Below are 230686 nucleotides of genomic sequence, written 5' to 3'. Positions count from 1 at the left end.
TCGACTCACGCTCGGCGAGCGAATCGTCGTGGACGAGTCAGGCATGCTCGACCAGGACACCGCGCTCGCGCTGCTGACCCTCGCCGCCGAGGCGGGTGCCAGCGTGGCGCTGGTCGGCGACCGTGCGCAGCTCGCCGCCGTCGGGAGGGGTGGCGTGCTCGACATGGCCGCACAGCTGCTCCCCCGCGTCCATCGCATGATGGCCGTGCACCGATTCGCTGACCCGGAGTACGCAGCGGTGACCGTGCAGATGCGGCGCGGGGATCATCCGGAGGCGGTCTTCGATCGGTTGTGCGCGCTCGGGCTCGTTGCGATTCACGAGAGCCCGGATGCGCAGCTCGAGGCGCTTGCGCGCGAATGGCGCGAAGGTTGCACGATCACCGTTGCGACGAACGACGCGGCGCGCGAACTGAATGCGCGGATACGCGAGGAGCGAGTGCGGGCCGGGGATGTCGATGACGGGCGCACGGTAATGGGGCGCGATGCGCTAAGCATCGGGCGCGGCGATGTGGTTCAGACTCGGCGGAACGACTCTGGCTTGCGGGTGGCGAATCGGCAGGTGTGGGTTGTTCAGAGCGTGGGCGAGGATGGCGCGGTGTGGGTGACCGAGCGTGCCGGTGGGCATCGGCCGCGATCGATCCGGCTTCCAGCTGAGTACGTCGCGAAGTACGCGCATCTCGCGTATGCCTCGACGGCCCACGGGGTTCAGGGCATGACGGTGAACGAGTCGCACACGGTAGTCGGTGATGCGATAGGTGCGACGGGTGTATACGTGGGGGTGACGCGTGGGCGGAAATTGAACCGCGTGCATGTCGTCGCAGCTGACGTGGATGATGCCCGCGAGCAGTTCGTCCTCGCTTCGGGAAGAGACCGAACCGATCGCGGGCTCACGAAAGCCACTGCGGCTGCGCGGGAGGCCGTGGGTGGGCTCGCTTCCGACTCAGAGAAGCAACGCCCTAGACCGAGCTCAGTAGGCGAGACCAGGTTCACTCAAGGCTCCGCACGGAGGAAGCCGGAAGTAGCTCTGGGTCGATGAGCAATGCGTCAACGCCGGATGGAACGTCATTGCCGAGTGGGATCAGATACGGCAGATGGACTACTGGGCGACGCCGTGGTCGATTCGATCGGATCGGCTCGGTGTTGGCCATAGGGTGGGCGCGTGAACGTTCCTGAGTCCCTGCCGCAGATCGCCGCGTTCGTGCTAATGCTCGTTCCGGGACTGACTTGGGCGGTCGTGAAGACCTGGTTGGTCGGAATTCGTGACCCTGACTATGGCGCTGGCGCGCGCGTACTGGACGCGCTTTTCATTAGCGCCGTATTCATAGTCGTTTACGGCGCGAGCGCCCTGGTGATCTTCGTGTTCAACTACTCACTCGAGGTCGCCCAGGGCGTTCTCGAGCGTGCTTACTCGACGTGGCCATCCTGGGCGGTGGCCTCGGCGCTGCTGGGCCTCCTGGTGGTGATCCCCGGCGTGGCCTCGTACTTCGTGAACCGTCGGCGCGTTGATTACGAAGTCACCTCCAAGAGGAGTGACGGATCGGTCGTCACAAAGACGAAGACGAAGCTGATCAACAAACCTGAGTCATTCCCGACCGCATGGGACATGGCCGCCTACGAGGGGATCACAGTTCGATGGGTTCGGGTCCGCCTCGACAAAGAGGTGTATTTCGGTGGGCTCTTCGGGCAGCGGTCGTACGTAAGCACGTATCCGCACGGTCGAGACATATTTATCGAAGAGCAGTGGGAACTTGATAAGGACGGCAGATTTCTTCGCGAGGTAGACCGCTCCCTTGGAGTTTGGTTGGCTGTACCGGAGAGTGCAGTAGTGGAGTGGCTCGATGGCGAGCCGACCGACTAGGAGATGGAGACGCATGGGTGAGAACGAGAAGCGACGTCCCAGCGCGATTACCGGTGGCGCTGGTCCGCGACAGGTTGAAGAGGGCGCTCGGCCCGCACAGCGACCTGAACGGCCGATCAAGCCACCGACCGGCCCTTCCGGCGGTTCGGATGCGGCGTCGAAGCAGCGGTAACCCCATCGGGGCAAGCCGCGGAGCACGCGCCTCCTGCCACGCATGACACCCTCTGGCCTGCATCCCGCATCCTGAAACGAATGACTCCCACTGCACCTCTCCGGGTGGTTTCGTATCCGCCTGGGCTCGCGCCCAACCTCTGGTCTCCCGATCCCGCGGTTATCGGGCATCGGTTCATCCTGGGTCAGATCAACAGATCAGCGCCCAATTCACGCCCGCTGGTCCTGCTCGGAATGAATCCATCGCACGCCAACGAGAACACCTCCGATACAACTGTGAATCGAGCAGCAGAGGCGAGCGTTACGCTCGGGCACTCCGGCTGGGTGATGCTAAACCTGTACCCAGAACGAGCAACCAAGCCCAAGAATCTGCGGTCGTTTGATCAGAAGATCAGCGACCAGAACTGCTTGGCAATCGGGGCCTTCCTGAAGGCCAACGGCATCAGTGAGATCTTCGGTGCTTGGGGCAACCCGCCGAATTCGACCATCCGCCAGGCCAGATCGGCAGTTCTTGGCACGGTAATGAGTCTGGGGATCCGCATCTTCTACTTCGGTGATCTCACGACGAAGCGCGAGCCTCGTCATCTGACTCCTCGGCGAGGCCAGCTGGATCTGTCTGCGGCGAAACACTATCTGTGACTGCGTTGTTGGGTGTGCACGGGCCGCAGCCACTCCCCCGTAGGGCGCGGCTTCGGTCCTGCCGACTAGTCCAACGGCGACTACGGAGCTGTGCCGCGGTCTAGAGCTGGCGAGTTCCTAGCGTCCGGGGTACCGTCGGCGGGCCTCGACGCGACTCCGCCACCGTAAGCACGGATACGTCAGCGGTCGGGTCCCAACCCGAGGGACGCCAGGGGTTCCTGCGGTGGGTCGGGTCGCGTCTTTCATGTCCTCTATCTGGAGCGTACGACGCTACTTCTAGGATCGAATCTGACGGTGTCGACCCAACACACTGGGACCAACAAAAGTGGGCGAGGCGGGTAACGCATGAATGAATGGAAGCCGCTGTCACTCTCGTCGTCGCTGTATGCCCCCGCGTCGGCCTCAACGCCGGCGCCGGTTATCGGGAAGCTGGACGAACTCCCGTTCACTTCCCTGTCGTGGGAGAACTTCGAGCGACTCCAGCTGCGAATGATGCGAGACGTAGAGGGACTCCGCGACGCCCAGCTCTACGGTGAGCGCGGCCAGGCTCAGCTCGGCCTCGACATCGTTGCGCTGGCACCAGATGGCGCAGGCGTTGCACTCCAGAGCAAGAACTACAACCGGTTCTACGCATCACAGCTGAGGGCTGCGGTGAAGAAGTTTCGTGACACAAAGCGACCGTTCGAGGTTCAGAGACTGATCATCGGCGTCGCCTGTGCAGTCAAGAGCACTGGAGCGATCGACGAACTGGCAACCCAGCGCAAGGCACTCCACCCGATCGTCATAGACCTCTGGGATGCCCAGGAACTTTCAACACTCCTGCGGGGTCGTCCCGAGATCGTCATCGAGTACTTCGGTATGCCCACGGCGGAGGCATTCTGCCTGCCGTTCAAGATCGACGTTGCGCACGTCCCCTCGGCAGACGCGGCGGCCGTGAGAGAGGCGATCGCGCGCACCCCGGAAGTCTCTACGGGGGCCCAGGAACTCTTCGACAAGGCCGCCATCACAACCGAGGCAACACAGGCACTCATCCTGATCGAGGAAGGACAGGCCGCTCTTCGGAAGGCGGGTTTCGGGCCTCACGCCGCTTCTCACGACAAGGAGCGCGTTCGCCTGCTGGCGCGCACTGGACAGGAAGTTGAGGCGGCACGACAGGTCCTAGACGATTTCTGGGCGGCGCTCGACCAGGGCCTCTCAGCAACAGCTCAGCTGACGCAATCTCGTATCGACGAGTTGTCGAATCTGGCCGCTGGCAATGAAACAGTTGACCGCTATCGGAAAGTGATCGAGACGGCGATCAGTCTGTACATAAACCCACTCGGCTACCTTCCGGACATCGATAGCCTGCGGAACGGCGATCCCGCTGACCAGGCCCGTCTGATCCTGCTCGCGGGCGAAACTGCTCTTGCCGGCGATGAGTCAGATTGGCTCAATCGAGCCGCCCCTGTCTTTGCCGAGTTCTCGCGACTTCCCGCTCTCGATGAGGTACTAGTTACGAGGCTCCGACTCCTTGTTGCCGAGTCCACCCACGATTGGACGGAGCTTCTCACTGATGCCCGAAAACTGACCCTCGGCTATGGCATCTCCGGTCTTGTAACCGCTCGCCACGCGCGCAGCCTTGCGCGGCACCAGAAGTTCGTGGAGGCGGACCTCGCATGGGATGAAGCTTCCGGCTTCGCTTCTCTCGCCTCCCAGTGGGGCGAGGCGTCGACGTGGATCTTCAGCAGACGCGCCTACCGCTCACGCTGGAACCCATTCACCAGCAATGAACTCCTGCCTCTGCAGACCGCAATCCGGGAGATGGGAAGCTCCAAGCCCCTCGTGCCAACGTCTGAGAGCGCTTATGTGGATTCGTTGTCGGCCTTGGCTGAGGGGAACCTTCGCTCTGGAGCCATCTCGGCTCAACGGGCTCTACGTGATGCAATCACAACGAGCGACTGGGTGGGCGAGGAACGCGCGCGACGGGTGCTCGCGTCGATCCTTATCGAGTCGGATGAACCTGCACTGGCGGCCCACCACCTCGCTCAGGTCGGCGCCACCAAACAGATCGAGACGCTCGGCAAGTCTCTGTCCCTCGAGTTCCTCGACATCACCGCTGATCTAGATGCACCGAACTACTGGACCGTCGGCGCAACATACCGCCTCCTTTCGGCACAAGCAGATCTCGTCCCGGACGCCTTGGTGAGCTCCATCGCGGAACACATCACCGATGAGTTGGATGCGGCGGAGAAGGGGACCCGCCCCGACCTGCGCGCGTTCGCGCCCTCCCGATACAACAACGCGATAAGGGCACTGGCGGGCATCGCCGGCCGCATCGATCTCGCCTCCGCAACCGCCGCGCTGAGTCATTTTGAGCGTCAACCAGTCGTGGAGGAGAACCACTACCGCTACCACGACGACGACGAGGCCCTGGCCGTGGCGAGGATCGCAGTCCGCCATCCGAGTCTGGCTCCCCGCGCCATGGCACACCTCGTACCCCTCCTCGGACGCGCGCAGGGAGCCCGAACCCATACCACCCGAGACGTAATCGAGAAGTACAACGCGCTCGCTCACGACGGGCTCACCGCGCTCGCCGCAGCAGGGAACCACTGGGCACAAGAAACCCTCGCTCTGGGTGATCCGTCAGACATCGACCCAGACGTTGCGTCCGCCGCACTGGCGCGGCTCACCTCGCCCTTGACCCACGCGGCCGGCGTCTACAGCGCGGGTACGAACGCAGTTGGAGACTCACTGCTAGTTACCCATCTCGCCCCCGAGTTGATCAATACCGCTACCGCAGCGCTACTTGTTCGCGCCGACGATCCGCACATCAACTCCGGTGACCGCGGTGAGTATCTGATCGCTGCAAGCAACCTGGGGCGCCACCTCACCGAGGCGCAGCGGACTACACACTTCGAAACCGCGATGAGGCTCGCCACCTCCCCGACGCCGTCCGATCACGACGCCCTCAACGAGCAGTACACCCACAAGCTCGGCGGCTTTCGCATAGACGGGATGCCGCGCAGCAGCCGTGGACAGGCACTGGCATTGGCGGCCACCCTGGCCTCAACTGAGATCCAACGCAAAGAAGTTAGGCGTGTCGTCTACTCGCTGCTCGGCGAGAAGGAGGACTACTGGCCGACAATGGCGCTTCAGCGCCTTGGTGACACAGTAAAGGATGACCTAGCCTTCCTCGCGACACAGGGATGGGCGATCCGGAGCCTGGTCGCAGGATTATGGGCGACACATGGCGAACCAGAACATCTCGGGGAACGCTTAGCAAGAGATCCCGACGTTCGAGTTCGGCGAGCTCTGGCCCGGGCTTTGGTTCAGCAAACCGATCGGAAGTACCCAGGCGTTCTCGACGCCCTAGCTGCTGATCCAGCCCATAGCGTTCGCACGGTGCTCACGGAGGGCGGCACATAACCGGACCCACGAGAGCTACGTCGAGCGTCGGACGCGTACGCCACGATGGAGTCGTGAGTGAGGAACCGATGAACGGCTGGACAGACGAGGACGATGCGTTGGTCGCCTACGAGTCTCTCCCAGACTGGCATCCCGCGCTCTTCGTGGATGTCTTTCGCACAGGGCTTGAGATGGAACACCCGGATAAACGCAGTCTGCTCGCCGGGGCGTTCATCACTCCGGAGTCGCTCGAGTTCTGGGGGGATTTCTCGCGGGCACGCGCGGTGTTCGCAACCCGGCTAAAGATCAGCATGACCGCGATGTACGGAGTCGGCGCGCCCGACGTGGCATATGTGCGCCTCGTGGAGACCGACGAGCACATCAACCACGACCTCTACTCCGTTATTGCTTCGATGCACGTCACGCTCGTGTGGCGCCCGGAGATCGCCATTCTGCCCAACAGTGCCTGGCGCATCCATCACCTGGGCGAAGCTATTGAACCCACGCTCGTGCCGCGCACGCAGCCGGGGTTTGACCCACGAACTCAACCTTGAGTCGGTCAATCTGTCTGGGCCCGATGACGGTCCGACGGCTCAATCTTGTGCCATTAATGTGCCATTAAATGCGCGAAAACCATCTGAAACCAACTGTGACCGTTTCGAAGAATCCCTGGTCAGCGCGATATCATGTCCATAGAAACTGAGCGAAAACCGCCCAGGCTCACTGAAAATCGAAAGGTCACGGATCGGTGCCGGTCGGAGCCGCACAAACCCCCCGGCTTCACCGGGGGTTTCTCGTGTTAGAGGACATTCCTCGTGGCGCTCGTGAGGCTTTCCGGGAATCCGCCGTCTGGTTCGTTTCGACGGTTCGCCGCCCGCGTTCTTGAGTGCGTCGTTCAGAGCCGCACCGGCTTGAATCCTGCGCTGCGCGCTCAGGAGGCGGTGAGGCCGGTGCGGAAGCCCTCCCGCCAGCTCGCGTACTTGGGCGTCCAGCCGAGCTCGGCCTTCGCCTTCGCGTTCGAGGAGCCGCGGGCGGTCGTCATCCACGCGACGCCGAAGTCTCCGATGAGGAGGCGCGCGACCCAGGCCGGCACGCGCATCGGGCGCTTCGCCCCCACCGCGTTCGCGAGCGCGGGCAGCCACTCGGTGACCGGGGCGGGCTCGTCGTCGACGATGTTGTAGACGCCTGCGTCACCCTGAGTGATCGCCGCCACCGTCGCCGCGACGGCGTCGTCGATGTGACAGAACGACCAGACTCCGGCGCCCGAGCCGACGATCGGCACCTTGCCCTTCCGCACCGACTCGAGCATCTCCCCTCCCTCTCCGAGCGACTGCCCGGGCCCGTAGAAGTTGCCGAACCGCAGCGCGAGCCCGCCCGCGGCCACCGCCGCACGCTCGGCGTGGGCGATCGCGGCCAGCGTGTTGCGCGCCGCAGGCACGGGGTTCGGGTCGATGGGGTCGGCCTCGGTCTTCACGGCCGCCCCGGCGTGCTCGTTGGTCCACCCGGTGTAGCCCTGGACCACTATGCGGCCGGTCCCGGCCTCCTTCGCGGCCGCGATCAGCGCGTCGGTGCCGAGCGTGCGCATCCGGTTGGTGACGGCGAAGGTCTCGTCGAACCGCTTGAAGTCGAAGCTGCCCGACAGCGCGGTGAGCTGGTGCACGAGCACGTCGGGCTTCGCTTCGAGCACCGTGAGGCGGATGGATGCCGGGTCGGTGCCGTCCATGATCACCCCACGGCCGCCCGCAGCGGCGATCCGCGCCGCGCCCGCCTCACTCCGCGCCGTCCCGGTGACCTCGTGCCCGGCCGCGACCAGCAACGGCACGAGCCTCGAGCCGACGGCTCCCGAACCACCTGCGATGAAGATCCTCATGATGTGTCCTCTCTCTTCACCCCCTCCGACGAACGACCGTGCCGTGGTGTGACAGCCGACGCGAAAGTCGTGTGACAAGCTGTGCGGATGGTCGATCTCGTCGTCGAGGCCGCCCGGCTCCGACCGCTCATGTTCTCCATCGCGTACCGCATGCTCGGCAGCGTGAGCGAGGCGGAGGACGTCGTGCAGACGGGACTCCTGCGGATGCACGAGCGCGTGCAGGGCGGCGACCCGATCGATCGCGCCGACGCCTTCGCGTCGACCGTCGCGACGCGGCTCTCGATCGATGTGCTCCGATCGGCCCGTCACACCCGCGAGCTGTACGTCGGCCCCTGGCTGCCCGAGCCGTTGCTCGTCGACGACGCCGACCCGGCCCACCGCATCGAGCACGACGAGACGATGTCGTTCGCCGTGCTCACGATGCTCGAGCGGCTCGGCCCAGTCGAGCGGGCCGTGTTCGTGCTGCACGAGGCCCTCGGGTACGACTACCGCGAGATCGCCGAGATGGTCGATCGCGACCCGGCGGCGTGCCGTCAGATCATGCATCGCGCGAAGCAGCGGCTGGCTACGGGCGGCGCGCGGTTCGAGGTGGATGCCTCGGAGGCCGCTCGGATCGCGGGCGAGTTCCTCGAGGCGCTCCGCGATGGCGACGTCGACGGAGTCATGCGGCTCCTCGCCGCCGACGTGGTGATGACGGCCGACGGCGGCGGCAACGCGCCCGCGATCCAGCAGCCCGTGTCGGGCGACCTCGCGGTGGCCAGGTTCCTCGTCGGCCTCATGCGGCGCGGCGAGGCGCTCGGCGTTCAGGTCGAGCCGACGGTCGCGAACGGGGAGCAGACGCTGCTCTTCCGCGGCCGTGACGGAGCCCTGCTCTCGGTGCTCGCCCTGCACGTCGAGGATGGCGTGGTGCGCTCGTTCGCGAACCAGCTGAACCCCGACAAGCTCGGGCACCTCGGCCCGGTCGGAGACCTCTTCGCCCTGCTGCGCGACGGTGTCGCGGGCGTGCGCTGACGCGAGACTCAGCGCGTCGAGTCGAGGATCGCCACGAGCTGCTCGTCGGGAGTCGAGCTGGAATTGATCGACCTGGCGGGGTTCGACCGTCCGGTCCTGAGCGAGCGGCTTCGCGCTGACCGCCTCCCCGCGGGTGACCCGCGCAGTCCGGGCCGGGTCAGACGAACCGCACCCAGTTCGCGCCGTTGCCCGTCTCGGCCTGCTGCCGCAGCTCGAGTCGGTCGCCGTCGACCGCGTAGAGCGACACGGTGGTCGACCTCTCGCCTGCCGCGACCAGGAACTTCCCGTCGGGGCTGATCGCGAAGCCGCGGGGCTGCGTCTCGGTCACCGTGAAGCTCGTCGCGGCCGAGGGCGAGGCATCCGTTGCGATCGGAAGCGCGCCGAGCGTGCTCTCGGTGCGCTCCGACGCCCACAAGAACCGGTCGCCCGAGCCGAAGTGCAGGTCGGCGCCCCAGATGTAATGGTTCGCGAGCGGGTCGGCGCCGAACTCGCTGTGTCCGAGGTTCTTCGACGGGTCGACCGCCGACGCGGCATCGTGGAAGGTCAGCACGCCCGACTCGGCATCGCGCGAGTAGTGGAGCACCTCGCCCGAGAACTCGGTCAGCACGTAGACGGCATCGCCGCCCGCGTTCAGCACGAGGTGGCGAGGGCCGCTGCCGTCGGGGGCGGCGACCGTCGCCGGATCGAGGGGCGTCAGCGAAGCATCCGATGACAGCGCGTACTGCGCGAGCAGGTCGGCCCCGAGGGAGACGAAGTACGCGAACCGGCCGTCGGCGCTCGGGAGCACGGCGTGCAGGTTGGGGAACTCGATGCGCGACGTCGGCTCGGACACGACACCGTCGACGACCGTCGAACTGATCCCATAGCCACCGCCGTACGAGGCGCCGAGCAGCACGCTGCCGCCGCGCGCGAGGGCGAGGTAGTTCATGCCGCCGTCGGGAAGGTCGAGACGCGATTGCGGGGTGAGGCGTCCGGTCGCGCGGTCGAGCGCGAGCGTGACGATGCCGGGAACGTCGCCCTTCACGCCCGCGTAGACGAGGTCACGGTCGGCATCGACCACGAACGTCGAGGTGCCCGTGAGCCCTTCGGTGACGGCGATGCGCTCGAGCGCGCCATCCTGCAGGTGGAACGTCGAGATGGAGTCGTCGCCGGAGTTCGCCACGAGCACGAGGGAGGAGGTCATGCCTCGATCGTATGACCGACGTCGCGGGTCGCCGACGGGGTTGCCTTTCGAGTCAGCGAGATACCACCGGGTCACTTCGCCCGCTCTCACCGGTGCGTCAGCATGCGGTCGAGCAGCCGATCGAGCAGCTCTCCCGCCTGCGGCGCGAGCTCGCGGTCCGCGAGCATGGCCTGGGCGAGACCGGATGCCGCCGCGACGATGAGCCGAGCGTCGATTTCAGCGGTGCGGCGGTCGGTTCCGGTCAGCACGATCCGATCGCGCACAAGGGTCTCGAGATAGTTCGCGGCACCTGCGGCATCGCGCGAGGGCGCGTCGGAGGCGCCGCCGGTGATCTCGTCGAAGAAGAAGGCGTTCAGCACCATCGAGTCGTCGCGGCGCGCGGCGTCGACGGGGAGAACCTCGAGCAGGATCGCCCGGATGACCTCGCGAGGGTCTGCCGCGTCCGCGTCCGCAGCCTCGGAGACGGCGGACGCGATGTGGAGGGCGGCGTCGGCGGCCACAGCCTGCCTCGTCGCCCGCAGCACGTCGTCCTTCGTTCCGAAGTAGTACTGCACGAGCCGGACCGAGAGGTCGGCTTCTGCGGCGATGGATTGGAACGTCGCGGCCGGCAGGCCGCCACGCGCGACCACGCGACGCGCGGCATCCGTGATCTGTCGGCGGCGGTGATCGTGGTCGGCCAGACGGGGCATCCCTTCATGGTACGGTCATATCAGCATAGTGATACGTTCGTATCACAAAGGAGGCGGAGAAGGATGACCCGATCATCGAAGGTTGGAACGTTCGCGAGCGCGCCCGCTCGCGAGACGTATCTCCGCGCGTACGACTCCATGGAAGCGCTGTGGCCGATGGCCGCCGAGAAGATCGACGTCGAGACGTCGTTCGGGACGACGCGGGTGCTGCGCTCAGGGAATGATCGACGGACGCCGCTCATCCTCTTCCACGGGTTGAACGGTTCGGGACTGTCGTGGCACTTCGCGATCGAGGATCTCGCACGCGATCGTGAGGTGCTCGCGGTGGACATCCTCGGTACGGCGGGCCGCAGCATCCAGACCCGGCCGTACGCCACCGAGGCCGACGTCGGGGCCTGGTTCGACGAGTTGATGTCAGGACTCGAGCTGGACGAGGCCCATCTCCTCGGCGAATCGCACGGTGCATGGATCGCGGCGATCGTGGCGATGCACGCGCGCCGAAGCCCGGCATCGCTCACGCTCATCGAGCCCAACGGGTTCATCGTGCGCCCGCGGACCACGGCGCTGCTGCGATTCGCGGCACTGTCGGCCCGCCCGACCGAGTCCGGCTGGCGCCGGCTGTCGGAATGGCTGACGCCCGGCGTGTCGTTGACCGACGAAGAGAAGGCGGTCGCGCGTGCGGCGATGCGCTACCGCCCCGGGCTCGGCTGGGCACGAGTGCTGCACGCTGACGAACTGGCGCGCATCACCGCGCCGACCCTCGCGGTCTTCGGCGGCGAATCCGTGCTCAGCAGGCCCGAGGCTGCGACATCCCGGCTCCGTGGGATGCTGCGGGAGGTCACCACAGTGACGGTTCCCGGCGGCGGGCACGCCGTCCACGCCCAGCTTCCGGAACTGGTGCGGCCGGTCGTCCTCGATTTCCTGGCCGCGCATGACCGCACCGCTACTGGAAGTAGATAGCCGCCTGACCTACCAGATGACGCCGCCGCCGACGGAGATGCCGCCCCACGTGAGGGCGATGAAGATCGCGGCGAAGACGACGGGCGCGATGCCCTTGCCGCTGCGCGAGAGCCCCTTCAGGAGGGCGATCACGGCGAGCACGGCGGCGATGACGGAGAGTCCGCCACCGACGATCAGCCCGATGAACAGCGGGATGGGCATGAGCACGAGGCCGGCCAGCGCGACCCAGAACGCGGCCCAGGCAGTCGGATTGGAGCTTCGCTCGACAGAGGAGGACATGCTTCATTATCGCGTGTCCGTGCTCGCAACCCGGATGCCCAGATTCCACAGGATGTCCCCAGGGCCGCTGCCGGCCTGTGCGGATCACTAGAGTGGCACGCGGTCCAACGATGAGCCGTCCGGATCGCACGCGCTGTCGAAGCCAGAATCCGGAGGAAACCGACCGATGACCATCGCCCCGACGCCGCCAACCGAAGGCGCGCCCGCTGCACGCGCCGGATCATCGACGAGGACTCCCGCCGCCCCCGCCAAGCTCGCCTTCGCCACGCAATTGCTCCTGATCGTCTGCGGCGTCATGTCCATCCTCACCATCGGCATCGAGCTGTTCGGGGTGAGCGCGGCGACGAGCTACCTCGGCGGTTCCGAGTCGGCCATCGTCATGATCGACCTGTACGACCAGAGCGGCTTCCTGGTCGCCATCCTGTCGTCGGCAGTCCTCATCGCGACCGGCGTGCTCTGGGTCATCTGGCAGTATCGGGCAGCCAAGCAGGTCGATGATCGGATGCGGCGCGCGCCGGGTTGGCACGTCGGGTCCTGGTTCGTTCCGGTCATCAGCTTCTGGTTCCCGTACCAGAACATCTCCGATCTCTGGCGAGCGGCCGGGCGCGCTCGGCCCTCGTGGCAGATCGCGTGGTGGCTGCTGTGGCTCGGCGGCAGCGTCGTCATCCAGCTGTCGACCCGCACGTCACTCGCCGCGCAGGACCTCGAACAGTTCCGTACCGCGATGTGGCTGAGCATCCTCGGCGAGATCCTCGTCCTGGCCGCCGCACCGTTGGCGTGGCTGACCGTCCGCGGAATCACGCAGGGGCTGCTCCAGCGCTCCGCGCTCCCGGTGCCGTCGCACGCAAGCTGACGACCGTTCGGATGCCTCGGCGCCTCGGTGGCACGAGCGGATGCTCCTCAGTCGATCGGTTCGAACTCGTTGAGCCGCCAGGTCTGGTCGAACCAGGCCTCGAGCGGACCGTAGATGCGGAAGAGCTGGAACCACGCCTTGCCGGGGATCGTCTCGACCCAGTTCGATTCCTTGCCCTCGGGAGGGGTCGGCCCGAAGTAGAGGTCGTACGAGCCGTCGTCGTTGGCCTGGACCTTGCCGTCGTTGCTGGCGACCGCGGGGTACGGCGTTGACGGCACGACGAGCAGCGACCGGGTCTGGGTGTCATAGACGTCGACGGCCCAGAAGTTCTTCGCCGGCGGGTTCGCGTCGACGTGCAGGCGGTAGGTGCGGGCGCCGTCGAGCAGGTCGCCGTTCGCATCGTGCACCGTGTAGGCGTACGCCGAACCGGCCCCGACCTGGGCGTGCGCCATCGCCGGCGTGATCACCGTGGCGAGGTAGTGGAACTGGGTACGGGCATCGAGCAGGCGCGCACCGTTCCTGAGGAACTCGTAGCTGCCGCCGACGAAGCCGTTGCGCCAGGAGCCGTACAGCACCGCATCGGGATCGCGCGGCGCGTACGCGATCACGCGCGCGATGCCGGCGGCGATCGGGGCCGCCTGCTCGAGGATGCCCCTGAGTCGGGCATCCGGGGCGAAGGGTTGTCCCTGCACGATGCCGATGCCGGCGAGCTGTCCGGCACGTTCGGCGTCGAGCGCCTCGACCGGCTCCTCCTGCACGAGCGCGGCGACCTCCTCGTAGAACGAGAAGTCGTTGGCGTGCACCGTGTTGAACGGGGCTTCCGCGAGATTGACGAACTCGTTCGCCTCGGGGTTGTCGGCCTCGGCCAACGGGTAGATCCGCGTCTGCTTCATGGCCGGCACGCCGCCGAGGGCCCGCAGCACGACGAAGTTCGTGTACGTGGGCGTGCGGTACGCGAAGTACCCGTCGGGCACCTCGCCGTCGTAGCCCGGCGGGAGGAACAGGTATTTCCCGCCCGCCCCGCGATCGGGGCCGGCGATGCCCATGTCGGCCACGTACCGGAACCAGAAGTCGTCGACGACGCAGAGCGACTGCGGTGGCGCCTCGATGACTGTGGGGCCCCAGGCTTTCAGGTCGAGCATCGTGACGCCGTACGTCGTCTCCGTGTTCGGCGTCAGGAAGAGCGCCTTCGACGTCGCCCGCGGTTCGGTGATGCCGATCTGGCGGGGCGTGCCGATACCGGCCGCCCGAAGTCCGTTGCGGAACGCCACCAGCGAGGCGCCGGGCACCGCGTTCAGGAACACCTCGATCGCCCGCATCAGGTCGAGCGCATCGTACGCGGTCGAGACCGTCTCGGGCAGCGGCAGCCCGTCGAAGAAGCGAAGATCACCGAACGGTGATGGAACGGTGTCGGGCGAACTCAGCGAGGCCACCGCCCGCGCCATATCGTCGGTACTGAGCCCAGTGCGCTGCTGATCGGACATGCATCTCCCCCAATGATGTTCGTGGCCTCACTCTCGCAGCGGGCGTGCCCGACGGCAAGCGCGGCTCAGCCGCCGGGCGCCTCCTGCCCACTCAGCGCCCGTTCGAGTTGTTGCAACTCCATCGCGAGCCGGTCCGGCCCATGGCGGTCGAATCGGTCGAGGGACATCATGTAGACGCCCCGCGCATCGGCCGGCGAGCAGCCGAGCAACTCGGCGATCCGGTCGATCGACGCTCCGCGGTCGGGCGAGGGCTCGAGCAGCAATTCGACGATCTGGGGCAGCTGCGCGCGTGCCGCGACCATCGCACGCAGCATGGCGAGGCGGGACTCGAGATGTGCACGTTCATCGGGTGGAGGTCGACGCGGTGCCGCCTCGGCGCGACGACGCGCGATCCACTCAGGCGTGAGCTGCACGCGGAGCGGCTCGCTCGTGCGAATCGAGAGGTCCATCAGCCACGCATGCACCTCGTATTCCGCGGGCTCGAGGTCGTCGAGCCCGCTCATCGCGAGACGTGCCCTCACGCGCCCGTGCTCGCCCGGGTCGAGGGGAACGGCGCTCTCGCCCTCGCGTCCCGCGACGAACGCGAAGGAGCCGCCATCCCGACCCGGACCGACGAGCGTTGCTGTGACGTAGAACCCATCACCGTTCGGGATCCACCGCTCGTCGCCCGTGTTCACGACATCGATCCAGAGGTGGTCGAGATCCGGATCGGACCTGGTCACCTCGGGCCACCGCAACTCGAGCCCCCGGCCTCGATTCCGTCGGCTCGGGCGGAGCGCGTGCTGGTCGGGATAGACGTGCAGGCGACCTCCTGCGAGCGCATCCGACGACACATCGAGCCGCGCGACCCGCCAACGCGCGCCATCGCCATCGGCCGGCGCCCCGAGCACGAACCCGTGGCGATCGTCGAGCACGCGCCATCCATCGCTCGGCACCGGCTCCGTGTCATCCGGCCCATTGTCGACCGGATTCGGCGCCGGCGCACCGAGCCGGGCGAGCAGCACGTCGAGCGGTTCGCCCTTCGCCGCGATCACGTCGGGTTCGACGTCGATCGGGCCGATCTGCGGCATGTCCATGAAGTCCACACCCCGAGCCTCCCACGCGATGCGCGACCTCACCACCGCGCTGGGCGGGCCGCGCTGCTAGCGTTCCGCCATGGGTCTCTCAACGCGGACGGTCATCCTCGTCGTCGCGATCACCATCGCCGTAATCGCGCTCATCCTCGCGGTGGTCTTCGGGCGGCCGATCTACCTGCTGATGGCCGCGATTCCGGTAGCTTCCGCGGTGATCATCGTCGCGCGGGGCGGCCGCCGCGCACGCACGGCCGAACCCCGGAATGACGAATAGCGGGTGAGACGAATTGAGCAGGATGATGTGCCCATGAACCGTTCTCGCGCCGCCACCGCCGCCTGGGTCGCCGCCGGCGCCCTGACCATCGCGGGCGCCGTCATGACGACCTGGGCGGTCGTGGCCACCCCGAGCGCAACGTTCGGATGGTTCGCCTACCAGCCGCTCGCGAGCAGCGTGCTGTTCCCGCCGGGGTTCGTCATGCTGTCGCACGCTGCCGTCTTCGGAACGTTCGTCACGATCGTCGGCCTGCTCACGCTGAGCTTCCTGCTCGGGCGGCACCTCGGGCGCGCGCATACGCGGCACGAGCAGCCGACCGACAGCTGACGACACGGACCCGAACCCCCGCAGACGACGAACGCCGGCCCGAGGGCCGGCGTTCGCGTTGCGCGGCCGGGGCGACGGATGCCGCCGCCCGGCCGGACAAGCTCAGGGCAGGACGGTGATGTTCGCGGCCTGCGCACCCTTGGGGCTCTGCTCGACGTCGAATTCGACGCGCTGGTTCTCTTCGAGCGTGCGGAAGCCTCCGGACGCGATCGCGCTGAAGTGCGCGAACACATCGCTCGAGCCGTCGTCCGGCGTGATGAAGCCGAAGCCCTTTTCGGCGTTGAACCACTTGACGGTTCCGGTGGTCATGTTGTTTTCCTTCGTGTTCTTCGGTCCGCTGGATGCTGGACCGTCGCACGCATCCCGAGGGGTGCGCACGGCTTTCCCCCGACGGAAGTCCGCCGAGGAGGTGTGTTCATCCCGACCGCGCGCATCGAACCGAGTGCCGCAGACGGGCGCTCGAGGGTCCGGTTGCTCCGGGGGCTGTGGGGATGGGGGATGTTCGTTTCCGGACGGTCTTCGACTTCCCAGCCGGCTTCGCGCGGGTGAGCACCCGCTGTGGATGGGGGACAGCCTACCCCGCGGCACCCTTCGTGCGACAGGGATGTCTCCGCGAAACGCGACTCAGTTCAGCTCGACGACGGTCATGCCCGACCCGCCGCCGCCCGCGCCCATCGCGGCGAGGGCCGCGGGCACGTCGTCGAGGCGGATCGTGCGCCCGACGAGCTCGATGGGTCGGAACGCGCCCGTGACGACCGCACCGAGCATCTCGGGGTACTCGCGCACGGTCATGCCGTGGCTGCCGAGCAGCTCGAGCTCCCCCGCGATCACCGCATCCATGGGCATCGCGGCGAGCGCGGCATCACCGGTCATCAGCCCGATCTGCACGTGCCGGCCGCGCTTGCGGAGGCTGCGCACCGACGCGAGCGACGTCTCGATGCTGCCGAACGCGTCGACCGAGACCTCGACGCCGCCCTCGCTCACCTCGCGCACGCGCTCGGCGGCGCCCTCGCCGCCCCGCACGGGGATCGCGCCGAGCTTCTCGACCGCTTCGAGCGCGGCGTCCGAGACATCCACGCCGTAGGTCTCGACGCCGGCGGCGACGGCGATCATGATCGCCGAGAGTCCGACCCCGCCGCATCCGTGCACCGCGATGCGCTCGCCGGGCTGGAGCCGGCCGCGCGTGATCACCGCGCGGTAGGCGGTCGCGAACCGGCAGCCGAGGGATGCCGCCTCGACGAAGCCGAGCGCGTCGGGGAGCTTCACGAGGTTCAGCTCGGCCTCGTGCACGATGACCTCTTCGGCGAACGAGCCCCAGTACGTGAACCCCGGCTGCTGCTGCGCGTCGCACACCTGCTCGTTGCCGGACCGGCACTGCGCGCACCTGCCGCAGGCACTGATGAACGGCGCGGTCACGCGGTCGCCGACCTGCCAGCCGCTGTCGGCCGGGATCTCGGAGCCGAGCTCGAGCACCTCGCCGGCGAACTCGTGCCCCGGAACGTGCGGCAGGCTGACCGTGTCGTCGTGGCCCATCCACGCGTGCCAGTCGCTGCGGCAGAGGCCGCTCGCGCGCACCCGCACGATCGCCCCGCGCGGCGGACAGTTGGGGCGATCGACGTCGACGACCTCGGGTTCAGCACCGAACCCGGCGTAGCGCACCGCGCGCATGCTCCTCCTCGTACCGGCCCCCGGAAATCGGCCCCACGAAAGTATGCCGCCCGACCCGCCCCGGTTCGCAATCCGGCGCGTGGTGCGGGTAGACGGATGCGCCAGAATCGTGGGATGCGCTTCGTCGTCGCCGTCCTGCTCGCGGCCGTCTGCTTCGGCACGACGGGCACCGCGCAGGCCCTCGGCCCCGACGCCGACCCGCTGTCGGTCGGCGCGGCGCGACTCGTCATCGGCGGCGGCGCGCTCGCAGTGGTCGCGGGCCTGCAGTTCGTGCTCGCGAGACGACGCGACGGCGATCGGGATGCCTCGGGCCGGAGCATCCGTTCGCGTGACGCCGCTCGCCGGCTGCCCGCCTGGCTGCTCGTCCTGATCGGCGCCGCCGGCGTCGTGGCCTACCAGCCCGCGTTCTTCGCGGGCACGGCGGCCAACGGCGTCGCCGTCGGCACGGTCGTCGCGCTCGGATCGGCGCCTGTGCTCACGGGAGCCCTCGACTGGGCGGTGTCGCGGCGGTTCCCGGGCCCGCGCTGGGTCGTCGCGACGGCGATCGCGACGGCCGGCGTCGTGATCCTCGCGCTGGCCACCGACGGGTCGGACGCGGCCGCCGACCCGCTCGGCCTCGCCGCCTCGCTCGGCGCCGGCGCCTCGTACGCGGTGTACACGATCGCCGCGAAGGCGCTCATCGAACGCGGCTGGAGCTCGACCGGCAGCATGGGCGCCCTGTTCGGCGCGGCTGCGGTCGTGAGTGTGCCGCTGCTCCTGTCGACGGATGCCTCGTGGCTCGCGACGCCCGCCGGCATCGCGATGGCGCTCTGGCTCGGGCTCGTGACCACGACGCTCGCGTACGTGCTCTTCGGCGCGGGCCTTCGCGGGCTCGCGCCCGCGACGGTCTCGACGCTCACGCTCGCCGAGCCGCTGACCGCGGGGCTGCTGGGCGTGCTGCTGCTCGGCGAGCACCTCGCGCCGGCGGCGTGGCTCGGCCTCGCCGTGCTCGCGGCGGGCATCGTGGTGCTCGCCACCGGGGCGGTCGGCCGCGGTCGACGCGCGGGCGGCGGCGGCAGTGGTGGCGGCAGCGGTGGCGGTGGCGGCAGCGGCGATCGACCCCTCGCCGATGTCGGCGGTCGGGGCTAGCTTCAATCCATGGACGTCATCCTCATCCCCGGTTTCTGGCTCGACGCATCCTCGTGGCGGCAGGTGATGCCCGTGCTCGAAGAGACCGGGCACCGACTGCACCCGGTCACGCTGCCGGGCCTCGAGTCGGTCGACGCCGACCGGTCGGGCATCGGCCTGGCCGACCACATCGCCGCCGTGGTCGCGCTCGTCGATCACCTCGACGGCCCCGTCGTGCTCGTCGGCCACTCGGGCGGCGGGGCGGTCGCGCACGGCGTGGTCGACGCGCGGCCCGATCGCATCGCGAAGGTGATCTACGTCGACGCCGGCCCGCTCGGCGACGGGCAGTCGATCAACGACGAACTGCCGGTGGTCGACGGCGAGGTGCCGCTGCCCGACTGGTCGGTCTTCGAAGAGGCCGACCTGGTCGACCTCGACGACGACCTGCGCGCGGCGTTCCGCGCCCGCGCGATCCCCGAGCCTGCCGCGGTCACGAGCGACCCGATCCGGCTGACCGACGAGCGCCGCTACGACGTGCCGATCACGGTCATCGCATGCGAGTTCCCGAGCTCGCTGCTGGTCGAGTCGATCGCCGCGGGCGCCCCCTGGGTCGCCGAGCTCGCGCGGGTGAAGCAGGTCGACTACGTCGACCTGCCGACCGGTCACTGGCCGCAGTTCACGAAGCCCGTGCAGCTCGGCCAGGCGATCGCGGCGGCGCTGCCGGTCGCCTGAGCTGATCGCAGCGGGCGGTGCCGAACCGCCGCACTCGGCGGATCGACTCGGCGCGCCGGCTGCACCATTCCGTCGAGCCATCGACCTCGCCGGGTACCCCCAAGAGGGTGCCACCCGTTTTGGGAGAAGAACCGGGCCGCTCGCGGGGCATAGCGTCAACGTGTCCCGTTACCAGATCTTCAGCAACCGTTCAGTGAATCGTGATCCCCGGCGCATTCGGGGATCTGCCCGCGATTCCCGCTCCCAGCGTGTATCGCCCCGTTACCCAGAGAACCCGAACGTGGAAACCCGATGGCTCTTCGCATGACACAGAGCGCCCGCTCGATCGTGAAGCTTCCGCCCGGGGTTACCGCAGCTGCCTCCCATGAGCTCGGTCCCGACGCCTGCTGATCCGGGCGACAACGCGCGCCTCGCGCCACCCGCGCGAGGTCGAGACGCCGCGGCCGCATCCCGCAGCACGCAGCTTCGCGGTACCACTGGTTCCAAGGCGCTTCAGCGCTACCGCGATCGCCTTCGATTCACCGACACAGTGCTCGTTGCCGCATCCGTGCTCGCCAGCGTGTGGATCCGCCTCCTCGTCGAGGGACCGGCGGTCGCCGAGGAACCGGCGCTCCAATACATCGGCGTGCCCGTGCTCATCGCGGCGATCTGGTCGATCGCCCTGACCGTATTCCGCACCCGCGATCCGCACGCGGCCGGCGCCGGAGCGACCGAGTACAAGCGGGTCGCGAATGCGACGGCGGCCGCCTTCGGCGTCCTCGCATTCCTCCTCCTTCTCATTGGCGCAGACTCCCCCCGCTGGTACTTCATCGTCGCCCTCCCCGCGGGCGGGGGCGCGCTCCTCCTGGCCCGTTGGCTCTGGCGCAAGTGGCTGCTGCACCAGCGAGTGCGCGGGCACTACCTCTCGCGCGCCATCGTGATCGGTACGCTCGCCGACGTTGGCTACGTCGTCCGCCAAGTCGAACGCAACACCGCGGCGGGCTTTCACGTCATCGGCGTCGTGTCCGATGACGCCCCGACCACCACGCTCGAACTCGGCGGTGCCGAGTTGCCTGTGCTCGCGAGCGTCGCCGACGCCGCGGGTGCCGCCACCGAGGCCCGCGCTGACGCGGTGATCGTCACCGGCGACCTCGGCTCCGACGGCGATCGGCTGCGACGCCTGGGATGGGATCTCGAGGGGACCAACACCGAGCTCGTCCTGTCATCGCGGCTCACTGACGTCGCGGGCCCGCGCATCCACTTCCGGCCCGTCGAGGGGCTACCTCTACTGCACGTCGAGATCCCCGTGTTCGACGGGGTTCGGCATGTGGCGAAGCGCGCGTTCGACGTGGTCTTCGCAGGCCTCGCACTGCTGCTGGTCGCACCGGTGATGCTCGTGGTCGCTATGGTGATCCGTCTCGACGACGGCGGCCCGATCTTCTTCCGCCAGACCCGATGCGGGCGCGACGGCCAGACGTTCGAGATGCTGAAGTTCCGGTCGATGTGCCTCGACGCAGAGGAGCGTCTCAGCGAACTCCGCGATCGCAATGAGGGCAACGGCCTGCTCTTCAAGGTGCGGGATGACCCTCGAGTGACCCGCATCGGCCGCATCCTTCGAGCGCACTCGCTCGACGAGCTTCCCCAGTTCTGGAACATCTTGATCGGTGAGATGAGCGTGGTGGGCCCACGCCCCCCGCTCGTCGCCGAGGCAGACGCATACGATGGCGTGGTCTCTCGCCGGCTCATGATCAAGCCCGGCCTCACCGGTCTCTGGCAGATCAGCGGACGCAGCGATCTGGATTGGGAGGAGAGCGTCCGGCTGGACCTCTACTACGTGGAGAACTGGTCGCTCACCGGTGATCTCATGATCATCTGGCGTACGGTGCGCAGTGTGCTCAAGCGCGACGGGGCGTACTGAGCGCATCGGCCGCGGGAAGCGACGCCGCTCGGATCGTACGCACGCTGCGCTCCCACGAGTACTCGCTCGCGACGCCGGCCACGCCCGCGGTCCCCCGCCGCGGGAGCCGCCGGATGCCGTCCGCGATCGCGACCGGGTCGCGCGGATCGACGAAGACCGCTCCCGCATCGCCGAGGATTTCGCGAAACACCGGGATGTCGCTGGCGAGCAGCGGTGCACCGAACGCCCTTGCCTCGAGGGTCGGCAGACCGAACCCCTCGTCGAGGCTCAGGAAGAGCAAACCGTCCGTGTGTGCGTAGAGCCACGCGAGCTCCCCGTCGTCGACGCGCCCGAGGAACCGGACCGCCCCCCGCCGGACGGCCTCTGCGACCCCCGAGGGAAGCTTCGCCGAGCGCCCGCCCGGTTCGCCGACGATCACGAGCGGTGACCGCGCGTCGACGACTCCGGAGGCCATCGAACCGAGTATCGCGTTGCCGAGGTTCTTGCGGGCGTTCAGCCGCCCGACCGCGAGGTGGAAGCCGACCACATCGTCGATGCCGTTGGGCCGGGTCAGCCGCGCATCGAGCAGACCGCTTCCCACGGCCAGCCCGACCGGCACGACGGGGCGAGCTCCCACGAAGCCGGCGATGCGCCGAGCTTCCGTGGCGGACGACGTGAAGATGATGCGGCTGAGACGCACGGTGGCCGGCATGAGTGCGAAGTAGCAGCGTTCCCGAAGCGTGAACCACTCGGGCGAGGTGAGGAACATGAAATCGTGGATGAACACGGCCGAACGCCCGAACCAGGGCGTGAAGTTGTGGGTCAGCGTGAGGTCGGCACCGACTCGGCGTGCCAGGAAGGGAAGTTCGAGGATCGCGCTGATCCCTTGCGGGGCGAACCTCGTGGTGACGACTGCCACACGGTCGGGAAGTTCTTCGCGAGCGAACGCCGCGTGCCTGCGCCGCACGGCCACGACCAGCTCGTCCTGCGGGAACACGGCTGCCCAGGCCAGGATGAACTCGCGCATCACCTGGCGATTCGAGACCGGGCCGACTCCCCACCAGAACCCGTCGAAGAGGACGCGCATACCCGACCTACACTGCGTGCTCTCGGACGAGGGCGACCGTCTCGGCGATGTGCCGCTTGGACGAAGCGCCGAAGACGATGGACTCGATGTTCGGCTGGGCGAAGATCCACTCGATCGCCTCGCCCGCCGGGATGGCGCCCGAGGCGAAAACAGACATGGCGACCGCGCGGAACGGCCGCTGCTCCAGCGCGTCGCGGTAGCTGTCCATGCCGCCGGACATCCGAAATCCGATCTTGTTGATGTTCGCGCACACGAGCGGGTTCGCGACACCCGCGCGATCGAGCGCGGGCAACAGCATCGGAAGGTTCATCGTGATGAAGCCGGGCTCAGCGTGGTATCGGCTCCGGGCGTGTTCGGCGAACATCGCGAAGGCGTCGACGAATCCGAGACCGAGGAGGAGGTCGGTCACGACATTCTGCAGCCAGATGACCGGCGTGCGCGTCCCGCGGAACATCGCCATCTCAGCGTCGATGAGGAGCGTGACGAGACCCTCGATGTCCTTGGTGGCGAGCGAGCGACCGCCTCGGACCATGGCGTTCATCGCGCCTTCCTCGGGGAGGAAGCGGCGGAGCGCACCGAGCATGCCGTGCTCGGTGACGGCGTCGGCGTACTTGTGCGCGTACGGCATGCACGGAAGGAAGGTGAAGTGGGCGTACCGATCGGGCTGTGCTCGCACGCGGTCCGTGATCTCGGCGATCCGATCGTGCGTTGTGCACATGAACGTGGTCACCCCGGAGTCGACCGCGTCATCGAGAACCGCCATGATCGCGTCCGCGTCCTGGAATCGCATCGCCTGCGCGCGAGCCCGTTCCTCCGACATGTGGTTCACACCGAAGAACTGATTGTCTCCGAAGATCACTCGGTCGAGCCGGTTCGCCGTAGTCGTGCCTGGGTGCTCGATGGTCATGCCCGCCTCCTGAGCAGCTGTCGTCGGCGCTTCGCCGGCACCGCTGGCGCAGGCGCGAAGGCGCCGGACGTGACCGAGGGCCCGGCCGCGGCATCCGCCGTCATCATCTCGATGATCCGGTCGGTCAGCATCGCGCTCGCGAAATCGTTCGCCGCCTCGACGTCGGGCTCGTAGATGCGCCTGATGAAATGGTCGAGTTGCGCGCTGTACTCCTCACCGCGGAGGTAGTACCACACCGGTTCGGTCAGCTCGGTCGTGTAGCGGACGTTCCAGCCGGTGTCATAACCGTCGATCGGCGGCGCGGTCGCGCGAAGGTACGTCTGCACCTCCTGCCGATCGGCTTGGATGCGGCCGGCGGTACCGATGACCGTGATCCTCGTCGTCATCTTCCGGAACGACTCGTCGGACCAGTTGACGGACACCTGTGCGGAGACCGCATCCTCGAAGAAGAGCGTGCTGAACACCTCGTCCTCGGTGTCGGCCGAGAAGACGCTGCCGAGCACGGTGCCGCCGACCCCGACGGGCGCGCCGGCATACCAGGTGAGCAGGTCGATCGGGTGGGCGGCATAGTCGTACAGCGCCCCTCCACCCTCGGTGCGCTGGGTACGCCAGGTCGAACCCTTGGGCCGCAGCACGACCGGCCCGTACGCCTCTGCGTGCAAGTGCGTGACCCGGCCGACCGCACCGAGGTCGAGCAATCGGCGCACCTCGCGGAAGGCGCCCACGAACCGGTTGTGATAGCCGACCTGCGTGACGAGCCCTCGCTCCGTTGCCAGACTCGCGAGTTCGGCGGACTCGGCCGAGGTCAAACACAGCGGCTTCTCGCAGAACACATGCAGTCCGCGCTCGAGCGCGGTGCGCACCATGGGTCCGTGGAACCGGGTCGGCGTGGCGATCAGCACGGCGTCGAGTTCGACGGCTTCGAGCATCCGCTCGTAGTCGCCGAACGTCACCAATCCCGTGTACTTCCCCAGCACGTCGAGGATGTAGCCGGTCGAGTCGACGACCGCTTCGACCGATACCTCGGGATGCGCGTTGATCATCGCGAGATGAGACAGCCCCATCTTCCCGAGCCCGACGACTCCGACCCTGATCATGCGCTGCCCTCCGTGATCGTCGACGGTGTGGGGATCGCCGATGCTGTGCCGGCGATCTCGCGCAGCAACACCTCGTACTGTCCGGCCACGCGCTCCCAGGTGAACTCCTCGGCGTGGCGGGCACGCGCCCGCACGCTGAGCGAGTTCCGCGTCGACGGGGAGGCGAGCAGTTCGTCGAGCCGATCGGCGGCCTCGTCCGGCGAGCCGAAGTAGAGCGCGCCGTCTCCGGCGACCCATCTGTTGTACGGGTTGTCGTGGGCGAGGACTGGGTTGCCGGCCGCCATCGCCTCCACGAGCGAGGGATTGGTGCCGCCGACGGTGTGCCCGTGCAGGTAGGCGACCGAGTGGAATCGGATCGCGGCGAGGGCGTCGGGGTCGTAGACCGGCCCGGGGAAGACGACCTCCGGGCCTGCGGCCGCCCTGACCTCGCGGTGGAAGGGATCGGCATCGGTGTACGTGCCGAGCACGGCCAGCCGGAACCCGCGGGGTCGCCGCGAGAAGGCGGTGACGAGCTCCAGGATCGAGTTCTCGGGGATCGGCCTGCAGACGATGGTCGCATACCCGCCGGGTTCGAGGCCGAGGGCGGTCACCGGGTCGGTCGGGGCGTCCGCGACCGCGTTCGCACCATAGGTGATCGTGTGCAGCTTGCTGCGCCGGGCCTTGCGGGCGAGGTATTCCTCGATGACCGGGTGGTCGGCGATGAGCGCGTCGCCCACCCAGCAGGCGATCCGCTCGTTCACGTAGAGGATGGCCTGTCGCGGCCACCCCCATCGCGCACGCGACCACTCGATGCCGTCCATGTTGATGACGTTTCGGATGCCCAGCACGCGTTGCACGACGTTGAACACCGCGGTGTTGTACCCGAAGGTGAGGCAGACGTCGCGATGGCGGGCGGCGTGCCCGATCGACCGGAGGTCGAAGAGGGATGTTCCCAGCCATCCATCGCGCGCGACGGGAATGGTCACCCGCTCGATGCCGTTCCACACGTCCTCGACGATCGCGCCATCGCCGTTGGCCTGGCAGTAGACCACCGGACGCCAACCGGCGTCGCGCAGATGGAGCGCGACGTTCTCGGCCGCCGTCTCGAACCCGCCGTAGCCCGCAGGGATTCCGTGCGTTCCGAGGATGCGCACGATCGGGCGACGATCGGCGGCATCGAGTCGGGCGTGCATCGGGATCTCCATCGTCCGAAGCGTCGGCAGGGTCACGGGCGTCCGGGGACCACCTTCGGAAGGTGCCGAAAGTCTGACATGACGCCCGCGCGCCCCACGCCCCCCAAACCGAGGGGTGCAGGGGCGGGCACCGTGGGACCGCGTCACCCCCCTGACTGGGGACTGTGACGCACGGACGGCGGCTCCTACAGTCGAGGGATCATCCCGGTGTGATGTCGTCGCGTATTCCGAAGACCCGAATCAGGAGACGTTCGCATGACCACCAGAGTCGGTTACGCCGCCGGGGCGTTCGACCTCTTCCACGTCGGACACCTCAATATCCTCAAGCACGCCAAAAGCCGCTGCGACTACCTGATCGCAGGCGTCGTCAGCGACGAGATGCTGGAACTCACGAAGCAGCGTCGACCCGTCGTGCCGCTTGCCGAGCGCATGGAGATCGTCCGTCACATCTCCTTCGTCGACGACGTGCACGCCGAGGTGGTGCCCGACAAGCTCGAGACGTGGCGAAAGCTCGGATTCGACCTCTTCTTCAAGGGCGACGACTGGCGCGACACCGAGCGCGGGCGCCACCTCGAGCGGGAGTTCGCCGCAGTCGGCGTCGAGGTCGTCTACTTCCCGTACACGGTCCACACCTCGAGCACCGCTCTGCGTCGAGCGCTGGATCTCCTCACCGCGGAGACATCGCTCGCCGTCCCCGCTCGCGAGCAGTCCGAGTGAGTTCCGTCGATCTCGACGGGTCAACCGGATACCGAAGCGCCGCCGAGGAAATTCGCCACTTGGGCGTGGAATGCGAGTACGTCCTGACGAACGGACCGCAGCATCGACCGGTGGGCGGCGTCGCGGCGGCCGTGCCGGTCGGGCGTGTCCCACGGATCCGACCCACGGCTCCAGCCGTACCGCGACCGCGGAACGGCCAGGAGGCCGCGCTGCGCGTGGAGCAGTGCCGCGTAGTGAGCGAGGTCGGCTCCCGCCGGCTCCGCCCCCCTGCGTGCCGCTTCACCCAGGGCGATCGCCTCGCGCAGCATGAACGTGCGCGCCCTCGCGTCGGGCGCGGTCTTCGCCACGATCCCGCGCTCTTGGCCGGTTGCGACGATGATGAGCCCCTGGCCCGAGAGATCGATCCGGTCGAGCGGCGTCGACCGGTGCGAGGCCGCGGCCTCGGCACCGCCGTCGACCTCCTGCATCATCTCCCGAGCAACGACGCAGATCTCGCGACCCGGGCTCACGGCAACGCCGCTGCTCGAGATCGACCACTCCCCGCCGACGCCGGCAGCACGTGCGGCCTTCCCGAATACGAAGGCCATATAGGGCGAACGACAGACGTTCGCCTCGCAGACGAACACGAGGCTGTGGTTCACTCGGTCTCGTCCTTTCTCGACGGTTCGGCGATGATGGGGGAATCGTGCCCACGCCCGACCGGCCGGGATGAGAGCGGATCATGACGCTTCACGACTACATCACCGCCCTTCGCAAGCACTGGATCGCGATCGTCCTGCTGGCCCTGGTCGGGGCGGGCGCCGCGTACGGATACTCCCGAGTGCTCCCGGAACAATATCGCGCGGAAGCGTCGGTCATGGTCATCCCGGTTCGCGGCGACAACACGAGCGAGCTCGTCCAGGGTGCGAACTACGTGCAGAACCTCGTGCAGACGTACACGATCCTCGCCACCTCGCCGCGCGTGCTGCAGGCGGTGATCGACGACGTCGGACTCGACGAGACCGCGAACCGGCTCGCCCGGCGCGTCAGCGCCGAGGCGCCGCTGAACACCGTGGTGATCGACCTCAGCGCGACCGACACCAGCCCCGAGGGTGCACAGCGGACGGCCGACGCCATGGCCGAGCAACTCGCGGTCGCGGTGGCCGACCTGTCGCCCGAGGGGGCCGACAGCCGGCCCGCGGTGCGTGTGGAGACGATCGCACCCGCCCGAGTGCCCACTGTGCCGGTCGCCCCCAACACGCGCCTCAACGTGATACTCGGGTTCGTCGCAGGCGCGGCGCTGGGCGTGGCGTACGCGCTCATCCGAACGAAGTTCGGCACGAGGCTCGCCTCGGTCGACGACATCGCCGATGTGACGGACCTCCCCGTGATCGGCTCAGTTGCAGGCACCGGCGACCAGCGCCCGATCGCGGCCCACCTGCGCTCGAACCCTGCCGGTCGCGTCGCGGAGTCCCTGCGCCACGTGACGGCCGGGTTCAAGTTCGTCGACCTCGACCATTCCCACCGCGTCATCCTGGTGACCTCCGGCTCGTCGGCTGAGGGGAAGACGTCGCTCGCCCTCGGCCTCGCGCTCTCCCTTGCAGAAATCGGGCACCGCACGTTGTACGTCGAGGCCGACCTTCGGCGGCCCAGTGCCTCCCAGTACACCGGCCTCGACAGCCAGGTCGGCCTCACCACGGTGACGATCGGCTCAACGACCCTCGATGAGGCCGTACAGGGATGGGCACACGCCGATCTCGACCTACTGCTCAGCGGCGAGCTTCCGCCGAACACCGTGCAACTGCTTTCCAGCGATCGGCTGCAACAGGTCCTCGTCACCGCCCGCGAGGCGTACGACTACGTGATCGTCGATTCGGCGCCGGTGCTCACCGTCAGCGACGCGCTCTGGGTCGCCCCGGCGACCGACGGCGTGTTGTTCGTCGTCAGGGCGAATCGCACGCGTCGCAGCGAGCTCGAGCGGTCGCTCCGTGCCCTCGAGAGCACCCACATCCCCGTTCTCGGCCTCGTCCTGAACGACGTCCGCCTCCCGGCCCGCAGCCCGTATTACTCGACCGAGCCGGCCGAGCGCAAGGCGAGCCGGCTCCGCCCGCGGCGTCTGACGAGCCCGTCCGCGACCGACGGCTAGGCCACACCGTGAACTCGCTGCTGGCCCTGGGCGCGAAGGCCGCGACCATGTGCGTGGCGCTCATCTGCGGCATCCTCACCACCCGCCTCATCCTCGGCGACGCCGGCGTCGAGGCGTACGCGTTGTTCACCCTGCTGGCGTCGCTCCCGTCGCTCCTGGCGTTCACCGACCTCGGCGCGGGAGCCGTGGTCGTCAACAGCGTGGCGACGAGCGACGACATCCGCACCGATCGCACGGTGCTCGCGCAGCTCACCACCGTCGGCCGGATCCTGTTGGGATTCGCGGGGGCGACGATGGCGGTGAACCTCACCATGCTCCTCACCGGCGCGTGGTCGCTGGTCCTCGGCTCGGCCGGAGACCTGCCGCAGGCGAGTCTCGCGGCGTTCTTCTGCGTCATGGTGTTCGCGTTCGGCGTGCCGGTCGGCATCTGGGTGCGCATCATGCTCGGCCTACGACGCAATCACATCACCATCCTCCTGCAGGGACTCCTGTCTCCGCTCACGCTCCTGGGCGTGTGGCTGATCCTCCAGAGCGACGCGGAGGCTGCCGACTCGTTCATCGCGATCGCATCATTCACGGCATCCTTGTTCGTCAGCGTCATCGGTCTGCTCATCACCGCGCGCCTCACGAGGCCGCTCGTAAACCGTGCGGCCTCGCGCGTGCTTCTCCCCGGGAGGTTCCCGGGGTCGCGTGTCATGGACGTGGGCTGGCCGATGCTCGCCCAGTTGATCACGTACCCGATCGCCGTCTCATCCCACAGATTCGTCCTCGCGCAGTGGGGCACCCCGGCGGAGGTCGCCGAGTACGGCGTGGCCGGGCAGGTGTTCTTCGCACTCAACGGCCTCGTGATGGCAGCCGGGGTGGCCCTCTGGCCACTCTTCGCGAATCGCCGCCACAAGGGTGAACTCAAGCGGGGCCCATTCGCGCTCTCAGCGGTGTTCGCGACGTGCGTCGGCGTAGCCACGGGCGTCCTGTGGATGGCGGGCCCGTGGATCTTCGGATTCATCACCGACGGCGAGCTCGACGTCGCGCGGGCCACGATCGCCGCATTCGGGGCGATGATCGGCCTGATCGCCGCGGTGTACCCGCTCGGCATGTTCATCATGGACAAGCCAGGGATCCGCTTCCAGGTGATTCCGACCCTGACGATGGCGATCTGCAGCCTCGGACTGGGGATCCTGCTCGCGGGCCCCCTCGGTACAGCGGGTCCTCCGCTCGGCACCGCGGTCGCCGTGGCCGTGTGCCAGGTGGTGCCGTTCTCGATCTATATCGTGCGCCACCGCGACCGTCTTCTCGGCCGCGAAGCCGCAACAGCCGATGCACCGGATGAGCGTCATGGTGCGAGCGTCTGAGGCCCTCATGGACCGCGCACCGGTCGTGGTTCCCCTCATCGCCGCTGCCGGGATGGCGGTGCGGTACCAGGTGGCCGGCGGTGTGAGCGTCTGCCTGCTGATCGCGATCGTCCTCGCGCCCGTGTGGATCGGATCGCTGCGGGCGTATCGCGGGATGCGGGTGTTCGTGCTTCTGGGCGTCGGCGCGGCGATCTGGGGCACTCTGGGCAGCCTCCTCGATCCGGTGCGGACCTTCAGCGCGTCGCTGTTCGTCGTCGAGACATCCACGTTCCTCGCGATGGTGGGAGCGGTGGGCACACTGCTCTGGGCACGGCAGTGCGTCGGCAGCAGTTGGATGGTGATCGCTTTCGCGATCGGGGGGTTGGTGAACGTCGCCCTCACCGGCGGCAATCCCGTCAACCTCTGGAAGTACTCCCTCTCCATCCCGATCACGCTTCTCGTCGTCGCGCTCGCCGAGCACTTCGGGGGTCGGATCGCCGAGATCGCGGCCGTGGCGGCGATCGCGGTCATCTCCGGCCTCAACGACTCGCGTTCGTTCACCGCCTTCCTCCTGCTGGCCCTCATGATCGCGGTGTGGCAGCTCACAGGGCGGCGGGAAGGAGCCGCAGCGAAGCCGTTGCGGGTGCTCATCGGCGCCGGACTGTTGGGGCTCGCCGTGTTCAACCTGATCCAGGCGCTGCTCCTCGAGGGCGTCCTCGGATCGGCGAGTCAACAACGCAGCCAGGCGCAGATGGATGCGACCGGCTCGCTCATCACGGGGGGCCGGCCCGAGATGGGGGCATCGTTCGCACTGCTCGTGCGACAGCCGTGGGGCTATGGCGCCGGTTCGCTCCCCACGTCGACGGATGTCTGGGTGGCCAAGTCCGGGATGAGCGAGCTGAACTACGATCCGAACAACGGGTACGTCGAGGTGTTCATGTTCGGCGGCCGGTTCGAAGTGCACTCCGTGCTCGGCGACCTCTGGCTCAGGTTCGGCCCGCTCGGAGCGGCGGTCGCGATCTTCATCTGCGTCTACGCCGTGATGGCGGTCGCGAAGCACGTCTCACTGAGGTCGGCGAGCGCGGTCCTGGTGCTGCTGACCGTGCTGACGCTCTGGGACACCCTGTTCTCGCCGTTCCTGAGCTCGTACCGCACGATGGCCTTGGTGCTCGCGTTGGCGGCGGCACCCGTGCTCGATCGCCTTCCGATCGCGGATACCGCGTCGCCGAGTCCCCGGTTTCTCGCACGGTTGACGGGAGGCCCGCCGTCCGTCTGAGTCACGTCACCCGGTGAGCGGGCGAGCGGAGAGGCTCTGGAACTCGCTCGCATCGGGTGGTACCCGTCCGCCGAGCAGCAGCCAGTCGGTGATCAGGCAGTATCGCGCGACGTAGTCCTGTTGCGTCAGCCCCCGCTCGATGAGGCCAGCGGGATCCGCCGGCTGGAAACCCTGCTCTACACCGGCGTGGATGGCCTCGGCGAGCGCTGTCGGGTCCCCGGGTTCGACGTAGCGGGCGTCGCGACCGCCGTACTCCTCGATGCCGCCGGCGCGCGTGGTGATGATGCGTCGACCTGCAGCGATCGCCTCGATGAGACTCGTCGCTCCGGAGGCGTGCGCATTCGGGCGCAGCGGGAGCACCACGACGGATGCGCGCGAGTAGAGCAACTCGAGCTCCGCGCGCCCGGCCGCTGGTCGGACCTCGACGTTCTCCGGCCACGCCACGCGGGCAGCAGCGGCCGCGCTGGTGGCGACCCGGAAGGAAAGGTGCGGCAGGCGGCGTGCCGCGTCGGCCAGGGTCGCCCAATCGCGGTGCCGGTCGTTGCCGACCGCGAGCACGAGATCGCCATCCGCGGCCGTCGGTTCGAACGGGTTCGCCGAACCGAACGGAACGAGCACGACCGGGCGCCCGGAAACGGTTCGCGCGACCGCGAGGTTCACCCGGCTGTGCACGGCCTCGATGTCGTTGGTCCGGAGCAACCATGCGGTGAATCTCCGCCGACTCCGTGAAAGCTCGGGCCACGCGTCCCAGAGCCAGATCGTCTGCGCGATCACTTTCGCGCGCCGGCGCCGGGAACGCATTCGGTGCATTGCCGCGACCGCGAGATGCTCGCGCTCGGTGTGCGTCCAGATCACGTCAGCGGCAGCGAGCATCCGGCGGTTCCGCCAGGCGTGCACGACATCGAATCCGAGCCGAGCCGCGAGGCTGCGGCGGATCCGGCGGGCACGTGCGCCCTCTGCATGCGACTGAGACCAGGCGAGTTCGAACCGCGAAGCAGCGAGGTCGTAGCCGTACGGCGTGCGATCGAGCACCTCGCCCCGCTCGAACCGCTCGATCCAGCGACTCGCGTCCTGCTCGTACGCGAGCAGGACGGCGATGCGAGGTCGCCCGGTCGGCTCCGACGTCACTGCGGGATGACCACCCGCAGGTTGTCGTACGACAGGCGCGTGGTCGGCACCGTCGACACCGAACTCAGTGCCGACTTGATCCCGATCGTTCCAGCGGCCTGCAGGCCCGCTGTCGAGTCGCTGCCCTGAAGCTGCCAGGCCGGTTCGGGTGAGCCGTTGCGCCACACCTTTCCCTTGACGGTCGTCGGATTGGTCCCGGAGACCTCGACACGGACGTTGAGGATTTCGCCGGGAACGTACGCACCGGGAAGCACGTAACTGCCGCCGCCGAGCGCAACCTCGTCACGCAAGATGTACAGGCGGATGATGCCGTTGGGCTCCAGCCGCACACGTCCCGAATAGGTGGCCGTGCCGACCTGCCGGCCGATGACGGTCGCACTCGCCGTGCCGCCCACGGACGCGACGTCCGAGGAGAACTGCACATCGATGGTGGCGGCTGCCTGCGAGACGCCCGAGAGCCGTCCCTCCCGCGTATGGGAGGGTATGAGCGACACGATCCCGGAGCCGTTCGCGACGGAGAACGCCGCAGCCCCCCCGAGCGCCGTCCACGCGCCGCCCGTGTCGGCCGAACCCCATCCTCCGGAGACGGTCCTGCCGAACGCATCCTGTGCGAGCACGGTCGGGGGCGGCACGTCGGTCACGGTCACGTCGATCGCGACGGAGTCGGTCGCCCCGTCGTCATCCGTGACGGTGAGCTCGACGTCGTAGGTTCCAGCGGCGGCGTACTCGTGAGTCGGCGCAGCGCCGGCGCCGGTCGAACCGTCGCCGAAGTCCCAGGCGTAGCCGACGACCGAGCCGTCGGGGTCGCTCGAGGTGGCGCCGTCGAACGCGACCATGCGACCCGACGCGAGCTGCGTGAAGGCCGCGGTCGGGGCCTCGTTGGGCGGCGGCGGCGCGGTCACCGTCACATCGACGGACTTGGCCGCGGTCGCGCCGTCATCGTCGGTCACCGTCAGCGTGACGGCGTACGTGCCCGCCGCGCCATAGGTGTGCGAAGCCGAGGCGCCCGACGCGGTCGCGCCGTCGCCGAAGGTCCAAGCGTGGTCGACCACGCTCCCGTCCCCGTCGCTCGCAACCGACGTGAAGGCCGCGTCGAGGTGTTCGGTGGTGACCGTGAAGTCGGCGGTCGGCGGCTGGTTCGGGGTCACGCCGATGCCGAGGTCCCGGTGCTGCGCGACCTGCACCGCGCTGAGCGGTGCCGGGTACACGGCGACCTCGTCGACCGTCCCCTTGAACCAGGGATCGCCGTCCCAGCCGTTGTCGCCGCCGACCCGCCAGAAGCCCGTGTAGTCCTGCGCCACGGTGTTCGGATGGGTCCCGGCCAACACGCCGTCGACGTAGAGCTCCATCCCGTTCGGGGACATCTGCGCGACGATGTGGTGCCATTGGTTGTCGTTGTACGACTGCGGAGTCTGGATCACCTGAGCCGCACCCGTCCAGACACCGAAGTTCAAGCGCCCATCGGGGTTCATGTAGACGTGCCGGTCGTAGCTCTCGCTGAGCCCGGTACGCGACGACCCGAATCCGACGATCTTGCCGCCCGTGGTCGTGCTCGTCTTGACCCAGGTCTCGATCGCGAACGTCGTCGGGTTCGCATACGAGCGGGAGCTCGCGACCAGGGCGGTGGTCCAGGTGCCGAAGATGTTCTTCGACGGGTTGAACCGTGCCGCAGCGTTGGACACGCCGGCGAGCGCACCAGCCTGGTTCTTGACGACCTGACCCGCGTACGTCGCGGACGACCCGTCAGGCCCCGTGTCGGCGGCGGTGGAGCCCGACGTCTCGCCGAGTCGCCAGTACAGCGAGGGTCCGAGGTCGAACACCGCTTTGCCGTAGGCATCGGCGGGCGCGGCCGGAAGCGTCGAGGTGCGGCCGGACGCGACCCAATGGGCGTCGACCTCTGCCCGCTTGAGTGGAACCTGGTAGACGGCCACGTTGCCGATCGTGCCGTTCAGGTACTGGTTGCCGACGTTCGGCCACCCGCCGAGGTTGTCGCCGCCGATGCGCCAGTATCCCGAATAGGCCTGCCCGGAGGTGGTGTCCGCGCGGGCGCCGACACGGCGGCCATCGACGTAGAGCTCCTGGCCGCCGGGGCTCAGGGTGCCCACGACCTGATGCCAGTCGCCGTCGTTGTAACCGGTGTCGCTCTGCACGACGCGCACCGCTCCCGGATGGACACCGAACGAGATGCGGCCGCTTCCATCGATGTAGATGTGCCGGTCGTAATTGCCGGACGTCCCGCTGTTGCGGTCGCCGAAGCCGACGATCTTGCCGCCCGAGCTGCTCGTCGTCCGGAACCACGCCTCAACCGAGAACGTGTTCGGTCCGACCTCGCTCACCCGCGTCGCCGCGAAGCTGTCGGAGCCGGTGAACCGGGTCGCATTGCCACCCGTGATCGGACCCGCCTGCCCCCTGGTCGCGTTGGCGGTGGTGACGACGTCATTGCCGGTCGCCCAGTCGTAGCCTGCGGTTCCGCTCGCCTCGTTGAGCGGCCAGTAGTAGGTCGGTTCGTCGCCGAGGATGGCGTCGTCGAGCGGCGTGCTGCTGCCCTCGTTCGCCACCGTCACGGCGGTCCAGTCGCTCACGGTCGAATTCCCGGATGGATCGGTCGCGCGTACCCGGTACTCGTAGGTTTGGCCGGGCGTGACATCGGTATCGGTGTGACTCATGAGCTCGCGGACCCAGTAGGTCGACGAGACCTCCTTCGTCACGAGCGGCGCGGAGACGTTCCGCTTGAACAGCTCGTATTTCAGGACGGCGTTGTCCGCGTCGTGGTTCGCGCGCCAGGAGATGCGCGCCGCACCGGCTCGGAACGAGGTGGTCGTGACCTCCCACTGCCCACCTTGGATCGTGGGTCCGGTCTTGTTGGTCGCGACGTCCTTCTTCGCGAATCGCACGAGACCCTGTTGACGGATGCCGTTGATGCCGGTGAACTCGCCTCCGTAGAAGACGTACCGCGAGTTCGCGGTGACATCCCAGCCGGCCTGCCCGATGCCGGTCGCCGAACCGGTGAACCACGTCGGGTACCAGTGCAGCAGCTTGCCCGCGGTGTTGCCGGTGAAGCTGCGATAGCCCCAGATGTCGGGGGTGATCGCGCGGGTCGAGGGCTCCTTGGCGAAGGCCAGCGCGTGGTTCAGGTACCACGGGTCGAGCTGCGGGAACTCGCCGATGTTGCCGCAATAGTGGCTGTGCCCGGCCTTGTACACCACGTCGCCCTGCGGGAAGACCGAGTACGTGTCGCCGTGGCAGTCCTCCATCCAGACCATCGAGCCATCGGACCAGCTCGCACGGAACGAGCCTTCGAAGTCGTCTTCCGTCTTGCTACCGCCGAAGTCGTAACCGCTGCCGTACACGCTGTCGCCGTCGGAAGCGAGCGAGTAGATGGCCGCGTTGTTGCCGCCGTTGCGGATGACGCTGTTGATCGCCCAGGGAAGCGATGCGCCCGTGGCCGCGTCGAGTGCGGCGAGGCCGCGTCCTGGGTTCGTGGAGCCGTTCGTCGACGTGAAGGAGCCGCCGATGACGACTTTCGCCTGATCAGGCGAGACGACCACCGCGCGTGCGCCGTAGCCGCCCGCGAGCACCGGGTTGAACGGCAGCAGCGCGCCGGTCGAGGCGCTGACCGCGGCCACTCGCGTGCGGGCGACGTTGTTGACGTTCGTGAACTCGCCGACGAGGTACACGGTCGAAGCGGTCGCCACGATGTCGTTCACCAGGGCATTGGTTCCCGGGCGCCAGTTGGCGACGAGGGTGCCCGTCGCCGTATCGAACGCCGCGAGACGGTAGCGGGTCTCGCCCGCGATCGAGGTGAACGTACCGGCGACGTAGAGCCGGCTGCCGTCGGGCGACAGGGCCGTGCCGAGCACGCGCCCGTTGGGGCTCGGATTCCAGCCGGTGAGGGCGCCGGTTTCCGCGTTGTACGCGAGGAGATTGTTCCGCGCAGTCTCGTTCGTTCCGGCCGCAGCACCGGCGGGCCGGGCCTTCGTGAACTGGCCGCCGGCGTAGACGGTGGTCGCGCTGGCCGTCTGGGTCCAGACGACGCCGTCGATCTGCGCCGTGGGCAGCGGATCGGCGCTCACGGTCTCGGGCCCCTGGCCCACAGGCGGCGCGGTGTCGGCCTGCGCCGGCGCAGCCGCGACTGCCGTGCTGAAGAGGCCCGCGAGCACGACCGCTACGGCGGCGACGAAGACGCGCCGGCCTCGACGGGAGCCGGATGCCGGTTCGATGGGTTCCTGCTGCGTTGCCACGGTTGCCCCCGCGTCGTCGGCCGAGGCATCGCACATGGGCGTGAGTGCCTCGGGATTGTACTCACTGCGTCACAGGGTAGGACTCGCTGCTCCCGGCGGCACCCCCCACATCAAGGGGCATCCGAAGGCACCGAGCGGGTCAGGTGGTCATCCGACCGCGCCGCTGAAGACCACGGTCGGTACGGATGCCCCGTAGTCGACGGTGATCGTCACGTCGCCGCGTTCGTCGATCGGGATGGTGAAGATCCGGACGCCGGTGCCCGTCTCACCCGGCTGCAGGACCCCCTCGAACGGCACCGACCCCGGGAGGGTGACCGTGCCGGCAGGAATCCGGTCCGGACCCGCGTAGGCATTCGCCACCGTGAAGCCGAGATCCAGTGGCTGGTCGGAGCCATTGGTCACTGCGATGGTCACACGGATCGCCGGACCCGAGAGCTCGCCGGCACTGACCGCTTCACCCTCGACCGATTCGATGCGTTCCAGCTTCACACGGACGCCGTCCTCCCCGACGGCCTCCTCGTCGGGCGGGATCGGGTCGAGCTCCTCGGGCACCGGGACGTCCGCTGGCGGCGGCTCCTCCGTCGCGCCGGGAGTCGCACCCCCCGCGGTACCCGGTGATGGTGAGGGAATGGCGACCGTGGCACTCGCGCTCGGGCCCGCCGCCTCGCCGCCGCCGCCCGCGATTGCGGCCCAGATGATGCCGCCGGCGACGAGCAGGACGACGACGCCGGCCACCGCAGCGACGATCGGCCAGGTGCGTGGCCGCGGCCGTGTGGTGTCTTCCTCGTCGCTCACGTCGTCGCCTTTCGATGTGTCGTGGACGGAGTGTACTGCCCTGCGCGCAACGGTGACCCCGCGAGGGCCGCATCGGCGATCCGTCGACCGTCCCGCAGGCCCCGCCAGGCCGCACGAATCGGCGCGACCGGACGCAGGAACTGCCGGCGCCCGCCGCGCAGGAGCACGGCCCGAGCGGCCCGCACCGAAGAGCGCTGCCACGACCGGACGGCGGCGGCATCGAGGTGCCGGGCCGCGTAGAGCATCCGATTCCGGATATTGAAGTAGTAGTAGAGCTCGGACTTCGCCTGAGACCGGTGCTCACCGTCGCGCTGCGTTCCGCCCTCATCGTGGATCGCGACGGCGTCATGGACGACGCGGAGGCGTCCACCGGCATCGGTCACGCGCCGCGAGAAATCGACGTCTTCCCAGTACAGGAAGTACTCATCATCGAAGCCGCCACTGGCCTTCCAGACCTCGGCCGTCACCAGCAGGCACGCACCGCTCAGCCACTCCACTACGTGGTCGTCAGGAAACTCGGCGCGACGCCGCGGAGATCGGATCGTGCCGTCGGCGACCACGAGGTCGAGCCCGGCGAACCAGGTCTTTCCATCCGGATCGACGACCCGCGGCGACACGAGCGACATGCGATCGTCGGTGACCGCGCGGCGCAGGGCGCGAACCGCCTCCGCGTCGATCCGAGCGTCGGGGTTCAGCACGAGAATCTCGGCTGCCCCGCTGTCGAACGCGCGGGCCGCACCGAGATTGACCCCGCCTCCGAAACCGAGGTTCGACGGCGCGTCCACGATGTCCCAGCCGTGCCGGGCCGCGAGGGCGTGCACGCGCTCACGTTCGGCCCGCGTCGTCGGGTTGTCGACGACGATCACCGGGCCCGATCCGGCCATGTCCGCGAGGTTCGCCTCGAGCAAACGCGACGACCCGTAATTGACCACGACGGTCGCCATAGATTCCGAGCGCTGCATCCCTGCCTCCGACGCGAGGCTAGCCGCTCGCATCGACGCTGGGAACCGAAACCCCCGCGAACGTGGGGTACGCACGCCCTTCGAAGCAGCGATCGCGATCATTAGGATGGCTCACAACTTCGCGAGGTGAGCCCATGACCCTACCGCCCCGACGCGACTCGACAGTCCGTTCCGACACCGACCCACCGACCCGTGGGCTCGTCGTGATGCAGTCGTTCCGGGCGCCCCGGCGCACCACCAACCCGTACATCACGATGCTCGACGCGGCCCTGTCGGAGACGCCGGGACTGGTCCACGCGCGCTTCGACTGGAAGCGGGCGATCCTCGGTCGCTACGACGTCTTCCACTGGCATTGGCCCGAGGGCAAGCTGCACGGGACGACCTGGTGGAAGACCGTCGGCAAGCACGCCCTGATGCTCGCGCTGTTGGCGCGGCACCGCTTCACCCGCGTGGTCGTCGTGCGCACGGTGCACAATCTGGAGCTGCCGGAGGTCCATCCGATCACGCGGCGGCTGCTCGAGATCGTGGAGACCACCACCGACTACCGGATCACGCTGAACGTCACGACGCCGGTGCCCGCCGGCGCCCCGTCGTCGCTCATCCGGCACGGGCACTACCGCGATTGGTATGCGCCGTATCCGCGGGCGCAGCGCATCCCCGGTCGCCTCGGCTACTTCGGCGGCATCCGACGGTACAAGAGCGTTGGCGCCCTGGTCGAGGCGTACGCCGACGCCATCCGCGAGGACCCGACCCTGAGCCTCCGGATCGCGGGCCGCCCGTCGAACACGGAGCTGGCACGGGTGTTGGCCGAACGCGTCGACGCGCTGCCGAGTGCCGTGCTCGACCTCGGATTCGTGGAGGATCCCGAGCTCGTCGACCTCGCAACATCATCGCAACTCGTCGTCCTCGCGTATCGGTTCATGCACAACTCGGGCAGCGTGCTCGCCGCGCTCTCGCTCGACCGGCCGGTGCTCGTGCCCCGCAATGAGGCGAACGAAGCGCTGGCGCGCGAGGTCGGTGCGGAGTGGGTCTGCATGTACGACGGCGAACTCGGCGCCCCCGCTCTCCACGCCGCGATCGCCGCGACGGCTTCCATCCCGGCGTCCGCGCAGCCCGACCTGGGACTGCGCGGATGGGCCCGGGCAGGCGAGGAGCACCTCGAGGCGTACCGCCGCGCGCTCGCATCGAGCCGTCGCCGAGCGAACGCTCTCGTGCGCGTCGCTGAGCCGGAGACGGTCGCGTGATCCGGCGTCTGGCGTTCCAGGCGAAGCTCGCGACCGTCGGCCGGTCGAGCAGGGCGATGCTCGATCGCTTCCGCGAGAACGACCGCATGGACCCCGACGCTCTCGCTCTCGCGACCGCTCGACGCGCAGTCGACCATGCCAGGTTCGCGATGACGCACAGTGCCTTCTACCGCGACCTCTACTCGTCCGCCGGATTCTCGGCGACGGATCTCGAGGATCCGGCGGCCTTCGGCAGCCTGCCGATCATCGAGAAGTCGGCGCTCCGCGAGCACTTCGACGACATCCGGACCGACGAAGCCGACGAGCGCACCAGCGCCGTGTCGAAGACCGGCGGCAGCACTGGCCTCCCGCTGCACATCCTGCGCGACGAGCGGTTCCCGGCTCGCGCTCTGGAGTGGCGGCTCTTCGATTGGTGGAGGGTCGACCCGTGGGACGATCGCGGCGTCATCACCCGCCACATGCTCGGCGGCGCTGCGAAGCTCCGCCACGACCTCCAGTGGCTTCCCTCTCGTCGGGTCGAGCTCGACGCCTTCCGGATCACCGACGACGCGGTCACCGAGTTCGTCCGTCGGTGGAACAGGTTGCGGCCCCGTTTCCTCCTCGGCTACGGCGGCGGCGTCCTCGATCTGGCTCGTCGACTCGAGCGTCTCGGGCTCGATTTCGCAGCGCCCGACGCGATCGCGGTGACCGCAGCTCCGCTGACTCCGGGGGTACGGGCTGAGATCGAATCCCGGCTCGGGGCCCCGTGTCACGATCACTACCGGTCCGCCGAGGTCCCCTGGATCGCCGGCGAATGCACGGCCCATGCCGGCATGCACGTCTTCTCCGATGTGCGCCGCGTCGAGATCGTCGATGCCGACGACCGCCCGGTTCCCGCCGACGTCGAGGGCGAGGTCGTCGTCAGCGATCTCACCAACCGCGTGTTCCCGATCATCCGGTACCGGCTCGGTGACGTGAGCGCCCTGCGGTCGGGCGCATGCGAGTGCGGGCGACCCCACCCGAGGCTCGGCGCGATCTCGGGTCGCGCGAGCGACGCCGTCCGCCTTCCCGACGGCACGACCATCGCGGGCGCCCTCGGGCACATTTTCGACAGCGCTCCGCTCTCGGTGCGCCAGTTCGAAATCGTCCAGGACGCCGATTACTCGGTGACGCTCCGGTGCATCCCGGGTGACCTGTCCGAGGCGAGCGTCGCCGATGGCATCCGCGCGGGGGAGACGCTGCTCCGACACGCGACGCGCGGGCTCGTCCCGGTGACCGTCGAGCGGGTCGACGAGATCCCGCAGGTCGGCGGCAAGATGCGCTTCATCCGCAGCGCGGTGCCCGTGCCCGCCAGTTCGGTTCCGGACGGTGGTGCGGTGTGAAGACCGCGCTGGTCATCGGGATCCCGACCTATCGTCGACCCGAGAGGCTCGATGCGTTGCTCGCCGCGCTCCCATCGTGCATCTCCGAGGTCGCGGATCTGGTCGACGTGCGGGTCGTCGTGGTCGACAACGACCCGGGCTCGTCGGCTGCGGGCACCGTTGCCACCCACGGCGACTTGGTCGATCGCTATGTGGTCGAGCCCGTCCCAGGCATCGCAGCAGTGCGGAACCGCATCCTTGCCGAGGCCGGGGATGCGCGGCTGCTCGCCTTCATCGACGATGACGAGCGGCCCCGCCCCGGATGGCTTCGCGAGCTCGTCCGGGTCTGGGAACCGACCCGCCCGGCGGCCGTGATGGGTCGCGTGATTTCCGTGTTCGAAGACGGAGCCGAGGAGTGGGTGCTCGCGACCGGGGTGTTCCGTCGGCGGCCGCGGCCCACCGGAATCGAGATCGAGGTGGCCGCGACCGGGAACCTGCTGCTGGATCTCGATCAGGTGCGCGAGGCCGGCCTCTCCTTCGACGAGTCCCTCGGCCTCGGTGGCGGCGAGGACACGTTGTTCTCGCGACGACTACGCGCTGCCGGCGGCCGCATCCTCTGGTGCAATGAGTCCGAGACCGAGGATTTCGTTCCGAGCGAACGCGTCACCAGGCAATGGGCCATGCGGCGGGCGTTCAACGGCGGCAATGCGACGGTGCACGTGAACCTGCGCCTGGCCCGCGGCGCGGCCGAACGCGTGCTGGTGCGCACTTCCGGGCTGATCGGCGGAGTCGCCCGCATGCTCGGCGGCGGGGTGCGTCATCTCGTGGGCCGCGTCACGTCCGACGTCGCGGTCGACGCGCGCGGCGCCCGTACGGCGGTGAAGGGCTGGGGCATGGTCCGTGGCTCGCTCGGTCACCAGCATGAGGAGTACGCGCGGGCCGAGCGCGCGGCGCACGGCCTGCACGCGAGGTCGCATCCGTCCTGACGAGGCGACCGAGGCCGGACTCCGAACCGCCGTCGTCCGGCCCACGGGCGGCTGCCGAGGGCACAGATCAGGCGCCGGGAGCAGATCGGGCGGACGGGGCGGGAGCCCGCGGCCTCAGCGGTAGCGCGAAGACTCCGCGAGCCGACAACTCGTCGAGGATGCGGTGGGCGACGCCCGGTTCGGCGACCTGCCCGATCTCCTCGGCGACTTCGCGGCGCCGTGCGCCCGACGCAACTCCGCCGGCGAGCACGTCCTCAGCGAAGGCGCGCGCGTCTGCCTCGTCGACGATCTTCGGCCCCGGAAGCCAGTCGAGGGCGTCCGACGGGTCGAAGCCTCGGCCGGAGGCGTAGCCCGCCTCGTCGGGGACCACGAACGCGATCGGACGGTCGAGGGCGAGGTAATCGATCCAAACGCTCGAGTAGTCGGTCAGAAGACCTGCCGCCGCGCCGACGAGTTCATAGAGTTGGATGCCGGACTCCCGCAGCCGTTCGTTGGTCACGATCAGGGCTCCGGGTATCGACCGGCTCTCGGCATCCTGCGGGTGCGGCTTGACCACGACGGCGAGGCCGTACTCGCGGGCGAGCAGTTCGACGCACGCTGCCATGGCCGCGTTGACATCCGCCGGCGCGTCGCCGGCGACGTCCGACCACCCAGCGGTGAGGCCACGCCCCTTGTTCTTGCGGAACGTCGGCATCCACAGAACGAACGGACGTTCGCGATCGATGCCGAGTCGCTCGAGTCCGGCGGTGCTGGACCTGGCGAACTGGTCGATCCGGGGGTTGCCGGTCACGAGGAGACCGCCGGCCGGAAGTCGGCATTCGCGCGCCCGCGCCTCGCCGAACTTCCGGGTCGCGGCAACGAGGAAGTCGGACGAGATCGTCGGCCGCCCGCGTTCATCGCTCATGATGTGGCCCTTGAACCCGCCGCCATGCCACAGGTTGACCATCGTCTTGCGCGGCACCCTGCCGGGGTTGCCGAACAGGCCGTGCGTGAACATCGACACCTCCGCGGTCACGAACCAGCGGAGGCCCACGATGGATCGGTGGGGCACGATGACCACGCGGCCGTCGGGATCGGCACCGCACGAATCGAGCACGCGGCGTGCCTCGCCGATCTCGGGCACGAGCCAGCAAACGGTGCCGGGGTAGCGTTCGGCGCTCGCACGCACCATCTCAACCGCATTGCCCTCGTCGACGGGGAAGCCGTTGATGACGAGGTGCCGACGCGTCGGCGTCGCCGCCATGACCACTCGGACCGCGGCGCGCTGGATGCGGCGAGCGAGTTTCGACAGGCGTGCGTTCACCCGGCACCCTCCACAGTGGCCACTCGCCTGGCGGTCGACTCGCCGGGCGCACTCGCTCGCGAGGGGGTGTGGCTCATAGTGACATCTTCCCTGCCCGCCGGCCTTCGCACCTCCCCTCCTCCGGGGGACGCGGGCGTTCGCCGTCCGTACGGGCGGGGTCGCGGCCGCCCCTACAGCTCCCCTCCACTCGCCCCGAACGTGTCGCAGGCCGCCGCGCCCTGCTCGTACCCGACCGTGAACCACTTCTGGCGCTGCTCGCTGGTGCCGTGCGTGAACGTGTGCGGCGTGACCTGACCCTGGGTCGACTCCTGGATGCGGTCGTCGCCGACCGCGGCCGCGGCGCTCAGGGCCTGGCCGACCTCCTCGGCGGTCGGCGTGACCAGGAAGGGCACGCCCTGGTCGTCGCGCGTCTCGGAGGCGTTGGCCACCCACGCGCCCGCGAAGCAGTCGGCCTGCAGCTCGACGCGCACGGCGTTCGAGGTCGGGCCCGTCTGGCCGTCTCGCGAGGCCTCGAGGGTGCCGGCGACCTGCTGCACGTGGTGGCCCCACTCGTGCGCGACGACGTACATCTCGGCGAGCGGGCCGCCTTCCGCGCCGAAGCGGCTCTCGAGCTGGTCGAAGAACGTGACGTCGAGGTAGATCGCCTCGTCGGGCGGGCAGTAGAACGGGCCGGTCGCGCTCGTCGCGCCGCCGCAGGCGGTGCTCACCGACTGGTCGAACAGGATCAGGTCCTGCGGGGTGCGGTACTGGAGGCCGAGCTCATTCGGCGCGGCATCCACCCAGTAGTCCTCGAGCGACGCCGACGCACCCTGCATGCGGCAGTCGATGCGCTCGTTCGCGTCTTGGCCGGTCAGGCACTGCTCGAGCGCGCTGTCGGGCGCGGCTTCGCCTCCGGCGCCGCCACCGAGGAATCCGGTGAGGTCGACGCCGAGCAGCTGCGAGATGACGACCAGGGCGACCGCGCCGAGCCCGCCGCCCACGGCGATGCCGGTGGTGCGACCGCGTCTGCTCGCCTTGCCACCACTGATGTCGGAGTTCGGGTTGAACGTCATGTCCCGAAGCTACCCATCAGTCGTCGTCGCGGACGACCCCTTGCGCAGGCTCGTCGGAACCGTCCGTCGCCTCGGGATCGTCGGCGGTATCGGCGTCCTCCACATCGCCCTCGCCCGCTTCACCGACGTCCGCTTCGTCGCGGTCATCCGCGTCGTCCGGCGACCCCTCCGACGAGGCATCCGCCCCGCTCGTCGCCGCCTCGGTCGCCCCACCCGCCTCGGCGAACCGGTCGGTCGCCTCGATCAGCGCGTCGAGGATGCCCGGCTCGTCGTATGCGTGACCGGCGTCGCCGATGATCTGCAGGTCGGCCTCGGGCCAGGCGAGGTGGAGATCCCACGCCGTCATCACGGGCGTGCACACGTCGTAGCGGCCTTGAACGATGACGGCCGGGATGTCGCGCAGGCGCGAGGCATCCCGGATCAGCTGTCCGTCGTCGAACCAGCCGCCGTGCCGGAAGTAGTGGTTCTCGATGCGCGCGAACGCGGTCGCGTACTCGGGCGCGGTGAACTTGGCGATGTTCTCGACCTCGGGCAGCAGCGTGATGGTCGCCGCCTCCCATCGGGCCCACGCGATCGCGGCGGACTGGTGCACGTCGGGGTTCGGGTCGGACAGCAGGCGCGCATAGGCCTCGATCAGGTGCCCGCGTTCGAGCACGGGCACGGGGGCGAGGAAGTCCTCCCACAGGTCCGGGAAGATCGCGGCGGCACCGCCCTCGTAGAACCAGTCGAGCTCCGAGCGGCGCAGCGTGAAGATGCCGCGCAGCACCAGTTCGGTCACGCGCTCGGGATGGGTCTCGGCGTAGGCGAGGGCGAGTCCGCTGCCCCACGATCCGCCGAACACCTGCCAGCGGTCGATGCCGAGGTGCGCGCGCAGGCGCTCGAGATCGGCCACGAGGTGCCAGGTCGTGTTCGTCGAGAGGTCGGCGTCCGGCTCCGACGCGTGCGGGATCGACAGCCCGCATCCGCGCTGGTCGAAGAGCACGATGCGGTAGCGCGCGGGATCGAACAGGCGCCGGTGCGCCGGCGACGTGGCACCCCCCGGGCCGCCGTGCAGGAAGACGACGGGCTTGCCCTCCCGATTGCCCGACACCTCCCAGTAGATGTGCTGTCCGTCCCCCACGTCGAGCATGCCGGTCTCCAGCGGCTCGATCTCCGGATACAGGTCCCTCATGCGGCAACGGTAGAGGTCGCCGTCAGGGCCCCGGCGTAGGCTCGCGGTATGAGCGACGCACCGGTCACCATCACCATCACGGGCGCCGGCGGGCAGATCGGCTACGCGCTCCTGTTCCGCATCGCGTCGGGCGCGATGCTCGGCGCCGACGTGCCCGTGCGGCTTCGGTTGCTCGAGATCCCGCAGGGGCTGCGCGCCGCCGAGGGCGCGGCCCTCGAACTGCAGGACGCGGCGTTCGCGACGCTGGCCGGCGTCGACGTGACGGATGACGCGGCGACCGCCTTCGACGGAGCGAACCTGGCGCTGCTCGTGGGCGCGCGGCCGCGCGGACCCGGCATGGAGCGCGGCGACCTGCTCGCTGCCAACGGCGGCATCTTCGGACCGCAGGGCCGGGCGATCAACGACCACGCGGCCGACGACGTGCGGGTCGTCGTCGTCGGCAATCCGGCGAACACGAATGCGCTGATCGCGCGGGCGAGCGCACCGGATGTCCCGGCCGAGCGATTCACGGCGCTGACCCGCCTCGACCACAGCCGGGCGCTGGGCCAGCTCGCGGCGACGCTCGCCGTCCCCGTCGGAGACCTCCGCGACCTCACGATCTGGGGCAACCACTCGGCGACCCAGTTCCCCGACGTCTCGCACGCGACAGCGGCCGGACGACCCGTGCCCGAACTGCTGGCCGAGCGACTCGGCGGCGTCGACGCGGCGCAGCGGCACCTCGAAGACGAGTTCATCCCGCGCGTGGCCCGGCGCGGGGCCGAGATCATCGAGGTGCGCGGCTCGTCGTCGGTGGCGTCGGCGGCGAGTGCGACGATCGACCACGTGCACGACTGGATGCTCGGCACCGGCGACCGCGGCTGGACCAGCGCCGCGGTCGTGTCCGACGGCTCCTACGGCGTTCCCGAGGGGCTGGTCTCGTCGTTCCCGGTCACGAGCGAGGGCGGCGGCGACTGGCGCATCGTGCCCGGGCTCGAGCTCGACGCGTTCGCGCGGGGCCGGCTCGGGGCATCCGTCGCCGAACTGGTCGACGAGCGCGACGCGGTGCGCGCGCTCGGGCTGATCTGAGCGCCGCGGGGCGAAGGCTCCGCCGGGCGGCGCCGCGCGCTCAGGCGGCGCCGCGCGCTCGGGCGGCGCCGGGCGCGCGTAGGCTGATCGGCATGGCCGAACCGATGACTCCCGAACGCCGCAAGCAGATCATCGTGGGCATCGTGGTCGGGCTGATCATCGGCGTGGTCGTCAGCCTCTGGACCGGCTTCTGGCTCTGGCTCGCCGCGGGCGCGGCCGTCGGCCTGGCGACCGGCGCGATCATGAGGCCGCCGTCGTCGTAGTCGGCGACCCTGCGGCGTTGGCCGCGACGTAGCCCTCGATGCCGTCGATCACGAGGTCGAGGCCGAACGCGAACGCGCCGAGCGGGTCGGCCGGGGCCTGGTAGGCCTCGCCGGCCGCCTGACCGACACGGCCCGAGACGGGGTAGCGCGTCGGGTCCATGATCTGCTCGAGCACCGGCGCATTGCGCTCCCACCACTCGACGTCGGACTCGGCGGTGGACCGACGCAGCCGCTCGGCGTCGAGGTGAGCGCGCGCGGGACCGCCGACGAACCCGAGCAGCAGGGTGATGATGCGGTCCATGTCGAGGTCGGTGAGGCCGATTCCGTCGACGGCGCGCAGGCACCACTCCCAGTGGTCGGAGACGTTCGGGCCGAGCGGCGGGCGGCTGGTGTCGATCGCGAGCAGCCACGGGTGGCGCAGGTAGCTCTCCCACTGCAGCCGGGCGATCGTGGTCAGCCGCTCCCGCAGGCTGCCCTCGAGCGCTGGCCGCGGGGCCTCGCCCGCCGCCCGATCGACCATCAGGTCGATGAGCTCGGCCTTGCCCGGCACGTACGTGTAGACCGACATGGGCTTGAGGCCCAGGCGATCGGCGACGCGCCGCATCGAGAGCGCCTCGATGCCCTCTTCATCCGCGATCTGGATCGCCGCGTCGACGACCTCGTCGACGCTCGAGCGCTGCTTCGGGCCACGCGAGCCGAGCGGGTCGCCGAGCCGCTCGCGCCACAGCAGGCGCAGGGTGCGATCGGGTTCGCCCCGCCCGGTGGATTCGGTCGACATGGCGCTAGCCTACATTCTCCGTATGGTGTACGGTTTGAAGAAAACAAATCCGTACAGCGTACGTTGAAGGATGCCATGACCCTCGCGAACCCACCCGGCTCAACCGGATCCACCGCCCTCCGAGCGAGCGGCCTGCGCAAGCGCTACGGCGCCGCGTACGCCCTCGACGGCTTCGACCTCGAGATCGAGCGGGGTGCCGTGCACGGCCTCCTCGGCCCGAACGGCGCCGGCAAGACCACCGCGGTGCGCTGCCTGACCACCCTCACCGAGTACGACGAGGGCACCGCGCACATCGACGGCATCGACGTCGGGCAGCGCCCCGCCGACGTTCGCCGTCGCATCGGCCTCGTCGGCCAGTTCCACGCCGTCGACGAGGCCCTCACCGCGCGGCAGAACCTCATGCTCTTCGCGCGCCTCAGCGGGCTGTCGAAGACGCGAGCGAGCGACCGCGCCGATCAGCTGCTCACCGCCTTCGAACTGGCGGATGCCTCGAACCGCGCCGTCTCGGGATTCTCGGGCGGCATGCGGCGCCGGCTCGACATCGCCGCGAGCCTCGTGCTCACGCCCGCCATCCTCTTCCTCGACGAGCCGACCACGGGCCTCGACCCGCGCGGCCGCGCGACGGTCTGGCAGGCCGTACGCGAGATCGCGGCAGCCGGCACGACGGTGCTGCTGACCACGCAGTACCTCGACGAGGCCGACCAGCTCGCCGACCGCATCTCGGTCATGGACCACGGCCGGGTCGTCGCCGAGGGCACGCCGTCGGAGCTCAAACGCCGGCTGGGCGGCGATCGCGTCGCCGTCGTGGTGGGCGACGCCGGCCGGCTCGCCGAGGCGGCCGAGCTCGCAGGTCGAGCCGTCGGCGCCGAGGCATCCGTCGACGCCGACACGCGAACCGTCACCATCGAGGTCGCCGACGGCCAGCGGGCGCTCGCGCCGATCGTGCGCGCGCTCGATGCCGCAGGGCTCGAGGTCGACGACCTGGCCCTGCGCCGCCCGACGCTCGACGAGGTGTTCCTGCACCTCACCGGGCCGGATGCGGCCGGGCACGACGCCGCATCGCACGAGGCAGCACCGGACGACGCCGCTATGCCCCCGGCATCCGCCGCACCGCACGACGCCGAGGAGGCACGATGACCACCCTTCCCGCTCCCCCGCCCAACGGCATCGTCGGATCGGCGATGGATGCCGACCGACGCTCGAACGCCGCCAGGGAGGGCTGGCTGATCGCCGGCCGCGACATCCTGCACTGGGTCCGCGAGCCGTGGGGCCTCGTCTTCGGGCTGGCGTTCAACATCATGCTCATCCTGATGTTCGCGTTCCTGTTCGGCGGCGCGATCGACCTGCCCGGCGGCGGCGACTACATCTCGTTCCTGCTGCCCGGAATGTTCGCCCTGACGATGCTCTTCGGGCTGGAGTCGACCATGACCGCGATGGCGGAAGACGCCAAGCGCGGCATCACCGACCGGTTCCGCTCGCTGCCGATCTCGAGCGCCTCGGTGGCGCTCGGCCGGGCGATCGCCGACCTGCTCTCGTCGGCGCTGAGCCTCGCCGTGTTGATGCTCGGCGGCCTCCTGATCGGGTGGCGACCGACGACCGGGCCCGCCGAGATCGCGCTGGGCGTCGTGCTGCTGCTGTGGCTCCGCTTCGCGCTGCTTTGGCTCGGCGTCTACCTCGGCCTTCGATTCCGCGGCGCGGGCGCCACGACCGCGGTGCAGGTGCTCGTCTGGCCGATCGGGTTCGTCTCGACCGTGTTCGTCTCCGCAGAGACGATGCCGGGATGGCTCGGCACGGTGGCAGCCTGGAACCCGGTCTCCGCGACCGCGGCCGCGACGCGCGAACTGTTCGGCAACCCGACGGGCACGACGACCGGATGGCTCGCCGAGAACGCCGTGCTCGGGGCATCCCTGTGGCCGCTCGTGATCACGGCGATCTTCCTGCCGCTCGCCGCCGGGGCGTACCGGCGCCTGCGGCGCTGACCCGGCACGGTGCGTGCGCCGCGTTCGCGGGCGATCAGCCCGTGAACGCGGCGACCGCTTCGGCGATCTCGCGCCGCACGTCGGCGTCGTCGCGCGTCGACTCGCCGTCGCCCGGCTGCACGCCGTAGTCGCCGAAGTCGGCGTGGTTGGCTCCCTGGAGCTCGACGAACGAGGCATCCGCCGGCAGCAGGTGGCGCGCGCCCTCGATCTTCGCGGGCGTCGAGAGCCCGTCGTGCTCACCCGAGATGCTGAGCACCTCGAGGCCCGAGTCGACGAGGTCGTTCGCGCAGTACGACCCGAACAGCATGAGGCCGACCGGCTCGATCGGGTCGGACCCCGCGAGCTGGCACGCGCGCACCCCGCCCAGCGAGTGCCCGCCCACGTACCAGCGCTCGACGTCGGGCGCGAGCGAGGTGAACGCCTCGAGCGGCCGGGTGTCGAAGAAGGCCAGGTTCAACGTCGGCTTCGTGATGACGACGGTGAGACCGGATGCCTCGGCCACGCCCGAGAGCTTGTAGAGGTAGGCGTACGGGTCGACCTTGGCGCCCGGGATGAACACGAGGCCCTCGCGGGCAGTGCTCCCACCGTCGGCCCCGATCGGCGTGATCACGATCCCCGCCTCGTCGGACGCGATGGTCACGGCGTCATCGGTCCACGCGCGGATCGCGGCCGGCCGGTCGCCCTGCATCACGGTGTGCGCGTAGACGAGGAAGACGACCACGGCGAGGGCGAGCACGCCGACGACGGCGACGAGGATGCGGATGAGGCGCGGCACCGCATCAGTCTGCCGTACCGCGCCTCGCTCGCCCGTCGGTTGCCGTTACCGCTTCTTGGACTTCGACTTCTCGGGGACGGGCAGGGTGCCGGCGCGGCGCTGCTCGGCGTAGTACGCACGAGCCTCGTCCTGACGTTCCTGCTCGGCACCCGACGCGATCTTCGCGCGCAGGTGGGCGTCGGTGTAGCCGAACGCGTTCACGAGGTCGAGCGCGTGCGGGCGCAGCCGCCCGAGCAGCCGGTCGATGTACGCCGTCACGGCCTGCGCGCGCTTCGGCGAGAGCCGCCCGTTCACGAGGTACCACGCGAGGTGCTGCTCGATGAGCCCGAGGCCGAAGAGGTCGCGCACCCACGTGAGCACCTGCTTCGTGGCCGGGTCGGTGGTCTTCGCGAGGCCGCGCGTGAACGCCTCCCACTGCAGCAGCTCCGCGTGCGCGCGGGCGGCCTCGATCAGCTCGTTCTGGTTGCGGTTGAACACCGCGGCCGCCTCGGCCTTCGGCAGCTTCCGCGCCTCGCGGAGCCGGCCGGCGATCTCGCCGATCATGGCCTCGACGCGGCCGGCGAGCAGCTCGTGCTGGGTCTCCTCGTCGCGCAGCTCGGTGACCGAACGCGCGGTCGAGCCGAGGTCGGTGAGGTTCTGGCCGAGGCGGCGCAGGCCCGACCCGTGCAGCGCACGATCGGCCGCCTGGCCCACGGCGTAGCGGGCGAGCACGCCGAAGCCGGCGCCCTTGAACTGCTTCGAGTAGTCGGTGAGCAGGCGCTTGGCGACCAGCTGCAGCAGCACGTTGTTGTCGCCCTCGAAGGTGACGTAGATGTCGAGGTCCTGCCGGAGCCCGACGAGGCGGTTCTCGGCGAGGAACCCCGCGCCGCCGCACGCCTCACGCGCCTCCTGCAGCGTCTCGAGCGCGTGCCACGTCGACAGGGGCTTCAGTGCCGCGGCGACCGTCTCGAGGTCCTCGCGGTCCTCGTCGCTCGCGGCCTTGCCCGAGAACACCGCGTCGAACTTCACGAGGAACTCGTCGTGCGCGAAGGTCTGCGCGTACGCGGTCGCGAGCTTGGGCAGCAGGCGCCGCTGGTGGCGCTGGTAGTCGAGCAGCACCTCCTCGTCGGTCTCGCTCGCGCCGTTGAACTGGCGACGCTGCGTGCCGTAGGTGATCGCGATGGTGAGCGCCATCGCCGCGGCGGCCGTCGCGGCGCCGTCGAGCGACACGCGGCCCTGCACGAGCGTGCCGAGCATCGTGAAGAAGCGACGACCCGGGCTCTGGGTCGGGCTCGAGTAGGTGCCGTCGGCGGCGACGTCGCCGTACCGGTTCAGCAGGTAGTCGCGCGGCACGCGCACCTCGGTGAAGTGCAGGCGACCGTTGTCGATGCCGTTGAGTCCGCCCTTCAGGCCGTCGTCCTCGCCGCCGATACCCGGCAGGAAGTCGCCGTTCTCGTCGCGCAGGTGCACGTAGAACGCGTGCACGCCGTGGTTCACGCCCTTGGTGATCAGCTGCGCGAACACGACCGCGTCCTGGCCGTGCACCGCCGCGTTGCCGAGGTAGTCCTTCCACGCCCCGCGGAACGGCGTGTGGATCACGAATTCCTCGGTCGCCTCGTCGTACGTCGCGGTCGTGCCGATCGCCGCGACGTCCGAACCGTGACCGGTCTCGGTCATCGCGAACGCACCGGGCACCTCGAGCGACATGATCGCGGGCAGGAAGCGCTCGTGGTGGCTCTGCGTGCCGAGGTGCAGCACCGCGGCGCCGAACAGGCCCCACTGCACGCCCGACTTGATCTGCAGGCTCGGGTCGGCGATCACGAGTTCCTCGAACGCGGCGATGTTGCCGCCGTGGTCGTCCTGGCCGCCGAGCGACTTCGGGAACGCCTTCTGCACGGCGCCGTGCTCGACGAGGATCTTCAGCTGCTCGAACACGCGCTGGCGGTGCTCGGGCATCGACTGGCCCTCGATGCGCTGCAGGTCGGGATGCGCCGCGCGCTCGCGCGCCTCGAGCCGGATGTCGGCCCAGGTGCCGAGCAGCTGCCGACCCAGGGCCTCGACGTCGACCTTCGGCGCGTCGGGGCGAGCCGGTGCCGCGGGGACCGGGATCGGCGCGCTCGCGGCCTTGCCGGGAACCGGGGCGACGCGCGCCTCCGATGCGGGGTTTCCCTGCGTCGCGGGAGTCTCGGTACGGGATGCCGTGTCAACCATCGGATGTCCTCCATGAGCGTTCGTGGCCGTCTTCCAACGTATGCCGGTCGGCGCGGGAGTCGGCAAACCTCGGTCAGGGCCCTACAAACGGCGCGCGAGGGTCGACGGAGCGCGCTGTGGAGGGTCTACAAATGCACTCTCGCGGGTCGATGGAGATTCCACAAGCGGATGCCACGGGCTCACGCCCGTGGCATCCGTGGCGCCCGTGCGCACGCCGCCTCAGCTGCGGCGACTGCGTCAGCTGCTGAAGAAGGCGCTCGCCCGCTTCGACCAGAGCAGCAGCAGCACGACGATCGACACGAGGATGCCGAGCCACTCGGTCCACGCCGTCGGCGACTCGCGATACGCGATCGCGAGGAAGAGCGACCCGAGCAGCGACAGCACCTGCAGCACCGTGACGATGAGGCGGGCCACCGGATTGCCGGCGAGCAGGCCGCCCGCCACGACCACCGTGATCAGGCCGACGATGATCGAGCCGATGGCCGCCCCGATCAGCTGCCCGGTGCCGCCGTACTCGTTCACCACCTCGGTGACCGGAAGCATGAACAGCATGATGATGCCGGCCACCATGTCGAGCGCGCCCGAGATCCACGCGATGACGGCGACGACCGTCACCCCGACCGGGCGCAGCGTGCGATCAGCCATGGGTTTCCTCCCCCGCGTCGCGCCGTGCGACGCCCCCTGGGCCGATGCTAGCGGGAAGCATGGATGCCCCGCGCGCGGCAGGCGGGTCGAGTGGGGTCCCGGCGGGTACGTCGGGAGGGCCCGCCGGTCACGCCGTGGCGCCTACGCCTTCGCGCCGACCACCCGGATCAGCGCCTCGCCGTACGCGTCGCGCTTCTTGGCACCGATGCCCGTGATGCCGTCGAGCTCGTGCAGGCTCGACGGCTTCGCCACGGCGACCGCGCGCAGGGTCGCGTCACCGAACACGATGTACGCCGGCACGCCCTGCTGCTTGGCCTCGGCGGCGCGCCAGGCGCGAAGCGCCTCGAACCGCTCGGCCTGCGCGGGCTCCAGGTCGACGGCGGGCGTCGCCGAACGACGGCTGGAGGATCGGACGGGGCGGTCGGGCTCCTTGCGGAGGGCGACCGTGCGCTCGCCCGAGAGCACCTCGGCCGAGGCATCCGTCAGCGTCAGCACGCCGTACTCGCCGACCGACTGGAGCAGTCCCTGGGCGAGGAGTTGGCGCACCACGCCGCGCCACTCGGCATCGCTCAGGTCTTGGCCGATGCCGAAGGTCGCGAGCCGGTCGTGGCCGTGCTGCTCGACCCGCGGCGTCTGCTTGCCGCGGAGGATGTCGACGAGCTGGCCCGCACCGAATCGCTGGTTGCGCTCGCGCTGGAGGCGCACGATCGTCGACATGAGCTTCTGGCTCGCGACCGTTCCGTCCCACGACGCGGGCGGCACGAGGCACGTGTCGCAGTTGCCGCACGGCTCGCTCGGCTGGCCGAAGTAGCCGAGGAGATTCTGCCGGCGGCACGAGACCGTCTCGCAGAGCGCGAGCATCGCGTCGAGGTGGGCCGACAGGCGCCGGCGGAAGGCCAGGTCGCCGGGGCTCTCGTCGATCATGCGCCGCTGCTGCACGACGTCTTGGAGGCCGTATGCGAGCCAGGTGGTCGCGGGCAGGCCGTCGCGGCCGGCGCGGCCGGTCTCCTGGTAGTAGCCCTCGACCGACTTCGGCAGGTCGATGTGCGCGACGAAGCGCACGTCGGGCTTGTCGATGCCCATGCCGAACGCGATCGTCGCGACCACGACCACGCCGTCTTCGCGGAGGAACCGCTCCTGCGCACGCCGGCGCACGTCGGCGTCGAGGCCGGCGTGGTACGCCACCGCGTCGACGCCGTTCTGGCGGAGGAAGTCGGCGAAGCGCTCGGTGCTCGCGCGCGACAGCGCGTACACGATGCCCGAGACCGGCCGGCCGTCGGCGTCGCGGCCCTCGGTGCGGATGAAGTCGAGCAGCTGCTTGCGCACCTCGGACTTCGGCGCGATGCGGTACTGGATGTTCGGCCGGTCGAAGCTCGCGACGAAGTGCCGCGCGCCGCCCAGCGAGAGCCGCTCGGTCAACTCGCGGTGCGTCGCGTCGGTGGCCGTCGCCGTCAGCGCGATGCGCGGCACGTCGGGCCAGCGCTCAGCGAGGCCCGAGAGCGCGAGGTAGTCGGGGCGGAAGTCGTGACCCCACTGCGACACGCAGTGCGCCTCGTCGATGGCGAAGAGGGCGATGCGGCCGCGGCCGATGAGCTGCAGGGTGCTCTCGGTGTTGAGCCGCTCGGGGGCGACGTAGAGCAGGTCGAGCTCGCCCGCGAGGTAGCGACGCTCGACGTCGGCCCGCTCGGCGGGGGCCTGGCTCGAGTTCAGGTACGCCGCGCGCACGCCGTTGCGCACGAGCGCGTCGACCTGGTCGTGCATGAGCGCGATGAGCGGCGACACGACGATGCCCGTGCCCTCGCGCAGCAGCGCGGGGATCTGGTAGCAGAGGCTCTTGCCGCCACCGGTCGGCATCAGCACGACGGCGTCGCCGCCGCCCGCCACGTGGTCGATGATCTCGGCCTGCTCGCCGCGGAACGCGTCGTAGCCGAAGACGGTGCGCAGCGCCTCGAGTGCGGAGTCGAAGCGCGCGGGCGCGACGGCGGTGACGGATGCCACGCCCGCGGGTGACCCGGATCGCGAGCCGGCGGCGCCGCCGGCGGCGAGCGCATCGCGGCCCACGGCGCGCGCCGCGGGCGCACCGTACCCCTCCGACTCGGGCGGCGGCGCCCACGCGTCGGCGTCGTCGGGCGGGACGAGGTCGTCGGGGTCCCAGGGGATCTCGTCGACCCGGTCGAAGTCGGGGCCGGGAGTCATCCGTTCGAGTGTAACGACGTCCGCCGACGCAGGCGGGGCCGGTGCCGTTACGGCACCGGCCCCGTCATGGGTCGCTCCTGTGGAGGATCAGACGGCGCCGATCAGAACACGAGCACCGGGAAGGGGAGGCTCCGGGTGTCGTCATAGCCCGACGCACCGGTGAACTCGGCGCGCAGCAGGTGCAGCCCGCGGCTCAGCGTGCCGAGGTCGGCCGAGAAGCGGCCGTTCGACGCCGCCGTGAGCTCGACCGTCGCGAGCACGCGGCCGCGGTCGGTGATCTCGACCGTGCCGACCGGCGCCGTGCCGTTCGCCGACCAGACGATGCCCGAGTACGACACGGGCTTCTTCGAGGTCGTGAGCAGCGCGCTCGCGATGCCGATGGCCGACGTGTCGACCGGCTCGGCGTTCAGCTCGACGGTGAGGGCGACCTCGGTGCCGGTCGACGGCACCGAGACGACGAGCTCCTGCGGGCCGTAGAGGCCCTCGGGGATCTCGGTCGCGATGCTCGCGCGGCCGAACTCGTCGGTCAGCTGCACGAGCGACGTGTCGATCGCGCTGCGGCCCAGCTCGACGCCGCCGAGCGTGACGACGACCTCGCCGCCCGTGCCGCCGCTCGAGAAGTCGAGCGAAGACAGGTCGATCGTGAGCGCGTCGCCCGCGTCGTAGCCGTCGGCGTCTGGCGCCGAGAGGTGCACGCCCACCGAGCGCTGCACCGGGTCGGCGGCAGCCGTGCCGAACTCCTCGAACCACTCCACCATCGACGACAGGTCGATGATGCCGCTGTCGGCGCGGCCGGTGCCCTTGCCGAGCGTGAAGAAGTTGTCGCCACCCGCGGCGAGGAACGAGTTCGCCACGACGCGGTACTCGGCCGCCGGGTCGAGGGGCACGCCGTGCAGCGTGACGCTCGTGATGCGCGAGCCGACCGGCAGCGACGCGTCGAACGTGTACTCGAGCCCCTGGTTGACGCCGAGCTTGAGGAACGGACGGCTCGAACCCGCGGGCTGCCACTGCTCTTCCAGCACCTGCTTCACCTGGGCGCCCGTGAGGGTCTGGGTGAACAGCGAGTTCGCGAAGGGCTGCACGTTCGCGGCCTCGCGGTAGGTCACCTCGCCCGCGTCGATGTTCGCGCGCAGTCCGCCGGGGTTCATGAACGCGATGTCGACCTGGCCGTCCTGGTTGGCCTTCCAGTACTGCACGTCGGCGACGAAGTTGCCGAGCGTCGACTCGGCGCCGCGCAGTTCGGCCGTCGTGCCGGGCAGCGGGTTGCCGTTGGCGTCGACCGCGAGCTGCACGCCGCGCGTGAGCGGCGTGGTCGCCGTGCCGAGCGGCTGCGCGCCGAGCACGTCCGCCTCGGCCAGGTACGGCGCGAGCAGGTCGGTCACCACGGGGTCGGGAGCGGCGTAGTACGTGTACTGCGTCGGGTTGGTGTTCGGGACCGGCGTCGACGTGTTCACCGTGACGTTCTGCATCGACACGATGGCGTCGGTGTCCTTGTCGAACACGATCGTCATGTTCGAGAACTTCTCGCCGTACTGGCCGCTCGAGATGACGGGTCGTCCGTCGATCACGTGGTTGTACGCGAGGTGCGTGTGGCCCGACACGATGGCGTCGACGTCGGCGTCGACGCCGCCGACGATACGGCCGAACGCGGTGTTCGGGTCGGTCGCGGAAGCGATCGAGGTGGTCGCCGCCCCCTCGTGCACGAGCAGCACGACGACGTCGGCGCCGTTCGCCGTCAGCCGGTCGGCCGCGGCGTTCACGGAGTCGACGATGCCGCGCACCTCGAGCTCGGCGATGCCGCTGGGGCTCACGAGCGAGGGGAGCTCCTCGGTCACCGCACCGACGAAGCCGACGGTGACGCCGTCGACGTCCTTCGTCCACGACTCGGCGAGCGCGGTGTCGTCGGTGCCGCGGTGGAACACGTTCGCCGCGATGTACTCCCAGTCGGCGAGGCCCTGCACCCGGCCCTCGAGGTCGGCCCAGCCCTGGTCGAACTCGTGGTTGCCCGCGGCGCTCACCTCGAGGCCCGCCTCGTTCAGCGCCTCGATCGTGGGCTCGTCGTCGAGGATGAACGACTCGAACGTCGACGCGCCGATGAGGTCGCCCGCGGCCGCGAAGATCGTGTTCGGGTTCGCCGTGCGGATGTCCTCGACCGCGGTCGACAGGCGTGCGGCCCCGGCCGCGGTGCCGTCCTGCTTGATGCGGCCGTGGAAGTCGTTGACGGTGACGAGGTTGATGGTGACCTCGTCGGCCGCGAAGGCCGGCGTGGGCGCGAACAGCCCGATGGCGAGCGCACCGGCCGTGGCCGCGGCCACTCCGGTCAGGCGCCCAGCGGTGCGACGATGCATGACTCTCCTCCGTACGCCCCGCAACCGTCGGATGGCGGCGCGAGGGGCGAGCCGCGAACGGGGGGCAGTGCGGTCAGCATAGGCGGCGGCGTTGAACCCGGGAAGAGCCTCGGTGAACGCCCGCTGAAATCTGCTCATCTGAGCAGTGCCGGGCGGTTCGTTCGGCGCTGCAGCGAGGCATCCGGTGCTGGCTAGGCTGGCCGTCGATGCTCACGGCCGTCCTCTCGCTCTCCGGCGCGCTCGTCTTCGGCGCCGCCGACTTCCTCGGCGGGCTCGCCGCGAAGCGCATCGGAGCGATCCTCGCGACCGCCGTCGCCGCGCTCACCGGATGCCTCGCGCTGCTCGCCGCCCTGCCGCTCATCGGCGGCGAATGGCGGCCCGACGACGTCGCCTGGGGCGCGCTCTCGGGCGTCGTGAACGCCGCGGCGATCGGTCTGCTCTACGCCGCACTCGCGATCGGGCCGATGAGCATCCTCTCGCCGCTCACCGCCGTCGTCTCGGCGATCGTGCCGATGGCCTGGGGACTCGCGAGCGGCGAGACGCTCGGCCCGCTCGGCGGCTGGGGGCTCGCGGTCGCCCTCGTCGCGGTCGTGCTCGTGGGCTTCGTGCCCGAGCGCGGCGCGGTGCGGCCCTCGGCGAAGGGGCTCGCGCTCGCGCTCGGCTCGGGCGTCGCGGTCGGCGCGTTCTTCGTCATCATGGACCAGACCTCGGATGCCTCGGGCGCCGTGCCGCTCGTCATGAACCGGTCCGCCGACGCGGCGGTCATGTTCGCCATCGCCGGCGCCGTCGCGCTCGTCGGCCGGCGGCGGCGCGCGGGTGCGGGTCGGTCGGCGGCGGCGCCGGCGAGAGCGCCGTCATCGCCTTCGCGGGTGGATGCCTCGCGCCGGGCCCGCTCGGTCGGGCTCCGGCTCGCCGTCGCCTGCGGCCTCGTCGACGTGACCGCGAACCTGCTGCTGCTCGGCGGCCTGCGCTCCGGCGACCTCACGGTCGCGGCCGTGCTGGGCGCGATGTACCCGGCGGGCACGATCCTGTTGGCGGCCATCGTGCTTCGGGAGCGCATCGCGCCCGTGCAGTGGGCCGGGCTCGTGCTCGCCCTCGCGGCCGCGGGCATGCTCGCGCTCGCCTGAGCGGCCGGAGTCAGAGGCGGACGAGCTCGGTGACGTGCAGCACGGCGGCACCCTCCTCGGCCGACGCCTCGAGGTCGACCTCGGCGCGGAGGCGCCAATCGTGGTCGCCGGCCGGGTCGTCGAGCACCTGCTCGACCCGCCAACGCCCGGACGGGGCATCCGTCTCGTCGATCTCGACCAGCCGCGGCGAGCGCGCCGCCGCGTCGACGCCGATCGAATCGTGCTCGGCGTAGTAGCGGTCGAGCGCGTCGGGCCAGCCGACGTCGGGATCGAGCTCGGCGAGCTCGTCGTCGCGCTCGAGCGCGGCCAGCTGCACCCGGCGGAACAGCTCGTTGCGCACGAGCACCGTGAATGCGCGCCGATTGGTCACGACCGACGGCGGCGGTGGCGGCACGACCGCGTCCTCGGCGGCCTCGTCGTGCAGCGTGGGGTCGACGAGCTCGGCCCACTCGTCGACGAGGCTCGAGTCGACCTGGCGCACGAGTTCGCCGAGCCACTCGACGAGGTCGTGCAGCTCCTCATCCTTCGCCTCGTCGGGCACGGTCTGCCGGATCGCGCGGAACGCATCGGAGAGGTAGCGCAGCACGAGCCCCTCGCTTCGGGCGAGCTGGTACTGCGACACGTACTCGCCGAACGACATCGCCCGCTCGAACATGTCGCGCACGACCGACTTGGGGCGCAGCTCGAAGTCGCGCACCCACGGCTGGCTCGACGCGAAGGTCTCGAACGCGTGCGCGAGCAGCTCATCGAGCGGCTTGGGATAGGTGACCTCCTCGAGCCGGGCCATCCGCTCGTCGTACTCGATGCCGTCCTGCTTCATCGCGTTGACCGCCTCGCCGCGCGCGCGGAACTCCTGCTGGGACAGGATCGGCCGCGGGTCGTCGAGCGTCGACTCGATGATGGACACGACGTCGAGCGCGTAGTGACCGGTGCCCTGCTCGCTCGTCTCGGGATCGAGCAGTTCGATGGCCGCGAGCGCGAACGGCGACAGCGGCTGGTTGAGGGCGAAGTTCGGCTGCAGGTCGACGGTGAGCGAGAGCCGCACGCCGAGCCCCGGTCTCGATACGCGTCCTCCTTCGTCGGGCGCTACTCGACCAGCGGCGGCATCCGGCTCGAGCACGACGACGCCGGCGTCGCGGAGCGTGCGCAGGATCTCGAGCGCGCGTCGCGCGAGCGCGAAGCGCCGGGCGCGCGGCTCGTGGTTGTCGAACACGAGCGAGCGGATGTCTCCGACGACGTCGCCGCCCCGCGCGATGACGTTGATCAGCATCGCCGCGCTGAGCTTCAACTGCGGCACGAGCGGTTCGGGTTCGGCCGCGACCAGCCGCTCGAACGAGCCCTCGCCCCACGTGACGAATCCGGCCGGAGGCTTCTTGCGCACGACCTTCTTCAGCTTCTTCGGGTCATCGCCCGCCTTGCGCACGGCCTGCTCGTTCTCGATCTCGTGCTCGGGTGCGAGCACGACGACCGTGCCGGCGGTGTCGTACCCCGCGCGACCCGCGCGTCCGGCGATCTGGTGGAACTCGCGCGCCGAGATCTGGCGCATCCGCTGCCCGTCGTACTTGGCGAGCGCGGTGATGAGCACCGAGCGGATCGGCACGTTGATGCCGACGCCGAGCGTGTCGGTGCCGCAGATGACCCGCAGCAGGCCGCGCTGGGCGAGGGTCTCGACCAGCCGGCGGTAGCGGGGCAGCATGCCCGCGTGGTGCACGCCGATGCCCGCGCGCACGAGCCGCGAGAGGGTCTTGCCGAACGCCGTCGTGAAACGGAAGCCTCCGATCGCCTCGGCGATCTCGTCGCGCTGCTCGCGCGTGACGACGCGGATCGACGAGAGCGCCTGCGCGCGCTCCATCGCCGCGGCCTGCGAGAAGTGCACGATGTACACGGGCGCCTGGCGGGTCTCGAGCAGTTCCTCGACGGTCTCCTGCACGGGCGTCTTCGCGTACGAGAAGCTGAGCGGCACCGGGCGCTCGACCCCGGTCACCTGCGCCGTCTCACGGCCCGTGCGGCGTTCGAGGTCTTCGGCGATCGCCTCGACGTCGCCGAGGGTCGCCGACATCAGCACGAACTGCGCGCGGTGCAGCACGAGCAGTGGCACCTGCCAGGCCCAGCCGCGGTCGGGGTCGCCGTAGTAGTGGAACTCGTCCATGACGACCTGGTCGATGCGGGCATCCGGCCCCTGCCGCAGCGCGAGGTTGGCGAGGATCTCGGCCGTGCAGCAGATGATCGGCGCGTCGGCGTTCACCGAGCTGTCACCCGTCACCATGCCGACGTTCGCCGCGCCGAAGATCTCGACGAGCTGGAAGAACTTCTCGCTCACGAGTGCCTTGATCGGAGCCGTGTAATAGGTGCGGCCGCCGCGCGCGACGGCGACGGCGTGCGCGGCCACGGCGACGAGCGACTTACCGGTGCCGGTCGGCGTCGACAGGATCACGTTCGCGCCCGAGACGAGTTCGATGACCGCCTCGTCCTGCGCGGGATAGAGCGCGAGGCCCCGCTCCTCGGCCCAGCCGACGAATCCCTCGTACAGCGCGTCGGCATCGGCGTCGCGGCCCTGCGGCAGGCGGCTGAGGAGGGGTTCGGTCACCCGTCGAGTCTGCACCATGCGCGTGAGGGCGCCGGCGACGGGCGACGCCGGGGAAAGGGGGAGCCGGCCTCCGCCAATCGTTCGGGGTCATGGCGGGGCCGGCTCTCGATGATCACGGCTTCCGCAGACAGTTCCCCCTGCAGCGCGGCGACCGGATCGTGATCGAATCTACGCGGGGCGCGCTGCGCGGCACATCAGGGATAACCCTGAGCTTCGACTCGGACCGGTCGCCGGCGCGGTTACCCGTCGCCGGGCGAGCGTTGGCCGGGTGCCGGGTCGCCGGGTTCGCGTGCCGCGACGGTCGGCCGCACGACCGCCGCCGGATCGCCGCCGGTCAGGACCTCGGCGATGGCCTCGACCACGCGGAACACCACGAGCGGCGCGAGATGCACGACCACGAGCGGTGCGATCAACGCCCCGGACACCGTGAGCAGCAGCTGGAGCCCGGCGAGCCGCCCCCACGGGAGCGCCGCGAGCACGGCGACGGCGGCGAGGGCGAGCCAGGCCGGATGCCACCACGCGAGCACGAGGCCGGCGAGCAGGGCGATCGCGCCGAGCACCGCCTGCGCCACGAAAACGGCCCCGCGCGCCCCTCCGTAGGTGCGCTCGCGATCGGCCGACACCCACGCCCACATCACCCACGCCCGCACGAGCGGCACGCGCTGCTCCCGCAACGCCGTGCGGAACACGCGGTCGTCTTCGACCCGTTGCGCCAGCGCGGCATCCGCCCCGTCGCGTTCGGCGACCTGCTCGGCGACGGCGGACCGATGATCGTGGAGCACTGCCGGTGCGGACTGCCGGCCGTAGCTCGCGACGAAGCTCCAGAGCGGGTGCGGCACCGAGGCGAGGTCGGTCGAACGCGCATCCGGCTCGCCCGGCCCGCCCGGCTCGCCCGCCGCGGGCACCCGGTACGTCGCGCCCGACACCGGGTCGACGTACCGGAACGAGGCGAGCAGGTCGAACCGGTCGCCGTCGGCCGGGCGCTGAGCGAGCCGCAGTTCGTCGAGCGGCGCACCGTCGTCTCGTCGGAACGGCATCGGTCCTCCTGGTCGTCTCGGGGGCGGGCGGCGGGGGCGGGCGCCCGGCGCCCGGCGTCCGTCGCGCCTCAGCCGCCCAGCAGCAGGGCCACGACGACGAGCACGGGCAGCGACCCCGCGGTCGTGAGGAAGACCGTATCGCGAGCCAGCGTCTCGGCGGTCTCGTAGCGCTGCGCGAACACGAATACGTTCTGCGCGGCCGGCAGCGCCGCGAGCACCGTGACGGCGTAGAGGTCGTGTCCGTCGAGGCCGAAGGCGAACGACCCCACGGCCCACGCGACCAGCGGCATGGCGATCAACTGCAGGCAGGTCGCGAGCAGCACGTCGCGGCGATCGGTGCCCGGCTCGAGCAGCCGCTTGCCGTGCAGCGACATGCCGAACGCGATGAGCATGAGCGGCACGGCCGCGTGGCCGATGAGGTCGACCGGCTCCTGCACGTACGGCGGCAGCTCCACGCCCGACACGGCGACCGCGACGCCGAGCAGCGACCCCAGGATGATGGGGTTCAGCAGCGTGCCGCGGACGATCTGCCGCACCGACGTGCGACCCTCGACCGTCGCGCCGAGGATCGCCAGCCCGACCGGCGCGAACAACAGCAGCTGCAGCAGCACGATGGGTGCCGCGTACGCGGCGTCGCCGAGCATGTACACCGCGATCGGGATGCCGAAGTTGTTGCCGTTCACGTACCCCGAGGCGAGCGCCCCCACGGTCGTGTGGGCGACGCTGCGCCGCCAGACGAGCAACGACACGAGCGAGAACAGCAGCATCATCGCGACCGCGGCGGCGGCCGACACCGGCAGCAGTGCCGAGAACAGCGAGCCGACGTCGGCCGTCGAGAGCACCGAGAAGAGCAGGAACGGCCCGAGCACGCTGAAGTTCAGCCGTGCCAGCACCTGACGCGCCTCGGGCGGCAGCACGCCGGCGCGCGCGACGATCCAGCCGACCAGCACGGCGAGGCCGATGACCGCGAATCCGGTCAGGATGTCGGTCACCGGCGCGACCCCGTCGGGCGGGCGGTGGGCGACGGATGCATCGTCGCCAGCCTAGCCGCGCCCGACGGGCCGGCCGTCAGGGGCGGCAGCCCCAGCGCCAGGTGCCTTCGTGGAACACCGGGATCATCTCCTGCCCGACGCACGGACCGCAGTCCTCGTCGCGCGGGCTCGCGGGCAGGCCGGGATACGCCGAGGCGTCGAAGGTCGCAGCTGCGGCCGGCTCGGCTGGGGCGGCATCCGGTGCGGCGCCCGTCGCGGCATCCGCCGTCGAATCGTCGACCGACGCATCGACGGAGTCACCGGCGGCCTCCTCGGCGGCGATGCGCGCGGCCTCGGCAGCAGCGGCCTGGGCTGCCGCCTCGGCCGCGAGGCGCGCCTGCTCAGCCGCACGGAACTGCGCGAGTGCGTCGGCGACACGCGCGTGCTCGGCGAGCACCGCGCCGCGCGCGGTGAGGATCGGCGCCGGCACGGCCGATGTCGCCGCGGCACCGACCAGGTCGGCGCGTGCGGCGAGGAGCGCGGCGACCCGGTCGCCGCCGAGCGCGGCCGACGCCTCGTCGATGAGCGCCGACGCGGCAGCGGATGCCCCGCCCGCGAGTCCGGTCGCGGCGCTCAGCCGCGTCGCCGCGAGGTCGAGGCCGGCCGCCCCCGTGCCGATGCCGGCCGTTGCGACGGCGGGCGCCGCACTGCGCGCGGTTGCCGGCTCGACCGCATTCGCCGGTGCGGCCAGGCCCGCGGCGAGGCCCCCGGCGAGCGCGATCAGGCCGACGACGCCGGCCCCGGCGAGGCGCCCGGCGAAACCGGCCCGACCGCCACGTGCCGACGGCACCGCGGTGCCACGTGTTTCGATGTCCATACGTTCTCCCCCGAATCGAACGTGCGATCGCATCGCATGCGCCGTCGGCCCCCCGGCCGAACTCGCACGGTGTCAATCTAGCGGGACGATCGGCCCGGAAGGGCGGAACCGCGCGGATCCCGCGTCGGCGACGTGCTACCAGCGGGGGTGGATCGCGGCCCGCAGCTCACGGTCGTACAGCTCGCGGACGCCCGCGAAGAACGACTCGGGCAGGTCGAACGAGCCCGCCGCCGCGTTGGCTCGCGCCTGCTCCGGGTTGCGCGCCCCCGGGATCACCGTGCTCACGCCGGGCTGAGCGGCCACCCACGCGAGCGCGACCTGCGCCGGCGTGGCATCGGGCAGCACCTGCTTCGCGAGCTGCGCGAACTCGCCCGCCGCACGCACGCCGGTCGCGTAGTCGACGCCGGAGAACGTCTCGCCCACGTCGAACGCCTCGCCGTGGCGGTTGAACGTGCGGTGGTCGTTCTCGGCGAACGAGGTCTCGAGGGTATAGCGACCCGAGAGGAGCCCGCTCGCGAGCGGCACGCGCGCGATGATGCCGACGCCGGCGGCCTGCGCGGCCGGCAGCACCTCGTCGAGCGGCTTCAGCCGGAACGCGTTCAGGATGATCTGCACGCTCGCGACGTTCGGGCGCGCGATCGCCGCGAGTGCCTCGTCGACCTGCTCGACGCTGACCCCGTAGGCGGCGATGGCGCCCTCGTCGACCAGCGTGTCGAGCGCGTCGAAGACCCGGTCGTCGGCGTACAGCGCGGTCGGCGGGCAGTGCAGCTGCACGAGGTCGAGCGTGTCGACGCCGAGGTTCGCGCGCGACCGGTCGGTCCACGCGCGGAAGTTCTCGAGCGTGTAGTGCTCGACCAGCTGCGGCACGCGCCGGCCCATCTTCGTGGCGACCGTCACGCCGGCGCCGGGATGCTCGCGCAGCCAGCGGCCGATCAGCGATTCGCTGCGGCCGTCGCCGTACACGTCGGCGGTGTCGAACACGGTGACGCCGGCGTCGTGCGCCGCGTCGAGCACGGCGAGCGCGTCGGCTTCGTCGACCTGGCCCCAGTCGGCGCCGAGCTGCCAGGTGCCGAGGCCGATGACGGAGACGGTGCGGCCCGTACGGCCGAGAACGCGGGTCTGCATGCTGCCGACACTACCTCGCGCAGGCGAAGGTTCGAGGCGAGGGGACGACCGCGGCACGTGCCGTCGATCGGCGGTTCAGGCCAGCCGGGGCGGCACCGCTCGCACGGCCTGCCAGCCGTCGGCCACGGCGCAGGAGCCGATCGTGGTGAAGCCCGCGTCGCGCAGGGCGTCGCGCACCGACGCCTCTCCGGCCTCACCGGCGAGGGCGGCCCCGTGCACCACCCAGGTCGGGGCGACCACGCCGCACTCGACGAGCCACACGGGCAGGCCGTCGAGCTGGTCGGGCGTGCCGACGACGGTGACGACGACCTCGGCGTCCCACGGCAGCACGCGGCCGACATCGGCCAGCGCCTCGGCGAGCTCGGGTACCGGCACCTCACCGCGGACGGCCACCGCGGAGTCGGCGGTGAGCCCGAGGCGCTCGGCGAGGAGCGGCTCGCGCGACGCGACCCCGGCACGGCTGTACGCCTTCGATTCCCCCATCAGATCCCCCCGAGTCATCTTCCACGCACTTCCTCCCGCTCGCAATGGTCGATCGGCGAACGGCGACGGGCGTGACGGCATGCGACGGAGGCCTGCCGGAAGAACCGCCGGTCAGGCGGGGATCGGCACCGCGGTACCGCTCACGACGATGCCGCCGACCTCGGGAATGCGCACGTCGAGCACACTCGGACGGCCCACGTGACGGCCCTGGCGGATGCGCACGTGCGCGGGCGGCTGCACCAGTGCGAGCTCGCGCAGGTACCCGCCGAAGGATGCCGCCGCCGAACCGGTCGCCGGATCCTCGACGATGCGCCCGACCGGGAAGAGGTTGCGCGCCTCCCACTCGCCGTCGCGGGCCGCGCCGTCGCCGTCGCCCGCGCCGTCGCGGGCCGCGCCGTCGCCGGCGCCGTCGCCCAGCGGGTGCAGCACGCTGACCGTGCCCGCCCAGCCCTCGGCATCCATGAGCTCGCGTACGGCCACCGGATCGAACGTGAACGCATCGAAGACGGATGCCTCGGCGACCACGAGCACGGGGTGCCGATTGCCGGCGTACGCGATGCGCGGCGGATACCGGTGGTCGAGGTCGGCCGCCCCCAGGCCGAGCAGGTCGAGCAGGCGTGCGAGCACGTCGTCGGCGATCGGCTCGACGCGCGGTTCGACGCTCGTGAATGATGCGAGGATGCCGGACGTCGAGGCATCCGTCATCGCGACGGTGTCGATGACGACCTCGCCGACGCCGGTCGCGAAGCGGAACCGGCCCGCACCCTCGCGCTCGGCGAGCACGACGGCGGTCGCGATCGTCGCGTGCCCGCAGAAGGGCACCTCGGCGATCGGCGAGAAGTAGCGGATGCCCCGTGCGCCGCCCGCACCCCCGCCGGTGAGGAACGCCGTCTCGGCGTAGTCGACCTCGGCCGCGATGCGCTGCATGGCCGCATCGTCGAGCCCCGAGGCGTCGAGCACGACGCCCGCCGGGTTGCCGCCGTCGGGGTCTCGCGTGAACGCGGCGTAGTGCAGGATCTCGGGTTCGGCCATGCGGCGATCCTCGCACGAGGGGGCCCGACCCTGGTTCGGGATCGGGCCCGTCGTGCAGGGCCGGCGCGGCGGCTACCCGGCGGCCGCCGGCTCGGCGCTCTCCGGCTCGGCGCTCTCCTGCTCGGCACCGAAGCGGCGCCGGGCGTCGTGCGGGATGAGCGGGTGCACCGCACGGTCGCGGATCTGCTGCACGGCCCACGTGTTGCCGTCGGGATCGGCGAACCCGAAGAACGTGCCGCCGTCGCGCGGGTCGATGACCTGGATCTCGCCGCACTCCACGCCGCGGCCGACGAGTTCGGCGCGAGCCGCCTCGGCGTCGGCGACGACCAACTGCACGCCCTTCAGCGAACCCGGCGCCATCTCGTTCTGCGACGGCAGGGTGCCGATGACGATCGAGCACCCCGAGCCCACCGGGGTCAGCTGTGCGAACCGCTGGTCGCCCGCGTGCGTGTCATGGTCGAGCACGAACCCGAGCCGGTCGCGGTAGAACTCGATCGCGCGGTCGAAGTCGGCGACGGGCACGATGACGACCTCGAGGGTCCAGTCCATCAGGCGTCTCCTCCGTCGTCGGCGAGCAGCGCGTCGAGCCGCTCGAAGCCCTCGGTGAGCCCGGTCTCCATGCCGGACTCGACCATGCCGTCGCGCGCCTCGACGCTCGGGTAGGTCGAGTGGCCGGTGAGGCGGGTGCGACCGCCGCCGAGGTCCTCGAAGGTCATCGTCTCGATGGCGACCACGTCGGGCATGCCCTCGAACTCGAAGGTCTGCACGGCGAACTCGTTCTCGCGCACGGAGTGGAAGGTGCCGTTGAACCCCCACTCGCCGCCGTCGGGGTCGCGGTGGATGTAGCGGTAGCCGCCCTGGGTCGTGAAGTCCCAGCGCTCGATCTGCATGTCGTAGCCGTTCGGGCCGAGCCAGCGCTTGACGAGCTCGGGCTCGCGGTGGGCGCGGAAGACCGCCTCCACGGGTGCGTCGAACTCGCGGACGATCTCGATGAACGGCAGGCCCTCGGGGGCCTCGATGGTGACGGGGTTCGTCATTGCTCCTGCTCCTTCTCGGTGGCGTCGGCGCTGCCCGCGTCGGCGTCTGCGGTGGTGGTGGTGGCGAGCAGCTCGTCCAGCGCGCGGAAGCGCTGCTCGTGGATCAGCCGGTATCGGTCGATCCAGGCGGTGAGCGACTCGAGGGTCGCGGCGTTCAGGTGCACGGGCCGGCGCTGCGCGTCACGCGTTCGCGTGACGAGCCGGGCCTGCTCGAGCACCTGGATGTGCTTGGACACCGCCTGCTTGGTGATGGCGAACGGTTCGGCGAGTTCGTTGACCGTGGCCGGGCCGCGGCTCAGCCGAGCCACGATGCGCCGGCGCACGGGGTCGGCCAGGGCCATGAAGGCCCGGTCGAGCCGGTCGTCGGCACTCGGGTCCACGATCATCAACCTCTCCTTTGATCAACCGTTTGATTGATTAGAAGCTACGCCGGGGCTGCCTCACTGTCAAGAGCCCGTCGAACTGATACCGGGGGCGGCGACGCCGGGTGCTGGATTCCACCGCGCAGGGCTCGCGGCGAGGCATCCGAACGAGGAGAATCGGCGGGTACGCCACGACTGGAGGAATCGTCATGTCTGTCCTGCTCAACCCGTACCTCAGCTTCACCGACAACGCGCGCGAAGCGCTCGAGTTCTACCACTCCGTCTTCGGCGGCCGGCTCGACATCAGCACGTTCGGCGAATCCGGTCAGGGCGACGACCCGGCCGACGCGAACAAGGTGATGCACGGCCAGCTCACGACCGAGAACGGCTTCACGCTCATGGCGTCGGACACCCCGCCCGGCATGGACCACGAGGACCCGGCCGGCATCTCGATCTCGCTCTCGGGCGACGAGGAATCGACGCTTCGCGGCTACTGGGAGGCGCTCAGCGAGGGCGGCACGCCGGTGCTGCCGCTCGAGGTCGCGCCCTGGGGCGACGCGTTCGGCATGCTCGTCGACCGCTTCGGCGTGAGCTGGATGGTCAACATCACGGGCGCACAGCCGGCCTGACCCGCTCGCGTCGGCCTGTCCCACCCATCCCCGCCACGGTCCCGACCTGTGGTTCACCCGTGAGTCTCCGGGAATTCATAGGCGAGGCGAGGAAGCTGGAGGCATGCCCCGCCGCGTCGCGTTGCCCCTGCTGACCGCGGCGTACCTCGCGCTCGTGGCGTGGGCGACGCTCGGACCGGTGTCGTGGCATGCCATCGGCTACGAGGCGACCTACGGCGTGCTCACGCCGTCGATCTGGCTCGACCGCTCGACGTGGACGACCGGTTCGATGTTCGAGTTCGTCGCCAACGTCGCGATGTTCCTGCCCGTCGGCGTGCTCTTCGCGATGCTCGCGGGGCCGCGCCGCTGGGTGTGGGCGCTCGTCGGAGCCGGCGCGCTCAGCCTCGTCATCGAGCTCGCGCAGATCCCGATCGGCGACCGCATCTCGGATCCGCGCGACCTGCTCGCGAACGCGACGGGCGCCCTCGTCGGCGTGCTGCTCGCGGCGATCGGCTGGGTCTGCTCGCTCGCCTGGCGCGCGCTCACGCGGCAGCCGGCCGCAGCGGCGGCTGCTGCCCCGGTCGAGCCGGTGGACGTCGAGCCGGCTGCCGTCCAGCGGGCCGCGCCGCAGACGACGACGCGGCCTCAGGCCGAGCTCAGTCGAACAGCTCGCTGAGCCAGTTGTCCTTCTTCTTCTTTCGGTAGTGGCCCTGGTTGTACCCGTTGCCGTACCCGTCGTCGTAGCGGCGGTCGTCGGGGCGGCGGTCACCGGTCATCTGCCGCAGCAGGTCGAGCGGGTTCTGCGACTGCTGCTGCGGGTATCCCTGCGGCTGGCCCTGCGGAGGGTAGGGCGGCTGGGCCTGCGACGGGTACGGCGCGGCCGGCTGCTGCGGGGCCGGCGGCTGGGGCGCGGCGGCCGGCCCGGCCTGCGGCGTGAACTCGTTGCCGGCGCGCTCGATGATCTTGTCGAGTTCGCCGCGATCGAGCCAGACGCCTCGGCACTGCGGGCAGTAGTCGATCTCGATACCGCTGCGCTCGCTCATCACGAGCACGGCTCCGTCATTCGGGCACTGCATGGGAGGCTCCTTCGTCGGGGTCTGCCGGGACCTCCGAGCCTAGGCATCGAAACTGGGGGGATGCTCCGCGACCTCGGCCGCGACGGCGAGGTCGGCGACGAGCGCGTCGAACGCCGCCGCGCGGTCGGCGTCGTCGCGCACGCGCAGGATCGCCGACGGATGCTGTGTCAGCACGATCGGCGCCGGCACTCCGTCGGGCGGCGGCAGCACGCGGCCGCGCAGGTCGCCGATGCGAGCCGGTGACCCGAGCAGCGACCGGGCGGCGGTCGCGCCGAGCCCGACGACGACCGACGGATGCACCGCTCCGAGTTCGGCGCTCAGCCACGGTCGGCACGCGACCAGGTGGCCGACGGCGGGCTTCTCGTGGATGCGCCGCTTGCCGCGCAGTTCGAACCGGAAGTGCTTGACCGCGTTGGTCAGGTACGCATCGGCACGCGGGATGCCCGCCGCCGCGAGCGCCTCGTCGAGCACGCGCCCGGCCGGGCCGACGAACGGCTCGCCCTCGCGGTCTTCGCGGTCGCCCGGCTGCTCGCCCACGAGCATCACGGCCGCGTCCGGCGATCCCGAGGAGAACACCGCCTGCGTGGCATCCCGCCAGAGCTCGCACCCGCGGCAGTCGGGCACGGCGGCGCGCAGCGCCGCGACATCCGCGTCGGGCGGCACCCACCGTTCCGCACCCGGTCGCTCGACCTCGGCCATGCGGCCAGCGTAGGCGCGAGGCATCCGCTCGCCGAGGGGTTGACCGGTGGTTGACTGGCCGCATGCGCATCATCGTCACCGGCGGCTCGGGCAAGCTCGGCCGCACCGTCGTCCGCACGCTTCGCGACGAGGGGCACCACGTCGTCAACCTCGACCGGGCGGGCCAGCGCGGTGAGGTCGTCGTCGTCGACCTGACCGACGCCGGTCAGGTGCTCGACGCGGTCGCGGGCATCGACGAGCACCACTCGGGCGTCGACGCCGTCGTGCACCTCGCCGCGGTGCCGGCCCCCGGCCTCATGAGCGACGTCGCGACGTTCCACAACAACATGCTCTCGACGTTCAACGTGCTGCAGGCCGCTCGGCGGGCCGGCGTCACGCGCATCGTGACGGCCTCGAGCGAGACCGTGCTCGGCCTGCCGTTCGAGACGCCGCCGCCCTACCTCCCCGTCGACGAGGACGTGACGAGCCCCGAGTCGACGTACTCGCTCGTCAAGCACCTCGAGGAGCAGCTCGCCATCCAGCTCGTGCGCCGAGACCCCGAGCTGTCGATCACGGCGCTGCGGTTCTCGAACGTCATGGACCCCGAGGACTACGCGATGTTCCCGTCGTTCGACGCCGACGCGACGCTGCGCAAGTGGAACCTCTGGGGCTACGTCGACGCGCGCGACGGCGCGCAGGCCGTGAGCCTCGCGCTCGCGAAGGCGCGGCCCGGCTTCGAGCGCTACATCGTCGCCGCGGCCGACACCGTGATGACCCGCCCGAACGAAGAGCTCGTGGCCGAGGTGTTCCCGGGCGTCGAGCTGCGCGGCGACCTCGGCGTCAACGACACCCTGCTCTCGATCGACAAGGCACGGCGCGAGCTCGGCTACGTGCCCGCGCACTCGTGGCGCGACGAGGTCGGCGGCGACCGGTAGCGTCCCGTCCGAGGGCAGCCGAAGGGAAGGGAACGCATGCGCTTCCGGTTCACCGCGCCGCTGTGGGAGTGGCAGGCCCAGGCCAACTGGTACTTCGTGACCGTGCCTGAAGAGATCTCCGAGGACATCCGCGAGGTGCCGCGCATGCCGCGCGGGTTCGGCTCGGTGCGCGTGCGCGTGCAGGTCGGCGGGTCCGACTGGTCGACGTCGATCTTCCCCGACTCGGCGCAGGGGGCGTACGTGCTCCCCGTCAAGAAGGCCGTGCGCGTGGCCGAGGGGCTCGCCGAGGGCGAACCGGTCGAGGTCGCGCTCGAGGTGCTCGACCTCTAGCCGTTCTCGCCTAACCGTGCTCGCCGCCGGGCGACAGGTCGGGCGCGCGGCGGATGCCGAACTCGTGGCGCAGCGCGCTGCGCGCGGCGTGCCAGCCGGCGAGCCCGTGCACGCCCGGCCCCGGCGGCGTCGACGCCCCGCACAGGTAGACGCCCTTCGCGGGCGTGCGCCACGGATCGGTCGAGAGCACCGGACGGCTGACCAGCTGCCAGAGGTTCGGCTCGCCCGAGGCGATGTCGCCGAGCACGTAGTTCGGGTTGTGCGCCTCGACGTCGACGGCCGTGCTCGACGCGACCTGCAGGATCGTGTCGCGGAATCCGGGCGCGAAGCGCTCGACCTGCGCGATGACGGCCTCGGCGCGATCGACGTTCGAGCCCCTGGGCACGTGTGTGTACGCCCACAGCACGTGTCGGCCCTTCGGCGCGCGCGTCGCGTCGAAGACCGAGGGCTGCGAGATCAGCACGTACGGGGCATCCGGATGCCGCCCGCGCGTGACCGCGTTCTCGGCGGCGGCGATCTCGGCGCGCGTGCCGCCGAGGTGCAGCGTGCCCGCCTCGCGCAGGGCCGGGTTCGACCACGGCACGGGCTCCGACAGCGCGAGGTCGACCTTCGCCACCGCATTGCCGTATCGGAAGCGAGCGAGGTCGTCGAGGTAGCGCCGGGGCAGCCGGTGGCCGGCGATCGACTCGAGCGCCCGCGGCGTCACGTCGAGGAGCACCGCCCGCGACGGCGGCAGCTCGTCGAGGCTCCTCACCTCGTGCCCGGTGATGACCTCGCCGCCGTGGGCCTCGAGGTCGGCGACGAGCGCGTCGATGATCGCCTGGCTGCCGCCGACCGGCACCGGCCAGCCGACCGCGTGCGCATACGTGCCGAGCGTGAGCGCCGCGCCCGCGGCTGCCGTGCTCGGCAGCGGCAGGATCGAGTGCGCGGCCACGCCCGTGAGCAGCGCCGGCGCCGACTCCTCGGCGAACCGCGCGTTCCACCACGGCGAGCCCTGCTCGAGCGCGCGGAGGCCGAAGCGCACGGCCGTGATCGGGTCGGCCGGCACCCGCAGCAGCTGCGAGCCGGTGAAGTCGGCCAGCGAGCGGGCATGGCTGACGATCGGCCCCATGAGCCGGCGCCAGGCCTCGCCGTCGGCGCCCAGCCCATCGACCGTTCGGTCGAGGTCGCGCCAGGCCAGCGCGGCGCGTCCGCCGTCGAGCGGATGCCCGTACGAGAGCTCGGGCACGACGAGCCCGATGCGGCGCGAGAGCCCGAACTCGCGGAAGAAGCGCGATGCGAGGGCGAGCGGGTGCACCGCCGAGCAGACGTCGTGGCGGAAGCCCGGCAGCGTGAGCTCGGCCGTGCGGGCGCCGCCGCCCGGGGTCGGAGCCCGCTCGAACACCCGCACCGAAAGGCCCGCGCGGGCGAGTGTCACCGCCGCGGCCAGCCCGTTCGGCCCGGCGCCGACGACGACCGCATCGAGCTCGGCGGGAGGCATCCGCCCGCTCATCGCCGACGCGCCCCGGAAACCGGTCGCGAGGCTCGCGCGTTCCGCGCCACGTGGGCCCTCCTCCACTCGACCTGTCTCCGACCCTAGGCCCGGCCGCGCCGGTCGCGCACGGGGTTGACGGCGATCCCTCGTTGGGCGGGCGCCCGCATCCGTTCGAACCGCCCGCGGCGGCTTATGATCGACCCATCCCCGCACCGACCGACAGGAGCACCCCTCGACGTGACCGATCGCGACCTCGACGCCAGCCGCCCACTCGCCTTCTCGCACCCGGAGCCCGCGCCGTCGCCGAGCTTCGAGATCACCGATGCGCCCGAACTCGTGCTCGTCCGCGGCACCCGGCGCTTCGACCGCGACGACGTGGTGGTGCGCAAGGGCGAGTACGCGCTGCGCAACGGCCACACGACGCCGCGGCAGTCCATGGTCGAGGATCTCCTCGCGATCCGCCGCGTGCTCGAGCAGGCCGGCATCCGGCACCTGCTCGTGCGCGGCGACGGCGACCGGCCGGTCATCGCGGTCGACCGGGCCGAACGGCGCGAGCTCGCGCGCGCGTTCGCCGAGGCGTTCGCCGACGAGCCCTTCTACTCGGTGCCCGTCGCGCCGAAGAAGGCGGCCGGCACGACGCCCGTGCTGCTCGCCGACGGGCACCTCTCGGCGCACCGCAAGGCGAGCGCGCTGCGGCTGTACCGGCCGCGCATCGAACCCCTCGGCCGGCTCCGCTACGGGGCCGACACGGCACCGCAGCTCGAGCTCTGGCGTTTCGGCGACGAGACCATCGAGGCGCCGCTGCCCAACGCCCTCATGCGCACGACGCTGCCCCGCGGCGAGGCCGTCGAGGCGACGGTCGAGCGCTACGGCGTCACGTGGTCGACGATCGAGCACATGTGGCAGCCGCTCGCGAGCGACGTGGACTTCGACATCGACATCGTGTTCTCGTGGGTCGACGGGTCGAGCGACGAGTTCCTGCGCGAGCGCGCCAAGCGCATGCAGAGCTACGTCGTCGGCGACGGCGACGACTCCGAGGCGCGCTACCGGCAGATCGACGAGCTGAAGTACGCGCTGCGCAGCGTCGAGCTGTTCGCGCCGTGGATCCGGCGCATCTTCATCGCGACCGACTCGCCGGCGCCCGCGTGGCTCGCCGAGCACCCCAAGGTGCAGATCGTGCGCAGCGAGGAGTTCTTCCCCGACCTCTCGGTGCTGCCGACCCACAACTCGCACGCGGTCGAGAGCCAGCTGCACCGCATCGAGGGCCTCGCCGAGCACTTCCTCTACTCGAACGACGACATGTTCTTCGGGCGTCCCGTCTCCCCCGACCTGTTCTTCTCTCCGGGCGGCATCACGAAGTTCGTCGAGGCGGGCACGCGCATCGGGCTCGGCGAGTCCAACCCGCAGCGCAGCGGCTTCGAGAACGCCGCGCGCGTCAACCGGGCGCTGCTGGCGGGCAGGTTCGGCAAGGTCACGACGCGCCACCTCGAGCACTGCGCGGCGCCGCTCCGCAAGTCGGTGATGGCCGAGCTCGAGCAGGCGTTCCCCGAGGAGTTCCGCCGCACGGCCGCGAGCCGGTTCCGCTCGGCGACCGACATCTCGGTCACGAACTCGCTCTACCACTACTACGCGCTGATGGCGGGCAAGGCCGTCACCCAGACGCAGGCGCGGGTGCAGTACATCGAGACGACGCTGCGCCGCGCGCTGCCGGCCATGGACCGGCTGCTCAAGCGCCGCGATCAGGACATGTTCTGCCTCAACGACGGCTCCAAGCCCGAGATCCCGGTCGACGTGCGCACCACGGCGGTCATCGACTTCCTCGAGCGGTACTTCCCATTCCCGGCGCCGTGGGAGAAGCCGACGGCCGAGGTCGCGGCATCCGATTCGGCGAACGCGGGCGCGAACGCGCACGCAGCGAGCGGCGGTGCCGGCACCGGCGCTACGGCAGCAGGATCGGCTCGGTGAACGGGCCGTCGGCGAGCGCGCGCTCGAGCTCCTCGTCGACCGAGTAGCCCGGGTACGCCGCGAGGCCGCTCGCGGCGGCCGGTGCGAACCGGATGCCTCCGGCTGCGAGCCGGCGGGCGCTCTCGTCGGCGTCGATCCAGTCGAGCGCCGCGTGTTCGCCGAGCGGCACGACCGAGTGGAGCACGGTCGAGGGGTACACGTGCACGAGGTTGAACGCGCGGGCGCCGTCGCGGCCGCGCGTGCCGCCGACGGGCACGTTGAGGTCCTGCGTGTAGCAGGTCGCCGACGCGACCGACACGGGGATGCCGGCGAACGTGGCCGTCGTCGAGTAGTGCAGGTGGCCGCCGAGGATCGAGCGGATGTCGCTGCCCGCGATCACCTCGGCGAGGCTCGCCTGGTCGCGCAGTTCGACCGATGCCGCGAGGTCGAGCACGCTCGGCACGGGCGGGTGGTGCAGCGCGAGGATCGAGCCGTACGGGGCATCCGTCGCGAGCTCCTCGGCCAGCCAGTCGAGCTGCTCGCCCGTGACCTCGCCGTGGTGGTGACCCGGCACCGTGGTGTCGAGCGTGATCACGCGCAGGCCGTGCACGTCGGTGACCCGGTCGACGGGTCGGGTGCTGCCGGCCGACTGGCCGAACAGCTCGCGGCGGAACGCCGCCCGGTCGTCGTGGTTGCCCATGACCCAGATGACCTCTGCGCCCAGCCGCTCGGCCGCGGGCTCGACGATGCGGCGCAGCCGCGCGTACGCGTCGGGCTCGCCCTTGTCGGCCAGGTCGCCCGTGAACACGAGCGCGTCGGGCCGGCCGTTCGAGGCCTCGAACTCCTCGAAGAGGCGGCGGAGGTGGTCTTCGCTCGGCACGCGGTCGTACAGGCGGCCGCCTCCGGCGAGGAGGTGCGTGTCGGAGATGTGGAGCAGGAAGTGGCTCGGTCGGGGGTGCTCGGCCGTTCGGCTCGTCACGGGGTTCCCATTCGTTCGACTGGTGCGCGCTGCTTCGGGCGTCTGCGCGTCAAGCTAGCCCAACATCCGAGTCTGAACGTGCGGTGAATACGGCGTGTGCGGTTTCGTGACGGCTTCGTGACGGCGAACCTCCCGTGATGTCGCGCAAAGTGTCTCCATCCCCGCGAATTCACAGCACATTGCGCGACATCACCGCCCGAGACCGGTTGCGGAATCGAGGGAACCTCTCGTATGGTGGCGCGGGTCAGAAGGAAGTCCCGCGGGGAGGGGTTCCCGCGGCCGATGAGCACGACGGATCGACGCGCCGGCGGGTGTGCGGTCCGGGGGGAACGCATGAGTGGCACTGATCCGTCGACGACCGATCTCAGGGACCCGGAACAGCTGCTCGGCCGTCGAGGATGGCGCGGCGGCGTGCGCGCCCTGTTCGCCGCGGCGGCGGTCGTCGCCCTCGCCGCCACGGGCGGCACCGGCTTCCTCGCGCAGACGACCGCCCTCGAGCAGCAGCGGGCGATCGAGACGACCACTGCGCTCACCGAAGCCGCTGACCTCGAGCCCGACCAGCTGACCGTCGGCGACGACATCCTGCGCTCACGCGTGGCCGGTGCCGCCGACGACGCGCTCGGCGACGCGAGAGCGGTCGCCGTCTCAGCGGCCGGCAAGGCCGACGCCGCCGACCTGCAGGCCACGCTCGCGCAACTCGAGGCGCACGCCCTGATCGAGCCGACCCGCGTCTACGACCTCATGAAGGTCGCGAAGGACCAGTCGGCCGAGGTCGCCGCGGCGGTCGCCGAGTTCGACCGGCTGGAGGCCGAGCGCCTCGCCGCCGAGCAGGCCGCCCGCGAGGCCGCCGCACGCCTCGCCGCCGAGCAGGCCACGGCCGAGCGCGCCGCCGCCGAGCGCGACGCGCCCTCCTCGCCGCGGGCGCCGGCGGGCACGCCCGCGCCGCCCGGGAATCCCAGCGAAGCCCAGGCGATCGCGCGCGACATGATCGCCGCTCGCTACGGCTGGGGCGAGGACCAGTTCGGATGCCTCGTCGCGGTGTGGAGCTACGAGTCGGGGTGGCGCGTGAACGCGTCCAACCCGAGCGGGGCGTACGGCATCCCGCAGGCCCTGCCCGGCTCGAAGATGTCCTCGCACGGCGCCGACTGGCAGACGAACGCGGCCACGCAGATCTCCTGGGGCATCGACTACATCGCCGGCCGGTACGGCAACCCGTGCGGGGCGTGGGCGCACATCCAGTCGGTCGGGTGGTACTGAACCGGGCAGCCGGGGCGACTACGGCACGCGGTCGGTCTCGACGCGCGGCACGCCGCCGACCCAGGTGAGCGGGAGCGTGTAGACCTGCCGCGCGAGGAAGTCCGGATCCCACGCGTGGAACACGAACACGTCATCGCCCGAGGCATCCGTCACGACGTCTTGGCCGCCGGGGCCGACGAGCGCGCCGTCGGTGGCTTCGGTCGAGAGAAGGGGCTCGGGGTCCTTCGTCCAGGGCCCCATGAGCGCGGCGGCCGTCGCGTGGCCGACGGCGTACGTCTCGTCGCCGTAGGAGTTCGCCGAGTAGAAGAGGTGGTACGCGCCGTCGCGCTTCACAACGGTCGGCGCCTCGATGAGATCGCCCTCCCACGCGAGGTCCTGCTTCAGCAGCCGCACCGGCGGGCCGGTGAGACTCAGCCCGTCGGCGCTCAGCGGCGCCGTCTGCAGCCAGGTGTCGAGCCCGCAGCAGTTGCCGTCGTTCTTCCAGAGCAGGTGCAGGGAGCCGTCGTCGTCGCGGAAGGTCGCGGCGTCGATCGCGCCGCCCTCCTCCTCGGGGCAGACGAGCATGCCGTCGCCCTGCACGGTGAACGGCCCCTCGGGCGAGTCGGCCGTCGCGACCGCGAGGCACTGCAGCGTGGGCGAGAAGTTCGTGGTCGTCGCGTACATCACGAACTCGCCGGGTGCGACCTCCGTGACCTCGGGCGCCCAGGTCTTGCCCGGGATCACCCAGTCGGGCAGCTCCGGCAGGGCATCGTCGTCGAGCACCTCCCACTCGACGAGGTCGGCCGAACGCGCGACCTGCACGTTCCGGGTCGAGTCGTTCGTCGCGTAGAGGAAGTACCCGTCGTCGGTCGCGAGCACGTCGGGGTCGGGGAAGTCCCGGTCGATCACGGGCGTGAACGAGGACGCGGATGCCGCGCCGGACGAGGCATCCGTCGCCGCGCCGGTCGCGTCATCCGTCGCACCGCCCGAGCAGGCGACCAGGGCCATCGCGGCGGCCAGCGCGAAGCCGGCCGCCGCGACGCCCCGACGGCGACGGATCATCCCTTGAGTCCCGAACGCGACACGCCCGCGATGATGAACCGCTGCAGGAACACGAACAGCAGCAGCACCGGCACGCTCGCGATCACCGCGCCCGCCATCAACAGGTCGTACCGCACGGCGTTCGCCGACTGCAGCGTGCTGAGGCCGGCGGGCAGCGTCTGCACGTCGGCGCTGAAGAGCACGTAGACCGGCCACAGGAAGTCGTTCCAGTTGGTCAGGAACGCGAGCAGCGCGAGCGTCGCCATGGCCGGCTTCGACAGCGGCAGGATGATCTTCAGGAAGATCTCCCACCGGTTGGCCCCGTCGATGATCGCCGCCTCCTCGAGCTCCGCGGGCAGGCTCAGGAAGAACTGCCGCATGAAGAACACGCCGAAGGCGCCGGCGGCGGTCGGGATGATGATCGCCACCAGCGAGTTCAGCCACCCGAGGTTCCCCACGATGAGGTAGTTCGGGATGATCAGGATCACCGGCGGGATCAGCAGCGTGGCCACGATGACGGAGAACACGATCCCCCGGCCGCGGAACGTCATCCGCGCGAGCGGGTAGGCCGCCAGCGACGCGGTGACGACCACGAGCACGGCGTGCAGCACGGCCGCGATGAGGCTGTTCGAGAACCAGAGCAGCACCGGGGTGCCGCTCGCGGTGAGGATCGCCTCGTACGCCTGGGTGGTGAAGGGGTCGGGGATCCAGTTCGGCGGGATGCCGGCGGCGTCCGCACGCGTCTTGAACGAGGTCACGAGCATGAAGATGATCGGGCTCAGGTAGATGAGCGCGAGCACGCCGAGCAGCACGTAGCGCACGACGACGACCCACACGCGAGTGCGCCCGCGGGGAGCGTCGGCCCGGGTTTCCGAGGTCGGGACGGCCACCGGCGCTGCGGCCTGTTCGAGGGCGGTCATCGGATGCCTCCGCTCTGCGCCGTCGCCGATTCGTCGGCGACCGGCTTCTCCTTCTTCTCGCGGAACAGCCAGAAGACGACGACGCTGATGATCATCAGGAAGAAGGTGAGCACGTAGCTCATCGCCGCGGCATCCCCCATCTGGAAGTTGCGGAGGCCTGTCTCGGCGATCTGGTAGATCGCCGTCCTCGTCTCGCGGCCGGGAGCGCCCTGCGTGATGATGTACGACTGCCCGAACATGTTCGCCGAGGCGATCAGCGTGTTGATCGTCACGAAGGTGAGGATCGGCCGCAGGCCCGGCAGGGTGACGTTACGGAACTTCTGCCAGGCGTTGGCACCGTCGACGGATGCCGCCTCGTACAGCTCGCCCGGGATGTCCTGCAGCGCGGCGAGGTAGATCACGGCGTTGAAGCCGAGGGTCCACCACACGGTGACCCCGACGAGCGCCACCCACGCGGCCGGCACGGACGTGGTCCATGCCGTGTCGTCGGGCAGGCCGAAGAGGCCGAGGTAGTAGTTGACGAGGCCGATGTTGTTGTCGAGCAGGTAGCGCCACAGCAGGCCGACCACCGCGACACCGAGCACGTACGGCGCGAAGTACACGGCGCGGAAGAAGTTCCGCCCAGGGAAGGACTTGTTCATCAACAGGGCGACGAGCAGCGGCAGCACGAGCAGCAGCGGCACGCTGAAGAGCGTGAAGATGCCGGTCGCGCGCATCGAGGTCCAGAACGAGCCGGAGTTGACCGAGTTCGGATCGAACAGCTCGGCGTAGTTCTCGCCGCCGACGAACGGCTTGTTCGGCAGCGTGTAGTCCCACTCGTGCAGGCTGATCCACAGGCCGAACACCGAGGGCACGATCACGAAGACCGTGAACAGCGCGAGGTAGGGCAGCAGGAACAGCCAGGGTGTGAAGGGCTTCGGGCGGGTGGGCGACACCCCGGCGCGGCGGGGTGCCGAGCCGTCGGGTGCCGCGGTGGGCGCCTCCGTGACGGAGGCGCCCACGCGCGTCGGGGTGCTCATGCTCAGCCGCCGAACTTCTCGAGGTTCTCTTCCATGAGCTTCGTGGCGCGGTCGGCCTCGCGGGTGAGCGCCTCTTCAGGGCTCGCCTTGCCGAGCACGCCGTCGGCGACCGCGACCTCGAGCGTCTCCGCCTGAACCGGGCCCAGGCCCGGCACCGCGGGCAGGAACCGCATGGTGTCGATCTGGTCGGCGATCGGCTGCTGCACCGTGCCTTCGAGCGCCGCGTCGCGCACCGACTCGCGCGCCGGGATCATGCCGGCACCGGCCCACTCGGCCGAGTTCTCGCTCATCCAGGCGATGAAGACCTTCGCGGCGTTGGCCTTGTTCGCGTCGGCCTGCGCCTGGCGCGGCAGGAAGAAGTTGTGCGAGTTCGCCCACACCGCCGCTTCACCGCCGATCGCGGGAACCGGCGCGGCCGCGAACGGCAACCCCGACTCGGTGAGGTCGTTGATCTGCCAGATGCCGTCCCAGGTGATCGACGTCTCGCCGTTCTTGAAGGCGATGTACTGGGCGTCGATCGCGACGTCGGAGGGGCTGTAGCCCTCGTCGACCATCGAGCGCATCCAGGTCAGGCCCGCCACGCCCTCCTCCGAGTCGAACGTCGCCTCGGAGCCGTCCTCCGAGTACGGCTCGCCGCCGCCCTGCCAGATGAGGGAGAGCTCCATGAGGTGCCCGGGCCAGAGCGCCGGCATCCAGAACGGCGTCTGGAATCCGGCTGCCGTCAGCTTGTCGAGCGCCTCCTGGAACGATGCCTCGTCGGTCGGCGGCTCGGTGATGCCCGCCGCCGCGAAGTGGTCGGTGTTGTAGTACATCGCGAGCGAGTGCACGTCGAGCGGGATGCCGTAGCGGGCGTCCTGGTAGACACCCGCGTCCCAGACCTCCTCCGTGAAGTCGTCGGCGCTGAGGTCGAGTTCCTCGGCAAGGTCGTCGACCGGGACGATGACGTTGCGTGCCGCCATGGTCGAGAGCTGGTCGAGGTGCATGACGCCGACGTCGGGGCCTTCGCCCGCGGTCACGGCCGCGGGGAGCTTCTGGTAGAAGTCCGCCCAGTCCTGGGTCGTCGACTCGATCTTGATGTTGTCGTGCTCGGCCATGAAGTCGTCGACCATCTGTTGCATGAACGGGCCGTCACCACCGGTGAATCCGTTCCAGTACTGCAGCGTGACCTCGGGACCGTCGTACTCGCCCGTGAACTCGCCGCCGGCGCTCTCGGCGCCGCCCTGGCCGCTGCAGCCGGCCAGCGCCAGCGCACCGACGGCGGCGATAGCCGCACCCTGCATGAACCTCGTGAACCTCAGCCTCTTGCCCACCGGTCGTCCTCCTCGTTGAAAACGGTCTCGCGCAGTCGCGCGCACCCGCCGTCGACACCGACGGCACACCACAATGTACAGCGCTGTAAAGTCATCTGTCGAGTGGGTTGATTTCGGCCGGCGGCTCCCGGGCACGGGCGGTGCCGCCCGCCTAGACTCGTCTCGACCTGAGGAGGTGCGATGGCACGGGTGAGGCTCATCGACGTCGCCGAGCGCGCGCAGGTGTCGATGAAGACGGTGTCGAACGTCGTCAATGGCTACGCCCATGTGCAGCCCGCGATGCGCGCGCGGGTGCAGGCGGCGATCGACGAGCTCGGCTATCGGCCGAACCTCACCGCCCGCCGGCTGGCCACGGGGCGCACCGGCATGATCGCGCTCGCGATGCCCGAGATCGACCACCCGTACTTCGGCGAGATGGCGAGCCACCTGGCCGACATCGCCCTCGAACGGGGCTACCGGGTGATCATCGAGCAGACGCTGAGCGACCCCGAGGCCGAGAAGGCCGTGCTCCAGGACCGCGAGGCCGGACTCGTCGACGGGGTGATCTTCCAGCCCACCCGCATGGCGACGCTCGACATCGCCCGCCTGCACGACGACCTGCCGCTCGTGCTGCTGGGCGAGGTCGACGCGCCCGTCACCACCGACCACGTGATGATCGACAACGTCGCCGCGGCGCATGACGCCGTGGCCCACCTGCTCGCCTCGGGTCGGCAGCGCGTCGCCTTCCTCGGGCTCGTCGACGGCGACATCACCATGACGAACCGCCGCCGACTGCTCGGCTACCAGGAGGCGCTGGTCGCGGCGGGCGTGCGCCTCGATCCCGAGCTGGTGCTGCACGCGCACGGCTTCGACTCGCACGATGCCGAGGCGGCCGTCGAGGCCGCTGTCGAGCGCGGGCTCGAGTTCGACGCGATCCTGTCGCGCGACGACCGCTTCGCGGCCGGCGCCCTCACGGCCCTCCGGCGCCGCGGCCGCTCCGTCCCCGACGCCGTCGCGGTCGTGGGCTGGGACGACAGCGCCATCGCGGGGTACACGAGCCCGACGCTCACCTCGGTCGCGCCCGACAAGCGGGCGCTGGCGACCCGGGCGTTCGACCTGCTGCACGAGCGCATGCACGGGCATCACGGCGCGGGCCGGCACGTCGTGGTGCCGCACGCCATCGCGGTCCGCGCGAGCGCGCCGGCCGGCTGACGCGCGGCGAGCCTCCCGGGGTAGACGACCTCATCGGGATGCGCGACCTCACCCCGTCACACGTGCATGAACTTTACAGCGCTGTAGAGATGCGTCATGATTCGATGCATGCGCGACTCCTCGACGATGCGGGCCTCCGAACAAGACGGCACCTACCCCCGACCCCAGCTCATGCGCCGCTCCTGGGCCGACCTGGGCGGCGAGTGGGAGTTCGCGTTCGACGACGATGACGCCGGCGTGGCATCCGGCTGGCATCTGGGGACCACCCGCTTCGCCGACCGCATCGTCGTCCCGTTCCCGGCCGAGTCGCCGGCCTCCGGCATCGGCGACACCTCCTTCCACCGGGTGGTCTGGTACCGGCGGGTGGTGGGACCCGACGACGTCCGCGCCGCGGGGCTCGGCGCCGCGGCGCCCGTGCTCGTGCTGCACTTCGGCGCGGTCGACTACCGCGCCTCGGTCTGGGCGAACGGCCGATTCCTCGGCGAGCACGAGGGCGGCCAGACGCCGTTCTCATTCGAGCTCGACGGCGACCTGCTCGACGGCGCCTTCACGCTCGTCGTCCGCGCGGAGGACGACCCCGCCGACGTGTCGCAGCCCCGCGGCAAGCAGGACTGGCTCGAGGAGCCGCACGTCATCTGGTACCACCGCACGACCGGCATCTGGCAGCCCGTCTGGCTCGAGGCCGCGCCGCCCTCGCCCGAGCGCGTGACCCGGGTGAACTGGACGCCCGACCTGCCCGGCGCCGCCGTGACACTGCAGCTGCGACTCGGCGCTCGGCCCACCCGGCCGCTGTGGCTCGAGATCGAGATCGACCACGACGGCACCGAGCTGGCATCGCTGCGCACGCGGCTCTCCGAGCCCGAGCACCGCATCGTCGTGTCGCTGCCCCTCCAGTCGAACGGCCAGGGCTACGAGCGACTCCTCTGGTCTCCGGAGCATCCGACGCTCCTCGATGCGCGTCTGCGCCTCGTCGACGACGAGGGCACCGTCGTCGACGACGTCGCGTCGTACCTCGGGCTGCGCAGCGTCGGCCACCACGGCGGACGCTTCCTGCTCAACGATCGCCCCTACCTGCTGCGCTCGGTGCTCGAGCAGGGGTACTGGCCCGAATCGCACCTCGCCGCGCCGAGCGCCGAGGCGCTGCGCCGTGAGGCCCAGCTCATCAAGGACCTCGGCTTCAACGCCGTACGGCTGCACGAGAAGGCCGAGGATCCGCGGCTGCTCTTCTGGACCGACCGCCTCGGCCTGCTCGTCTGGGGCGAGATCGGCAGCGCCTTCGAGTTCTCGCCGCGGGCGATCGAGCGCACGGTGCGCGAATGGACGGAGATCGTCGCCCGCGACGCGGCGCACCCGTCGATCGTCACGTGGGTGCCGGTCAACGAGAGCTGGGGCGTGCAGCACGTGTCGCACGACCCGGCCCAACGGCACTTCGTCCAGGCGCTGTTCCACCTCACCAAGGCGCTCGATCCGTCGCGGCTCGTCGTCTCGAACGACGGCTGGGAGCACGGCGAGTCCGACCTGCTCACGATCCACGACTACGCGTCCAGCGGTGCGGCGCTGCGGGACACCTACGCGGATGCCGCCGCCATCGGCGGCCTGCTCGACGGCGTCGGCCCCGCCGGGCGCCGGCTCGCCGCCGGCTCGTCGGATGCGTCCGCGCTGCGCGGGAAGCCCGTCATGGTGACGGAGTTCGGCGGGATCACCTATGCGCCCGGCTCCGACCTCGAGACCTGGGGCTACTCCGTCGCGACCTCGGCCGAGGCGTTCGAGCGGCATCTCGACGAGCTCGTCTCCGCCGTGCGCGACTCGCCGGCGCTCGCCGGCTTCTGCTACACGCAGCTGACCGACACCCGCCAGGAGGCGAACGGGCTCGTCGACGAGCACCGGGTCCCCAAGCTGCCGGTCGAGACGATCCGGGCGATCGTCACGGGCGACGGCCGGGAGTAGTCGAGCCGTCGATTCCCGATCCGACCCGGAGTTTCGCCCTCGGTGAACGTGCGTGTCGGTGGTCCGTTCTAGCTTGAATCCCGACCGCTGAAGTGTGAGGCTTGATCGCCGCGCTGGCGCACGGGGGTGCGTCGCAGCGCGGTCCCGGGTCGCCGAGTCGCGCGTACGAACACGCCGCCGAGGCATCCCTGCCTTCGAATCTCGCACCCCCGACATGGAGAACTGATGCTCGCGCGCCTCCTCGTCCGTTACCTCAAACCCTACAAATGGTTGCTGCTCGGAGTGCTGGTGTTCCAGTTCCTCTCGGCGATGGCCAGCCTCTACCTGCCCAGCCTGAACGCCCGCATCATCGACGAGGGCGTCTCGAAGGGCGACACGGCCTACATCTGGTCCACGGGCGTGTTCATGCTGACGATCTCCCTCGGGCAGATCACGGCGTCGATCATCGCGACGTACTTCGCGGCGAAGGCCGCGATGCAGGCGGGTCGGGACATCCGCAACGACGTGTTCGAGCGGGTGTCGACGTTCTCCGAGCGCGAGGTCTCCGCGTTCGGCCCCGGCTCGCTGATCACCCGCAACACGAACGACGTGCAGCAGGTGCAGATGCTCGCGATGATGGCGGCGACGTTCCTCGTGACCGCGCCGCTGCTCGCGATCGGCGGCATCATCTTCGCCCTCCAGCAGGATGTCGGCCTCAGCTGGATCATCGCCGTCTCGGTGCCGACGCTCCTCGTGATCGCCGGCCTCATCATCGGGCGCATGGTGCCGCTGTTCCGCGCGTTCCAGCACAAGCTCGACGGCGTCAACCGCATCATGCGCGAGCAGCTCACGGGCATCCGCGTCGTGCGCGCCTTCGTGCGCGAGCCCATCGAAGAGGAGCGCTTCCGCGAGGCCAACACCGACATCATGATCGTCGGCCGCAAGGTCGGCTCGCTGTTCGTGCTGCTGTTCCCGCTCGTCATGCTCGTGCTGAACGTCACCGTGATCGCCGTGCTCTGGTTCGGCGCGATCGAGGTCGACCGGGGCGAGGTGCAGATCGGCACGCTGTTCGCGTTCATGCAGTACGTCATGACCATCCTCAGCGGCGTGCTCATGGCGAGCTTCATGACGATGATGATCCCCCGCGCCGCGGTGTCGGCCGGCCGCATCAGCGAGGTGCTCGACGCCGACACGTCGCTCGCCCGCTCCGACTCGGCGGTCTCGACGTTCCCGGTGCCGGGCGCCGTGTCGTTCCGCGGGGCGACGTTCAGCTATCCGGGCGCCGAGCACCCCGTGCTCACCGACATCACGTTCGACGCCGCGCCGGGCGAGACCGTCGCCGTCGTGGGCTCGACCGGTGCCGGCAAGACGACGCTGATCTCGCTGATCCCTCGGCTGTTCGACGTCACCGGCGGCGAGGTGCTGGTCAACGGCGTCGACGTGCGCGAGGCCGACCTCGAGTCGCTGTGGACGACCATCGGCCTCGTGCCCCAGCGGCCGTTCCTCTTCAGCGGCACCGTCGCCTCGAACCTCCGGTTCGGACGGGAGGAGGCCACCGACGAGGAGCTCTGGCACGCGCTCGAGATCGCCCAGGGCCGCGACTTCGTGGAGAACATGGAGGGCAGGCTCGACGCGCGCATCTCGCAGGGCGGCACCAACGTGTCGGGCGGCCAGCGGCAGCGCCTGGCGATCGCCCGCGCGATCGTGCACCGGCCCGGCATCCTCGTCTTCGACGACTCGTTCTCGGCCCTCGACCTGACGACCGACGCGAGACTCCGGCAGGCGCTCTGGCGCGAACTGCCCGAGGTCACGAAGATCGTCGTCGCGCAGCGCGTCTCGACCATCACCGATGCCGACCGCATCGTCGTGCTCGACGACGGGCGCATGGTCGGCATCGGCACGCACGAGCAGCTGCTCGAGACGAGCGAGACCTACCGCGAGATCGTCGAATCCCAGCTCGGAGTGGAGGCGCAGCGATGAGCAACCCGACGCAGAGCACCCCCACGCAGAGCAACCCGACGCAGAGCGCCTCGACCCAGAAGACGGAGCCCACCCTGTCCGAAGAAGAGCAGCTCGAACTCGAACTCGCCGAGCAGGCCCGCATCTCGGCCGACGACTGGAGCGGCGCCGTCGCCCCGGGCAAGGCCAAGAACTTCCGCCAGAGCTTCGGGCGGCTCCTCGGCCTCCTGAAGCCGCACGCCCTCGCGTTCGCGTTCGTGTCGCTGCTGGGCGCCATCGGCGTCGTGCTGACGGTGCTCGCGCCGAAGGTGCTCGGCGAGGCGACCAACATCATCTTCGCGGGGGTCATCGGCCAGCAGTTGCCGGCCGGCACCACGACCGAGCAGGCCGTCGAGGGGCTGCGCGCGGCCGGCCAGGCCGAGCTCGCGAACGTCGTCGAGGCGGCCGGGGTCACGGCCGGCGAGGGCGTCGACTTCGTGCGCCTGAGCCAGGTGCTCATGCTCGTGCTCGCGCTGTACTTCGCCGGCTCGATCCTCACCTGGCTGCAGGGCTACGTGATCAACGTCATCATGGTGCGCACCATGTGGCGCCTGCGCGAGTCCGTCGAGGCGAAGATCAACCGCCTGCCGCTGCGCTACTTCGACAAGGTGCAGCGCGGCGAGCTCATCTCGCGCGTGACGAACGACATCGACAACATCACCCAGACCATGCAGCAGTCGCTGTCGGGAGCGCTCACCGCGGTGCTGACCGTGGTCGGCGTGCTGGTCATGATGTTCACGATCTCGTGGCAGCTCTCGCTCGTCGCACTCGTGTCGCTGCCCCTCATGGGCGTGATCTTCGGCGTCATCGGCCCGAAGTCGCAGAAGGCGTTCGGCATCCAGTGGCGCAAGGTCGGCCGGCTGAACGCGCGCGTCGAGGAGTCGTTCTCGGGCCACGCGCTCGTGAAGGTCTTCGGCCGCGAGGAGGCCAGCCGCGAGGCATTCCAGGCTGAGAACCAGGAGCTGTACGAGGCGTCGTTCAAGGCACAGTTCCTGTCGAACATCATGATGCCCGCGATGATGTTCATCGGGAACCTGATGTACGTCGGCATCGCCGTGCTCGGCGGGCTCATGGTGGCGACCGGCCAGCTGCGCCTCGGCGACGTGCAGGCCTTCATCCAGTACTCGCAGCAGTTCACGCAGCCGCTCTCGGAGCTCGGCGGCATGGCCGCGGTCGTGCAGTCGGGCACCGCGTCGGCCGAGCGCGTGTTCGAACTGCTCGATGAAGACGAGCAGGAGCCCGACGCGGTCGACGCGCCCGCCCCGGTCGACGGCGACGGCACGATCGAGTTCGAGCACGTGTCGTTCTCGTACGACCCCGCGCACCCGCTGATCCGCGACCTGTCGTTCCGGGTCGAGCCCGGGCAGACGGTCGCGATCGTCGGGCCGACGGGTGCCGGCAAGACGACGCTCGTGAACCTCATCATGCGGTTCTACGAGCTCGACGGCGGCCGCATCCTGCTCAACGGCCAGGACATCGCCGACCTCACGCGGCACGACATCCGGGCCAAGACGGGCATGGTGCTCCAAGACCCGTGGCTGTTCGCCGGCTCCATCCGCGAGAACATCCGGTACGGTCGAGCGGATGCCACGGACGCCGAGATCCTCGAGGCCGCCAAGGCGACCTACGTCGACCGGTTCGTGCACTCGCTGCCCGAGGGCTATGACACGGTGCTCGACGAGGAGGCCTCGAACGTCTCGGCGGGCGAGAAGCAGCTCATCACGATCGCCCGCGCGTTCGTGGCGCAGCCGAGCGTGCTGATCCTCGACGAGGCGACGAGCTCGGTCGACACCCGCACCGAGCTGCTGCTGCAGCACGCGATGGCGGCGCTCCGCGAGGGCCGCACGTCCTTCGTGATCGCGCACCGCCTCTCGACGATCCGCGACGCCGACCTCATCCTCGTGATGGAGCACGGCGACATCGTCGAGCAGGGCACGCACGACGAGCTGATCGCGGCGAAGAGCGCGTACTACCGCCTCTACAACTCGCAGTTCGAGCAGGCGGCGACCGACCTCGACGCCGAGCTGGCGGCCGAACAGGGCACCGTGGTGACGGGCGAGGCGGAGGCGGACGCCGCCGAGCTCACCGCTGCGGGGGCCGCCGTCGGCGCAGCCGAGGGCGTCCCCGGGGCGAACCTCGTGGGCGCCGGCGCTGCCGCTGCCGACGCGGCGGTCGAGCCCGACGCCGACGCCTCGCACGAGGCCGGGGCGGAGCAGGCCGAACGCGGCGAGCGCGCCGAGCGCGCGTAGAACGCGCGTAGGACGCGCGAACTGAACGGACGGGCGGGTACCGAGAACTCGGTACCCGCCCGTTCGGCGTTCCCCGTTGGCGCTGTGCCCTTCCAGAACTCGGGAGAAGAGTATCCGGCGGATACTCGGATACCGCGTTCGGAGGAGGATCTCCTCTCAGGGAACCCCGGAACCCGGAATCGCGAGACCGCTGCGGCGCAGCGCGCAGCGCGCAGCGCGCAGCGCGCGGCCTCAGTCCCGGTCGATAGCGCCGGCGTCGTCCTCGCCGGTCGCGGCGCGTTCGTCCGCTTCGGGGGAATCCTCCGGCACCTCGTGCAGGTCGTACTCGGGTTCCTCCACCGGGGGAACGCCGTGGTCGAGATCCAGCGGTTCCTCCAGCGGGTCGACGAAATCGGTCATATCGGCCTCCTCTCCCCCTCGACGCTAGGCGCTCACCCGACGCAGAGGAAGGCATACGTACCCGATACCGCTCGCGATACACTGACCGGACGGTCGGGGGGCTCGCATCATGATCGGCTGGATCGCGCGTCCCTCGAAGGTACGCACACGTCCACGTCGCCTCCGCGACCCGAGTCGGCGCAGGCCGCCGGCATCCGATCGGAGACCCCCCGATGCAGGCAGCCTTCTCCTTCACGCCCGGTACGACGACCGCGCGCTCGATCGGCACGACGACCACATCTCGTTCGCGTCCCCGCCGACTTCGCTCGCTGATCGGCACCCTCGCGGCCGCATCGCTCGCGCTGTCGGGCGGATTCGCCCTCGCGATCGTCGCTCCGGCGGCACCCGCCTCGGCCGCGGTGCCCGCACCCTTCTGCCCTCCCGACGGCGGCATGCCCGACATCGGCCCGCTGCCGACGTACACCGACGCGAACGTCGCGGTCTTCGCGGGTGACGGGCTCTTCGTGGTCGAGCAGCGCGCCGAGATCGAGGGGCTCGTGCTCGTGACCGGCGATGCCGACATCGACAAGGATCCCGATGGCCTGCTGAACGTCGGATCGGTCGGGGCCGGCTCTGGCATCGTCCCGCCACCCGGCGACCCGATGTTCCAGGTCGGCGGCGACCTCGTCGTGCAGCCGGGCAACCGCATCGAGGTCGGCGCCGGCATCGACGGCGGCGGTGCGGTGCTCGCGGGTGGATCCATCGGCGGCGAGATCGCGACGAACGGGGCGCCGGCCACTGGCGGCCTCGGCCAGACCGCGGCGATGGCGCCGAACCAGGGATTCCAGTCGGTGATCGATGCCGCATCTGCAGAACTCGCCTCGGAGCCGTCGACGGGCAGCACCGCAGTCACGGGCAACACCGTCTCGTTCACCGGCACGGGAACGACCGATCTCGAGGTCTTCAGCATCTCGGCCGCCGAGCTGGCCGCGGCGACGACGGTGGACTTCGCCGGGCTCTCCCCCGAGGGCCCGCTCGTCGTCAACGTGTTCGGCGCCGGTGCGGTCTCGTGGGCGCCGAACTACTTCGCCATCGATGGCGTTCGAGTCGATGGACCGTCGGGCCCCGGTTTCGGCAACGCGGCCGCGCGCATCCTCTGGAATTTCGCCGACACGACCGACCTCGACCTGCTCGGCACGAGCCAGGTGATGGGCTCGATCCTCGCGCCGGGTGCCGACGCCTTCGTCACCGCGAGCACGAACGGGCGCCTGCACGTGGGCGGCGACCTCACGCTCGGCGGCGCGGGCGCCGGCGCAGAGCACCACAACTACCCGTGGAACGGCGGGGGCGGGCTCGGCTGCGGCGGCTTCTCGGCACAGAAGGTCGTGACCGGCGACGGGGCGACGCTCGTGCCGGCCGACACGGAGTTCACCCTGCACTACTCGTATTCGGACGCCGAAGGACAGCCGGTCGAGGGCACGTTGACGCTGCTCGCCGACGGCACCGTGGCTCACGGCCCCCGTGGCATTCCCGACGGCACCGAGGTCACGTTCGCCGAGATCGATCTTCCCGAGGTACCCGGGGTCACGTGGGGGGTGCCGGTCATCGAACCGTCCACGATCGTCATCGGCGACGGCGCGACCGCCCGGGTCACCGTCACGAACACCGCCGAGACCGCCGGCGAGGTCGGCGGCTTCGCGATACGCAAGGAGGTCACCGGCGCGGCCGCCACGCTCGTCCCCACGAACACCTCGTTCTCCGTCGGGTTCTCCTACGAGCAGGGCGGCGAGACGGTCACCGGGTCGCTCGACGTGCCGGCCGACGGCTCGCTCGTCGCCGGTCCTCAGGACCTTCCCGCGGGCACGGTGGTCAGCTTCACCGAGGCCGCGCTTCCGCCCATCGCGGGCGTCGTTTGGGGTGAACCGACGATCGACCCCGCGACGTTGACCGTGGCCGCCGACCAGGTCGTCACCGTGACCGTCACCAACACTGCGAGCGTCGCACCGCCGACCCCGACGCCGTCTCCGACACCGCCCGCGCCTCCGACGCCCCCGTCGCCGTCGGCACCGGACGAGATCGCCGAGACGGGCGCGTCCGGCGTCGGAGCGCTGTTCGCTGCCGCGGTGTTCACGTTCGCGGCCGGAGCCGTCGCAACCGCATTCGCGCGTCGTCGTCGGATCCGCGTCTCGGACTGAGCACAGCGGCTCGAGCGCGCTCAGGCGCCCGCTCAGCCCCCACTCAGACGCCCGCTCAGGCGCTGAGTGACCGGTACGCCTCCGTCACATAGGCCGTCGACCGTTCGGAGCCGATGATGCCGGGCGACATCCGGTTCATCACGTACGCGACGGTCATCCGGCGGTCGGCGTCGGCGACCACGATGGAGCCGCCCCAACCGCCCCAGAAGCCCACCCGACCCTCGGGCACGTGCGGCGTGCTCGCGGGGTTCGACACCGCCCAGCCGAGGCCGAACCGCAGCGGGATCCCGAGCACCAGGTCGATGTTGTCGGTGTGCTCGGCGAACACGCGCTCGACGGTCTTCGGCGCGAGGATGCGCACGCCGTCGAGCTCGCCGCCGCCTGCGATGAGGGCGTTGAGGCGCGCGACCGCGCGCGCGTTGCCGTGGCCGCCGGCGCCGCCCACTCCGGCCTCGCGCCAGGCGCGGGTCCACGTCGTCTCGGCACCGAGGACCGGCCCGGTGAAGGTGCGGAACGCGGGAGAGTCGGGCGGGATCGCCCCGAGGTCGAGCCGGCCCTCGGGCGGAACCACGTTGCTCACGCGGTGGTCCTCCTGCTCGGGGAGGCCGAGGTGGAAGTCGGCGCCGAGCCGTTCGGCGAGTTCCTCGCGCACGAACGCGCCCAGCGAGCGCCCGTCGATGCGGCGCACGAGTTCGCCCACGAGGTGGCCGTAGTCGAGCAGGTGGTAGCCGGATGCCGCGCCGGGCGGCCACCACGGCGCCTGCTCGGCCAGGCGGGCCGCGGCGCGGTCGACGTCGAGGATGTCGGCGGCCTCGATGGGCTGGGCCCAGCCGGAGACGCCCGACGTGTGCATGAGCACGTGCTTGACGAGCACGCCCTCCTTGCCCGCGGCGGCGAACTCGGGCCAGTACCGGGCGACCGGCGCCTCGGGATCGAGGAGCCCGCGATCGACGAGCACGAGCGCGGCGAGCGCGGTCACCGTCTTCGAGATCGACCAGACGTTCGTGATCGTGTCGCTCCGCCATGGCGACGTGCGCGCCGCGTCGGCCCAGCCGCCCCAGAGGTCCACCACGGTCTCCCCGTCGAGGATCACCGCGAGCGAGGCGCCGAGTTCGTCGCCCGAGGCGAGCCGAGCGGCGAACTCGTCGCGGAGCCCGGCGAACCGCGGGTCGGCGTGGCCGCCGAGCGGGGGGCCGGCGGTTTCGGAAGCGGACGAGGGTTCGGTGGTCGGGTCGGCGGAAGCCACCGGTTCGGTGCTGGTCGCTGGGTCGGTCGTGGTCATCGGGGGCTCCTCTGGCGTCGTCGGCAGGCTGCCCGAGCAGCATACCGCGCGGTCGGTTTGTGACGCGTCCTCTCGAGGAGGACGCATCTCCTCGAGGAGAATGTGGCGCAACGACCGGCGGCGTCCGCCTACACCTCCATGCCCCGCCAGGCCACCTCGATCGCGGACTGGCACCGCGCCCGGGTCGCGGGATCGTCGAACCGCGCGCCGCGGACGACCACTTGGTAGTAGAAGACCCCCGCGAGCAGGTCGAAGCACGCCGCGACATCGAGGTCGGTCCGCAGCAGCCCCAGCCGGATGCCCTCGGCGAGCGCCGTCTCGAGCGAGGCGCGCCGCCGCGAGACGTGCGAGCGCCAGTACGCCTGCTGCAGCTCGCGGTCGGCCATGGCCAGCCGGATCCGCTGCCGGAACCGCTGCTCGGGGAAGCCCGACGCCTGCGCGCCGTCGGGTGCGCCCAGGAGCGACGCGACGACGCGGTCGCGCAGGTCCGCGCCGATCACCACCGGCGCCGGGTCTTCGCGGCCGACGTCGAGGGCCGCCGCGACCAGCGTCGTCAGCGACGGCCAGCGCCGGTAGAGCGTCGCCCGGCTCACCCCGCTGCGGGCGACGACCCGTGCCACCGTCACGGGTTCGTCGGCATCGATCAGCTCGAGCGCCGCGGTCAGGATGACGCCGTCGAGCTCGTCGTCGCGCGGCCGGCCGGGGCCGCGGCGGACCGCGACCCCGGCCTCGTCAGGCGCACCGTCCGGTGCGGAGGCATCCGCAGCCCGCGCCCGACTCGCGACCCTCGTCGGCACGCTCATGCGGCCAGCGCTCGGGCGCGCAGCCGCGCGATCAGCGACTCGTCGAGACCCGCTGCGCGCAGCGGCGCGAGGGCATCGCCGTCGTGACGCTCGCGCAGGCGCGCGAGCATGGTGCGCATCGAGACGTCCATCGGGTCATCCGAATCGGTGAGCCCGCTCAGCTGCTCGAGGTCGAAGCCGAGCCGCGACATGAGCACGCCCATGATCGCCCGCGTGCGCTGGTGGATCGCCGACATGTTCGGCCCGGTCCTCGCGTAGTCGGCCACGATCGCGTCGTCGTCGGCGCCGAGCGCGAGCAGCAGCGCGGCGGCGAGCACGCCGGTGCGGTCGCGCCCGGCCGAGCAGTGGAAGGCGGTCGTACCGGGCGACAGCGCGATCACGGCGAGCGCGCCGACCAGGTGCGGGGCGGCCCGCTCGACCATGGCCGCGTACATCTCGCCCATCGACACGTGGTCGAACGCGGGGAGCTCGCCGCGAGGCATCCCGGCGCCGATGCTCGCCATCAGCGGGAGGTGGTGGTACGCGACCGGCAGCGCGGCGAGCGGGCCCCGCCCGGTCATCGCGGCCTCGTCGCCGGTGCGCAGGTCGATGACGGCCGTGAGTCCGCCAGCGACCAGGGCCGCGGCATCCGCCTCGGTGACGAGCGCGAGGTCGTCGGCGCGGATGGCGAGCCCAGACCGCAGCACGCCGCCGTCGATCGGGATGCCGCCGAGGTCGCGCAGGTTGGCGGGCGCACTCAGCTCGATCGCGGCCGGCGTCGCGTCGTCGATGGCGATGGTCATGTGATTCTCCTTCGGATCAGGGCGCTGCCCTGGTCGATCGCGGTGACGAGGACGATGATGCAGATGATGATCGCGCTCAGGTGGCCGTAGTCGTACATGCGCATGGCGGTGGTCAGCTCGAGGCCGATGCCGCCCGCGCCGACGAGGCCGAGGATGGTGGCGCCGCGCACGTTGCCCTCGAAGAGCAGCAGCGTGTACGACACGAGGAGGGGTGCGGCCTGCGGCAGCACGCCGTACTGGATGACCTGTCGCTTCGAGGCGCCGACGGCCTGCATGGCGACGAGCGGTCCGCGATCGACCGACTCCATCGCCTCGGCGAAGATCTTCCCGATCGAGCCGAGCGAGCCGAGCGTCATCGCGAGGATGCCGGCGAATGGCCCGAGGCCGACGGCCGACACGAACATCAGCGCGAAGACCAGGTCGGGAACCGACCGGATGATGTTCATGATCCAGCGGGCCGGGTAGTACACCCACTTCGGCGCGATGTTGGATGCCGCGGCGAACGCCACGAGCAACGACAGCACGGCGCCGAGCACGGTGCCGACGATCGCCATCTGCAGGGTCTCGACGAGCAGCGCCACGATCGTGCCGAAGTCGGAGAAGTCGGGCGGGAAGAGCCGGCCCAGGAAGTCGGCCATGTTCACCGCACCGTCGGCGAGCTTCGTGAAGTTGAACTCGGCGCCGACGAACGACCAGCCGAGCACGATGACCGCGACCGGGATGCCGAGCAGGAACCGTGCGCGCGGCACCGAGAAGGCGCGTTCGAGGCGGTGGCGTTCGGCGGGGTCGAGGGGCGGCGCGACGGTCGTGCCGTTCGGGCCGGTCGTGCCGTTCGGGCCGGTCGGGCCGGTCGCCGCCTTCGATCGCGTGCGCGCGGCCTCAGTGCTCGTCATCGCCGGTTCCCTCCTCGTCGTAGAGCGTCGAGAGCCGGTCGGCGTCGAGTTCGGCGGTCGGCGCCGAGACGACCGCCTCGCCGTGACGCAGTCCGACGATGCGGTCGCTGTGCGCGAGCGCGAGCGGCAGCACGTGCAGGCTCACGAGCACGGGGATGCCGTCTTCGGTCGCGATCTCGCGGAGGAGACCGAGCACGGAGTCGGCGAGCCTCGGATCGAGCGAGGCGACCGGTTCGTCGGCCAGGATCAGCCTCGGTTGCTGCATCAGGGCTCGGGCGATCGCGACCCGCTGCTGCTGGCCGCCGCTCAGGGAGCGGGCCGGCTCCATCGCCTTGTGCGCGATGCCCACCCGGTCGAGGTAGTGCAGCGCGAGCTTGCGGTGCTCGCTGCCGAATCCGCCGACCAGGTTGATGGCGCCGGCCCGGTGCAGCGCCCCGGTCAGCACGTTGGTCAGCACGCTGAGCCGCGGGATGAGGTTGAACTGCTGGAAGACCTGGCCGACCTCAGAGCGCAGGCCGCGCAGTTCGCCGCGTCGCAGGTTGCGCACGTCGTGCCCGGCGACCCGCACCGTGCCGCCGCTCACGGGCGCGAAGCCCGTGAGTGCGCGCATCAGGGTCGACTTGCCCGAGCCCGAGGCGCCGAGCAGGGCCACCATCTCGCCCGGGTACAGGTCGAGGTCGACGCCGTCGAGCACGGGTGCGTCGCCGTACGCGACGCGGATGCCCCGGACGGTCACGAGCGGCAGCGCCTGGCGGANGACGCGGATGCCCCGGACGGTCACGAGCGGCAGCGCCTGGCGGAGCTCGCCGGTCGTCGGCTCGCCGGTCGTCGGCTCGCCGGTCGTCGGCTCGCCGGTCGTCGGCTCGCCGGCGGACGGGCCGGCCCCGGCCGCCGCCTGGGCGACGGCGGCCGTCGCCGAGGCGGCTGCTGGGGCGTGCATCAGCCGAGGTCCTTGAGTTCGACGCCCGCGACGGCTGCGATGTCGACGAAGCCGTCGAACAGTTCGGGATCGGGGTCGATGATCTCGTCGAGCCCGATGAAGCCCTCGCCGAGTGCGCCGAGCGCTTCGGCGTTGGCCTCCGAGAAGACCTTGGGCAGGGCCTCCTGCAGCAGTTCGCGGGTCTCGTCGTCGAGGGACTGGCGGGCGAGCACGCTGCCGGCGACCGGCATCGACGGGCTCTCGCCGACCGCCCGCCACTCGCCGTCGGCGAACGGGAACATCGGCTGGCCGAGCTTCGTGAGCATGACGGCGGTGCACGCGGCATCCACCTGGCCCTGCTGCAGTGCGACGAAGCTGCCCTCGTGACCGCCGGCGAAGATCGCCTCGTAGTCCTCGCCCTGCTCGAGGCCGGCCTCGTGCAGCATGTAGACGGGCATGAAGTAGCCCGAGCTCGAGGCCTGGTCGGCGAACGCGACGGTCGCGCCGGCGAGGTCCTCGACGGTCTGCACGGGGGAGTCGGCGAGCACGACGCAGGTCGAGACCGGGTCCTCGCTGCCGGCCCAGGCGAGCAGCGAGTCGACCTCGCCGGTGTTCACGGCGAGGGCCGACGGGAATCCGCTCATGATGCCGATGTCGACGTGGTCGGCGCGGATCGCCTCGACGACGCTGAGGTAGTCGGGCACGTCGGTGACCTCCACCTCGCGCCCGGTCTCGGCGGCGAGGAGCTCGGCGAACGCGTCGATCGGGTTCTCCTGGGTCGGGTCGTCGCCGAGCGGGAGCGTGGCGATGGTGATCGGCGCATCCGCGGCGGCGGCCGAGTCGGTGGGCGTGGCCTGGCAGCCGGTGAGCGCGAGGGCGCCCACGCCGAGCAGGCCGATCGCGGGCACGAGGTGGCGGCGCATGGGGGTCCTTCCGGAGGGGTCGTGGTTCGAGGTGGTTTCGAGAACACCGGTATGCAATCTCCGGAAGGTGTCCCGGAATTACGAGACTGCCGGACTGCGAATGGAACGGGACGTGAACAGTCAGTGCGAACATACCGCGCGGTCGGTATGCTGGGCGGGTGGCCGGTGACGAGCGCCGGGCGCGAGACGAGGAGGTCGCCATGCGCATCACCGGTGCGGTGCTCGAACGATCGGGCGCCTCGGCGCCGTTCGCGCAGTCGAGGCCGTTCACGGTCGGTGCGCTCGAGCTCGATCCCCCCGGCCCCGGCGAACTCCTCGTGCGCATCGAGGCCGCCGGCATCTGCCACTCCGACCTCAGCGTCGTCGACGGCAACCGCGTGCGCCCCACGCCGATGCTGCTCGGGCACGAGGCATCCGGCATCGTCGAGCAGGTCGGCGACGGCGTCGACGACCTGCCGATCGGCACGCGCGTCGTCATGACGTTCCTGCCGCGCTGCGGCGCGTGCGCCGGATGCCGCACCGACGGGCGGCTGCCCTGCGAGGTCGGCTCGGCGGCCAACGGCGCGGGCACGCTCGTCGGCGGCGGCATCCGGTTGCACCGCGTCAGCACCGCGACCGGCTCACCCGCCGCGACCGCCGGCGAACCCGTGCACCACCACCTCGGCGTCAGCGGCTTCGCGACGCACGCGGTCGTCAGCCGCATCTCGGTCGTGCCCGTCGACGCCGGCGTGCCGGCCGAGATCGCGGCCCTGCTCGGCTGTGCCGTGCTCACGGGCGGCGGCGCCGTGATCAACGCCGGATGCCCCGCACCGGGCGACCGGGTCATCGTCGTCGGCCTCGGCGGGGTGGGCATGGCGGCCCTGCTCGTCGCCGTCGCGCTCGGCCACGAGGTCGTCGGCGTCGATGCGGTCGACTCGAAGCTCGCGACGGCGCGCGAGCTCGGGGCATCCGTCGCCCTCTCCCCCGCCGACGCGGCCGAGGCCGGCCTCACCGCGCCCGTCGTGATCGAGGCGGCCGGCTCGGCCAGGGCGTTCGAGACGGCCTTCGCGCTCACCGCCCCGGGCGGCACGACCGTCACCGTCGGCCTTCCCGCGCCCGACGCGCGCGCGCGGATCTCGCCGCTCACGCTCACCGCCGAGGCGCGCACCGTCATCGGCAGCTACCTCGGCTCGGCCGTGCCCGCACGCGACATCCCGCGCTACGTCGAACTGTGGCGCGCCGGCCGCCTGCCGCTCGAGCGACTCGTGTCGTCGCGCATCCGGCTCGACGAGATCGACGCCGCCATGGACCGGCTCGCCGGCGGCGGCGAACTCCGCCAGCTCATCACGTTCGACGACCCGTCGTGACCCCATCCACCACCACCGAGAGGACCCCCGCATGACCCGCACCGCCATCGTGACCGGAGGCGCCCGCGGCATCGGCGCCGCGACCGCGCGCCGACTCGCCGCCGACGGGCACGCCGTCGCCGTCGTCGACCTGCTCGAGGAGCACGCGGCCGAGACCGTCGCCTCCATCACCGACGAGGGCGGCCGTGCCCTCGCGATCGGGGCGGATGTCTCCGACGCCGACGTCGTCGCCGCGGCCGTCGCCCGCGTGGCCGACGAACTCGGCGCGCCGACGATCCTCGTGAACAACGCGGGCATCCTGCGCGACAACCTGCTGTTCAAGATGAGCGACGGCGACTGGGACGCCGTCATGCAGGTGCACCTGCGCGGCGCGTTCCTGATGACCCGCGCCGTGCAGGCGCACCAGGTCGAGGCGAAGTGGGGCCGTATCGTGAACCTCTCGAGCACGTCGGCGCTCGGCAACCGCGGCCAGGCGAACTACGCCGCGGCCAAGGCCGGGCTGCAGGGCTTCACCAAGACCCTCGCGATCGAGCTCGGGCGGTACGGCATCACGGCGAACGCGGTCGCACCCGGGTTCATCGCGACCGACATGCTGCGCCAGACGGCCGAGCGCATGAGTATCACGTTCGAGCAGCTGCTCGAGGGCGCGGCGAAGGAGATCCCGGTCGGCCGGGTCGGCCAGCCCGAGGATGTCGCGGCGGCCGTCGCGTACTTCTGCTCCGAGGCGGCGTCGTTCGTCTCGGGCCAGGTGCTCTACGTCGCCGGAGGGCCGAAGGCATGAGCGCGGGCAACCGCACCGCCCTCGCCTTCGCGTCGCCCGACGAGCTCGTCGACGCGGTCGGCACCCCGATCGGCCCGGGCGACTGGTTCACGATCGACCAGACCCGCATCGACGCGTTCGCGGCGGCGACCGACGACCACCAGTGGATCCACGTCGACGTCGAGCGGGCGGCGGCCGGGCCGTTCGGTGCGCCGATCGCGCACGGGTTCCTGACGCTGTCGCTGCTCACGGCCCTCGCGACGCCGCTGCTGGACGTCGGCGGGCTCGCCATGGGCGTGAACTACGGGTTCGAGAAGGTGCGGTTCCTCCAGCCGGTCACGGCCGGGTCGCGCGTGCGCGCGGTCGGCACGATCGCGGGCGCGGAGCGCACCGGCACGGGCGTGCGGGTCACCCAGGAGCTCACGGTCGAGATCGAGGGCTCCGAGCGTCCGGCGCTCGTCGCCCAGTGGGTGACGCTGCTCGTTCCCGCCTGAGCGCGCAGCGGGTGTTTCGAGCTGGGCCGAAATGACTCCGGGTCGATGCCGGGCCCCGCCATCGTGGATTCGCGGCCGGGAGCACCCGGCTCGCACCACGTCTCCGGAAGGACTTCGCCCGTGGCCGCCACTACGCCGTCTCGAGCGAGGTCGCCGAGAGCGGGCTCGTGCACGTGACCTTCCGCCGGTGATCCACCGCCCCTCCCGAGCACCCCGGATCCGCAATTCAGTTTGGCACCGGCGTGTCGCGGGCCGCCCTCGGCGAGGACGACCCGCGACACACCTCCCGACCTGAATTGCGAACGGTCGGGAAGGGAAGCGAGGCAGGCGGCGGGCGGGCGCGGCTAGACGCGCTCGAGCACCATCGCCATGCCCTGGCCGCCGCCGACGCACATCGTCTCGAGGCCGTAGCGGCCGCCGGTCGCCTCGAGGCCGTTGATCAGCGTCGACGTGATGCGCGCGCCGGTCATGCCGAACGGATGCCCCACCGCGATGGCCCCGCCGTGCACGTTGAGCTTCTCCGGGTCGATGCCGAGCTCGCGGGCCGACGGGATCACCTGGGCCGCGAAGGCCTCGTTGAGCTCTACGAGGTCGACGTCGTCGATGCCGAGGCCGGCACGCGCGAGCGCCTGGCGCGAGGCCTCGACCGGGCCGAGTCCCATGATCTCGGGCGACAGCCCCGAGACGCCGGTCGAGACGATGCGCGCCAGCGGCTGCAGGCCGAGCTCGTCGACGATGCGCTCGGAGACCACGATCACCGCCGCCGCGCCGTCGTTGAGGGGACAGCAGTTGCCCGCGGTGACCGTGCCGTCGGGGCGGAAGACCGGGTCGAGCGCCGCGAGCCCCTCGACCGTGACGCCGGGGCGGGGTCCGTCATCGGCGTCGACGACGCGGCCGTCGGGCAGCGTCACGGGGGTGATGTCGCGTGCCCAGAATCCATCGGCGATGGCCTGCTCGGCGCGCTGCTGGCTGCGGGCGGCGAAGGCGTCCTGCTCGGCACGCGACACCCCCATGAGGTCGGCGACGTTCTCGGCGGTCTGGCCCATCGCGATATAGGCGTCGGGCAGCAGGCCGTCTTCGCGGGGGTCGTGCCAGCGGCCGAGCCCGGCGACGCCGGCCGCGGCCCGCTCGTCGGTGCGCGCGAGGGCCTCGGCGAACCGCGGGTTGCGCACGTCTTCGCCGGGGATGTAGTCGGCCGTGCCGCGTGCGGAGTGCGTGACCGACTCGACGCCGGCCGAGACGAACACGTCGCCCTCGCCGGCCTTGATGGCGTGGAAGGCCATGCGCGTGGTCTGCAGGCTCGACGAGCAGTAGCGGTTGACGGTCGTGCCCGGCACGCCGTCGAGCCCGAGCAGCACCGCGACGATGCGACCCAGGTTCATGCCCTGCTCGCCGCCCGGCTGCCCGCAGCCGAGCAGGAGGTCCTCCACCCGCGCGGGGTCGAGCCCCGGCACGCGGTCGAGCGCGGCCTGCACCATCTGCGCGGCGAGGTCGTCGGGGCGGATATCGACCAGCGAGCCCTTGCGGGCGCGGCCGATCGGGGAGCGGGCGGTGGCGACGATGAAGGCTTCAGGCATCCGTGGCATCCTCTCGTTCTGCGCGCCGGTTAGTGGAACGCCGCGATGCCGGTGATCGCGCGCCCGACGATGAGGGTGTTCATGTCGAACGTGCCCTCGAAGGTGTACACGGCCTCGGCGTCGGCGAAGTAGCGCGCGACGCCGTGGTCGAGCTGGATGCCGTTGCCGCCCAGGATCTCGCGGCACCACGCCACCACCTCGCGCATGCGCGCGGTGACGAACGCCTTCGCCATGGCCGAGTGGTGGTCGCGCTGCTCCCCCTCGTCCTGCATGGCCGAGACGCGCATGCACAGCGCGATCGATGCGGTGATGTTCGACAGCGAGTTCGAGAGCTTCTCCTGCACCAGCTGGTACGACGCGATCGGCTTGCCGAACTGCACCCGCTCCTTCGCGTACGCGAGCGCGGCCTCGTAGGCGCCGACCGCGACGCCGATGCCCTGCCAGGCCACCTCGGCGCGGGTCAGGCGCAGCACGACGGCGACGTCGCGGAAGCCGCCGATGCGCTGGAGCCGGTCGCGCTCGGGCACGATCACGTCCTCGAGCACGATGTCGGCGTTCTCGACCCCGCGCAGCGACTGCTTGCGCTCGATCTTCGTGGCCGTGAACCCGACCGCGGGCGTGCGCACGAGGAATCCCTTCACCTGGTCGTCGGCGGTGTCGCGCGCCCAGATGACGACCACGTCGGCGAAGGTCGCGTTGCCGATCCAGCGCTTCGAGCCGTTCAGCACCCACTCGTCGGTGCCGTCGGCCGCGGTGCGCCGCGTGGCCGTCGTCTCGAGGCCGCGCGCGGTGTCGGAGCCGTGTCCGGGCTCGGTGAGCCCGAACGCGCCGATGAGCTCGCCGCGCGCCATGCGCGGCAGCCACTCGGCCTGCTGCTCGTCGGATCCGCCGACGTGGATCGCGTTCATCGCGAGCCCCGAGTGCACACCGATGAAGGTCGCGGTCGAGGGGTCGACGCGCGCGATCTCGAGCGCGATCCACCCGCGGTAGACGCAGCTGTTCTCGAACTGCCGGTAGCCGGGGAACCCGGCGCTGAAGAGGCCGAGCTCGGCCATCCGCGGGATGAGGTGGCGCGGGCTCTTGGCCTGCTCCCAGAGGTCGTCGGCATGCGGGCCGACCTCGGCCTCGAGGAAGGCGCGGATGCGGGCCACGGCGGCCTGCTCCTCGGCGGTGAGCTGCTGCTGGAACGCGTAGAAGTCGGCGTCGAGCAGGTCGGCGGGGGCGCCGGCAGGCGCGTCGGTCGCGCCGGGCGGGGTCATGGTGAGCGTCATGGCTTCTCCGATCGTCGGTGATCGAGACGTATCGTCGCTGATCGGTACGAGTATGCAACATTTTCGGGAATGTTGCACGCGGCCGCTTCGGGCCGGGGTAGCATTCCCGCATGTCCTCCTCAGCCGTCGCCGCATCCGGTCCGCCCGCCGCCGGGGCACCCGCCGGCGACGATGCGGCATCCGCCGGCGACGACGCGGCGATCGCCGCGGTCGGTCTCCAGGCCGCGCCGTCCTGGCTCTCCGAGCGCCTGCGCACCCATACCGACGCCGAGCGCGCGTTCCAGTTGGCGCGCGAGTCGTTCATCGCCGGCCGCCGCATCGACATGGGCGCGCTCGCGACCTCGCTCGGCGTCGACCGCACGTCGCTGTTCCGCTGGGTCGGCAACCGCGACGCCCTGCTCTCCGAGGTGCTGTGGTCGCTGGCCGTGCCGACGCTCGTGCAGGCCGAGCACGCCGCCGAGCACCTCGACGGCGCCGAGCACGTCGCCGCCGTGCTCACCCACTTCGTCGACGACCTGATCTCGGCCGACTACTTCCGCCAGTTCCTGCGCCGCGAACCCGCTCGCGCGCTGCGCCTGCTCACGACGAAGGAGAGCGAGATCCAGCGCCGGTACGTAGCGACCGCCGAGTGGCTGGTTCGCCGCGACCTCGGCGATCGCCCGCTCGGCGGCGCGATCGAGCCCGACTCGCTCGCGTACCTGCTCGTGCGGGTGTCGGAGTCGTTCACCTACGCCGACCTCATCTCGGGCGACACCCCGAGCACCGAGCGCGCGCGCACCGCGTTCCGCGTGCTGCTCCGGGCGGACTGAACCGTGACCGAACCGCAGACGCCGACGTACGCCGTGCGCCAGCCCTTCCCGACGCGCTGGAACGACAACGACCAGTACGGACACGTCAACAACACCGTCTACTACGAGGCGATGGACACCGCCGTCAACACGTGGATGATCCGCAACGCCGGGCTCGACCCGGCCGGCGACGGCCCGATCGCCCTCGTCGTGGCATCCAACTGCCGCTATCTCGCGCCGGCGACCTTTCCCGAGCCGCTCGAGGTCGGCATCGCGGTCGGGCGGCTCGGCACGACGAGCGTCACCTGGTCGCTCGGCATCCTGCGCGCGGGCGAGGGCGAGCCGATCGCGACGGGCGAGTTCGTGCACGTGTTCGTGGATGCCACGAGCCGGCGTCCGACCCCCATGCCCGAGGCCGTGCGCACCGCGCTCGTCGAGCAGCTCGGCGCGACGGGCTGAGCGGGCGTTCAGCCGCGTCGGCTGATCGCTCCGCGACCCGAGCTCAGCCGAACACGGGCGACAGGAATCGCCGCTCGTACCGTCGGATGCACTGCGTGCGAGCGGCGAACTCGTATGCCTCGACGCACTCGGGGTCCGTGGCTGCGCCGATGCGGTACTGCTCGTAATCGGCGAGCGACGGGAACGTGAAGAGCGCGAACGCCTCGTCGCTGTCGCCCTCGCTCGGCAGGAAGTACCCGTGGTGCGTGCCGCCGAACTTCGCCACCAGGCGGATCCAGCGCTCGCCGTACTCGCGGAACTCGGCGAGCTTGTCGGCGTCGATCTCGTAGCGGAGGTGCACGGTGATCATGGTTCGTTCCTTCCGGCGCCGGGCTCGTACGCGCGCCGCGTCCGAGCGTAGGCCCATCTCGGCGAACCGCGTGTACCCAACAAACCGACTGGGCGGTATGCTGATCGGAGCGGTGTCGCCCCGGCACCGCCAGTACGGTCCGCGACGACGCGGGGAAGGCGGTCGAGGATGACCCAGGCACCGGCGCACGACGTCGACGACACGGCGGCCCCGCCCGGTGTCGACCCCGCGGGTCTCGCCGAATGGCTCGCGGCGGAGCATCCGGAGCTCATCGACGGCGGCACCGGCGCAGGCGACGCCGCGGTGTCGCCGGCCGCCGCGTCCTCCCCCGCACCGCTGCGCGTCACGCTCATCGCCGGCGGCCGCTCCAACCTGACCTACCGCGTCGACGGCGCGGCGATCCCGCTCGTGCTCCGCCGCCCGCCGCTCGGTCACGTGCTCTCGAGCGCGCACGACATGTTCCGCGAGCACCGCGTGATCTCGGCCCTCGCGGCGAGCACGGTGCCCGTTCCGCGCGCCATCGACGTCGTCGACGACACCGTCGACGCCCGCGTCACGGGCACCCCGTTCTTCCTCATGGAGCGGGTCGAGGGGCGGGTGCTCGGCGACACCCGGCAGAACGCCGAGTTCACCGCGGCCGGCCTGCACGCCCTCAGCCTCGAGCTCGCGGTCGTGCTCGCCGACCTCCACGCGGTCGACCCCGAGCGGGTCGGCCTCGCCGACTTCGGCCGGGGCGGCGGCTACCTCGAGCGGCAGCTCGCGACCTGGCGCCGACAGCTCGACGCGTCGCGCTCGCGCGCGGTGCCGCTGCTCGACGAACTCCAGGAGCGCCTCGCGGGCGGCGTGCCCGAGACCGCGCGCACCACGATCGTGCACGGCGACTACCGCCTCGACAACGCGCTCGTCGCGGGCACGGGCGAGGCGCCGCGCATCTCCGCGATCCTCGACTGGGAGATGGCGACGCTCGGCGACCCGCTCGTGGACCTCGGCCTGCTGGGCCTGTACTGGCACATCGGCGAGGTCTCGGGCGACGCGGGCGCCGTCGCGCACAGCTCCGTCGACCTCGCCGCCGGGTACGCGAGCTTCGACGAGCTCGCCGACGCGTACGCCGAGCGCGCGGGCATCGCCGTGCCCGACCTCTCCTGGTACCGCGCCTTCGCGGCGTTCAAGCTCGCGGTGATCCTCGAGGGCATCCACTTCCGCTTCCGTGCCGGCGAGACGGTCGGCGACGGCTTCGACCGCATCGGCGACCTCGTCGAACCCCTCGCGGCCGACGGACTCTCGCGGGCGACCGCAGGAAGGCGCTGAACCATGGACTTCGCCCACGACGACCGCACGACCGACCTGCTCGCGAGGGCACGCGCCTTCATCGACGACCGCGTGATCCCCGCCGAGACCGTGCTCGACGAACAGCTCGCGGCGACGCCCGGCGTGTGGAGCTTCCGCCCCGTCGTCGACGAACTCCGCGCGGCCGCGCGCGGGGACGGGCTCTGGAACCTCTTCCTCCCCGGCGAGCGCGGTGCCGGCCTCACGAACCAGCAGTACGCGCCCATCGCCGAGGCGACCGGGTGGAGTCCGCGGCTCGCGCCGGTCGCGTTCAACTGCGCCGCGCCCGACACGGGCAACGCCGAACTCCTCGCCCACTTCGGCACGCCCGACCAGCAGGCCGAGTGGCTCGACCCGCTGCTCGACGCGCGCGTGCGATCGGCGTTCTGCATGACCGAGCCCGACGTCGCGTCCTCGGATGCCACGAACATCGGCACCCGCATCCGCCGCGACGGCGACGCGTACGTGGTCACGGGTCGCAAGTGGTGGTCGACGGGCGCGATGAGTCCCGATGCCCGCCTGCTGATCGTGATGGGCAAGACCGATCCGGATGCCCCGCGCCACGCCCAGCAGTCGATGGTGCTCGTGCCGCGCGACACCCCCGGCGTCGAGATCGTGCGTCCGCTCACGGTGTTCGGCTACGACGACCGCGACCACGGCGGCCACGCCGAGATCGTCTTCCACGACGCGCGCGTTCCTGCGGCGAACCTGCTCGGCGGCGAGGGCGAGGGGTTCGCGATGGCGCAGGCCCGGCTCGGGCCGGGACGCATCCACCACTGCATGCGCGCCCTCGGCATGGCCGAGCGGGCGCTGTCGCTCGTGCGCGAGCGGGCGCGGACGCGCACGGCCTTCGGGCGCACGCTCGCGGAGCAGGGCGTCGTCCGCGAGTGGGTCGCCGAGGCGCGCATCGAGCTCGAGAGCCTGCGCCTGCTCGTGCTGAAGACCGCGTGGCTCATGGACACCGTCGGCAACCGGCGGGCGATGACCGAGATCCAGTCGATCAAGATCGCCGTGCCGCGCGCGGTGCAGCGCATCCTCGACCGCGCGATCCAGGTGTTCGGCGCGGCCGGGCTCGGCCCCGACCAGCCGCTCGCCGAACTGTTCGCCGGCGCGCGCGCCCTGCGCATCGCCGACGGCCCCGACGAGGTGCACCTGAACGCCCTCGGCAAGGCCGAGTTCGCCCGCTGACCAGCCCCATCGACGACGATGAAAGGAACCCCGAACATGACCCACCTGCCCGACCCCGCGATCGACGGACCCGGCTTCGGTACGATCTCGCTCGCGAGCTGCCTCGCCGAGACCGCCACGAGGCATCCCGATCGCCGCGCCCTGATCTTCATGGGCACGACGACGACCTACGGCGAGCTCTGGGCGCAGACCCGCGCGTACGCGGGTGCGCTGCGCGCGCGCGGCATCGGCCGCGGCTCGCGCGTCGCGCTCATCGTGCCGAACGTGCCGGACTTCGCACGCGTCTTCTACGCCGTGATCTCGCTCGGCGCGATCGCGGTGCCGATCCACCTCCTCTTCAAGGCCGAGGAGATCGAGTACGTGCTGCGCGACGCGGGCGCCGACCTCGTCGTGGTCGCCGCCCCGATGCTCGGCGAGGCCGCGCCGGCCGCCGCGGCCGCGGGCGTGCCGCTGGTCACCGTGCTCCTGCCGAACGACCCGGGCATGCCAGACCTGCCGCGGCTGGAGGCCGAGGCATCCGTCGCCGAACCGATCGAGCGCCACGTCGCCGTGCACCCGACCGACGCGGCGACCATCCTCTACACGAGCGGCACGACCGGGTTCCCCAAGGGCGCGGTCGGCAGCCACCTCGCCGCCGTCGAGCAGGTGCACTGCTCGCTCATCGACTCGTTCGACCTGCGCGCCGACGACGTGGTGTTCGGCGGGCTGCCGCTGTTCCACGCGTTCGGGCAGATGGCGGTCATGAACATGGCGTTCCGCGTGGGCGCGGCCATCATCCTGCTGCCGAAGTTCGACCCGCAGCAGGCGCTCGACCTCCTGCTCGAGTACGAGGCGACGGCGTTCACGGCCGTGCCGACGATGTTCGTCGGCATGATCGAGGCCGCATCGCACACCGACCGCCGGCCGCCGCTGCGGTTCGCGGTCTCGGGCGGCGCGGCGCTGCCCGTCGCCGTGCTCGAGGCCTTCAAGGCGACGTTCGGCGCCGACGTGCACGAGGGGTACGGCCTCACCGAGACCGCCCCGACCGTGTCGTCGAACACGCTGCACGAGCCGATCCGGCCCGGAACCGTCGGCCGATCGCTCTGGGGCGTCGACGTCGCGATCGCCGACCCAGAGGTCGAGGGACGCATCGAGCTCCTCGCCGAGCCCGGGGCGCTCGGCGAGGTCGTCGTGCGCGGGCACAACCTGTTCAAGGGATACCTCGGGCGCCCCGAGGCATCCGAGGCGGCCGTGGTCGACGGCTGGTTCCGAACCGGCGATCTCGGCACGCTCGTCGACGGGGTCATCACGATCGTCGACCGCAAGAAGGACATGATCGTGCGCAACGGCTACAACGTGTACCCGTCGGAGGTCGAAGCGGTGCTCGCGAGGCATCCGAAGGTCGCGATCTCGGCCGTCTTCGGGCTCGCCGACGACGTGCACGGCCAGGAGGTGCACGCCGCCGTCATCGCAAAAGAGGGCCAGGACCTCGACGCCGACGAGCTCGTCGCGTTCGCGAAGGAGCGCATCGCGGCGTACAAGTACCCGCGCGTCGTGCACGTCGTCGACCAGCTGCCGATCGGCGCGAGCGGCAAGGTGCTCAAGCGCACGCTGGTCGAGCAGTTCACGGCCGTGCGCGGCTGAGCGCGCGCCCAGGCGGACGCCGCGCAGGAAAATGGGCCCCATCCCCGCTGTCAGGGCGGGATGGGGCCCATTTTCCTGCGCTGTGCTCTGCCCGCCACACTGGGGAGGGGGCGGGAGAGGGATCGACCGGGGACGGGCGGAGGCAGACGGATGCCCCGGGCCGAGGCCCGGGGCATCCGTCTGGAACTCGACGCGGCGCCCCCGCTACTCCGCGCCCGGGATGCCCTCGCCCTCGAGCGGCACGGGCTCCGCCTCGACCGTGGCGACCTCGTCGCCCTCGAGCGCATAGGTCGTGCCGACGAAGTCCTGCACGCCCTGGTCGACGGTCGTGATGCCGACGCCGAGGTACGCGGCGTGGCTGTCGCTGCCGAACGAGAGCGGCAGGATGCCGTTGCCGACCAGGTCGCCCGACGAGATCGCGTCGACGAGGCCCTGTCGCGTGGGGTCGTCACCGGCGGCCGCGAGGGCCTCGGCGAAGAGGTATCCGACGCTCATGCCGTAGACGGTGTTGCCGTCGAAGGGCGCGCCGTCGTTGTACTCGTCGTTGATCTGGCGGAACAACGCCGTCCACTCGCCGTCGGGGCTGAACGGCAGGTAGTTCGTCGACGTGAAGCCCTGCAGCAGCTTCGGCGCGAGGTCCTCGCCGAGGAAGCCGACGAGGGTCGGGTAGTCGCCGCCCGACGACGACGAGAACCACTTCGGGAAGTAGCCGAGCTTCGCCGCCGTGCCCACCGCGAGCGCGGTGAAGCCGTTCACCGTCGCGAGCAGGTTCACCTCGCATCCGGCCGCCTGCATCGCGCCGATCTGGGCGGTCACATCCTGGTTGGAGACCGAGTAGCGCTGCACCTCGGCGAGGCCGCCTTCGCCGAGCACGAGCTCGGCGCCCTCGACGACCTCGTCGCCGAAGTCGTCGTCCTGGCCGAGCAGGCACACCACGGCGTCGGGGCTCTCATCGACGGCGTACTGCGCGAGAGCCGCGCCCTCGACGACGTAGTCGGCGTTGAACGCGAACGTGAACGGGTACTTGTCGGGCTGGTTCCAGCTCGTCGAACCGGATGCGACGAACAGGTCGGGCACCTCGTTCTGGTTGAGGTAGTCGAGCACCGACGTGTGCGTCGGCGTGCCGAGGCCGTTGAGGATCGCGAAGACCTCGTCCTCCTGCACGAGCTCGCGCACCACGGTCTGGGTGGTCGCCGGGTTGTACCCGTCGTCCTTCACGAGGTACTCGATCGCGCGGCCGTTGATGCCGCCGTTCTCGTTGACGTAGTCGAAGTAGGCCTGCGTCGCGGCCGAGATCGACGAGTAGCCGGCCGCGGCCGGGCCGGTCAGCGGCTGGTGCGTGCCGATCGTCACGGTGTCATCCGTGACGCCGGGCGCGGCCTCGGCCGGGTCGGTGCCGGTGCTCGGCGTGCTGCACGCGGTGAAGGCGAGCAGCGCTGCGGCGGCGGCCGCCGTTGCCGCGACGGTGCGGCGATGCGTTGCGGTGTGCTGTGACATGGGTCACCTCTCTGGTTCGGTGGAGATGGGGTGGGAAGCAGGGGATGCGGGAATGGCCGGTTCGGCGGGTCGGCTGTCTCGGGGCTCGGCGGGAGGCATCTGATCGGCGCGGAGCATCCGGTTCTCGCGTCGTCGCCGTCGGCGGAGGGCTCCGGCGAGTCCTCCGGGCCAGACGGCCGTGACGACGATGAGCAGGGCGCCGAACACGAGCACGCCGAGGTTGCCCGACAGGCGCTGCTCGAGTTCGGTGGGCAGATCGAACGCGCCGATCGCGGTGCCGATGAGCCACGGCAGCAGTACGACGACGACCGCACCCACCGCGGCGCCGCCGATGCTGCCGAGCCCGCCGACGACGACCGCGACGACCAGCAGCAGCGAGAACGCCAGCGTGTACGCGCCCGGGCTGACCGACTGGGTGACGAAGCAGAGGATCGCCCCGCCCGCTCCCGCCGACACCGCGCTCGCGGTGAACGCGGCGACCTTGACGCGGCCGGCGGGCACCCCGTTCAGGCGGGCGGATGTCTCGTCGCCGTGCACCGCTCGCATGCGCAGGCCGAGCCGGCCGCGCCGGATCACGGCGAGCCCGGTCACGACGATCGCGGTCACGAGGATCGCGACCCACGCCTGCCACTGCTCGACCGCGATGATGAGCCGCAGCGCCTCGGGCACGCCGTCGTACGCGATCTGCACGCCCTGGTCGCCGCGGAAGACGCCGCTGAACACGCTCGTGATCGCGGGGAGGGCGATCACGAGCGCGAGCGTGACGCCCGCCAGGTAGGGGCCGGAGAGCCTGGCCCCGGCGAGCCCGAGCAGGAGCCCGAGCAGGCCCGCGGCGACGACCGCGACGACGAGGGAGACGAGGAAGCGGGGCACGCCGTCGATGCCTGACTCGGTGAGCGCGTTCGCCGTCAGCGCGTACCCGTAGCCGCCTGCGGCCATGAGCGCCGCATGGCCGAGCGAGAGCTGCCCGCTCAGGCCGATCAGCAGGGTCAGTCCGGCCGTCGCGCAGAAGTACGCCGCGACGAGCGCGAGCTGGTAGTTGCGGTACGGGTCGAGCAGGAAGGTGCCGCCGATCGCAAGCACCGTGAGGGCGGCTGCGGTGACGAGGAGCCGGGGCGTGCCGGTGAGGCCCGGGAGGATTCTGGGGCTCATGCCTGTCGCACCTGCCTCGCCGAGAAGATGCCGCCGGGTCGCACGAGCAGCACGACGACGAGCAGTACGAGCACCGCGATCGGCGCGACCGTGGCGCCGAGGTAACCCGTGACGAGGCTCATCAGGACCCCGACGACGAGTCCCCCGAGGAGCGCCCCCGGTGGCGAGTCGAGCCCGCCGACGACCGCGACGGTGAACGCGTAGACGAAGAGCACGTCGGTCGAGTGCGGGCTGAGGCCCAGCTCGGTCGGCACGAGCAGCAGCGCCGCGAGGGCCGCGACCGCGGCGGAGAGCATCCAGCCGATGGTGAGCATGCGCGAGACGCGCACGCCGAGCAGCCGCGACACCTCGGGTGCGAACGCCGAGGCCCGCAGCTGCAGGCCGAGCGAGGTGCGCGTGAACAGCACGCCGAGCGCGGCCATCACCGCGACCGCGACGACGAGCACGAACAGATCGTACGGCGAGAGCACCGGCACGCCCGCGATCACGATGGGCCGCTCGTCGAACGGCACCTCCATCGGGCGCACGGTCGCCCCGAACAGGATGCCGAGCGCCGACTGCAGCACCATGACGAGCCCGATCGCGATGATCACGCCCGAAAGCGGCGAGTCGTGGGGGGCGAACCGCATGACGCCGCGTTCGACGGCGAAGCCGATCGCGGCACCGGCGACGATCGCGCTCGCGAACCCCGCCCAGTAGGAGCCCGTCAGGCCCGTGACCGCGAACGCGACGTACACGGCGACGACCGCCATCGCGCCCTGCGCGAAGTTCACGATGCGCGCGGCCCGCCAGATGAGCACGAGCGACAGCGCGAACAGCGCGAAGATCGCGCCGCGCGCGAGCCCGGTCGCGAGGAGGAAGAGGAGGCGGTCCATTCAGAATCCCAGGTAGGCGTGGCGGAGGGCGGTGTCGGCGGCGAGCTGCGCCGCGGGCGCGTCGGCGACGACCCGGCCGAGGGCGAGCACGATGCCGCGGTCGGCGATCGAGAGGGCGCTCGTCACGTTCTGCTCGGCGAGGAGCACCGTGAGTCCGCGGCTCGCGGCCGTCTCGCGGAGCACGCCCATCAGCTGGGCGACCACGATCGGCGCGAGCCCGAGCGACGGCTCGTCGAGCATGAGCACGCGCGGCTCGGCGACGAGCGCGCGGCCGAGGGCGAGCATCTGCCGCTCGCCGCCCGAGAGCTGGTGGCCGGCGCTCGTGCGGCGGCGCGCGAGCGGCTCGAACAGCTCGTAGACGCTCGCCACGGCGGCGTCGCGAGCGCGGCCGCGGTGGCGCTGCAGGGCGCCGAGTCGCAGGTTCTCGTCGACCGTGAGCTCGGCGACGACGCTGCGGCCCTCGGGCACCTGGGCGAGGCCGCGGCGGGCGCGGTCCTCCACGCGGACGCCGGCGAGGTCGCCGCCGTCGAGCAGCACGCGACCGGATGCCACGGGCACGAGCCCCGCGACCGTGCGCAGAAGGGTGGTCTTGCCGGCGCCGTTGGCGCCGAGGACGGCGACGACCTCGCCCGGCGCGAGCGCGAACGACACGTCGTGCAGCACGGGCTCGCCGCCGTATCCGGCCCGGAGGGCCTCGACGGCGATGGTGCCGCCCGCGGTCGAGGCATCCGATGCCGGTGACACGGCGGCGATGCCGTCGGTCGTCGTCGCGCCGCTCACGATGCCGCCTTCACGCCGAGGTAGGCCTCTTCGACACGCGGGTCGGCCTGCACCTCGGCCGGCGTGCCGGTCGCGATGACGCGGCCGAAGTCGAGCACGACGATGCGGTCGGCCAGCCCCATGACGAAGTCGACGTGGTGCTCGACCAGCAGCACGGAGCATCCCTCGCCGGCGACGCGGCGAACGGTCGCGTCGAGCCGCGCGATGTCGTCGGCGCCGAGGCCTCCGGCCGGTTCGTCGAGGAGCAGCAGGCTCGGGCGGGTCACGAGCGCCCGGGCGAGCGCCACGCGCTTGCGGTCGGGATAGGGCAGCGCCCCGACCGGCGTGGACGCGAAGGCCGCGAGGTCGTGCGCTTCGAGCTCGGCGAGTGCGATGGCGACGGGGTCGGCGGTGCCCGTGCGTGCATCGATGTCGGCACCGGCGCCGGCACCGGCGCCGATGGCTCCTCGACGCGCCGCGGTCAGCGGCACGAGCAGGTGCTCGAGCACGGTCATGCCGCCGACGAGCCCGAGCGCCTGGAGCGTTCGCGCGACCCCGCGACCGAGCAGCTTCGTCGGCGAGGCCGGCGCCGGGCGCCCGTCGATGCGGATGCTGCCGGCCTGCGGCCGCACGAGTCCGCACACGGCGTTGAACACAGTCGTCTTGCCGGCGCCGTTCGGGCCGATGAGCGCGACCGTCTCGCCGGCGCCGACGTGGAAGTCGACGCCGTCGATGGCAGTGAGTCCGCCGAAGGCGACGGTGAGGCCGGAGAGGTCGAGGCGGGGCTCGGTCTCAGGGGGTGTGGCAGGCGATGGCATCGGCACCTCTTCGTGTCGGGTGACGCCATGCTACCCGAGAAACCGACCAGACGGTATGTCAATGTTGCAGAACTGAGATTTCCGTGCTTCGACCCACCCGGCGACGTCTTCGGAGGACGCGGGCCCGCCCATCCCGGAAAGCGGTCGCTGCTCCGGGACGGGGGAGAAAAGTATCCGGCGGATACTCGGATACCGAGTGCTCACGCCGACTCCCCGCTGCGGCGGCGACCCGACGCGGCCAGGGCCACGCGGTGCGTGACCCACGCCGGCGTGCGCGTTCCAAGGCGGCAGGCAGGCTCCGAGCGCGCGCGGTCCGAGCGCGCGGCCCGAGCGCGCGCGGCCGTCAGCGGTGCGCGATCGCGGTCGTCATGCCGCCGTCGACGACGAACTCGGCGCCGGTCGTGTACGCCGACTCGTCGCTCGCGAGGAACACGACCGTGCCCGCGACATCCTCCGGCAGGGCGGGCCGCCCGAGGGGGATCGACAGCGCGTCGGGGTCGATGCGCGTCGTCATGTCGGTCAGGATGAGCCCCGGATGCACCGAGTTCACGCGGATGCCGCTCGGCCCGAGCTCGACCGCGAGCGATTTCGTGAGCCCGCGCACGCCGAACTTCGAGGCCGTGTATCCGTGCAGCCGCTCGCTGCCACGCAGGCCCTCGACCGAGGACACGTTGACGATCGACCCGCGGCCGGCGGCCTTCATCGGCGGCACCACCGCGCGACAACCGAGGAACGTGCCGGTGAGGTTGACCGCGATCACGGCGTCCCACTTGGCGAGCGTGAAGTGCTCGATGGGCGCGGCGTTCGCGATGCCGGCGTTGTTGATGAGCACGTCGACCGACCCGAAGGCCTCGAGCGTGCGCGCGACGATGTCGGTCCAGCCCCGCTCGTCGGTCACGTCGAGCTGCTCGAACCTGGCGCGGTCGGCGCCGAGCTCCGCCGCGAGCGCAGCGCCCGCGTCGTCGAGCAGGTCGGCGATCACCACGCGCGCACCCTCGGCGTGCAGCGCACGCACGTACGCCTCGCCGAGGCCGCGCGCGCCGCCGGTGACGATGGCCGTGCGGCCGTCGAGTCGAGTCATCCGTTCAGTCCTTCCAGTCGGCCACGCTCTCAGTCGGCGGCGCGTGCGAGACGCGCCGTTCGGAAACGCAGCGGGTCGGCGACGCGTCAGTCCGCGACACGCACCACGAGCCGGCCGGTCGTCGTCCCGCCGGCGAGCCGCTGCACGGCGGCGGGTGCGTCGGCGAACGGCACGACGGCTTCGACGACGGGCGCGATCGCACCGGATGCCGCGAGCCTCGCCAGCTCGTCGTGCGCCTCGCGCACGAGGTCGGGGCGGCGCTGCTGGTACAGCGCCCAGTGCAGGCCGAGCACCGAGTAGTTCTTGACGAGCGCGTGATTGGCGCGCACCTGCTGCATGGTTCCGCCGGCGAAGCCGACGACGACGATGCGCCCCTCGAAGGCGATGCACTTGGTGGATGCCTCGAACGCCTCCCCGCCGACCGGGTCGAACACGACGTCGGCGCCGTGGCCTCCGGTGGCGGCCTTCACGCCCTCGACGAGGTCGTCTCGGCCGCGCACGAGCACCAGCTCTGCACCGGCCTCGCGGGCGACGGCCGCCTTCGCCTCGCTGCCGACGACGCCGATGACCCGCGCACCCGCGGCCACGCCGAGCTGCACCGCCGCCGAACCGACCCCGCCTGCGGCGGCGTGCACGAGCAGCCACTCGCCCGCGGCGAGCGCCGCGCGCCGGTGCAGGCCGAACCAGGCGGTCTGGTACGCGATCGTGAGGGCCGCCGACGCCTCGTCTGAGAGCGCCTCGGGCGCCGGCCGCACCGCGACGGCGGGCAGCACCGCGTACTCCGAGAGCACGCCGATCGCCGAGCCGACGACCCGCTCGCCCACGGCGAGCGCGGGGGCGGCGGGCGCTGCGCCGGAGGCATCCGTGATCGCCGAGGCATCCGCACCGATCTCGACGACGTCGCCCGACAATTCGATGCCTGGCGTGAAGGGCGGCTCGGGTCGCACCTGGTACTCGCCGCGCGCGAGCAGCACGTCGGGGAAGTTCACGGCTACCGCGCGCGTGCGCACGAGCACCTCGCCGGGACCGGGCACGGGCACGGGCACTTCGCGGAGCTCGAGCACCTCCTCGGGCTCGCCGTTGCGCGTCACCTGCCACGCGCGCATCGTCGCGGGGCGGCTCATCGCGCACCCCCGCCTACGGCGGCGGCGCTCGCGCCGTCGTCGCTCGCGCTCACTCCGCCGGCCGTCGCACGGATGCCGCTCAGGAACAGGTCGGTCAGCTGCTCGGCGACGAGCCCCCGACCTTCGGGCCCCTCGGGCGAGTACCAGTGCGAGAGGTAGTGCACGTCGCTGAAGAAGTTGGCGATCAGCACCGAGCGCGGGATGTCGGTGCGGTACCGGCCCTCCTGCTGGCCGCGCTCGATGAGCGCGGCGAACTCGTCGTGGTACTCGCGGCGGCGGCGCGTCACCTCCTGCTGGCGGGGCGCGGTGAGCATGTGCATGCTGCGGAAGAACACGGTGCCCTCCGGCAGGAAGTCGATCGACGTCTCGATCACGTCGACGCACACGTCGTGCAGCACCTGCTCGGTCGGCCCGCCGCGCGCGATGATCTCGTCGAGGTGCGCCTTCTGCAGCGACAGCATGCGGTCGTAGATCGCGAAGAGCAGGTCGTCCTTCGACTCGAAGTAGTGGTACATCGCGCCCTTGGTGACTCCGGCGGCCTCCACGATCTGCTGCACGCTCGTGTTGGCGTAGCCCTGCGCGGCGAACAGCTCGACGGCGGCCCTGGTGACTTCGTCGGCGACGTTGACGTCCTTCATGCATCCATCCTTCACCCGACGGGGCGGATCGAGCCGCCGCCGTCGATCACGAGGGTCTGGCCGGTGATCCACGCGGCGTCCTCGGAGAGCAGGAACGCGACCGGGCCGGCCACGTCCTCGGGCACGCCCAGCCGGGCGAGCGGGTATTCGGCGGCGACCTCGGCCTCGCGGCCCTCGTAGAGCGCGGTCGCGAACGCGGTCTTGATGACGGCGGGCGCGACGGCGTTGACGCGGATGCCGGGCGCGAGCTCGTGCGCGAGCTGCAGCGTGAGGTTCACGAGGGCCGCCTTCGAGATGCCGTAGAACGCGATGCCGGGGCTGGCAGCGAGCGCCGAGATCGACGCGAGGTTCACGACCGAGCGGCTGAGACCGGATGCCACGGCGTCGCGGGTCCACTCGAGCGTCGCGATCACGTTGACCTCGAGGATCTTGCGCGCCGCCGCGACGTCGACCTCGCGCAGCGGGCCGTAGACGGGGTTGATGCCGGCGTTGTTGACGAGGTGGTCGAGCCGGCCGTGGCGTTCGGCGACGTGCGCGAAGACCGCGGCGCGGTGCTCGGCGTCGTCGGCCTTGCCGGCGACGGCGCACGCCCGGGTCGCGCCGAGCTCGGCGACGGCCGCGTCGAGCGAGTCCTGCTTGCGTCCGGTGATGACGACGGATGCCCCTTCGTCGACGAGCCGTCTCGCGACGGCGAAGCCGATGCCGCGGCTGCCGCCGGTGATCAGGGCGACACTGCCCTCGAATCGCTGCACTGGGATCCCCTCGGTGTCATCGGTGCATACCGTCTGGTCGGTATGACCGTATCACGTCGCATTTCGTTTCGACGCCAGGCCCGGTACGCCGGTCATCGCCGGCAGGGACATCCCTACACCCCGCGGTCTTCTTGTGGACTTGTAACGGGTCGAAAAGGCGACAAGTCAACCAAGCAACAAATCGACACGGTGGACAAGGCGACGATGGACAAATCGGCAAGGCTACAAATCGACGAATCCACACAGCGACAGAGTGCGAAGTGAACGGGGAGGCGTCCGGCTGCGCCGGAAAGCGAGGGATCGAGCGGGGCCACACGTCGACGAATCGATACGTCGACAAATCGACCGGTTACAAGTCCACAAGAAGACCGCGGGCCATGAGCGCGTGCCCCGGCGACCGCTCCCCAACAGGGCCGCCGCTGCGAGCGACATCCTCAACGAGGCGGAGGGCGGCGGCGCCGCACTGCACCGCCTCTAGGGTCTTGGGCATGAGAATGACCCATCCGACTCGCGTGATACGAATCGACTACGAGACCGACCGCATGGTGGGTGTCGTCGCCCGTCTGCTGCGGCGCACGAAGAAGGACCTCGTCGATGCTGCCGTCAGCGCCTACGTCGCCGCCCACCGCGAACGCATCGAGGTCGCCCTCGCCCATGCGAGCGAGCGCATCGACGAGGTGCGTGACCCCGACATCCGCGACCCGCGCACGGGGCTCACGCGCGCCGAGGCGGCCGACCTCTTTCCGTGGAACCGCGACTGATCCGGCCACTCCGCCACGGCGAGGGGCGGGCGTAGGGTGGAAAGACCGTGACCACGCTGCCCTTCGCCCCAGCCCGCCCATGGCGGATGTGGCTCGTGTGGTCGGTCGGCGTCGTCGGCTACATGCTCTCGGTCACGAACCGCACGTCGCTGTCGGCCGTCGGCGTCGACGCCGCCGTGCGATTCGATGCGGATGCCTCGGCCCTGTCGATGTTCGCCGTCATCCAGCTCGCCGTGTACGGCGGCATGCAGATCCCCGTGGGCCTGCTGCTTGACCGGTTCGGCGCGCGGCCGATCATCACCGCGGGCATGCTGCTCATGGTCGCCGGCCAGGTCGTCATGGCGTTCGCGTCCGACGTGGGCATCGGCATCCTCGCGCGCGTGCTCATCGGTGCGGGCGACGCCGCGGTCTTCCCGAGCGTGCTGCGGCTGATCGCGACCTGGTTCCCCGATCGCCGGGCGCCGATCATGGTGCAGATGACGGGCATCCTCGGCCAGGCCGGGCAGATCGTCTCGATCATCCCGCTCGCGGCGCTGCTGCACGCCACGAGCTGGAGCGTCGCCTTCGGCAGCCTCGCCGGGCTCGGCCTGCTCTTCGCCGTGCTCACCTTCGCGATCGTGCGCAACCGCCCGCCCGGCCGCACGCAGGACGTCTCCGTCGACACCGAGACGGGCGCCATCCGGGTGGTCACGAGCGCCGCCGACCTGCGCGAGGGCTTCGTGCAGTCGTGGGGGCATCCTGCGACCCGCCTCGCATTCTGGTCGCACTTCACGACGCCGTTCGCGGGAACCGCGTTCGTCATGCTCTGGGGTTTCCCGTTCCTGACCGCGGGCGAGGGCCTGTCGCCCGCGACCGCGTCGCTCGTGGTCACCGCGTTCGTCGTCTTCGGCATGGTCGCGGGCCCGGTGATCGGCGCGCTGTCGAGCCGGCATCCGATGCGCCGATCGATGATGCTCGTGCTGCCCACCGTCGCGTTCCAGGCGCTCGCGTGGCTCACCGTCATCCTGTGGCCCGGGCCCGCCCCCATCTGGCTGCTGTTCGTCCTCGCATTCGCGCTCAGCACCGGCGGCCCCGCTTCGATGATCGCGTTCGACCACGCGCGCACGTACAACCCGAGCCACCGGCTCAGCACGGCGACGGGCATCGTGAACGGCGGCGGCTTCGTGGCGGGCCTGCTCGCGATCCTCTTCATCGGCGTCGCGATGGACCTGCAGGGCGCGGGCTCGCCCGCGACCTACTCGCTCGAGGCGTTCCGCATCGCATTCCTCACCCAGTTCCCGCTGTGGGCGATCGGCTCGGCGTTCATCCTCTACGAACGACACCGCACCCGCGTGCACATCGGCCTCACGGAGCCGCGCGCTCCGCGCGGCAAGCGCCCGTCGGTCGAGTAGCGACGACGGAGCGTATCGAGACCACCCGCCGCGGCCCGCCACCGCGCCGATCCGGGGGCCAGCCGGATGCCACGCCACCCGGCCCCGCCCATAGCGTCGAGGCCATGACCTCCTCCGCCGCCTTCGCCCGTACCTGGCTCGCGACGCTGATCGGCTGCGTGCCGCTGCTCGTGCTCCTGCTCATCCCCCAGCTCATGCGCAGCCGCGCCGGTTCCGAGCAGGGGCTCATCCTCGGGGTCGGCCTGCTCCTCGCCCTGCTCGTCGCGGCGTATGTCTTCGCGCCGGCGATGAGCGCCTGGCTGGCGCCGACCGCCGGCTGGGCCCCGCGACGGGCGATGGGCGCCGCGCGCCGCGCGTGGGCCGCGGCTCCCGGCTCTGCCGCGCTCGCCCTCGCGGCGAGCTTCGTCGTCTATGTGGCGGGCCAGGTCATCGGCTACGCCCTCGCCGAAGCCGTCCCCTACGTGTCGGCGAACCCGGCGTACGTCGAGGGCGGTGCGGCCTCGCCGTGGGTCATCGACTACCCCGCGTACGTGCTGCAGGCACTCGTGCTCTACGCGTTCACGACCCTCGCGGTCGCACTGTGGGCCTGGCGGATGCGCGGGCTGCACCTCGCCGCACGCCGCACGACGGCGTTCACGCCGGTGGCCGGGGCGCGGCAGCAGCTCAGAGCGGATACCCGTACTCGCTGAGGAACAGCCCCGCGGACACGGCGGCGTAGAGCAGGAACGTGCCTGCGACCCACGGGCACGCCCACCGGCTCGTCGCGTACTCGGCGCGGCGGAGCGCGGGGAGCATCGCGATGAGGCCCGCGACCTGGACGAGGCTGAGCAGCAGGTAGGACCAGTCCTCGAAGATCCAGGCGAGCGGGATGAAGTGCAGGGCGACGCAGAGTCCGATCCACCAGCCGTACCAGCGCGTCTGCTTCCTTCGCGCCAGCAGGAGGCAGCCTCCGCCGATGAGCACGGCCTCGGCGAGCACGATGACACCGAACACCCAGTAGCGCCCGTCCAGCGCCGTCGGCGTCGCCCAGTTGCGCCAGACCACGACCCCGAACGCGCCCGCCAGGAGGAACCCGAGCACCGATCCCGCGCCCCACACCGGTCGCAGGCGGGGCTTCGGGTCCTCCTGCGACCAGCCGAACCACCCGGCGGCCATCAGCGCCAGCCAGGCGATCGCGAACGCCTGGTCGCGGAGGTAGTCGGTCAGCATCGTCTCTCCCTCTGGCTTCGGCCTCGGCGCCGCCGCCGCCCGAGTATCCCACCCCGCCGGCAATCCGGAGGACGGCGATGTCTTTCGCCGTCATCACGCCAGTCGCGGGGACGGAACCGCTACGCCGACTCGCGCACCACGAGCTCGGTCGGCATCGTCATCCGGGCCGCCGGCTGCCCGTCGATGACGTCGAGCAGCAGCCGCACCATCTCGCGCGCGATGCGGTCGAACGGCTGGCGCATGGTCGTGAGGGCGGGTTCGACGCGGGTCGCGATGGGCGCGTCGTCGAAGCCGGCGACCGCGACGTCCTCGGGCACGCGCAGGCCGGCCTCGCGCAGCACGTCGAGCGCGCCGGCGGCCATCGCGTCGTTCGCGGCGAACACCGCGTCGAACTCGACGCCGCGGCGCAGCAGTTCGCGCATGCCTCGCTCGCCGCTCGCGCGCGAGTAGTCGCCCTCGACCACGAGCCGTTCGTCGTACTCGTCGCCGAGTTCCAGCCGGTAGGCCTCGAGCCGCTGCGTGCCGCCCGAGGTATCGGACGGGCCGGTGATCGTCGCGATCCGGCGCCGGCCGTGATCGCGCAGGTAGGCGACCAGGTCGCGCGCGCCCTCGAGGTCGTCGGCCGCGACGTACCCGACGCGCCGCTCGTAGCCGAGCGGCACGCCGCACGCGACGATCGGCACCTCGGCCGCGACGAGGTCGGCGAGGAACCCCTCGCGCCCACGGTGAGACGACACCAGCAGTGCGCCGTCGACGTGGCCGCCCATGATGAACTCGGTCGCACGGCGCTGCTCGGCGTCGGAGCCGGCCATGAGCAGCACGAGCGGCAGGTCGTGCTCGGCGAGCGCCGCGGCGGCGCTGCGCATGAGCGCCGAGAAGTTCGGGTCCTCGAAGAGGCGCTCATGCGACTCGGTCAGCAGGAACGCGATCGAGTTCGCGCGCGCCGTCGCGAGGTTCCTGGCGTGGGGGTTGATGCGGTAGCCGGTCTTCTTGATCGCCGCCTCGACGGCGCTGCGCGCCTCGGGGCTGACCCAATGGCCGCCGTTCAGCACCCGGGAGACCGTGCCGCGGGAGACGCCGGACTCGCGCGCGACATCCTCGATCGTCGGCCGCTTCCGCGGCGCCTGCTCTCCCACCCTCGTCAGTGTAGGGCGGCGGCTCACGCCTTGACCGCGCCCGCCGCGAGGTCGACGCGCCAGTACCGCTGCAGCACGAGGAACAGCGCGACGAGCGGCACGATCGACACCAGCGCGCCCGTGATCACGAGGGTGTACATCGCGGGCACGGTCGCGCCCTGGTTCAGCAGGCCCGAGAGCCCGACCGTGATCGGGAACAGCCGGTCGTCGCCGAGCATGATGTACGGGAGCATGAAGTTGTTCCACACCGCGACGAACTGGAACAGGAAGATCGTCACGAGCCCGGGCGCGAGCATCGGCAGCGCGATGCGGTGGAAGATCGACAGCTCGCCCGCTCCCTCGGTGCGCGCGGACTCGATGACCTCGGTCGGCACGGCGGCCGCCGAGTAGATGCGCGCGAGGTAGATGCCGTAGGGGCTGATGATCTGCGGCAGCAGCACCGACCAGTACGTGTTCGTGAGGCCGACCTGCGCGAGCAGCAGGTACTGCGGGATGGCGAGGATGACGCCCGGCACGAGCACGCCCATGAGCAGCACCTTGAACACGACGCCCTTGCCCGGGAACGTGTACTTCGCGAGCGCGTAGCCCGACAGTGCCGAGATATAGGTCGAGACGATCGCGCCGACGCCCGCGTAGAGCGCGGTGTTCAGCATCCACCGCCAGTACAGGCCGTCGCGGTAGGCGCTCAGCTCGACGAGGTTGTCCCACAGGTGGGTCGACGGCGCGAACGTGAACGTCGAGAACAGCTCCGAGGCATCCTTCGTCGACGCGATGAGCACCCACGCGACCGGCATCAGGCAGTAGACGGCGCCGATCAGCAGCACCGCGGTCGAGCCGACCGACACGGGCACGCGATGCCGCGTGACGGCGCGCCGGTCGCGGCCCTCGCGACGGCGGGCGGATGCCTCGCGCTGCACGATCGCGGACGTCGAGGTGGAATCGAGGGTGGTCGACATGGCTCAGTCCTCCTGGCCGAAGGCGCGGCGCTGCACGACGCGCAGGAAGAAGAAGGAGATCGCGAAGGTGGCGATCGCGATGATGATCGAGGTCGCGGCGGCCGAGTAGATGTCGTCGCGCGTGAAGGCGTCGCGGTAGACGAGCATGAGCGGCGACCAGCTCGTCGAGAGGCTGTTGGTGAGCGGGCGGAGCGTCGTGGGCTCCGCGAACACCTGGAGCGTCGCGATCATCGAGAACAGCGCGGTCATGACGAGGGCCGGCGCGATGATCGGGATCTTGATGCGCCACGCGATCTGCCACTCGCTCGCGCCGTCGATGGTCGCCGCCTCGTAGATCTCCTGCGGCACCGCCTTCAGCGACGTGTACATCACGATCATGTTGAAGCCGACGCCGCCCCAGAGGCCGATGTTCGCGATCGCGAAGACGACGAGTCCCGGCGAGAGCAGCGACGGCACCTCCCAGCCGAGCTGTTCGAACACCCAGTAGAACGGGCTCACGGCGGGCAGGTAGAGGAAGCCCCAGAGCAGCGACGAGATCACCGCGGGCACCGCGTACGGCAGGAAGATCGAGACGCGGCTGAAGCCCTTGGCTCCCGTGCGGCGCGCATCGAGCAACAGGGCGAACAGCAGCGCGAGGCCGAGCATCGTGGGCACGAGGATGAGGCCGTACACGAGCACGCGGCCGACGCTGGCCGCGAACTCGGGATCGGTGAACGCCGAGACGTAGTTCTCGAGCCCCGCGAACTGCAACGACTTGCCGCCGGAGCCGAGGCCGAGGCCCTTCACGACCTCCTTCTGGAAGGAGAGCACGAGCGTGTAGACGATGGGCGCCGCCATGAACAGCGCGAACAGCACGATGCCGGGGGCGAGCATCGCGTAGGGCACGAGGGCGGCACGTCGCCGGGTCGAGGCGCTCATGCGGGGTCCTTTCCTGAAGATCGGCGGTCGAGTAGCGACGAAGGTGCGTATCGAGACCAGGGGATGGGGTCTCGATACGCGCTTCGCGCTACTCGACCGACGGCGGGTGTTATTCGGCGACCGTGAAGCCGCTCGACTCGAGGTCGTCGACCGTGACCTGCTGCATCGCGGTGACCGCCGCGAGGAACGCGTCGACCGTCTTCGCCTCGGCGGCCTTGGCGAACTCGTCGTTGTAGGCGCTGAAGGCCACGTTGACGTTGGGTCCGTAGGCGAACGGCGCGACCGCGTCGGCGGCCTGCGCGGCGACCTCGTAGAAGTCGGGCTGGTTGCTGAAGAACTCGGGCGCTTCGGTGAGCACGGATGCCGCGGCCGCGGTCGCGGCCGGGTAGATGCCAGCCTCGTCGACGAGCGCCTGGACGGCCTCGGGGTCGGTGTTCAGCCAAGTGGCGAACTCGACGGCGGCTTCGGCGTGCTTCGACTGCGTGGTCACCGCGGTCGAGGATCCGCCCCAGTTGCCGTTGGCGACGTCGCCGTCCCAGGTGGGCAGCGGTGCGGCCTTCCAGAGCCCGGCCGTGTCGGCGGCGTTGCCCGAGAGCACGCCGGGGCCCCAGACGGCGCCGAGCCATCCGGCCTGCGAACCGTCGTTCAGTCCGGCGTTCCACTCGGGGGTGTACATCGGCTTGTTGTCGATGACGCCCTCCTGCACGAGGCCGCCCCAGTACTCGGCGACCTGCTGGGTGGGCTCCTCGTCGATGCCGACGCCCCAGGCCTCGCCATCGATCGACCACCACTGCGCGTGCGCCTGCTGCGCGAGGCCCGCGAACCAGCCGGCGTCGTTCGCGGAGAACGTGCCGAGGTACTTCGACGGGTCGGCCGCGTGCAGGGCGCGAGCGGTCTCGGCGTACTCGTCCCACGTGGTCGGCACCGAGAGGCCGTACTGCGCGAAGAGGTCCTCGCGGTAGAAGAACATCATGGGGCCGGTGTCCTGCGGCACGGCGTAGACGGCGTCGCCGCCGAGCGTGACCGAGTCCCAGACGCCGTCGGGGAACTCATCGGCGATGTCGGATCCACCCGCACCCGAGATGTCGGCGATGGCGTCGGACGCCACGAGGGTCGGGATCTTCTGGTACTCGGCCTGGATCAGGTCGGGCGCGCCGCTGCCGGCCTTGATGGCCGTGAGCAGCTTGGTGATCGCGGGGTCGCCGCCGTCCTGCTTGTTGACGGTGACCTGGATCTCGGGGTGCTCGGCGTTCCAGATGTCGGCGACCTTGTCCATGTTGGGCGCCCAGGTCCAGTAGGTGAGCTCGATGGGGTCGTCGGCCGACCCCTCGGACCCGCTGTCGGCTGCGCAGCCGGTCATGATCAGTGCGGCTGCGGCGACGGCGACCACGGCGCCGGTGCGGAATGAAGCTCGCATTCGTCCTCCTTGTCGAAAGCTGTGATTGCGGATGGCCCGTGGCCCGCGCGACCGGAAGGACGCCAGCGTGCCTGTGAGCGATCCCAGTAATACACAGCCGCGCTGCGCTGTCAACTTCGCGAAGTTGGAATATCACTGCGGTGAACTGCTGTGCTAGAACTGTGAGCGCACACAGAATTCAAGGGAGAACGCCATGCCTTCGCAGCCCGCGATCCGGCCCGCGCTGCTCGAGGTCGTCCACGAACCCTGGGCCGAGCCGCTGACCCGACCGGCCATGGCCCGGGCCGTCGACCGCCACGCGCGCATCGCGCTCACCAACCGCTACGTCGAGGTCGCCGGCCGCCCCGCGATCCCCGTGTCGGGCGAGCTGCACTACAGCCGCATCCCCCGCGCCGAGTGGGCCGAGCGGCTGCGCCTCATGCGCTCGGGCGGCGTCACCGTCGTCGCCGCCTACGTCCTCTGGAACCACCACGAACCCGAGCAGGGCCGCCCGACCTTCGAGGGCGGGCTCGATGTCGCGGCCTTCGTGCGCACGGCTGCCGAGGCCGGCCTCGACGTGGTGCTGCGCATCGGCCCGTGGTGCCACGGCGAGGTGCGCAACGGCGGATTCCCCGACTGGGTGCAGGAGGCGCCCGTCGAGCATCGCACCGACGACCCGGCCTACCTCGCCCTCGTCGACCCGTGGTTCGCCGCCCTCGGCGCGCAGGTCGCGTCGCTCTGCGGGCCCGAGAGCAACGTCATCGGCATCCAGCTCGAGAATGAGCTCTACGACCAGCCCGGCCACCTGGTCACGCTGAAGCGGATGGCCCGGCGCCACGGGCTCGTGGCGCCGATCTACACGGCGACCGCGTGGGGCGGCGCCGACCTGCCCGTCGGCGAGGTGCTCCCCCTCTACGGCGGATACGGCGACGGCTTCTGGGTCGACGCCGACCACGACTGGGACACCACCTTCCGCGAGCACTTCTTCTTCTCGCACACGTGGGACGACCCGGGCATCGGCGCCGACCTGCGCGCGCACCCCGGCATCGGCCGGCGCCCGGAGACGCCGCGCCTTCCGTCGGCGTCGTTCCCCGCGGCGACCTGCGAGCTGGGCGGCGGCATGGCCACCGCCTACCATCGCCGGCCCCTGGTCGGCGGGGCGGATGTCGCCGCCGTCGCGCACAACAAGATCGGCAACGGGTCGGGCTGGCAGGGCTACTACATGTACGCGGGCGGCACGAACCCGCGTCCCGCGCTCCAGGAGTCGCACGCGACCGGCTACCCGAACGACCTGCCGGAGTTCGACTACGACTTCCACGCCCCGATCGGCGCGGCGGGCCGGCTCTCCGACGGGCATGCGGCCCTGCGCCGCCAGCACGCCTTCCTCGCCGCCTTCGGCGACCGGCTCGCCCCGATGCCCTCCACGCTCCCGTCCAACCACCCGACGAGCGTCGACGACACCGAGACCCTGCGCTGGGCCATCCGCAGCGACGGGGCATCCGGCTGGCTGTTCATCACCTGGCAGCAGCCGCACGTGCCGCTGCCGACGATCCGCGACGCGCAGTTCGCGGTGACGCTCGACGACGGCGAGCGGATGCTTCCGCACCGGCCCGTCGACGTCGCCCCCGGCACGATCGCGCACTGGCCGCTGAACCTCGAGGTCGGCGGCGTGCGCCTCGACTGGGCGACCGCGTCGCCGCTCACGGTGCTCGACGGCGGCGAAGCCCGTGTCGGTGCCGACGGCGCGGTGCCGACGCTCGTGCTCGTCGCCGAGGCCGGTATCCCGGTCGAGCTCGCGACGATCGCGACGGTGCTGTCCGCGTCCGACGCGTCGGCGGATGCCCCGCGCGACGCGCCGTCACCGGCCTTCGTGACCTACCCCGCACCCGATGTGATCGTGGTCGACGCCGAGCAGCCGCGGCTGCTCGAACTCCGCCAGGGTCAGGGGCGGCTGCGCGTGCTCGTCCTGCCCGCGGCCTCCGCCGATCAGGTGTGGGTGCTCGACGCGAGCGGTCGCCGCCGGCTCGTGCTGTGCGCCGACCCGGTCTTCGAGGACGAGCGGGGGCGCCTGGCGGTTCGCGCGTCAGCGGCGCCCGACGTGCTCGAGTACTCCACGGGCATCGGATGCCTCGAGCCCGTGGCCGTGGCGATCGAGTCGGCCGACTCCTCGAAACCGGTCGGGCGCGTGGCATCCGTCGCGGTCGGCGAGCCCACGCCCGGCACGCCGCCGCCGGCGAGCTACGGCGAGCGCCACGGTCGCGCGTCGGCGCCCTCGCGCGACGAGGTGGCGCGCCACGGGACCTCCTGGACGTTCGCGCTGCCCGCGTCGAGCGGTGCGCGCCGCACGCTCGAGGTCGACTGGGCCGGCGACGTCGCGCGACTCGAGGTCGACGGGGTCGTCGTCGCCGACCGCTTCTGGGACGGCACGCCGTGGACGATCGGCCTCGACGCGCTCGACCTCGCCGACGACGCTCAGCTCACGCTGCGCATCGTGCCGCTGCACCCTGACGCGGCCGTGCACCTGCCCGAGGTCGCCGCCGCACGGCGCGCCCTCGTCGACGACCCGCTCCTCGCCCTCGACGGCGTGACCGTCGTCGAGGCGCCGCTCTGGACGGAGCTGCCGCCGGTCGAGTAGCGACGATCCGCCGGCTTCCCGCCGGCACACCACCGCAGCGTCGCGGTCGGTCCGCCTCCGGGCGGCACGTCCTCGCCGTTGCCGAACGAGAGGAAGTGGAACCGTGCACCGACGAAACCTGAGGACCGCGGCGATGGCGATGGCCGCCACCGCCGCGGTCGCCGCCTCCGCCATCGCGGCGCCCGCCGCCTGGGCGGACGAGACGGATGCCCCGGTCGAGGCCGGCATCTTCGTGCCGAAGGTCGAGGGCCTGGCCGACGACTTCGCGATGGGCGTCGACGTGTCGACCGTGCTGTCGCTCGAGGAGAGCGGCGTCGTCTTCCGCGACGCGACGGGACAACCGGCCGACCTGTTCGACGTGCTCGCCGACTCCGGCGTCAACTCCGTGCGCGTGCGGGTCTGGAACGACCCGTTCGACGCATCCGGCCGAGGCTACGGCGGCGGCAACGTCGACGTCGACCGGGCCGTCGAGATCGGCGAGCGGGCGACCGCGGCCGGCCTCGACGTGCTCGTCGACTTCCACTATTCCGACTTCTGGGCCGACCCGGCGCGCCAGCTCGCGCCGAAGGCGTGGGCGGGCCTGACCGACGAGCAGACCGTGACGGCCCTGCACGACTTCACGACCGGGGCGCTCCAGGAGTTCGAGGATGCCGGCGTCGACGTGCGCATGGTGCAGATCGGCAACGAGACGAACAACGGCATCGCCGGCCACACGCGCCCCGGGCGCGAGATCGACGCGCAGTTCGCGGCGCTCGTGCAGGCCGGCAGCTCGGCGGTGCGCGAGGTGCTGCCAGACGCCCTCGTCGCCGTGCACTTCACCAATCCCGAGACCGCGGGCCGCTACGCGACGTACGCCGCAGGGCTCGAGGCATTCGGGGTGGACTACGACGTGTTCGCGAGCTCCTACTATCCCTACTGGCACGGCACGGTCGAGAATTTGACCTCGGTGCTGACCGGCATCGCGACCACGTACGGCAAGCAGGTCATCGTCGCCGAGACCTCGTGGGCGCACACCCTCGAGGACGCCGACGGCTACGGCAACGTCATCGGCGAGAGCGGCATCACGGGCCAGTACCCCGTGAGCGTGCAGGGCCAGGCGAGCGAGCTGCGCGACGTCATCGCTGCCGTCGCCGCGGTCGGCGACGCCGGCGTCGGCGTGTACTACTGGGAGCCCGCGTGGCTGCCGGTCGGCCCGGCCGCCGAGGTCGAGGCGAACCGGGTGCTGTGGGAGCAGTACGGCTCCGGCTGGGCGACGAGCGCCGCGAGCGACTACGACCCCGTGCACGTCGGCGAGTCCTTCGGCGGCTCGGCGTGGGACAACCAGGCGCTGTTCGCAGCCGACGGCACCGCGCTCGAATCGCTGCGGACGTTCGCGTACGTGCGCACGGGCGCCGTCGCGCCGCGCGCGATCGTGTCGGTCGAGGAGCCGTCGCTGATCGTGGTCGACGTATCGCCGGTCGAACTGCCGACGACCATCGAGGTCGCCTACAACGACGGCACGACCGAGCATCCCGCGGTGACGTGGAGCCGTGCCGTCGACTGGATCCGCGGCCCCGGCGAGTACTCGATCCCCGGCACGACCGAGACCGGGCTCGACGTGACGGCGACCGTCACGGTCGAGGCCGAGAACTTCGTGGTGAACCCGGGCTTCGAGAGCGATGACCTGAGCGCGTGGACGATGACCGAACCGGCCGCTCGCACGGAGACCGCGGATGCCGCCGCAGGCGATTTCGCCGTCACCTTCTGGAACGGCTGGGACTACCGGACGTCGGTCTCGCAGCGGATCGAAGGCGTCCCGGCCGGCACCTACGTGCTGTCGGCGACGACGCAGGGCACGAACAGCCCCGACACCGACGTGCGCACGCTGACGGCGACGACGTCGGCGGGTTCGTGGTCGGGTGCGCTCGGCTTCACGGCGTGGAACGAGTTCCACACGACCGAACTGCCCGAGGTGATCGTCGGCGACGACGGCGTCGTGGAGGTCTCGGCCTCGTTCGACCTGTCGGCCGGTGCCTGGGGCGTGCTCGACGAGGTGCGCCTCGTCGACGCCGCGTCGGTCGGCGGCGGATCGGAGGTCGACACCGCATCGCTCGAGCGCGCGCTCGCACAGGCTGCCGCCGTCGATCGCGACCGGTACACGGATGCCTCGCTGGCGAAGCTCGATGACGCCGTCGCGGTCGGGCAGGTCGTGCTCGCCGCATCGAAGGCCACCGAGCGCGACGTGAAGGACGCGACGAAGATCGTCGAGAAGGCGGTGAAACAGCTCAAGGAGCCGAAGCCCCGCCAGTAGCCGTCCCCGGCGGTCGAGTAGGCGCGCCAGCGCCGTATCGAGCCCCACCAGGTCTCGATACGCTCCTTCGTCGCTACTCGACCGCCGACCCCTCGGCCGCCGGCACCTCGGCCGCCGGCCCCTCGGCCGCCGGCGCGCCGAGCAATCCCCTGAGGTCGTCGGCCGTGAGCGCGGGCACCCCGGCGCCACCCTCGCCACCCTCGGCGCCCGCGTCCAGCACCGACGCGACGAGCTCGCCCTTGCGGCGCTTGAGCGCCATCACCTTCTCTTCGATGGTGTCGGCCGCGACGAGGCGGTACACCATGACCCGCTTGCGCTGCCCGATGCGGTGGGCGCGGTCGATCGCCTGCTGCTCGCTCGCGGGGTTCCACCACGGGTCGAGCAGGAACACGTAGTCGGCCTCGGTGAGGTTCAGCCCGAAGCCGCCGGCCTTCAGGCTGATGCAGAACACGGATGCCTCGCCCGAGCGGAACCGTTCGATCTCGGCGTCGCGGCGCTTCAGCGGGGTCGACCCGTCGAGCCACGCGTACGACACGCCGTCGGCGTCGAGCCGATCGCGCACCCGGCCGAGGAAGCTCGTGAACTGGCTGAACACGAGCGCCCGGTGGCCCTCGGCGAGCACGTCCTCGAGCTGCTCGAACAGGGCGTCGAGCTTCGCCGAGGCCATGCCCTCGTGCGCGGGATCGACGAGGCTCGCGTCGAGCGCGAGCATGCGCAGCAGCGTCAGGGACCGGTACACGATGTGCCGCTGCCGGTCGAGGTCGTCGACGAGGCCGAGCAGCTTCGTGCGCTCGCGCTGGAGGGTCGCATCGTAGAGCCGGCGGTGGCGCGGTGCGAGCGCGACGGTGAGCACCTGCTCCTGGCGCGGCGGCAGCTCGGGGGCGACCTCCTCCTTCGTGCGCCGCAGCAGCAGCGGACGCACGCGCCGCCTCAGCCGCTCGATGCGCTCGCGACTGCCGGCCTCGATCGGCCGGCGGTACCGCTCGTCGAAGGCGCGCCGCGAGGGCAGCAGGCCGGGCGCGACGATGCGCAGGATCGCCCAGAGCTCACCGGTGTGGTTCTCGATCGGCGTGCCCGTGAGCGCGAGCCGGAACGCCGCGCGGATCGCCCGCGCCGCCTCGTGCACGTTGGTCGAGGCATTCTTCACGAACTGCGCCTCGTCGAGCACGAGCCCCGCCCATTCGAGCGCGGCGAACCGGTCGGCGTCGAGTCGCAGCACCGCGTACGTCGTCACGACGACGTCGGCATCGGCGACCGCTGCCGCGAGCGCGCCCGGTTTCGCGGCATCCGTCGCGGTGACGGATGCCACGCGCAGCCCCGGCGTGAACCGGGACGCCTCGGCCACCCAGTTCGACGCCACCGAGCTCGGCGCCACGACGAGGAACGGCGCGCCGGCGCCCTGCTCCCGCACCCAGGCCATCAGGGCGAGCGCCTGCACGGTCTTGCCGAGGCCCATGTCGTCGGCGAGGATGCCGCCGAGCCGACTGCGGTGCAGCAGCGCGAGCCAGCGGAATCCGGCGAGCTGGTACGGCCGCAATGCGACCGCGAGCCCCACGGGCGGCTCGAGCTCGGCGACCCCCGACTCGGCTCCCCCGGCGAGCGCGGCCACGGTGTCGCGCCACTCGACCGCGGGCGCCGACTCGTCGGCGAGGTCCTCGAAGTCGGCCCAGAGCCCCACCTGGCTCCGGTGGATGCGCACGCCCGTCTCCCACTCGCGGAGCGTTCCCGCCTCCTCGATGAGGTCGCGCAGCGGTTCGAACAGCGGCTGCTTCAGGTCGAGGTACGTCTTGTCGACGAGCAGCAGCCGGCGCTGCCCCTTCGCGAGCGCCCGGAAGAGCGGCATGAACGGCACCTTGCGCCCGTCGACCGTGACGATGACGCCGAGGTCGAACCAGTCGGTCTTCGGCGACTCGACAGCGGTCACGGCGAGCGCCGGCGTGCCCGCCTCGCGGTAGTCGGGCGGGTCTCCGGAGACGTCGACGCGCACGCGGTCGAGCCGTTCGAGCCGGCGGATGACCCGGTCGGCGAACCACGCGACGTCGCCGCCGCGCAGCGTGATCGGCGTCATGGGCATGCCGCCGAGCTCGTCGCGTGCGAGCTCGACGACGTCGGGATCGAGGTCGGGGTCGGCGGCTCCGGTCGCCGCCCCGCCGGTCGCGGCGGCTCCGGTCGCCGCCCCGCCGGTCGCCCCGGCGCCGGGCGGCTCGGCATCGACCGCGCTGATCCGGCCGTCGGCGTGCTCCCACCGCCACGCCAGCCGCAGCACGTCGCCGGGTTCGAACCGCGCGTCGAGCACGAGCGTCGCGGGCACGGGCGGCGGCGGTTCGAAGCTGCCGTCGCTGCTCACGATCGCGACCGACCGCACGAGCCGCGGGTACGCGGTGCGCAGGAACTCGACGGTCTCGCCGGCGGGAACGCGGATGCCCCGCGGGCGGTCGAGCAGCGCGAGCCGCGGCCGGGCCGCACCATCGACAGCGCCGAGTCCGCCGGCGACCGGTCCGAGCCGGATCTCGCCGCGCGAATCGCCGCGCGCGAACGCGAACCGGTAGACGCCGTGGTCGCCGACCGGCCGCGCGTCGCCGACCGGATGCGGTTCGCCGTCGAGCACCACGACGGGCTCGAGCACGAGGTCGCCCGCCGCATGCCCGGCACCCGAAGCGCCCCGGGCAGCGCCCGCGCTCGCGGGCCGGCCGCGGCTCGAGGCATCCGTCACCCGAGCGTCGTAGCCGATCTCGACGGATGCAGCCAGCGCGACGCTCGGCGTCGCGGCGCCGCCGACGAGCGCGATGCCGCGCCGCTCGGCGTCGGCGAGCAGCGCCCACAGCAGCGGGCTCTCGTACTCGTCGAGCGTGATCCACTCCGAGCCGTAGGTCGTGAACACGCTGGGGCTTCGCCCCTTCAGCAGCGCGAACTGCGCGAACCAGCGCGCCTGCTCGGGGTCGAACCCCTGCGACGACCCCTGGAACGCGATGTTCTGCCAGGTCAGCCCGGCCTTCACCCACGCGCCGCGCGCGCCCTGCGCGACGGGCCGCACCGCGAGGCGGTCGACCGTCTCGGCCCGCTTCGCGGGCTCGTCGCGCGGACCCTGCCACTCGCCGCTGCGGCGCTCGCGCCGGTGCCGCAGTTCGAACTGCAACGCCAGCGACCGGATGCCCCGCCCGAGGTCGCGACCGGATGCCTCGCCCGGGCCGTGCGGCGGGCCCTCGGGATGCGCAGGCCGGCCGGGGGCGAGCCCGAGCGCGTCGAGTTCTGCCCGCCAGTCGGCTGGGCGGGACTCGGCGGGCATGTCCTCATGCTGTCACGCGCGGCCGACATGCCCGGCTCGCGGCGAGTTCGGCTGACGCGCGGCGAGGTCGGCGAACGACCGGCGATGTCAATCCCCGTGACGGCGAGCGGGCGCGATGCGACGCTCGGAGCATGGACGAGCACACGACACCAGACGAGAGCACCCGCGACGAGAACGGCCGGGAGGGCGGCCTCGGCGGCGACGGCACCATCCCCGACGACCCGGGCGGCGTGGGCGTCGGCGCGGGCGAGCCGACGACCTTCGAGCCCGAGGAGGATCCGGAGGCCGCCGGCAACCGCGACGGCGATGTCGCGCGCGACGCCGCGCGACCGGGGGCGGAGGCGCAGCACCAGGTGGGCGACCTCGACCTCGGGCTCTCCGACAACGAGCCGCTGCGCACCCCCGACGACGGCACCCGCGACGCGGCCGTCGACCCCGACGGCGACGCACCGGAGTCCACCGAGTGAACGACTCGGGGCGCCCGTGCGTCGGCGTCCCCGGCCCCCTTGACGGCCGCTCCGAAGCGGGAGCAGGATAGGCCCGTTCGCCGTAGAACGAGGGGGCCTCATGTTTCGTCAGCTCGCCATCGCCACTGCCTCGGCCCTGGTCCTCACCGGACTGGCCGCCACGCCGAGCATGGCGAGCCCACCGCCTCCGGGCGGCGAGGGCACCGGTCCATCGGTCTACACCGGCACCGTCGACGCGAGCGGGCTCGAGCGCATCGTCGACCTCGGCGTCGACCGGCACGACATGGTCGTCGAGCCGAGCGCCGAGGCGGGGCTCGTCGACGTGCAGGTGATCCTGAACGAGATCCAGGCCGACGAGCTGGCCGACGAGGGCACCGCCCTCGAGGCGAAGGAGCCCGCCGCGCAGCGCCGGTCGCTGCAGGCGACCGACGGCGTCTTCCGCATGTACGGGGGCGAGGGCGGGATCCTCGAGGAGCTCATGGACCAGGCGGCGGAGCATCCGAAGATCGCCCAGTTCAAGGTCATCGGCCAGACCCACCAGGGCCAGGACATCGGCGCGGTGCGCGTGACCGGCCGCATCGACAAGCAGCGCAAGGAGGGCAAGCGGCCGACCACCGTCTACGTCGGCGCGCAGCACGCACGCGAGTGGATCACGCCCGAGATGGTTCGGCGCCTGCTCGACCTCTACCTCGACTCCTACGGCACCGACGAGCGCATCACCGACATCGTCGACTCGACCGAGGTCTGGTTCGTGCCGGTCGCGAACCCCGACGGCTACGACCACTCGTTCGGCGAGGGCAACCGGCTCTGGCGCAAGAACCTGCGCGACAACAACGGCGACGGCCAGATCACCGGCGCCGACGGCGTCGACCTGAACCGCAACTCGGTGACGCGCTGGGGCTACGACAACGAGGGCTCCTCGCCGAACCCGGCGAGCGACACGTACCGCGGGCCCTCGCCCGGGTCGGAGCCCGAGACGCAGGCCCTCGACGAGCTGTTCGGCGACATTACGCCCGAGTTCCTGATCAATTACCACTCGGCCGCCGAGCTGCTGCTGTACGGCATCGGCTGGCAGGTCGCGACGCCGTCGCCCGACGACGTGATCTACGAGGCGATGGCCGGCGACGACGCGAATCCCGCGGTGCCGGGCTACGACCCCGACCTCTCGGCCGAGCTGTACACGACGAACGGCGACCTCGACACGCACATGCAGGCGGCGCACGGCGCGCTCGGGTTCACGCCCGAGATGTCGACCTGCGAGGCGGCGGCCGACTCGGTGCCAGATGACGAGTGGGTCGCAGAGGAGGACTGCGTGGCCCTGGGCTTCGACTTCCCCGACGACGAGGCGCTCATCCAGGCCGAGTTCGAGAAGAACGTGCCGTTCGCGCTCGCGGTCGCCGAGTCGGCGCTCGACCCGAACGACCCGGTCTCGGTCGTGGGGCGCGACGCGCCCGACTTCCAGGTCGACACGTTCTCGGTGTCGTACGGCGACCCGCAGACGGTCGCGGTGTGGGCCAAGCGCGACCTGTTCGCGAAGTTCATGACCTACCGCATCAACGGCGGGCCGCCGCGCATCTCGCTCGTGCAGGAGTGGGACGGCGGTGAGCGCTACGGCGACGAGAACACCGACTACTACGCCGAGTACCGCGGCACGGTGCGCGGTGCGAGTCCGGGCGACACCGTCGAGGTGCGGTTCTCGGCGCTGCCGAGCCTGCGCGACATCTTCCGCACGTGGAACGCCAGGCTCGTGCAGAGCGAACCGTTCACGTACGAGGTGGCGCAGGACACGGGCAACGACGTGCTCGTCATCGCGAACGAGGACTACACGGGCTTCAACCCCGAACCGGCTCCTCGCAACGATGGGCCGAAGTACCTCGACGAGCACCTCGCCGCGCTCGCCGCGAACGGCGTCGACGCCGACGTGTGGGACGTCGACGCGCAGGGCGTGCCGCACGACCTGGGCGTGCTCGGGCACTACGACTCGATCCTCTGGTACCTGGGCGACAACCGGCTGACGCAGGACGCCGACGACGTGCTCACCGAGACGTTCCTGTTCGGGGATGTCACCGACCTGTCGGTCGCCGAGCGCCAGCAGTACCTGACGATCGCGGTGCGCGACTTCCTCAACGAGGGCGGCAAGCTCGCGCTCGCGGGCGAGACGACCGCCTACTACGGCCAGCTCGCCGGCGCGGTCGGCGGCATCTACTACGGCCTCGACGGTGCCCCCGAGCAGGAATGCCAGGTGACGGAGGACTTCTTCTCCGACTGCCTGATCCTCGCCGACGACTTCACGCAGTACTGGCTGGGCGCGTACGACCGCACCCCGGTCGGTGCTGAGGGCGTCGCCGGTACGGATGTCCCGTTGACGGGCGTCGGGGCGCTGTTCGGCGGCCCGGCGACGGTCGACAACCCGATCGACGAGGCGGGCGAGTTCACGCCGACGAGCGACGTGCTGCCGATCGACGAGTTCCCGCAGTTCGAGAGCTGGGCGGCGGCCGAGTACACCGGGCCGTCGGGACCGTTCCTGCCGATCGAGGGGGCCTGGGCCGCGTTCGCGGCGCATGTCGACGAGGGCTACCAGCGGCTGGGTCGCACGTTCTCGGTGCCCGAGCTCGCCGACGGCGAGACGGCGACGTTCGATGCGCAGTTCTCGTTCATCACGGAGTTGCAGTACGACCACGTGATCGTCGAGGTGCGCCCGGTCGGCACGGAGGACTGGACGACGCTGCCCGACCTGAACGACGGCACGAGCACGGCACCGCCCGCCGAGTGCGAGGCCGGGTTCTTCGTCGACCAGCATCCGCAGCTGGCGAACTACCTGACCGTCGGCAACCCGTGCACCTCGACGGGCGCGACCGGCGAATGGAACTCGTTCACCGGATCGTCGGGCGGCTGGACGGATGTCTCGTTCGACCTCAGCGCCTACGAGGGCCAGGAGATCGAGCTCGTGATCAGCTACGTGACCGACCCGTTCACGGGCGAGGTCGGGCTGATCGTCGACGACACCCGATTCACGGTGGCCGGCGTCGAGACCGAGGCCGAGGGCTTCGAGACCGGGCTCGGCGACTGGACGGTGCTCGGCGCCCCGGCCTCGAGCCCCGGCAACGTCGGCGACTGGGAGCGCATCACCATCGAGGGTCCGTTCTACGCGGCCACCGCGACGGTCGATTCGCTGCTGTTCGGCTTCGGGCTCGAGCAGCTCGAATCGGATGCCGCCCGAGCGGAGGTGGTGGGCCGCATCCTCGCCCACTTCGCGGGGTGATCTGCAGGAAATCGGGCCCTATCCCCAGCCGCTGGCGGGGATAGGGCCCGATTTCCGGCACGGCGCGTTCGATGGCACCTCGTTTCCGCGGCCGGGAATGCCCCGGATGCGGCATCCCGTTGCTGTTCGTGGAGCCCGACGCTCCCCCATCGCTCGGAAGGAACCACATGACCGTCCTCGTCACCGCCGCCTCCGGCCACCTCGGCCGCCTCGTCGTCGAAGCCCTGCTCGCACGCGGCACGGCGCGCGCCGAGATCCTCGCGACCGCGCGCGACATCGCGAAGCTCGCCGACCTGGCCGACCGCGGCGTGCACACCGCGACGCTCGACTACGACCGCCCCGACACCATCGCCGCCGCGCTCGAGGGCGTCGACGCGGTGCTGCTCGTCTCGGGGTCCGTGCCGGGCGCCCGAGTCGAGGGCCACCGCAACGTGGTCGAGGCCGCCGCGGCGGCGGGCGTCGCGAAGCTCGTCTACACGAGCGCGCCGCACGCGACCACCGCCGACTTCGCGCTCGCGGCCGACCACCGCGCGACCGAGGAGCTCATCGCCGCCTCGGGTGTTCCCGCGGTGATCGTGCGCAACAACTGGTACACCGAGAACTACGTGCAGGATGTCGCGGACGCCGCCGAGTCCGGCGTGATCGCGAAGGCCGCCGGCGACGGTCGCGTCGCGAGCGCCACGCGCGCCGACCTGGCCGAGGGCGCCGCGGTCGTGCTGCTCGAAGACGGCCACCTCGGCTCGGTGTACGAGTTCACCGGTGAAACGGCCTGGGACTTCGACGAGCTCGCGGCTGTGGCATCCGAGCTCACCGGACGCGACGTCGCCTACCGCCGGCTCACGGTCGACGAGCTCGCGGCCTCGCTCGAGTCCGCCGGGCTCGACGCCGGCACGGCCGGGTTCGTCGCCGGCATCGACGAGGCGATCGGCCGCGGCGTGCTCGCCGACGCGCAGCCGACGCTCGCACGCCTCATCGGCCGCCCGACGACCTCGCTCGTCGACGGGGTGCGGGCGGCGCTCGCGGCGCGATAGGCGGCGGTCGGCGGCGCTCACGGCGGGATGGCCGACGGCGGGGCCGGGGACCGCCCGCCTCGCATGTCGGCGGCCGGTCGTAGCCTGCCGACCATGACGACGGTGCGACCCTTCGAGATCGCGGTGCCCGACGAGGTGCTGTCCGACCTGCACGACCGGCTGCGCCGCACGCGGCTCCTGCCCGACTCGCCCCGCAAGCCGCCGTCGGGCCTGTCGGCCGACTACCTGCGGCAGCTCGTCGACTCGTGGATCGCGTTCGACTGGCGCGAACGCGAGGCGTGGCTGAACGGGCATCCGCAGTTCCTCGCCGAGATCGACGACACGACGCTGCATTTCGTGCACCGGCGCAGCGAGCGAGCGGATGCCCCGGCCCTGCTCGTGATGCACGGCTGGCCGCACACCTACGCGCTCCAGCTCGAACTCGCCGATGCGCTGCCCGACCTGCACGTCGTGGTCGCGAGCCTGCCGGGCTTCGCGTTCTCGACGCCGTACGCCGACGGCGAGATGAGCGAGACGCGCCTGGCCGACACGATGCACCGGCTGATGACCGAGGTGCTCGGGTACGAGCGGTACCTGACCTACGGCGAGGATGTCACGGCCAACGTCAGCGACCTCATCGCCGCGCAGCACCCCGAGCAGGTCGCGGGCATCCTCGCGACGCACTCGCACTTCCCGAACCAGCAGGAGCGCGAGCAGGCGACCGACCCCGAGGAGATCGCGTTCTTCGAGGGGCTCGCGGCGTTCCACGGCGCGAACGGCGCGTACGGGCACGTCCAGGGCACGCGGCCCGACACCCTCGCGGCCGCGCTGAACGACTCGCCGGCCGGGCTGCTGGCCTGGCTGGCCGAGAAGCTCGTCGAGTGGAGCGACACCCCGCCGGGCGACCCCTCGGCCGTCGAACGCCGCATCTCGCGCGATCGCATCCTCACCGAGGCGACGATCTACTGGGTCACGCAGTCGATCCAGTCCTCGTTCCGCCCGTACTACGAGGGCGCCGACCAGCCGGGCACGATCCCGCCGACCGACGTGCCCGCGGTCATCGCGATCCAGCGCCACGAGTCGACGTATCCCGAGTCGCTCGCGCGCCGGCACTACCGCGACCTGCGGTCGTTCGAGCGCCTCAAGGCGGGCGGGCACTTCGCCGCGGCAGAAGTGCCCGACGTGATCGCGGGGCTCGTGCGCCGGCTCGCCGCCGAGGCGTGGTGAGGCGGCGCGGTGAGGCGAGCGGCGCGGTGAGGCGAGCGGTGAGGCGAGGCCGCAGCGCGGTCAGGCCGACCGCTCGGCGAGCCACACGTACGGCGAATGGGTGCGCACAGCGCCCGTGACCGCACGTTCGGCGAGCAGCAGCGCGCCGTCGAGGGGGTCGCCGGCAGGGTCGACCAGGTCGACATCGGGCCGTTCGGCGGCCACGGTGTCGCGGAAGGCGGATACAAGTCGCCCACCGGCAGCGAGCAGCCCGCCCGTGGCCGCGAGGCGTGGCGGCAACGACGGATGCAGCGCGGCGAGCCCGGTGCGCGCCGCCTCCGTACCCGCGCGGGCCAGGATGTCGCCGGCGGCCGAGTCCCCCGAGGCGGCGGCCTCCGCGACGTCGGGCGCGAAGCTCGCGAGCACGCCGGCCCGGTCGTCACGCGTATAGAGCTGCGCCGGCCAGGTCTCGGGCGCGCCGAACCGGGCCTTCGCCGCGTCGAGCAGCGCCGCGCCGGCCGTATCGAGGCCGTCGTACGTGCGGAGAGCGGCCTCGAGGCCACGCTGCCCGATCCACGCTCCACCGCCCCGGTCGCCGAGGAGATGGCCCCAGCCGTCGACGCGCCGCCAGACGCCGTCGCCGTCGGTGCCGAAGCCGATCACGCCCGTGCCGAGCGCGACGATCGCGCCCGGGCGGCCGGCGAGCGCACCGAGGTGGGCGGTGACGGCGTCGATCGCGATGGCGACGCGCGGTCGTGGCTGCGGGTGTCGGTGCGGCTCCGGCGGCGGGCCCGGCTGCTCGTTCGGCCGCGGCGCCGGGGCATCCACGACGGCCTGCGCGAGCGCCGACGCGAACGCGGCCGGATCGCGGACCAGGGTGCCGAGGCCGGTCGCTCCGAGGCCGATGCCCGCGATCGCGTCGGTCTCGTCGGGCCAGGCCTGCCGCGCCGCACGCACGAGGGCGAGCGCCGTCTCGGGCACCGAGCTGCCGCCGGCCGTCACGCCGGCCCGCTCACCCGTCAGCTCGAGGCGCGTGCCAGCGCCACCAGCGCCACCAGCGCCGCCCACGACGAGCGCGCCGCCAGCGCCGCGCGCGCCGCGCGCGCCGCCAGCACCGCCAGCGCCACCAGCGCCACCAGCGCCGCCCACGACGAGCGCGACCCGGCTGCCGGAGCCGCCGATGTCGATGCCCAGCAGGTTCACTTGCTCATGCCCGCGGTGAGGCCCGACACGATCTGCTTGGTGGCCAGCAGGAAGAGCACGACGAGCGGGATCGTCGCGAGCGTGAGCCCGGCGAACAGCGTCGCCCAGTCGGTCTGGTACTCGCCGAAGAACCGCGTGATGCCGACCGGCAGCGTGTACGACGACTGGTCGCGGATGAGGATCAGCGGGTAGAAGAAGTCGTTCCACACGGGCACGAACCGGAAGACAACCACGGTCGCGATCGCCGGTCGTACCAGCGGCAGGTGCACGCGCCAGAACGTCTGGAACGGTCCGGCGCCGTCGAGTCGCGCCGCCTCGTCGAGCTCCAACGGCAGCTGCCGGAAGAAACTCGCGAGCACGAACGTCGAGAACGGGATGCCGAGCGCCGCGTAGACGAGGATCAGGCTCCACAGGTTCGACACCATGCCGAGCGAGTCGAGCAGGAAGAACAGGGGCAGGATCGCGAGGTAGACCGGCAGCATGAGCCCCGAGAGGAAGAGCCCCTCGAGGGCGGTGAACCACTTCGATCTCGTGCGGGCGAACGCGTACGCCGCGAGCAGCGAGACCGCCGTCGAGAGCACGACGGATGCCACGGTCACGAAGATCGAGTTGACGAAGTAGGTCTCGAACGACGCCGTGACCCACGCCTTCTGGTAGCTCGTGAAGTTCGGCGGCAGGGGCAGGCCCAGCGGCTGCTGCGCCATGTCCTGCGTGGTGCGCAGCGAGTTCGACACCATGAGCAGCAGCGGTGCGATCGAGATGGCCGCATAGATCCAGAGGAAGGTGCTCGAGGCGAAGCCGCCGAGCGTCGGGCGGCGGCGCGTGCGACCCTGGCGGTCCGGGTTCGAGGGGGTTCCGCTGTCGCCGCCATGCGTGGGGGCGTCGCGGGATTCCGGCGTGATCGTCGCGGTCATCAGAAGAGCTTCCGTTCGGCTCGGCGCATGATCGCGGTGATGAGGATCGCGATGCCGAAGATGAAGAGGAACAGCAGGGTCGCGATGGCCGAGCTCGTGCCGATCGCGTTGGACGAGCCCGACTCGAACGCCGTCCGGTAGAAGAGCAGGCTCAGCACGTCGGTCGCGCCGGCGGGATTGCCCTGCGAGCCGCCCAGCGCGTACGGGATGGGGAACGCCTCCATCGCGCCGATGAAGGTGAGCACGCTCACCGTGCCGATCGCCGGGACGAGCATCGGCAGCGTGACCGAACGGAACCGCTGCCACGCGTTCGCGCCGTCGAGCGAGGCGGCTTCGTCGACCTCCTCGGGGATGCCGCCGAGGGCCGCGCCGTACAGGAGCACGGGGAACCCGATCCACTGCCAGGCGGTCACGATGACCACGACCCAGATCGCGGTCTGCGGGTTGCCCAGCCACGGCTGCGCCAGTTCGCCGAGCCCGATCGCGCGCAGCACCGCGTTCACCGGCCCGAACAGCGGCGACAGCATCAGCGACCAGAGGTATCCGATGACGAGGGGCGAAACCAGGTACGGCAGCGTGTACATCGTCTGGAAGAACCGCTTGAACCGGCGCGTGCGGTGCAGCAGCGTCGCGAGGCCGAGCCCGACCGTGTTCTGGAAGACCATCGCCCCGAAGAACAGCAGGAGGTTGTGCACGAAGGCGTTCGGGATGTCCTCGCTGTACGGCAGCGTCGTGAACAGCCGGACGTAGTTCTCGAGGCCGGTGAAGTCACCGCGGAGGATGCCGGTCCAGTCGAAGAACGAGTAGCTGAGCGCGGTCAGCAGGGGGTAGGCGATGAACACCGCGAACAGGATGAGGGCGGGGAGGACGAAGACCAGGCCCGCCCGGCGGGACAGGGCCACGCCGGTGGACGGACGCCGGCGGCGCACCTTCGGCACGGTGATGGCGGACATGGTCTTCGTCGCTCCTTATCGAGGGGTGGTGGCGGGCGTCACTCGCCGGGCGTCACTCGCCGGGCGTCACTCGCCGGGCGTGAACCACTGAGAGATGCCCTGCTGCAGCGTGCTCGCCGCGCCCGCGGCATCCTGCTGGCCGAGGAACATCTTCTGGACCTCGGCGCCGAGCACCGCGGTGCCGAGCGGCTCGCCGTAGCGGAAGTCGACGAGCAGCAGGTACGGCGCCTGGCCGCTCTCGTAATTCGCCCATGCCTCCTTCATGACCTCGTCGGAGTACTCGACGCCGGGGATCGCCGAGAACTGGTTCAGCTCGTCGGCGACGAGCTGGCCGAACTCGGGCGTCGCGAGCCAGTTGAGCAGCTCGAACGCGGCCTCCTTGTGCTCGGACTTCGAGTTCACGGCGAAGTTGCCGTCAGCGTACGCGGGCGAGACCGGGGCGTCGAGCACGGCCCCCTCGGGCAGCGGCACCTGGTACGAGCCGAACTCGAGGTCGGGCGCCTGGTTGCGGAACGTGGCGATCTCGAACGATCCACCGGGGAACTGCGCCGCCTGGCCCGAGGTGAACTGGATCTGGCTGTCGGTGTAGCTGACGCCGACCACGTCGGGCGTGAGGAACTTCTGCAGGTCGGTGATCAGCTGCAGCGAGGCGACGTAGTCGGGGTCGGTGAAGTCCTTCTCACCCGACAGCACCTGCGCTTCGAACTCCGACCCGCCGTAGCGGGCGCTGCCGATGATGTCGGCGAAGATCGGCAGGATCCAGTCGTCCTTCGCGCCGAGCGCCATGGGCGTGACGCCCGCGGCGAGGAGCTTCTCGTTGACCTCGATGAACTCGTCCCAGGTGGTGGGGACCTCGAGCCCCTGCTCCTCGAAGATCTGCTTGTTGTAGAACATCTGCAGCGTCTGCGTCGCGAGCGGCACGGCGTAGGTCTTGCCGTCGGCCTTGCCCTTCGCGCCGGCGATGACGCTCGGCGCGATGTCGTCGAGCCCGTCGACCTCGCCGTCGATCGGCTCGAGCTGGCCGGCCTCGATGTTCGGCTGCAGCTGGCCGTAGGCACGCACCATGGGCACGTCGGGGCCGTCGCTGCCGGCGAGGCCGGTGGTCAGGATCTGGTTGTACTCGGTGTTCTGGAACGCCTCGAACTCGACGGTGATGCCGGGGTGCTCCTCCTCGAAGACGTCGAAGATCGTGTTGTACGCCTCGACGTCTTCGGTGCGCCAGGACCAGACCTTGAGCGTGACCTCGTCGCCGGTCGCCTGGTCGCCGCCGCTCGAGGCGCTCGGCGCACACGCACTGAGCGCGAGCGCGGAGCCGGCCAGGAGGGCCGCGGTGGTGAGGATGCGTCGCCTCATCGTTTTCTCCTTCTGTGTGGGTGGTGCTGCAGTGGTGGTGCGCCGGTGGTGCGGTGGCTGTGCCGGTGCGGCGCGGCGAACGCGGCGCGGTGGTGCGATCAGGGGGCGGATGCCGCGGCGAGTGCGTCGCGGACGGAGCCGGCGTGCGCGGCGAGCAGGTCGCGCGCCTCGCCGACGGACACGGCCGACAGCGCCGTGACGATGGCGGTCTTGAGCTCGCCGTCGGCCTCGGCGAGGAGGGTCCGTGCGGTGGCCTCGTCGACGCCGGCGGCGTCTCGGAGGATGCGGACCGTGCGGTGCCGCAGCTTCTCGTTGGTCGCGACGACCGAGACCATGAGGTTCGACCACGTGCGGCCGACGGCGACCATCAGGGCCGTCGAGAAGCCGTTGAGCACGAGCTTCTCGGCCGTCGCCGCCTTGAGCCGGGTGGACCCGGTGAGCACCTCGGCTCCGGTGTCGAGGACGATGTCGGTGTCGGCGTGCTCGGCGACGCGGGCGCGCGGGTTGCTCGAGACGAGCACGGTGTGGGCGCCCGCCTCACGGGCGGCGGCGAGGGCACCCCCGACGTACGGCGTGTTGCCGCTCGCGGCGAGGCCGATGGCGACGTCGTCGGGGCCGAGTCGCGCGGCGGCGAGCCGGCCTTCGGCCTCGGAATCCTCGGCATCCTCGACCGCGTTCACGAGCGCGGCCTGCCCCCCGGCGATATGGGCGACGACGCGCCCGGCCTCGAGGTTGAACGTCGGCAGGAGTTCGGCCGCGTCGAGCACGCCCAGCCGGCCCGAGGTACCCGCGCCGAAGTAGTGCACGACGCCGCCGCGGCGGAAGCGCTCGGCCGCGAGGTCGACGAGGTCGGCGAGTTGCGGGAGCACCGCGGCCACGGCGTCGACCGCGACGCGATCCTGGTCGTTCATCAGCCGCAGCACCTCGACGCTCGGCAGGGCGTCGAGTCCGGTCGAGGCCTCGAGGCGCTGCTCGGTGGGCGACGAGAGCTGGTCGTCGTCGGAGGAGCGATCGATCGTCTGGTGCGGGGTGGGCATCGTGCCGGCAGTCCTTCGCGTCTTCGGGCTGGGTGCGAACCCCAGTATGTACAAAAGTGTCACGTGAGGGAAGTTCTTGGGTTATTTTTTTCACATGCAGGAAACATCCGCCTCCGACGCGGCCGTGATCCGCCTCATCGACGAGGCTTCGAGACGTGGCGCGTTCACCGCGGCGAGCGCGATCGTCGCCGTCGACGGCGCCGTCGTGCTCGAGCACCACGTCGGCACGACACGTGCCTGGGACGCTCCCGGCGTGCCCGCGCGACGCCCGGGACCGGCCGTCACCGCGTCGACGCGGTTCGACCTCGCGTCGATCACCAAGCCCCTCGTCGCCGCGGCGCTGCTGGCCGAACTCCATGCCCGGTCGCTCGACGTCGACCTGCCCGTCGCCCAGGTGCTCCCCGAGTTCGCCGACGACGCCGGGTCGCGGCATCGCGACCTCACCCTCGGGCGGCTGCTCGATCACACCGCCGGGTTCCCGGCCGAATGGCTCGATCGCGCGCCCGATCCGGGTGGGATCCGGTTCCGCCGCGACGCGAGACCGGATGCCCCGCCCGGCAGCCTGCACCGCTACTCGTGCGTCGGCTACATCTGGGCCGGATTCGCCCTCGAGGCGATCGCGCAGGCTCCGCTCGCCGAGGTCGTCCGGGCGCGAGTGCTCGACCCGCTCGGCATGGCGGACACTGGATACCGCCCCGGCGCCGGGCTCCGGACGTCGATCGCCGCGACCGAGTCCCAGCCCGGGCGCGGAATGGTGCAGGGCGAGGTGCACGATGAGACCGCGTGGGCACTCGGCGGAGTGAGCGGCAACGCCGGGCTGTTCGGCACCGCTCGCGACCTGCTGCGGTTCGCCGAGGCGCTGCGCACGGGCGGTCTCCTCGGCGGCGAACGCGTCCTGCCCGAGCCGGTCGTCGCGGCGCTCACCTCACCACGCCCACTGCCCGGCTCGAGTGAGGGCGACGGTGAACCCGAGGAGCCCGCCTACCGGCAGGCGCTCGGGCCGCGACTCGATGACGAGTGGATGCGCGGACTCGGACGCACGACCGCCGGTCACTCGGGCTTCACCGGCACCGCGTTCGTCACCGAGCCGGGCGGCCGACGCTCGATAGTATTCCTCACGAACCGCGTCCACCCGACCCGGTCGTCGACTGAGCTGCTCGCGTTGCGCGGCCGCGTGATCGATGCCGCAGCACGTCTCGGAGAGCAGCCATGACCGATGTGTTCGTCGCCCTCCGCCAGCGCCTGCCTTCGCTCAGCAAGGCCGAGCGGCGCATCGCCGAGGCGATCATCGAGCACCCCTCGCTCGTGGTGACGTCGACCATCACCCAGCTCGCCGAGGCCTGCGACACGTCGCCGGCGAGCGTCGCGCGCATGTGCCGGGCGGCGGGATTCGCCGGATACAAGGAGTTCCGCATCGCGGTGGCCGCCGCGAACAGCCGCGAGGCGGCCCAGCGCGAGCTCTTCCGCGTCGACGACGCCGAGATCTCGCCGGCCGACTCCGCACTCGACGTCGTCACCAAGGTCGCGTATCAAGAGGCGCGGGCCATCGAGGAGACGGCGCGCGGCATCGACCTGGTCGCACTCGACGCCGTGGTCGATGCCATCCGATCGGCGCCGCGCATCGACATCTTCGGTGCGGGTTCGAGCGGACTCACCGCGCAAGACCTGCAGTTGAAACTGCACCGCATCGGCATCCCGGGCTTCTGCTGGTCGGACGCGCACCTCGCGCTGACGTCGGTCGCGATCACGACGCCGGGCAGCGTGGCCATCGGCATCTCCCACAGCGGGCAGACCCTCGAGACCGACCAGCTGCTGGCGCTCGCGCGCGACCGCGGAGCCGTCACCGTCGCCATCACGAACCACCCCGACTCCCCCGTCGGCCGGATCGCCGACCACGTGCTCACGACCTCGGCGCGCGAGTCGGGCATCCGCACCGGCGCGATGTCGAGCCGCCTGGCGCAGATGGCCATCGTCGACTTCATCCTCGTGCGCCTCGTGCAGCAGGGGTTCGCCGACGCGGGCGACCTGTTGCTGCGCACCTACGCCGCGGTGCAGGACCACCGCATCGGCCCGTCGAGCTGACCCGGCACGGGCTTCCGGCACCGGCACTCGGCAACGGCACCGACTCCGGTCCGTTGCCGGCGCCGATGTCGGCTCCGGCTCCGGCTCCGGCTCCGGCTTCGGCACCGACTCCGATCAGAACAACCGCGCCTGCGCCACGGCCGCCGCGCCCTCGAGCTCGAGCAGCGTGCGCTTGCGGTCGAGGCCGCCGGCGTAGCCGGTGAGCGAACCACCCGCGCCGAGCACGCGGTGGCAGGGCACGACGATGCTGAGCGGGTTGCGCCCGACGGCGTTGCCGACGCGGCGGGCCAGGTTCGGGTCGCCGAGCCGGGCCGCGAGCGCGCCGTAGGTCGTGGTCTCGCCGAACGGGATCTCGCGGAGCATCCCCCACACCGCGTGCTGGAACTCGTCGCCGACCGCCGCGGTCGGCAGGTCGAACGCCGTTCGCGAGCCGGCCAGGTAGTCGCGGAGCTGCGCGGCCGCGGCGACGAAGAGCTCGTCGGCGCGCGGGTCGACCTCGACGCCGGTCGTTCCGGCGGCGGGCGGATGCCAGTGGCCGGGGAAGTAGATGCCCGTGAGCGCGGGGCCGTCGGCGACGACGAGCAGGTCGCCGATCGTCGTCGTCACCGTGGTGTGGCGGGTGGGCATGACTCCATCATCGCGCGCTCGCGGCGGTGTCGGGCCCCGAGCGGTGGCGGGAATCGGACCTCGATGCGAGCAGCAGTCTCACTGGTCGGAAATCCGCCTCGTGTCCCCCTTTCGGCGGACGCCGTCGAGTCGTAGGCTCCGACCCATGCTCCTGCCCCCACTCGAGTTCCTGAACGAGGACCCCGACGCCCCGGTCGAGGAGGTCCTCCGCACGGGTGGTAGCCGCACGGCGGTGCGCAGTGCGAACGGCATCACCCACGTGACCATCCTGGAGATCGCCGCCTTCGACCCCGACCCCGTGTACGAGGTGACGCACAGCTCGTTCGTCGAGCGCCGCCCGGGCGAGCGCCGACCGCTGTGCAATGCCACGACCCGCCACCACCTCCTGCCCGAGGCGCTCGCCACGATGCAGCAGGTGCACTTCGACCCACCGTTCGACGCGACCGACCAGATCGAGTGACTCGGGCCTGACGCGCGCCGCGCGCCCGACCCGGGTACCGCCGCTACTGCGGCGGGGCTCCCCACTGCGCCTGCGGGTTCTGCTCGGGCGCGGCCTGCGCGGGCGCCGCCTGCGCGGGAGCGGCGTCGGGCACCCACTGCCCGTTCTCCAGGTGATCCCCCGGGTACGGCGACGGCGCAGCCGCAACCGCCTGCTCAGCCACCGGCGCGGCATCCGGCACCCACTGCCCGTTCTCCAGGTGATCCCCCGGGTACGGCGACGGCTCAGCCGCAACCGCCTGCTCAGCCACCGGAGCGGCATCGGGCACCCACTGCCCGTTCTCCAGGTGATACCCCGGATACGGCGCCGGCTCAGCCGCAACCGCCGGCCCAGCCACCGGCGCGGCACCCGCCACCCACTGCCCGTTCTGCAGGTGATACCCCGGATACGGCGCCGGCTCAGCCGCAACCGCCGGCCCAGCCACCGGCGCGGCACCCGCCACCCACTGCCCGTTCTGCAGGTGATACCCCGGATACGGCGCCGGCTCAGCCGCAACCGCCGGCCCAGCCACCGGCGCGGCACCCGCCACCCACTGCCCGTTCTGCAGGTGATACCCCGGATACGGCGCCGGCTCAGCCGCAACCGCCTGCCCAGCCACCGGCGCGGCATCCGCCACCCACTGCCCGTTCTCCAGGTGATACCCCGGATACGGCGACGGAACCGGCACTGCGGCGTAGCCCGCGGCGCCCGGGTAGGCGCCGGTTCCGGCATACCCGCCGCCGACCGGAGCGTACGGGCTCGGCGCGACGTAGGGCTGCCACGGCGCGGTGCGTCCGTAGCCGAGCAACGCCATCCACACCAACGGAAGGAAGATGTAGAGCGCGACCCATCCGCCGCTCTTGCCGAAGCCCTTGCCGATGCGGAAGGTCGCGATGATCAGCATCACCAGCGAGACGATGTTGGCGACGGGCACGAAGGCGAGGAGTGCGATCCATCCGGGCTGGCCGCCGAGTTCGAGCAGGCGCCAGTTGTTGTAGACGGGCACCCAGGCCGGCCAGCCTTCAGCGCCGGTCTTCTGCAGGATCTTCGAGAGGAAGAGCCCCGTCAGCACGTAGGCCGCGATGACGTAGAGGAAGACGAAGCCCCACAGCGCGATGGACAGGCCGATGATCGGCGTCGGATCGTAGTTCTGCATCAGAGTGTCCTTCAGTAGAGCGCGATGGAGAGCAGGTCGGGGATCTCGTTGAGCGTGGACTCGAGCGCGGCCGGGTCGGGGCACGACACGGCCACGAGCACGCCTTGGCCGAGACCCGTGAACGCACGGGTGCTCATCACGCTGTACACGCCGTCGGAAACGCTGCCCGTGATGACGGCGTCGGCCGTGCCCTGCTCGACCCAGTCGTCGGTCGTGTACTGGAAGTCGTCGACGACGGTCGGGTCGATCGCCGTGCCCGTGAGGTACTCGATGAGCGAGATGCTCGCCTGGCGGTCGCCGGCCGAGACGTCGACCGTGGAGTCGAGGGGGCCGTAGTCGTACCAGACGGTGCAGCCGTCGGCCGGGTTGTCGTAGCCGAGATAGCTCGGCCCCTCCTTGGTCGTGATCGTCCATCCGGCGTCGTCGAAGGTCTGCTCGACGAAGAGCTCGGCACCGGAGAGCTCGACGTCGAACGGCAGCTCGACGGGCAGCGCAGTCGAGGCGCCGCCGTCCGTGCCCGTGTCCGTGTCGGTGCCCGTGGTGCCCTCGTCGCTCGCCGCGAACTCGTCGTCGATCGCGTCGATCGCGGCCTGCGTCTGCGCGATGCTCGCGACGATCATCGCCACGTACAGCGGCGGGATCACGAGGATCGGCAGGGCGGAGACGACGATCGCGACCGGGAGCGCCCAGCGTGCGCGCTTCTCGGTTCCAGCGGGCTGCTGCGCACCGGGCTGCTCGTAGCCGGACTGTTCGTAGCCGGGCTGCGCGTACCCGGGCTGCGCGTACCCGGGCTGCGCGTACCCGGGCTGTGCGTGCCCTGCCGCGGGGTCGGTCACCGGCGCTGCCGGCTGCTGGGGTGGGTCATAGGAGGACACGAGGCTCCGATCAGGATGGTCCGCGGGCATGCGGAACGCGGACCGCGAAGCGGCCTGCCAAGGGAAGCGGTGGATGGTCGTCGTACACAGCGGCGGCGTCGACACCGAGTCCCGATGCTATCGGCCCGCAGACCCCTGCGACCGCCACGAGCCGGATGCTGTGGAGAGTCGATGCAGAGTCGTGCAGAGTCGACGCCCTGTCGACGCTCTGTCGATTTCGGCGATTCCCGTTCGACGCATGAGTGAGGGCAGCCGAACGGCCGCCCCGTCACGAAAGGATCGAACCGATGCCGCAGTACTTCCTCACCGTGCCCCACGACTCCGCCGACGAGCCCACCATGGCGTCGATGCAGGAGGCCGACCCTGCCGACTTCGAGGCCGTGATCGCCGCGGTCGACGCGTTCAACACCGCACTCAAGGACGCGGGCTCGTTCGTCTTCGCCGGCGGCCTCTATCCGCCGTCGACCGCGAAGACGGTGGATGCCTCGTCGGGCGAGCCGAAGGTGCTCGACGAGCCGTTCGTCGAGGCTCCGTCGTACGTCGGCGGCTTCTGGGTGATCGAGGCGTCGGGCGAAGACGAGGCGGTCGAGTGGGCCGCCCGCGCCTCAGCCGCGCTGCAGGGTCGCATCGAGGTGCGCGCCCTCCAGGAGGCTCCGCCCGAGGCGTGATCTCGCGCGGCGCCCCGCTCGCCTCACGCCGCGGGCGCCCCGCGAGCGCGCGCCGCCTCGCGTTCCCGCCGATCGGCCAACCGCGTCGGCGACTTCGTGGACGGCCGCCAGCCGCCGCCGGGGTCGAGCCAAGCGGGCGGGCGCACGTGCGGCACGCCCCGTATCATGCGGATGCCCCACCCCGACGTGTCGATGCTGCGGTGGTGGAACCAGCACAGCAGCACCCCGTTGTCGGGGTGGGTCGCGCCGCCCGCCGCGTCGGGCACGACGTGGTGGATCTCGCACCACGCGGCAGGCACCGAACAGCCCGGGATGATGCATCCGCCATCGCGAACGGTGATCGCGCGACGCTGATGCGGCGTGAAGCACCGCTCGGGCGAGCCGAGCGCGATCAGTCGGCCCGCGTCGTCGAACACGACCGACTGCGTGCCGCCCGTGCAGATCATGCGGCGCACCGCGCGCAGCGAGATGGGCGCATCCACGCCTTCGGCATACGCGACGCCGCGGCCGCCGACCCCGTCACGCCCGCCATGCCGGTCGTCGCCGCCACGAAGGTCGCCGCCGCCCCCACGCCCGCCGCCCTCGTCGCGCTCGCCACGCCCGTCGTCGCCGCCGCCCCCACGCCCGCCGCCCTCGTCGCGCTCGCCACGCCCGTCGCCGCCCCCGCCACGCCCACCCCCGCCGCGAAGATCTGCGGCGCGCACGCTCACCAGCACCGTCGGCGGGGCTCCGCCGATCGACGGATGCTCGCCCGACCGGGCCGCACTGTCGAGCGCCGCGGCGAGCACGTCGTGCCGCTGCTGGTCGGCCGTGCGCTGCTCCCCGGCGCCCGCGCCGCGCCCAGCCGACTCAGCCCGCTCTTCCGCCGTCTGAAACCCGAGCCCCGATCGCGGTGAGAGGTACGCGTCGAAGAGCCGCCGCAGTTGCGCCGCGACCTCGGGCATGAGCTCGCCCGCGAGCGGCACGAGTCCGCCACGCGCACGCCCGAGTCGCAGCCCCCGGCGGCGCATCGCGCGTTCGTCGTCGGGTTCGCGACCGTCTTGGTCGAGCAACGTCGACCACGCCTGCGCCTGCACCCGCAGCTCGTCGGCCGTGCACCGCACCGGGCTCTCGCCGGCAGCGATCGCCTCGTCGACGAGCGCGCGCTCGGCGGCCGCGAACGCCGACGGATCGGCCACCGGTCGCGCAGGCTCGAGTTCGCGAATCACGGATGCCGCGGCATCGACCCCCAGGTCACCCGTCGCGAGGGCGGCCGCGATCGCCGGATACCGCGCCGGCGCGGGGTCGCCGCGCAGCCCGGTTCGAGCTCGGGTTGCTTCGCCGAGCGCGATGCGGCGCCGGGCCTCGCTCCCTGAGACTTGGGTGACCCGTTCGATCAGTTCGGCCGCCGATCGGCACCCGCGCCGCCGAGAAAGCCGTGCATCGCCGAGCTCGACCCGAGAGCGCTCGGCGACCTCGCCGGCGTACGCAGACCGATGCGCATCGACGAGCCGGCCCACCGCCTCGAGCGTCCCCAGCTCGGCGAGCAGTTCGTCATCGGTGCATCGTGCCGGCCGGTCGAACTCCAGCTCGCGCGCGAGCATCGAGCGGAGCTGCTCGAGGGCGTCACGCGTGCTGGGCATGACTTCATGCTGCCAGCACCCACCGACATTCGATCGACGCGAAAATCGCTGGTCAGGCTGTGAATAACTTGCAGAATGAGCCGCCTGTGGAGGAGGAGATGAGCGGCGGCTGCGCGGACAAGTCCACTCGTCGACGACTCGACAAGTCGACAAGTCGACAAGTCGACAAGTCGACAAGTCGACAAGTCGACAAGTCCACAAGCAGACCGACACACCTGCATGCGTCCCCCCGTCGCCCGATCGCGCGCACCGGCCCCGGGCACCCGTCCGCGGCGCCAACGACAGGCACCGGCCGCAACCACAGGCACCGACCGCCAACTCCGGTGCAGCCAGCCCCTCACCCCCGCGCCCGCGCCAGCACTCCCCCGACGAACCCCGCGACCGCCCCGACCCACACGAGCACCAGCCCGAAGCCGAGCGGCGGCACCACCGCCACGATCGCCAGGAACACCAGCCATCCCACCGTCAGCAGCACGATGAGGATCGCGGCGAACCGCGTCAGCCGTCCCGACCGGCCGATCATGCCGAGCAGCATGAGCGCGGCGAAGAGCAGCACGAGCGTGCGCGTCGCGGGCTCGGTGAGCGCGAGGTCGGCGAGGTTCACCTGGCCGCGCGCGATGGCGCCGATGAGCTCGATCGACGGCAGGAACGGCGTGAACCCGGCGAACCACTCGGCGAGCGCGCCGATGATCACGAGGATGCCGCCGAGGATGACGAGCACGCGGCCGATGATCGGCCGGCGGTCGGCGGTGGCCTGGGTGAGGGCTGCGGGCGCCTCGATCGAGCGGAGCCCGTCGGTCGCGATGACGCGCATGCGCCGGGTCGCCGATTCCGACGGCTCGGGCCGCGGCGCCTCGACGATGAGTCGGGCACCCGCGACGCCGCCGGGCGGCACGACGAGCTGCGCGGGCTCGAACCGCATGCGCGCCGTGCCGTCCTCCGACTCCCCCTCGAGCCGCACCTCGAGCGCTTCGAAGCCGCGTCGGTTGTCGACCGTGACCTGGAACGTCGCGTGCCGCTCGTTGACGACCAGCTGCGACGCGGGCTCGACGTCGATGACAGCCGTCAGGATCGGCTCCGGCGGCGACGAGAGTTCGACGAGACCGGATGCCTCGGCATCCTGCATGCCGTCGGACACGACGACGGTGAACGGATGCTGCGCCGTCTCGCCGCGCGGCGGCAGCGGCGCGCTGAGGCGCCCGCGCACGCGCTGCACGGCGCCGGGTTCAAGCACGACCTGCTCCGAGCTGAACGCGAACCCGATCGCGCGCCCCGGGTCGCGCCCCGACACCGTCACGGTCCGCTCAGCGTGGCCGCCGCGGTGGTCGATGAGCACGTCGAAGTCGGCGAGGTTGCCGCGCTCGATGCGCAGCGTCTGCGGCTCGACGCGCACTCGGAGCGGCGCGTCGACCGGGGCCGCCGCCGTGCGCTGCACGAGCGTGACGGGCACGGCGGTGCGTCCGGCGTCGTTGCCGGCCTCGACGGTCAGCTGCCGGCTGAGCTCGCGGCCGGGCTCGGGTTCGGGCGCCGTGAACGCGACGACGACCTCGACCGCCTGCCCGGCCGGCACGGTGACGACGGCGGGCGCGAACGCGAAGCGCACGACCTCCTCGGTGTCGGAAGCCGCCAGCCGCACCGTCTGCGGGAAGTTCGCGGCCCGGTTGTCGAGCCGCACCGTGAACTCGCCCGCGGCCTGGTCGTCGAGCCGGATGAGGCTCGGCCGCACCTCGAGCGACGCGTTCGGTCCGAGCGGCGGCACGGTCAGGTGCAGGGCGACCTCGGTCGAGCGCGTCGGATCGGCGAGCGAGGATGCGCGAACGGTCAGCGCGACCCGCTGCGCGAGCACGAGCATGCCCTCGCGCAGGGTTAACTCGAGCGGCACGGCGAGCTCCTGCGTCGGCATGAGGTGCGCGTCGCCGTGCGCGAAGCCGAGCCACGGCGGCGGGTCGACGAGCTCGATGCGATACCCGTCGACGATGGACGACGGGTTGGTCAGTCGCAGCACCACGGATGCCGGCGCGCCCGGCGCGACCGTCGCCTCCGCGCTGTCGAGCACCGCCTCGGGCGCCTCGATCCGGCCGGCGGGCGGCCCCGACGCCGGGGCAGTGGATGCCTCGGCGGGCGCCGATTCCGTCGACACGGATGCCTCGGGCGCGGCGCCCTCCGCGGGCGCGGGCGGTTCGCCGACGACGGATGCCTCAGCCGAGGCTGCTCCGGACGCGGTTGCCGAGTGCTCCATGACCGGCACCGCCGACGTCTCGACCGCTTCCACGACCGTCGGCACCTCGCCCGCGAGGGGTTCGCCGTCGAGCGTCGCGGCGCCGGAGTCCCAGCCGAGGTACGCGTCGCAGACCCGGCAGAAGCGCGCGGCGGGGTCGTTGGCCTCTCCGCACACCTCGCACCGGCGTTCCGGCATCACGTCCTCCCGCGCTCACGGTGACCGTAACGCCGAGGCATCCGCGCCGAAAGGGCCTTGCCCGAACAGGAATCGAGGTCTGCCCGCGCTCCGCGCTCAGATCCAGCCCTGTTCCCACGCCTTCTCGGCCGCCTCGTGGCGCGACGCCGCGTCGAGCTTCGTCATGGCCGACGAGAGGTAGTTGCGCACGGTTCCCGGCGCGAGGTGCAGCCGCTCGGCGATCTGCTGCACGCTCATGGTCGACCGGCTGTGCCGCAGGGCGTCGAGTTCGCGGTCGGTGAGCGGGCAGCGTTCGGCGGTGAGCGCGGTCGCGGCGATCTCGGGGTCGACGTAGCGACGCCCGGCGGCGACGTCGCGGATGACATGCGCCAGCTCCTCGGCCGGCGTCGACTTGGGCACGAAGCCCGACACCTTCGTCGCGAGCGCCCGCCGCAGCACGCCGGGCCGGGCATGGCGCGTCACGATGACGACCCGCGTCGGCACCGCCTGCAGGATGCGCGTGGCCGCCTCGATGCCGTCGGCCTCGGGCATCTCGAGGTCGAGCAGGCACACGTCGGGCCGCGTCTCGATCGCCTGCTCGACGGCGACGAGGCCGTTCTCGGCGGTCGCGACGACCTCGATGTCGGGTTCGAGGTTCAGCAGCGCGACGAGCGCGCCGCGAATGAGATGCTCGTCATCGGCGACGAGCAGGCGGATGCTCCGTCCCCCGCCGTTCCCGTCGCCCACGCCGGCTGCACCCACGGCGGCTCCGCCCACGCCGCTCACGCCGTCACCTCCGCCGCGATCGGCACCGATGCTCGGAGCAGGAACCGGCCCGGGGCATCCGTCGTCGTCTCGAGCGAGCCGCCCACGGCGGCGAGCCGCTCGCGCAGCCCCGCCAGTCCGGAGCCGGCTGCGGGACTCGAACCCGCAGCCCCGTCGGCGCCCGACCCCGCGGCCGCGTCGCGACCTCGGTCCGGAGCATCCGCCACGCCGTCGTTCGCGATCTCGAGCCGCTGCCACCCGCCGTCGGCCGAGAGCGTGATCGACACGCGCGTCGCCTCGCTGTGCCGCAGGATGTTCGTCGTCGCCTCGCGCACGACCGACGCGAGCACGCTTCGCGCCGAGGCATCCGCCGGCGAGTCGCCGAGCCGCAGTTCGCCCAGCCGCAGGTCGCATTGCGCGCCCGCCGCGGTGAGCACCTCGCGCGCGTTCTCGAGCTCGTCGTCGAGGGCGACCTTGCGGTATCCGGCGACGAGCGAGCGGGTCTCTTCGAGCGCCTGCTTGGCGATGAGGCGCACCTCGTGGATGTGGTCGCGCGCGGCGTCGGGGTCGATCGCGAGCAGGCGCTCGGCGAGCTCGGACTTCAGCGAGATGACCTGCAGGTGGTGGCCCTGGATGTCGTGCAGGTCGGACGCGAACCGCAGCCGCTCCTGCGTGACCGCGAGCTCGGCGGCCGCGCGCCGGTGGCGATCGAGCTCGACCACGATCTGCCACCACCAGATGCTCGTGAGCAGCATCACCGGCAGCAGGGCGCCGTAGATGAGCGTCGGCCACGCGCCGATGTCGGCCGCGAACGCGAACGGCTCGCCGGTGACGCGCGCCGCGATCATCGGGTGCGCAAGGAACAGCAGGGCGGATGCCCCGAGCACGAGCCATCCGGTGCGCCGCGGCACGAGGCACGCGACGAGGCTTCCGGCGGCCCAGAGCGCGGCCCCCGCGAGGAACCCGCCGCCCGGCACGAACAGCCCGAGCACCCAGACGGCGGCGGCGGGCGCGATGAGGGCGAGCGTCCAGAACGGGGCGGGCAGGCCGCCCGCGCGGCCGGCGCGCAGGAACCAGCAGTACCGCACCTGCACGGCACCCGCGACGAGTTGCAGCACGATGACGGCCAACGTCATCGGCCGGGGCTCGACCGAGTACCCCTCGAGCAGCAGCAACGTGACGAACACCGCGAAGAATCCGATGAAGAACACGATGCCGCTGAGGGTGTACAGCCACGTGCTCTGCACGCTGCGCGAGGAGGGTTCGACCGGCATGCCACCGAGCGTAGAGCAGTGACATTTGTCACCGTCCGAGGTGCGAAAACTTCCGCGAACGGATGATTCCGCGGCACTGCCGCGAGCCGGGCCGCACTCGAAGGATGGACTCATCGCCGCAATCGCATCCGCAGCCGGCGCACCGACTCCCGAAAGGACCGCATCATGATCGACGCCCTGCAGGACTTCACCGCCGGCTTCCCCGAGTGGCTCCAGTGGCTCGGGGTGATGATCATCTCGGCGATTCCGTTCGTGGAATCGGAACTCGGCTCGATCGTCGGAGTCTTCATCGGCCTGCCGACCGTCGTCGCCGTCGGCGCCGCGGTGATCGGCAACGTCATCTCGATGGTGATCTTCGTCTACACCGCGCACGGCGTGCGCTCGAAGGCGGTCGCGAGCCGTGATCGCCGGCGGGCGCTGGTCGGGGCCGGCGGTGCGGGGGGTGCTGATGCCGATCTCGGCGAGGCATCCGCCGCACCGATCGCGACCGCGGTGTCGCCGCGCCAGGAGAAGGTGCGTCGCGCGTTCGACCGCTACGGCGTCGCCGGGGTGAGCCTGCTCGGCCCGTTCATCCTGCCCAGCCAGATCACGTCGGCCGCGATGGTCTCGTTCGGCGCGAACCGCAAGCTCGTCATCATCTGGCAGGTCATCGCGATCACGCTGTGGGGCACGGTGTTCGGCGTCTTCGCGACGCTGGGGGTGTCACTCGCACGCTGACCGGTCTTCTTGTGGACTTGTAACAGGTCGACTCGTCGACTTGTCGACTTGTAGCGGGTCGATTTGTCCACAAGTAGACACGATGGGCTGAGTCACTGGCCGCCGCGCGAACCTCGCGCGGCGGCCATCGGCGTGAACGGTGCCGTAAGCGATGCGGCGAGCGACGTGTGGCAGGGTGATCGGGTGACCGATGGACCCGCGACCCGCTACGCCCGCGCCGCCCGCACCTGGGCGCCGATCGACTGGTGGAAGCTCGAGGCTCGCGCGGTGTACGAGCGGCCCGAACTCCGTCGCGCGCTCGCCCCCTTCGCGCCCGTCGAGGCGTGGCGCGATCTCGCGAAGGACGTCGCGACGGCCTGGGGAATCCTGCTGACGCTGTCGCACATCGCGGCGCTGACGCTGCCGGTGCTCGCGGGCGGGATGCTGCTCGGCTGGCTGTTCCAGCGCGACGACCTCGCGCCGGTCGGCCTCACGGGCCTGCTCGCCGGCATCGGCGCGGTGCTCGCCGGCATCGGGCTCGTGACCGAGGCGCGCGAGCCGACCGGGACCGACCCCAGGATCGGGCGTCTGATCGGTGGCCTGCACCTCGTGCCCTCGACGCTGGGGCTGCTCGTCGCGACGCTCGCGATCTCACTCGGCAGCGCGGACGCGCCGCTCGGCGTCGTCGCCTTCATCGTCGACGTGGGCGTCGGCATCGCGTACTTCGTGCTGAACCGCGGGCCCGCCGACTCGGGCTCCGACCGTGGGCGACGCAACCTGGCGCGGCTCGAGCGCGCGCTCGGCGAGCTTCCGCCGACCGACCGCGCCCGCATGGAGGCCGACGCGCGCGAGGCCATCGACGTGCTCGAGCTGCGCGACCTGGTCGGCGCCGACGATGCCGCGCGAGCGCGTGAGCAGCGCCTCGGCCTGCTCGCGATGGAGATGGCACCGCGCACGGATCTGGCGACCCAGCGGCGGTAGAGCCGCTCGCGATCAGCGGTCGTTCGGTGAACCGGCGGGGCGGTCGGCGTTCGCCGCCGTGCGGCGCCGGCCGAGCTTCGGCTGCGGCCGTGGCATCCAGTCGCTCGTGCGCTGCTCGATGATGTAGGCGCCGGGCGCCGAATCGGGTGCGGTGTCCTCCGCGGCGTTGCCCTCGGCGTGCAGGGTCTCGATCGCGATGGTGCGCGCGCGACGCAGCAGCTCGCAGTCGTCTCGGTCGGCGAACTCCGCCGCGAGTTCGGCCTTCAGCCGTTCACGTTCGCGCGGGATGCCCGATGCCGCTTCGGCGCGGGCGTCGTCGAGCGCCGCATCGATGGCTGCCGTGGCCGCAGGGTCGCGCAGGCGACCGACCCAGAAGATGACGACCGTGAGCACGAGCGCGGCGATGCCGACGATGAGGCGGACCCGGACGGCCGGGTCATCCGTCACGAAGACCCACACCGTCGCGAACCCGCCGAGCACGACGCACACCACCTGCGATTGGAAGAACGTCGGGCGCGGCACCGGGCGGCCGATGGTGACGAGCGCCGCGACGAACATGGCACCGCCGATGATCGCGGTCCAGAACGCTCCGGCTTCGGGGCGCGGTTCGAGCGAGTGCCCGCGATAGCCGATGCCGAGGAGCACGAGCGGCGCGGTCATGCCGATCGTGAGGAGGAGGACCACGATCGGGATGAGTCCACCCCGCGGGCTGCGCACACCGTAGCGCGCCCGTGCGATCCGGCCGACCTGCCGGCCCGCGGCATCCGAGACGCCGCGCGCGGAGTGCCAGATGCGGTCGGCCTCAGCACCGAGGCCGCGTGCTCGGAAGAGGGTGAACTCGATGTCCGACGCCGTCGGCCTCGGCGACCTGCCCTGGCTCCGGTGCCACCGGAACGGATCGATGACGTGGGCGGCGAGCGCGCGTGCCTCGGCGTCGAGGTCAGGGTCGGGCGCGGCGTCGGTCACCCAGCGAGCATATTGGCGACTCGGGTGCGACGATCGGGTCGGAGCCTGATCAGGCGGCGGGGCTGACCTGCACGGGTACGTCGGCCGGTCGGCGCCGCGGCCACCCGGCGACGAAGACGGTCAGCGCGACGAGCGCACCCGAGACCAGCGCGGGCCACAGCTCGAACTCGTCATGGCCGACGCCGAAGAACAGCAGCGTCGGCGCCAGGAGGAGTGCGGCGGTGAGGAGGCCTGCCGCGACCGCGCTCAGCAGTCGGGGGCTGACGCGTTGGTCGATGAGCAGCACGACCGCGACGGCCCACGCCGCCGTCACGAAGGCCGGCGCGAATCCGAGCAGGGCGCTCAGCAGCACGGTGTCGGGTGCCGCCCATCCGAGCAGGTCGTAGGCCGACACGGCCGAGGCGATGGTCGTCGGGAGTGCCGCCGCGATGGCCGCGAGCAGCACCGTGGCGCCCGTGCCGATGAGCGGCGAAGCCGGTGCGGGCGCGTCGAGCGTGGCATCCGTCTCTCGTGCGTTGCGCGCTTCGCGTGCCTCGCGCGCCTCGCGGATCGCGCGGAAGCGGCGCCGAAGCGCGACCGCGACCCACAGCGGGACGAAGACCACGGGAACCGCGATCAGCGCTCGAACGCCGTTGGTCGGAGCCCACACGGAGACGAGCGCGGCGATGATCGCGGCCGTGATCGCCGCGAGCAGCCAGTGCGGCACGCGCAACGCGCCCGCGCCGTACACGGCGACCGCGACCGGCGCGGCGACGAGGAAGGCCACGGAGCCGACGATCTGCGCACCCATGTAGACGTACTCGCCGCCCGTGTGGTGTCCGGCGCCGAGGAGCTGCGGCGCGATGAGCACGGCGACCGTCGCGCCACCGGTGACGAGGGCGGCGAGCAGGATCTCCGCCCAGTCGCGCCGGCGACGGACGTTGGCGGTCGGAGCGTCGGCGACGACGGCGTGCCCTTCGGTCATCCCCCGAGCGTGGTGGTCAGGCGGCGTTCCGCGCAAGAGGCATCCCGTGTTCACCCCCGTCGATCGAGGAGCGCCGGAGCGCAGCGACGCCGCGTCCCGAGATCACCCGGGCGTAGGCTGACCGCATGGCCGCCGCCGAGGTCCGCGATCCGGTTCGTTCCGCGCTCGAATCCGTGCTCGACGAGGTGCGCCCGCGCACGGGCGGCGAGGTCGCGTCGTACATCCCCGAGCTGGCGCGCGTCGATCCCGATCCGCTCGGCGTCGCGCTCGTGAGCGTGCGCGGCGTGGTGCACGAGGCGGGCGACACCGAGACGCACTTCACGATCCAGTCGGTGTCGAAGCCGTTCGTGTTCGCCCTTGCGCTCGACGCGCTCGGCCTCGACGAGGTGATGCGGCACGTCGGCATCGAGCCGAGCGGCGAACCGTTCAACGCGATCAGCCTCGAGCTCGCGACCGGGCGGCCGCTGAACCCGATGATCAACGCCGGCGCGATCGTGATGTCGTCGCTCATGCCGGGCGACACCGCCGACGAGAAGTTCGATGCGATCCACCGGGGCATCCAGCGCTTCGCCGGACGCGAGCTCGCCGTCGACGAGGCCGTCTTCTCGTCGGAGCACGCGACCGGCGATCGCAACCGCGCGCTCGCCTACCTCACGCTGTCGGCCGGCACGCTCGGTTCGCCGGTGGAGGTCGCGACGACCGCGTACTTCCGCCAGTGCTCGATCTCGGTGACCGCCCGCGACCTCGCCACGATGGCCGCGACGCTCGCGACCGGCGGGGTGAACCCGATCACGCGCGAACGGGTGATCAGCGAGGATGCCGCGCGCTGGACCTCCGCCGTCATGTCGAGCTGCGGCATGTACGACGAGTCGGGCGACTGGCTGCTCCGCGTGGGGCTGCCGGCGAAGAGTGGGGTGGGCGGCGGCATCTCGGCGGTGCTTCCGGGGCAGTTCGGCATCGGCACGTTCAGCCCGCGCCTCGACGCGAAGGGCAACAGCGTGCGCGGCGTCGCGATGCTCGAGGCGATGTCGGCGCGGTTCGAGCTGCACCTGCTGCAGCACCGCGGCGACCCGCTCTCGCCGATCGCGTCGCTCTCGCGCGACGGCGCCGAGACCGTCGCCGCCCTCCGCGGCGAACTCTTCTTCGCCGGCGCCGAGGAGGTGCTCGCGCGGCTGAGTCCACTGCTGAGCGACGAGGGATGCCTCGTGCTCGACTTCACCGATGTCACGCGCGTCGGCGACACCGCGGCCCGGCTGTTCCAGTCGGCACCGGGCGTTGCGGGCGACCGGGCCGACGGCGGCGGTCCGAAGGTGGTCGTGCGGGACCCCGAGGGTGTGCTCGCCCGGTGAGGCAGGCGCCCGTCACTCCCGCGGCGTGCGGTGCCCGCCGCCCGTGTCGAGGTCGTCACCGGCCTCGAGGTCGGGGCCGTCGCTCTCGGTGATGTTCGCGCCCTCCCAGAACGGGTCGACGCCGAGCTCGCGGTCGTGTTCGTCTTTCAGGCGCGCCTGCTCGGACGCGGAGTCGGCGTGGTCGCGGTCGTCGGGCAGGTCCTGGTCGTCGCGTCCGGTGGCGTCGTTCATGGTCGTCCTCCTCGGTCGGTGGGGCGGTCCTTCGGTTCACGCTACGCCGCGAGACATCCGATCGCCGGGGGCTTGCGCCGCGGCATCCGGTCATCGCGACAACGGCGGCGACCCTTCCACGTGCGCATCCTCCGCCATCCCGTCGAGCAACTCCCGCAGCGCCGACGTCGAGCTCCGCCGCGGCTCCCACCCCAGCACCGACCGCGCCCGCTCGGTCGACATCACGGGTACGGTCGTCGCGATGTCGAGCCATCCGGTGTCGGATGCCTGGAGCCGCAGTTTCCACGTCGCCCACATGATCGCGCGCAGCACCGCGCGCCGCATCGGGATGACCGTGCGCGCCCCCAGCACCGCGCCCAGTTCGGATGGCCCGAGCACCGGCTCGCCCGCGACGTTGAACGCGCCGGGCGCCCGCAGCTCGACGATGCGCGCGAACGCGTCGGCGAGGTCGTCGGCGTGCACCGCCTGTGACACCACTTGAACCGGTACGGGCAGCACCGGCAGCCGCACCCGCCCGAGCCACCTCGTCGGAAGGTTGCGGCCGATGAACAGCCCCGCGATCTCGCGCGCCGCGTCGTGCTGGAACACGAGTCCGGGCCGCACCCGGCTCACCACGATGCCGGGATGCTCCGCCTCGAACTCGTCGAGCATCCGCTCGTTCACGGCCTTGTGCCGGGCGTAGTGCGAGGTGTGCACTCCGCCGGTCGGCCAGCTCTCGTCGACGCGCCGGTGCTTAGGACCCGGACTGTACGCGCCCACCGACGACGACACGATCACGTGCGGCACACCGGCGGATGCCACGGCGTCGAGCAGGTGCCGCTGCCCGCGCACGTTCGTCGCCCACATCGTGCACTCCTCGTGGTTCGGTTGGATGAGCCACGCGAGGTGGATGACGGTGTCGGCGCCGGTGAGGATCTTCGCTAGGCGATCGGTTGCATCGGGGGTTGAGACGTCGAGTCGGTGCCAGTCGACGTGTGCGTAGGGGGCGGATGCCTCGTCGGGGAGGCGGCGGGCGATGCCTACTAGCTCGTGGGTCTGCGGTGGGCCGGCTTGGTGGAGGCGACGCAGGATCGCCGTGCCGATGTTGCCGGTCGCTCCGATGATGACGATGCGCATGAGAGGCCTCCCCGTCACAACGGACGGTACCCGACTTGGAGGGACGTGAAGCAGGGTTGACGCGAGCACAGATAAGGGCAACCTGCGCACAGCGCGCCGCACCGAGCCGCGACGACAGAGCCCCCTCCCCGCTCGCGATCACGGCGGTCCAGCGTCGTACCGTCGCTGAACACACGCTCGCCGACAATCGGATCGTGCCGCCCGTCGCGCGCGCCGCCGCCATCGTCGCAAGGTCGCGGAAGGTCACCCGGCTCGAACACTGGCGGAAGTGCGCCGTTATCGCGATGCCCACCCGGAAGCCGAGTGTCCTCCGCCGACAGCGTGAGGTAGCCGAGCGTGCGGTTCGAGTACCGGTCCCCAGCTCTTACAGAGATGAGCTCAGATAGCGTCGAGATCCCCGCCGTGCCCGCGGCGAGCTTTACTTCGCGCGAGTCATTGTCGTCATTGCCTCAGCGCTCCCCGTTGGCTGCGCGCTCTTGCGAATCGAGCGGAGCACCAAGCAATCGGATGGCCTCAGAACGCACCGCCCGCTCAAGGATGTTGGCCACGATGGCGAGGTGCTGTGGTTCGAATGACCCCGAACCGTGTGACAGGGTGTTCCGGGCTCTCGTGAGTGCGGTCTGAAGCGGGAGCGTGCCCTTGCCGGTGTCTGCTTTGCGAACAGCCCTGATCAGTTCGGTCTTCGTGAGTTCCTCAGAGACCTCGTCCGGCAGTCGCTTCAGCAGATCCGCGAGCGCCGAGTCAAGGCCCTGCTGAGCCTCCCGACGAAGGTTCTTGTAGATGAATGTGAAGTCGGCCTTCTCGAGAAGCTGCTGGGCACGCGCCAGTAGGCCCTCCCGCTTGACGCCGTACGCTTCTTTGTCCGCCGCATGCTTGGCGCGGTTCTCGGAGCCGTACGATCCCTCCAGTGCCTGCAGCAGAAGCAGGAACCTCGAGCGGGGATGCTGGTCGGTAGCCGTTGCCATTGCACCGTAGGTCTCAAAGAGGGGGTGCCTGGCGGCGATCTGTCGCTGCCAGGCATGCAGTAGGTCGAGCAAGCTCAGATCGTCGCTCGCAAGGTTGACCGCCGAACGAATCTCCTCGACCGCAGCGCGGGTTGAGTTGACGGGCAGGTGGGTGATGTCCCAGCCGAACACCTGGTCGCGGTGCGAGCGCGGCGCGGCCTCGTCGACCACCGCGAGAAGGTACCGAACCTCGCGGGGAGCACCCGTCAGGAGCGAGATGAGCTGACGGAGAGGCCGTACCCACTCAAGCCACCAATCGACAACCGTCAGTGGCTCTTCTGAGGTGAGGCGCAGGACGGGGCCGAAGGCCATCCTGAACTCGTAGCCGTCGAGCGCCCGCACGCTGTAGTCGTAGCTGAAAGTCATCGACTGGCCGCCGACGCTCCAGGTGAACTTGGCGTCCTTGTCGACGGTGGCTTCCCAGACTGGCTCGTCGCCGGCCTTCATAGGCATCTTAACGCGCGAGATTGGGGCGACCCCCGCGACCGATTCCAGCCCCTCGATCTGGAGTTCGATGGAGGCGTACTTCCGGTGTCCCGACGTGTCGAATGCGTCAAGCGACAGTGCTGCGAAGGCTCCCACGGCTCGGCCGTTTCCTGGGAAGCTGTAGCTGAGTTCGCCGTTCATCAGGGCCACGTACGCCCCGCTTGAGAGTCGGCCCGTGAGGACGTCGAAGGTGTGCCGCTGCGGGAACGAGGCGACTCCGGTCGCCCCTTCGGACACCCACTCGATCGGTAGATCGCCGTACAGAACCCCGGTCGGGTAGTTCCCCTGCTCGACGGTCAGGAGTCCCGGGACCGGCAGATGGCCGCCCCTATGATCGGGCACCCGCCACGTGATGAGGTACTCGCCGGTCTCAAACGGGAGCTTGACTGCCGAGGTCTCCTTGGCTGGCTTCATCGCGGCGCTCCGTTCGCACGCGCGAAGGTGATCATCCGTCGGACAGCGGCAGGGAGAAGGTCTTCAACATTCGTCTCGCCCACAAGGCGGGCGAGGTTCGTCCAGAGCCGCCGGCGGACATCTTGGGCGCCGATGCCGTACTCCCTCGCCAGCGCCTGTTCGACGCCGCCGACGGACCCTGGCTGTCGCGGCAAGGTGGATGTGCGATCACCCGACGGATGGTCGGTCTCGGTAAGAATCCGATCGAGCGGGATCAGCGAGACGTCGGCCGAGTACTTCATACCTGCGGCGTTGATCGAGAACCAGCAGCCGAGTTGGATCGCCCGCAACGTCTCGGCCTCGGTGCCGCGCCACCAGTGGAGTACTGCGCCCTTGATCGGCGTGCGCTCCAGTGCGTCGAGGACGCGGCCCGACGCACCTGAACTGTGGATCGAAGCGATGCGGGGAGTCCTCTGAAGCGCGCTAAGTGCTGAGGCGAACACCTGCTCCTGATCCACAAGGGGCACCTTTGAGCGCCCGTCCAGCCCGATCTCACTCACAAAAGCTGTCGACGTGAGTAGCGAGGTGAACCTCTCGGTATCGAAGTCCTGCTGCGCCTGCGCTACGCCTGGATGGCAACCAACGCCCCAGATCGTGACCTGATCGCGGCGAGCTCTGACGGTCTCGTACTCATCCAACGACCGGGTCGCCGCGAATACGACCGCGCCGAGCCGCTCGAGGTCGGCGGGGCGCGTCTTCGGGTTGACATGCGCATGCAGATCGAGCGGGGGAAGCTGGGGTGCCATCAAAGGAGTCCCCGCAGTTCGTCAACTCCGCGCTGGGACAGCGCAAACGCGTCTTGCGCGGCGTAGCCCTCCGGCAGCGACATCGCCATCACATCGCGCGGGCGGATACCCCGGTCGACGAAGTCACGGAGGGGCTCAACGATCGTCTTCTGCCGGACGAACGCGCTGTACCTGCCACCCGACTCTTCGGAGAGATAGGTCGTGGCATCTGGAATCCCGGCGGCGGTGAATGCTGCTCGACGGACGAGGCAGCCGAAGCAGACGCCGCAGGAAGAACCGGCTGGCGCGCCGCTGTAGCGCCCATCGGTGTGTGAACAGGAGTTTGTGCTGCTGAGGTACGTCGAGGCGGCGTCGATGCCAACGGCATCTGACACACGGCGGAACATCTCGCCCTTCGTGAGCGTCTCGAAGGGGTTCTCGATAAGGCCATGACCACCCATGCTCTGCATAAGCGCAGTCAGTTCGCGTAGGAAGCGCGGATGGGTGGTGTGCGTCGACAGGCTGCCTCGGCGATCGGGGCCGAGCGGCGGGTTGAGCGATGCGAAGCCGTTCTCGGCGATCCAGAGCGTCGACTCAGCACGCTCAGCGACAGCAAGCCCGAGCGCAAGAAAAAGCAGTGAGCGCGTCCGCGTCGATGTCTCGCTGCGGAACGATGAACCGTCAAGGCGTTTCGATCCACGATGGAGGCGGAACTGATGATGCACCTGCCGGATGCCGGGTACCAGTTCGGTGATCGCGCTGACGATGCCCTGCTGCACCGGGGAGATCGCGGTGGAGCTGTAATGAGACACCAGCGACTGGGAATGGTTCTCGCCCAGCTCGATTGCGGACAACAGTGCGCCAGCGGCCGAGTCAGCGCCCCCGCTCAGAAGCACCGTCCGGTCGTGGTGCTGCTCCTCGATCGGCAGTCCGGTCGCCTCAGCCGAAGGAGCCTGAGTGAAGCTGAATGCCCAGCTGTCACCCGAGAGGAACCCGACCGTACGGGACAGCTGCTCGGCATGCTGCGCCCAGGTTCCAGGATCGGTCACCTCAACGGTGAGGTCAAAGTCCCGGGCGTTCCAGCTCGAGCCTCCGGCCTCACGGTGCACTGATCGATCAGCGGCAAGAACACCGAGCGCAATCCGGACGAGGTCGACGTTGCGTGGGTTCACCACGCCAAGGCCAGTCAGGTGGGGATCGACACCGCCAGTGAAGGTGGTGCGGCCGTTGCGCGTCCAAAGGAAGACCTCATCGAAGCCGCCTTCCTCGAGGGCGGCATCAGCAGCTGCCTCGGAGAGCGTGAGCAGTAGTCGGGTCATGACCTGACTCCGAAGATCTGCCCGATGTCGCGGATGCCGTTCTCGATGGCCTGCGCCATCTGCTGCTCGGTCGCGCCTGCCGGGCTCAGGATTGCCTGGGTCGCGTACTCCGCTGCCACATCACGGATCTGTCGTTCCAGGCTGCGGCGCTTCTCGAAGCTGGCGTCCTTGGCGTAGATGGTTGCTGACACCTCGGTCAGCGCGGTCTCCGCGATCGTTGTCTCGATCGACTTCCTAACGACATCCTCCGGTGTGGGCGGATGATCCGCAGGCTGCTCCAGGATCCACTCGACGACGGTCGCGACGATGTCGCGTTCCTCGGCATCCGCAAGTGTGCTATCGGCCTGGGACTCGAAGGCGGTCTCGATGATCTTGAGCCCGATAGCGACAGGGTCACCAAGCGACTGCAGTTCGTCATAGTTGAGGCCAGCTTCGCGCAGGGCCTCCCGGTTTCCAGACGAGTAGGCAAGCGCAAGCCGCCCAGCTCGCCCAGCTGCCCGAGATAACCGACCGACGGAGCGGGTGGCGCCACCTGATGAGCGGCCACCGCCTCCACCTCGGGAACCGCCACCGCCGCCACCCGGGCCGTCGCTACGGCCACCGCGTCCGCGCGAGTTGAGCAGTACGCGAAGCGCCGGCCCGAGGTCTACGCGCGGCTGCCCCGGCGTTCTGGGACGCGGCTGATCAGAAGGGTGGTCAGCTCCGTCCGCGCCGCTCGCGTCAACGCCATCGGCGCCGCCTGGCCCACCTGCGGCGTCAAGCCAGGCCGCAATGTTGTCGCGGAGGTCACCTGCGTCCTTGCCGCCGCTGCCGCCGAATGAGCCGCTAGTTCCCATTGCTGCTCCACGCCGTCTCGACGATCCCCACAGATTGCTGGAGTTGCTGGTCGTCTGACCCAGCCCGCCAGGTCTCAAGCACCGGCCGATAGATCGTCTGATCCAGCGGTCGAAGCTTGATGATCGTCGCCGGTTCGACGTGGACGGCAGGAAGACTCCTCAGCGCCGCCACAACATTCGGCTGGGTGGTGGGCTGCTGCGCAGCCAGGCGAAGCAGACTCTCGACGGTGAACTTTTGCAGCCCCGGCTGATCGCGAGTGCGACGTCCGAGATGGCCGACCAGGATCTGGGCGTCACCCTCCGGTAGCAGCTTTATGGTTTCGTCGGTGACGCCTGCGCGGTCGAGCTTGAGGCTTGACGTCAGGGCGACCGCGAGGTCGCGGAGACGCTCGGGTAGCCCTGTGTCGATGACCTCGATCTTGGCAAATGAGGCGGCGAGGTAGAGGTACCCGGAGATAGCGGATGCATCAAGCATGGGCGGGAGTTTCGCCCAGCGCCGGAGGGTGTCACTGAAGTCATCATCACGAGCGGGCTCTGGCTCCGGCTCGGTATCGACGGGCTTCTTCTTGACGCCGCGCTCCTTCGGCGCCTCATCCTCTGAGGCCTCAGACGATGGTTCCTCGGTCGTCTCTACGCGACCGTTCGCAGCAACGTCGAGCGCGTCAAGTTTGTCGCGTAGCTGGTTCGACGCGAGCCAGCCGAGCACGGTTTCAAAGTCATCGGTGAGAATGCGCTCCAGCACCATGAGCTTGGCAACCTCATCCGGTTCCAGCTCAAATCCACGACGCCGGGCAACGGCCTGGCGTACGTTCAGGTCGTTGAGGAACCGCTTGATACGGCGCGGATTGCCGTGGAACTTCTCATAGAGGATTGGCGTCAGGCGTGTGGCGGTGACAAGGTGCTCCGCCAGCACACTGCCATCCTCGACCTCCAGGTCATCCAGGCTGCCGCCACCTATGCGCAGCTCGTCGCACTTCGTGACGAAGGACGCATACGCCGCCTCGTATTCGCTCAGCTCGGCCTTCGCAAGAAGGAGGAAAAGATAGGCCTCGGTGTCGAATCGGCTTAGCGAGGGAAGAGGGATGGTCGTCTGGACGATCTTGTGCAGGTAGAGCTTGGCCGGATCCTCATCCTCGTTTTTCGGAGCCGCAGTCTTGAGCTTCTGCTGGATCGCCTCGGCGACGCGATCCTCATCGGCCGCGATGACGAAGGACATGCCCTTGGCCGAAAGGAACAGCCGGATCGCCTCAAGGGTCTCAACCACAGTGTCCGGCAGGCAGCGGTCGAGGTCATCGACGAGCACCACCACACGCGACAGGTGGGCCAGCGCAGGATCGGCCAACAACGTCTCGAACTCTTCGCGGAAGGCGGCCATGCCTTTCTCGCTGTCGAGGCTGTCGGGCTCGTCGCTCACCAGCCCAAAAACGTCGTCGATGTTCGGCAGCTGCATTGTGATGGCGGTTTTCGCGGCCATCTTGACCGCTTTCGACCAGTTCACCTTGCGAACGAGCTTCTTGAAGGCTTCGAGGCCAGCCTTGCCAACCGGATCTGACTCTTTGAACTCCCTACTGAGTGCGCCGAGCACCTCAGCGATGAGGCTCTCCTTCGGGCCAACCGCCGGGTCGTAGAGCCACGGCTGCGTCGGGATGACCAGCACCTCACGCTCGCTACCCGAGGAACGCTCCTTGATCTCGGACTTGATCAGCTCGAGGACGCTCGTCTTGCCGCTCCCCCAAGCACCGGAGAGACCGATCGCCACGGGATCGAGTCCGTCATCGAAGATCGCATCCGCAGCCGTCTCTGCGACCGCACGAAAGGCCAGCAGATCCTGGGTTGCAGGCTCATCTGACCAGAGCGGGTAGGAGGAGGTCATAGTTTCCACGCTCCCGGTACTGCTCGTGCGTAGTCATCAATGCCGATGGCTTCGAAGTGGCGCTTGGCGGACCTGATCTTGGCGAGCTCGGTGGGGCGGAGCTTCGAGTCGTCGAGGGTGCTCTTCGTCTCGCGGATCATGTAGATCCGGTCCTCACCGTCCTCCTGCTTGATGATCGCCCAGTCGGGGTTGTACGGCCCGACCGGAGTGTCGATCTTGAACTTGGCAGGCAGTTTCATGAACAGCTTGATGTCCTCGCGCGAGTCGAGCAGTCCGGCGAACTGGCGCTCGACGTCGGAGTCGAACACGACGTAGTCGAAGTCGGTCTTCTGGATGTGCTGCACCTTGTACATCTGGTCGAGGAAGCGCTCCTTCTCCTCCTCGCCGTCTCGCTGCAACTCGCGCAGTTCGTAGACCGAGCCTGCGATCCGCTCGTACTGGATGCCGTCGACCACGATCTTCGCCAGCTCGCTCTGGAGGCGCGCTTGGTCATCGCGATGAAGTCGTTCGGGTTGCCGATGAACTCGCCCAGCCGGCCACTGCCGATCAGGATGTCGACAATGGTCTTGCGGGTAAGGGAAGTGGCTTCCTGCAGCTCCGTGATGATGTCGGGCAGGTCGTAGCTGCCCTTGAGATCCGCCGAGCGGGTGCCGAGCTCCTCGCCCTTGGCACCGCCTCGCAGCACCTTGACTCCAGCGCGGGTCACCTGGATGCGCAGCGCGTCGATCTGCGGCGCTTCCCGGATCGCGCGGACGGCGTTCTCGATCAATTGGTCGCGGCCGACCCGGACGCGGTAGGTGGTCTTCTGGCTGATGGCTTCCCAGAACTCCTCAAACTCCGGGTTCGAGTAGAGCTGCTTGTTGAGCACTCGCGGCTGACGCTTGCTGACCGGCTTGACGTACTTGCCGATGTTCGCGCGCTCGACCAGCTCGATGATGATCGACTCAGCCCATGCGAAGTCGATCGGCAGGCCGAGGTCGAAGCCGAGCTGGTTCGGCTGGAACTTCGAGGTGACCGCGCCGTCCTTGTCGATGAAGCCTTTGTCCTTGAGGTGCTCCCACACGAGGACAGAGCGCTGGTAACCGAACTGGTCGTCGATGAGCGCACCGTTCTCGTCCTGCAGCGGGATCTTCGAGAACTCAGCCCTACGCACTCGGCCGATCTCGACGCCGGCCTCCTTATACTCACGCTGGAGCGCATCCGCGAACTTCGTGTATGACTCGTTCGCGACGACCGTCAACGTCGCGATGCCACGGTCAGCGACGCGGGCGTAGCCATCGTCGGTCTTTGCGACGGGGAGGCGCAATCCGCGGCCGAGGGTCTGGCGGCGCTCGGTCTCGGCACCCATCTCGCGCAGGGTGCAGATCTGGAAGACGTTCGGGTTGTCCCAACCCTCGCGCAGGGCAGAGTGGCTGAAGATGAACCGCACGGGCTCGTTCTCGTCGAGCAGTCGTTCCTTCTGCTGCATGATCAGTTCGTAGGCATCGTCATCGGCTTTCGTCGTGCCGGACGAGTCCTGGTAGGTGGTCGTCTTGCCGCGCTTGATCTGGGAGAAGTAGGCCCGGCGAAGCTCGCTCGGCGCCTGCGACAGCAACTCCTGGTAGCGCGCAGACTTCGCACGCTCCTCGACGAAGACCTCGTCGAACCACTGCACAAAGTCACCGTTCGCGTCGTCGTTGTTCGTGCCGTCGCCCAGGTAGCTGGCTACCTTGTCGACGAAGAACAGGCTGAGCACCTTGATGCCCTTGGCGCGGAGCATCGATTCCTTGCGCAGGTGCTCGCGAACGGTCTCTCGGATCATCTCCTTGTAGATCGCACCGGCCGAGGCACCGATACTCTCGCCCTCATAGAGGAAACCGTGCGACGTGAGATCGACGTAGGCGGGCTCGATGCTCAGCTCGTTGATGCGCCAGCCCTCGTAGATCGGGTTGTTCGTCAGGCGCGCATCCGACAGCTCCTGGTGCTGCTTCACGTTCACGACGCGGCGCTCGAGCGAACCGTCGGCCTTGCGGCAGGACAGCTCCAGCCGGGCCGACCAGGACGGCTCCCGCCGCACCTCGACCAGCTTGATGTACGGCGTCGCGTCTGCGCCCTGCTGGGCCACCTCGGCCACAACGATCTGCTTCACCAACCCGAGATCGTGCGCGTCGACCGGGTCGAGGCGGTACACCACGTTGCGCTGCTTCTTGTGGGTCGCGCTGTAGCGCAGCGTGAACACCGGATCGAGTTCACCAACCGCCGACTGCGACAGTTGCGACTCCATGTTCTGCGGCTCGTCCATGATCACGACCGGATGGGTCGCCTTCAGGTAGTCGATCGGGCGCAGACCGTTCAGCTTGTCGCGCGTCTGGTGGATGATCCGGGTGTTCGCGTTGCCACGGATCGAGTCGATCGTCATGATCAGGATCTGCACGTTGGTCGAAGTCGCGAACGACTGCACCTCCTCAGCGCTCTTACCGCTATAGATCGAGGCATCGAAGGTGATGTCCTGCGGCTTGTAGAGGTTCTCAAAGTGCTCGCGCATGAGCCGGATACTCGTGCTGACACCCTCACGAATCGCCACGCTGGGCACAAGGATCACGAACTTCGTGAAGTTGTACCGGACAGCCAGATCGAAGATCGTGCGCAGGTAGACATACGTCTTGCCGGTGCCAGTCTCCATCTCGATATCGAAGTCGAGCGCGTCACCCGCAAGCGACGGCGCAACCTCAAGGCCATTCCGGTCCTGCACGCGCTGCGCGTTCGCAAGAATCAGGTCGCGGTCAAGCACGAGGCTGTTACCGACCGCACCGACCTCCTGCGTGAGGTCAATATCGAGCGCCGCCTGATCGGACTCAGCAAGCACCGCTGCACCGCGCAGCGTCGTGACCAGCTTCTCTGCGTCCTTCGGCTGCCCGTCGAACAGGTCGACCACGGACGCGATCGCATCCAGCTGATACGGCTGGCTGGCGTCGAACTGAAACCCTGAACCACTCATCACGCCGTCCAGAGCTCAATACCCTTGCTCTGCGCGAGCTGGGACAGGTTGGTCTTGAGTTCGTCATCGCCCTGGAAGGCATCCTCGAGCACGATAATCCGCGTCTGCGCCTCATCGACAAGCGCGCGGAGCTGCTCAAGCGTCGGCTTGACATGCTCGTTCAGGTACGCCAACACGGCAACGTCGCCATCACGGTCACGAACAAGCCGGACGTCGAGGCCACCGACCTCAGCAGGCGAGACGGCCTCGGTCAGCGAATAGCCCTGCTTGAGCAGGATCTCGGTAAGCAGCTCATCGGGAGTCGCATCATCAGTCGCGCTGTCACGAAGGCTGAGCAGGTGCTGCTGCAACGAGTCCTCGTCAACATCACTGGACAACCGCCACTTGGAGAAGTTCGTGTCGGAGAGCTTGTAGGAGCGGAAGCCGACGTCGAGGGGTGCGGAACCGGTCTCGAGTTGTCCTGCCGCACTCGACGCGATCTTGTTGCCTGCGAGGTCCATGCGCGCACGCGCGACACCTGCGATCGTCTCGTAGTTGGCCCTGCGAGCTGCCGAATCTTTCGGAGTCGGCTCGGGAAGCTGCACCTGGATGTGTCGTCGCGTCCCGCCATCCTCCGCGTTGAGCTGCATTACCGCGTGTGCCGTCGTGGCCGATCCAGAGAAGAAGTCAAGGACGATCGAGTCGCGATCGGTTGCAATGTGCAGGATCTTCTTGATGAGGCCGACGGGCTTCGGGTTATCGAAGATGTTGGCGCCGAGAAGATCCTTGACGGTCAGGCTCGCCTTCTTGTTGCCCTCGATGTCATCCCAGTAGTTGGAAACTTGCTTTGTTCGCCCCTCCAGGTAGTACTTAATGTACGGCTTGAAGTTCCCATCCGCGTCCTTCTTCCAATCAACCATTCCATCGGCGACCCAAGAGTCGTACTGCTCGCGTGCAGTACGCCAACGGCTTTCATATCCGCCGGGTCCGATCGGAAAGACTTCGGAGCCGTCTGGAGCTGTGAGCGGGTAGTACAGGTTCGGGCGATCCTCACGTCGGTCGTTCGATCCAGTCTTTCTGAACTGCAAGGTGCTGTAACGTCCGCGCTCGTCCTGCTGGTTGAACCGAGCCATGTCTCCCTCGCTGAGAGGAAGCCCGTTTGGGACGTAGTTTGTCTTGCTGCGGGCGTAGACAAGCAGGAAGTCGATGCTGCTGCCAATGTCGCTGGCATCCTGACCAGTCGTCGTACCTTTCGACACGGCGATCTGGCCGATGTAATTGGACTCACCGAAAACTTCATTGAGAAGCTTCCGGAGATTGTCGACCTCATGGTCGCTGATGCTGACGAAGATCGTTCCATCGTCGGCGAGCAGGTTCCGCGCCAGCTTGAGGCGCGGGTACATCATGTTGAGCCAGTTGGAGTGGTAGCGGCCCTCGGTTTCGGCGTTGGTCGTGACCTTCTTGCCCTCCTCGTTGACCTGGCGCGTCCACTCGAGGTAGGTGTCGAGACCCTCCTTGTAGTTGTCCGGGTAGACGAAGTCCTTGCCCGTGTTGTAGGGAGGGTCGATGTAGATCAGCTTGATCTTGGCGTGGTAATGCTTCTGCAGGATCTTGAGCACTTCGAGGTTGTCGCCCTCGATGAAGACGTTCTGCGTCGTTTCCCAGTCCTTCGAGTTGTCGAAGTCGGGCTTCAGCGTTGCCGTGGTCGGCTCCTGCGCCGCGCGAAGGGCACGCTTCTTGCCAGGCCAGAACAGTCCGAACCGCTCACTGCCGTCGGCTGCGTCGCTCTCGAGCAGTTCCTTGAGCTTCTCGACATCCACCTTGCCGTCGGCGATGGCCTCGGGAATCAGATCGGCAAGCTGCGCTGCCAGCTCGGTCTGGAAGTTCGGAGTAGTGGATGGTGTTTCGTAGGTATTGTCAGTCATTCGGGTGAATCTCTTTCATGATTTTAACAATTTGTGTCGGGTTTGTGAATGCCCCGGTGGTCTATATGGCGATCCGCCAGCGAATCGTGAACAGATGCTCTGCCTCCTGGGTTCCCCGGAGCGACTGCTCGATCAGGTCGAGGTATTTGTCCGCCTCCGCCCGGAGCTTCTTGCGTGTCTCGCGGAAGTCCTCGTCGGCTTCCTCGGCACGCTGCTCCCACCTGCGGGCTTCCTTCTTCAGCCGCAGCTGCTCCATCGGGTCGTCGGCCTGCCGCGCCAGCTTGCGTGCTTCCTTCTCCTTGGCGCGGTAGTCACGGATCGCACCCTCGTGCTCAGCCTTGCGATCCTGTTGGTTGCGGTAGAGCAGTTCCTCCTGCTGGTCGTAGTAGCGGGAGTTGCGGCCCTGGACTTCCCTCTCCAGCTCAGCCCGTCGAGTGTCGAGATGCGGCATGAAGCGGCCCTCGTCGATCGCCACCGGCCGTGTCCCGACGTCGATGCAGGCGAGGTCAAGGATGTCTGCGACGTACTCCTCATCGAGCCGCCGGCCGTCATCGGTCAGGGCACCGGCGAGCATGTAGGACTCGGAGACGTCCTCGTCGCGCGCCCTCATACGGAAGGTCGCAACGCTGACGGTGAGTTCGCCGCTGGTGCCCTCCAGCGTGCGAATCGCGCTGCTGACGCGCTCCGACTGGCTCAGCGAAAACGTCAGCTCGCGTGCCGGGGTGTCGTGGGTCTTCGAGGTTTCGACGATGTGCTGGGCCAACGGGCTCGCGTAGCGGTACTGGTGGGCGTTCTCCAGCGGCTGGGACTTGAAGAAGTAGCGGCCGGTCGGCGCGTCCTTCACCGGCGACTGGTTCAGCACGAAGGTGCGCCCGTCGCCCTCGAAGGTAGCGTGCTCGTCCAGCTCGTGCCGGGTCACCGCGAGCAGCAGGCGCTCGAACTTGTTGAGCACCTCACCGGACTGCGTGTCGTAGGCCTTGAGGCGATCCTGGACGTGGGGGTCGAGGTTATCGAAGACCTTCGCCTTGGCGCTGGCCATCTCGCGCGAGATCTCACTCGCGTACTGCTGCTCCAGCTCCCTGAACGCGGAGTCCAGCTCGTCGGCGGTTCTGCAGCGGGTGAGAATGTCGCTGATGGTCTTCTCGAAGTCCAGGCCGTCCTCGATGGCGCCGAGCACCTCGTCGCTTGCGCCGAAGACGCTGGAGAACAGTTGGAACTTGTTCGTCAGCAGCTCCAGGATGCGCTGCTCGGCGATGTTGCCTTTGTTCGAGAAGTTCACGACGACGACGTTGTGCTTCTGCCCGAAGCGGTGCACACGGCCGATGCGCTGCCCAACCCGCTGCGGGTTCCAGGGCAGGTCGTAGTTGACGAGCATCGCGCAGAACTGCAGGTTGATGCCCTCTGCCGCGGCCTCGGTCGCGATCATGATCGCGCCCTCAGTGCGGAAGTAGTCCACGAGCGCCTTCCGCCGATCCACAGCGGCAATGCCGGTGATCAGGTCGCCGTCCCGGTTCTCCTCCAGCCATGCCTGGTAAATCGCGGTCTGCTCCGGCCCGCTGTTCGAGCCGTTGAACAGAACGAGTCTCTCGCCGCGACCGGCCTCACGCAGTGAGCGGGCGATGTACTCCTGCGTCTTGGTCGAGTCCGTGAAGATGATGGCCTTCTCAGGAGCGCTCAACTCGCGCAGGCGCTCGAAGCCAAGGTCAAGCGCCTCACCGAGCTTGACCGCCTTCTGGTTCTCGGTGATCGAACGGGCCAGCGCGGCGTACTCGCGCAGCTCCGCAACCTCGGCACGCATCGCCTCCAGCAGCGACTCGTCCAGCGGCATCGACGCGCGAGCACTCGTGTCCGCGCCGTCGATCTCCTCGGCCTCCTCCAGCTCCTCGCTGGTGATCTCGTCGTCGACGGCGAAGTCTGCGGCGACCAGACCGCCACGACCGTCGCGACGCTGCCCGGCAGCAACCTCATCGGCCAGGCGGTTGGCGATGTTCTCCAACGTGCTCGCGACAGCGTAGGTCGACGAGCCGAGGCGCTTGCGGATGATCAGGGCGGAGAGGTGGCGTTGGCTTCCCGCGAAGGCGAACAGCTCGTCGCGCTGCAGGTAGTCGTTCACCAGGTCGTAGAGCCGCGCCTCGTCCGGCGACGGAGTGAACTCAACTGTCAGCGGCAGGCGCTTGGTGAAGTGGATGTACTTGTCCGCGTCACGCCGCAGTGTGCGCTTCGAGACCGTCGCGACACGCTCCACCAGGTCGTCGTCACCGCCAAGGTCTCGGTTCTTGACGTACCGCTCCCGGAAGGCATCGAGCGAATAAAAGTAGCCCGGGTCGAAGATCGACACCAGCCCATACAGCTCCTCGAGCTTGTTCTGCAGCGGCGTCGCCGTCAGCAGCACCGTCTTGTGCGCACCCGACACGATGTGCGCCACCGCCTCGGCGGCCTTCGTCTTGCCCGTCCAGAAGTTCCGCAGCCGGTGCGCCTCGTCCGCGACCACGAGATCCCACGCCTTGAGCAGTGAGGTCTCGTGCCGGAACACGAACTCATAGGAGCAGATCAACACCTGCGCCGAGCGACCACCCGCTGCAGCAAGCAGCGAGTCCATCGACTTCGGATCGAGGATCGCGGAGGGGATCAGGAACTTCTCGTACAGCTCCTGCTGCCACTGCTGCCGCAGGCTCGACGGGGCAACGATCAGGATGCTGCGGCGACGCTCCGCCCAGTACTGCGAGATGACGATGCCCGCCTCGATCGTCTTGCCGAGGCCCACCTCGTCAGCGAGGATCACACCCGAGAGGAACGGAGTCTGCAACGCGAACAGCGCCGCATCGATCTGATGCGGCTTAGGCTCCACCTGGGCGTCGAACAGCAGACCAGCGAGCTTTCCCACGTGATCGTTCGCGTAGCTGCGCTGCAGCTCGTGCGCATAATACTTCGCCTGGTAGTCGGTGAGCGGCACGAGCTCCCGGCCGTTGCTTAGGTCGCTCAACTAAAGGAGTGCCCTGCTTGAGCGAGAGACAGTGAACCTCGCAGGCGGCTTGGATGTCCGCAATGCTGCGAGCGATTGACCATGTCTCGAGCATAAGTAAAGGAAGCATCGGGAACATCGGAACTGGCCCGGACTATTTGACCCCACTTCGGGGGCTCTCAGCGCTCGAAGCATCCTCTTGTTGCATACGAAACCATACAGTCGGCATCGCCACCCTTACCCGCGAACTTCATCGTCAACGTGCTCGACGCGGGCAACCAGCCGACCGGCGACCTGCTCGTGAACACGATCGGCGCGTACAACGGCACGTCGGCGTACGGATTCCTCGGGCTCGCCAAGGCATCCACGCTCGAGGTGAAGGCCGATGGCAACTGGTCGATCACCATCGCGCCCGTCTCCGCGGCGCCGGTGTTCACCGGTGCGGGCGCGGGCGACGCGGTCATGCTCTACGACGGCCCGGCCGGCGCCCTCACCGCGACCCACGACGGCGATGCCAACTTCATGGTCTCCGAAGAGACCGCAGCCGCGTTCAGCGTCGGCCTGCTCGTCAACGAGATCGGCCCCTACTCGGGCACCGTCCCGCTCACGGCCGGTCCCTCGGTGATCGAGGTCGGCGCCAACGGCAACTGGACGCTGACGGTCGGCTGAGCGCCGAGGCATCCGTCGAAAGGACATCACCCCATGGAAACCTCCCCCATCCTCGCCTGGACGCTCCGAAATGAGATCCCCGTGCCCGCCGACGTGCAGCCGCTGCTCGTCGAGGGCGAGCAGGCCGTCGCGTCCTTCAAGACGTTCCGCGATTCGGCCACGTTCACGACGAAGCGACTGATCGTGCGCGACGCGCAGGGCATCACCGGCAAGAAGGTCGAGATCACGTCGCTGCCATACAGCTCGATCCACATGTGGTCGAGCGAGAACGCCGGCGGACTGCTCGACCGCGACGCCGAGCTCGAACTCTGGACGAAGGCCGGCCACATCAAGGTGAGGCTCTCGAAGGGCGCCGACATCCGTCGCATCGACAGCCTGCTCGCCTGGGCGGTGCTGCAGCACTGACGCATCGTGGCGGGACGAGGGCCGGTCACCGACCGTGGCCGGCCTTCGGCATGCCCGGCTCATCGCACGTTGGAACCACGTTTCTACCGACGAACCCGTCCAGGGCTCGGTTCGGTGACCGAAGCCTGGTTCACGTGGGCTGGCGCGTACGTCGCTCCCATCGGTCTCGGGACAAATTGAGATAGCTCGTCAGGCATCGATCGCCATCGCAATTCGGCGGAGGCCGTCGGCAGCGCCATCCACGCTCGCGATGATTCCCGGATGCTGTTCCGCCTTCGCCAGCATCCGCCGAAGACGCTGTCGATCCTTCGGGGTCGGCCCGATGAGGTCGGCACGGGCGACGAGTGGTGCGAGGTTGCAGAAGTCGATGATGTGTCGTTGTCCGCGCACGCCGTCGGCGATTTCGAGCGCCGCCGCCTTGGCGACGAGCGCGCCGAGCATGGTCGGGCGATCGATACGGCCGACGCGACTGCCGTGCTGCACGCGCACTGGCTGCGCCCGGCCGAGCGCCTGCGTGGTGCCGGGTGCCTGCAGGGTGGTTGCGCCACCGATGCCCGTGGCGCTCGCCGCCCGCTCTCCGATTCCGTCAGGGATCAGGACATCGATCTTCGCCCGTCCCCTCATCCACCGGTGCTGGTGACCGTCCGCCGTGATTCCGTCTGCTGCGAAGCCGACGCTCACGAGCGCGGCAGTGAGTTCGCGGAGCATCGTAGGCCGTGCGCGCAGGTCGACGACGGCGTCTCCGTCGTCGGTCGGACGCGTGGGAGCGGCGCCGCGTTCGATGCAATGCAGCAAGACCATGAAACCGCCGATCAGACACCAGCCCTCAGGCACAGCGTCGGAGAGGTCGAGCAGCCCGCTCCACGACTCGCCGGCACCCTCGCCGAGCGGCGGAAGGATGACGAGCGGGGCGTGATCCGTCATCGCGAAAACTCGGCGAGCAGATGCGCGGCCTGGCCGATCTCGCGGGGGCCGGCGTGGTCGAGCAGGTCGGCGATGACGAAGCCGATCGGCACCGCACCCGATTCCTCGCGCGGAATGTCGGCAACATGGAGCCAGACATTCGGTCGGTCACTCTCGACGAGCAGATACTCCCTCGCCAGCGCGTCGGCGACAGCCGGCGACACGTAGCCTTCGACAACGCCGGATGCCGCGATCCCCGCTCGTGGGTCGGAGAGTCCCGATCGCGCCAGGCGCGCATCTTGGAGGAGATCGGGGAGGTCGGCGGCACTGGCGCTCAGCGCGAGCCTCGGCGACCGCGCGCGAACCCAGCTCCACAGGAGGCGCGCGTCGACCGAACCGTCGCGAACGCGCGCGATCTTCTCGGCGATGCGACGGCGTGCCACCGCGTCTGGCACTTCAGCCTCGAGGCCGGACAGCGACACGAGGAACCTGATGGCATTCTCGGGCGACAACGGCCGAGACGAGGGAAGCGGCAGGCCGATCGCTTCCGGCGGGACGACCCATTGCGACCCCGCTCGATACGCGCCGATGCGGCCGCTTCGCACACGCTTGTACGCGGCGGCGCGGGACACGCCGAGCTTGTCCGCGTACTCGCGCACTCCGTAAGCCATGACACTAGGGTAACAGTTCAGACACCCTTGTGTCAGAATCCGTCGGCCGGGTCACCCCGCCGCGTACACCCACGCCTCCCCGCCCGAGGCGAGCTGCGCGCGCATGCGGCGGTAGTCGTCGACCTCGTAGTCGTCGGCCGCCGCGAGCTGCGCCTCGGAGAGCTCGAGCACGGCGCCGTCGACGCGGTCGGCCGGGTCGCCGGTGCGTTCGAGAATGGGATGCTCCGCCTCGCCGCTCAGGGCGACGACCTCGGCGTCGGCGATGCGGAGCATCCGCAGCCGCCATCCCACGAGCGCGTCGGCCGTCGTCGGCAGTTCGGTGCCGAAGAGTCGGCGCTGCACCTGCGGAAGACGGAGCGTGCCGTAGCTGAAGAGGCGTTCGATCGCGGGCATGGATCGAGGGTACGGGGCTGGGCCGCTTGGGTGGGCTCGGCCTGGGCGGCGCACCCGTTCGCCGGCGCGCTCAGTCGCCGAGGCGCTCGACGGGGAGCGGCTCGCGGAGGTCGCGCCGCGCCAACTCCGCGGCCTCGTTCGCGAGACCGGCGACGCGCTGCGCCAGCGCCAGCACCCGCTCGCGGTGATCGGGCTCCACCACCACGATGGTCGCCGCGCGCCCGTCGACGTCGCCGTCGAGCGGCTGGCCGAGGCTGTGGGCGAGAACCCGGCGGAGGTGCTCGGACTCGGCCAGACAGGCGAGGGCCGCCGGGCCGACCCGGCCGGGATGCGCCGCGACGGCATCGCGAGCGATGTCGAGCCGTCGATCGGCGGCCTCGATCATCTGGTGCAGGTGCACGTGGATGTGCACGACGCTGGGGAGCGGCATCCGGTGCGGCGAGTTCGTGTGTGCCGCGTGAGGCGAGGCATCCGTCTCGACCTGCTCGTCGTCGAGCACGGGCCAATACGCCTCGTTGGCGAACGGATCGGCGGCGACCGGCGCGTCCGGCGGAGCACCGCGGCGAACGCGTGCGACCTGATCGGCGAGTGCGGATGCCTCGTGGTCGAGGATCTCCTCGATCCACTCGCACGCCCGGACGATGCGCGCGTTGCGGGCGCGTACGAGGTCGGGGGCGGTCGGCTGCGCATCGAGGTTCAGCCGGTTCAGCCGGAACGCGTCGCGCAGCACGCGGCGCGCCGCGGCGAGCGCGTGGGTCAGGCGAGCGGTCGCTTCGGGGCCGAGCTCCGCCTCGGCGAATCCGAGGTCGTCGGTGGCGAGGCGAATGTGCTCGTCGGCTGCGAGCAGGGCCGACGCCGCCCGCCGCGCCACATCGGCGTCGTGGACTTCGTGTTGCGGCGCACCCCGCCTGCGCCCGGCCAAGAACCCGGCCATGGGTTCATCCTAGGATCGCGCGGCGGTGGTCGCCATGGGCTCGACTCGAGGTGGTGGCGGCGGGCGCTCGTTACCGCTCCCGGGCGAGTGTCCACTTGTGGCGAGTGCAGACGCTCCGAACTAGCCGCAACTGGACACCCGATCGGGGTTGTGCAGAACCGGGTGGGTGGGCGCGCGGGTTCGTTTACGGTGGACCGCATGCCCGGCAGGTCCCGACGAGTCCCCCTCCCCCCGGTTCTCGGGGTCGCCGTGCTGCTCGTGCTCGGACTCGCCGCCTGCGGCGGCGGGTCCGAGCCTGAGCCCAGTCCCGACGTGTCAGCGAGTGCCTCGGCGGAACCCGAGGTCGAGCCCATCTTCGCGTCGGACGAGGAGGCGCTCTCGGCCGCGGTGAGCGCGGTGAAGTCGTATGCGGTCGTGTCTGACGCCATCACCAACGAAGGTGGCACCGGCAGTGACCGTATCCGAGAGGTAGTCACTGAGGAATACGCGGCAGAGTTGATCGCCGAGTTCGATGCCTTCGCAAAGGAAGGTGTGCGAACCGAGGGCTCTAGCTCGATCGACACGACCAGCCTGGTGTCCAATGATGATTCGGGTAGCACAGCGATTGTCTCCATCTATGCATGCATTGACGTGAGCAACTCAACACTCATCGGGCCAGGCGGCGCCGACGTAACTCCGAGCGATCGCCCGCTCCGCAACCCGGTCGTTGTCCAACTTGAGGCGGTGCCCAACTCAAAGGTGCTGTTGGTTGACGGGATTGACCCATGGTCCGGCGACGATTTCTGCTAACCGCTGGCGTGGTCGCAGGAGTGCTCGGCGCGCTCATAGTCGCGCAACCGGCCTCCGCGTGTTCGATCGCTCTGTTCCATGCCGGACTGTGCTCCCCGACTTCGGGCGAAGTGAATGATGACGCCGTTGACCTGATCGGTGAACTCGTGGGCGACACGGGTTCGTCGACTGGAGCGCCGGATGGGGCCAGCGGCGGGGACGAGGAGCCGGGTTCAGGCGGCGGAGCAGTGGCGCCGCCGGCCCCACCCATCGACGACTTCTGCCTGGTTCGCGACCCGAACAACCCGTGCGTGCGCGACCCAGCCGTTCCGGTGCCGCCGGTTGAAGGTGAGCCGACCGTGACCCTTCGGGATATCGCGTCGTTCCGGCCGGCGATCCCGGCCGATGTCATGGAGCCCGATGGGTGGGCGGTGGTCGGGCTTCCGGCGAACTTCGTGTCGGGTGCCACGGCGCAGACGCTTGCGGGTAGCCTGCTCGGCCGTCCGGCCGAGGTGCGGTTCACGCCGGTGGGCTACGCGTGGGCGTCGAGTGATGGCGGCAGCGTGGCATCCGGATCACCAGGCGCGACGTGGGCGCAGCTCGGCGCACGCGAGTTCTCGGCGACCGACACGAGTCTCGTCTTCGACGAGCGGGGCACGTTCCAGGTGCAGCCGACGGTCACGTTCACCGCGGAGTACCGGTTCAACGGGTCGGTGTGGCGCACGATCGATGGCACGCTCGACGTTCCGGCGCCGGTGCGGAGCGTGCTGGTGGGCGAGTTCGACACGGTGCTCGTCGCGGGCGACTGCAACGAGCGGCCGACTGGGCCGGGCTGCTGATGCTCCGCGCGGCGGTCGAGTAGCGAGCGACGAAGGAGCACGCGTATCGAGACCGGGTCACCAGGTCTCGATACGGCGCTGGCGCGCCTACTCGACCGACGAGATGGGCGGCGCTGGCGCGCCTCCTCGACCGCCGGGGTGGTGCGAAGGCTCAGTCGAAGATGCCGTCCAGCACGCTGCCGATGACGAGGCCGCCGAGGATGCCGCCCATCATGTCGCCACCGCCGCCGCGACGACCGCCGCCCCAGCCAGGGCCGCCGCCCCAGTTGCCGCCTCCGCCGTACGGGTCCTGCGGGCGCGACGAGTCGATGTCGCGCTGCGCGAGCTGCAGCGCCTCGCCCGCGAGGTACGCGACCCGCCGGGCCATGGCCATCGCCTGCTCGCGGTGGTCCTCGTCGATGACGGTGATGGTCGCCGCCGGCGCGCCGAGGAAGCGGTCGAGGTCGAGGCGGATGCGCTCCGACTCCGCGAGCCGGGTGCGGGCGTCGGCGCCGATCCAGCCGCGGTGCCCGGCGATCACGTTGCTCGCAACCGCGAGCTGCCGGTCGGCGTCGTCGATCGCGTGCTGCACGTGCTCGAGCGGGGGAATCGGGCGCGCAGCGCGCTCGCGGGCGGCGGCGATTGCGGCATCCAGACCGGCATTCGCCTCGCGCAGGCGGTTGAGCTGCGTGAACGGGTCGACGTTGACGCCCGCCGCCGGAAGGGCGGCGAGCGCACCCTGCAGTTGCGTGATCGCGGCCGTGACGCCGGCGTTGTACGGCTCGTTGAGCGCGACCGCGATGTCGCCCCGGGAGTCCTCGACGATCGCCGCGAGCGTCGACTCGGCGCGCAGCGCCTCGACCTCGAACGTCTCGACCGCGTCGAGCAGGGCCGCCGCGCGACGCACGGACTCGGTGGATGCCTCGAGCGCGAGGTTGGCCTGCTCGCGCTGACCGGCTTCGCGCCGGCGCTCGGCCACGCCCGAGCTGTGCTCGGCGAATCCGAGCAGCTGCTCGGCCTCGGCCGGGTTGGACTCGACCTGCGCGAGCGCCTCGTGCGAGTACCGCGCGGCGAGCCGCTCGATCGTCTCGCGGGCGTGAGGGATGCGCGAACGCAGGCGCGAGGCATCCGCCCGCACGCCGGCGATGATCTCGGGAGCCCGGCGCGCCCGCGCGATCTTCTCCGCGAGCGCGGAGGTGCGCTCGTCGAGCAGGTCTTCCGCCCAGTCGCACAGCTGAGCGATGCGGGCATTGCGCGAACGCAGCTCTTCGGCGGTGTCGGGGATCTCGTCGTGGTTCAGCTGGTTCAGCCGGAACGCCTCGCCCAGGTGCTCGCGCACCGACGCGAGCGCGGTGCGCAGGTCGGCGGTCGCCTCGGACCCGAGCTCGGCCTCGGCGAAGACGAGCTCGTCGGCGGTGACGCGCACCCGCTCGTCGGCCGCGACCAGGGCGCTCTTCGCGCGCTGCGCGAGGTCGGCGTCTTGGGCTTGGAGCTCCTGCTCCTCGCGCTTCCTCTTGCCCCAGAATCCGGCCATGACCTCGATCCTAGGGGCGCCGCTGGGAGCGCGCTGAGGGCTGGGAGTTCCTGCGCCGAAACCTCCCGTTCTGGGGCCAGCGAGGCCGACCATCCGATCAGTATGGTGATCGCCGCAGACGGACTCATGCGCCTGCGTCACGTGCCGTCAGTCGGGCGTTCGTAGCGGGACCAGCGGAAGGAGGAGCGCGGTGATTCAGCACTCGAAGTCGTCCCTCATTGCGAACCTCGTCGCCGCCGGAGCCCTGCTCGTCAGCGTCGTCGCACTCATCGTGTCGTTCGTGCAGACCCAGCGTGCGCTCGAGATCAGTCAGGCATCGCTCGATCTGAGCCGCTCGCAGCAGCCGAGCTTGGATGCCGACACGGAGGTGTACAACGGCTGGATCGAGGACGCCACCCCACCCGACTCCGCAACGCTCCGCGTGAGCTACGCCTTGCACAACACTGGCGAAGAGCAGCTGCGCGGATGCCTGACGAAATGGGGGTACACCACGCTGGACGGTGCACCGATCATGTACTACGCCACCATCGTCGAACCCGGTGGCGAGGTCTGGGCGCTCGACCCGGGCCACAACCATGAATCTCAGGTTGCCGTGACGATCCGGCCTGAATACGAGATCACCAGCATCGCCTACGTGACGGTGTGGTTCGAATGCCGAGCGCCTGAGATCACGACCTCGCGAACGCTGTTCGGCGTCGACCTCGCCGCCGGCGCGCTGATCGACGAAGCTGCGTACGGACTGTCAAAGCTTCCCGCGATGAGTTCCGTCGAGCGTGGAGTCGCGCTCGACGAGCGATACGGGCGGGCTTCTCCGTGGGCCGAATACACCATCCCGCCCTTCGTCGAGGATGCGGAATAGCGCACCCCACAACACGTCCGACACCCTCACCCACCCCCGCGCACCTGCGCCGCCGACCGCCGCAGCACCTCGCCGAGCGAGACCGCCCCGATTCGGTCGGCCTCGCGCACGGTCAACCGCTTGCCCGCTCGCTCGAGGCCGCCCACCTGCGTGGCCAACTCCGTGACGAGCAGGCGCCGCTGCGCCTGACCGAGACTGCGCCACTCGGGATCGACGGGCACCGGGCCCTTCCCCGGCACCCAGATCACGCCCGGAGCATCGTTCAGCAGGCCGAACAGGATGTAGACCCACAGCGAGTACTTGTCGGGATCGATGTCGAACCGGTCGTCTTCGACGAACGCCTCGATGATCGCGCGCAGGTTCGGCATCACGCCGATGCGGTCGGTCGACGGGTTCGCACTGGGCGTATTGATCGATGACGACAGCCAGGTGCGCACATCGTCCGGGCTCATCGCCCAGCCCTCGCGATCGCGGTGCCAGCTCTGCAGCAGCACCGCCGCACCCGAGACGATCGGGCTCGCGCCCGACGTGCCGCCGAAGAACGCCGTGTACTCCGTCGTCGAGGTGCCCGTCCACCCGTCGCCGGTGGTCGTGATGCCCTGCCCCCAGCCGTAGCAGTCGATTCGGCTGCCGAAGTTCGAGAAGCCGAGCCGGCTGTGCGGTGCCGACGACGACGCAGCGCCCACCATGATCGCGCCCGAGTCGCGGAAGTCGGCGTCGCCGCGCTTCAGCACGTGCTTGCCGGCCGCATCCGTGAACGCGTCGAGGTCGGTGGAGCCGTTGCCGGCCGCCTCGACCACGACGATGCCGGCATCCGTCGCGTCGCGGATCGCGTCGAAGACGGCCGACTCGACCTCGACCGGCAGGTAGTCCGAATCCCCGACGATGGTCTGCGCCTCGAGCAGCAGCACGTCGCCCGGCGACATCGCGTCGGCCGCCGAGATGATCGCCGCCGACGTGCTGTACGTCGTCGATGTGCGGAACTGCGACACCACGCGAGCGGATGCCCCCGGCGCGATGCCGATGACCCCGAGCGCGTTGTCGACGCCGACGACCTCGCCGAGCACCGCGGTGCCGTGCCCGTGGTACGCCATGCTCACGCCCGAGATGATCGTGATGCCGGCCGCCGCGAGGTCCTCGTGGTTACGCGTCCATCCCTGCTCGAGGTCGACGAATCCGATGCCCGATCCGTCGCTGAGATCCCACGCCCATCGCGCATCGATGCCGGCGGGTGCCGCGTCGAGGTACGACTGGTCGCCGCTCAGCGGGTCATCGGTGGCATCCACGGGCGGCGGCGTCGGACCGCCCTCGACGTACGCCGTCTCGATGTCGGGTCGTGCGTCGAGGTCGGCCGCGAGCTCGCGAGCGGATGCCTCATCGTGCAGTGTGATCGCCGCATACGCGGCGAACCGCGCCCGCCGGCCGGCGCCGCCCACCGCTCGCTCGGGCGCGAGCGACTCGAGGTGCGCCTCGGCGGCGATCGCGTCCTGCCGGGCGGCGAGCAGGTCGCCGACGTACGCGACCGCATCGAGGAGGCTCACCCCGGGGTCGGATGCCTCGGGCTCGAGCTCCTCGTCACGCGGGCGCTCAGCCCGCTCCTGTTCGGCTCGCCGCCGGGTGAACTCGGCACGTGCGTCGTCTCGCACCTTGACGATGACGCGCGGCTCGAGCTGCGGCGTGTCCGCCGCGGGAAGTTCCTTGCCGTCGATCCTGCCCATGGTCGTGCTCGCTCTCCCGAGTCGGAGGTCGGTCGTGCACGTGCGTGCGCCGCGTGGGCGGCCGGCCGGATGGATGTCTCGGCACGAGCCTGCGCCTCATCGGCCGCCGAGGCATCCGGGTACGCACCGAGTGCGAAGCGGGCATGCACCGGATCGAGCACTCCATCGCCCGCCCGTCCGAAGGCGCCTCCCCGCCCGACGCCCCTCAGGCGGGCTGCAGCTCCGAGACGAGGGATGCCGCACCGAGCAGCGGGGCGTCGTCGCCGAGGGCTGCCGGGCGTACGACGACGTCGATCGAGGCGAGCGGCGACTCGTCGCGGATCGTTCGATCGATGATGCCGAACAGGTCGGGGGTCACCTTCGCGAAGCCGCCGCCGATGGCGACCACCTCGAGGTCGACGAGCGCAGCCGCCGACAGCACGGCACGCCCGATCGCGGTTCCGCAGCGCTCGACGGCGGCCACGGCGATCGGATGCCTCGCCCGGTAGGCCGCGGCCAGCTCTTCGCCGTCGCGACCGGCCCATCCGCGCCCGTTCGCCCAGGCGACGATCGCGGGGCCCGATGCGATCTCCTCGAGTGTCGCCAGGGCGCCCGTCTCCGGGTCGCCGAGCAGGGTCTGCCCGATGTGTCCGGCATTGCCCGAGGCCCCCGGGGCGAACCCGCCGTCGATGACGAGTCCCCCTCCGATGCCCGTCGAGACGACCATGCCCATGGCCGTGCGGGCGCCGCGGAGTGCGCCGAGGCGCTGCTCGGCCAGCACGATGCACTGGCCGTCCAGCCGGAGCACGACGGCATCCGTGTCGACGCCGGCGCCGATGGCGACGAGGTGCGCGAGCGGATACCCCCGCCAGGCGGGGAGGTTGATCGGCGACACGCGTCCTCCGGCGAGGTCGACCGGACCGGCCGAGCCGACCCCTGCCGCGATCACCCGGCCGTCGGGCGGCATGCTCGCGCGAGCCGCCGTGACGGCGCCGATCACGGCCGCCTCGAGATCGGTCGACGACGAGCTCCGTCCGGTCGCTCGGCGAGCCCGCGAACCCGGCACGAGCGCTCCGGCTCCGTCGACCAGCGCCGCCTCGACCTTCGTGCCGCCGAGATCCACGGCGAGTGCGTAGTCCGTCATCGTCCCCATCCCTCCGATCCGTCGTCTGCGGACCCCCTCATGCGGGCCCCGGCGGGGCAGGGCGCTTGCGCGCCCCGCCCCACCGCGAGTGCTGCCTACCCCTCGGCGAATGCGGCATCCATGCGCTGGAGCAGCTCATCGACGGTGATGCTGTCGTTGAAGAGCTCCTGGATGCCGGCGAGGTGTTCCTGCTGCACCTTCGTGTTCGGCCAGAACACGTCGGGGAACGGCCGCGCGCGGCCCTCGGCCTGGTACTCGGTGATCGCGGCGAGCACAGGGCCCGCCTCGAAGTCGCTCGAGGCGAGCGCGGGAGCCGCGCCGGCCGCGGTCGCGTAGACGGCCTGGCCTTCGCTGGACGCGAGGAAGTCGATGAACTTCTTCGCGAGTTCGGGGTTCTTCGCCTTGGCGTTGGCGCCGTAGACGATGCCGACGGACACGGGGAGGTTCGTCTCGCCGGGGTCGTCCGTCGCGGGGAACGGCGTCATCGAGAACGTCGTGCCCTCGGCGGCGTACTGCTCGGCGTTCGCGCCCGCCGACGTGATGTGCACCGCGCCGAGCGCGTCGCCCTGGCCCAGCATCGTCATCTGCTCGTCGTAGCCGATGCCGTTCGGGTTCTCGTTGAAGCAGCCCGCGTCGCGCAGTTCGAGGTACTGCGACTGGGCGTCCTGCCAGGCCGAGTCGGCGAAGGTCGTGTCGCCGGCCAGTTGCTGGTCGGTGAAATCGGGGTCGGGGCCGTAGACCGAGGTGGCCGTCAGGGCGTAGGGCACGAGCTGCGTGACCCACGCCGACTTCAGGCCGAGCGCGAACGCGACCTTGCCCGCCGCCTTCGCGTCGGCGCAGAACTGCAGCACGTCGCTCCAGGTCTCGGGAGTGGTCAGGCCGGCCGCCTCGACGGCCTGGTCGTTCCAGATCGCGCCGATGCCGACCATCGTCACCGGGACGCCGACGAGTTCGCCGTCCGCGTCCTCGACGACCGGTCGCACCGAGTCGTCGACATCGCCCGCCCACGACTGCTCGCCGAGGGGCATGAGCAGCCCGTCGTCGCTGAGCGGCGTGATCGAGGTGGCGTTGCCGTTGCCGGGCCACACGCGGAAGACGTCGGGCGCGGTGCCCGCCGACAGCTGCGTGCGCAGGGTCTGCTGGTACGACTCGTCGTCGTTGGCGAAGGTGGCCTCGACGGTGACGCCGGGGTTGGCCGCCTCGAACGCGTCGATCGCCGCCTGGGCGGGTGCCTCGCCGGCCGCGGTGAACGTGAGCACGTTCTCGTCGCCCGATTCGCCGCCGCCGCCGTTGGTCGAGCAGCCCGCCAGGACGAGGGCGGCGACGGCGGCGAGGCCGATCGTCGCACCCGTGCGGCGTGTGGTGTTGAGCTTCACTATTCCTCCTTGAATGTGGGCTGGATGCCCCTGGTGCTGGGTGATTGCGCGCCGCAGGGAAAGTGCTGCTATCCCTTGAGTCCTCCCGCGAAGCCCTTGATGACGTACTTCTGCAGCGAGAAGTAGACAACGAGGATCGGGATGACGCTGATGACCAGTCCGGCGAAGACGAGCGGCCAGACGGTGACGTATTGGCTGACGAAGCTGTAGATCGCGACGGGAGCGGTCGCATTGCCGCTGCCCGAGAGGTACAGCAGCGGCGTGAAGAACTCGTTCCAGATGCCGACGAGGTTCAGGATGATCACGGTGCCCGTCGCGGGCCTCACGAGCGGGAACACGACGTTCAGGAAGGAGCGCACGGGGCCGCACCCGTCGAGCAGGGCGGCCTCCTCGTACTCGAGCGGCAGGTCGCGCACGAAGGTCGTGTACAGGAAGATCGAGAACGGCATCGCCGTGCCGACGTTGATCAGGATGACCGCCCACAGGGAGCCGAGCAGCCCCACGTCGCGCATCGTCGCGTACAGCGGCAGCAGGGCGAGCTGCGCGGGGATCAGCAGGCCGCCGAGCACGCCGTAGAAGGTCCACCGCGACCAGGCGCGCGTGACCCGGGCCAGCGGATACGACGCGAGGGCCGAGATCGCGACGATGAGCACGATGCTGACGACCGCGACGATCGTGCTGTTCATGAGCGCCGCTCCGAGGCTCGCCTGCTCCCACGCGGTGCCGTAGTTCTCGAACGTCGGCGGCCACGTCGGCGTGAGCGCGTTGGTCTGGCTGTTCGCGGGCTTCAGCGAGACGTTCACGAGGGCGATCAGCGGGATGGCCCAGACCGCGGCGATCGCGATCAGGACGATCTCGCGGATGAGGGTTCGGCCGGTGTAGCGCGTGTGCATCAGCTGGCCTTCCGGAGCGTGAGTCGGTACTGCACCGCGGAGAGTCCCGCGATGAGGATCGTCATGACCACGGCGAGCGCGACCGAGAACGGGTACTCGCCGAGCAGGAACGCGTTCTTGTAGATGAGTGTCGAGATGGTCTCGCTCGCCGTGCCGGGCCCGCCGCCGGTCATCGCGACGACCTGGTCGAACTGCTTCAGGCCGCCGATGAGGCTGAGCATGACGTTGATCACGACCGCACCGTTCAGCAGCGGGAACGTGACGCTCCAGAACCGGCGCCACGGGCCGGCCCCGTCGATCGTCGCTGCCTCGAGGATCTCCTCGGGCACCGCCTGCAGGCCGGCGAGGAAGATCACCATCGAGTAGCCCGCGAACTGCCACACGACCGCGGCCACGACGGCATAGAGGGCGAAGTCGGGGTCGCCCAGCCAGTCCTGCGCGAGGCCGCCGAGGCCGACGCCGCGCAGCAGTTCGTTCACCGTGCCGTTCGGCGAGAGCAGGTAGCTCCAGACGTAGCCCGACACGAGCGGCGTGAGCACCACCGGGGCGAAGAACACCACGCGAAGCAGGTAGCGGGACTTGACCATCGAGTGCAGGCCGACGGCGAGCGCGAGGCCGATCGCGTTCTGGATGACGGTGACGAGCACCGCGAGCACCAGGGTGTTCCAGAGCGCGGCCTGCGCGGCGCGGTCGGTGAACACGTCGGCGAAGTTCTCGAGGCCGACCCACGACCAGTCGGCGCCGAGGCCGTTCCAGTCGGTGAACGAGAAGAACGCTCCGCGCAGGCTCGGCACGACGACGATGAACACGTAGACGGCGATCGCCGGGGCGACGAACCACCACGGGGCGAGGATGCCGGCGCGGCGCGACCGGCGCCTCGGCCGCGGGGCGGCGGGCATCGGGGCGCCGGGCGCGGCGTCGGCCACGTCGCGGTCCTCGAGCAGGGTGCTAGCCACGGTGTTCACTCCTTCGTGATCGTGAATCGATTCACAGCACGGCTACTTTACGAGCGCGGGCTGCGGGTTGTCAACGTCCGGCGCGAGTCGCCATTCGGTCGGCGCCGACGGGGCGGTCGCCGCGCGGAACACGACGCCCTCGGGCAGCACGAGCCGGCGCACCCACCACTGCGCCACGTGCGTGCGCTCGGGGGCGTCGTCGGCATCGGCGTAGTTGCGGGCGCCCTGCATCTGCGCCGGACTCACCACCGGGGGGTCGCCGAGGTAGTGGTGGTGCGGGCCGTACCGGTTGAAGCTGCTCGGCACGAGACGCAGGCGGAGGAGCTTCGGACCGGCGCCCTCGACGGGCACCGTCCACCCCGCCTCGTCGCCCGACCAGCGCCAGACCGCCTGGGCCTCGCCCAGCCGGATGCCCGCGGCGTCGGCGACTCCGCCCGTCACCGCCAGCGCGCCGGTACCGGGCGGTACGTCGACCTCCGCGATGAGGTCGAGGGGTTCGAAGAGGAAGGGGAATCCGGCCTCGACGAGTTCCCGGTCGAGTCCGCCGGCGCCGGCGTCCGCTCCGGAGTCCGGCGCCGCGAGCCGGAACGGGCCGTCGAAAGCGGACACCGACCGTTCTCGGCCGCGCAGCCGGCCCCGCACCAGGAAATCGCCGGCCGCCCACGCCCTGGGCACCGTCGCGGGCGGCAGGGCCGCGCGAGGCCGGAACCGCACCTGCGTGCGAGCACCCCGCTCGATCCACGCCTCGCCGACCCACCCACGACCCGACCGGCGGACCTCGACCGGCGCATCGCCCCAGGCCGCGTCGACCGGCTCGTCGGCCCAGCGGATCTCGATCGGGCCCTCGTAGTCGGCCGCCTCGACGACCGCCGCCCACGCGCCGTCCGACGGCACGGGCTCGAGGACGAGCTCATTGACGGGGCGATGCTCGATCCGCCAGCGCAGCGGAGTGACCGCCGGAGCGGGCGGGGGCGGCGGCGCGGGCGAACCGGCTGCGCCCGCGCCCGCGCCCGTTCCCGCATCCACGTCCGGCGCCACCGGGCCCGCCGCAGCGGGCGCGAGCCCCGCCGCCGCGACCACAAGCGGGCGCAACGCCTGCGCCATCGCGGCATCCAGCACCGCGGCCGCCGGCACGACGACCTCCGGGTACCGGGAATGCCCGAGCTCGAGGCATCCGTCGACCACCCGACCCTCGCGCTCGAGCGTTCGTTCGTCGGCGAACTCGTACGCGACCTGCCGTTCGCGGAGCGCTTCGACGAGCCGCAGGAATTCCGCGTTGATCGCACCGGCGGGCGTATCGGGGAAGTCGTGGGCGTCGTGCACGTTGGTCGCGACGAACTCCCACGGCTCGAACGCTCGGGCGAGGGCGCGCTGCGGCACGACGACGAGCACGTCGGCGGTCGGGCGCGGCTCGGCCTCGATGGCGGCGCGCACGCTCGCCAGCACGTCGGCGTAGGCCGCCGACCAGCTGACGTGGCGGGGATGCGACGGCGGCCAGTCCTCGATCGCCGCGGAATCGAGCCGGTACTGGCTCAGGTGCAGCACGAAGTCGGTCACGCCGTGGCCGGCGAGCCACCGCAAGTACGCCTCCAAGTCGGCGGGCGTCGCTCCCCACCCCGCGCCGCCGAACGCCTCGGCCATCGTGCGGCCGTCGCCGAACTGGCGGGCGATGCCCGACACCTGGCGCGGATAGAAGTCGTTTACGGCATGACGGCCGAGCGCATCGATGCCTGGCAGGCCCACGGCGCGCACCACCGGTCCGAGCGAGCCGACGGTGGGCAACTGGAACAGCGGATGCTCCTCGCCCTTCACGTGGGCGGTGAAGCGCACGCCACGGCTGCGGCACCAGGCGTCGATCGCGGTGAGGTAGCGCTCGGCGAACAGGTCGGTCACGAGTTCCCAGAACCGCTCGCGTACCCGGCCGGAGCGCGCCTCGCCGACGAACACGGCCGGAAGGTCGTCCAGGAGGTCGCCGCCGTGACGTTCGGCATAGCGCTCGGGGAGGTCGGGCGTCCACGGGATCGCGCCGTGCGGCGAGAGCTCGTGGTGCGAATGCCCGAGGCCGAACTCGGGCTCGTCCGAGAAGAAGCCCGCGACCCGCGCGAACGCGTCGGCCGTGAGGCCCTCGGCGTAGCGGGCGTAGCAGAGCTCGAGGAAGCGCCCGGCGAGTCCGGGGGCGAGGTAGTCGACCCCCTGGCCGAACCGCTCGACGAGCGCCCAGCCCGCCCCGTCGCGGCCGAAGCGGCGCAGCGCCGGCTGGCCCGCGTCGGGCTGGAGCTCGACCCAGCGCTGGCGCAGTTCGGGATGGCGCTCGAGCATGCGACCGCCGACGCTGCCGCTCGGCCAGCCGTTCTCGTCGTAGATCCAGAAGGCGAGTCCTCGCTCGCTCGCGTCGACGATGAGCGTGGAGACGAGGGCGAGGTACTCGTCGCCGAGGTACGCCGGCTCGTCGGGGTAGAACCGCGGATGGAACACGACCCCGTCGAGGCCGGCCTCGACGAAGTCGTCGAGCTGGACGCGCAGCTCGTCGAGGTCGAGCGGACCGTTGACGGCCCACAACGTCGAGAACGTCGGATTGATCGACACACCTGCTCCCTTGCTTCGTGAATCGATTCACGATTTCCGCTACGCTAGCGTACGGTCCGACCGCGAGACAAGCAGCTGCAAAGGAGCACCATGCCGAGTGCGCATCGCCCAGCACCAGCGACGATCAAGGACGTCGCCGCCCGAGCGGGCGTCTCGCGAGCGACGGCCTCCTACACGTTCACGCAGCCCTCGCGGGTCTCCGACGAGCTGCGCACGCGCGTGCTCGCGGCCGCCGACGAGCTCGGCTACGTCGGCAACGATGCGGCCCGGCGGCTCCGCATGGGGCACAGCCTGGCGTTCGGGCTGCTCATCTCGAACACCGCGAACCCGGTCTACGCCGAGGTCGCCGCAGGTGCCGAACGCGAGGCCGCGGCCAACGGGCGGTTCATCATCGTCGTCAACAGCGACGACGATCCGCAGCGCGAGCGCGCCTACCTGAACTTCTTCGAGTCGCAGCAGGTCTCGGGCATCATCGCGGCGCCCGTCGGCGGCGTTCCGCCCGAACTGCTCGCGCTGCGCGATCAGGGCACCCCGTTCGTGCTCGTCGGCCTCGCCGAGGGCTCGCACGACTTCCCGGCGATCTCCGGCGACAACGAGCAGGGCGGCTACCTGGCCATGCAGCACCTGCTCGACCAGGGCCGGCGGCGCCCGCTCTTCGTCGGCGGCCCGCACCCCCACGTCGATGCGCGTCTCGCCGGCGCGCGGCGCGCGCTTCGCGAATCGGCTGCGGATGCCCCGCTCGAGGTCATCCGCACGAGCGCGCAGAACGCCCGCATCGGCGAGGAGGTCGCCGAGCGCCTCGCCGAGCGCTCCCCCTCCGAGCGCCCCGACGCGATCTTCGCCGGCAACGACCTGCTCGCCCTCGGCCTCCTGCACGGCCTGATCGGCGCGGGCGCGACCGTGCCCGACGACCTCTCGCTGGTCGGCTACGACGACATCGAGTTCGCCGACTTCGCCATCGTGCCCCTCACCACCATCCGCCACCCCTCCGCGGCGCTGGGCGCCGCGGCCGTACGGCTCCTGCTCGGGCTCGAGGAGGAGTCGAACCTCGAGGGCCGCTTCGCCCCCGAGATCGTCGTGCGCGCCACGTCGCTGCCAACCACGCCGTCCGCTCCGCGGGCGTGACGACGCCGCCCGCGGTGGCGTTGCCCTGCTATGCGGGCGTGACCGCCCGGCCGTTCAGTCGTTCCACCCCGCGCAGCAGCGCCGTGTGGTCGAGTGCGCCGTCGCCGTTCGCGACCGCCGACTCGAGCAGCTGGCCGAGCATCGCCCCGGCGGGCGACACCACGCCCGCCTCGCGGGCCGAAGCGAGGTAGATGCCGAGGTCCTTGCGGTGCAGTTCGATGCGGAAGCCGGGCTCGAACCGGCGCTCGAGCATGCCGGCGGCCTTCCGGTCGAGGATCCGGTTGCCGGCGAGCCCTCCCGCGAGCACGCGGACCGCCGCCTCGGCGTCGGCGCCGTGCTGCTCGAGGAACACCAGCGCCTCGGCCACGAGCTGGATCGTGCCGGCCACGATCAGCTGGTTCGCGGCCTTCACGGTCTGCCCCGCTCCGACATCGCCGACGTGCACGATCGTCGAGCCGATGGCCTCGAGGAGCGGCCGCACGGCGGCCAGGTCGTCGTCGGCACCACCGACCATGATCGAGAGCGTGCCGTCGATCGCGCCCTGCTCGCCGCCGCTGACCGGGCAGTCGAGGTAGTGCACGCCCCGCTCGGCGCAGGCTCGCGCGACGCGGCGCGAGCTCGCGGGCGCGATCGTGCTGAGGTCGACGATGCGGGTGCCGGCCGTCGCCGCGGCGAGAACGCCCCCGTCTCCGTCCTCGCCGCCCAGCACGACCCGCTCCACGTCGGGCGAGTCGGGCAGCATCAGCATTACGGTGGTAGACGTCGCGACGGCTTCGCGCAGCCCGGCCGTGCGGCCGCCGCCGGCCACGAACCTCGCGACCGGGGCATCCGATCGGTTGATGCCGATGACGTCGTGCCCGGCCGCGAGCAGGTTGCGCGCGATGGGCGCGCCCATGATTCCGAGGCCGATGAACGTGATGGTCATGGGGGTCCTTCCGGTCAGGTGGCGGGGTCGCCGGCGTCGACGGCGGCGAGCGACGCCCGGGTGCGGGCGCCGAGGTCGGCGAGGTCGCCGCCGAGCAGCGCATCGTGGAGCAGGAGCCCACTGACGCCGACGAACGCGGCGCCCGCGTCGAAGTAGGCGCCGAGCTCGGCGGGTCGCACGCCGCCGGTCGGGAAGAGCGGGACGTCGGGCAGCGGCCCCACGAGTTCGCGCAGGTAGCCGGTCCCGCCGACCGGGCCGATCGGCGAGACCTTGACGAGCTCGGCCTCGCTCGCGGCGCGGACGATCTCGCCGGGGGTCAGCGCACCCGGCACGTAGGGGATGCCGGCCGCGCGCGCCGCCGCGGTCAGCACGGGATCGAAGTACTGGCTCACGACGAAGTCCGCACCGGCCCCCTTCGCGCGCGTGATGTCGTCGGCGGTGCGTGCGGTTCCGCAGCCCACCTCGACGTGCGGAAGCGTGCGCTTGGCTGCCTCGATCGCGTCGAGCGCACCGGCGGTCGTCAACGTGAACTCCAGCCTCGTGATCCCCGCGTCGGCGAGGATGCCGGCGACGGCCGCGAACCGCGTCGCATCGGGCGCGCGCAGCACCGCGACGATCCGTTCGCGGCGCGTCGCCGATGCCCTCACCGGATGCCTCGCGCGGTATCGGCTTCGCCCTCGTCATCCCAGGGGATGCGGCGGAACGTCGCCTCCATCAGAACCTCGGGAGCGTCGGGTCGTAGCCGGGGTCGACCGTGCGGGCGTACGCCGTGTCGTCGCGGACCGTGCGTCCGGATTCGAGGTACGCGCGGTGGAGGCGGTCGACCACGTCGCGGCGGACGTCGACGCCGAGGCCGGGGCCCTCGGGGACCGCGACCGCGCCGTCGACGATCGCGATCGAACCCGGGACGACGATGTCGGAGTCGGCGTTCCACGGATAGTGGGTGTCGCAGGCGTGGTCGAGCTCGGGGGTCGCCGCGGCGGCATGCACCATCGCGGCGAGGGTGACGCCCAGGTGCGAGTTCGAGTGCATCGAGAGGCCCAGGCCGTACTCGGCGCACTCGCGGCCGAGCGATCGAGTCGCCGCGAGGCCGCCCCAGTAGTGGTGGTCGGCGAGCACGATGTCGACCGCTCCGGCCTCGACCGCCGGGCCGAGGGTCTCGGGCGAGACGACCGCCATGTTCGTCGCCAGCGGGAGCCGGGTCGCCGCGCGAACCGCGGCCATGCCGTCGAGCCCGAGCGTCGGATCCTCGAGGTACTCGGCGACCCCCTCGAGCCGGCTCGCGACCTCGATCGCCGTGTCGACGCGCCACGCGCCGTTCGGGTCGATCCGCAGCGGCACGCCCGGCTGCGCCTTCGCGAGCGCGTGCATCGCCGCAACCTCCCGGTCGGGAGGGTACACACCCGCCTTGAGCTTGAGCGACCGGAACCCGTACGCGTCGACCAGCCGACCGGCGAGCCTCGCGAGGGCCTCGGCGTCCTCGGCGGCGCCCCACCCATCGGGCACGCCGCCGGGATGCCCGGCCCACTTGAAGAAGAGGTATCCCGCGAAGTCGATCCGATCGCGCACCCGGCCCCCGAGCAGGTCGCTCACCGGCACGCCCTCGAGCCGGCCGAGGGCGTCGAGGGCGGCCACCTCGAACGGCGCGTACGTCTTGCGCCGCTCGACCGGGCTCACGTCTGGCCCGAGGCCGTCGTGCACCGCCTCCTCGATCGAGCGCGGGTCGTCGACGCGACGACCGACGACCCGAGCGGCGGCGGCCTGCAGGCGGCCGAGCAACGGCTGCTCCCCGCTCGTCTCGCCGTAGCCGACGGTGCCGTCATCCAGTGTGAGGATCGTGAGCGTGCGCAACGCCAGCGGTTCGTGCACGCCCCAGCTGTTGAGCAGCGGCGGGTCGGGGAATGCCATCGGGACCACCTCGACCGTGCGGATTCGACTCATCGACCTGTTCCTGCAAGCTCCGCGCGGCGGGTCGGCGGCGCTCGACCCGCCACGCAGAGGGCTTCTGCACAGCGATTCGCGTGATCGGATACGTCGACCCGCTACCATCTGTGAATGGATTCACAAGACTAGGGAAGAGGACATGACGTTGTCAATCGAAGAGACCGTGGTCGTCACCGGGGCGGCCGGGCGGATCGGCCGCGCCGTCACTCCCCTCCTCCGCCGCCCGGGCCGCCGACTGCGGCTGGTCGACACCGTGCCCGACCCCTCCACCGCCGGCGACGACGTCTCGTGGCACGACGTCTCCATCCAGGACGGGCCGGCGATGGCCCGGATCCTCGACGGCGCCACGTCCCTCGTGCACCTCGCGGGCCTGTCGTCCGAGCGCCCGTGGGCCGACCTGCTCCGAGTCAACATCGACGGGACCCACACCGTCCTCGAGGCGGCGCGCACCGCCGGCGTTCGGCGGGTGCTGCTGGCCAGCTCGATCCACGCGGTCGGGTGCAGCCCGGTCGCCGACGCCGCCGATGCCCAACCGCTGCGGCCCCGCCCCGACACCTACTACGGGGTCAGCAAGGCCGCCATGGAGGCGCTCGGCAGCCTCTACGCCGACCGCTTCGGCATCTCCGTCGTGAGCGCCCGCATCTGCACGTTCCAGGAGGCGCCGGGCGACGGCCGCGCGATCGCGCAGTGGCTCTCCCCCGGTGACATGGCGCGACTCGTCGAGGCGGCGATCGCGCTCGACGACGGCAGGCACCACCTCGTCTGGGGCGTCTCGGCGAACCACCCCGGCTGGTTCTCGCTCGAAGCCGGGTACGCGATCGGCTATCGCCCGCAGGACGACGCGCTCACCGCGTCGCTCGCCCGCGACGGCGTCACGCCGCCCGAGCCCGACGGCTGCGGCGCACCGCTCGGCGGCGCGTTCACCGACGACCGGCATCCCGTCGGCGGCACCTGGTGAGCTGAGCCGAGCACGGGAACCGAGACGATGGGCTCATCTACCCCACCCCCGAGACCACCTCGACCTGCACCCCAGCGCGTCTCGCCTGCTCGACGAGCACGCTGCTCGCCGCGTCGTCGGTGATGAGCCGTGACACGTGCGACGTCGACACCGTGGTGATGAGCGACTCGGCGCCGATCTTCGTGTGGTCGACGAGGGCGACGACCTCGGCCGCCGCGGCGGCCATCGCCCGGTCGATCTCGGCGACGCGCGCGTTCGGCGTCGTGAGCCCGCGCTCGACGGTGAACCCGTTGCCCGAGAGGAAGGCGAGCGGCGCCCGCAGGCCGTTGAAGAACCGTTCCGCGCGCGATCCCACGAGCGACCGGGTGGCCCCGCGCACCTCGCCGCCCGCCAGGTGCACGTCGACGGTCGCGGCGTCGGCGAGCGCGTCGGCGACGAGGATGGAGTTCGTCCACACCTGGATGTGCCGGCCGACGAGCTGCGTCGCGAACTCGAGCGTCGTGGTGCCGGGGCCGATGATGACGGCGTCGCCGTCCATCACGAGCTCGGCGGCCGCCCGGCCGATCAGCGCCTTCTCCGTCATCGCCACGAGCGACTTCTCGTGGAAGCTCGGCTCGAGCGTGTGCCGGGTGCGAGCGCGGGCGACGCCGCGCACGTACGAGATGCGTCCACGGGCGGCGAGCTCGCGCAGGTCGCGCCGCAGCGTGACGGCGGATGCCCCGGCATCGGCCTCGAGGTCGGCGAGACGCGCTTCACCGCGCTGTTGCACGATCGCGACGATCCGCTGCTGTCGCTCCGCCTTGTCCACCTGCCACCGCTCCCTCGCCGCCTCCAACTCTTCCACGTCGAGCGGACGACCGTCGAAGGCACCGGCGGCGACGCCGGGTGACGACGGATGCCCCGGGCGCGAGCCCGGGGCATCCATTCGCATTCAGCGCACCCGCACGCGCACGGGCACCACCTTGGAGGCGGTCTCGCCGTTCGCGTTGACGAGTACGGCGACGAGCGAGTGCTCGCCCGGCGGGACATCCGTCACCGTGACCGTCGCCCGCTGCGCACCCGGCGTCGCGGCCGCCAGCTCACCCGAGCCGATCACCTCGCCGTCGAGCTCGAACCGGTACGACGTCGCGTTCGTGCCCCACCACAGGTTGGCCGTCGCGGTGAAGTCGCCGTCCCCGTCCCAGTTGTCGGTCGACACGACCGGCATGCCGGGGGCCGCGTGCACGACCTTCACCGTCGTCGACGTCGTCGCGGTGGTGCCCTTCGTGTTCACGAGCTCGGCCGTGTACTCGTAGGTGCCGTTCGGCTTGCCGGTGAAGCTCACCGACGTCTCCTGCGAGGTCCCGGTCACGTCGCCGAGCTCCTTCGTCACGACGAGCTGCCCGTTCTCGTAGAGCCGGAACACGCTGCCCGGCGTGCCGTGCCAGAGGTTCATGACCACGTCGTACGTGCCGTCGTGCAGGCCGTACGCCCAGCCGCTCGTGTCCGAGAGCGTGCCGCGACCCGGTGCGGCCGTGGCGCCATCGGGCGGGATGACCTCGTCGAGCTCGTCGGCCGGGGCATCCGACACCCAGAACTCGCCGTTCTGGACCGCCCAGAGCGACAGCACCGACCAGGCGGCGTGCATCGCGACCCACTCCTCGCGACCGTTGTACGTGTCGTCGTCGGACGCGAGGTAGGTGCGACCGTCGGTCGAGCGCGCCTGCATGGCGAGCGCGTCGGCGCCGTGCAGGTCGAGCCAGTAGCGGCCGTCGCGACTGGCCTGCTGGTCGACGGCGAAGGCCGCCGAGATGGCGTCGACTGCGACGAACTGCAGGCGACGGGACTTGCCCCAGTCGGTGCCCTCGGGGTAGTAGACCGAGCCCTCGCCCTCGCGGTAGATGGTGCCGCCGGGCGCGACGTAGGGCGGCGACGCGTAGTCGTGGTCGACGAAGTTGCCGTACAGCAGCTCCATGTTGTGCAGTGCCGCGACGGGCGTCGGCCGGCCCGCGAGGGTCGAGGTCGTGCCCGCGTACAGCTGCTGCACCATGGTCGCCATGTAGTCGGGGTGGAGCAGGTCGTGGTTGTACGCGCGCCCGTCCTCCTCGACGTTCCAGCCCGCGACCCACTCGTTGAGCGGCCGACCGTTGACGGGCGTCGCGTCCTGCACGTCGCTCGGCTTGGCGTGCGCCGAGAGCAGCAGCTCCACGTTCTTCGTCATCCACGCGTCGTGTCGCGGGTGGTCGGGGAACATCGCGGTCGCGACCTGCAGCAGCATCGAGTTCCAGGAGTTCTCCTCGGCCTTCGTGTCGCCCGGCGAGAGCACGGTGCCGTCCGCCGCGGTCCAGTAGGGGACCTTGTAGTCGATGAACCGGTCTGCCTCGGTCTCGACCATGATGCCGACGAGCCGCTGGTCCTCCTCGCCGAGGTCGTCCCACAGCAGCCAGGCGGCCTGGCCGGCCAGCGCCGCCCAGAGCGCGCCCTGCCACGAGGTGCTGCCGCCCCAGCCGCCGCGCGCGTTCGAGTAGTGCGCCTTGGCGAGCGAACCGACGAGGCGAACCGTCTTCGCGCGCGCCTCCTCCTCGGAGACGCCGGTCACGGCCGCGTCGTACGTGCCGGTGACGAGCGCCGTCGCGAGCGCGGTCGCCTCCGCGGCGACCGGCCGGATCTGGTGCTCGCCCGTGCCGCCGAAGGTCAGGTACCCGGATGCCTGCGAGCCGAACTTGTTCTTCCACCAGGTCGTCAGCGCGTACTCGTTCGAGTTGCGCAGCACATCTGCGGGCACGGCGTCGACGCCCGCGAGCGGTGCGTCGCCGAGGTCGGTCCAGTCGATCGGGGCGACGGATGCCTCGGGCTGCGGCGGTGCCGGCGGCGGGGTGCCGTCGTGCAGGAGGGTGAAGTGCTCGAACCGCGCGGGGATCGCGGGAGCACCGTTCGTGCCGGCCATCGAGACCAGGCCGACCTTCAGGAACTGGCCCGCGGCGACGGGCGTGCCGACCTGCGTCCAGGTGATGTCGTCGGTCGAGTAGTGCGCCGTGACCTGCTCGCCGTCGCTCACGAGCTTCAGCGAGTAGTGCGTCGGCCACTGCGCGATCGGCCGGTCGACCGGCGAGGGCACCGACGACGTGCCGCCCACCTCGCGGAGGAAGAACAGCCGCCCGAGCCCGTTCGCGCGGCCCGAGAAGGCGAGCGAGGCGTAGTTCGAGTCGTCGGTGTAGAGGATGAGTCCCGCCTGCTGGCAGCATGCCGACGGCGCGAAGTCGATCGTCGTCGAGGCCTCCCAGCGACCCCAGCCCGGGGCATCCTGCAGCACCAGGTTCTTCGCCGTGTTGGTGCCGCCGTAGAGGTCGCCGGCCTGCGCGGTGATCGTGAGCGCGCCGTCGGCGACCTTCAGCGCCGAGTCGTCGGCGCGCACGCGCTGCCACTTGGCGGCGTCGAGCGCCGTGCCGTCGAAGGCGTCGCTGCCCGGCAGCTGCACGAGCGGCGGCGGCTCCTCCTCCGCGGACGCGGGCGCGAGCCCGGTACCCAGCAGCGCCGCGGTGGCGATCACCGCCATCGTTCCCCAGACGGCCGAGCGGCCGCCCCGTGTTCTCGTCATCGAGTCACTCCCGTCACGTCATCGTGGATCGAGCGCGATGCTATCGATCACCGAGCCGGCGAGGTCGGCGGTGATCACGGCCGGGTTTCGGGTGATCACTCGATCGGGCGACCGCGCTGCCGTTTGGTCACGATCGGCCGCCGACCGGCGCCCCGGCCTACGCTCGGACCATGACGGCTTCCGCGTTCGCCGACCTGCTCGGCATCGACCGCCCCATCGTGCTCGGCCCCTTCGGCGGCCTGTCGTCGATCGAGCTGACGGCGACCGTCAGCGAGCTCGGCGGACTCGGCTCCTACGGCCTCTACGGATACGACGCCGCCCGCATCGCCGAGACCGGTGACGCGCTGCGGACCGCGACCGATCGTCCGTTCGCGCTGAACGTCTGGCTGCCGATTCCCGGCGAGAACAAGGAGCCCGACGAGACCGGCGAGACCGTCGCGGCGCACCAGACGGGCGCGGCGCGCGAGACATCCGCCATCAACGGCACGGATGCCTCGGCCGACGCGTCGTTCGATCGCGCCGCCGGCGCGCTCCGGCCGTTCTTCGACGAGCTCGGCGTGCCCGTGCCGACGCCGCCCGAGCGGTACCTCCCGCCGATCGGCGAGCAGTGGCAGGCGGTGCTCGACGTGCGGCCTGCGGCGGTCAGCGTCGTGTTCGGGGTGCCGACGCCGGCGATGGTCGATGAGGCCCGCGGGCGTGGCATCCGGCTCATCGGTACGGCCACGACGGTCGACGAGGCCGTCGCGCTCGAGGCATCCGGCGTCGACGCGATCGTCGCGACCGGACTCGAGGCCGCCGGCCATCGCGTGTCGTTCCTGCGCCCGGCCGAGGAGTCGCTCGTCGGATCGATGGCGCTGATCCCGCAGGTCGTCGACGCGGTCGACGTGCCGGTCGTCGCCGCGGGCGGCATCGCCGACCGTCGCGGGGTCGCGGCGGCGTTCGCGCTCGGCGCGAGCGGCGTGCAGGTCGGCACCGCGTTCCTGCGCACGCGGCAGTCGGCCGCGAACGCGGCGCACCGGCGGGCGATCGCCCGGACCTCCGCCCACGAGACCGTGCTGACGCGCGCGATGAGCGGGCGCCTGTCGCGCGGCGCCCGCAACCGTGCGGTGCGCGAGATCGAGGCGCGCGGAGACATCGCGCCGTTCCCGATCCAGAACTGGCTCACGGGGCGCTTCCGCGCCGAGGCCGGCCGCCGCGGCATCGGCGACCTGCAGTCGCTGTGGCTCGGCCAGTCGGCTCGCCTCGCGGTCCACGATGACGCGGCCGACGTGTTCGCAGAGCTCTCGGCGGGCCTGCCGGAGGCGTCAAGGTTCTCTTGACAGCGGTTGACACGTCAACCTACGGTTGACGTATGTCTCCCGCCGTGAAACGTCTCCGCACCGCCGCTTGGACGGCGGCCGTCTGCCTGACCCTGTTCGGCATCGCCTCGATGCTCACCGGAGCCTTCATCGACGGGTTCGGCGGCGGCATGCTGCAGGGCGCCGGGTTGACGTTCACCGTCATCGGCGTCGTGTCGATGACGGCGCGCGCCGGCTGGCTGCGCCGCTCCGCCGACGGCGGTCGCGACGACCGCGGCTGGTGGCTTCCCAGCCGCGACGACCGATGACCGGCATCGGCGATGCCGTTCGGCTCGCGATCCTCGAGGCGGCTGTGGCCGACGGCGCGGTCGGCTCGGTCGACGCCCTCGACGCTTCCGCCACCGGCGACCCCGCTACGCAACTCGACCGCGACGGCCACCTCGCCCTGATCCGGGCGAGCGCCGACGCCGAGAGCGAGGCCCGGAGCATCCTTCGCCAGGCCGTCGAATCGGCGCGCTCGGGCGGCGTGAGCTGGTCGGCGATCGGCGCGGAGCTCGGCATGACCCGCCAGGCGGCGCAGCAGCGGTTCGGCGACGCGTGGCGAGCGGATGCCTCGCCCGGTGTCGACCCCGGCGGCGAACCGGGCGATGGGGCCGGCGACGGCGCGGAGTACCGATGGCTCGGCCCGGTCACCGCGTTCGACGAGATGGCCGAACTCGCCCTCGCCGGGCGAGCCGGCTGGCGCACCGTCGAGGCCGGCATGCTGCGCCATCGCATGGTGCGCACCGACACCCAGTGGGAGCACCGGCGCCTGTTCGGGCGCGGTATCTCGCGCCGCGAGGAGTCCGACGGCTGGGTCGTCGGCTGCCAGATGTTCCCCTGGACCTACCTCGTGCGCGACCTCGGCACTCCGGCGGAGTAGTCGCGGACCGGCTACCGCTCCCCGCGCACCACCGGCACGAGTTCGACCTCGCGCAACGCGCCGTCGTCGACGACGGCCGTCATCATCGTGCAGACGGGTTGGCGGCGCCGATCGGTCGGCGAACCGGGGTTCAGCAGGCGGATGCCCCGCGGCGTGACGGTGTCCCACGGGATGTGGCTGTGGCCGAACACGAGCACGTCGAGGTCGGGGTGGGCGGCATCCATCCTGGTCTCGCGGCCGGTCGCCGCGCCCGTCTCGTGCACGACGCCGAACCGCAGCCCCTCGAGGTCGAAGCGGGCGACCTCGCCGAGTCGCGCGTGCAGCTCGGGTCCGTCGTTGTTGCCGGCGACGCCGACGAGCCGCGCGGCGCCGGCCTCGATGGCGTCGAGCGTGACGACATCCACCCAGTCGCCGGCGTGCACGACGAGGTCGGCGTCGTCGATCGCCCGCCGGACCTGGTCGGGCAGTCGGCGTGCCCGCGCGGGCACGTGCGTGTCGGAGATGAGCAGCAGTCGCGTCGCCACCCGCCCATCTTCGCGCAGGTGCCAGTAGGGTGAGCCGCATGTCGGACGCCGTCACGACCGACCGATCCGCTCTGTCCGGCTCGCTGAGTCCCGGTGGGCCGGCCGCGGCCGCCCCGCCGCCCGCACCGCTCGCACCGCCCGCCCGCTTCGCGCCCTTCGCCCGTGGACCCGTGCTCGCCGCGATGGCCGCACTCGGGGTGCTCCTCGCGGCGACGAGCAACGGCTACGGGTTCCATCGCGACGAGCTCTACTTCCGCATGCTCGAACCGGCGTGGGGATACGTCGACCAGCCGCCCCTCACGCCGCTCATCGCCCGCACGATCACCTCGCTCGTCGACGAGCCGTGGGCGCTGCGCATCCCCGCGATCCTCGCCGCCGGCGCGACGGTGCTGGTGCTCGCCCTCATCGCCCGCGAGGCCGGCGGCGGCCGGCTCGCACAGTCGCTCGCGGCGTGGGGCGGGGCATCCGCGGCGAGCCCGATGGTGTTCGGGCACGTCTTCCTCACGGCATCGATCGACCTGGTCGTCTGGCCGCTCGTCGCCCTGTTCACGATGCGGGCGCTGCTGCGCGGCGACGGCCGCTGGTGGCTCGCGGCGGGACTCGTCACCGGACTCGCCACGTACAACAAGTGGCTCGTGGTGATGCTCGTCGTCGGCATCGGCATCGGCCTCCTCGCGCTCGGTCCGTGGCGGGCGCTCCGCTCACCGTGGCTGTGGGCCGGGGTCGGTCTCGCGATCGTGCTGGCGCTGCCGAACCTGGCGTACCAGGTGGCGAACGAACTCCCGCAGCTTCGCATGGGCGCCGCGCTCGCGGAGGACACCGACGGCGAGGGACGCATCCTGACGGTGCCGTTCCTCTTCCTGCACGTGGGCCCGCTGCTCGCGCCGATCTGGATCACCGGTCTCGTCGCCCTCTTCCGCCGGCCGCCGTGGCGCGACATCCGGCTGTTCGCGATCGCGTTCGCGTTCGTCGTCGTCGCGACGATCGCCGGCGGCGCGCAGCCCTTCTACCCGCTCGGCATCGTCGAGATCCTGTTCGCGCTCGGCGCGGTGCCGGCGGCCGAATGGATGCGCACGCGGGTCCGCCGCGTGCTCGTCTGGACCGCGGTCGCGCTGAATGCCGTCGTCGCGGCGCTCATCGCCCTGCCGCTGCTGCCGGTCGCGCTCGTGGATGCGACGCCGTGGGCGGGCGCGAACCCCGCCACCGGCGACACGATCGGCTGGCCGGCGTACGTCGAGCAGATCGCCGGCGTGGTGAACGGGTCGGATGCCTCGCGCCCGCCGATCATCGTCGCGTCGAACTACGGCGAGGCCGGCGCGCTCGACCGGTACGGACCGGAGTTCGGCATCGACCCGGAGACCGTGTTCAGCGGCCACAACGCACTCTGGTTCCAGTCGCAACCGCCCGACTCGGCGGTCGACGTCGTGTTCGTCGGCGAGATCTCACCGCGACTCGCGAGCGAGTTCGAGTCGTGCCGCACCGAGGCGCGGCTCGACCACGGCGCGGACGTCGACAACGAGGAGCAGGGCCTTCCCGTCATCCGGTGCACCGGGCTCACGGCGGGGTGGGACGACCTCTGGCCGCGGCTCGCGCACCTGAGCTGAGGGTCGCGCGTCGGTCGGACCGTACGCTGAAACCCGGCGGAGCCGCCGTAGCGAAGGGAGACCACGGATGCCCCATCCCGACGACGCGCCACAGGTGGTGGCGATCACCGGCGCGTCCGGTCGCATCGGCCGACTCGTGGTGCCGCTGCTCGAGCGCCCGGGCCGCACGCTTCAGCTCGTCGACACCGACCTCCCCGACCGCGTCGATGACGGGCCGTGGGGCGAGTGGTCGGACCCCGCCCGCGTCGAGCTGCACCGCGCGTCCATCGAGGACGAGGACGCCATCCGCTCGGCGCTCGACGGCGCCGACGCGGTCGTGCACCTCGCGGCCCTCGCGTCCGAGCGCCCGTGGGTCGACCTCGTCCGCGTGAACATCGACGGAACGCAGAAGGTGCTCGAGGCGGCTCGCCTCGGCGGCGCGCGCCGGGTGCTGCTCGCGAGCAGCATCCACGCCATCGGATTCGCCGATGCGACGGATGCCGCGACGACCCGCGTGCTCGTGCCGCGCCCCGACACGTACTACGGCGTGAGCAAGGCGACCCTCGAGGCGCTCGGCAGCGTGTACGCCGATCGGTTCGGCATGAGCGTCGTGTCGGCGCGCATCTGCGCCTTCGGCGCCGAACCCGGGCGGGGCCGTGGCCTCGTGCAATGGCTCTCGCCCGCCGACGCCGCCCGGTTGTTCGAAGCCGCGATCGCCCTCGACGACGGGAGGCACCACATCGTGTGGGGCGTGTCCGCCAGCGGTGCCGGCAGTTTCGACCTGTCAGCCGGCCGCGCGATCGGGTTCGAGCCGCAGGACGACGCCATCGCGCACACGACCGAGCGCGATGGGGTCGCACCCGAGGTGCCGCGGGCCGCCGGGCCGGTCGGAGGTTCCTTCACCGACGACGACCATCCGCTCGGCGGCAGCTGGTAGCTCAGTCGCCGGTCGCGCGTGCGATGCCGCGCAGCTCGTGCTGCTCGTACGCCCCGATGGCGACCGGCTCGCGCAACGACACGGCGGTGTAGTAGTGCTCGAGCCGCCCCTCCCACGTGATCACGGCCGGCTTGTGGGTGTGCAGCGAGTCGATCGACCCGGCAGGCCCGACGTCGAGCAGCACCGCATCGGACTTGGTCCAGTGCCGCAGGTCGGTGCTCGTCGCGAACCCCTCGCGCGCGTGGCCGTCGGCCGCGAGGCCGAAGTAGAACATCACCCAGGTGTCGCCGTCGCGCAGCACGCACGGGTCGGAGGCGAAGCGCTCGTCGAACGCGCCCGGCGCTCCGGCGCCCAGCACCGGGTTGCCCGAGTACCGCTCCCACGTGACGAGGTCGCGCGAGACCGCGAGCCCCGTCTGCTCGATCCACGGCGGCGGCACGACCACCGACCCGTAGTCGTCGACGTCCTTCGCGTTGTAGAAGACGTAGAACAGGCCGTCGTGCTCCATCAGCCACGACTTGTAGAGGCCTCCGCGCTCCCACTCACCGGCGTCCGCATCGGTCGGCGAGAGCACGCCGCCGATCCGCTCCCACGTGCGCAGGTCGCGGCTGCGAGCGAACCCGACGGATGCCGGCCCGGTCTCGTACCCGGCGCCCGGGTAGGCGTGGAACGTGCCGTAGTACCATCCGTCGATCCGGCGAAGCTCGCCGGGCGACCCGAGGTCGTTGTCGCGCACGATCGAGGTGAGCGCGGCGTTGTACCGCCGCAGCGGATCGCCGGCATCGCGCGAGAAGACCACCTCGCCCGGCGTCCACGTGCCGCCGTCGTTCCAGGCCAGCGCGGTCTGGTAGCCCGTGCCGTCCCAGCCGACGTACGTCATGCCCTGCCGCCCGCCGACCGAGAAGACGAACGGGCAGTCGACCGCGTGGCTGTCGAACGCCCCCTCGACGAACGAGGGGCGGATGACGAGCCGGCCATCGCGGACGGGCGTGGCGACGCGGTCGGCCGGGTAGGTCGGCTGTGCGGTGATGAGGTCGGTCATGTTCACTTCCCGGTGCCGGCGACGAGGCCCGACACGTAATAGCGCTGGAGGAGGATGAAGAGGATCACGCAGGGCAGCATCGTCACGGTGATGCCGGCCTGCAGCGCGCCCCAGTCGATGGTGTTGAGCGGGCCGTTCTGCGCGTTGACGAGTGCGATCGGCAGGGTGAACGACGGGTTGTCGTTCAGCAGCACGAGGGCGGCGAGGAACTCGTTCCACGCGGCGAGGAACGCGAACAGCGCGACCGTCACGACCCCGGGCGCGACGAGCGGCAGGATGACCCGCGGGAGTGCCGAGAACTTCGTGCAGCCGTCGAGCTCGGCCGCCTCGATGAGTTCATCGGGCACGCTCTCGAAGGAGTTGCGCATCATGTAGATCGCGAACGGCATCTGGAACGTCGAGTAGATCAGCGCGAGGCCGAACAGCGAGTTCGTGAGGCCGAACCACACCATGACGGTGAAGAGCGAGACCAGCAGCGCCGGGTACGGCACGAGGAGCATGCCGATCGTGACGCCGAAGAACGCGTTCTGGCCGCGGAACCGGTAACGCGCGAGCGCGTACCCGGCGAGCACAGCGGCGACCGTCGTGATCAGCACGGTCATCGTCGTGACGGCGACGGAGTTCAGCACGTAGACGAGGAGCGACGAGCCGGTGCCGTCGAGCTTCGCGAAGTTCTCGAGCGTCAGGGTCGACGGCCACCACACGGGCGGCGACGCGTTGGCCTCGGTCGGCGACTTGAACGCGCCGATCGTGGTCCACACGATCGGGAAGGCGAACAGCGCCGCCAGCACGATCGCGACGATGATGCGGATCGGGTTGCGCGAGTGATCCTGTGCCTGGATGCGCGAGCGACGGATGCCCCGCGCCTGCCTCGCGTGCAGTGCCTGGGTGGTCATGCCTCGGCCTTCCTTCCGCGTTGCAGTCGCACCTGGGCGATCGAGATGATCGCCATGATCAGGACGACGACGACGGCGACCGCCGCCGCGTAGCCGCGGTCGAGCGAGACGAACGCCGCGTTGTAGAGGTAGTAGACGACCGTGACGGTCGACCCGTCGGGCCCGCCCTTGGTCATCGTGAAGAACTGGTCGAACGAGAGGAACGTCGTCGTGACGGTGAGCAGGATCACCAGCGAGAGCGGCTTCACGATGAGCGGCAGCGTGATGCGGGTGAGGGTCGTCCAGGCGTTCGCGCCGTCGAGCTTCGCAGCCTCGTAGATCTCTCCGGGGATCGAGTCCATGCCGGTGAGCAGCACGAGCATCGCGAGGCCCGCGGTCTTCCAGACGGTCATGACCACGACCAGCGCGAGGGTCGTCGTCGGCTCGGCGAACCAGTCGACGCCCGCCGGGGCGAGCCCGAGCTTCGCGAAGAGGTCGGGGAGCACGCCGGTGCGGGCGTTGCTCATCGCGAGCCACAGCAGGCCCGCCGGGGCGAACCCGATCGTGACCGGGGCGAACAGCAGCGCGCGCACCGCCGTGCGGCCCGGGAACCGGGGCCGCACCAGCAGGGCGAGACCGAGCGAGAGCAGGATGCCGATCACCGAGGTGACCAACGTGTAACCCACCGTGAAGAGCACCGCCTCGCCGAACTTCGGGTCGGAGGCGAGGTCGGCGTAGTTCTCGAAGCCGATCGGGGTCGGCGTGCCGAACGTCGGCCAGTCGAAGAACGACATCCACACCGTCAGGCCGAACGGCAGGACGAAGAAGAGGGCGATGAGCACCGCGGCGGGCGCGGTGAGCGCCCAGCCCTGGAGCTGCTCGCCGCGGCGGCGACGCGGCGAGCGCGTCCGTGGGCCCCGGGGGGCGTCGGGCGCCGCCGCGGCCCGCGTCGGCGGGTCGAGGAGTGCGGAGTGCGACATGTGGCTTCCGTTCGGAGGGCCGGGGTTCCGGCGCCCGCCGGAGTGGCGGGCGCTGCGGCGCGCGTCGTGGCCGGCGCCGGAACCGCGGTGACTACTACTCGGTGATGGCGTCGGAGGCTTCCTGCGCCTGCTTCGTCGCCTCGGCGGGGTCGGCGCCGTTGAAGACGACGGACTGGAACATCTCGAGGAAGGGCCCCTGGGCGCTGGCGACGACCTCGTTGTAGAACGGCGAGACATAGGTCTGCCCCTCCTTGACGAGTTCGGCCGGGACGGCGAACTGCTCGCCGAGCGACGCGGGCAGCGTGACATCCGTCCGCGGCGGCAGCGCGGGCAGGTTCGCGTACACGTCCTCGGATGCCTCGGCAGAGGTGAGCCACTGGATGAAGTCCCACGCTTCAGCGGGGTGCTTGGTCGTGTTCGTGATCGCCGCGACATCGCCGCCCGAGAAGGTCGCGAACTGGCCGTCCTCCGGTCCGGGGATCGGCGCGAGGCCGAACTCGAAGACCGGGTCGGTGCCGAGCGTCGCCGTGTTGACGCCGTTGCCGCCGGCGAAGGCGATGCCGATCTTGCCCGAGGCGAACACCGAGAAGAACCCATCACCGGTGTCGGTCTTCGACGTGTCGGGGATGTCGCCGTTCTCGTACATCGCCTGCATGAAGGCGAGCGCGTCCTGCGTGGCCTGATTGTCCCAATCGAACGAGCCGTCCTCGTTCACGACCTCGGTGCCCTGCGCCCAGATGGTGGGCGTGAAGTCGTAGGCGAGACTGCCCGGCGCGCCGCCGCTGAGGTAGAAGCCGTGGTTGCCGTCGCCGAGCGCGGTGACCTTCGCAGCGGCCTCCTGGATGCCGGCCCAGGTCGTCGGCGGGTTCTCGGGATCGAGCCCGGCCTGACGGAAGAGGTCCTTGTTGTAGACGTAGAGCGAGGTGTCGGCGACGTAGGGCACGCCGTAGACGTGGCCGTCCTTGGTCGAGGCCTGGATGTGCGCGGGCGAGAGGTTGCCCGCCGCTCCGGACTCCTCGAGCAGCTCGGTGAGGTCCATGGCCGCACCCGTCTCGACGATCTGCGGCATGAAGACGAGGTCGGCCGCGAGGATGTCGGGCAGCGAACCCGACTGCGCGGCGGCCGCGAACTTCGTCACGTACTGGTCGGCGGGCACGTGCGTGATCGCGACCTGGTTCTCGTGGGTGTCGTTGTAGGCCTCGACGACGGCGTCGGTGACGGCCTCGTTGCCCGGGCGCACCCACAGCGTCAGTTCGGCGCCCGAGTCGGCGGCCTCGAGGTCGCCCGATGCGGCGGCGGTGCCCGACCCGCCGCCGGCGCAGCCGGAGAGCAGGAGCGAGGAGATGGCGGCGGCGGCCGTCAGCGCGACCGCCGTCGACCGGTTCGGTCGTTTCATGGGGAACTCCGTTGTCTGTGATGAACGAGCCCGCAATGCGGAAGCCGGGAAAGTAACTGATCGTTTTCCGCAAAGGGTTGCGGTTTCAGACCATAACGTTTCCGACGCGGTTCCGCAAACCCCCGCCGATCCGGCGCAGTCACCGCATATCGAGATGGAAAAGTTTCTGTAAAGCCCGGTACAGTGCTCGTGTGACCAGCCACGACACCAACCATCGCCGCCGTGTGACCGCCGGAGACGTCGCCGCTCGCGCGGGCGTCTCGATCTCAACGGTGTCCAAAGCCCTCTCTGGCAAGGGCGCCGTGCGCTACGAGACCAGGCAGCGCATCCTCGCGGCGGCCGAGGAGCTCGGCTTCCAGACCAACCAGGTCGCGGCGAGCCTGTTCACCGGCAAGACGAACACGATCGGCGTCATCACGAGCGACCGCTTCGGCCGGCTGACGGTGCCCGTGCTGCTCGGGGCGATCGAGACGCTCGCCGAGCACGAGATCGCGCTCGTGCTGTGCGACGGCCGGGGCGACCCGATCCGCGAGCAGTACTTCGTCGACTCGTTCCTGCGGCGCCGGGTCGACGGCATCCTGGTCACCGGCGCGGGCGAGTTCGCGCGCGACGGCCTGCGCGCCGACCTCCCGGTGCCCGTGGTCTACGCGATGGCGTGGTCGCGCAACGAACGCGACACCTCGGTCGTGCCCGACGACGCCGAGGGCGCCCGCATGGCCACGCGGCACCTGCTGTCGACGGGCCGCGAGAAGCTGGTCTACATCGCCGGGCCCCAGCGCGACGACGCCTCCCGCGTGCGGCTGACGGCCACGCGCGAGGTGCTCGCCGAGCGAGGCCTCGACCTCGTGCACGAGCCGCTGTTCGGCGAGTGGACGGAGCGCTGGGGCCGCCAGGCGATCAAGCAGGTGCTGCTGTCGGGCGTCGACTTCGACGGCGTGGTGTGCGCGAGCGACCAGGTGGCCCGCGGCGTGACGGAGGCCCTCCGCGAGGCCGACGTCGACGTGCCGGGGCGCGTCGGCGTGATCGGATTCGACAACTGGGACGTCATGGTCGAGGCGAGCCGACCGCCGCTGTCGACCATCGACATGAGCCTGCACGAGGTCGGCTCGACCGCCGCCGAGGCGCTCCTCGCCGCGATCGACACCGGCCGGCTCGAGCCCGGCATCCGGCGCATCGACTGCCAGCTCATCCCCCGGGAGTCGACCGCGGTCGAGTGAACCGGGCAGCCGAGCGCCGAAGCGGAGACGGGTCGCCCGCTCACGGAAAACTTATGGAAAAGTTTGACAGGAACGGCAAAGGGTTGCCATAGTCACCGGGTACCTGATCGCCCCGCCCGATGACGCGCATGAGGCACGTCGTCGGGCCGGCCACCGAAGGAGCATGGCCCATGACGACCCTGTCCCGACCACCACGACCCGGGCGCCGCCGACGCCGGCTGGTCACCGCGACGCTCGCGACCCTCGCGGCCGGTGCGACCCTCGCATCGGGCCTCGCGCCCGCCGCCGCCCAGCCGATCGCGCACGCCGCCGGCGAGGCATCCGTCACGGCGGATGCCTCCGCGAGCGCGACGAAGGCCGCTGCCTCGAAGCGCGAGATCTCGCACGACGAGGCGGCGAAGACCGTCACGCTCGTCGACGGCGACCTGCGGATGGTGATCGCCTACGGCGGCCAGGCCGCCGTCGCGTCGTTCACGCTGGCCGGCACCGAGCTGCTCGCCGACGGCATGGCCAGCACGCTCGTGGTCGACGCAACCGGCACGGAGCTCGACAGCCGGCAGCTCGGCGCCGACCCGGTGGTGAAGGTGCACGGCAAGGCCGTCGACCTCAACTTCTCGATGGCGTCCGCCGAGGTGCGCATCGACGAGACCTGGTCGTTCGACCTCGACAAGGCCGCGATCGGGCTCCGTGTCGACCGCAGCTACGACTGGGCCGACGGCGTCGACCCGGTCATCCGGCACAACGGCCAGCTCGAGATCGGCTGGGCGCGCGTCTGGGACAACATCCGCCGTCCCGCGGACGGCGGCAACCTGCCGATCGGCAACGCCTACACCGGTCACGACGGGTTCTTCCTGAGCGAGCCGAACGACCGCTACGGCGTCGAGCAGGGGCAGTTCGTCTTCCTCGCGAACGCGGGCGAGCAGGCGCTCGCGGTCGACACCCGGAGCGACCGCCGCATCGCGACGGAGTTCACCTACGGCGAGGGTCGCCTCGGCCAGGAGACCCAGGTCAGCGGCGAGGACGAGTGGGGGTACCTCCTCGGCACCAAGGAGAGCGGCTTCGTCTACAGCGGCCACACCGGCAACGGCGTCGACACGCTCATCTACGAGCCGGTCACCGGCGCCGACGGCCAGCGCGACGTCGTCGACTTCTCGTTCGCACCGGCCGACTACGACGCGTACTACGACCTCGGCGAGGTCAACGGCGTCGCCGACCCGGCCGCGCTGACCTCGCTGCTGAACGACTTCGGCCGTTCGGGCGTCGTCGACACGGGCTACGGCATGTCGACCGTGGGCCTGCGATACCTCGGCACGGGCCCGTACGACCTCGCCCTCTCGAACCCGACCGTGTTCGGGTACTTCGACCCGGCGATGACGCAGTCGCAGCTGAACCTGCTCGAGTACTTCCGCGAGTACGCGCAGGGCGAGGACGGCCACATGTACGGCCGCACCTATCGCCGGACGAACCCCTGGGGCGACAACAACCTCGCCGACGCCGACCCGGCGTACGCGGCGGCCGTCGCCGAGCTCTACGAGTACACCGGTGACGACGAGTGGCTCGCCTCGATGCGGGACTCGGTGCGCCGGGCGATGGACTACATGCTCCAGCAGCGCTACGACGACCCGTCGGGCCTGTTCAAGAACGACATCGAGACCTGCCACTCGAAGAAGTCGCTGCGCGAATGGAACGACGCCTTCTACGTTCACGGCCGTAGCGGCTACGTGAACGAGTTGATGTATCGCGCGCTCACGCTCTGGGGCGAGCTCGAGCGCGACGTCTTCGGCGACACGGGGCGCGCCGACTCGTACGCGGCGACGGCCGCCCGGCTCAAGGAGCAGTTCAACAAGGACACCGCCGACGGCGGGCTCTGGGACCCCGAGAAGGGCATGTTCGCGTACTGGCTCTGCCCCGACGGCACCCCGCAGGCCTCGGTCAAGCACACCCAGCTGAACCTGCAGGCCGTCGCCTTCGGCATGGTCGATGTCGAGCGCGGGCGCGCGATCCTCAACGAGCTCGATGTCGAGATGCAGAAGAACCGCCTGGGCATGATCCCGCAGAACTTCTACCCGATCCTCCCCGACACCGAGGAGTGGGCCGGTGACCACTTCCAGTCGGGCCTCGAGGACGGGCCGATCTACCCGTTCATGACCGAGATGTACATGCGGGCGGCGAACGTCGTCGGTGAGCGCGAGCGGTCGCTGACCTACCTCGACAACACGCTCGCGCGGTACACCGAGGACGGATTCCACGGCTGGAGCTTCCTCGACTGGTCGCTGAAGCCGCGGCTCGGCGAGGCCTGGTTCCCGACCAACGCGAATGCCGCAGGCGGCGTCTTCTCGTCGATGCTCGGCATCCGGCCGACCGCCGATGGCGTCACCATCGCTCCGAACTTCCCCGAGGCGATGAACGGCAGTGAGGTGACCAAGACGATCCACGAGTCCGACGAGCTCACGGTCACCTACCACTCGGTGCTCGACCAGACCGTCGACTACCGCACCAAGGATCGCGACCAGCGCGTGACCATGCAGTGGTCGGGGCAGGAACCCGGCGCGTCGTATACCGTTCGCGACGGCAAGCGCGAGCACGAGGTGCAGGCCGACGACCAGGGCGTCGTGAGCTACGTGCTCGACGGCACCGGCGAGCGCCGGGTCGCCCTCGTCGACGGCGACGCCGACGGGTTCGTGCTCGACTCCGAGGTGCCGGTCGACCTCGCGCTCGGCGCGGCGGTGACGGCGAGCAGCAGCCAGGAGTTCGACCGCTTCTCCGCCGCGTTCGCGACCGACGGCGCGCGCTTCAGCACCGACCCGTCGATCGGGTGGTCGAGCGAGGCGCAGGTGGGCGAGAACCACACGGAGTGGATCAGCCTCGACCTCGGGCAGGCGCACTCCGTCGGCCGCGTCGACCTGCTGCCGCGCAACTACGACGGACGCGACATCGGCCGCGGGTTCCCGGCGGCGTTCACGATCGAGACGTCGGTCGACGGCGTGACGTGGACTCCGGCGGTCGCCGAGACCGACTACGCGCAGCCGACCACCTTCGCAGTGCCGTCGTTCTCGTTCGACGCTCGCGACGCGCGGTACGTTCGCGTGACCGGCACGTCGCTGCGCACGGTCGAGGACGACGAGTACCGGATGCAGCTGGCCGAGATCGAGGTGTTCGCACCGGCCTCGTAGGCCGACGGCGAGACCGGGAGCGGGTCGGCGGCGTCAGCCGCCGGCCCGCTCTGGCGTGGGCGTCAACCCCCTGCCGTTCGGCGCGCGACCGCGAGAGGCTCGAGTATCGACGACCTCTCCGCGATCCATCACCGTACGAAGGAGCATCCGATGACCGATTCGACCCGACCCGACGGCTCGACGCCCGACCGCGACGCCGACGGCGAGCGCGAGCCCGACGACCAGGAGCTTCGCGACCTCGACCGCTCGAACGACCGGCCCGCCGGCGGCGACACCGCCGAGGGAGAAGGCCCGGGCGCGCCGGGCAACGCCGAGCCCATGACCGAGTCGACCGACGGCGGCCTCTCGGGCGGCGACCCGGGCGTCGAGGAGTAGTACCGGAACGCAATGAGAGGGCGGATGCCGCGGCATCCGCCCTCTCGCTCTGTTCCGCCTCGTCTCTGTTCCGCGTCGTCGCGCCGTCGGCTCAGCTCTCGCTCGCGGCGACCTGCTTCGGCGCCTCGGCGGTCGCCTGGCGCACCTCGACCTTGCGCGGCTTCGCGCGCTCGGACACCGGGATGATGACGCTCAGCACGCCGTTGTCGTAGTGCGCGCTGATGCTCGCGGTGTCGATGCCGTCGCCGACCGTGAGCTGGCGCAGGAACGAGCCGCTCGGCCGCTCGTGCGCGAGCCACTGCACGCCCTCGCTGTCGCGCAGGGTGCGCTCGGCGCGGATCGTCAGCAACTGGCCGTCGACGTCGATGTCGATCGATCCGGGGTCGACGCCCGGCAGGTCGGCGCTCAGCACGTAGTGGTCGCCGTCGCGATGCAGGTCGATCGGCATCATCCGCGGGCCCTGCCTCGAGTCGAGCATGCTCGCGGCGAGGCGGTCGAGGTCGCGGAACGGGTCCCAGGTGACTGGCATGATCTCCTCCTGTGTGTGCGTCTCGCTCGATCGCGGGACACCCGCAACCGAGGGTTCCAATGGTTGAGTCACCTCGACTCAACTACCGTTAAATTAGCACTCTCGGGTCGAGAGTGCCAAGTCCTGAATCGGGCCGGAACTCGCGTCAGTCCGCGGCTCGCCGCCGCACCGGCAGGATCGTCTCGGGATCGCGCGGCCCCCGCAGGAACTCCCCGATGACGGATGCCACGAGCTCCAGGTGCTCGAAGACGAGGATGTGCGACGCACCGGGCAGCACGCAGAGCCGCCCGTGCGGCAGCGCCTCGTAGAGGGCGACCGTGTGCTCGAGCTTCACGAGGTCGTCGTCGCCGACGAGCACGAGCGTCGGGTGGTCGATCCGCGCGACGTCGTCGACGGTGAGCGTGGGTTCGGTCGTGATCATCTCGATCCACTTGGCGATCGCGACGGGGTAGCGCTCGGGCCCGTCGGGCGAGCGCTCGGCGAACCCGGCGTAGAGCGGGCTCTCCTCGCCGCCATCGCCCAGCGGCAGGTCATGGATGCCGTCGAAGTGGAAGTTCGCGCCGATCAGCACGAGGCGATCCACGAGGTCGGGCCGGCGCAGTGCGACGAGCAGCGCCACGATGCCGCCGTCGCTCCAGCCGACGAGGTCGAACACCGGCGCCGCTCCACCGGTGGCGCCGCCGCCGGCGAGGCGCTCGAGCACGGCGATGGCGTGCGTCGCCATGTCGTCGTAGTGCCACGCCCCCTCGGCGTCGGCCGTGCGCCCGTGGCCCACCCGGTCGAATGCCGCGACGCGGAACTCCCCCTCGAGGTCGCGCCCGATCGAGTCGAGCAGGTCGTCGCTGTTGCCCATGCCGCCGTGCAGCAGCACCACGGTGCGCTCCCCCGCCCCCCGGACATCGACCCAGGTGTCGACGCCGCCGACGTCCACGTACTCCGCCATGTCGCTCACCGCACCACGTCGTAGATCAGCTTCACGATGCCGTTCGAGTAGGCCTCGTGCTCGACGAGCTTCAGCGAGCCCGGCTCGCGTCCGTTGAACAGCCGCTTGCCCTCGCCGAGCACGACGGGGAACTGCAGCAGGTGGTACCGGTCGACGAGCTCGGCCTCGGCGAGGCCCTGTGCGAGCGTGGGGCTCGCGTGCACGAGGATGTCTCCGCCCTCACCGCGCTTGAGCTCGGCGACCTCGTCGAGTGAGCGCAGCACGGTCGTGTTGTTCCATTCGGGATCCGTCAGCGTCGACGACACCACATACTTCGGCATGGCGTTGTACTCGGCGAACTCGTCCATCGACGGCCAGACCGGTGCGAACTCGTCGTAGCTCACCCGCCCGAGCAGCAGCGCTCCGGCCGTCTCCTGCTCGCGACCCTTGAGCTCGTAGGCCTCCTCGACGAACGGACCTCGGTGAACGTCCACCCCGCGCGCGGGTGCTCGCCCCCGCCGGGCGAGTCGACGACGCCGTCGAGGGTGATGAACTCCGTGACGATCAGGTTGCGCATGGTGCTTCCTTCCCATTCCGTGACGACGGGGCATCCGTCTCATGATGACGTCGATCAGGCGGCGCGTCGATCGACATCGTCGCCGGAATCGGGCACCTTCACCCGCCTCCACCGCCGTCACCCCCGCCTCCACCGCCGTCGAAGCCGCCGAAGCCGCCGCCCCCGCCGCCTCCGTCGTAGCCGCCACCGCCGCCACCGCCGTCGCCACCGAAACCGCCCATTCCCCCGCCGTCGGCGCCGCTACCGCCGGCGAGGTATCCGCCGCCCCAGCCCTTGTGGTCGTCGATGAGGGGCACGCCGAAGCGCGAGTCCTCGCGGCGTGCGAGGAGCCCGCCGCCGACGCCGATCGGCTGCGCGAGCGCGCTGCCGACGAGGGCGAGGCACGACACCAGCCGCTCGGCGGAGAATTCACCGGTCGTCCGGTACCACGAGGGCGGGCGACCGCATGCCTCCGCCGCGGCGGCGAACCCGCGCACGACGGCCTGGTCGTCGAAGAGCATCGCCCACGGCAGCACGAGCGCCGCGGCCTGCTCGTCGTGCACGGGCATGCCGACGACCAGCTCGCGCAGGTCATGCGTTCGCGCACGCAGCAGGAGCCCGTCGGCGTTCAGCGGGATCCAGCGCGGCAGCAGCGGGCGGAACGCCAGTGCGACCGCGCCGATGCCGATCGCGCTCCACGAGATCGACATGGATGCCTCGTCCTGCAGCCCGAGCGAGAGGAGTCCCAGCGCGACGCCGACGACGCCGCCCACCGTGATCGCGCGGAAGCGGGCAGCCGGGCGCGGTTCACGGTACTGCGCGGCCGCCCGCGCGAACGCGGCCCGGGTCACCTCCAGCAGTTCGATGTTGCGGCCGACCACCTGATCGAGCGCCACGCTGGTGTTCGGAGCGAACCGGAAGCTGTCGCCGGTACGCCCCGGTGCGACGACCGCCCGCGCGATGCCGTCTTCGACCCGCTGCGACTCATCGGTTTCGAGCGCCGCGACCGACGGCCGAGCTCGCGCCGGATCCACGAGCAGGAGGAGCCGAACGTCTCGCGCCGCCCGCTCGTCGGTGACATCCGTCGCCCGCTCATCGCGGATCGCGAGCACGCCGGCGGCGGCGAGCCGCATGACCGCGGCCGGAAGCCAGCGGGCCGACGCCGAACCCGACACGAAGGCGACGGGCAGCAGGCCCGCGACCATGGGGTCGGTGGGCGCGAACCGCACGCCGTCGGCGGGTCTCTGCAGCCAGACGACCAGCAGGGAAGCGACGACGACCGCCGCGACCAGCGAGCCGGCGAGGGCGAGCAGCGGCAGCACGGCGGTCGCGAGGCCGCTGCCCGCTCCGGAGCTCGCGGTCGCGGCGTCGACGGCGGCGTCGAGGGTTCCCATGGCCGGAGAGTACCGCCGATCGGCATCGGCGCACCATGCGCGCGGTGCGTCAGCTCCGCGGCCACCACCCGGGCATGAGGGCGAGCACGCGAGCAGAGGCATCCATCGCGTCTGCGTCGTCGCCGAGCGCCCAGACCTCGATCACCCCGACGAGGCCGCCCGCGATGAACGCCGCGGCCTGCTCGACCGCGGCATCCGTCATCGGCGCGCCGGGCACGCGCTGCGCCCGCCACACCTCGAGGGCGATCCGCGCGCGTCGGCGCTGCTGGTCTTCGAGGGCCATGCGGAACACGCCGCGGGTCGCCGGGCCGAACAGGGTGCGGTACCCGGAACGCTCCTCGGCGATGTGGGCGAGGATGGCGCGCAGGGAAGCGAGGTAGCGCTCGGCGACCTCTGCCGACGACTCATCGGCCGGATCGACGTCGACCGCGGCGATGCGGTCGATGCCCTGGCTGAACTCGGCGAGCGCGAACTCGGCCACGCCGTCGAAGTGCCCGTAGAACGTGGTGCGGTGCACGCCGGCTTCGCGGCACAGCTCGGCGACCGAGATCTCGTCGAGCGGGACGCGCTCGAGCAGCCGCACGAGCGCCTCGGCGAGCGCCCGCCGCGTGCGCAGCTGGCGCGGGTCGAGCTGGTGCTGATCGGGTCGTCCCGAAACGGGTTGCATGGCCATCACCTTCTCATGACCATCACTCCGCGATCCGATGAGCGGATGCCTCGGCCGAGGCATCCGCTCATCGGGACCGGTGGCGTCGTCGACGCCGCCGCGCGATCAGGACTCGTAGTGCGCGAGCCCCGCGGTCTCGCCGCCGTCGGCGACGAACTCGGCGCCGGTCGAGAAGCTCGACTCGTCGCTCGCGAGGAACAGGATCAGGTTCGACAGCTCGATCGGCTCGCCGACGCGGTGCAGCGCGACGTGGTTCTGGTTGACGTCGAGGCCCTCGGTCATGGGCGTGCGGATGTTGCCGGGGTGCACCGAGTTGACCCGGATGTTGTACCGACCGAGGTCGAGGGCCGCGTTCTTGGTGAGGCCGCGCACGCCGAACTTCGCGGCGTTGTAGCCGGGCAGCGCCTCGAAGCCCTGCAGGCCGGCCGTCGAGGAGATGTTCACGATGGATCCGGCGCCCGACTCCTTCAGCGCGGGGATCGCGGCCTTGATGCCGTAGAAGACGCCAGTGAGGTTGATCGCGATGATCTTGTCCCACGCCTCGATGGTGTATTCCTCGATGGGCCCGAAGTTCGCGATGCCGGCGTTGTTCACGAGGATGTCGAGGCGACCGAACTCGCCCACGGCAAGCTCCACGGCGTTCTGCCACTGCGCGAAGTCGGTGACGTCGAGGTGGACGTAGCGGACGCTCTCGCCGAGTTCGGCGGCGAGCGCCTCGCCCTCGGCGTCGAGCAGGTCGCCGATAACGACCTTCGCGCCCTCCTCGACGAGGCGGCGGGCGTGCGATGCGCCCATTCCCCGGGCTCCACCGCTGATGAGGGCGACCTTGCCGTTGACGCGTGCCATGGTGTGCGACCTTTCTGTCGTTCGTGCCCGGAACGTTCCTTCCGGGCAGTCGGGTCGGCATCGATGGCGCGGCGCGCGGCCGTGCAGGGGTGTCGACCCCGTTGTCTGATTCGCCACAATTCTACACCTGTCGATTAGGTTGACGGCCGATCGGCGGCACTTCCTCGGCCGCGCTCAGCGCGTCATCCGAATCGCAGCCGCTCGCGTCGACCGGGAACGCCATCGGCCACCGGATGCCACGCACCGTCGCGCTCGACCTCGTACGCGCGGAACGCGCACGGGATGCCCTCCGCCCGCATCAGGTCGGGGGAGTCCATGAGCTGGAAGTGCAGGTGCGGCGACGTCGAGTTGCCCGTGTGGCCGACGCGACCGAGCACGTCGCCGGTCGCGACGCGATCGCCGACCGACACCGCGACACTGCCGGGAACGAGGTGCGCGAAACCCGCGTAGACGTCACCGGTTGCCCCGCCGGGTGCCCCGCCCGACGAAGCGGATGCCGCGCCGCGGCGCAGGCCCGGGGCATCCGTCGCCTGGAGGATCACGTGATTGCCGAGCACCTCGCCGATCCGTTCGGGCGTGAACGTGATCGCCGTGCGCGCCGCACGGAAGAATTCGCGGAACGGGTTGACCCACTCGCGTTCGGCGAGGCCGTCGGATGCCGCGACGACGACGCCGTCGAACGGCGCATGGATGGGCTCGCCCCAGGCGTAGCCGTCGCGTGCGCGTCCACCGACGGTCTCGGTCTGCCACGCGCTCGCTGGATGCACGTGCACGCCGCGGCGACGGTCGACCTTCACGAAGTCGAACGCGAACCGCTGGCCCAGCAGGTCGGTGCCGTGGCTCGGCACGCGGTGGGCGGGCGTGGTGACGGCCATCCACCCCTCGCCGCGCAGCGGGAAGTCGACGATGATGCTCACCTTCGGGACCCTACCGGCCCCGGCCCGCACCCACCCACGCTAGGCTCGCCTGCAGTGACACGGGGTGCCGCCCCGCTTCGCGCGAGCGTCGAACGACGCTCGGGAGCATCCGCGGCTGAGATCACACCCGTCGAACCTGATCTAGTTCGGACTAGCGAAGGGATGTCGCGAATGCGCGCGCACCTGAACGACCCTGCCCACCTGACGGAACACCAGACGGAGGCCGCGCACGACGCGGCGGAGGCGAGCGCACGACTGCTCGCGCGGCTCCGCGAGACCACTCCCCTCACGCACTGCATCACCAACAGCGTCGTGACGAACGTCACCGCCAACGCGTTGCTCGCGCTCGGCGCGGCGCCCGCGATGGTCGACATCACCGGCGAGGCCGGGCCGTTCGCCGCCATCGCGAGCGCACTGCTCGTGAACCTCGGCACCCCGAACCCCGAGCAGCGGGATGCCGCCCGCGAGGCGGTCGAGGCCGCCTCGCGCGCGGGCACGCCCTGGGTGATCGACCCCGTCGCGATCGGCGCGCTGCCGGTGCGCACCGCGCTCGCGCACGAGCTGCTCGCCGCGTGGCCCACGGCGATCCGGGGCAACGCGTCGGAGATCCTCGCGCTGGCCGGCGCCGGCGCGGGCGGGCGCGGCGTCGATGCCGCCGACACGACGGATGCCGCGGCCGATGCGGCGCGCCGGCTCGCGGCCGACTCGGGCGCGGTCGTCGCGGTCTCGGGGCCGGTCGACCTCATCACCGACGGCGTGCGCATCGCGCGCATCGCGAACGGCGACGCGCTGCTCACGCGAGTCACGGGCGGCGGCTGCGCGCTCGGCGCGGTCACCGCGGCGTTCCTCGGCGCGGCGCGCAGCGGGTCGGAAGCGGCCGGCGCCGTCGACGCGCCCGACACGTCCGACGCGTTCGACGCCGTCGTGGCGGCGACGCTCGTGTACACGGTCGCGGCCGAGCTCGCAGCAGGGCCGGGCATCGGCCCCGGCACGTTCGCGGTGCGGTTCCTCGACGCGCTCGCGGCCGTCGACGCGGCCGACCTGCGCGAACGGGCGCACGTGACGGTCACCGCCGGCGAGCCGGCCGGGAGTCTCGCGTGAGCGCCCGCGCCGAGCTCGACCTCGGCGTCTACCTCGTGACCGACCCCGTGCTCTGCGGCGACCGGGGCGTGGCGGCGGTCGTCGCCGAGGCCGTCGCCGGCGGGGTCGGCGTCGTGCAGCTGCGCGACAAGCACGCGAGCGACGCCGAGATCGTCGAACAACTCGCGGAGCTCGCGGACGTGATCGACGGACGGGCGACCCTGCTCGTCAACGACCGGCTCGAGGCGGCCGTCGAGGCGCGACGCCGTGGCATCCGTGTCGACGGCGTGCACCTCGGACAGGGCGACCCCGCCGTCGAGCGCGCCCGCGGCCTCCTCGGAGCCGACGCGGTCGTCGGCCTCACGGCCAACACGGCGGCGCACCTCGCGGCGCTCGCGCGGCTGCCGCGCGGCATCGTCGACTACCTCGGCGTCGGGGCGATCCGGCCGACCACGACGAAGGCCGACCATCCCCCCGCCGTCGGCATCGCCGGGTTCGCGCGGTTCGCGGCGCACGCGGAGCTCCCGTGCGTCGCGATCGGCGGCATCCGGGTGACGGATGTCGCCGCGCTGCGCGACACCGGGGCCGCCGGCGTCGCGGTCGTCTCCGCGATCTGCGCGGCGGCCGACCCGCGCGCGGCCGCCGCCGAGTTCGTGCGGGCCTTCGCGGGTCGAGGAGCGACGACTCCCGTCGGTCGAGGAGCGACGAAGGAGCGTATCGAGACCACCTCACCCGGTCTCGATACGGCGCCGGGGCGCCACGACCCGCGCGAGGGCGGCATCCCGCGAGTGCTGTCGATCGCGGGGAGCGACCCGTCGGGCGGTGCGGGCATCCAGGCCGACCTGAAATCGATCTCCGCCGTCGGCGGCTACGGCATGGCCGCGATCACCGCGCTCACCGCGCAGAACACGCGCGGCGTCCGCGACGTGCACGTGCCGCCCGCGGCCTTCCTCACCGCGCAGCTCGACGCCCTCGCCGACGACCTCGCGATCGACGCCGTCAAGCTCGGCATGCTCGCGAACGCCGACGTGATCCGCGCCGTCGGCGACTGGCTGCGCCGCACACGCCCGCCCGTCGTCGTGCTCGACCCCGTCATGGTGTCGACGAGCGGGCACCGGCTGCTCGACGCCGATGCCGAACAGGCGCTCCGCGAGCTGCTGCCGCTGGCCGATCTCGTGACTCCGAACCTCGCCGAACTCGCGGTGCTCGCGGGCGAGTCCCCCGCAACCGACTGGGCCGGTGTCGTCGCGCAGGCCGAAACCGTCTCGGCGGGTTTCGGCGTGCGCGTGCTCGCGAAGGGCGGGCACCTCGGCGGCGACACGGCTCCCGATGCACTCGTCGACGCGGCATCCGCGACGATCGTCGAGTTCGGCGGCGACCGCATCGCGACGACGTCGACGCACGGCACGGGCTGCTCGCTCTCGTCGGCGATCGCGACCCTGCGTGTGTCTCGCGGCGACTGGGAGCCCGCCGTCGCGCAGGCGCGGCGGTGGCTGCGCGAGTCGATCCGCCACGGCGGCGATCTCGCCGTCGGCGGCGGGCACGGGCCGGTGCACCATTTCGCCGGGCTCTGGTCGCGCGGCGGCCTGGTCACCGCACCGACCCCGGCCGAGGTCGAGGCCGAGTGGTGGGCCGCCATCGCCGACGTGCGGGCCGCGATCGACGGACTGCCGTTCATCCGCGCGCTCGCCGACGGCTCGCTCGCCGCCGAGCCGTTCCGCCGCTACATCGAGCAGGACGCCCTGTACCTCCGCGACTACGCGCGGGTGCTCGCCGAGGCCGCGCGGCTCGCCCCCGATTCGGCGGCTCAGGGCTTCTGGGCCGACAGCGCGCACGGCTGCATCGTCGGCGAGCTCGAGCTGCACGAGCTGCGGCTCGCCGAGGCATCCGCGTCGCCGGCCGGGTCAGCGCCGAGCGGGTCGTCGCCGAGGCATCCGGATGCCACCACGACCGCGTACCTCGACCACCTGCTCGCGGCCGGCGCGCGCGGCGAGTACGCCGTGCTCGTCGCCGCGGTGCTGCCGTGCTTCTGGCTGTACACCGACCTCGGCGAGCGCCTCGCCGAGGGCGCATTCGGCGAGTTCGCGCGGGATCCGGGGCATCCGTACGCGTCGTGGCTCGCGACCTACGCCGACCCGGCGTTCGCCATCGCGACGCGACGCGCGATCGAGATCGTCACCGAGGCCGCCGCAGCCGCGTCCGCGGACGTGCGCGAGCGGATGCTGCGCGCGTTCCGCCGCTCGGCCGAGCACGAGCTCGCCTTCTTCGGGGCCCCGCTCGGCGCGCAGGTTCCCGCGGGCGGTGCGCCGAACGCGGCCCGTACGGTCGAGGGCGCGATGACCGCGTAAGTCCGCGTGAGACCGCGTAAGTCCGCGTGAGTCCGCTTGCGGCGGCGGGAATTCGCAGGACGAGACGCCTCGGACGGCCGGTGGCAACGGTCTGACGCGTCTCGTCCTGCGAACTCGCGGGGGCGGGCTCGTCGGGGTCAGACCCCGGCGAGCGCCTCTCGCGCGTGGCGGTACTTCTCGGCGAGCTGCGCCTGCGCCTCGCGGTCGAGCTTGCGCGTGCGCCACGGCGCCGTGTTGTCGTCGATGTCGGCGAGCTTCACCCGCAGCGCCTCGGGGTGACGGGCGATCCGCGCGTAGTAGTCGGCGTCGGAGACCTCGGCCGTCCGCGTCAGCAGCCGCACGATCTCGACGACCTCGGGCTGCACGCCCGCATCGAGCAGGTCCTGCGCGGTGACGGTCGAGTCCTCGAGCACGTCGTGCAGCCACGCGGATGCCACGAGCACGTGCTCGCCCGCCGGATCGAATCGCTCGGCGACCCGGCCCGGGTGGTCGATGTACTCGGCGCCGACCCGGTCGAGCTGGCCGCGGTGCGCGACGAAGGCGATGCCCTTCGCGAGCGCGACCTGCGCGGACGCCTCCGCCGCGGGCTGCGATGCCCGCGCCTGGGGCGCCCACGTGGCGCTGGGCGCCGCCGCCGGCACGGATGCGGCCGGCGCGGCGGGAGTCGGGTTCGGCGTCGCCGCGATGGTGGGCACGGATGCCCCGGTCTGGAGCCGCTCGTACGGCCCCGTGGTCGTTCCCGTCATCATGGCCTCCTGGTTGGTCTCGGGCGCCTGCGGCGCGGGTACTGGTTCGGGTGCGGGCTCGGGCTCGGGCTCGGGCTCGGGCTCAGGCTCAGGCCCAGGCTCAGGAGCGAGCTCGGGTGCGACTGCCGGCTCGGGCTCGGCTGCCGGCATGGGCACGCGCTCGGCTGCCGGCTCGGGCTCCGGTTCCGGCTTCGGCGGCGCGGCCGGCACGGGTGCGGGCGGCGTGGCCGCCACGGGCACCGGCGGCGTCGCGGCCGCGGGTGCCGCCGGAGGCGCGGGTGCGGGTGCGGGCGGCGTGGCCGCGGGCGCGATCGCCGACGGCGGCGGCGCCCAGGTGTTGCGCGCGTCGGCGAGCGCGACCCGCTCCGAGGCTTCGCGCGCCTCGCCGGCGGCCTCCGCCTCGGCGATCGGATCGCGTCCGCGCACCGAACGTACGAAGTCGAGTTCGGCCTCGAGCTCGGCCATCTCGCGCTCATCGAGTTCGAGCAGTGATCGCGAGCCGCTCTCGAGGTGGCGATCGAAGTGGTCCTCGTCGACCTCGGTCAGCCGCTGCCCGTCGAACGTCGTGAAGTACCGGCGGCGCGCACCGTCGGTCACCGAGACGACGACCTCGACGTATTCGCCGCTCGGTTCGTGCGAGCACACGTAGTAGCGCTGGATGTCGATCGAGCGCTTGGCCGGGGATGCCACGGGCGGCGGCGCCGTCGGCACGGAGGCCGGGGCGGCCGCGACCGGGGGCGTGGTGTGCGCTGCCGGGGGCGGGGGGATGTGTCCGGGCGCCGCCGGGGAAACGGGCGCCGAGGAAACGGGCGCCGGGGAAACGGGCGCCGCCGGGGTCACCGGAGCCGCGGATGCCTCGGCCGCGGCGCGGCGGCGCGCGTGGGCTCGACCGGTCGGGGCATCCGCCTCGTCGACCCTCGCCTCGGAGGCGGGCCGCGGCTGGGTCTCGACCCGGCGACCGTCGGATGCGGCGCGGTCGGCGCCATCGCTCGCCGTCGCTTCGACGGCGGGCGCTCCGGCGAGGGCGGCGTCGCCGAGTGCAGCGTCGCCGAGATACGCGGCCCGGCCCAGCCAGTCCTCGAGCTCCGCGAACGACGCGTTGAAGCCGGGGATGGGCTCGTCGTTCTCAGGGGTCGTCATTGGGGGCTCCGGTGCTGCGTGCGACCGATGGGGGTCGGTCGAGTCGGGGGTTCGGCTGGGACGCCGGTTCGACTCTAAGCTGCGATCGGCTCGACGCGCATCATCGTCGTGGCCCGGCGCGACACCCGATGGCCCTCGAGCGGCAACCCGGGTTGTGGCATCCCGACAACGGACTCGCTCTTCGACATACGGCGCGCGACACTCGACCGATGCGCATCACTCCTCGCCGACTGGCCGTCGGCATGAGCCTGTGGATCCCCAACCTCTGCAGCGGCATCCGCGTCCGCTGCTTCGCACCCGACTGGACGAGTGCCGTCGTCGAGCTGCACGTGAACCCCATCACGCGCAACTACGTGAAGACGGCGTTCGGCGGATCGATGTCGGCCATGACCGACCCGTATTTCTTCATGCTGGTGATGCACCAGCTCGGCCGCGACTACGTGGTCTGGGACACCCGCGGCGAGATCGAGTTCCTCAAGCCGGGGCGCGGGGTGCTCACCGCGCGCTTCGAGGTGTCGCCGGCGAAGGCGCAGGAACTGCGCGAGCGCGCCCGGGGAGGCGCGAAGGTGCTCGAGTGGTTCGAGACCGAGATCACCGACCTCGAGGGTGACGTCGTCGCCCGCGTGCGCCGCGAGGTCTACGTGCGTGAGAAGCGACGCGTGACGGAGTCCGCGGCCGCGAGCCGGTAGGCCCGGCCGAGGCGCTCGGTCCCGCCGCCCCCGCAGCAGCAGCAGCAGCAGCAGCACGACACGCGACGTCACACGCAGGCCGTCTCGCCGAGTCATCCGGCGTCACGTGATCGCCCGTCGAACCCGCTTCCGGCGCCCATTCCGGACACCCGCCGTAACCGGGATTCATCGGCCGACACAGACGACGGCCCGCCCGCGAGCGCTCAGTATGGTCGGGCCTCATGCACCGCTTCCTCACTCCCAGCGCGCACGGCCGGGGCCCCCGTGGCTGACCTCGACTGGCTCTCCCTCGGCGCCCTCGGCGCGACCGCCGCGCTCTTCCTCGGCATCTTCCTGCTCCGTCGCGCAGGAGCCGGGTTCACGCTGCTCACCGTCTCCGCGCTCGTCGTGGGCATCGGCGTCGGCCTGGCGTTCCAGGGGCACCTCGCGTACGTCGACGTCATCGGCACGGTCTACGTCAACGTCATCACCGCGATCGTCGCACCGCTGATCATCGTGTCGGTGCTCTCGAGCGTCACCTCCCTCGGCAGCCTCGCGAAGCTGCGCACGATCGGGCTCAGCTCGGTCTTCTGGCTGCTGCTCACGAACCTCATCGCGATCCTGCTGACCCTCGGGCTCGCGCTCGCCACCGGCATCGGCACCGGTGTGGACCTCGAGCTCGACGGCGTCGAGGGCACGTCGTCGCTCACGGGTCTCCTGCGCCCGCTCGACCAGGTGATCATCGACCTGTTCCCGTCGAACCTCGCCGCCGACCTCTCGTCGAACAACATCATCGCGATCATCCTCTTCACGCTGCTGATCGCCGTGTCGTACCTGCTCGTGGCCGATCGCAAGCCCGAGAAGGTGCGCGCGTTCAAGGACCTCGTCGACGCCACCCGCCGCGTCTTCTTCAAGGCCGTGGGCTTCATCATCGCGCTCACGCCCTACGCGGTGCTCGCCCTCGTCGCGTCGACGACCTCCACCGCCGTGGCTCGCCTCGAGACCGCGGCATCCCTCGTCGGCGTGCTGGTGATCGCCCTCGTCGCCTGCTTCGTCGACGCGTACCTCGTGAACGGCGTGCTCGTGAAGGTCTTCGCCGACCTGAACCCGTTCCGCTTCTTCCGCCTCATCACGCCGCCGCAGTACACCGCCTTCACCACCCAGTCGAGCATCGGAACCCTGCCGCTGACCATCTCGACGCTCATCCGCAAGGTCGGCGTCTCGCCGGAGGTCGCCGGCTTCACCGCCCCGATCGGCACGACGATCGGCATGCCGGGGTGCGCGGGCATCTGGCCCACGCTGGTCGCGGTGTTCAGCGTGCACGCGCTCGGCATCGAGTACACGCCGCTCGACTACGCCGTGCTCGTCGTGCTGGGGCTGCTCGTGTCGCTCGGCACGGCGGGCGTGCCCGGCACGGCCATCATCACGGCCACCGCCGTGCTGACCGCCGTCGGCCTGCCGGTCGAGGTGCTCGTCCTGCTCATCCCGATCAGCGCCGTCGCCGGCACCGCCAGCACGATGGCCAACGTGACCGCGGCGGCCACGAGCGCCGCGATCGTCGCCCGCCGCGCCGGCGCGCTCGACGACGAGGTGTTCGCGGGCCGCGCGACGTACGCCGAGGACGACGCGCCGGCCGCCGCCGAACCCGAAGCCGCACCCGTCACCGGACCCGAAGCCGCACCCGCACTCGAACCCGTCCGCGCGGGCCGCTGATCCGCCGACCGAACCGAACGAAGGAAGACGCCATGACCCGTCGGACTCGCCGCGCCCGCGGCCTCGCCGCCGCGATCGCCCTCGCGATCTCGGTGCCCACGTTCCTGCTCGCGGGCAGCGGACCCGCGCACGCCGCGGGCGACGTGTGCGACCTCTGCTCGATCAACTTCGACCCGGGAGCGTGCGACGCCCTCGGCGGGTACCCGTACGACAGCACCCAGGAGGAGCCGCCGCCCGCGATCTCGGGCGGCGGTGCGCCCGCGCCGGCCCCCGCCCCGGAGCCCGCGCCCGCACCGGTTCCCGCACCCGCCCCGGCCCCCG

Annotated in this window: 200 protein-coding genes, 2 pseudogenes and 1 riboswitch (1 of these 203 cut by a window edge); of the genes and pseudogenes, 80 read left to right on the top strand and 122 right to left on the bottom strand. The window is 70.8% G+C overall.

The annotated features are described in order from the left end of the window. The 5 genes from mobF to GE115_RS09600 form a co-directional block, all read left to right on the top strand. On the top strand, positions 1–1036 hold the end of the coding sequence (gene mobF, locus GE115_RS09620; RefSeq protein WP_312855050.1) for a MobF family relaxase. It extends 1649 nt beyond the left edge of the window; the window shows 1036 of its 2685 coding nt (coding positions 1650–2685); its start codon lies off the left edge, out of view; the stop codon is at positions 1034–1036. A 123-nt stretch (positions 1037–1159) separates the two neighbouring features. Next, positions 1160–1858, top strand: coding sequence for a DUF6338 family protein (locus tag GE115_RS09615; RefSeq protein ID WP_153684574.1), 699 nt, complete (start codon positions 1160–1162; stop codon positions 1856–1858). Between the two features lie 252 nt (positions 1859–2110). Further along, positions 2111–2668: a DUF1643 domain-containing protein gene (locus GE115_RS09610; RefSeq protein ID WP_153684573.1), complete on the top strand. Its 558-nt coding sequence runs from the start codon at positions 2111–2113 to the stop codon at positions 2666–2668. A 345-nt stretch (positions 2669–3013) separates the two neighbouring features. Further along, on the top strand, positions 3014–6073 hold the full coding sequence (locus tag GE115_RS09605; RefSeq protein WP_153684572.1) for a hypothetical protein: 3060 nt from the start codon (positions 3014–3016) through the stop codon (positions 6071–6073). A gap of 53 nt (positions 6074–6126) precedes the next feature. Further along, positions 6127–6606, top strand: a complete 480-nt coding sequence (locus GE115_RS09600) for a hypothetical protein (protein WP_153684571.1) — start codon at positions 6127–6129, stop codon at positions 6604–6606. 377 nt (positions 6607–6983) lie between these two features. Here GE115_RS09600 and GE115_RS09595 read toward each other — a convergent pair whose 3' ends face one another. Further along, positions 6984–7922, bottom strand: coding sequence for an NAD-dependent epimerase/dehydratase family protein (locus tag GE115_RS09595; RefSeq protein ID WP_153684570.1), 939 nt, complete (start codon positions 7920–7922; stop codon positions 6984–6986). Between the two features lie 87 nt (positions 7923–8009). Between GE115_RS09595 and sigJ the strand changes: the two genes are divergently transcribed. After that, complete coding sequence (gene sigJ, locus GE115_RS09590; RefSeq protein WP_153684569.1) at positions 8010–8933, top strand: RNA polymerase sigma factor SigJ; 924 nt, start codon at positions 8010–8012, stop codon at positions 8931–8933. A gap of 157 nt (positions 8934–9090) precedes the next feature. Here the strand turns inward: sigJ and GE115_RS09585 are convergent, their stop codons facing one another. Further along, a complete protein-coding gene (locus GE115_RS09585; protein ID WP_153684568.1) occupies positions 9091–10116 on the bottom strand; it encodes a lactonase family protein in 1026 nt (341 codons plus the stop codon). Between the two features lie 86 nt (positions 10117–10202). Further along, positions 10203–10805 (bottom strand): TetR/AcrR family transcriptional regulator, encoded by a 603-nt coding sequence (locus GE115_RS09580; RefSeq protein ID WP_153684567.1) that lies wholly within the window; start codon positions 10803–10805, stop codon positions 10203–10205. Positions 10806–10868: 63 nt separating this feature from the next. Between GE115_RS09580 and GE115_RS09575 the strand changes: the two genes are divergently transcribed. Next, positions 10869–11765: an alpha/beta fold hydrolase gene (locus GE115_RS09575; protein ID WP_153684566.1), complete on the top strand. Its 897-nt coding sequence runs from the start codon at positions 10869–10871 to the stop codon at positions 11763–11765. 9 nt (positions 11766–11774) lie between these two features. Here the strand turns inward: GE115_RS09575 and GE115_RS09570 are convergent, their stop codons facing one another. Further along, positions 11775–12044 carry a hypothetical protein gene (locus tag GE115_RS09570; protein WP_153684565.1) on the bottom strand — a complete coding sequence of 90 codons (270 nt, stop codon included), beginning with the start codon at positions 12042–12044 and terminating at the stop codon, positions 11775–11777. Between the two features lie 166 nt (positions 12045–12210). Here GE115_RS09570 and GE115_RS09565 point away from each other — a divergent pair, with 166 nt between their 5' ends. Beyond that, positions 12211–12897, top strand: coding sequence for a DUF4328 domain-containing protein (locus GE115_RS09565; protein ID WP_153684564.1), 687 nt, complete (start codon positions 12211–12213; stop codon positions 12895–12897). Positions 12898–12944: 47 nt separating this feature from the next. On the opposite strand, the gene GE115_RS09560 is transcribed toward GE115_RS09565, so the two are convergent. Next, the gene (locus tag GE115_RS09560) at positions 12945–14381 is read right to left on the bottom strand and encodes a DUF1254 domain-containing protein (RefSeq protein ID WP_172979802.1); all 1437 of its coding nucleotides are present in this window, start codon (positions 14379–14381) and stop codon (positions 12945–12947) included. A 65-nt stretch (positions 14382–14446) separates the two neighbouring features. Next, the gene (locus tag GE115_RS09555; protein WP_153684563.1) at positions 14447–15466 is read right to left on the bottom strand and encodes a hypothetical protein; all 1020 of its coding nucleotides are present in this window, start codon (positions 15464–15466) and stop codon (positions 14447–14449) included. A gap of 70 nt (positions 15467–15536) precedes the next feature. Here GE115_RS09555 and GE115_RS09550 point away from each other — a divergent pair, with 70 nt between their 5' ends. Both GE115_RS09550 and GE115_RS09545 read left to right on the top strand, forming a co-directional pair. Beyond that, positions 15537–15728, top strand: a complete 192-nt coding sequence (locus GE115_RS09550; RefSeq protein ID WP_153684562.1) for a hypothetical protein — start codon at positions 15537–15539, stop codon at positions 15726–15728. Positions 15729–15761: 33 nt separating this feature from the next. Then, a complete protein-coding gene (locus GE115_RS09545; protein ID WP_153684561.1) occupies positions 15762–16055 on the top strand; it encodes a hypothetical protein in 294 nt (97 codons plus the stop codon). 102 nt (positions 16056–16157) lie between these two features. Here the strand turns inward: GE115_RS09545 and cspE are convergent, their stop codons facing one another. Together cspE and GE115_RS09535 are read right to left on the bottom strand one after the other, a co-directional pair. Continuing rightward, a complete protein-coding gene (cspE, locus tag GE115_RS09540) occupies positions 16158–16364 on the bottom strand; it encodes a transcription antiterminator/RNA stability regulator CspE (protein WP_153684560.1) in 207 nt (68 codons plus the stop codon). 315 nt (positions 16365–16679) lie between these two features. After that, positions 16680–17723, bottom strand: a complete 1044-nt coding sequence (locus GE115_RS09535) for an alcohol dehydrogenase catalytic domain-containing protein (RefSeq protein WP_153684559.1) — start codon at positions 17721–17723, stop codon at positions 16680–16682. A 114-nt stretch (positions 17724–17837) separates the two neighbouring features. Between GE115_RS09535 and GE115_RS09530 the strand changes: the two genes are divergently transcribed. The 3 genes from GE115_RS09530 (at position 17838) to GE115_RS09520 (ending at position 21459) form a co-directional block, all read left to right on the top strand. Further along, the gene (locus GE115_RS09530; RefSeq protein ID WP_153684558.1) at positions 17838–18851 is read left to right on the top strand and encodes an EamA family transporter; all 1014 of its coding nucleotides are present in this window, start codon (positions 17838–17840) and stop codon (positions 18849–18851) included. 9 nt (positions 18852–18860) lie between these two features. After that, positions 18861–19562 (top strand): alpha/beta fold hydrolase, encoded by a 702-nt coding sequence (locus GE115_RS09525; RefSeq protein WP_153684557.1) that lies wholly within the window; start codon positions 18861–18863, stop codon positions 19560–19562. Between the two features lie 364 nt (positions 19563–19926). After that, positions 19927–21459 carry a sugar transferase gene (locus tag GE115_RS09520; protein ID WP_153684556.1) on the top strand — a complete coding sequence of 511 codons (1533 nt, stop codon included), beginning with the start codon at positions 19927–19929 and terminating at the stop codon, positions 21457–21459. Here GE115_RS09520 and GE115_RS09515 read toward each other — a convergent pair. The 4 genes from GE115_RS09515 to GE115_RS09500 are packed head-to-tail and all read right to left on the bottom strand — an operon-like array spanning position 21437 to position 25713. Further along, the gene (locus GE115_RS09515) at positions 21437–22525 is read right to left on the bottom strand and encodes a glycosyltransferase family 4 protein (protein ID WP_153684555.1); all 1089 of its coding nucleotides are present in this window, start codon (positions 22523–22525) and stop codon (positions 21437–21439) included. The two genes, GE115_RS09520 and GE115_RS09515, sit on opposite strands and share 23 nt — an antisense overlap. Before the next feature lie 7 nt (positions 22526–22532). Beyond that, positions 22533–23432, bottom strand: a complete 900-nt coding sequence (locus GE115_RS09510; protein ID WP_153684554.1) for a hypothetical protein — start codon at positions 23430–23432, stop codon at positions 22533–22535. Then, entirely contained in the window at positions 23429–24529 is a 1101-nt protein-coding gene (locus GE115_RS09505) for a Gfo/Idh/MocA family protein (RefSeq protein WP_153684553.1), read from the bottom strand. Before GE115_RS09505 ends, GE115_RS09510 begins: the two co-directional genes overlap by 4 nt. Continuing rightward, positions 24526–25713, bottom strand: a complete 1188-nt coding sequence (locus GE115_RS09500; RefSeq protein ID WP_153684552.1) for a DUF1972 domain-containing protein — start codon at positions 25711–25713, stop codon at positions 24526–24528. The genes GE115_RS09505 and GE115_RS09500 overlap by 4 nt, the downstream gene beginning before the upstream one ends. Before the next feature lie 243 nt (positions 25714–25956). On the opposite strand from GE115_RS09500, the gene GE115_RS09495 reads away from it, so the two are divergent. Next, positions 25957–26418 (top strand): FAD synthase family protein, encoded by a 462-nt coding sequence (locus GE115_RS09495; RefSeq protein ID WP_153684551.1) that lies wholly within the window; start codon positions 25957–25959, stop codon positions 26416–26418. 20 nt (positions 26419–26438) lie between these two features. On the opposite strand, the gene GE115_RS09490 is transcribed toward GE115_RS09495, so the two are convergent. Further along, on the bottom strand, positions 26439–27059 hold the full coding sequence (locus tag GE115_RS09490; RefSeq protein WP_153684550.1) for an arsenate reductase/protein-tyrosine-phosphatase family protein: 621 nt from the start codon (positions 27057–27059) through the stop codon (positions 26439–26441). 80 nt (positions 27060–27139) lie between these two features. Between GE115_RS09490 and GE115_RS09485 the strand changes: the two genes are divergently transcribed. Genes GE115_RS09485 through GE115_RS09475 form a run of 3 tightly spaced genes read left to right on the top strand, consistent with a single transcriptional unit; the run spans position 27140 to position 31150 of the window. Next, positions 27140–28543, top strand: a complete 1404-nt coding sequence (locus tag GE115_RS09485; protein WP_153684549.1) for a tyrosine-protein kinase domain-containing protein — start codon at positions 27140–27142, stop codon at positions 28541–28543. Positions 28544–28551: 8 nt separating this feature from the next. Next, entirely contained in the window at positions 28552–29895 is a 1344-nt protein-coding gene (locus GE115_RS09480; protein WP_153684548.1) for an MATE family efflux transporter, read from the top strand. Next, complete coding sequence (locus tag GE115_RS09475; RefSeq protein ID WP_153684547.1) at positions 29879–31150, top strand: hypothetical protein; 1272 nt, start codon at positions 29879–29881, stop codon at positions 31148–31150. The genes GE115_RS09480 and GE115_RS09475 overlap by 17 nt, the downstream gene beginning before the upstream one ends. 6 nt (positions 31151–31156) lie before the next feature. Here the strand turns inward: GE115_RS09475 and GE115_RS09470 are convergent, their stop codons facing one another. The 4 genes from GE115_RS09470 to GE115_RS09455 all read right to left on the bottom strand — a co-directional run bounded on the left by GE115_RS09470 (position 31157) and on the right by GE115_RS09455 (position 38276). Further along, a complete protein-coding gene (locus GE115_RS09470) occupies positions 31157–32278 on the bottom strand; it encodes a glycosyltransferase (protein WP_153684546.1) in 1122 nt (373 codons plus the stop codon). Beyond that, positions 32275–36555, bottom strand: coding sequence for a LamG-like jellyroll fold domain-containing protein (locus tag GE115_RS09465; protein WP_153684545.1), 4281 nt, complete (start codon positions 36553–36555; stop codon positions 32275–32277). The genes GE115_RS09470 and GE115_RS09465 overlap by 4 nt, the downstream gene beginning before the upstream one ends. 111 nt (positions 36556–36666) lie before the next feature. Then, the gene (locus tag GE115_RS09460) at positions 36667–37314 is read right to left on the bottom strand and encodes a hypothetical protein (protein WP_153684544.1); all 648 of its coding nucleotides are present in this window, start codon (positions 37312–37314) and stop codon (positions 36667–36669) included. Next, a complete protein-coding gene (locus GE115_RS09455; protein WP_153684543.1) occupies positions 37311–38276 on the bottom strand; it encodes a glycosyltransferase family 2 protein in 966 nt (321 codons plus the stop codon). The genes GE115_RS09460 and GE115_RS09455 overlap by 4 nt, the downstream gene beginning before the upstream one ends. Before the next feature lie 134 nt (positions 38277–38410). Here GE115_RS09455 and GE115_RS09450 point away from each other — a divergent pair, with 134 nt between their 5' ends. The 3 genes from GE115_RS09450 to GE115_RS09440 are packed head-to-tail and all read left to right on the top strand — an operon-like array spanning position 38411 to position 41846. Next, a complete protein-coding gene (locus GE115_RS09450) occupies positions 38411–39520 on the top strand; it encodes a glycosyltransferase (RefSeq protein ID WP_216648807.1) in 1110 nt (369 codons plus the stop codon). Further along, on the top strand, positions 39517–40881 hold the full coding sequence (locus GE115_RS09445) for a phenylacetate--CoA ligase family protein (protein WP_153684542.1): 1365 nt from the start codon (positions 39517–39519) through the stop codon (positions 40879–40881). The genes GE115_RS09450 and GE115_RS09445 overlap by 4 nt, the downstream gene beginning before the upstream one ends. Further along, positions 40878–41846 (top strand): glycosyltransferase family 2 protein, encoded by a 969-nt coding sequence (locus GE115_RS09440; protein WP_312855049.1) that lies wholly within the window; start codon positions 40878–40880, stop codon positions 41844–41846. Before GE115_RS09445 ends, GE115_RS09440 begins: the two co-directional genes overlap by 4 nt. Positions 41847–41913: 67 nt before the next feature. On the opposite strand, the gene GE115_RS09435 is transcribed toward GE115_RS09440, so the two are convergent. From GE115_RS09435 to pip, 3 genes and pseudogenes are all read right to left on the bottom strand, one after another. Next, a complete protein-coding gene (locus GE115_RS09435) occupies positions 41914–43149 on the bottom strand; it encodes a CDP-glycerol glycerophosphotransferase family protein (RefSeq protein ID WP_153684541.1) in 1236 nt (411 codons plus the stop codon). Positions 43150–43319: 170 nt separating this feature from the next. Next, complete coding sequence (ypfJ, locus tag GE115_RS09430; RefSeq protein WP_153684540.1) at positions 43320–44201, bottom strand: KPN_02809 family neutral zinc metallopeptidase; 882 nt, start codon at positions 44199–44201, stop codon at positions 43320–43322. Between the two features lie 217 nt (positions 44202–44418). Then, positions 44419–45372: pseudogene (gene pip, locus GE115_RS09425) on the bottom strand (prolyl aminopeptidase); the annotation flags it as partial. 48 nt (positions 45373–45420) lie between these two features. On the opposite strand from pip, the gene GE115_RS09420 reads away from it, so the two are divergent. Next, entirely contained in the window at positions 45421–46437 is a 1017-nt protein-coding gene (locus GE115_RS09420) for a malate dehydrogenase (protein ID WP_153684538.1), read from the top strand. A 92-nt stretch (positions 46438–46529) separates the two neighbouring features. Further along, positions 46530–46700 carry an HPP family protein gene (locus GE115_RS09415; RefSeq protein ID WP_153684537.1) on the top strand — a complete coding sequence of 57 codons (171 nt, stop codon included), beginning with the start codon at positions 46530–46532 and terminating at the stop codon, positions 46698–46700. Here GE115_RS09415 and GE115_RS09410 read toward each other — a convergent pair. Next, entirely contained in the window at positions 46678–47478 is an 801-nt protein-coding gene (locus GE115_RS09410; protein WP_153684536.1) for a TetR/AcrR family transcriptional regulator, read from the bottom strand. The genes GE115_RS09415 and GE115_RS09410 overlap by 23 nt on opposite strands. A gap of 75 nt (positions 47479–47553) precedes the next feature. Between GE115_RS09410 and GE115_RS09405 the strand changes: the two genes are divergently transcribed. Continuing rightward, positions 47554–48615: an ATP-binding cassette domain-containing protein gene (locus GE115_RS09405; RefSeq protein WP_153684535.1), complete on the top strand. Its 1062-nt coding sequence runs from the start codon at positions 47554–47556 to the stop codon at positions 48613–48615. Beyond that, positions 48612–49457 (top strand): ABC transporter permease, encoded by an 846-nt coding sequence (locus tag GE115_RS09400; protein ID WP_246190672.1) that lies wholly within the window; start codon positions 48612–48614, stop codon positions 49455–49457. The genes GE115_RS09405 and GE115_RS09400 overlap by 4 nt, the downstream gene beginning before the upstream one ends. A 34-nt stretch (positions 49458–49491) precedes the next feature. On the opposite strand, the gene GE115_RS09395 is transcribed toward GE115_RS09400, so the two are convergent. From GE115_RS09395 to GE115_RS09375, 5 genes are all read right to left on the bottom strand, one after another. Beyond that, positions 49492–50232: an alpha/beta hydrolase gene (locus tag GE115_RS09395; RefSeq protein ID WP_312855048.1), complete on the bottom strand. Its 741-nt coding sequence runs from the start codon at positions 50230–50232 to the stop codon at positions 49492–49494. 45 nt (positions 50233–50277) lie between these two features. After that, positions 50278–52422: an acyl-CoA dehydrogenase family protein gene (locus tag GE115_RS09390; protein WP_153684534.1), complete on the bottom strand. Its 2145-nt coding sequence runs from the start codon at positions 52420–52422 to the stop codon at positions 50278–50280. A 237-nt stretch (positions 52423–52659) separates the two neighbouring features. After that, on the bottom strand, positions 52660–53067 hold the full coding sequence (locus tag GE115_RS09385; RefSeq protein ID WP_153684533.1) for a DUF7144 family membrane protein: 408 nt from the start codon (positions 53065–53067) through the stop codon (positions 52660–52662). Between the two features lie 141 nt (positions 53068–53208). After that, the gene (gene recQ / locus GE115_RS09380; protein WP_153684532.1) at positions 53209–55263 is read right to left on the bottom strand and encodes a DNA helicase RecQ; all 2055 of its coding nucleotides are present in this window, start codon (positions 55261–55263) and stop codon (positions 53209–53211) included. Positions 55264–55364: 101 nt separating this feature from the next. Continuing rightward, the gene (locus GE115_RS09375; RefSeq protein WP_246190671.1) at positions 55365–57611 is read right to left on the bottom strand and encodes a bifunctional metallophosphatase/5'-nucleotidase; all 2247 of its coding nucleotides are present in this window, start codon (positions 57609–57611) and stop codon (positions 55365–55367) included. 206 nt (positions 57612–57817) lie between these two features. Between GE115_RS09375 and GE115_RS09370 the strand changes: the two genes are divergently transcribed. After that, positions 57818–58738, top strand: a complete 921-nt coding sequence (locus tag GE115_RS09370) for an EamA family transporter (RefSeq protein ID WP_153684530.1) — start codon at positions 57818–57820, stop codon at positions 58736–58738. A 10-nt stretch (positions 58739–58748) separates the two neighbouring features. On the opposite strand, the gene GE115_RS09365 is transcribed toward GE115_RS09370, so the two are convergent. The 10 genes from GE115_RS09365 to GE115_RS09320 all read right to left on the bottom strand — a co-directional run bounded on the left by GE115_RS09365 (position 58749) and on the right by GE115_RS09320 (position 68273). Then, positions 58749–61343: a DEAD/DEAH box helicase gene (locus GE115_RS09365; protein WP_153684529.1), complete on the bottom strand. Its 2595-nt coding sequence runs from the start codon at positions 61341–61343 to the stop codon at positions 58749–58751. Between the two features lie 221 nt (positions 61344–61564). Then, positions 61565–62362 carry a DUF1353 domain-containing protein gene (locus GE115_RS09360; RefSeq protein WP_153684528.1) on the bottom strand — a complete coding sequence of 266 codons (798 nt, stop codon included), beginning with the start codon at positions 62360–62362 and terminating at the stop codon, positions 61565–61567. A gap of 68 nt (positions 62363–62430) precedes the next feature. Further along, positions 62431–63354: an AEC family transporter gene (locus GE115_RS09355; RefSeq protein ID WP_312855046.1), complete on the bottom strand. Its 924-nt coding sequence runs from the start codon at positions 63352–63354 to the stop codon at positions 62431–62433. 76 nt (positions 63355–63430) lie between these two features. Further along, positions 63431–64210, bottom strand: coding sequence for a hypothetical protein (locus GE115_RS09350; protein ID WP_153684527.1), 780 nt, complete (start codon positions 64208–64210; stop codon positions 63431–63433). Between the two features lie 135 nt (positions 64211–64345). Continuing rightward, complete coding sequence (locus tag GE115_RS09345; RefSeq protein WP_153684526.1) at positions 64346–65335, bottom strand: aldo/keto reductase; 990 nt, start codon at positions 65333–65335, stop codon at positions 64346–64348. Between the two features lie 75 nt (positions 65336–65410). Continuing rightward, positions 65411–65818, bottom strand: a complete 408-nt coding sequence (locus GE115_RS09340; RefSeq protein ID WP_153684525.1) for a hypothetical protein — start codon at positions 65816–65818, stop codon at positions 65411–65413. A 111-nt stretch (positions 65819–65929) separates the two neighbouring features. Next, positions 65930–66850 carry a PhzF family protein gene (locus GE115_RS09335; RefSeq protein WP_153684524.1) on the bottom strand — a complete coding sequence of 307 codons (921 nt, stop codon included), beginning with the start codon at positions 66848–66850 and terminating at the stop codon, positions 65930–65932. Between the two features lie 72 nt (positions 66851–66922). Then, positions 66923–67399 (bottom strand): VOC family protein, encoded by a 477-nt coding sequence (locus GE115_RS09330; RefSeq protein WP_153684523.1) that lies wholly within the window; start codon positions 67397–67399, stop codon positions 66923–66925. Continuing rightward, positions 67399–67887: an SRPBCC family protein gene (locus GE115_RS09325; RefSeq protein ID WP_153684522.1), complete on the bottom strand. Its 489-nt coding sequence runs from the start codon at positions 67885–67887 to the stop codon at positions 67399–67401. Before GE115_RS09325 ends, GE115_RS09330 begins: the two co-directional genes overlap by 1 nt. Then, positions 67884–68273, bottom strand: coding sequence for an ArsR/SmtB family transcription factor (locus tag GE115_RS09320; RefSeq protein WP_153684521.1), 390 nt, complete (start codon positions 68271–68273; stop codon positions 67884–67886). Before GE115_RS09320 ends, GE115_RS09325 begins: the two co-directional genes overlap by 4 nt. A gap of 185 nt (positions 68274–68458) precedes the next feature. Here GE115_RS09320 and GE115_RS09315 point away from each other — a divergent pair, with 185 nt between their 5' ends. Together GE115_RS09315 and GE115_RS09310 are read left to right on the top strand one after the other, a co-directional pair. After that, a complete protein-coding gene (locus tag GE115_RS09315; RefSeq protein WP_153684520.1) occupies positions 68459–68878 on the top strand; it encodes a VOC family protein in 420 nt (139 codons plus the stop codon). A gap of 103 nt (positions 68879–68981) precedes the next feature. Then, positions 68982–69533 (top strand): VanZ family protein, encoded by a 552-nt coding sequence (locus GE115_RS09310; protein ID WP_153684519.1) that lies wholly within the window; start codon positions 68982–68984, stop codon positions 69531–69533. On the opposite strand, the gene GE115_RS09305 is transcribed toward GE115_RS09310, so the two are convergent. Then, positions 69514–69933, bottom strand: a complete 420-nt coding sequence (locus GE115_RS09305; RefSeq protein ID WP_153684518.1) for a TFIIB-type zinc ribbon-containing protein — start codon at positions 69931–69933, stop codon at positions 69514–69516. The genes GE115_RS09310 and GE115_RS09305 overlap by 20 nt on opposite strands. 39 nt (positions 69934–69972) lie before the next feature. Then, positions 69973–70632 carry a UdgX family uracil-DNA binding protein gene (locus GE115_RS09300; protein ID WP_153684517.1) on the bottom strand — a complete coding sequence of 220 codons (660 nt, stop codon included), beginning with the start codon at positions 70630–70632 and terminating at the stop codon, positions 69973–69975. Positions 70633–70694: 62 nt separating this feature from the next. Between GE115_RS09300 and GE115_RS09295 the strand changes: the two genes are divergently transcribed. Both GE115_RS09295 and GE115_RS09290 read left to right on the top strand, forming a co-directional pair. Next, a complete protein-coding gene (locus tag GE115_RS09295) occupies positions 70695–71546 on the top strand; it encodes an NAD-dependent epimerase/dehydratase family protein (protein ID WP_153684516.1) in 852 nt (283 codons plus the stop codon). A 36-nt stretch (positions 71547–71582) separates the two neighbouring features. Beyond that, complete coding sequence (locus tag GE115_RS09290) at positions 71583–71876, top strand: DUF1905 domain-containing protein (RefSeq protein ID WP_153684515.1); 294 nt, start codon at positions 71583–71585, stop codon at positions 71874–71876. Positions 71877–71886: 10 nt separating this feature from the next. Here the strand turns inward: GE115_RS09290 and GE115_RS09285 are convergent, their stop codons facing one another. After that, positions 71887–73356, bottom strand: a complete 1470-nt coding sequence (locus GE115_RS09285; protein ID WP_153684514.1) for a phytoene desaturase family protein — start codon at positions 73354–73356, stop codon at positions 71887–71889. Between the two features lie 231 nt (positions 73357–73587). Here GE115_RS09285 and GE115_RS09280 point away from each other — a divergent pair, with 231 nt between their 5' ends. Next, the gene (locus GE115_RS09280; protein ID WP_376765705.1) at positions 73588–75315 is read left to right on the top strand and encodes a stealth family protein; all 1728 of its coding nucleotides are present in this window, start codon (positions 73588–73590) and stop codon (positions 75313–75315) included. Here GE115_RS09280 and GE115_RS09275 read toward each other — a convergent pair. Continuing rightward, positions 75290–76273, bottom strand: a complete 984-nt coding sequence (locus GE115_RS09275; RefSeq protein WP_312855045.1) for a phosphodiesterase — start codon at positions 76271–76273, stop codon at positions 75290–75292. The two genes, GE115_RS09280 and GE115_RS09275, sit on opposite strands and share 26 nt — an antisense overlap. 333 nt (positions 76274–76606) lie before the next feature. Between GE115_RS09275 and GE115_RS09270 the strand changes: the two genes are divergently transcribed. Beyond that, positions 76607–77530, top strand: a complete 924-nt coding sequence (locus GE115_RS09270; protein WP_153684512.1) for an aggregation-promoting factor C-terminal-like domain-containing protein — start codon at positions 76607–76609, stop codon at positions 77528–77530. Positions 77531–77548: 18 nt separating this feature from the next. On the opposite strand, the gene GE115_RS09265 is transcribed toward GE115_RS09270, so the two are convergent. From GE115_RS09265 to GE115_RS09250, 4 genes are read right to left on the bottom strand one after another with little or no spacing between them, the layout of a single operon-like run. Continuing rightward, the gene (locus GE115_RS09265; RefSeq protein WP_246190670.1) at positions 77549–78571 is read right to left on the bottom strand and encodes a glycoside hydrolase family 43 protein; all 1023 of its coding nucleotides are present in this window, start codon (positions 78569–78571) and stop codon (positions 77549–77551) included. Beyond that, a complete protein-coding gene (locus GE115_RS09260) occupies positions 78568–79470 on the bottom strand; it encodes a carbohydrate ABC transporter permease (RefSeq protein WP_153684511.1) in 903 nt (300 codons plus the stop codon). Before GE115_RS09260 ends, GE115_RS09265 begins: the two co-directional genes overlap by 4 nt. Then, on the bottom strand, positions 79467–80489 hold the full coding sequence (locus GE115_RS09255; RefSeq protein WP_153684510.1) for a carbohydrate ABC transporter permease: 1023 nt from the start codon (positions 80487–80489) through the stop codon (positions 79467–79469). Before GE115_RS09255 ends, GE115_RS09260 begins: the two co-directional genes overlap by 4 nt. A gap of 2 nt (positions 80490–80491) precedes the next feature. After that, complete coding sequence (locus GE115_RS09250; protein ID WP_172979798.1) at positions 80492–81799, bottom strand: ABC transporter substrate-binding protein; 1308 nt, start codon at positions 81797–81799, stop codon at positions 80492–80494. 180 nt (positions 81800–81979) lie between these two features. Between GE115_RS09250 and GE115_RS09245 the strand changes: the two genes are divergently transcribed. The 4 genes from GE115_RS09245 to GE115_RS09230 all read left to right on the top strand — a co-directional run bounded on the left by GE115_RS09245 (position 81980) and on the right by GE115_RS09230 (position 89163). Next, on the top strand, positions 81980–82990 hold the full coding sequence (locus tag GE115_RS09245; RefSeq protein WP_153684508.1) for a LacI family DNA-binding transcriptional regulator: 1011 nt from the start codon (positions 81980–81982) through the stop codon (positions 82988–82990). 108 nt (positions 82991–83098) lie between these two features. Further along, positions 83099–84937, top strand: a complete 1839-nt coding sequence (locus tag GE115_RS09240; RefSeq protein ID WP_216648806.1) for a glycoside hydrolase family 2 protein — start codon at positions 83099–83101, stop codon at positions 84935–84937. A 225-nt stretch (positions 84938–85162) separates the two neighbouring features. After that, the gene (locus GE115_RS09235) at positions 85163–86896 is read left to right on the top strand and encodes an ABC transporter ATP-binding protein (RefSeq protein ID WP_153684507.1); all 1734 of its coding nucleotides are present in this window, start codon (positions 85163–85165) and stop codon (positions 86894–86896) included. After that, positions 86893–89163 (top strand): ABC transporter ATP-binding protein, encoded by a 2271-nt coding sequence (locus tag GE115_RS09230; RefSeq protein WP_153684506.1) that lies wholly within the window; start codon positions 86893–86895, stop codon positions 89161–89163. The genes GE115_RS09235 and GE115_RS09230 overlap by 4 nt, the downstream gene beginning before the upstream one ends. Before the next feature lie 231 nt (positions 89164–89394). Here the strand turns inward: GE115_RS09230 and GE115_RS09225 are convergent, their stop codons facing one another. Beyond that, positions 89395–89562: a hypothetical protein gene (locus tag GE115_RS09225; RefSeq protein ID WP_153684505.1), complete on the bottom strand. Its 168-nt coding sequence runs from the start codon at positions 89560–89562 to the stop codon at positions 89395–89397. A gap of 212 nt (positions 89563–89774) precedes the next feature. Here GE115_RS09225 and GE115_RS09220 point away from each other — a divergent pair, with 212 nt between their 5' ends. Then, positions 89775–91736, top strand: coding sequence for a choice-of-anchor A family protein (locus tag GE115_RS09220; RefSeq protein ID WP_153684504.1), 1962 nt, complete (start codon positions 89775–89777; stop codon positions 91734–91736). 55 nt (positions 91737–91791) lie between these two features. On the opposite strand, the gene GE115_RS09215 is transcribed toward GE115_RS09220, so the two are convergent. The 6 genes from GE115_RS09215 to GE115_RS09190 form a co-directional block, all read right to left on the bottom strand. Beyond that, on the bottom strand, positions 91792–93018 hold the full coding sequence (locus GE115_RS09215; RefSeq protein WP_153684503.1) for a serine hydrolase domain-containing protein: 1227 nt from the start codon (positions 93016–93018) through the stop codon (positions 91792–91794). A gap of 128 nt (positions 93019–93146) precedes the next feature. Next, on the bottom strand, positions 93147–93821 hold the full coding sequence (locus GE115_RS09210; RefSeq protein ID WP_153684502.1) for a TetR/AcrR family transcriptional regulator: 675 nt from the start codon (positions 93819–93821) through the stop codon (positions 93147–93149). Further along, on the bottom strand, positions 93818–94603 hold the full coding sequence (locus GE115_RS09205; RefSeq protein ID WP_153684501.1) for a tyrosine-protein phosphatase: 786 nt from the start codon (positions 94601–94603) through the stop codon (positions 93818–93820). The genes GE115_RS09210 and GE115_RS09205 overlap by 4 nt, the downstream gene beginning before the upstream one ends. Next, a complete protein-coding gene (gene phnE / locus GE115_RS09200) occupies positions 94600–95496 on the bottom strand; it encodes a phosphonate ABC transporter, permease protein PhnE (protein WP_246190669.1) in 897 nt (298 codons plus the stop codon). The genes GE115_RS09205 and phnE overlap by 4 nt, the downstream gene beginning before the upstream one ends. Then, the gene (locus tag GE115_RS09195) at positions 95483–96436 is read right to left on the bottom strand and encodes a phosphonate ABC transporter ATP-binding protein (protein ID WP_246190668.1); all 954 of its coding nucleotides are present in this window, start codon (positions 96434–96436) and stop codon (positions 95483–95485) included. Before GE115_RS09195 ends, phnE begins: the two co-directional genes overlap by 14 nt. Then, positions 96436–97338: a phosphate/phosphite/phosphonate ABC transporter substrate-binding protein gene (locus GE115_RS09190; RefSeq protein WP_153684500.1), complete on the bottom strand. Its 903-nt coding sequence runs from the start codon at positions 97336–97338 to the stop codon at positions 96436–96438. The genes GE115_RS09195 and GE115_RS09190 overlap by 1 nt, the downstream gene beginning before the upstream one ends. Positions 97339–97538: 200 nt before the next feature. Here GE115_RS09190 and GE115_RS09185 point away from each other — a divergent pair, with 200 nt between their 5' ends. The 3 genes from GE115_RS09185 to GE115_RS09175 are packed head-to-tail and all read left to right on the top strand — an operon-like array spanning position 97539 to position 99938. Further along, positions 97539–98684: an alcohol dehydrogenase catalytic domain-containing protein gene (locus tag GE115_RS09185; RefSeq protein WP_153684643.1), complete on the top strand. Its 1146-nt coding sequence runs from the start codon at positions 97539–97541 to the stop codon at positions 98682–98684. 31 nt (positions 98685–98715) lie between these two features. Then, positions 98716–99465 (top strand): 3-oxoacyl-ACP reductase FabG, encoded by a 750-nt coding sequence (gene fabG, locus GE115_RS09180; protein WP_153684499.1) that lies wholly within the window; start codon positions 98716–98718, stop codon positions 99463–99465. After that, positions 99462–99938, top strand: coding sequence for a MaoC family dehydratase (locus GE115_RS09175; RefSeq protein WP_153684498.1), 477 nt, complete (start codon positions 99462–99464; stop codon positions 99936–99938). The genes fabG and GE115_RS09175 overlap by 4 nt, the downstream gene beginning before the upstream one ends. 344 nt (positions 99939–100282) lie before the next feature. On the opposite strand, the gene GE115_RS09170 is transcribed toward GE115_RS09175, so the two are convergent. Both GE115_RS09170 and GE115_RS09165 read right to left on the bottom strand, forming a co-directional pair. Beyond that, positions 100283–101515 (bottom strand): acetyl-CoA C-acetyltransferase, encoded by a 1233-nt coding sequence (locus GE115_RS09170; RefSeq protein WP_153684497.1) that lies wholly within the window; start codon positions 101513–101515, stop codon positions 100283–100285. 29 nt (positions 101516–101544) lie between these two features. Then, a complete protein-coding gene (locus tag GE115_RS09165) occupies positions 101545–102786 on the bottom strand; it encodes an acyl-CoA dehydrogenase family protein (RefSeq protein WP_153684496.1) in 1242 nt (413 codons plus the stop codon). Positions 102787–102896: 110 nt separating this feature from the next. On the opposite strand from GE115_RS09165, the gene GE115_RS09160 reads away from it, so the two are divergent. Both GE115_RS09160 and GE115_RS09155 read left to right on the top strand, forming a co-directional pair. Continuing rightward, positions 102897–103595, top strand: a complete 699-nt coding sequence (locus tag GE115_RS09160) for a QsdR family transcriptional regulator (protein ID WP_172979796.1) — start codon at positions 102897–102899, stop codon at positions 103593–103595. Between the two features lie 3 nt (positions 103596–103598). Beyond that, a complete protein-coding gene (locus tag GE115_RS09155; protein ID WP_312855044.1) occupies positions 103599–104033 on the top strand; it encodes an acyl-CoA thioesterase in 435 nt (144 codons plus the stop codon). Positions 104034–104076: 43 nt separating this feature from the next. Here the strand turns inward: GE115_RS09155 and GE115_RS09150 are convergent, their stop codons facing one another. Then, complete coding sequence (locus tag GE115_RS09150; protein ID WP_153684495.1) at positions 104077–104382, bottom strand: NIPSNAP family protein; 306 nt, start codon at positions 104380–104382, stop codon at positions 104077–104079. A gap of 168 nt (positions 104383–104550) precedes the next feature. Here GE115_RS09150 and GE115_RS09145 point away from each other — a divergent pair, with 168 nt between their 5' ends. From GE115_RS09145 to GE115_RS09135, 3 genes are read left to right on the top strand one after another with little or no spacing between them, the layout of a single operon-like run. Next, positions 104551–105690, top strand: coding sequence for a phosphotransferase family protein (locus tag GE115_RS09145; RefSeq protein WP_153684494.1), 1140 nt, complete (start codon positions 104551–104553; stop codon positions 105688–105690). A 3-nt stretch (positions 105691–105693) separates the two neighbouring features. Beyond that, positions 105694–106896 (top strand): acyl-CoA dehydrogenase family protein, encoded by a 1203-nt coding sequence (locus GE115_RS09140; protein WP_153684493.1) that lies wholly within the window; start codon positions 105694–105696, stop codon positions 106894–106896. A 36-nt stretch (positions 106897–106932) separates the two neighbouring features. After that, on the top strand, positions 106933–108519 hold the full coding sequence (locus tag GE115_RS09135; RefSeq protein ID WP_153684492.1) for an AMP-binding protein: 1587 nt from the start codon (positions 106933–106935) through the stop codon (positions 108517–108519). 204 nt (positions 108520–108723) lie between these two features. Here the strand turns inward: GE115_RS09135 and GE115_RS09130 are convergent, their stop codons facing one another. The 9 genes from GE115_RS09130 to GE115_RS09090 form a co-directional block, all read right to left on the bottom strand. Further along, complete coding sequence (locus tag GE115_RS09130; RefSeq protein ID WP_153684491.1) at positions 108724–110016, bottom strand: ABC transporter substrate-binding protein; 1293 nt, start codon at positions 110014–110016, stop codon at positions 108724–108726. A gap of 3 nt (positions 110017–110019) precedes the next feature. Then, a complete protein-coding gene (locus GE115_RS09125) occupies positions 110020–111168 on the bottom strand; it encodes a branched-chain amino acid ABC transporter permease (RefSeq protein ID WP_153684490.1) in 1149 nt (382 codons plus the stop codon). Next, a complete protein-coding gene (locus GE115_RS09120) occupies positions 111165–112043 on the bottom strand; it encodes a branched-chain amino acid ABC transporter permease (RefSeq protein ID WP_153684489.1) in 879 nt (292 codons plus the stop codon). Before GE115_RS09120 ends, GE115_RS09125 begins: the two co-directional genes overlap by 4 nt. Then, positions 112044–112823 (bottom strand): ABC transporter ATP-binding protein, encoded by a 780-nt coding sequence (locus tag GE115_RS09115; protein ID WP_312855043.1) that lies wholly within the window; start codon positions 112821–112823, stop codon positions 112044–112046. It lies immediately after the preceding gene. Continuing rightward, positions 112820–113620 carry an ABC transporter ATP-binding protein gene (locus tag GE115_RS09110; protein WP_153684488.1) on the bottom strand — a complete coding sequence of 267 codons (801 nt, stop codon included), beginning with the start codon at positions 113618–113620 and terminating at the stop codon, positions 112820–112822. The genes GE115_RS09115 and GE115_RS09110 overlap by 4 nt, the downstream gene beginning before the upstream one ends. 343 nt (positions 113621–113963) lie before the next feature. Beyond that, positions 113964–114701 carry a glucose 1-dehydrogenase gene (locus GE115_RS09105; protein WP_153684487.1) on the bottom strand — a complete coding sequence of 246 codons (738 nt, stop codon included), beginning with the start codon at positions 114699–114701 and terminating at the stop codon, positions 113964–113966. Between the two features lie 86 nt (positions 114702–114787). Beyond that, the gene (locus GE115_RS09100) at positions 114788–115825 is read right to left on the bottom strand and encodes an NADPH:quinone oxidoreductase family protein (RefSeq protein ID WP_246190667.1); all 1038 of its coding nucleotides are present in this window, start codon (positions 115823–115825) and stop codon (positions 114788–114790) included. Beyond that, positions 115822–116463, bottom strand: a complete 642-nt coding sequence (locus tag GE115_RS09095) for a TetR/AcrR family transcriptional regulator (protein ID WP_153684486.1) — start codon at positions 116461–116463, stop codon at positions 115822–115824. The genes GE115_RS09100 and GE115_RS09095 overlap by 4 nt, the downstream gene beginning before the upstream one ends. Positions 116464–116474: 11 nt before the next feature. Next, complete coding sequence (locus GE115_RS09090) at positions 116475–117215, bottom strand: SDR family oxidoreductase (RefSeq protein ID WP_376765704.1); 741 nt, start codon at positions 117213–117215, stop codon at positions 116475–116477. A 488-nt stretch (positions 117216–117703) separates the two neighbouring features. On the opposite strand from GE115_RS09090, the gene GE115_RS09085 reads away from it, so the two are divergent. The 3 genes from GE115_RS09085 to GE115_RS09075 all read left to right on the top strand — a co-directional run bounded on the left by GE115_RS09085 (position 117704) and on the right by GE115_RS09075 (position 120056). Further along, positions 117704–117976 carry a hypothetical protein gene (locus GE115_RS09085; RefSeq protein ID WP_153684485.1) on the top strand — a complete coding sequence of 91 codons (273 nt, stop codon included), beginning with the start codon at positions 117704–117706 and terminating at the stop codon, positions 117974–117976. 86 nt (positions 117977–118062) lie between these two features. Further along, the gene (locus GE115_RS09080) at positions 118063–119367 is read left to right on the top strand and encodes an MFS transporter (protein WP_153684638.1); all 1305 of its coding nucleotides are present in this window, start codon (positions 118063–118065) and stop codon (positions 119365–119367) included. 104 nt (positions 119368–119471) lie between these two features. Continuing rightward, positions 119472–120056, top strand: a complete 585-nt coding sequence (locus GE115_RS09075) for a hypothetical protein (RefSeq protein ID WP_153684484.1) — start codon at positions 119472–119474, stop codon at positions 120054–120056. Here GE115_RS09075 and GE115_RS09070 read toward each other — a convergent pair. From GE115_RS09070 to GE115_RS09050, 5 genes are all read right to left on the bottom strand, one after another. Next, a complete protein-coding gene (locus GE115_RS09070; RefSeq protein WP_153684483.1) occupies positions 120031–120576 on the bottom strand; it encodes a hypothetical protein in 546 nt (181 codons plus the stop codon). The two genes, GE115_RS09075 and GE115_RS09070, sit on opposite strands and share 26 nt — an antisense overlap. Positions 120577–120695: 119 nt before the next feature. Then, positions 120696–121712 (bottom strand): LacI family DNA-binding transcriptional regulator, encoded by a 1017-nt coding sequence (locus GE115_RS09065; protein ID WP_312855042.1) that lies wholly within the window; start codon positions 121710–121712, stop codon positions 120696–120698. Positions 121713–121735: 23 nt separating this feature from the next. Beyond that, positions 121736–122668, bottom strand: a complete 933-nt coding sequence (locus GE115_RS09060) for a carbohydrate ABC transporter permease (protein ID WP_153684482.1) — start codon at positions 122666–122668, stop codon at positions 121736–121738. 3 nt (positions 122669–122671) lie between these two features. Then, on the bottom strand, positions 122672–123586 hold the full coding sequence (locus tag GE115_RS09055) for a carbohydrate ABC transporter permease (protein WP_153684481.1): 915 nt from the start codon (positions 123584–123586) through the stop codon (positions 122672–122674). Positions 123587–123695: 109 nt separating this feature from the next. Then, positions 123696–125003 (bottom strand): ABC transporter substrate-binding protein, encoded by a 1308-nt coding sequence (locus GE115_RS09050; protein WP_153684480.1) that lies wholly within the window; start codon positions 125001–125003, stop codon positions 123696–123698. Between the two features lie 193 nt (positions 125004–125196). On the opposite strand from GE115_RS09050, the gene GE115_RS09045 reads away from it, so the two are divergent. Together GE115_RS09045 and GE115_RS09040 are read left to right on the top strand one after the other, a co-directional pair. After that, the gene (locus GE115_RS09045) at positions 125197–127617 is read left to right on the top strand and encodes a beta-galactosidase (RefSeq protein WP_153684479.1); all 2421 of its coding nucleotides are present in this window, start codon (positions 125197–125199) and stop codon (positions 127615–127617) included. Between the two features lie 133 nt (positions 127618–127750). After that, positions 127751–129907 carry a glycosyl hydrolase 53 family protein gene (locus GE115_RS09040; RefSeq protein WP_246190666.1) on the top strand — a complete coding sequence of 719 codons (2157 nt, stop codon included), beginning with the start codon at positions 127751–127753 and terminating at the stop codon, positions 129905–129907. 73 nt (positions 129908–129980) lie between these two features. Here GE115_RS09040 and GE115_RS09035 read toward each other — a convergent pair whose 3' ends face one another. Continuing rightward, positions 129981–133193: a DEAD/DEAH box helicase gene (locus GE115_RS09035; protein WP_153684478.1), complete on the bottom strand. Its 3213-nt coding sequence runs from the start codon at positions 133191–133193 to the stop codon at positions 129981–129983. Between the two features lie 131 nt (positions 133194–133324). Here GE115_RS09035 and GE115_RS09030 point away from each other — a divergent pair, with 131 nt between their 5' ends. From GE115_RS09030 to GE115_RS09015, 4 genes are all read left to right on the top strand, one after another. Continuing rightward, complete coding sequence (locus tag GE115_RS09030; RefSeq protein ID WP_153684477.1) at positions 133325–133660, top strand: hypothetical protein; 336 nt, start codon at positions 133325–133327, stop codon at positions 133658–133660. Positions 133661–133760: 100 nt separating this feature from the next. After that, the gene (locus tag GE115_RS09025) at positions 133761–136922 is read left to right on the top strand and encodes a M14 family metallopeptidase (RefSeq protein WP_153684476.1); all 3162 of its coding nucleotides are present in this window, start codon (positions 133761–133763) and stop codon (positions 136920–136922) included. 167 nt (positions 136923–137089) lie between these two features. Then, positions 137090–137953: an SDR family oxidoreductase gene (locus GE115_RS09020; RefSeq protein ID WP_153684475.1), complete on the top strand. Its 864-nt coding sequence runs from the start codon at positions 137090–137092 to the stop codon at positions 137951–137953. Between the two features lie 93 nt (positions 137954–138046). Then, entirely contained in the window at positions 138047–139159 is a 1113-nt protein-coding gene (locus GE115_RS09015; protein WP_153684474.1) for an epoxide hydrolase family protein, read from the top strand. 60 nt (positions 139160–139219) lie between these two features. Here the strand turns inward: GE115_RS09015 and GE115_RS09010 are convergent, their stop codons facing one another. The 5 genes from GE115_RS09010 to murQ form a co-directional block, all read right to left on the bottom strand. Next, entirely contained in the window at positions 139220–140341 is a 1122-nt protein-coding gene (locus tag GE115_RS09010) for an N-acetylglucosamine kinase (protein ID WP_312855041.1), read from the bottom strand. Next, the gene (locus tag GE115_RS09005; RefSeq protein ID WP_153684473.1) at positions 140338–141255 is read right to left on the bottom strand and encodes a carbohydrate ABC transporter permease; all 918 of its coding nucleotides are present in this window, start codon (positions 141253–141255) and stop codon (positions 140338–140340) included. The genes GE115_RS09010 and GE115_RS09005 overlap by 4 nt, the downstream gene beginning before the upstream one ends. Further along, on the bottom strand, positions 141255–142208 hold the full coding sequence (locus GE115_RS09000; protein ID WP_153684472.1) for a carbohydrate ABC transporter permease: 954 nt from the start codon (positions 142206–142208) through the stop codon (positions 141255–141257). Before GE115_RS09000 ends, GE115_RS09005 begins: the two co-directional genes overlap by 1 nt. Before the next feature lie 66 nt (positions 142209–142274). Beyond that, on the bottom strand, positions 142275–143561 hold the full coding sequence (locus tag GE115_RS08995; protein ID WP_153684471.1) for an ABC transporter substrate-binding protein: 1287 nt from the start codon (positions 143559–143561) through the stop codon (positions 142275–142277). A 98-nt stretch (positions 143562–143659) separates the two neighbouring features. Then, positions 143660–144598 (bottom strand): N-acetylmuramic acid 6-phosphate etherase, encoded by a 939-nt coding sequence (murQ, locus tag GE115_RS08990; protein ID WP_153684470.1) that lies wholly within the window; start codon positions 144596–144598, stop codon positions 143660–143662. A gap of 94 nt (positions 144599–144692) precedes the next feature. On the opposite strand from murQ, the gene GE115_RS08985 reads away from it, so the two are divergent. Further along, positions 144693–145811, top strand: a complete 1119-nt coding sequence (locus GE115_RS08985; protein WP_153684469.1) for a serine hydrolase domain-containing protein — start codon at positions 144693–144695, stop codon at positions 145809–145811. Further along, positions 145808–146680: a MurR/RpiR family transcriptional regulator gene (locus GE115_RS08980; protein ID WP_153684468.1), complete on the top strand. Its 873-nt coding sequence runs from the start codon at positions 145808–145810 to the stop codon at positions 146678–146680. The genes GE115_RS08985 and GE115_RS08980 overlap by 4 nt, the downstream gene beginning before the upstream one ends. Positions 146681–146794: 114 nt before the next feature. Here the strand turns inward: GE115_RS08980 and GE115_RS08975 are convergent, their stop codons facing one another. After that, positions 146795–147307 (bottom strand): methylated-DNA--[protein]-cysteine S-methyltransferase, encoded by a 513-nt coding sequence (locus GE115_RS08975; RefSeq protein WP_153684467.1) that lies wholly within the window; start codon positions 147305–147307, stop codon positions 146795–146797. A gap of 145 nt (positions 147308–147452) precedes the next feature. Between GE115_RS08975 and GE115_RS08970 the strand changes: the two genes are divergently transcribed. Then, the gene (locus tag GE115_RS08970) at positions 147453–147767 is read left to right on the top strand and encodes a hypothetical protein (RefSeq protein WP_153684466.1); all 315 of its coding nucleotides are present in this window, start codon (positions 147453–147455) and stop codon (positions 147765–147767) included. A 43-nt stretch (positions 147768–147810) separates the two neighbouring features. Here GE115_RS08970 and GE115_RS08965 read toward each other — a convergent pair whose 3' ends face one another. Together GE115_RS08965 and GE115_RS08960 are read right to left on the bottom strand one after the other, a co-directional pair. Next, a complete protein-coding gene (locus GE115_RS08965) occupies positions 147811–148941 on the bottom strand; it encodes a DUF5684 domain-containing protein (RefSeq protein ID WP_153684465.1) in 1131 nt (376 codons plus the stop codon). Between the two features lie 11 nt (positions 148942–148952). Next, positions 148953–149816, bottom strand: coding sequence for a hypothetical protein (locus GE115_RS08960; RefSeq protein WP_153684464.1), 864 nt, complete (start codon positions 149814–149816; stop codon positions 148953–148955). A gap of 287 nt (positions 149817–150103) precedes the next feature. Here GE115_RS08960 and GE115_RS08955 point away from each other — a divergent pair, with 287 nt between their 5' ends. Further along, complete coding sequence (locus GE115_RS08955; protein WP_153684463.1) at positions 150104–150484, top strand: YciI family protein; 381 nt, start codon at positions 150104–150106, stop codon at positions 150482–150484. A gap of 23 nt (positions 150485–150507) precedes the next feature. Here the strand turns inward: GE115_RS08955 and GE115_RS08950 are convergent, their stop codons facing one another. From GE115_RS08950 to GE115_RS08935, 4 genes are all read right to left on the bottom strand, one after another. Next, a complete protein-coding gene (locus GE115_RS08950) occupies positions 150508–152106 on the bottom strand; it encodes an HNH endonuclease signature motif containing protein (protein WP_153684462.1) in 1599 nt (532 codons plus the stop codon). 337 nt (positions 152107–152443) lie between these two features. Continuing rightward, the gene (locus tag GE115_RS08945) at positions 152444–154522 is read right to left on the bottom strand and encodes a hypothetical protein (protein ID WP_153684461.1); all 2079 of its coding nucleotides are present in this window, start codon (positions 154520–154522) and stop codon (positions 152444–152446) included. 96 nt (positions 154523–154618) lie between these two features. After that, on the bottom strand, positions 154619–155278 hold the full coding sequence (locus GE115_RS08940) for a response regulator transcription factor (RefSeq protein WP_312855057.1): 660 nt from the start codon (positions 155276–155278) through the stop codon (positions 154619–154621). Between the two features lie 5 nt (positions 155279–155283). Then, entirely contained in the window at positions 155284–156540 is a 1257-nt protein-coding gene (locus tag GE115_RS08935) for a sensor histidine kinase (protein WP_172979794.1), read from the bottom strand. A 165-nt stretch (positions 156541–156705) separates the two neighbouring features. On the opposite strand from GE115_RS08935, the gene GE115_RS08930 reads away from it, so the two are divergent. Both GE115_RS08930 and GE115_RS08925 read left to right on the top strand, forming a co-directional pair. Further along, complete coding sequence (locus tag GE115_RS08930; RefSeq protein ID WP_153684459.1) at positions 156706–157257, top strand: hypothetical protein; 552 nt, start codon at positions 156706–156708, stop codon at positions 157255–157257. A gap of 183 nt (positions 157258–157440) precedes the next feature. Beyond that, positions 157441–158217, top strand: coding sequence for a hypothetical protein (locus GE115_RS08925; protein ID WP_153684458.1), 777 nt, complete (start codon positions 157441–157443; stop codon positions 158215–158217). A 12-nt stretch (positions 158218–158229) separates the two neighbouring features. On the opposite strand, the gene GE115_RS08920 is transcribed toward GE115_RS08925, so the two are convergent. After that, the gene (locus GE115_RS08920) at positions 158230–159183 is read right to left on the bottom strand and encodes a hypothetical protein (RefSeq protein WP_153684457.1); all 954 of its coding nucleotides are present in this window, start codon (positions 159181–159183) and stop codon (positions 158230–158232) included. 49 nt (positions 159184–159232) lie between these two features. Then, complete coding sequence (locus GE115_RS08915) at positions 159233–160147, bottom strand: hypothetical protein (protein WP_153684456.1); 915 nt, start codon at positions 160145–160147, stop codon at positions 159233–159235. Between the two features lie 125 nt (positions 160148–160272). Between GE115_RS08915 and glsA the strand changes: the two genes are divergently transcribed. Beyond that, positions 160273–161496: a glutaminase A gene (gene glsA, locus GE115_RS08910; RefSeq protein WP_153684455.1), complete on the top strand. Its 1224-nt coding sequence runs from the start codon at positions 160273–160275 to the stop codon at positions 161494–161496. Between the two features lie 12 nt (positions 161497–161508). Here the strand turns inward: glsA and GE115_RS08905 are convergent, their stop codons facing one another. The 10 genes and pseudogenes from GE115_RS08905 to GE115_RS08860 all read right to left on the bottom strand — a co-directional run bounded on the left by GE115_RS08905 (position 161509) and on the right by GE115_RS08860 (position 177373). Beyond that, positions 161509–161727: a hypothetical protein gene (locus GE115_RS08905; RefSeq protein WP_153684454.1), complete on the bottom strand. Its 219-nt coding sequence runs from the start codon at positions 161725–161727 to the stop codon at positions 161509–161511. Between the two features lie 90 nt (positions 161728–161817). Next, the gene (locus GE115_RS08900; protein WP_153684453.1) at positions 161818–162843 is read right to left on the bottom strand and encodes an NAD-dependent epimerase/dehydratase family protein; all 1026 of its coding nucleotides are present in this window, start codon (positions 162841–162843) and stop codon (positions 161818–161820) included. Positions 162844–163292: 449 nt separating this feature from the next. Further along, the gene (locus GE115_RS08895) at positions 163293–164747 is read right to left on the bottom strand and encodes an ApeA N-terminal domain 1-containing protein (RefSeq protein ID WP_153684452.1); all 1455 of its coding nucleotides are present in this window, start codon (positions 164745–164747) and stop codon (positions 163293–163295) included. Beyond that, positions 164744–165532 carry a TatD family hydrolase gene (locus GE115_RS08890; protein ID WP_153684451.1) on the bottom strand — a complete coding sequence of 263 codons (789 nt, stop codon included), beginning with the start codon at positions 165530–165532 and terminating at the stop codon, positions 164744–164746. Before GE115_RS08890 ends, GE115_RS08895 begins: the two co-directional genes overlap by 4 nt. After that, positions 165532–166830 (bottom strand): hypothetical protein, encoded by a 1299-nt coding sequence (locus GE115_RS08885; protein ID WP_153684450.1) that lies wholly within the window; start codon positions 166828–166830, stop codon positions 165532–165534. Before GE115_RS08885 ends, GE115_RS08890 begins: the two co-directional genes overlap by 1 nt. Beyond that, positions 166827–167666 (bottom strand): hypothetical protein, encoded by an 840-nt coding sequence (locus tag GE115_RS08880; protein WP_153684449.1) that lies wholly within the window; start codon positions 167664–167666, stop codon positions 166827–166829. Before GE115_RS08880 ends, GE115_RS08885 begins: the two co-directional genes overlap by 4 nt. Beyond that, positions 167656–169539: a KAP family P-loop NTPase fold protein gene (locus tag GE115_RS08875; RefSeq protein ID WP_153684448.1), complete on the bottom strand. Its 1884-nt coding sequence runs from the start codon at positions 169537–169539 to the stop codon at positions 167656–167658. The genes GE115_RS08880 and GE115_RS08875 overlap by 11 nt, the downstream gene beginning before the upstream one ends. Next, positions 169536–172516 (bottom strand): annotated as a pseudogene (locus GE115_RS08870) (restriction endonuclease). The gene GE115_RS08875 and the pseudogene GE115_RS08870 overlap by 4 nt, the downstream one beginning before the upstream one ends. Further along, entirely contained in the window at positions 172516–174420 is a 1905-nt protein-coding gene (locus tag GE115_RS08865; protein ID WP_153684447.1) for a site-specific DNA-methyltransferase, read from the bottom strand. The pseudogene GE115_RS08870 and the gene GE115_RS08865 overlap by 1 nt, the downstream one beginning before the upstream one ends. 61 nt (positions 174421–174481) lie before the next feature. After that, complete coding sequence (locus tag GE115_RS08860) at positions 174482–177373, bottom strand: SNF2-related protein (RefSeq protein ID WP_312855038.1); 2892 nt, start codon at positions 177371–177373, stop codon at positions 174482–174484. 270 nt (positions 177374–177643) lie between these two features. On the opposite strand from GE115_RS08860, the gene GE115_RS08855 reads away from it, so the two are divergent. Both GE115_RS08855 and GE115_RS08850 read left to right on the top strand, forming a co-directional pair. After that, positions 177644–178051, top strand: a complete 408-nt coding sequence (locus tag GE115_RS08855) for a hypothetical protein (RefSeq protein ID WP_153684445.1) — start codon at positions 177644–177646, stop codon at positions 178049–178051. 33 nt (positions 178052–178084) lie between these two features. Further along, positions 178085–178456, top strand: coding sequence for a PH domain-containing protein (locus GE115_RS08850; protein ID WP_153684444.1), 372 nt, complete (start codon positions 178085–178087; stop codon positions 178454–178456). Positions 178457–178645: 189 nt separating this feature from the next. Here GE115_RS08850 and GE115_RS08845 read toward each other — a convergent pair whose 3' ends face one another. The 4 genes from GE115_RS08845 to GE115_RS08830 all read right to left on the bottom strand — a co-directional run bounded on the left by GE115_RS08845 (position 178646) and on the right by GE115_RS08830 (position 181357). After that, positions 178646–179380 carry a hypothetical protein gene (locus tag GE115_RS08845; protein ID WP_153684443.1) on the bottom strand — a complete coding sequence of 245 codons (735 nt, stop codon included), beginning with the start codon at positions 179378–179380 and terminating at the stop codon, positions 178646–178648. Beyond that, positions 179377–180030 (bottom strand): helix-turn-helix domain-containing protein, encoded by a 654-nt coding sequence (locus tag GE115_RS08840; RefSeq protein ID WP_153684442.1) that lies wholly within the window; start codon positions 180028–180030, stop codon positions 179377–179379. Before GE115_RS08840 ends, GE115_RS08845 begins: the two co-directional genes overlap by 4 nt. Before the next feature lie 51 nt (positions 180031–180081). Further along, positions 180082–180423 (bottom strand): gamma-glutamylcyclotransferase family protein, encoded by a 342-nt coding sequence (locus tag GE115_RS08835; RefSeq protein ID WP_153684441.1) that lies wholly within the window; start codon positions 180421–180423, stop codon positions 180082–180084. Positions 180424–180493: 70 nt separating this feature from the next. Further along, entirely contained in the window at positions 180494–181357 is an 864-nt protein-coding gene (locus GE115_RS08830; protein ID WP_153684440.1) for a hypothetical protein, read from the bottom strand. Between the two features lie 249 nt (positions 181358–181606). Between GE115_RS08830 and GE115_RS08825 the strand changes: the two genes are divergently transcribed. Both GE115_RS08825 and GE115_RS08820 read left to right on the top strand, forming a co-directional pair. After that, on the top strand, positions 181607–182146 hold the full coding sequence (locus tag GE115_RS08825; protein ID WP_153684439.1) for a hypothetical protein: 540 nt from the start codon (positions 181607–181609) through the stop codon (positions 182144–182146). Positions 182147–182484: 338 nt separating this feature from the next. After that, entirely contained in the window at positions 182485–182964 is a 480-nt protein-coding gene (locus tag GE115_RS08820; RefSeq protein ID WP_153684438.1) for a hypothetical protein, read from the top strand. 151 nt (positions 182965–183115) lie between these two features. Here the strand turns inward: GE115_RS08820 and GE115_RS08815 are convergent, their stop codons facing one another. Further along, entirely contained in the window at positions 183116–184477 is a 1362-nt protein-coding gene (locus tag GE115_RS08815) for a coiled-coil domain-containing protein (RefSeq protein ID WP_153684437.1), read from the bottom strand. Positions 184478–184667: 190 nt separating this feature from the next. Between GE115_RS08815 and GE115_RS08810 the strand changes: the two genes are divergently transcribed. Then, positions 184668–185336 (top strand): hypothetical protein, encoded by a 669-nt coding sequence (locus GE115_RS08810; RefSeq protein WP_153684436.1) that lies wholly within the window; start codon positions 184668–184670, stop codon positions 185334–185336. Between the two features lie 26 nt (positions 185337–185362). Here the strand turns inward: GE115_RS08810 and GE115_RS08805 are convergent, their stop codons facing one another. The 6 genes from GE115_RS08805 to GE115_RS08780 form a co-directional block, all read right to left on the bottom strand. Further along, complete coding sequence (locus GE115_RS08805; RefSeq protein ID WP_216648805.1) at positions 185363–187054, bottom strand: S8 family peptidase; 1692 nt, start codon at positions 187052–187054, stop codon at positions 185363–185365. A 205-nt stretch (positions 187055–187259) separates the two neighbouring features. Continuing rightward, positions 187260–188177 carry an ROK family protein gene (locus GE115_RS08800; RefSeq protein ID WP_153684435.1) on the bottom strand — a complete coding sequence of 306 codons (918 nt, stop codon included), beginning with the start codon at positions 188175–188177 and terminating at the stop codon, positions 187260–187262. A 95-nt stretch (positions 188178–188272) separates the two neighbouring features. Next, positions 188273–189553: an ABC transporter substrate-binding protein gene (locus GE115_RS08795; RefSeq protein ID WP_172979792.1), complete on the bottom strand. Its 1281-nt coding sequence runs from the start codon at positions 189551–189553 to the stop codon at positions 188273–188275. A gap of 68 nt (positions 189554–189621) precedes the next feature. After that, entirely contained in the window at positions 189622–190446 is an 825-nt protein-coding gene (locus GE115_RS08790; RefSeq protein ID WP_153684433.1) for a carbohydrate ABC transporter permease, read from the bottom strand. After that, positions 190446–191402 carry a carbohydrate ABC transporter permease gene (locus tag GE115_RS18820; protein WP_216648804.1) on the bottom strand — a complete coding sequence of 319 codons (957 nt, stop codon included), beginning with the start codon at positions 191400–191402 and terminating at the stop codon, positions 190446–190448. Before GE115_RS18820 ends, GE115_RS08790 begins: the two co-directional genes overlap by 1 nt. A gap of 42 nt (positions 191403–191444) precedes the next feature. Continuing rightward, a complete protein-coding gene (locus GE115_RS08780) occupies positions 191445–193988 on the bottom strand; it encodes a hypothetical protein (protein WP_153684432.1) in 2544 nt (847 codons plus the stop codon). Between the two features lie 90 nt (positions 193989–194078). On the opposite strand from GE115_RS08780, the gene GE115_RS08775 reads away from it, so the two are divergent. Further along, complete coding sequence (locus tag GE115_RS08775) at positions 194079–195113, top strand: LacI family DNA-binding transcriptional regulator (protein WP_153684431.1); 1035 nt, start codon at positions 194079–194081, stop codon at positions 195111–195113. A gap of 28 nt (positions 195114–195141) precedes the next feature. On the opposite strand, the gene GE115_RS08770 is transcribed toward GE115_RS08775, so the two are convergent. From GE115_RS08770 to GE115_RS08760, 3 genes are all read right to left on the bottom strand, one after another. Further along, on the bottom strand, positions 195142–196038 hold the full coding sequence (locus GE115_RS08770; RefSeq protein ID WP_153684430.1) for an NAD(P)-dependent oxidoreductase: 897 nt from the start codon (positions 196036–196038) through the stop codon (positions 195142–195144). 14 nt (positions 196039–196052) lie between these two features. Continuing rightward, complete coding sequence (locus GE115_RS08765; RefSeq protein ID WP_216648803.1) at positions 196053–196685, bottom strand: bifunctional 4-hydroxy-2-oxoglutarate aldolase/2-dehydro-3-deoxy-phosphogluconate aldolase; 633 nt, start codon at positions 196683–196685, stop codon at positions 196053–196055. A gap of 67 nt (positions 196686–196752) precedes the next feature. Then, complete coding sequence (locus GE115_RS08760; RefSeq protein ID WP_153684429.1) at positions 196753–197979, bottom strand: enolase C-terminal domain-like protein; 1227 nt, start codon at positions 197977–197979, stop codon at positions 196753–196755. Between the two features lie 142 nt (positions 197980–198121). Here GE115_RS08760 and GE115_RS08755 point away from each other — a divergent pair, with 142 nt between their 5' ends. After that, a complete protein-coding gene (locus tag GE115_RS08755; protein WP_153684428.1) occupies positions 198122–198940 on the top strand; it encodes an NAD-dependent epimerase/dehydratase family protein in 819 nt (272 codons plus the stop codon). 37 nt (positions 198941–198977) lie between these two features. On the opposite strand, the gene GE115_RS08750 is transcribed toward GE115_RS08755, so the two are convergent. Both GE115_RS08750 and GE115_RS08745 read right to left on the bottom strand, forming a co-directional pair. Then, entirely contained in the window at positions 198978–199748 is a 771-nt protein-coding gene (locus GE115_RS08750) for a DeoR/GlpR family DNA-binding transcription regulator (RefSeq protein ID WP_172979790.1), read from the bottom strand. Positions 199749–199871: 123 nt separating this feature from the next. Beyond that, entirely contained in the window at positions 199872–202517 is a 2646-nt protein-coding gene (locus tag GE115_RS08745) for a beta-xylosidase family glycoside hydrolase (protein WP_216648802.1), read from the bottom strand. 170 nt (positions 202518–202687) lie between these two features. On the opposite strand from GE115_RS08745, the gene GE115_RS08740 reads away from it, so the two are divergent. From GE115_RS08740 to GE115_RS08730, 3 genes are read left to right on the top strand one after another with little or no spacing between them, the layout of a single operon-like run. Next, positions 202688–203836, top strand: coding sequence for an NAD(P)H-dependent flavin oxidoreductase (locus tag GE115_RS08740; protein WP_153684426.1), 1149 nt, complete (start codon positions 202688–202690; stop codon positions 203834–203836). Between the two features lie 32 nt (positions 203837–203868). Beyond that, positions 203869–204123 carry a hypothetical protein gene (locus GE115_RS08735; RefSeq protein ID WP_153684425.1) on the top strand — a complete coding sequence of 85 codons (255 nt, stop codon included), beginning with the start codon at positions 203869–203871 and terminating at the stop codon, positions 204121–204123. Beyond that, positions 204120–204737 carry a hypothetical protein gene (locus GE115_RS08730; protein ID WP_153684424.1) on the top strand — a complete coding sequence of 206 codons (618 nt, stop codon included), beginning with the start codon at positions 204120–204122 and terminating at the stop codon, positions 204735–204737. Before GE115_RS08735 ends, GE115_RS08730 begins: the two co-directional genes overlap by 4 nt. Positions 204738–204748: 11 nt before the next feature. On the opposite strand, the gene GE115_RS08725 is transcribed toward GE115_RS08730, so the two are convergent. Further along, complete coding sequence (locus GE115_RS08725) at positions 204749–205261, bottom strand: metallophosphoesterase family protein (protein WP_312855037.1); 513 nt, start codon at positions 205259–205261, stop codon at positions 204749–204751. 38 nt (positions 205262–205299) lie between these two features. On the opposite strand from GE115_RS08725, the gene GE115_RS08720 reads away from it, so the two are divergent. Both GE115_RS08720 and GE115_RS08715 read left to right on the top strand, forming a co-directional pair. Further along, on the top strand, positions 205300–206865 hold the full coding sequence (locus GE115_RS08720) for a glycosyltransferase family 39 protein (protein ID WP_153684422.1): 1566 nt from the start codon (positions 205300–205302) through the stop codon (positions 206863–206865). Positions 206866–206932: 67 nt separating this feature from the next. Then, entirely contained in the window at positions 206933–207781 is an 849-nt protein-coding gene (locus GE115_RS08715; protein WP_153684421.1) for an NAD-dependent epimerase/dehydratase family protein, read from the top strand. 1 nt (position 207782) lies between these two features. On the opposite strand, the gene GE115_RS08710 is transcribed toward GE115_RS08715, so the two are convergent. The 4 genes from GE115_RS08710 to GE115_RS08695 all read right to left on the bottom strand — a co-directional run bounded on the left by GE115_RS08710 (position 207783) and on the right by GE115_RS08695 (position 212074). Next, the gene (locus tag GE115_RS08710; protein WP_153684420.1) at positions 207783–208823 is read right to left on the bottom strand and encodes a glycoside hydrolase family protein; all 1041 of its coding nucleotides are present in this window, start codon (positions 208821–208823) and stop codon (positions 207783–207785) included. 2 nt (positions 208824–208825) lie between these two features. Beyond that, entirely contained in the window at positions 208826–209719 is an 894-nt protein-coding gene (locus GE115_RS08705; protein WP_153684419.1) for a carbohydrate ABC transporter permease, read from the bottom strand. Then, on the bottom strand, positions 209716–210678 hold the full coding sequence (locus tag GE115_RS08700) for a carbohydrate ABC transporter permease (protein ID WP_172979788.1): 963 nt from the start codon (positions 210676–210678) through the stop codon (positions 209716–209718). Before GE115_RS08700 ends, GE115_RS08705 begins: the two co-directional genes overlap by 4 nt. Positions 210679–210772: 94 nt before the next feature. Continuing rightward, entirely contained in the window at positions 210773–212074 is a 1302-nt protein-coding gene (locus GE115_RS08695; RefSeq protein ID WP_153684417.1) for an ABC transporter substrate-binding protein, read from the bottom strand. A 191-nt stretch (positions 212075–212265) separates the two neighbouring features. Here GE115_RS08695 and GE115_RS08690 point away from each other — a divergent pair, with 191 nt between their 5' ends. From GE115_RS08690 to GE115_RS08680, 3 genes are all read left to right on the top strand, one after another. After that, the gene (locus GE115_RS08690; protein WP_216648801.1) at positions 212266–213291 is read left to right on the top strand and encodes a LacI family DNA-binding transcriptional regulator; all 1026 of its coding nucleotides are present in this window, start codon (positions 212266–212268) and stop codon (positions 213289–213291) included. Positions 213292–213461: 170 nt separating this feature from the next. After that, entirely contained in the window at positions 213462–216464 is a 3003-nt protein-coding gene (locus tag GE115_RS08685) for a discoidin domain-containing protein (RefSeq protein WP_153684415.1), read from the top strand. A gap of 150 nt (positions 216465–216614) precedes the next feature. Further along, positions 216615–216839: a hypothetical protein gene (locus GE115_RS08680; protein WP_153684414.1), complete on the top strand. Its 225-nt coding sequence runs from the start codon at positions 216615–216617 to the stop codon at positions 216837–216839. A gap of 91 nt (positions 216840–216930) precedes the next feature. On the opposite strand, the gene GE115_RS08675 is transcribed toward GE115_RS08680, so the two are convergent. The 7 genes from GE115_RS08675 to GE115_RS08645 form a co-directional block, all read right to left on the bottom strand. Further along, positions 216931–217368 (bottom strand): Hsp20/alpha crystallin family protein, encoded by a 438-nt coding sequence (locus GE115_RS08675; protein ID WP_153684413.1) that lies wholly within the window; start codon positions 217366–217368, stop codon positions 216931–216933. A 145-nt stretch (positions 217369–217513) separates the two neighbouring features. Next, complete coding sequence (locus GE115_RS08670; RefSeq protein ID WP_153684412.1) at positions 217514–218311, bottom strand: alpha/beta fold hydrolase; 798 nt, start codon at positions 218309–218311, stop codon at positions 217514–217516. Between the two features lie 5 nt (positions 218312–218316). Beyond that, complete coding sequence (locus GE115_RS08665; protein ID WP_312855036.1) at positions 218317–218784, bottom strand: dihydrofolate reductase family protein; 468 nt, start codon at positions 218782–218784, stop codon at positions 218317–218319. A 181-nt stretch (positions 218785–218965) separates the two neighbouring features. Continuing rightward, positions 218966–220240: a hypothetical protein gene (locus tag GE115_RS18325; RefSeq protein WP_172979786.1), complete on the bottom strand. Its 1275-nt coding sequence runs from the start codon at positions 220238–220240 to the stop codon at positions 218966–218968. 49 nt (positions 220241–220289) lie between these two features. Further along, positions 220290–220907, bottom strand: coding sequence for a TetR/AcrR family transcriptional regulator (locus GE115_RS08655; protein ID WP_216648800.1), 618 nt, complete (start codon positions 220905–220907; stop codon positions 220290–220292). Positions 220908–221012: 105 nt separating this feature from the next. Next, positions 221013–221753 (bottom strand): glucose 1-dehydrogenase, encoded by a 741-nt coding sequence (locus GE115_RS08650; RefSeq protein WP_153684410.1) that lies wholly within the window; start codon positions 221751–221753, stop codon positions 221013–221015. Positions 221754–221935: 182 nt separating this feature from the next. Further along, positions 221936–222670 carry a M23 family metallopeptidase gene (locus GE115_RS08645; RefSeq protein WP_153684409.1) on the bottom strand — a complete coding sequence of 245 codons (735 nt, stop codon included), beginning with the start codon at positions 222668–222670 and terminating at the stop codon, positions 221936–221938. A 50-nt stretch (positions 222671–222720) separates the two neighbouring features. Continuing rightward, positions 222721–222850, top strand: a riboswitch (TPP riboswitch). Between GE115_RS08645 and thiM the strand changes: the two genes are divergently transcribed. Together thiM and GE115_RS08635 are read left to right on the top strand one after the other, a co-directional pair. Further along, on the top strand, positions 222842–223771 hold the full coding sequence (thiM, locus tag GE115_RS08640; RefSeq protein ID WP_153684408.1) for a hydroxyethylthiazole kinase: 930 nt from the start codon (positions 222842–222844) through the stop codon (positions 223769–223771). It overlaps the preceding riboswitch by 9 nt. Next, positions 223768–226098, top strand: coding sequence for a bifunctional hydroxymethylpyrimidine kinase/phosphomethylpyrimidine kinase (locus tag GE115_RS08635; protein ID WP_312855035.1), 2331 nt, complete (start codon positions 223768–223770; stop codon positions 226096–226098). Before thiM ends, GE115_RS08635 begins: the two co-directional genes overlap by 4 nt. A gap of 137 nt (positions 226099–226235) precedes the next feature. On the opposite strand, the gene GE115_RS18550 is transcribed toward GE115_RS08635, so the two are convergent. Beyond that, positions 226236–227984 carry a hypothetical protein gene (locus GE115_RS18550; protein ID WP_216648799.1) on the bottom strand — a complete coding sequence of 583 codons (1749 nt, stop codon included), beginning with the start codon at positions 227982–227984 and terminating at the stop codon, positions 226236–226238. Between the two features lie 209 nt (positions 227985–228193). On the opposite strand from GE115_RS18550, the gene GE115_RS08625 reads away from it, so the two are divergent. The 3 genes from GE115_RS08625 to GE115_RS18545 form a co-directional block, all read left to right on the top strand. Continuing rightward, positions 228194–228673: a DUF4442 domain-containing protein gene (locus GE115_RS08625; RefSeq protein WP_153684407.1), complete on the top strand. Its 480-nt coding sequence runs from the start codon at positions 228194–228196 to the stop codon at positions 228671–228673. 264 nt (positions 228674–228937) lie between these two features. Beyond that, positions 228938–230365: a dicarboxylate/amino acid:cation symporter gene (locus GE115_RS08620; RefSeq protein WP_153684406.1), complete on the top strand. Its 1428-nt coding sequence runs from the start codon at positions 228938–228940 to the stop codon at positions 230363–230365. A gap of 32 nt (positions 230366–230397) precedes the next feature. Beyond that, a partial coding sequence (locus GE115_RS18545) for a hypothetical protein (protein WP_376765703.1) occupies positions 230398–230686 on the top strand: 289 nt, incomplete at its 3' end.

Source organism: Agromyces agglutinans, assembly GCF_009647605.1.
GTDB classification, from domain to species: domain Bacteria; phylum Actinomycetota; class Actinomycetes; order Actinomycetales; family Microbacteriaceae; genus Agromyces; species Agromyces agglutinans.
This window is presented reverse-complemented; position numbering and strand designations above follow the sequence as displayed.

Bases quoted from the DNA above. Each gene is read 5' to 3' on its own strand.
- GE115_RS08705 (WP_153684419.1), bottom strand. From the start codon at position 209,719: ATGACCACCCAGGCACTGCACGCGAGGCAGGCGCGGGGCATCCGTCGC.
- GE115_RS09100 (WP_246190667.1), bottom strand. From the start codon at position 115,825: ATGAGCCGCCCCGCGACGATGCGCGCGTGGCAGGTGACGCGCAACGGC.
- GE115_RS08675 (WP_153684413.1), bottom strand. From the start codon at position 217,368: ATGCCAGTCACCTGGGACCCGTTCCGCGACCTCGACCGCCTCGCCGCG.
- GE115_RS09370 (WP_153684530.1), top strand. From the start codon at position 57,818: ATGCTCACGGCCGTCCTCTCGCTCTCCGGCGCGCTCGTCTTCGGCGCC.
- GE115_RS09390 (WP_153684534.1), bottom strand. From the start codon at position 52,422: ATGGTTGACACGGCATCCCGTACCGAGACTCCCGCGACGCAGGGAAAC.
- GE115_RS09315 (WP_153684520.1), top strand. From the start codon at position 68,459: ATGTCTGTCCTGCTCAACCCGTACCTCAGCTTCACCGACAACGCGCGC.
- GE115_RS08900 (WP_153684453.1), bottom strand. From the start codon at position 162,843: ATGCGCATCGTCATCATCGGAGCGACCGGCAACATCGGCACGGCGATC.
- GE115_RS08835 (WP_153684441.1), bottom strand. From the start codon at position 180,423: ATGCCCGCGATCGAACGCCTCTTCAGCTACGGCACGCTCCGTCTTCCG.
- GE115_RS09405 (WP_153684535.1), top strand. From the start codon at position 47,554: ATGACCCTCGCGAACCCACCCGGCTCAACCGGATCCACCGCCCTCCGA.
- GE115_RS09485 (WP_153684549.1), top strand. From the start codon at position 27,140: ATGACGCTTCACGACTACATCACCGCCCTTCGCAAGCACTGGATCGCG.
- GE115_RS08875 (WP_153684448.1), bottom strand. From the start codon at position 169,539: ATGACCTCCTCCTACCCGCTCTGGTCAGATGAGCCTGCAACCCAGGAT.
- GE115_RS09525 (WP_153684557.1), top strand. From the start codon at position 18,861: ATGGACGTCATCCTCATCCCCGGTTTCTGGCTCGACGCATCCTCGTGG.
- GE115_RS09110 (WP_153684488.1), bottom strand. From the start codon at position 113,620: ATGCCATCGCCTGCCACACCCCCTGAGACCGAGCCCCGCCTCGACCTC.
- GE115_RS09220 (WP_153684504.1), top strand. From the start codon at position 89,775: ATGCAGGCAGCCTTCTCCTTCACGCCCGGTACGACGACCGCGCGCTCG.
- GE115_RS09300 (WP_153684517.1), bottom strand. From the start codon at position 70,632: ATGGCCGAGGTCGAGCGACCGGGTGCGGAACGGTGGGTGCCGCCCGAC.
- GE115_RS09420 (WP_153684538.1), top strand. From the start codon at position 45,421: ATGAGCGACGCACCGGTCACCATCACCATCACGGGCGCCGGCGGGCAG.
- thiM (WP_153684408.1), top strand. From the start codon at position 222,842: ATGCGCGCGCACCTGAACGACCCTGCCCACCTGACGGAACACCAGACG.
- GE115_RS09160 (WP_172979796.1), top strand. From the start codon at position 102,897: ATGTCCTCCTCAGCCGTCGCCGCATCCGGTCCGCCCGCCGCCGGGGCA.
- GE115_RS08775 (WP_153684431.1), top strand. From the start codon at position 194,079: ATGCCGAGTGCGCATCGCCCAGCACCAGCGACGATCAAGGACGTCGCC.
- GE115_RS09550 (WP_153684562.1), top strand. From the start codon at position 15,537: ATGGGTCTCTCAACGCGGACGGTCATCCTCGTCGTCGCGATCACCATC.
- GE115_RS09215 (WP_153684503.1), bottom strand. From the start codon at position 93,018: ATGACCACGACCGACCCAGCGACCAGCACCGAACCGGTGGCTTCCGCC.
- GE115_RS09520 (WP_153684556.1), top strand. From the start codon at position 19,927: ATGAGCTCGGTCCCGACGCCTGCTGATCCGGGCGACAACGCGCGCCTC.
- GE115_RS09295 (WP_153684516.1), top strand. From the start codon at position 70,695: ATGCGCATCATCGTCACCGGCGGCTCGGGCAAGCTCGGCCGCACCGTC.
- GE115_RS09245 (WP_153684508.1), top strand. From the start codon at position 81,980: ATGGCACGGGTGAGGCTCATCGACGTCGCCGAGCGCGCGCAGGTGTCG.
- GE115_RS08715 (WP_153684421.1), top strand. From the start codon at position 206,933: ATGCCCCATCCCGACGACGCGCCACAGGTGGTGGCGATCACCGGCGCG.
- GE115_RS09475 (WP_153684547.1), top strand. From the start codon at position 29,879: ATGGTGCGAGCGTCTGAGGCCCTCATGGACCGCGCACCGGTCGTGGTT.
- GE115_RS09230 (WP_153684506.1), top strand. From the start codon at position 86,893: ATGAGCAACCCGACGCAGAGCACCCCCACGCAGAGCAACCCGACGCAG.
- GE115_RS09140 (WP_153684493.1), top strand. From the start codon at position 105,694: ATGGACTTCGCCCACGACGACCGCACGACCGACCTGCTCGCGAGGGCA.
- recQ (WP_153684532.1), bottom strand. From the start codon at position 55,263: ATGACTCCCGGCCCCGACTTCGACCGGGTCGACGAGATCCCCTGGGAC.
- GE115_RS09335 (WP_153684524.1), bottom strand. From the start codon at position 66,850: ATGGCCGAACCCGAGATCCTGCACTACGCCGCGTTCACGCGAGACCCC.
- GE115_RS09530 (WP_153684558.1), top strand. From the start codon at position 17,838: ATGCGCTTCGTCGTCGCCGTCCTGCTCGCGGCCGTCTGCTTCGGCACG.
- GE115_RS08720 (WP_153684422.1), top strand. From the start codon at position 205,300: ATGTCGGACGCCGTCACGACCGACCGATCCGCTCTGTCCGGCTCGCTG.
- GE115_RS09145 (WP_153684494.1), top strand. From the start codon at position 104,551: ATGACCCAGGCACCGGCGCACGACGTCGACGACACGGCGGCCCCGCCC.
- GE115_RS18325 (WP_172979786.1), bottom strand. From the start codon at position 220,240: ATGGGAACCCTCGACGCCGCCGTCGACGCCGCGACCGCGAGCTCCGGA.
- GE115_RS09340 (WP_153684525.1), bottom strand. From the start codon at position 65,818: ATGGGGGAATCGAAGGCGTACAGCCGTGCCGGGGTCGCGTCGCGCGAG.
- GE115_RS09580 (WP_153684567.1), bottom strand. From the start codon at position 10,805: ATGCCCCGTCTGGCCGACCACGATCACCGCCGCCGACAGATCACGGAT.
- GE115_RS09545 (WP_153684561.1), top strand. From the start codon at position 15,762: ATGAACCGTTCTCGCGCCGCCACCGCCGCCTGGGTCGCCGCCGGCGCC.
- GE115_RS09020 (WP_153684475.1), top strand. From the start codon at position 137,090: ATGACCGTCCTCGTCACCGCCGCCTCCGGCCACCTCGGCCGCCTCGTC.
- cspE (WP_153684560.1), bottom strand. From the start codon at position 16,364: ATGACCACCGGAACCGTCAAGTGGTTCAACGCCGAAAAGGGCTTCGGC.
- GE115_RS09505 (WP_153684553.1), bottom strand. From the start codon at position 24,529: ATGATCAGGGTCGGAGTCGTCGGGCTCGGGAAGATGGGGCTGTCTCAT.
- GE115_RS09375 (WP_246190671.1), bottom strand. From the start codon at position 57,611: ATGCATCGTCGCACCGCTGGGCGCCTGACCGGAGTGGCCGCGGCCACG.
- GE115_RS08815 (WP_153684437.1), bottom strand. From the start codon at position 184,477: ATGGCCGGATTCTGGGGCAAGAGGAAGCGCGAGGAGCAGGAGCTCCAA.
- GE115_RS09350 (WP_153684527.1), bottom strand. From the start codon at position 64,210: ATGGACATCGAAACACGTGGCACCGCGGTGCCGTCGGCACGTGGCGGT.
- GE115_RS08830 (WP_153684440.1), bottom strand. From the start codon at position 181,357: ATGGCCGGGTTCTTGGCCGGGCGCAGGCGGGGTGCGCCGCAACACGAA.
- GE115_RS18550 (WP_216648799.1), bottom strand. From the start codon at position 227,984: ATGACGACCCCTGAGAACGACGAGCCCATCCCCGGCTTCAACGCGTCG.
- GE115_RS09255 (WP_153684510.1), bottom strand. From the start codon at position 80,489: ATGAGCACCCCGACGCGCGTGGGCGCCTCCGTCACGGAGGCGCCCACC.
- fabG (WP_153684499.1), top strand. From the start codon at position 98,716: ATGACCCGCACCGCCATCGTGACCGGAGGCGCCCGCGGCATCGGCGCC.
- GE115_RS08970 (WP_153684466.1), top strand. From the start codon at position 147,453: ATGCTCCTGCCCCCACTCGAGTTCCTGAACGAGGACCCCGACGCCCCG.
- GE115_RS08685 (WP_153684415.1), top strand. From the start codon at position 213,462: ATGACGACCCTGTCCCGACCACCACGACCCGGGCGCCGCCGACGCCGG.
- GE115_RS09135 (WP_153684492.1), top strand. From the start codon at position 106,933: ATGACCCACCTGCCCGACCCCGCGATCGACGGACCCGGCTTCGGTACG.
- GE115_RS08760 (WP_153684429.1), bottom strand. From the start codon at position 197,979: ATGAGTCGAATCCGCACGGTCGAGGTGGTCCCGATGGCATTCCCCGAC.
- GE115_RS09565 (WP_153684564.1), top strand. From the start codon at position 12,211: ATGACCATCGCCCCGACGCCGCCAACCGAAGGCGCGCCCGCTGCACGC.
- GE115_RS09330 (WP_153684523.1), bottom strand. From the start codon at position 67,399: ATGGACTGGACCCTCGAGGTCGTCATCGTGCCCGTCGCCGACTTCGAC.
- GE115_RS08710 (WP_153684420.1), bottom strand. From the start codon at position 208,823: ATGACCGACCTCATCACCGCACAGCCGACCTACCCGGCCGACCGCGTC.
- GE115_RS09500 (WP_153684552.1), bottom strand. From the start codon at position 25,713: ATGGAGATCCCGATGCACGCCCGACTCGATGCCGCCGATCGTCGCCCG.
- GE115_RS09225 (WP_153684505.1), bottom strand. From the start codon at position 89,562: ATGACCGATTTCGTCGACCCGCTGGAGGAACCGCTGGATCTCGACCAC.
- GE115_RS09305 (WP_153684518.1), bottom strand. From the start codon at position 69,933: ATGCAGTGCCCGAATGACGGAGCCGTGCTCGTGATGAGCGAGCGCAGC.
- GE115_RS08975 (WP_153684467.1), bottom strand. From the start codon at position 147,307: ATGCCCACCCGCCACACCACGGTGACGACGACGATCGGCGACCTGCTC.
- GE115_RS08670 (WP_153684412.1), bottom strand. From the start codon at position 218,311: ATGGCGGAGTACGTGGACGTCGGCGGCGTCGACACCTGGGTCGATGTC.
- GE115_RS09105 (WP_153684487.1), bottom strand. From the start codon at position 114,701: ATGACTCGACTCGACGGCCGCACGGCCATCGTCACCGGCGGCGCGCGC.
- GE115_RS09510 (WP_153684554.1), bottom strand. From the start codon at position 23,432: ATGACCATCGAGCACCCAGGCACGACTACGGCGAACCGGCTCGACCGA.
- GE115_RS08890 (WP_153684451.1), bottom strand. From the start codon at position 165,532: ATGGCACCCCAGCTTCCCCCGCTCGATCTGCATGCGCATGTCAACCCG.
- GE115_RS08930 (WP_153684459.1), top strand. From the start codon at position 156,706: ATGATCGACGCCCTGCAGGACTTCACCGCCGGCTTCCCCGAGTGGCTC.
- GE115_RS08995 (WP_153684471.1), bottom strand. From the start codon at position 143,561: ATGAGGCGACGCATCCTCACCACCGCGGCCCTCCTGGCCGGCTCCGCG.
- GE115_RS09260 (WP_153684511.1), bottom strand. From the start codon at position 79,470: ATGACCGCCCTCGAACAGGCCGCAGCGCCGGTGGCCGTCCCGACCTCG.
- GE115_RS09015 (WP_153684474.1), top strand. From the start codon at position 138,047: ATGACGACGGTGCGACCCTTCGAGATCGCGGTGCCCGACGAGGTGCTG.
- GE115_RS08955 (WP_153684463.1), top strand. From the start codon at position 150,104: ATGCCGCAGTACTTCCTCACCGTGCCCCACGACTCCGCCGACGAGCCC.
- GE115_RS09030 (WP_153684477.1), top strand. From the start codon at position 133,325: ATGGACGAGCACACGACACCAGACGAGAGCACCCGCGACGAGAACGGC.
- GE115_RS09570 (WP_153684565.1), bottom strand. From the start codon at position 12,044: ATGTCCTCCTCTGTCGAGCGAAGCTCCAATCCGACTGCCTGGGCCGCG.
- GE115_RS08700 (WP_172979788.1), bottom strand. From the start codon at position 210,678: ATGTCGCACTCCGCACTCCTCGACCCGCCGACGCGGGCCGCGGCGGCG.
- GE115_RS09270 (WP_153684512.1), top strand. From the start codon at position 76,607: ATGAGTGGCACTGATCCGTCGACGACCGATCTCAGGGACCCGGAACAG.
- GE115_RS08935 (WP_172979794.1), bottom strand. From the start codon at position 156,540: ATGCCGGTCGAACCCTCCTCGCGCAGCGTGCAGAGCACGTGGCTGTAC.
- GE115_RS09025 (WP_153684476.1), top strand. From the start codon at position 133,761: ATGTTTCGTCAGCTCGCCATCGCCACTGCCTCGGCCCTGGTCCTCACC.
- GE115_RS09385 (WP_153684533.1), bottom strand. From the start codon at position 53,067: ATGGCTGATCGCACGCTGCGCCCGGTCGGGGTGACGGTCGTCGCCGTC.
- GE115_RS08850 (WP_153684444.1), top strand. From the start codon at position 178,085: ATGGAAACCTCCCCCATCCTCGCCTGGACGCTCCGAAATGAGATCCCC.
- GE115_RS09095 (WP_153684486.1), bottom strand. From the start codon at position 116,463: ATGAAGGACGTCAACGTCGCCGACGAAGTCACCAGGGCCGCCGTCGAG.
- ypfJ (WP_153684540.1), bottom strand. From the start codon at position 44,201: ATGACGTTCAACCCGAACTCCGACATCAGTGGTGGCAAGGCGAGCAGA.
- GE115_RS09605 (WP_153684572.1), top strand. From the start codon at position 3,014: ATGAATGAATGGAAGCCGCTGTCACTCTCGTCGTCGCTGTATGCCCCC.
- GE115_RS09000 (WP_153684472.1), bottom strand. From the start codon at position 142,208: ATGTCCGCCATCACCGTGCCGAAGGTGCGCCGCCGGCGTCCGTCCACC.
- GE115_RS08950 (WP_153684462.1), bottom strand. From the start codon at position 152,106: ATGCCCAGCACGCGTGACGCCCTCGAGCAGCTCCGCTCGATGCTCGCG.
- GE115_RS09060 (WP_153684482.1), bottom strand. From the start codon at position 122,668: ATGTCGACCACCCTCGATTCCACCTCGACGTCCGCGATCGTGCAGCGC.
- GE115_RS08745 (WP_216648802.1), bottom strand. From the start codon at position 202,517: ATGACGAGAACACGGGGCGGCCGCTCGGCCGTCTGGGGAACGATGGCG.
- GE115_RS09150 (WP_153684495.1), bottom strand. From the start codon at position 104,382: ATGATCACCGTGCACCTCCGCTACGAGATCGACGCCGACAAGCTCGCC.
- GE115_RS09410 (WP_153684536.1), bottom strand. From the start codon at position 47,478: ATGTCGACCGAATCCACCGGGCGGGGCGAACCCGATCGCACCCTGCGC.
- GE115_RS08945 (WP_153684461.1), bottom strand. From the start codon at position 154,522: ATGCCGGAACGCCGGTGCGAGGTGTGCGGAGAGGCCAACGACCCCGCC.
- GE115_RS09240 (WP_216648806.1), top strand. From the start codon at position 83,099: ATGCGCGACTCCTCGACGATGCGGGCCTCCGAACAAGACGGCACCTAC.
- GE115_RS09050 (WP_153684480.1), bottom strand. From the start codon at position 125,003: ATGCGAGCTTCATTCCGCACCGGCGCCGTGGTCGCCGTCGCCGCAGCC.
- GE115_RS08740 (WP_153684426.1), top strand. From the start codon at position 202,688: ATGACGGCTTCCGCGTTCGCCGACCTGCTCGGCATCGACCGCCCCATC.
- GE115_RS09290 (WP_153684515.1), top strand. From the start codon at position 71,583: ATGCGCTTCCGGTTCACCGCGCCGCTGTGGGAGTGGCAGGCCCAGGCC.
- GE115_RS08985 (WP_153684469.1), top strand. From the start codon at position 144,693: ATGCAGGAAACATCCGCCTCCGACGCGGCCGTGATCCGCCTCATCGAC.
- GE115_RS09285 (WP_153684514.1), bottom strand. From the start codon at position 73,356: ATGCCTCCCGCCGAGCTCGATGCGGTCGTCGTCGGCGCCGGGCCGAAC.
- GE115_RS08845 (WP_153684443.1), bottom strand. From the start codon at position 179,380: ATGACGGATCACGCCCCGCTCGTCATCCTTCCGCCGCTCGGCGAGGGT.
- GE115_RS08905 (WP_153684454.1), bottom strand. From the start codon at position 161,727: ATGAACGACGCCACCGGACGCGACGACCAGGACCTGCCCGACGACCGC.
- GE115_RS09465 (WP_153684545.1), bottom strand. From the start codon at position 36,555: ATGTGCGATGCCTCGGCCGACGACGCGGGGGCAACCGTGGCAACGCAG.
- GE115_RS08865 (WP_153684447.1), bottom strand. From the start codon at position 174,420: ATGACTGACAATACCTACGAAACACCATCCACTACTCCGAACTTCCAG.
- sigJ (WP_153684569.1), top strand. From the start codon at position 8,010: ATGGTCGATCTCGTCGTCGAGGCCGCCCGGCTCCGACCGCTCATGTTC.
- GE115_RS09185 (WP_153684643.1), top strand. From the start codon at position 97,539: ATGCGCATCACCGGTGCGGTGCTCGAACGATCGGGCGCCTCGGCGCCG.
- GE115_RS09170 (WP_153684497.1), bottom strand. From the start codon at position 101,515: ATGCCTGAAGCCTTCATCGTCGCCACCGCCCGCTCCCCGATCGGCCGC.
- GE115_RS09360 (WP_153684528.1), bottom strand. From the start codon at position 62,362: ATGCCGTTCCGACGAGACGACGGTGCGCCGCTCGACGAACTGCGGCTC.
- GE115_RS09265 (WP_246190670.1), bottom strand. From the start codon at position 78,571: ATGATCCGTCGCCGTCGGGGCGTCGCGGCGGCCGGCTTCGCGCTGGCC.
- GE115_RS08980 (WP_153684468.1), top strand. From the start codon at position 145,808: ATGACCGATGTGTTCGTCGCCCTCCGCCAGCGCCTGCCTTCGCTCAGC.
- GE115_RS08840 (WP_153684442.1), bottom strand. From the start codon at position 180,030: ATGGCTTACGGAGTGCGCGAGTACGCGGACAAGCTCGGCGTGTCCCGC.
- murQ (WP_153684470.1), bottom strand. From the start codon at position 144,598: ATGCCCACCCCGCACCAGACGATCGATCGCTCCTCCGACGACGACCAG.
- GE115_RS09585 (WP_153684568.1), bottom strand. From the start codon at position 10,116: ATGACCTCCTCCCTCGTGCTCGTGGCGAACTCCGGCGACGACTCCATC.
- GE115_RS09515 (WP_153684555.1), bottom strand. From the start codon at position 22,525: ATGCGCGTCCTCTTCGACGGGTTCTGGTGGGGAGTCGGCCCGGTCTCG.
- GE115_RS08800 (WP_153684435.1), bottom strand. From the start codon at position 188,177: ATGACGGACTACGCACTCGCCGTGGATCTCGGCGGCACGAAGGTCGAG.
- GE115_RS09075 (WP_153684484.1), top strand. From the start codon at position 119,472: ATGACCTCCTCCGCCGCCTTCGCCCGTACCTGGCTCGCGACGCTGATC.
- GE115_RS09415 (WP_153684537.1), top strand. From the start codon at position 46,530: ATGGCCGAACCGATGACTCCCGAACGCCGCAAGCAGATCATCGTGGGC.
- GE115_RS08885 (WP_153684450.1), bottom strand. From the start codon at position 166,830: ATGACCCGACTACTGCTCACGCTCTCCGAGGCAGCTGCTGATGCCGCC.
- GE115_RS09495 (WP_153684551.1), top strand. From the start codon at position 25,957: ATGACCACCAGAGTCGGTTACGCCGCCGGGGCGTTCGACCTCTTCCAC.
- GE115_RS09130 (WP_153684491.1), bottom strand. From the start codon at position 110,016: ATGTCACAGCACACCGCAACGCATCGCCGCACCGTCGCGGCAACGGCG.
- glsA (WP_153684455.1), top strand. From the start codon at position 160,273: ATGGCCGCCGCCGAGGTCCGCGATCCGGTTCGTTCCGCGCTCGAATCC.
- GE115_RS09045 (WP_153684479.1), top strand. From the start codon at position 125,197: ATGCCTTCGCAGCCCGCGATCCGGCCCGCGCTGCTCGAGGTCGTCCAC.
- GE115_RS09120 (WP_153684489.1), bottom strand. From the start codon at position 112,043: ATGGACCGCCTCCTCTTCCTCCTCGCGACCGGGCTCGCGCGCGGCGCG.
- GE115_RS09575 (WP_153684566.1), top strand. From the start codon at position 10,869: ATGACCCGATCATCGAAGGTTGGAACGTTCGCGAGCGCGCCCGCTCGC.
- GE115_RS08880 (WP_153684449.1), bottom strand. From the start codon at position 167,666: ATGGGAACTAGCGGCTCATTCGGCGGCAGCGGCGGCAAGGACGCAGGT.
- GE115_RS09595 (WP_153684570.1), bottom strand. From the start codon at position 7,922: ATGAGGATCTTCATCGCAGGTGGTTCGGGAGCCGTCGGCTCGAGGCTC.
- GE115_RS09560 (WP_172979802.1), bottom strand. From the start codon at position 14,381: ATGTCCGATCAGCAGCGCACTGGGCTCAGTACCGACGATATGGCGCGG.
- GE115_RS08730 (WP_153684424.1), top strand. From the start codon at position 204,120: ATGACCGGCATCGGCGATGCCGTTCGGCTCGCGATCCTCGAGGCGGCT.
- GE115_RS08805 (WP_216648805.1), bottom strand. From the start codon at position 187,054: ATGGGCAGGATCGACGGCAAGGAACTTCCCGCGGCGGACACGCCGCAG.
- GE115_RS09210 (WP_153684502.1), bottom strand. From the start codon at position 93,821: ATGAGCGTGCCGACGAGGGTCGCGAGTCGGGCGCGGGCTGCGGATGCC.
- GE115_RS08895 (WP_153684452.1), bottom strand. From the start codon at position 164,747: ATGAAGCCAGCCAAGGAGACCTCGGCAGTCAAGCTCCCGTTTGAGACC.
- GE115_RS09175 (WP_153684498.1), top strand. From the start codon at position 99,462: ATGAGCGCGGGCAACCGCACCGCCCTCGCCTTCGCGTCGCCCGACGAG.
- GE115_RS08755 (WP_153684428.1), top strand. From the start codon at position 198,122: ATGACGTTGTCAATCGAAGAGACCGTGGTCGTCACCGGGGCGGCCGGG.
- GE115_RS08770 (WP_153684430.1), bottom strand. From the start codon at position 196,038: ATGACCATCACGTTCATCGGCCTCGGAATCATGGGCGCGCCCATCGCG.
- GE115_RS09035 (WP_153684478.1), bottom strand. From the start codon at position 133,193: ATGCCCGCCGAGTCCCGCCCAGCCGACTGGCGGGCAGAACTCGACGCG.
- GE115_RS09610 (WP_153684573.1), top strand. From the start codon at position 2,111: ATGACTCCCACTGCACCTCTCCGGGTGGTTTCGTATCCGCCTGGGCTC.
- phnE (WP_246190669.1), bottom strand. From the start codon at position 95,496: ATGACGAGCACTGAGGCCGCGCGCACGCGATCGAAGGCGGCGACCGGC.
- GE115_RS09070 (WP_153684483.1), bottom strand. From the start codon at position 120,576: ATGCTGACCGACTACCTCCGCGACCAGGCGTTCGCGATCGCCTGGCTG.
- GE115_RS09450 (WP_216648807.1), top strand. From the start codon at position 38,411: ATGACCCTACCGCCCCGACGCGACTCGACAGTCCGTTCCGACACCGAC.
- GE115_RS08680 (WP_153684414.1), top strand. From the start codon at position 216,615: ATGACCGATTCGACCCGACCCGACGGCTCGACGCCCGACCGCGACGCC.
- GE115_RS09345 (WP_153684526.1), bottom strand. From the start codon at position 65,335: ATGCAGACCCGCGTTCTCGGCCGTACGGGCCGCACCGTCTCCGTCATC.
- GE115_RS09455 (WP_153684543.1), bottom strand. From the start codon at position 38,276: ATGCAGCGCTCGGAATCTATGGCGACCGTCGTGGTCAATTACGGGTCG.
- GE115_RS08735 (WP_153684425.1), top strand. From the start codon at position 203,869: ATGTCTCCCGCCGTGAAACGTCTCCGCACCGCCGCTTGGACGGCGGCC.
- GE115_RS09535 (WP_153684559.1), bottom strand. From the start codon at position 17,723: ATGCGCGCGGTGCGCTACGCCGGGTTCGGTGCTGAACCCGAGGTCGTC.
- GE115_RS09320 (WP_153684521.1), bottom strand. From the start codon at position 68,273: ATGATCGTGGACCCGAGTGCCGACGACCGGCTCGACCGGGCCTTCATG.
- GE115_RS09365 (WP_153684529.1), bottom strand. From the start codon at position 61,343: ATGGTGCAGACTCGACGGGTGACCGAACCCCTCCTCAGCCGCCTGCCG.
- GE115_RS08655 (WP_216648800.1), bottom strand. From the start codon at position 220,907: ATGCAACCCGTTTCGGGACGACCCGATCAGCACCAGCTCGACCCGCGC.
- GE115_RS09400 (WP_246190672.1), top strand. From the start codon at position 48,612: ATGACCACCCTTCCCGCTCCCCCGCCCAACGGCATCGTCGGATCGGCG.
- GE115_RS08915 (WP_153684456.1), bottom strand. From the start codon at position 160,147: ATGACCGAAGGGCACGCCGTCGTCGCCGACGCTCCGACCGCCAACGTC.
- GE115_RS08790 (WP_153684433.1), bottom strand. From the start codon at position 190,446: ATGCACACGCGCTACACCGGCCGAACCCTCATCCGCGAGATCGTCCTG.
- GE115_RS09235 (WP_153684507.1), top strand. From the start codon at position 85,163: ATGCTCGCGCGCCTCCTCGTCCGTTACCTCAAACCCTACAAATGGTTG.
- GE115_RS09080 (WP_153684638.1), top strand. From the start codon at position 118,063: ATGTGGCTCGTGTGGTCGGTCGGCGTCGTCGGCTACATGCTCTCGGTC.
- GE115_RS09040 (WP_246190666.1), top strand. From the start codon at position 127,751: ATGGCGATGGCCGCCACCGCCGCGGTCGCCGCCTCCGCCATCGCGGCG.
- GE115_RS08650 (WP_153684410.1), bottom strand. From the start codon at position 221,753: ATGGCACGCGTCAACGGCAAGGTCGCCCTCATCAGCGGTGGAGCCCGG.
- GE115_RS09165 (WP_153684496.1), bottom strand. From the start codon at position 102,786: ATGACGCTCACCATGACCCCGCCCGGCGCGACCGACGCGCCTGCCGGC.
- GE115_RS09055 (WP_153684481.1), bottom strand. From the start codon at position 123,586: ATGAGCGCCTCGACCCGGCGACGTGCCGCCCTCGTGCCCTACGCGATG.
- GE115_RS09310 (WP_153684519.1), top strand. From the start codon at position 68,982: ATGCCCCGCCGCGTCGCGTTGCCCCTGCTGACCGCGGCGTACCTCGCG.
- GE115_RS09325 (WP_153684522.1), bottom strand. From the start codon at position 67,887: ATGACGAACCCCGTCACCATCGAGGCCCCCGAGGGCCTGCCGTTCATC.
- GE115_RS08625 (WP_153684407.1), top strand. From the start codon at position 228,194: ATGCGCATCACTCCTCGCCGACTGGCCGTCGGCATGAGCCTGTGGATC.
- GE115_RS09005 (WP_153684473.1), bottom strand. From the start codon at position 141,255: ATGACCGCGACGATCACGCCGGAATCCCGCGACGCCCCCACGCATGGC.
- GE115_RS09190 (WP_153684500.1), bottom strand. From the start codon at position 97,338: ATGCGCCGCCACCTCGTGCCCGCGATCGGCCTGCTCGGCGTGGGCGCC.
- GE115_RS08695 (WP_153684417.1), bottom strand. From the start codon at position 212,074: ATGAAACGACCGAACCGGTCGACGGCGGTCGCGCTGACGGCCGCCGCC.
- GE115_RS09085 (WP_153684485.1), top strand. From the start codon at position 117,704: ATGAGAATGACCCATCCGACTCGCGTGATACGAATCGACTACGAGACC.
- GE115_RS08965 (WP_153684465.1), bottom strand. From the start codon at position 148,941: ATGCAGAACTACGATCCGACGCCGATCATCGGCCTGTCCATCGCGCTG.
- GE115_RS09125 (WP_153684490.1), bottom strand. From the start codon at position 111,168: ATGAGCCCCAGAATCCTCCCGGGCCTCACCGGCACGCCCCGGCTCCTC.
- GE115_RS09205 (WP_153684501.1), bottom strand. From the start codon at position 94,603: ATGACCATCGCCATCGACGACGCGACGCCGGCCGCGATCGAGCTGAGT.